195 protein-coding genes, 2 pseudogenes and 1 riboswitch (1 of these 198 running past the window's edge) are annotated in these 230,686 nt (G+C 67.8%); of the genes and pseudogenes, 85 read left to right on the forward strand and 112 right to left on the reverse strand.

Annotated elements, in window-relative coordinates:
- Positions 1–23: 23 nt before the first annotated feature.
- Together INQ43_RS11095 and INQ43_RS11100 are read right to left on the reverse strand one after the other, a co-directional pair.
- Positions 24–899 carry a DMT family transporter gene (locus INQ43_RS11095; protein WP_194037673.1) on the reverse strand — a complete coding sequence of 292 codons (876 nt, stop codon included), beginning with the start codon at positions 897–899 and terminating at the stop codon, positions 24–26.
- Positions 900–975: 76 nt separating this feature from the next.
- Positions 976–2,028, reverse strand: a complete 1,053-nt coding sequence (locus INQ43_RS11100; protein WP_194036489.1) for an NAD(P)-dependent alcohol dehydrogenase — start codon at positions 2,026–2,028, stop codon at positions 976–978.
- 184 nt (positions 2,029–2,212) lie between these two features.
- Between INQ43_RS11100 and INQ43_RS11105 the strand changes: the two genes are divergently transcribed.
- Positions 2,213–2,695, forward strand: coding sequence for a YajQ family cyclic di-GMP-binding protein (locus INQ43_RS11105; protein ID WP_194034310.1), 483 nt, complete (start codon positions 2,213–2,215; stop codon positions 2,693–2,695).
- Positions 2,696–2,699: 4 nt separating this feature from the next.
- Complete coding sequence (locus INQ43_RS11110) at positions 2,700–3,239, forward strand: DUF1415 domain-containing protein (protein ID WP_194034311.1); 540 nt, start codon at positions 2,700–2,702, stop codon at positions 3,237–3,239.
- Positions 3,240–3,308: 69 nt separating this feature from the next.
- On the opposite strand, the gene INQ43_RS11115 is transcribed toward INQ43_RS11110, so the two are convergent.
- From INQ43_RS11115 to INQ43_RS11130, 4 genes are all read right to left on the reverse strand, one after another.
- Entirely contained in the window at positions 3,309–3,833 is a 525-nt protein-coding gene (locus INQ43_RS11115; RefSeq protein ID WP_194034312.1) for a hemerythrin domain-containing protein, read from the reverse strand.
- A 109-nt stretch (positions 3,834–3,942) separates the two neighbouring features.
- On the reverse strand, positions 3,943–4,563 hold the full coding sequence (locus tag INQ43_RS11120; RefSeq protein WP_194036490.1) for a YetF domain-containing protein: 621 nt from the start codon (positions 4,561–4,563) through the stop codon (positions 3,943–3,945).
- Positions 4,564–4,609: 46 nt separating this feature from the next.
- A complete protein-coding gene (locus INQ43_RS11125) occupies positions 4,610–4,789 on the reverse strand; it encodes a hypothetical protein (protein WP_194036491.1) in 180 nt (59 codons plus the stop codon).
- 70 nt (positions 4,790–4,859) lie between these two features.
- Positions 4,860–5,642, reverse strand: a complete 783-nt coding sequence (locus INQ43_RS11130; protein WP_194036492.1) for a hypothetical protein — start codon at positions 5,640–5,642, stop codon at positions 4,860–4,862.
- Between the two features lie 230 nt (positions 5,643–5,872).
- Between INQ43_RS11130 and INQ43_RS11135 the strand changes: the two genes are divergently transcribed.
- The 3 genes from INQ43_RS11135 to INQ43_RS11145 all read left to right on the forward strand — a co-directional run bounded on the left by INQ43_RS11135 (position 5,873) and on the right by INQ43_RS11145 (position 8,587).
- Entirely contained in the window at positions 5,873–6,424 is a 552-nt protein-coding gene (locus INQ43_RS11135; RefSeq protein ID WP_194036493.1) for a hypothetical protein, read from the forward strand.
- 219 nt (positions 6,425–6,643) lie between these two features.
- Positions 6,644–7,303, forward strand: coding sequence for a hypothetical protein (locus tag INQ43_RS11140; protein ID WP_194037699.1), 660 nt, complete (start codon positions 6,644–6,646; stop codon positions 7,301–7,303).
- A 237-nt stretch (positions 7,304–7,540) separates the two neighbouring features.
- The gene (locus INQ43_RS11145; protein ID WP_228062505.1) at positions 7,541–8,587 is read left to right on the forward strand and encodes a TraB/GumN family protein; all 1,047 of its coding nucleotides are present in this window, start codon (positions 7,541–7,543) and stop codon (positions 8,585–8,587) included.
- Between the two features lie 27 nt (positions 8,588–8,614).
- Here INQ43_RS11145 and INQ43_RS11150 read toward each other — a convergent pair whose 3' ends face one another.
- Positions 8,615–9,802, reverse strand: coding sequence for a serine hydrolase (locus INQ43_RS11150; RefSeq protein ID WP_194036495.1), 1,188 nt, complete (start codon positions 9,800–9,802; stop codon positions 8,615–8,617).
- A 186-nt stretch (positions 9,803–9,988) separates the two neighbouring features.
- Between INQ43_RS11150 and INQ43_RS11155 the strand changes: the two genes are divergently transcribed.
- Positions 9,989–10,660: a DsbA family oxidoreductase gene (locus INQ43_RS11155; protein WP_194036496.1), complete on the forward strand. Its 672-nt coding sequence runs from the start codon at positions 9,989–9,991 to the stop codon at positions 10,658–10,660.
- A gap of 119 nt (positions 10,661–10,779) precedes the next feature.
- Here INQ43_RS11155 and aceE read toward each other — a convergent pair whose 3' ends face one another.
- The 4 genes from aceE to INQ43_RS11175 all read right to left on the reverse strand — a co-directional run bounded on the left by aceE (position 10,780) and on the right by INQ43_RS11175 (position 16,825).
- Positions 10,780–13,485 (reverse strand): pyruvate dehydrogenase (acetyl-transferring), homodimeric type, encoded by a 2,706-nt coding sequence (gene aceE, locus INQ43_RS11160; RefSeq protein ID WP_194036497.1) that lies wholly within the window; start codon positions 13,483–13,485, stop codon positions 10,780–10,782.
- A 665-nt stretch (positions 13,486–14,150) separates the two neighbouring features.
- Complete coding sequence (locus INQ43_RS11165; protein WP_194036498.1) at positions 14,151–14,858, reverse strand: methyltransferase domain-containing protein; 708 nt, start codon at positions 14,856–14,858, stop codon at positions 14,151–14,153.
- Entirely contained in the window at positions 14,858–15,547 is a 690-nt protein-coding gene (locus INQ43_RS11170; protein ID WP_194036499.1) for a GDSL-type esterase/lipase family protein, read from the reverse strand. The genes INQ43_RS11165 and INQ43_RS11170 overlap by 1 nt, the downstream gene beginning before the upstream one ends.
- On the reverse strand, positions 15,548–16,825 hold the full coding sequence (locus tag INQ43_RS11175; RefSeq protein ID WP_194036500.1) for an aminotransferase class I/II-fold pyridoxal phosphate-dependent enzyme: 1,278 nt from the start codon (positions 16,823–16,825) through the stop codon (positions 15,548–15,550).
- 128 nt (positions 16,826–16,953) lie between these two features.
- Between INQ43_RS11175 and rsgA the strand changes: the two genes are divergently transcribed.
- Both rsgA and INQ43_RS11185 read left to right on the forward strand, forming a co-directional pair.
- Positions 16,954–18,153 (forward strand): ribosome small subunit-dependent GTPase A, encoded by a 1,200-nt coding sequence (rsgA, locus tag INQ43_RS11180; protein ID WP_194036501.1) that lies wholly within the window; start codon positions 16,954–16,956, stop codon positions 18,151–18,153.
- Positions 18,134–19,399 (forward strand): flavohemoglobin expression-modulating QEGLA motif protein, encoded by a 1,266-nt coding sequence (locus INQ43_RS11185; RefSeq protein WP_194036502.1) that lies wholly within the window; start codon positions 18,134–18,136, stop codon positions 19,397–19,399. The genes rsgA and INQ43_RS11185 overlap by 20 nt, the downstream gene beginning before the upstream one ends.
- Before the next feature lie 36 nt (positions 19,400–19,435).
- Here INQ43_RS11185 and INQ43_RS11190 read toward each other — a convergent pair whose 3' ends face one another.
- From INQ43_RS11190 to INQ43_RS11205, 4 genes are all read right to left on the reverse strand, one after another.
- Positions 19,436–20,383 (reverse strand): LysR family transcriptional regulator, encoded by a 948-nt coding sequence (locus INQ43_RS11190; protein ID WP_194036503.1) that lies wholly within the window; start codon positions 20,381–20,383, stop codon positions 19,436–19,438.
- A gap of 78 nt (positions 20,384–20,461) precedes the next feature.
- Positions 20,462–21,715, reverse strand: a complete 1,254-nt coding sequence (locus INQ43_RS11195) for an FAD-dependent oxidoreductase (RefSeq protein WP_194036504.1) — start codon at positions 21,713–21,715, stop codon at positions 20,462–20,464.
- Positions 21,715–23,481 (reverse strand): gamma-glutamyltransferase family protein, encoded by a 1,767-nt coding sequence (locus INQ43_RS11200; RefSeq protein WP_228062506.1) that lies wholly within the window; start codon positions 23,479–23,481, stop codon positions 21,715–21,717. Before INQ43_RS11200 ends, INQ43_RS11195 begins: the two co-directional genes overlap by 1 nt.
- Positions 23,482–23,603: 122 nt before the next feature.
- On the reverse strand, positions 23,604–26,723 hold the full coding sequence (locus tag INQ43_RS11205) for a TonB-dependent receptor (protein ID WP_194036505.1): 3,120 nt from the start codon (positions 26,721–26,723) through the stop codon (positions 23,604–23,606).
- A gap of 230 nt (positions 26,724–26,953) precedes the next feature.
- Between INQ43_RS11205 and ggt the strand changes: the two genes are divergently transcribed.
- Positions 26,954–28,702, forward strand: a complete 1,749-nt coding sequence (gene ggt / locus INQ43_RS11210; protein ID WP_194036506.1) for a gamma-glutamyltransferase — start codon at positions 26,954–26,956, stop codon at positions 28,700–28,702.
- A gap of 57 nt (positions 28,703–28,759) precedes the next feature.
- On the opposite strand, the gene gltS is transcribed toward ggt, so the two are convergent.
- Together gltS and INQ43_RS11220 are read right to left on the reverse strand one after the other, a co-directional pair.
- Positions 28,760–29,959 carry a sodium/glutamate symporter gene (gene gltS / locus INQ43_RS11215; protein WP_194036507.1) on the reverse strand — a complete coding sequence of 400 codons (1,200 nt, stop codon included), beginning with the start codon at positions 29,957–29,959 and terminating at the stop codon, positions 28,760–28,762.
- Between the two features lie 48 nt (positions 29,960–30,007).
- Positions 30,008–31,642 (reverse strand): amidohydrolase family protein, encoded by a 1,635-nt coding sequence (locus INQ43_RS11220; protein ID WP_228062507.1) that lies wholly within the window; start codon positions 31,640–31,642, stop codon positions 30,008–30,010.
- Between the two features lie 175 nt (positions 31,643–31,817).
- Here INQ43_RS11220 and INQ43_RS11225 point away from each other — a divergent pair, with 175 nt between their 5' ends.
- On the forward strand, positions 31,818–34,100 hold the full coding sequence (locus INQ43_RS11225) for an NADP-dependent malic enzyme (protein ID WP_194034357.1): 2,283 nt from the start codon (positions 31,818–31,820) through the stop codon (positions 34,098–34,100).
- A 96-nt stretch (positions 34,101–34,196) separates the two neighbouring features.
- Here INQ43_RS11225 and ppc read toward each other — a convergent pair whose 3' ends face one another.
- The 3 genes from ppc to yihA form a co-directional block, all read right to left on the reverse strand.
- Positions 34,197–36,989 carry a phosphoenolpyruvate carboxylase gene (ppc, locus tag INQ43_RS11230; protein ID WP_194036508.1) on the reverse strand — a complete coding sequence of 931 codons (2,793 nt, stop codon included), beginning with the start codon at positions 36,987–36,989 and terminating at the stop codon, positions 34,197–34,199.
- Between the two features lie 69 nt (positions 36,990–37,058).
- Positions 37,059–38,423, reverse strand: a complete 1,365-nt coding sequence (locus INQ43_RS11235; protein WP_194037676.1) for a glutamate--cysteine ligase — start codon at positions 38,421–38,423, stop codon at positions 37,059–37,061.
- Between the two features lie 103 nt (positions 38,424–38,526).
- Positions 38,527–39,132 (reverse strand): ribosome biogenesis GTP-binding protein YihA/YsxC, encoded by a 606-nt coding sequence (gene yihA, locus INQ43_RS11240; RefSeq protein WP_194034359.1) that lies wholly within the window; start codon positions 39,130–39,132, stop codon positions 38,527–38,529.
- A gap of 195 nt (positions 39,133–39,327) precedes the next feature.
- Here yihA and INQ43_RS11245 point away from each other — a divergent pair.
- The 4 genes and pseudogenes from INQ43_RS11245 to INQ43_RS11260 all read left to right on the forward strand — a co-directional run.
- Positions 39,328–40,083 (forward strand): annotated as a pseudogene (locus INQ43_RS11245) (c-type cytochrome); the annotation flags it as partial.
- 314 nt (positions 40,084–40,397) lie between these two features.
- Positions 40,398–41,093, forward strand: coding sequence for a thiol:disulfide interchange protein DsbA/DsbL (locus INQ43_RS11250; protein ID WP_194036510.1), 696 nt, complete (start codon positions 40,398–40,400; stop codon positions 41,091–41,093).
- Between the two features lie 106 nt (positions 41,094–41,199).
- On the forward strand, positions 41,200–42,081 hold the full coding sequence (locus tag INQ43_RS11255; protein WP_228062508.1) for a thiol:disulfide interchange protein DsbA/DsbL: 882 nt from the start codon (positions 41,200–41,202) through the stop codon (positions 42,079–42,081).
- A gap of 106 nt (positions 42,082–42,187) precedes the next feature.
- Positions 42,188–42,925 carry an endonuclease/exonuclease/phosphatase family protein gene (locus tag INQ43_RS11260; RefSeq protein WP_194035878.1) on the forward strand — a complete coding sequence of 246 codons (738 nt, stop codon included), beginning with the start codon at positions 42,188–42,190 and terminating at the stop codon, positions 42,923–42,925.
- Positions 42,926–43,009: 84 nt separating this feature from the next.
- On the opposite strand, the gene INQ43_RS11265 is transcribed toward INQ43_RS11260, so the two are convergent.
- Together INQ43_RS11265 and INQ43_RS11270 are read right to left on the reverse strand one after the other, a co-directional pair.
- Complete coding sequence (locus INQ43_RS11265) at positions 43,010–45,934, reverse strand: TonB-dependent receptor (RefSeq protein WP_194036511.1); 2,925 nt, start codon at positions 45,932–45,934, stop codon at positions 43,010–43,012.
- Between the two features lie 141 nt (positions 45,935–46,075).
- Positions 46,076–46,882, reverse strand: a complete 807-nt coding sequence (locus INQ43_RS11270; RefSeq protein WP_194037678.1) for a sulfite exporter TauE/SafE family protein — start codon at positions 46,880–46,882, stop codon at positions 46,076–46,078.
- A gap of 134 nt (positions 46,883–47,016) precedes the next feature.
- Here INQ43_RS11270 and INQ43_RS11275 point away from each other — a divergent pair, with 134 nt between their 5' ends.
- Positions 47,017–49,059, forward strand: coding sequence for a transglycosylase SLT domain-containing protein (locus tag INQ43_RS11275; protein ID WP_194036512.1), 2,043 nt, complete (start codon positions 47,017–47,019; stop codon positions 49,057–49,059).
- Positions 49,060–49,096: 37 nt separating this feature from the next.
- Positions 49,097–50,323: a multifunctional CCA addition/repair protein gene (locus tag INQ43_RS11280; protein ID WP_194036513.1), complete on the forward strand. Its 1,227-nt coding sequence runs from the start codon at positions 49,097–49,099 to the stop codon at positions 50,321–50,323.
- A 31-nt stretch (positions 50,324–50,354) separates the two neighbouring features.
- Here the strand turns inward: INQ43_RS11280 and INQ43_RS11285 are convergent, their stop codons facing one another.
- A complete protein-coding gene (locus INQ43_RS11285) occupies positions 50,355–50,771 on the reverse strand; it encodes a VanZ family protein (RefSeq protein ID WP_228062509.1) in 417 nt (138 codons plus the stop codon).
- Entirely contained in the window at positions 50,768–51,982 is a 1,215-nt protein-coding gene (locus tag INQ43_RS11290) for an SAM-dependent methyltransferase (protein ID WP_228062510.1), read from the reverse strand. Before INQ43_RS11290 ends, INQ43_RS11285 begins: the two co-directional genes overlap by 4 nt.
- Positions 51,983–52,038: 56 nt before the next feature.
- On the opposite strand from INQ43_RS11290, the gene INQ43_RS11295 reads away from it, so the two are divergent.
- Positions 52,039–52,818, forward strand: coding sequence for a pteridine reductase (locus tag INQ43_RS11295; protein ID WP_194036515.1), 780 nt, complete (start codon positions 52,039–52,041; stop codon positions 52,816–52,818).
- 6 nt (positions 52,819–52,824) lie between these two features.
- Here the strand turns inward: INQ43_RS11295 and INQ43_RS11300 are convergent, their stop codons facing one another.
- From INQ43_RS11300 to tsaD, 5 genes are all read right to left on the reverse strand, one after another.
- The gene (locus INQ43_RS11300; RefSeq protein ID WP_194034368.1) at positions 52,825–53,019 is read right to left on the reverse strand and encodes a hypothetical protein; all 195 of its coding nucleotides are present in this window, start codon (positions 53,017–53,019) and stop codon (positions 52,825–52,827) included.
- A 70-nt stretch (positions 53,020–53,089) separates the two neighbouring features.
- The gene (gene folK / locus INQ43_RS11305; protein ID WP_228062511.1) at positions 53,090–53,590 is read right to left on the reverse strand and encodes a 2-amino-4-hydroxy-6-hydroxymethyldihydropteridine diphosphokinase; all 501 of its coding nucleotides are present in this window, start codon (positions 53,588–53,590) and stop codon (positions 53,090–53,092) included.
- Between the two features lie 13 nt (positions 53,591–53,603).
- Positions 53,604–54,995 carry a mechanosensitive ion channel domain-containing protein gene (locus tag INQ43_RS11310; RefSeq protein ID WP_194036517.1) on the reverse strand — a complete coding sequence of 464 codons (1,392 nt, stop codon included), beginning with the start codon at positions 54,993–54,995 and terminating at the stop codon, positions 53,604–53,606.
- Positions 54,992–55,357, reverse strand: coding sequence for a dihydroneopterin aldolase (gene folB / locus INQ43_RS11315; RefSeq protein WP_194036518.1), 366 nt, complete (start codon positions 55,355–55,357; stop codon positions 54,992–54,994). The genes INQ43_RS11310 and folB overlap by 4 nt, the downstream gene beginning before the upstream one ends.
- Before the next feature lie 126 nt (positions 55,358–55,483).
- On the reverse strand, positions 55,484–56,506 hold the full coding sequence (tsaD, locus tag INQ43_RS11320; protein WP_194036519.1) for a tRNA (adenosine(37)-N6)-threonylcarbamoyltransferase complex transferase subunit TsaD: 1,023 nt from the start codon (positions 56,504–56,506) through the stop codon (positions 55,484–55,486).
- A gap of 184 nt (positions 56,507–56,690) precedes the next feature.
- Here tsaD and rpsU point away from each other — a divergent pair, with 184 nt between their 5' ends.
- The 4 genes from rpsU to dnaG all read left to right on the forward strand — a co-directional run bounded on the left by rpsU (position 56,691) and on the right by dnaG (position 60,317).
- Positions 56,691–56,906: a 30S ribosomal protein S21 gene (rpsU, locus tag INQ43_RS11325; protein ID WP_043959185.1), complete on the forward strand. Its 216-nt coding sequence runs from the start codon at positions 56,691–56,693 to the stop codon at positions 56,904–56,906.
- A 179-nt stretch (positions 56,907–57,085) separates the two neighbouring features.
- Positions 57,086–57,532: a GatB/YqeY domain-containing protein gene (locus INQ43_RS11330; protein WP_194036520.1), complete on the forward strand. Its 447-nt coding sequence runs from the start codon at positions 57,086–57,088 to the stop codon at positions 57,530–57,532.
- 46 nt (positions 57,533–57,578) lie between these two features.
- Complete coding sequence (locus tag INQ43_RS11335; protein ID WP_194036521.1) at positions 57,579–58,499, forward strand: YihY/virulence factor BrkB family protein; 921 nt, start codon at positions 57,579–57,581, stop codon at positions 58,497–58,499.
- A gap of 96 nt (positions 58,500–58,595) precedes the next feature.
- Entirely contained in the window at positions 58,596–60,317 is a 1,722-nt protein-coding gene (gene dnaG, locus INQ43_RS11340; RefSeq protein WP_194036522.1) for a DNA primase, read from the forward strand.
- Between the two features lie 60 nt (positions 60,318–60,377).
- On the opposite strand, the gene cyoE is transcribed toward dnaG, so the two are convergent.
- From cyoE to INQ43_RS11360, 4 genes are read right to left on the reverse strand one after another with little or no spacing between them, the layout of a single operon-like run.
- Positions 60,378–61,310 (reverse strand): heme o synthase, encoded by a 933-nt coding sequence (gene cyoE / locus INQ43_RS11345; RefSeq protein ID WP_194036523.1) that lies wholly within the window; start codon positions 61,308–61,310, stop codon positions 60,378–60,380.
- Positions 61,310–62,509 carry a COX15/CtaA family protein gene (locus tag INQ43_RS11350; RefSeq protein ID WP_194036524.1) on the reverse strand — a complete coding sequence of 400 codons (1,200 nt, stop codon included), beginning with the start codon at positions 62,507–62,509 and terminating at the stop codon, positions 61,310–61,312. The genes cyoE and INQ43_RS11350 overlap by 1 nt, the downstream gene beginning before the upstream one ends.
- Positions 62,510–62,561: 52 nt before the next feature.
- Positions 62,562–63,167, reverse strand: coding sequence for a hypothetical protein (locus INQ43_RS11355; RefSeq protein WP_194036525.1), 606 nt, complete (start codon positions 63,165–63,167; stop codon positions 62,562–62,564).
- The gene (locus tag INQ43_RS11360; protein WP_194036526.1) at positions 63,167–63,910 is read right to left on the reverse strand and encodes an SURF1 family protein; all 744 of its coding nucleotides are present in this window, start codon (positions 63,908–63,910) and stop codon (positions 63,167–63,169) included. Before INQ43_RS11360 ends, INQ43_RS11355 begins: the two co-directional genes overlap by 1 nt.
- An 80-nt stretch (positions 63,911–63,990) precedes the next feature.
- Here INQ43_RS11360 and INQ43_RS11365 point away from each other — a divergent pair, with 80 nt between their 5' ends.
- Positions 63,991–64,197, forward strand: a complete 207-nt coding sequence (locus INQ43_RS11365; protein WP_043959192.1) for a twin transmembrane helix small protein — start codon at positions 63,991–63,993, stop codon at positions 64,195–64,197.
- Positions 64,198–64,433: 236 nt separating this feature from the next.
- On the opposite strand, the gene INQ43_RS11370 is transcribed toward INQ43_RS11365, so the two are convergent.
- Genes INQ43_RS11370 through coxB form a run of 5 tightly spaced genes read right to left on the reverse strand, consistent with a single transcriptional unit; the run spans position 64,434 to position 68,658 of the window.
- On the reverse strand, positions 64,434–65,312 hold the full coding sequence (locus INQ43_RS11370) for a cytochrome c oxidase subunit 3 (protein ID WP_194036527.1): 879 nt from the start codon (positions 65,310–65,312) through the stop codon (positions 64,434–64,436).
- A 38-nt stretch (positions 65,313–65,350) separates the two neighbouring features.
- Positions 65,351–65,950 (reverse strand): cytochrome c oxidase assembly protein, encoded by a 600-nt coding sequence (locus INQ43_RS11375; protein ID WP_194036528.1) that lies wholly within the window; start codon positions 65,948–65,950, stop codon positions 65,351–65,353.
- A complete protein-coding gene (locus tag INQ43_RS11380; RefSeq protein WP_194034381.1) occupies positions 65,947–66,087 on the reverse strand; it encodes a hypothetical protein in 141 nt (46 codons plus the stop codon). The genes INQ43_RS11375 and INQ43_RS11380 overlap by 4 nt, the downstream gene beginning before the upstream one ends.
- A 10-nt stretch (positions 66,088–66,097) precedes the next feature.
- Positions 66,098–67,714: a cytochrome c oxidase subunit I gene (gene ctaD / locus INQ43_RS11385; protein WP_194034382.1), complete on the reverse strand. Its 1,617-nt coding sequence runs from the start codon at positions 67,712–67,714 to the stop codon at positions 66,098–66,100.
- Positions 67,715–67,758: 44 nt separating this feature from the next.
- Positions 67,759–68,658, reverse strand: coding sequence for a cytochrome c oxidase subunit II (coxB, locus tag INQ43_RS11390; RefSeq protein WP_194034383.1), 900 nt, complete (start codon positions 68,656–68,658; stop codon positions 67,759–67,761).
- 420 nt (positions 68,659–69,078) lie between these two features.
- On the opposite strand from coxB, the gene putA reads away from it, so the two are divergent.
- Together putA and INQ43_RS11400 are read left to right on the forward strand one after the other, a co-directional pair.
- Positions 69,079–72,306: a bifunctional proline dehydrogenase/L-glutamate gamma-semialdehyde dehydrogenase PutA gene (gene putA / locus INQ43_RS11395; RefSeq protein WP_194036529.1), complete on the forward strand. Its 3,228-nt coding sequence runs from the start codon at positions 69,079–69,081 to the stop codon at positions 72,304–72,306.
- Positions 72,307–72,448: 142 nt separating this feature from the next.
- Positions 72,449–73,360: a formate/nitrite transporter family protein gene (locus tag INQ43_RS11400; RefSeq protein ID WP_194036530.1), complete on the forward strand. Its 912-nt coding sequence runs from the start codon at positions 72,449–72,451 to the stop codon at positions 73,358–73,360.
- 76 nt (positions 73,361–73,436) lie between these two features.
- Here INQ43_RS11400 and arsS read toward each other — a convergent pair whose 3' ends face one another.
- The 5 genes from arsS to INQ43_RS11425 all read right to left on the reverse strand — a co-directional run bounded on the left by arsS (position 73,437) and on the right by INQ43_RS11425 (position 78,945).
- A complete protein-coding gene (gene arsS / locus INQ43_RS11405; RefSeq protein ID WP_194036531.1) occupies positions 73,437–74,411 on the reverse strand; it encodes an arsenosugar biosynthesis radical SAM (seleno)protein ArsS in 975 nt (324 codons plus the stop codon).
- Positions 74,404–75,264 carry a sterol desaturase family protein gene (locus tag INQ43_RS11410; RefSeq protein ID WP_194036532.1) on the reverse strand — a complete coding sequence of 287 codons (861 nt, stop codon included), beginning with the start codon at positions 75,262–75,264 and terminating at the stop codon, positions 74,404–74,406. The genes arsS and INQ43_RS11410 overlap by 8 nt, the downstream gene beginning before the upstream one ends.
- 79 nt (positions 75,265–75,343) lie before the next feature.
- On the reverse strand, positions 75,344–76,042 hold the full coding sequence (locus INQ43_RS11415) for a DUF2064 domain-containing protein (protein ID WP_228062512.1): 699 nt from the start codon (positions 76,040–76,042) through the stop codon (positions 75,344–75,346).
- Positions 76,039–76,776, reverse strand: a complete 738-nt coding sequence (locus tag INQ43_RS11420) for a glycosyltransferase (RefSeq protein ID WP_228062513.1) — start codon at positions 76,774–76,776, stop codon at positions 76,039–76,041. The genes INQ43_RS11415 and INQ43_RS11420 overlap by 4 nt, the downstream gene beginning before the upstream one ends.
- Positions 76,777–76,791: 15 nt before the next feature.
- A complete protein-coding gene (locus INQ43_RS11425; RefSeq protein WP_194036535.1) occupies positions 76,792–78,945 on the reverse strand; it encodes a bifunctional TVP38/TMEM64 family protein/FAD-dependent oxidoreductase in 2,154 nt (717 codons plus the stop codon).
- Positions 78,946–79,229: 284 nt separating this feature from the next.
- Here INQ43_RS11425 and msrB point away from each other — a divergent pair, with 284 nt between their 5' ends.
- The 3 genes from msrB to INQ43_RS11440 all read left to right on the forward strand — a co-directional run bounded on the left by msrB (position 79,230) and on the right by INQ43_RS11440 (position 81,359).
- Positions 79,230–79,754, forward strand: coding sequence for a peptide-methionine (R)-S-oxide reductase MsrB (gene msrB / locus INQ43_RS11430; RefSeq protein WP_194034390.1), 525 nt, complete (start codon positions 79,230–79,232; stop codon positions 79,752–79,754).
- A 305-nt stretch (positions 79,755–80,059) separates the two neighbouring features.
- On the forward strand, positions 80,060–80,548 hold the full coding sequence (msrA, locus tag INQ43_RS13015; protein ID WP_248285385.1) for a peptide-methionine (S)-S-oxide reductase MsrA: 489 nt from the start codon (positions 80,060–80,062) through the stop codon (positions 80,546–80,548).
- A gap of 94 nt (positions 80,549–80,642) precedes the next feature.
- Entirely contained in the window at positions 80,643–81,359 is a 717-nt protein-coding gene (locus INQ43_RS11440) for a DUF1499 domain-containing protein (RefSeq protein WP_194036537.1), read from the forward strand.
- Here the strand turns inward: INQ43_RS11440 and INQ43_RS11445 are convergent.
- The 4 genes from INQ43_RS11445 to INQ43_RS11460 all read right to left on the reverse strand — a co-directional run bounded on the left by INQ43_RS11445 (position 81,329) and on the right by INQ43_RS11460 (position 83,960).
- A complete protein-coding gene (locus tag INQ43_RS11445) occupies positions 81,329–81,862 on the reverse strand; it encodes a hypothetical protein (protein WP_194036538.1) in 534 nt (177 codons plus the stop codon). The genes INQ43_RS11440 and INQ43_RS11445 overlap by 31 nt on opposite strands.
- Before the next feature lie 147 nt (positions 81,863–82,009).
- Positions 82,010–82,459, reverse strand: a complete 450-nt coding sequence (locus INQ43_RS11450) for a hypothetical protein (protein ID WP_194034394.1) — start codon at positions 82,457–82,459, stop codon at positions 82,010–82,012.
- A 152-nt stretch (positions 82,460–82,611) separates the two neighbouring features.
- On the reverse strand, positions 82,612–83,046 hold the full coding sequence (locus INQ43_RS11455; protein ID WP_194034395.1) for a hypothetical protein: 435 nt from the start codon (positions 83,044–83,046) through the stop codon (positions 82,612–82,614).
- A gap of 191 nt (positions 83,047–83,237) precedes the next feature.
- On the reverse strand, positions 83,238–83,960 hold the full coding sequence (locus INQ43_RS11460; RefSeq protein WP_194037679.1) for an HAD family hydrolase: 723 nt from the start codon (positions 83,958–83,960) through the stop codon (positions 83,238–83,240).
- Between the two features lie 110 nt (positions 83,961–84,070).
- Here INQ43_RS11460 and INQ43_RS11465 point away from each other — a divergent pair, with 110 nt between their 5' ends.
- Both INQ43_RS11465 and INQ43_RS11470 read left to right on the forward strand, forming a co-directional pair.
- A complete protein-coding gene (locus INQ43_RS11465; protein WP_194036539.1) occupies positions 84,071–84,547 on the forward strand; it encodes a hypothetical protein in 477 nt (158 codons plus the stop codon).
- A 33-nt stretch (positions 84,548–84,580) separates the two neighbouring features.
- Entirely contained in the window at positions 84,581–85,747 is a 1,167-nt protein-coding gene (locus tag INQ43_RS11470; RefSeq protein WP_194036540.1) for a PQQ-dependent sugar dehydrogenase, read from the forward strand.
- Positions 85,748–85,868: 121 nt separating this feature from the next.
- On the opposite strand, the gene INQ43_RS11475 is transcribed toward INQ43_RS11470, so the two are convergent.
- Together INQ43_RS11475 and INQ43_RS11480 are read right to left on the reverse strand one after the other, a co-directional pair.
- Positions 85,869–86,291 carry a hypothetical protein gene (locus tag INQ43_RS11475; protein ID WP_194036541.1) on the reverse strand — a complete coding sequence of 141 codons (423 nt, stop codon included), beginning with the start codon at positions 86,289–86,291 and terminating at the stop codon, positions 85,869–85,871.
- Positions 86,292–86,478: 187 nt separating this feature from the next.
- Positions 86,479–87,237 carry an N-acetylmuramoyl-L-alanine amidase gene (locus tag INQ43_RS11480; RefSeq protein WP_194036542.1) on the reverse strand — a complete coding sequence of 253 codons (759 nt, stop codon included), beginning with the start codon at positions 87,235–87,237 and terminating at the stop codon, positions 86,479–86,481.
- A 122-nt stretch (positions 87,238–87,359) separates the two neighbouring features.
- Here INQ43_RS11480 and INQ43_RS11485 point away from each other — a divergent pair, with 122 nt between their 5' ends.
- Positions 87,360–88,166 (forward strand): YfaZ family outer membrane protein, encoded by an 807-nt coding sequence (locus INQ43_RS11485; RefSeq protein WP_194036543.1) that lies wholly within the window; start codon positions 87,360–87,362, stop codon positions 88,164–88,166.
- A 182-nt stretch (positions 88,167–88,348) separates the two neighbouring features.
- On the opposite strand, the gene INQ43_RS11490 is transcribed toward INQ43_RS11485, so the two are convergent.
- The 3 genes from INQ43_RS11490 to INQ43_RS11500 form a co-directional block, all read right to left on the reverse strand.
- On the reverse strand, positions 88,349–97,033 hold the full coding sequence (locus tag INQ43_RS11490; RefSeq protein WP_194036544.1) for a glucoamylase family protein: 8,685 nt from the start codon (positions 97,031–97,033) through the stop codon (positions 88,349–88,351).
- Positions 97,034–97,158: 125 nt separating this feature from the next.
- On the reverse strand, positions 97,159–97,995 hold the full coding sequence (locus tag INQ43_RS11495) for an NrdJb (RefSeq protein WP_194036545.1): 837 nt from the start codon (positions 97,993–97,995) through the stop codon (positions 97,159–97,161).
- A 67-nt stretch (positions 97,996–98,062) separates the two neighbouring features.
- Complete coding sequence (locus INQ43_RS11500; protein WP_228062696.1) at positions 98,063–100,222, reverse strand: adenosylcobalamin-dependent ribonucleoside-diphosphate reductase; 2,160 nt, start codon at positions 100,220–100,222, stop codon at positions 98,063–98,065.
- Between the two features lie 493 nt (positions 100,223–100,715).
- Between INQ43_RS11500 and INQ43_RS11505 the strand changes: the two genes are divergently transcribed.
- From INQ43_RS11505 to INQ43_RS11575, 15 genes are all read left to right on the forward strand, one after another.
- A complete protein-coding gene (locus INQ43_RS11505; RefSeq protein ID WP_194034404.1) occupies positions 100,716–102,134 on the forward strand; it encodes a Do family serine endopeptidase in 1,419 nt (472 codons plus the stop codon).
- A gap of 31 nt (positions 102,135–102,165) precedes the next feature.
- Positions 102,166–102,567 (forward strand): hypothetical protein, encoded by a 402-nt coding sequence (locus INQ43_RS11510; RefSeq protein ID WP_043957261.1) that lies wholly within the window; start codon positions 102,166–102,168, stop codon positions 102,565–102,567.
- Between the two features lie 54 nt (positions 102,568–102,621).
- Positions 102,622–103,128, forward strand: a complete 507-nt coding sequence (locus INQ43_RS11515) for a phage holin family protein (RefSeq protein ID WP_194034405.1) — start codon at positions 102,622–102,624, stop codon at positions 103,126–103,128.
- Positions 103,129–103,231: 103 nt separating this feature from the next.
- Entirely contained in the window at positions 103,232–103,720 is a 489-nt protein-coding gene (locus tag INQ43_RS11520) for a hypothetical protein (RefSeq protein ID WP_194036546.1), read from the forward strand.
- Between the two features lie 2 nt (positions 103,721–103,722).
- Positions 103,723–104,889, forward strand: a complete 1,167-nt coding sequence (locus INQ43_RS11525; protein ID WP_194034407.1) for an AI-2E family transporter — start codon at positions 103,723–103,725, stop codon at positions 104,887–104,889.
- A gap of 31 nt (positions 104,890–104,920) precedes the next feature.
- Positions 104,921–105,652 carry an HAD family hydrolase gene (locus tag INQ43_RS11530; protein WP_194034408.1) on the forward strand — a complete coding sequence of 244 codons (732 nt, stop codon included), beginning with the start codon at positions 104,921–104,923 and terminating at the stop codon, positions 105,650–105,652.
- Positions 105,649–107,022, forward strand: coding sequence for a leucyl aminopeptidase family protein (locus tag INQ43_RS11535; protein WP_194034409.1), 1,374 nt, complete (start codon positions 105,649–105,651; stop codon positions 107,020–107,022). Before INQ43_RS11530 ends, INQ43_RS11535 begins: the two co-directional genes overlap by 4 nt.
- A gap of 125 nt (positions 107,023–107,147) precedes the next feature.
- Complete coding sequence (locus tag INQ43_RS11540) at positions 107,148–108,248, forward strand: catalase family peroxidase (protein WP_194034410.1); 1,101 nt, start codon at positions 107,148–107,150, stop codon at positions 108,246–108,248.
- Complete coding sequence (locus INQ43_RS11545; RefSeq protein ID WP_194034411.1) at positions 108,245–108,799, forward strand: cytochrome b/b6 domain-containing protein; 555 nt, start codon at positions 108,245–108,247, stop codon at positions 108,797–108,799. The genes INQ43_RS11540 and INQ43_RS11545 overlap by 4 nt, the downstream gene beginning before the upstream one ends.
- 116 nt (positions 108,800–108,915) lie before the next feature.
- Positions 108,916–109,488: a hypothetical protein gene (locus INQ43_RS11550; RefSeq protein ID WP_194034412.1), complete on the forward strand. Its 573-nt coding sequence runs from the start codon at positions 108,916–108,918 to the stop codon at positions 109,486–109,488.
- The gene (locus tag INQ43_RS11555) at positions 109,485–109,784 is read left to right on the forward strand and encodes a transcriptional regulator (protein ID WP_194034413.1); all 300 of its coding nucleotides are present in this window, start codon (positions 109,485–109,487) and stop codon (positions 109,782–109,784) included. Before INQ43_RS11550 ends, INQ43_RS11555 begins: the two co-directional genes overlap by 4 nt.
- A 133-nt stretch (positions 109,785–109,917) precedes the next feature.
- Positions 109,918–111,138, forward strand: a complete 1,221-nt coding sequence (locus INQ43_RS11560; RefSeq protein ID WP_194034414.1) for an efflux RND transporter periplasmic adaptor subunit — start codon at positions 109,918–109,920, stop codon at positions 111,136–111,138.
- Positions 111,135–111,827, forward strand: coding sequence for an ABC transporter ATP-binding protein (locus INQ43_RS11565; RefSeq protein WP_194034415.1), 693 nt, complete (start codon positions 111,135–111,137; stop codon positions 111,825–111,827). Before INQ43_RS11560 ends, INQ43_RS11565 begins: the two co-directional genes overlap by 4 nt.
- 7 nt (positions 111,828–111,834) lie before the next feature.
- Entirely contained in the window at positions 111,835–112,992 is a 1,158-nt protein-coding gene (locus INQ43_RS11570) for an ABC transporter permease (RefSeq protein WP_194034416.1), read from the forward strand.
- On the forward strand, positions 112,989–114,314 hold the full coding sequence (locus INQ43_RS11575; protein ID WP_194036547.1) for an ABC transporter permease: 1,326 nt from the start codon (positions 112,989–112,991) through the stop codon (positions 114,312–114,314). Before INQ43_RS11570 ends, INQ43_RS11575 begins: the two co-directional genes overlap by 4 nt.
- A 78-nt stretch (positions 114,315–114,392) precedes the next feature.
- On the opposite strand, the gene INQ43_RS11580 is transcribed toward INQ43_RS11575, so the two are convergent.
- The 12 genes from INQ43_RS11580 to INQ43_RS11635 form a co-directional block, all read right to left on the reverse strand.
- Complete coding sequence (locus INQ43_RS11580; protein WP_194036548.1) at positions 114,393–116,636, reverse strand: carboxy terminal-processing peptidase; 2,244 nt, start codon at positions 116,634–116,636, stop codon at positions 114,393–114,395.
- A gap of 283 nt (positions 116,637–116,919) precedes the next feature.
- Positions 116,920–117,933: a lipoyl synthase gene (lipA, locus tag INQ43_RS11585; protein WP_043957276.1), complete on the reverse strand. Its 1,014-nt coding sequence runs from the start codon at positions 117,931–117,933 to the stop codon at positions 116,920–116,922.
- Between the two features lie 34 nt (positions 117,934–117,967).
- Positions 117,968–118,660, reverse strand: coding sequence for a lipoyl(octanoyl) transferase LipB (gene lipB, locus INQ43_RS11590; protein WP_194036549.1), 693 nt, complete (start codon positions 118,658–118,660; stop codon positions 117,968–117,970).
- Between the two features lie 53 nt (positions 118,661–118,713).
- Positions 118,714–118,992, reverse strand: a complete 279-nt coding sequence (locus tag INQ43_RS11595) for a DUF493 family protein (RefSeq protein WP_194034421.1) — start codon at positions 118,990–118,992, stop codon at positions 118,714–118,716.
- Positions 118,993–119,026: 34 nt separating this feature from the next.
- Entirely contained in the window at positions 119,027–120,262 is a 1,236-nt protein-coding gene (locus INQ43_RS11600) for a D-alanyl-D-alanine carboxypeptidase family protein (protein WP_194036550.1), read from the reverse strand.
- Between the two features lie 61 nt (positions 120,263–120,323).
- The gene (locus INQ43_RS11605) at positions 120,324–121,733 is read right to left on the reverse strand and encodes a septal ring lytic transglycosylase RlpA family protein (protein ID WP_194036551.1); all 1,410 of its coding nucleotides are present in this window, start codon (positions 121,731–121,733) and stop codon (positions 120,324–120,326) included.
- The gene (mltB, locus tag INQ43_RS11610; protein ID WP_194036552.1) at positions 121,730–122,884 is read right to left on the reverse strand and encodes a lytic murein transglycosylase B; all 1,155 of its coding nucleotides are present in this window, start codon (positions 122,882–122,884) and stop codon (positions 121,730–121,732) included. The genes INQ43_RS11605 and mltB overlap by 4 nt, the downstream gene beginning before the upstream one ends.
- A gap of 100 nt (positions 122,885–122,984) precedes the next feature.
- Positions 122,985–124,097, reverse strand: coding sequence for a rod shape-determining protein RodA (rodA, locus tag INQ43_RS11615; protein WP_194036553.1), 1,113 nt, complete (start codon positions 124,095–124,097; stop codon positions 122,985–122,987).
- A complete protein-coding gene (gene mrdA / locus INQ43_RS11620; protein WP_194037680.1) occupies positions 124,094–126,094 on the reverse strand; it encodes a penicillin-binding protein 2 in 2,001 nt (666 codons plus the stop codon). Before mrdA ends, rodA begins: the two co-directional genes overlap by 4 nt.
- A 12-nt stretch (positions 126,095–126,106) precedes the next feature.
- The gene (gene mreD, locus INQ43_RS11625; RefSeq protein WP_193984803.1) at positions 126,107–126,592 is read right to left on the reverse strand and encodes a rod shape-determining protein MreD; all 486 of its coding nucleotides are present in this window, start codon (positions 126,590–126,592) and stop codon (positions 126,107–126,109) included.
- On the reverse strand, positions 126,589–127,551 hold the full coding sequence (gene mreC / locus INQ43_RS11630) for a rod shape-determining protein MreC (RefSeq protein ID WP_228062514.1): 963 nt from the start codon (positions 127,549–127,551) through the stop codon (positions 126,589–126,591). The genes mreD and mreC overlap by 4 nt, the downstream gene beginning before the upstream one ends.
- A 179-nt stretch (positions 127,552–127,730) precedes the next feature.
- Positions 127,731–128,777: a rod shape-determining protein gene (locus INQ43_RS11635; protein WP_043957283.1), complete on the reverse strand. Its 1,047-nt coding sequence runs from the start codon at positions 128,775–128,777 to the stop codon at positions 127,731–127,733.
- Between the two features lie 307 nt (positions 128,778–129,084).
- Here INQ43_RS11635 and INQ43_RS11640 point away from each other — a divergent pair, with 307 nt between their 5' ends.
- Positions 129,085–130,017, forward strand: coding sequence for a carbohydrate kinase family protein (locus INQ43_RS11640; RefSeq protein WP_194036555.1), 933 nt, complete (start codon positions 129,085–129,087; stop codon positions 130,015–130,017).
- Positions 130,018–130,034: 17 nt separating this feature from the next.
- On the forward strand, positions 130,035–130,826 hold the full coding sequence (locus INQ43_RS11645) for a hypothetical protein (protein ID WP_194034429.1): 792 nt from the start codon (positions 130,035–130,037) through the stop codon (positions 130,824–130,826).
- A gap of 58 nt (positions 130,827–130,884) precedes the next feature.
- On the opposite strand, the gene INQ43_RS11650 is transcribed toward INQ43_RS11645, so the two are convergent.
- The 3 genes from INQ43_RS11650 to ubiE form a co-directional block, all read right to left on the reverse strand.
- Positions 130,885–131,664: a hypothetical protein gene (locus tag INQ43_RS11650; RefSeq protein ID WP_228062515.1), complete on the reverse strand. Its 780-nt coding sequence runs from the start codon at positions 131,662–131,664 to the stop codon at positions 130,885–130,887.
- 454 nt (positions 131,665–132,118) lie between these two features.
- Entirely contained in the window at positions 132,119–134,068 is a 1,950-nt protein-coding gene (locus INQ43_RS11655) for a M1 family metallopeptidase (protein ID WP_194036556.1), read from the reverse strand.
- 72 nt (positions 134,069–134,140) lie between these two features.
- Positions 134,141–134,980 (reverse strand): bifunctional demethylmenaquinone methyltransferase/2-methoxy-6-polyprenyl-1,4-benzoquinol methylase UbiE, encoded by an 840-nt coding sequence (gene ubiE / locus INQ43_RS11660; protein ID WP_194036557.1) that lies wholly within the window; start codon positions 134,978–134,980, stop codon positions 134,141–134,143.
- A gap of 100 nt (positions 134,981–135,080) precedes the next feature.
- Here ubiE and INQ43_RS11665 point away from each other — a divergent pair, with 100 nt between their 5' ends.
- From INQ43_RS11665 to fabR, 4 genes are all read left to right on the forward strand, one after another.
- A complete protein-coding gene (locus tag INQ43_RS11665; RefSeq protein WP_194036558.1) occupies positions 135,081–135,533 on the forward strand; it encodes a nucleoside deaminase in 453 nt (150 codons plus the stop codon).
- 167 nt (positions 135,534–135,700) lie between these two features.
- Positions 135,701–135,973 carry a hypothetical protein gene (locus tag INQ43_RS11670; RefSeq protein WP_194036559.1) on the forward strand — a complete coding sequence of 91 codons (273 nt, stop codon included), beginning with the start codon at positions 135,701–135,703 and terminating at the stop codon, positions 135,971–135,973.
- A gap of 578 nt (positions 135,974–136,551) precedes the next feature.
- Positions 136,552–136,953, forward strand: coding sequence for a GFA family protein (locus INQ43_RS11675; protein WP_228062516.1), 402 nt, complete (start codon positions 136,552–136,554; stop codon positions 136,951–136,953).
- The gene (gene fabR / locus INQ43_RS11680) at positions 136,919–137,593 is read left to right on the forward strand and encodes an HTH-type transcriptional repressor FabR (protein ID WP_194034434.1); all 675 of its coding nucleotides are present in this window, start codon (positions 136,919–136,921) and stop codon (positions 137,591–137,593) included. The genes INQ43_RS11675 and fabR overlap by 35 nt, the downstream gene beginning before the upstream one ends.
- 3 nt (positions 137,594–137,596) lie before the next feature.
- Here fabR and INQ43_RS11685 read toward each other — a convergent pair whose 3' ends face one another.
- From INQ43_RS11685 to INQ43_RS11745, 13 genes are all read right to left on the reverse strand, one after another.
- Positions 137,597–138,139, reverse strand: coding sequence for a hypothetical protein (locus INQ43_RS11685; protein ID WP_194034435.1), 543 nt, complete (start codon positions 138,137–138,139; stop codon positions 137,597–137,599).
- Positions 138,136–138,642 carry a sigma-70 family RNA polymerase sigma factor gene (locus INQ43_RS11690; protein WP_194034436.1) on the reverse strand — a complete coding sequence of 169 codons (507 nt, stop codon included), beginning with the start codon at positions 138,640–138,642 and terminating at the stop codon, positions 138,136–138,138. Before INQ43_RS11690 ends, INQ43_RS11685 begins: the two co-directional genes overlap by 4 nt.
- 204 nt (positions 138,643–138,846) lie before the next feature.
- The gene (hslU, locus tag INQ43_RS11695) at positions 138,847–140,229 is read right to left on the reverse strand and encodes an ATP-dependent protease ATPase subunit HslU (protein WP_228062517.1); all 1,383 of its coding nucleotides are present in this window, start codon (positions 140,227–140,229) and stop codon (positions 138,847–138,849) included.
- Positions 140,230–140,231: 2 nt separating this feature from the next.
- Entirely contained in the window at positions 140,232–140,783 is a 552-nt protein-coding gene (gene hslV / locus INQ43_RS11700; protein WP_194034437.1) for an ATP-dependent protease subunit HslV, read from the reverse strand.
- A gap of 532 nt (positions 140,784–141,315) precedes the next feature.
- On the reverse strand, positions 141,316–142,245 hold the full coding sequence (gene xerC, locus INQ43_RS11705; RefSeq protein ID WP_194036560.1) for a tyrosine recombinase XerC: 930 nt from the start codon (positions 142,243–142,245) through the stop codon (positions 141,316–141,318).
- Positions 142,235–142,909, reverse strand: coding sequence for a DUF484 family protein (locus tag INQ43_RS11710; RefSeq protein WP_194036561.1), 675 nt, complete (start codon positions 142,907–142,909; stop codon positions 142,235–142,237). Before INQ43_RS11710 ends, xerC begins: the two co-directional genes overlap by 11 nt.
- Positions 142,906–143,772 carry a diaminopimelate epimerase gene (gene dapF, locus INQ43_RS11715; RefSeq protein WP_194036562.1) on the reverse strand — a complete coding sequence of 289 codons (867 nt, stop codon included), beginning with the start codon at positions 143,770–143,772 and terminating at the stop codon, positions 142,906–142,908. Before dapF ends, INQ43_RS11710 begins: the two co-directional genes overlap by 4 nt.
- Positions 143,765–143,977, reverse strand: a complete 213-nt coding sequence (locus tag INQ43_RS11720; RefSeq protein WP_194036563.1) for a lipoprotein — start codon at positions 143,975–143,977, stop codon at positions 143,765–143,767. Before INQ43_RS11720 ends, dapF begins: the two co-directional genes overlap by 8 nt.
- A 40-nt stretch (positions 143,978–144,017) precedes the next feature.
- Complete coding sequence (locus INQ43_RS11725; RefSeq protein WP_194034442.1) at positions 144,018–144,407, reverse strand: YbaN family protein; 390 nt, start codon at positions 144,405–144,407, stop codon at positions 144,018–144,020.
- A gap of 5 nt (positions 144,408–144,412) precedes the next feature.
- Positions 144,413–146,539 carry a S9 family peptidase gene (locus tag INQ43_RS11730; RefSeq protein WP_194037683.1) on the reverse strand — a complete coding sequence of 709 codons (2,127 nt, stop codon included), beginning with the start codon at positions 146,537–146,539 and terminating at the stop codon, positions 144,413–144,415.
- A 112-nt stretch (positions 146,540–146,651) separates the two neighbouring features.
- Complete coding sequence (locus INQ43_RS11735; protein ID WP_194036564.1) at positions 146,652–148,781, reverse strand: prolyl oligopeptidase family serine peptidase; 2,130 nt, start codon at positions 148,779–148,781, stop codon at positions 146,652–146,654.
- Between the two features lie 88 nt (positions 148,782–148,869).
- On the reverse strand, positions 148,870–149,220 hold the full coding sequence (locus INQ43_RS11740) for a hypothetical protein (RefSeq protein ID WP_194034445.1): 351 nt from the start codon (positions 149,218–149,220) through the stop codon (positions 148,870–148,872).
- A gap of 107 nt (positions 149,221–149,327) precedes the next feature.
- Complete coding sequence (locus tag INQ43_RS11745; protein WP_194036565.1) at positions 149,328–150,305, reverse strand: YafY family protein; 978 nt, start codon at positions 150,303–150,305, stop codon at positions 149,328–149,330.
- 181 nt (positions 150,306–150,486) lie between these two features.
- Here INQ43_RS11745 and INQ43_RS11750 point away from each other — a divergent pair, with 181 nt between their 5' ends.
- The 4 genes from INQ43_RS11750 to hemC all read left to right on the forward strand — a co-directional run bounded on the left by INQ43_RS11750 (position 150,487) and on the right by hemC (position 154,740).
- Positions 150,487–152,250 (forward strand): SLC13 family permease, encoded by a 1,764-nt coding sequence (locus INQ43_RS11750; protein WP_194034446.1) that lies wholly within the window; start codon positions 150,487–150,489, stop codon positions 152,248–152,250.
- A gap of 94 nt (positions 152,251–152,344) precedes the next feature.
- Positions 152,345–153,010, forward strand: a complete 666-nt coding sequence (locus tag INQ43_RS11755) for an alpha/beta hydrolase (RefSeq protein ID WP_194035885.1) — start codon at positions 152,345–152,347, stop codon at positions 153,008–153,010.
- A 39-nt stretch (positions 153,011–153,049) separates the two neighbouring features.
- Positions 153,050–153,805 carry a LytTR family DNA-binding domain-containing protein gene (locus tag INQ43_RS11760; RefSeq protein WP_194036566.1) on the forward strand — a complete coding sequence of 252 codons (756 nt, stop codon included), beginning with the start codon at positions 153,050–153,052 and terminating at the stop codon, positions 153,803–153,805.
- Positions 153,806–153,822: 17 nt separating this feature from the next.
- Positions 153,823–154,740, forward strand: a complete 918-nt coding sequence (gene hemC / locus INQ43_RS11765; protein ID WP_194036567.1) for a hydroxymethylbilane synthase — start codon at positions 153,823–153,825, stop codon at positions 154,738–154,740.
- A gap of 25 nt (positions 154,741–154,765) precedes the next feature.
- On the opposite strand, the gene INQ43_RS11770 is transcribed toward hemC, so the two are convergent.
- From INQ43_RS11770 to INQ43_RS11785, 4 genes are all read right to left on the reverse strand, one after another.
- Positions 154,766–155,431 carry a DUF481 domain-containing protein gene (locus tag INQ43_RS11770; protein ID WP_194034449.1) on the reverse strand — a complete coding sequence of 222 codons (666 nt, stop codon included), beginning with the start codon at positions 155,429–155,431 and terminating at the stop codon, positions 154,766–154,768.
- Positions 155,432–155,528: 97 nt separating this feature from the next.
- Positions 155,529–156,872 carry an MFS transporter gene (locus INQ43_RS11775; RefSeq protein ID WP_228062518.1) on the reverse strand — a complete coding sequence of 448 codons (1,344 nt, stop codon included), beginning with the start codon at positions 156,870–156,872 and terminating at the stop codon, positions 155,529–155,531.
- A complete protein-coding gene (locus tag INQ43_RS11780) occupies positions 156,869–158,776 on the reverse strand; it encodes a M48 family metallopeptidase (RefSeq protein WP_194036568.1) in 1,908 nt (635 codons plus the stop codon). Before INQ43_RS11780 ends, INQ43_RS11775 begins: the two co-directional genes overlap by 4 nt.
- Before the next feature lie 33 nt (positions 158,777–158,809).
- Positions 158,810–159,406: a LemA family protein gene (locus tag INQ43_RS11785; RefSeq protein ID WP_194036569.1), complete on the reverse strand. Its 597-nt coding sequence runs from the start codon at positions 159,404–159,406 to the stop codon at positions 158,810–158,812.
- A gap of 319 nt (positions 159,407–159,725) precedes the next feature.
- Here INQ43_RS11785 and INQ43_RS11790 point away from each other — a divergent pair.
- A pseudogene (locus INQ43_RS11790) lies at positions 159,726–160,784 on the forward strand (serine hydrolase domain-containing protein); the annotation flags it as partial.
- Between the two features lie 255 nt (positions 160,785–161,039).
- On the opposite strand, the gene INQ43_RS11795 reads toward INQ43_RS11790, so the two are convergent.
- The 6 genes from INQ43_RS11795 to INQ43_RS11820 form a co-directional block, all read right to left on the reverse strand.
- On the reverse strand, positions 161,040–162,023 hold the full coding sequence (locus tag INQ43_RS11795; RefSeq protein WP_194036571.1) for a histone H1-like repetitive region-containing protein: 984 nt from the start codon (positions 162,021–162,023) through the stop codon (positions 161,040–161,042).
- Positions 162,024–162,730: 707 nt separating this feature from the next.
- On the reverse strand, positions 162,731–163,126 hold the full coding sequence (gene gcvH, locus INQ43_RS11800) for a glycine cleavage system protein GcvH (RefSeq protein WP_194034452.1): 396 nt from the start codon (positions 163,124–163,126) through the stop codon (positions 162,731–162,733).
- 86 nt (positions 163,127–163,212) lie between these two features.
- Complete coding sequence (gene gcvT / locus INQ43_RS11805; protein WP_194034453.1) at positions 163,213–164,349, reverse strand: glycine cleavage system aminomethyltransferase GcvT; 1,137 nt, start codon at positions 164,347–164,349, stop codon at positions 163,213–163,215.
- Between the two features lie 100 nt (positions 164,350–164,449).
- Positions 164,450–164,887: an NfeD family protein gene (locus INQ43_RS11810; RefSeq protein ID WP_194034454.1), complete on the reverse strand. Its 438-nt coding sequence runs from the start codon at positions 164,885–164,887 to the stop codon at positions 164,450–164,452.
- A gap of 3 nt (positions 164,888–164,890) precedes the next feature.
- The gene (locus INQ43_RS11815) at positions 164,891–165,844 is read right to left on the reverse strand and encodes an SPFH domain-containing protein (RefSeq protein ID WP_194034455.1); all 954 of its coding nucleotides are present in this window, start codon (positions 165,842–165,844) and stop codon (positions 164,891–164,893) included.
- Between the two features lie 103 nt (positions 165,845–165,947).
- The gene (locus INQ43_RS11820; protein WP_194036572.1) at positions 165,948–166,919 is read right to left on the reverse strand and encodes an aldo/keto reductase; all 972 of its coding nucleotides are present in this window, start codon (positions 166,917–166,919) and stop codon (positions 165,948–165,950) included.
- Between the two features lie 114 nt (positions 166,920–167,033).
- A riboswitch (yybP-ykoY riboswitch) is annotated at positions 167,034–167,134 on the forward strand.
- A 109-nt stretch (positions 167,135–167,243) separates the two neighbouring features.
- Here INQ43_RS11820 and INQ43_RS11825 point away from each other — a divergent pair.
- The 15 genes from INQ43_RS11825 to INQ43_RS11940 all read left to right on the forward strand — a co-directional run bounded on the left by INQ43_RS11825 (position 167,244) and on the right by INQ43_RS11940 (position 193,300).
- Positions 167,244–167,822, forward strand: a complete 579-nt coding sequence (locus tag INQ43_RS11825) for a TMEM165/GDT1 family protein (protein ID WP_194036573.1) — start codon at positions 167,244–167,246, stop codon at positions 167,820–167,822.
- 49 nt (positions 167,823–167,871) lie between these two features.
- Complete coding sequence (locus INQ43_RS11830; RefSeq protein ID WP_194036574.1) at positions 167,872–169,005, forward strand: GGDEF domain-containing protein; 1,134 nt, start codon at positions 167,872–167,874, stop codon at positions 169,003–169,005.
- 84 nt (positions 169,006–169,089) lie between these two features.
- A complete protein-coding gene (locus INQ43_RS11835) occupies positions 169,090–170,361 on the forward strand; it encodes a nucleoside permease (RefSeq protein WP_194036575.1) in 1,272 nt (423 codons plus the stop codon).
- Between the two features lie 10 nt (positions 170,362–170,371).
- Positions 170,372–171,340 carry a ribokinase gene (locus INQ43_RS11840; RefSeq protein ID WP_194034460.1) on the forward strand — a complete coding sequence of 323 codons (969 nt, stop codon included), beginning with the start codon at positions 170,372–170,374 and terminating at the stop codon, positions 171,338–171,340.
- Between the two features lie 44 nt (positions 171,341–171,384).
- Entirely contained in the window at positions 171,385–172,383 is a 999-nt protein-coding gene (gene dusB, locus INQ43_RS11845) for a tRNA dihydrouridine synthase DusB (RefSeq protein WP_194036576.1), read from the forward strand.
- A gap of 121 nt (positions 172,384–172,504) precedes the next feature.
- The gene (metK, locus tag INQ43_RS11850; RefSeq protein ID WP_194036577.1) at positions 172,505–173,740 is read left to right on the forward strand and encodes a methionine adenosyltransferase; all 1,236 of its coding nucleotides are present in this window, start codon (positions 172,505–172,507) and stop codon (positions 173,738–173,740) included.
- Positions 173,741–174,313: 573 nt separating this feature from the next.
- Positions 174,314–182,281, forward strand: coding sequence for a cell surface protein (locus INQ43_RS12950; RefSeq protein ID WP_228062519.1), 7,968 nt, complete (start codon positions 174,314–174,316; stop codon positions 182,279–182,281).
- 148 nt (positions 182,282–182,429) lie between these two features.
- Complete coding sequence (locus tag INQ43_RS11905) at positions 182,430–184,286, forward strand: S8 family peptidase (RefSeq protein WP_194036578.1); 1,857 nt, start codon at positions 182,430–182,432, stop codon at positions 184,284–184,286.
- Positions 184,287–184,406: 120 nt separating this feature from the next.
- Complete coding sequence (locus INQ43_RS11910; RefSeq protein WP_194036579.1) at positions 184,407–185,312, forward strand: HAD family acid phosphatase; 906 nt, start codon at positions 184,407–184,409, stop codon at positions 185,310–185,312.
- 111 nt (positions 185,313–185,423) lie between these two features.
- Positions 185,424–186,362: a hypothetical protein gene (locus INQ43_RS11915; RefSeq protein WP_194036580.1), complete on the forward strand. Its 939-nt coding sequence runs from the start codon at positions 185,424–185,426 to the stop codon at positions 186,360–186,362.
- Between the two features lie 29 nt (positions 186,363–186,391).
- The gene (gene plsB / locus INQ43_RS11920; protein ID WP_194036581.1) at positions 186,392–189,127 is read left to right on the forward strand and encodes a glycerol-3-phosphate 1-O-acyltransferase PlsB; all 2,736 of its coding nucleotides are present in this window, start codon (positions 186,392–186,394) and stop codon (positions 189,125–189,127) included.
- A gap of 220 nt (positions 189,128–189,347) precedes the next feature.
- Positions 189,348–190,478, forward strand: a complete 1,131-nt coding sequence (gene cfa, locus INQ43_RS11925; protein ID WP_228062698.1) for a cyclopropane fatty acyl phospholipid synthase — start codon at positions 189,348–189,350, stop codon at positions 190,476–190,478.
- 28 nt (positions 190,479–190,506) lie between these two features.
- On the forward strand, positions 190,507–191,439 hold the full coding sequence (locus tag INQ43_RS11930; protein WP_194036583.1) for an alpha/beta hydrolase: 933 nt from the start codon (positions 190,507–190,509) through the stop codon (positions 191,437–191,439).
- Positions 191,440–191,562: 123 nt separating this feature from the next.
- Positions 191,563–192,465 carry a recombination-associated protein RdgC gene (locus INQ43_RS11935; protein WP_194036584.1) on the forward strand — a complete coding sequence of 301 codons (903 nt, stop codon included), beginning with the start codon at positions 191,563–191,565 and terminating at the stop codon, positions 192,463–192,465.
- A gap of 22 nt (positions 192,466–192,487) precedes the next feature.
- Positions 192,488–193,300, forward strand: a complete 813-nt coding sequence (locus INQ43_RS11940; RefSeq protein WP_194036585.1) for a SprT family zinc-dependent metalloprotease — start codon at positions 192,488–192,490, stop codon at positions 193,298–193,300.
- A gap of 88 nt (positions 193,301–193,388) precedes the next feature.
- Here INQ43_RS11940 and INQ43_RS11945 read toward each other — a convergent pair whose 3' ends face one another.
- Together INQ43_RS11945 and hemH are read right to left on the reverse strand one after the other, a co-directional pair.
- Positions 193,389–194,261, reverse strand: a complete 873-nt coding sequence (locus tag INQ43_RS11945) for an alpha/beta hydrolase (RefSeq protein ID WP_228062520.1) — start codon at positions 194,259–194,261, stop codon at positions 193,389–193,391.
- A complete protein-coding gene (hemH, locus tag INQ43_RS11950) occupies positions 194,258–195,241 on the reverse strand; it encodes a ferrochelatase (RefSeq protein ID WP_194036586.1) in 984 nt (327 codons plus the stop codon). Before hemH ends, INQ43_RS11945 begins: the two co-directional genes overlap by 4 nt.
- A 159-nt stretch (positions 195,242–195,400) precedes the next feature.
- Between hemH and INQ43_RS11955 the strand changes: the two genes are divergently transcribed.
- The 5 genes from INQ43_RS11955 to INQ43_RS11975 all read left to right on the forward strand — a co-directional run bounded on the left by INQ43_RS11955 (position 195,401) and on the right by INQ43_RS11975 (position 198,697).
- Positions 195,401–196,303: a lipid-binding SYLF domain-containing protein gene (locus tag INQ43_RS11955; protein ID WP_194036587.1), complete on the forward strand. Its 903-nt coding sequence runs from the start codon at positions 195,401–195,403 to the stop codon at positions 196,301–196,303.
- A 102-nt stretch (positions 196,304–196,405) separates the two neighbouring features.
- Complete coding sequence (tatA, locus tag INQ43_RS11960) at positions 196,406–196,666, forward strand: Sec-independent protein translocase subunit TatA (protein WP_194036588.1); 261 nt, start codon at positions 196,406–196,408, stop codon at positions 196,664–196,666.
- Positions 196,667–196,710: 44 nt separating this feature from the next.
- Positions 196,711–197,220 (forward strand): Sec-independent protein translocase protein TatB, encoded by a 510-nt coding sequence (tatB, locus tag INQ43_RS11965; RefSeq protein ID WP_194036589.1) that lies wholly within the window; start codon positions 196,711–196,713, stop codon positions 197,218–197,220.
- A gap of 32 nt (positions 197,221–197,252) precedes the next feature.
- Positions 197,253–198,008 (forward strand): twin-arginine translocase subunit TatC, encoded by a 756-nt coding sequence (tatC, locus tag INQ43_RS11970; RefSeq protein ID WP_194037686.1) that lies wholly within the window; start codon positions 197,253–197,255, stop codon positions 198,006–198,008.
- A complete protein-coding gene (locus INQ43_RS11975) occupies positions 198,005–198,697 on the forward strand; it encodes an RDD family protein (protein ID WP_194036590.1) in 693 nt (230 codons plus the stop codon). Before tatC ends, INQ43_RS11975 begins: the two co-directional genes overlap by 4 nt.
- Before the next feature lie 42 nt (positions 198,698–198,739).
- On the opposite strand, the gene INQ43_RS11980 is transcribed toward INQ43_RS11975, so the two are convergent.
- From INQ43_RS11980 to INQ43_RS11995, 4 genes are all read right to left on the reverse strand, one after another.
- On the reverse strand, positions 198,740–199,216 hold the full coding sequence (locus INQ43_RS11980; protein ID WP_194036591.1) for a hypothetical protein: 477 nt from the start codon (positions 199,214–199,216) through the stop codon (positions 198,740–198,742).
- Complete coding sequence (locus tag INQ43_RS11985; RefSeq protein WP_194036592.1) at positions 199,171–199,665, reverse strand: hypothetical protein; 495 nt, start codon at positions 199,663–199,665, stop codon at positions 199,171–199,173. Before INQ43_RS11985 ends, INQ43_RS11980 begins: the two co-directional genes overlap by 46 nt.
- 85 nt (positions 199,666–199,750) lie before the next feature.
- A complete protein-coding gene (locus tag INQ43_RS11990) occupies positions 199,751–200,596 on the reverse strand; it encodes a BPSS1780 family membrane protein (RefSeq protein WP_228062521.1) in 846 nt (281 codons plus the stop codon).
- A gap of 11 nt (positions 200,597–200,607) precedes the next feature.
- Complete coding sequence (locus tag INQ43_RS11995; RefSeq protein ID WP_255518501.1) at positions 200,608–201,291, reverse strand: glutamine amidotransferase; 684 nt, start codon at positions 201,289–201,291, stop codon at positions 200,608–200,610.
- A 154-nt stretch (positions 201,292–201,445) separates the two neighbouring features.
- On the opposite strand from INQ43_RS11995, the gene glyQ reads away from it, so the two are divergent.
- On the forward strand, positions 201,446–202,396 hold the full coding sequence (glyQ, locus tag INQ43_RS12000) for a glycine--tRNA ligase subunit alpha (RefSeq protein WP_194036595.1): 951 nt from the start codon (positions 201,446–201,448) through the stop codon (positions 202,394–202,396).
- A gap of 23 nt (positions 202,397–202,419) precedes the next feature.
- Positions 202,420–204,486, forward strand: a complete 2,067-nt coding sequence (gene glyS / locus INQ43_RS12005) for a glycine--tRNA ligase subunit beta (protein ID WP_194037687.1) — start codon at positions 202,420–202,422, stop codon at positions 204,484–204,486.
- Positions 204,487–204,663: 177 nt separating this feature from the next.
- Here the strand turns inward: glyS and INQ43_RS12010 are convergent, their stop codons facing one another.
- Together INQ43_RS12010 and INQ43_RS12015 are read right to left on the reverse strand one after the other, a co-directional pair.
- Positions 204,664–206,403, reverse strand: a complete 1,740-nt coding sequence (locus INQ43_RS12010) for a fatty acid CoA ligase family protein (protein WP_194036596.1) — start codon at positions 206,401–206,403, stop codon at positions 204,664–204,666.
- Positions 206,396–207,346 (reverse strand): alpha/beta fold hydrolase, encoded by a 951-nt coding sequence (locus INQ43_RS12015; protein WP_194036597.1) that lies wholly within the window; start codon positions 207,344–207,346, stop codon positions 206,396–206,398. The genes INQ43_RS12010 and INQ43_RS12015 overlap by 8 nt, the downstream gene beginning before the upstream one ends.
- 274 nt (positions 207,347–207,620) lie before the next feature.
- Between INQ43_RS12015 and argS the strand changes: the two genes are divergently transcribed.
- Both argS and INQ43_RS12025 read left to right on the forward strand, forming a co-directional pair.
- On the forward strand, positions 207,621–209,306 hold the full coding sequence (gene argS / locus INQ43_RS12020; RefSeq protein ID WP_194036598.1) for an arginine--tRNA ligase: 1,686 nt from the start codon (positions 207,621–207,623) through the stop codon (positions 209,304–209,306).
- Positions 209,307–210,116 carry an SPOR domain-containing protein gene (locus INQ43_RS12025; protein WP_194034482.1) on the forward strand — a complete coding sequence of 270 codons (810 nt, stop codon included), beginning with the start codon at positions 209,307–209,309 and terminating at the stop codon, positions 210,114–210,116.
- A 113-nt stretch (positions 210,117–210,229) separates the two neighbouring features.
- Here INQ43_RS12025 and INQ43_RS12030 read toward each other — a convergent pair whose 3' ends face one another.
- Both INQ43_RS12030 and speA read right to left on the reverse strand, forming a co-directional pair.
- Positions 210,230–211,084, reverse strand: a complete 855-nt coding sequence (locus INQ43_RS12030; protein WP_194034483.1) for an NAD(P)-dependent oxidoreductase — start codon at positions 211,082–211,084, stop codon at positions 210,230–210,232.
- A gap of 45 nt (positions 211,085–211,129) precedes the next feature.
- Complete coding sequence (speA, locus tag INQ43_RS12035; protein ID WP_194036599.1) at positions 211,130–213,019, reverse strand: arginine decarboxylase; 1,890 nt, start codon at positions 213,017–213,019, stop codon at positions 211,130–211,132.
- Positions 213,020–213,194: 175 nt separating this feature from the next.
- On the opposite strand from speA, the gene speE reads away from it, so the two are divergent.
- On the forward strand, positions 213,195–214,046 hold the full coding sequence (gene speE, locus INQ43_RS12040) for a polyamine aminopropyltransferase (RefSeq protein ID WP_194036600.1): 852 nt from the start codon (positions 213,195–213,197) through the stop codon (positions 214,044–214,046).
- A 6-nt stretch (positions 214,047–214,052) separates the two neighbouring features.
- On the opposite strand, the gene INQ43_RS12045 is transcribed toward speE, so the two are convergent.
- Together INQ43_RS12045 and INQ43_RS12050 are read right to left on the reverse strand one after the other, a co-directional pair.
- Positions 214,053–215,957, reverse strand: a complete 1,905-nt coding sequence (locus tag INQ43_RS12045; protein ID WP_194036601.1) for a DUF4153 domain-containing protein — start codon at positions 215,955–215,957, stop codon at positions 214,053–214,055.
- A 22-nt stretch (positions 215,958–215,979) separates the two neighbouring features.
- A complete protein-coding gene (locus INQ43_RS12050; protein ID WP_043958974.1) occupies positions 215,980–216,318 on the reverse strand; it encodes a P-II family nitrogen regulator in 339 nt (112 codons plus the stop codon).
- A 176-nt stretch (positions 216,319–216,494) separates the two neighbouring features.
- Between INQ43_RS12050 and INQ43_RS12055 the strand changes: the two genes are divergently transcribed.
- Both INQ43_RS12055 and INQ43_RS12060 read left to right on the forward strand, forming a co-directional pair.
- Entirely contained in the window at positions 216,495–216,794 is a 300-nt protein-coding gene (locus tag INQ43_RS12055) for an accessory factor UbiK family protein (RefSeq protein WP_194034487.1), read from the forward strand.
- A 9-nt stretch (positions 216,795–216,803) separates the two neighbouring features.
- Positions 216,804–218,318 (forward strand): YifB family Mg chelatase-like AAA ATPase, encoded by a 1,515-nt coding sequence (locus tag INQ43_RS12060; protein ID WP_194036602.1) that lies wholly within the window; start codon positions 216,804–216,806, stop codon positions 218,316–218,318.
- Between the two features lie 54 nt (positions 218,319–218,372).
- On the opposite strand, the gene INQ43_RS12065 is transcribed toward INQ43_RS12060, so the two are convergent.
- From INQ43_RS12065 to aceB, 3 genes are all read right to left on the reverse strand, one after another.
- Entirely contained in the window at positions 218,373–218,585 is a 213-nt protein-coding gene (locus INQ43_RS12065) for a DUF2945 domain-containing protein (RefSeq protein ID WP_194036603.1), read from the reverse strand.
- A gap of 128 nt (positions 218,586–218,713) precedes the next feature.
- On the reverse strand, positions 218,714–220,009 hold the full coding sequence (gene aceA, locus INQ43_RS12070; RefSeq protein ID WP_194036604.1) for an isocitrate lyase: 1,296 nt from the start codon (positions 220,007–220,009) through the stop codon (positions 218,714–218,716).
- A 54-nt stretch (positions 220,010–220,063) separates the two neighbouring features.
- Complete coding sequence (gene aceB, locus INQ43_RS12075) at positions 220,064–221,746, reverse strand: malate synthase A (RefSeq protein ID WP_194036605.1); 1,683 nt, start codon at positions 221,744–221,746, stop codon at positions 220,064–220,066.
- A 144-nt stretch (positions 221,747–221,890) separates the two neighbouring features.
- Between aceB and INQ43_RS12080 the strand changes: the two genes are divergently transcribed.
- Positions 221,891–222,862: a LysR family transcriptional regulator gene (locus tag INQ43_RS12080; RefSeq protein WP_194036606.1), complete on the forward strand. Its 972-nt coding sequence runs from the start codon at positions 221,891–221,893 to the stop codon at positions 222,860–222,862.
- Between the two features lie 3 nt (positions 222,863–222,865).
- Here the strand turns inward: INQ43_RS12080 and INQ43_RS12085 are convergent, their stop codons facing one another.
- From INQ43_RS12085 to oleD, 7 genes are all read right to left on the reverse strand, one after another.
- Complete coding sequence (locus INQ43_RS12085) at positions 222,866–224,305, reverse strand: glycosyltransferase (protein WP_194036607.1); 1,440 nt, start codon at positions 224,303–224,305, stop codon at positions 222,866–222,868.
- 136 nt (positions 224,306–224,441) lie between these two features.
- Positions 224,442–225,065 carry a lysophospholipid acyltransferase family protein gene (locus INQ43_RS12090; protein WP_194036608.1) on the reverse strand — a complete coding sequence of 208 codons (624 nt, stop codon included), beginning with the start codon at positions 225,063–225,065 and terminating at the stop codon, positions 224,442–224,444.
- 64 nt (positions 225,066–225,129) lie between these two features.
- A complete protein-coding gene (gene arfB / locus INQ43_RS12095; RefSeq protein WP_194036609.1) occupies positions 225,130–225,546 on the reverse strand; it encodes an alternative ribosome rescue aminoacyl-tRNA hydrolase ArfB in 417 nt (138 codons plus the stop codon).
- A gap of 9 nt (positions 225,547–225,555) precedes the next feature.
- The gene (locus INQ43_RS12100; protein WP_343221390.1) at positions 225,556–226,251 is read right to left on the reverse strand and encodes a pseudouridine synthase; all 696 of its coding nucleotides are present in this window, start codon (positions 226,249–226,251) and stop codon (positions 225,556–225,558) included.
- Entirely contained in the window at positions 226,248–227,936 is a 1,689-nt protein-coding gene (gene ubiB, locus INQ43_RS12105) for a ubiquinone biosynthesis regulatory protein kinase UbiB (RefSeq protein ID WP_194036611.1), read from the reverse strand. The genes INQ43_RS12100 and ubiB overlap by 4 nt, the downstream gene beginning before the upstream one ends.
- Positions 227,933–228,601, reverse strand: coding sequence for an SCP2 sterol-binding domain-containing protein (locus INQ43_RS12110; RefSeq protein WP_194036612.1), 669 nt, complete (start codon positions 228,599–228,601; stop codon positions 227,933–227,935). The genes ubiB and INQ43_RS12110 overlap by 4 nt, the downstream gene beginning before the upstream one ends.
- A 73-nt stretch (positions 228,602–228,674) precedes the next feature.
- Positions 228,675–229,682: a 2-alkyl-3-oxoalkanoate reductase gene (oleD, locus tag INQ43_RS12115; RefSeq protein ID WP_194036613.1), complete on the reverse strand. Its 1,008-nt coding sequence runs from the start codon at positions 229,680–229,682 to the stop codon at positions 228,675–228,677.
- A 110-nt stretch (positions 229,683–229,792) separates the two neighbouring features.
- Between oleD and INQ43_RS12120 the strand changes: the two genes are divergently transcribed.
- Positions 229,793–230,686 carry the start of an autotransporter assembly complex family protein gene (locus tag INQ43_RS12120; RefSeq protein ID WP_194036614.1) on the forward strand. The gene runs 897 nt beyond the window's last position, so the window shows 894 of its 1,791 coding nt (coding positions 1–894); it begins with the start codon at positions 229,793–229,795; its stop codon lies beyond the right edge, outside the window.

The following is a 230,686-nucleotide window of genomic DNA, read 5'->3' on the forward strand; positions in this document are numbered from 1 at the left end:
TCCGGACCGTCGGGGTCCCGGCGTCAGCGCATGATCCGCGGCGGGCCTTCGGGCCCGTCGTTGTGTGTGTCTTCCGCGCGCACGCGCTCGCGGCGCAGCATGTAAAGCCCGCTGGCAACGATGATGCCCGCCCCCAGCCAGGTGATCGCGTCCGGCAACACGCCCCAGATGGTGACGTCCAGCAGCACGACCCATACCAAGCCGGTGTACTCCAGCGGTGCCAGCAGGGATGCGGAGCCGGAGCGGAATGCCGCGGTGATCGCGTACTGGCCGATCGCGCCTGCGAGTCCGGTTCCCACGATGATCCACGCATGTTCGGCCCGCAGCGGCACCCAGTTGGGCCACGCCAGCGCACCGGCGCCGATGGACAGCATCACCAGCAGCCACACGATCATCGAGGCATTCGAGTCCGTGCGTGCCAGCACCCGCACCGTGATCGCGCTGACCGCGTAGCCGGTCGCCGCCAGCAGCACGGCCAGCGCCGCCCAGCTGAACATGCCCTCGCCGCTCGGTCGCAGCAGCACCAGCATCCCGACCATGCCGATGGCAATCGCGGTCCATCGCCGCGGCCCCACCTTCTCGCCCAGCACGGGCACCGACAACGCCGTGATCAGCAGCGGGGCCACGAAGTAGATCGAGTAGCCCGTGGTCAGCGGCAGGGTGCGCAGCGCAAACGCAAACGATGCGGTCATGCCAATACCGATCGCGCCGCGCAGCAGATGCAAGGGCCAGCGCACCCGCAGCAACGGGCGCAGGCCGCTTGTCGCCATCACCCAGACCAGGATGAAGGGCAGCGAGGCTGCCCCGCGCAGCGCCGCGACCTGCATCGCCGGATAGGTCCCGGCCAATGCCTTCAATCCGGCGTCCATGAATGCAAACGTCGCCACTGCCAGCAGCATCATCACCGGCGCCGGCACCCGGACCGGGAGCGCCCCCGTCATGGACGCAACACCGGCGTCGGCGCAGCGGCCGCGGTCATTCGCGCAGGCTGGCGATGTCGATGACGAAGCGGTAGCGCACGTCCGCCTTGAGCATGCGCTCGTAGGCGGTCTCGATCTGGTCGATGTTCATCAGCTCGATATCCGCCGCGATGCCGTGCTCGGCGCAGAAGTCGAGCATCTCCTGGGTCTCGCGGATGCCGCCGATCAGCGAGCCCGAGAGCTTGCGCCGCTGCATGATCAACGCGCCCGCCGCAACCGGTACCGGCTCGTCGGGGATGCCCAGCAGCACCATCGAGCCGTCGAACTTCAGCAGGCCGAGGTAGGCGTTGTAGTCGTGGGGGGCGGAGACCGTATCGATGATCAGGTCGAAGCGGCGCGCGAGCTTCTTGAACGTGCCCGGTTCGCGGGTCGCCTCGAAGTCGTGCGCGCCCAGCTCCAGCGCCGCCTCGCGCTTGGACTCGGAGGTGCTGAGCACGGTCACCCGGGCGCCCATCGCCGCCGCCAGCTTGACCGCCATGTGGCCCAGGCCGCCCAAGCCCACCACCGCCACGTCGTGACCCGCGCGGACGCCGAACTGGCGCAGCGGCGAATAGGTCGTGATGCCGGCGCACAGCAGGGGTGCGGCGCGGTCCAGCGGCAGCGCGTCGGGGATGTCCAGCACGAAATCCTGACTCACGGTGATGCGCGTCGAATAGCCGCCGTAGGTCGGCGAGCCGTCATCGCGCTCACGGGAGTTGTAGGTCCCGGTCATGCCTTCGACGCAGTACTGCTCCTCGCCGGCCTTGCACTGCGCACAGTGGCGGCAGGAATCGACGAAACAGCCCACTCCCACCGCATCGCCGACCTTGAACCGCTCCACGCCCTCGCCCACCTGGGCGACGCGTCCGACGATCTCGTGGCCGGGCACCATCGGGAAGATCCCGTTGCCGCCCCACTGCGCGCGCACCTGGTGCAGGTCGGAGTGGCAGACACCGCAATACGCGATGTCGATGAGCACCTCGCCGGCACGCGGCTCGCGGCGCTCGATGGTGAAGGGCGCCAGCGGCGACTGGCCGTCGGGGGCGGCGTAGGCGGGGGTCTTGAGCATGGAATGGCTCGCATCGGCGTGGGTTGGCCAGTGTAGACCCGCCTGTCCGCAGCGACGATCACCAACCCGCGCGGCGGGGCCCGGCGTGCGCGACGGCGTCTGCGCTACCCTTGATCGCTACAAACCTGGCTGCACCTCACGCCTGCTTCCACCCCACGCCTGCTTCCACCCACGGAGTACCGCAATGCCTTCCTTCGACGTCATCTCCGAAGTCGACAACCACGAACTCACCAACGCGGTCGACCAGGCCAGCCGTGAGCTGACCACGCGCTTCGACTTCAAGGGCGTGGACGCCAGTTTCAGCCTGGAGGACGAGGTGATCTCGATGTCGGCACCCAGCGACTTCCAGCTGCAGCAGATGACCGACATCCTGCGCGCGCGACTGATCGCCCGCGGCATCGACGCGCGCTGCCTGGAGTTTGGCGACATCGAGACGAACCTGGCCGGTGCGCGGCAGAAGATCAGCGTCAAGCAGGGCATCGAGCGCGAACTGGCCAAGAAGATCCAGACCGCGCTGAAGGAATCCAAGATCAAGGTCGACAGCCAGATCAACGGCGACAAGCTGCGTGTCAACGGCAAGAAGCGCGATGACCTGCAGGCCGCGATGGCGCTGCTGAAGGGCGGCGAGTTCGAGCGTCCGCTGCAGTTCGACAACTTCCGCGACTGAGTGCATGCCTGCCGAGGACCCGATTGCCGCGACCCGTCGCTGGCTGCAGCGCGCGGTGATCGGCCTGAACCTGTGCCCGTTCGCCAAGGCGGTGCAGGTGAAGGACCAGATCCGCTACGTGGTCAGCGAGGCGGATACGCCCGATGCGCTGCTGGCCGACCTGGCCGATGAGCTGCTGTGGCTGCACGAGGCGGATCCGGAGGTGGTCGATACGACCCTGCTGATCCACCCCCGGGTGCTCGCCGATTTTGCCGACTACAACGATTTCCTCGACCAGGTCGACGCCGCGATCGATGCCCTGGGACTGGAGGGCGAGATCCAGGTGGCGAGCTTCCATCCGGACTACCGGTTCGCAGGCAGCGACTTCGACGACGTTGCCAATTGCACCAACCGCTCGCCCTACCCGATGCTGCACCTGCTGCGCGAGGAGAGCATCGACCGAGCGGTGGAGGCGTTCCCGGACCCGGAGGAAATTGTCGAGCGCAATATCGCCCGGCTTGAGCGGCTCGGGCTGGAGGGCTACCGGAGGTTGCTGGAGGATTAGTACACCAGCAAAAAGCAATGGTGGGTGGTTGAAGAACCGTGCGACCTCGCGGTCGCACGGCACCCCCAATCAGCCGGCCGGCGGCGGGTTGGTCTTGTTGGCCTCGGCGCCCTTGCGCAGCGCCTTCTCCACGGCCTTGGCGGCCGCCGGCGTGCCTTTCCATTCCTTGTACTGCGCGTCCAGCTGCGCACGTTCCTCGGTGCTGAACATGGACCGCGCCATCTTGAACATCGTGTCTTCTTCCTCGGTGGCGTGGTGGTCAACGAACTCGCCCAACACCTTGGCCCGGCCGGCGAACTCGGTGGTGGTCGGCGACGCGGCTTCCAGGTCGGGAAGCACGCGCAACTCCACGGCACGGTGCTCGGCCACCGCTTCGGCGTGGGTCTTGCGCCCATCGCGGTCGGCGCGCTTCTTGAACTCCGGATAGAAGACTTCTTCCTCCCACACCGCATGCGGAATCAGGCCCTGCTTGATCTTTTCAAGCAACTCCATCCGTCCTTTTTCGGCGCGCTCGGTGGTGTCTTCCATCTTCTTGAACAGGTCGCGCAGATGGTCGTGTTCTTCCTTCAGGGTTTTGAGGATGTCGTCTGCCATGGGGGTCTCCGTAATGGTTGGGGTGATAGATCGGACTGATGGGCAACGGCGCGGACGCGCCCGCCAACACTGGAATGGCTGCGGTGAAATGGCGGTGATGCGGGGTCAGCTACGAATGCGCATCCACACGGTCTGCCGGAACGCCCGGTTTCGCTGTCGCCGGTGGATCCTTGCCACCCGGAACGCGCAGGTAATCAATGAGGTCGCGTTTCCCGGGCTTGGAGTCGTTCAGGACGACGGTGATTTCACCGGTGACCTCCAGGATCGCCAGTTCGACCTGGGACAACGCTCTCGCGCCGTTCTGGCGGAGGATGGCGTAGAGCTCGCGACGCGTGGTGCGCTCGCGCTTCAAGGTCGCCATGTCGATCTCGCCGTCCTGGACCAGCACGCAGGGGCGTGATTCCAGATAGTCGCGGAACTTGCGCGAGTGGCTGGCCGACTTCTCGATGGCGATCGTCAGGCCCGTGACGCCAACCAGTACCATCGCCGCGTAGCCGATGGATATCTCGGGATAAAGCATCACGTCGCCCGCCGCGGATCCCAGCGCCACCATCAGCAATTGCTGCATCGGGCTGAGGTTCTGTTGGCCGCGCTTGCCAAGAATGTGGACAACCAGCAGCAGCAGCGCAATCAACATCAGGATGCGAACTGCAATTTCCGCGTAGAAAAGCGGGGGATACGGTCCAAACAACAGGCGGCCCCACTCCAGCGGCGTTACGTCATTACCCACCGCGCTGCTCCTCAGATGCCGGACCAATGCCGGCGCTCAGCAAGCTTCAGTCACCGCTTTTCGAACCACCGCCCTTTTTGCCGCCTCCGTCCTGCTTGTTGACGGTGGCCCAGGCGATGCGTTCGGCTTCCTTCTCGCTCTTGCCTTCCTTTTTCTCGCTTTCTTCGATGTGGTCAGCCTGGCGCTTCTGCTTGTCGGTATAGCTCGACTTGTCTCCGCGGGGCATCTTGAACACCTCCTGATGTGCAGAAGGCCCCCCGCCCGGAAACGGGGAGCCGGATGATCAGCTCACTGGATCAGCGGCCGTCGCCATCAAAGTCGCCCGGCAGGGCGCGTTCGACGTTGTGCCACGCATCGCGGACCGCGTGCTTGGCCTCGTTCCAGCCCATGCGTGACGTGGACTTGGCGTTGTCCCAGCGGTTGCCCAACTCGGCTTCGAGGTTGTCGTCCCACTCGCGGTTCGGATGTGCGCTGCGAGCCTGCGTGCCATAGCGGTAGGCAGGCCGGTAATCGTTGTCGTAGTCGTACTCGTGCTTGTAGTAAACGGCGTTCTTGTACTGGTCGCGGTAGTAATTGTCCGTCGCGCCGTAGGTGCGGTAGGTGCGGTCGCTGCGATCAAATGCATCGCGGGTGGCGTCCTTGGCCTCTTCCCAGGACAGTCGCGACTTGGCCTTGGCCTTTTCCCAGCCGCTGCGGATGTCCTGCTCCAGCGAATCGTCCCACTTGCGATCGGCGTACTGGCTGCGCACGGTGTTGCCGTACTCGTAGGCCGGCGCGTAATCGTCGTCGTAGTTGTACTGCGGGTTGGCGTAAGGACGGTTGCTGTATTCGTTGCGCCAATAATCGTGTTCGCCGGTCGGGTCGATACTCTCGGCAACGCTCTTGCCGGCGCTCGCGCCAGCCAGCGTGCCGACCGCGCCGCCCACCAGCATGCCGATCGGGCCAAACAGTGCGCCGATGCCGGCACCTGCTGCTGCACCGCCGACGCCGCCGACACCCACGCCGACCGGGTGTGAGCCGGGGGTCTTGGTAATCGGATCGCGGTTCATGTCACGGGTTTCGTTGGGGTCCTTCGTCATCGGTATGTCCTCGTTCGGTTGGCCGCGGCAGCGCCGCTGGTGCAAACGAAATTGACACCGCCCGCGTCGTGACCGCGTGCAAGAAATGTCAGGGTCATGCGAAGCGTTCACGAAAAGTCCGGCGAAAGGTCTTTCGCCGAATCCGGCACGAAAACGCCCTTTCGTACAGTGGTGGCCGCACAGCTGGCGTAGCAGGATCGAGCGACAACCGCACACTTCTGGAGTACGCCATGCGCCGTTCCAACGTCGGTTTCAGCCTCCGTCCGAGTCGTTGCACCCGCTTCCTCCTCGTTCTGGCCGCGTGCGCGGTCGGCGCTCTCTGGGCCCTCCCGGCCGACGCGCTGCAGTGCACCAGCAACAACGGTTACACCTGCACGCCGGCGACGCAGTACGCCGGTGGCTTCAAGCCCGGTGCCGGATACGGAGGTTTCGGCGGCGGCAACTGCACCGCCACCCGGACGCCAGTGGTCTTCATCCACGGCAACGGTGACAGCGCGACCAGCTTCGACATGCCCACCGCCGCTGTCGCCGGGTATGCCAAACCGGCCCGGTCGGTCTACCAGGAGCTCAAGGCGGCCGGCTACAACGACTGCGAACTGTTCGGCGTGACCTACCTGTCGGATGTGGAGCGCAGCAATCCGCAGGCCAACTACCACGAGCCGTGGACCTACAACCAGCTGAAAACCTTTATTGATGCTGTTAAGGCCTACACCGGTAAGTCCCAGGTCGATGTCGTTGCCCACTCGCTGGGCTCGTCGATGGCGCTGGCGATGATCAAGTAGCACGGCTACCAAGGCAGCGTCCGCCGTTTCGTCAACATTGCCGGCGGCATCCGCGGCCTCCAGACCTGCCGCTTTACCGGTTATCAGTCGCCGCTGGCACCGACCTGCAACGCCGAAGCCTACGTCTATCCCTACAACCACTACACCTTCGGCCTGTATCCCAGCACCGGCGTCACCTGGTACGGCTACAACCGCTGGACCGGCAGCGGGAGCGGCAGCATGCGCACCATGCCGGCCAGCTATACCGGCATCCGCTTCTACACGATCACCGCAGGCTCGCGCGATCAGGTCCACTGCTTCATGACCAACAAACGCGACTGCGCGTCCGGCGCCCTGTTCAACGCGCGCGCCAACGTGATCGCCCAGGTCGATGTCGGGCTGGGCAGTGGCAGCTACCAATACGACTGGGACTGGGCCGACGGCAGCCCGTACAACGCCGGCGGTGGCGACACCAGCCAAGGGGTCGGCCATTTCCGATCCCTGGCCAACACCGGGATCATCGTCCGCAACATGCTGACGACCACGTGCGCTGGTGCCTGCAGCAACGGGTACGTCGGCGCGCACGGCCCGGCCAGCGCCCTGTGGCCGAGCTGTCCACGGCGCGATAACGGGATCTGCGCAAGGGTAGGAGTCCGCCTGATCACGGAGATGCCGATGAGCCGCCTGCCCAATGACGATCGCAAGGACCCGCCTTTGCCGGGGACGGGCCCGGATGCACCCGTGACCGAGCCCGATAGCGAGCGGGAACCGCCGGTGAGGGAACCCGATCCAAAACAACACAACAGCGACAACCAGGACGAGGCGCTGGAGGAGACGTTTCCCGCCAGCGATCCCGTGTCACCGTTTATCTCGGCCACCCGTTTGACGTCACGCACCTAGGAGGACGTCGGATTGCTTCGAGCAAGCGACACGACCGGGGTAAAGCCACCGTAGATCATCTGCTTGCCGTCAAACGGCATGGGATTGTTTTCCTCGCCCATCCGTGGATCGGTCATCATTTTCTCCGGGTGCTTGCCAAGGGCCATGTCAACGTCCCGGCACTCGTTACGAAAATCGAACACATTCTGCGCGGGCGCGCCCTAGGATGCGCTTCCCAATTCGACGGATCGAAACGCGATGATGATCAGGAAGCTCATTGGGGCCGGCGTTTTGACGGCTCTACTCGCCCTTCCTTGGGCGACTGCGGCGCAGACCAGCACGCAGCCCCTTGCCCCGACCAGCACGACCCACCCCGCGCCGGCGCCGGCAGGAATCATCAACCTGGACGCGGTCACCGTGAGCGGCCCGCAGCCCGGGCCGGGGCTGTGGCGCATCTCCAAGGGCGAGCACGACCTCTGGATCCTGGGCGTACTCTCACCGCTCCCCGAGGCCATGACCTGGAATGCCGACTCGGTGGTCGACCTGGTCGGCCAGTCGCAGGAAGTGTTGTGGCGACCGCACTTCGTGGTCGACGCCGACGTCGGCTTTTTCCGCAAGCTCTCTCTGGGTTACGGGATGCTGAAAGCGGAGAAGAATCCGGACGGCGCGAAGTTGGCGGACGTGCTTTCCCCGGAGCTCTATGCGCGCTGGACTGCCGCGAAGCAGCGCTACCTGCCGCGCGACCGCGGGATCGAACGGAAGCGTCCGATGGTGGCGGCGCAGGAGCTATTCACCGCCGCCATTCGTGAGGCAGGCCTCGGCCCAGCTAAAATCGTCAACCCCCCCATCCGCGCGGTGATCCAGGCCCAGTCCATCAAGGAATCCATTCCGAAGGTCACCGTGAAAATCGACGACCCGGCGGCGGCGATCAAGGATGTCCGCAGGATGTCGCTCAACGATTCGGCGTGCCTGGAAGCGACCCTGGATGCGATCGACCGGTTGCTGCCCCGAATGATCACCAACGCCAACGGATGGGCAACCGGAGACCTCAAGCAGATCAGCTTCGACCAGTTGGGTCGGCGCAATAACACCTGCGCGGACGTGTTCTCCAACGCGGAGTTTTCGCGCAAGTGGGGCATCCCCGACATCCGCGCCAGCATCCGCGACGAATGGTTGCGGATGGCCGAAGCGTCGCTGGCAACAAATGCGACCACCTTTGCCGTGCTGCCTCTGGAAGACCTGATGGCACCGGACGGCTACGTGGCCCGGCTGCGCGCGCTGGGTTACGAGATCGACGCACCCTGATCCGCTTCATCGACCGTCGCCCGCTGCTTATTCCGCGTCGATGGCCCGCTTCACTCGCTCGACCAGCTCGCGCCGCGCGGCGACCAGCTCGTTGGACGTCGCCTTCGGCCACGCCGCCACCTGTGCGATGACCAGCTCGCGCGCCGGATCGACGTACACCATCTGGCCGAAGATGCCGACCGCCGCGTAGCTGCCGTCGGTATCAGTCCACCACAGATAGCCGTAGCCGCGCTCGGGCGCGTCGGTGCTGGCCTGCTCGCGGGTTCCCCCGCGCAGCCAGGCCTCGGCGATCACCGGCTCGCCATCGATGCGGCCGCCCTCGAGCATGAACTGGCCCAGCCGTGCGTAGTCGCCCAGCGTTGCCGACAGGCCGCTGCCGCCGGTGTTGCTGCCGTCGCACTCGTCGCGGATCCAGAACGCATCGGCAGCCATGCCGTAGGGCTTCCAGATCGTGTCCGACAGGTAGCTCGCCAGCGAACGACGCGTCGCGCGCTCGACCACGATCCCGAGCAGGTCGGTCTCGGCGGTGTTGTAGTTCCAGTGGCTGCCGGCCGGCCATTGCCGCGGCAGGCGCGCCAGATAGGACAGCACGTGGGCCTTCCCATCGACGCAGGCGCCGCGATACATCTGGGCCACGTCCGACTGGTCATCGGCGTAGTCCTCGTTCCACTTCACCCCGGACGTCATCGTCAAAAGCTGCTGCACGGTGACGTCGGCGTAGGCGCTGTCGGCGAGTTCGGGGATATAGGTGGCCAGGGTGTCGTCCAGGCTGGCGATCTGGCCCTGCTGCAGCGCGATGCCGAGCAGGACCGAGGTCACCGATTTGGCGACCGAGAACGACTCCCAGCGCTGCGTCGGGCCGAAGTCGAGCGCGTACTGCTGCATGCGGACGCGGCCTTTGTGCAGGACCATCACGCCGGCGATGTGGTGTTCGGCCATGTAGCCGTCCAGCCAAGGGCCCTTGCCCGCGTCGGCCAGGCTCAGCGCTTCACCCTCCGGCAACTCGCGCACATGCGGGCCGGCCTGCGCGCGGTCGCTGGGGAAGCGCGCACCCATGTCGCGGAACTCGGCTTCGCGCTGGGCCTGCGGCCAGAACAGCACCGCTTCGCGTTGCTCGCCGATGGTCGGCGTCGTGGCTTCCCGCGCAACGGCTGGCGAGGCCGCAGCCAGGCAAATCGCGAAAACCAGAGAGCGGGCGGCAAGGTTGAAGGGCATGGCGGCGAGCGTCGGGAGCGGGCGGAGGGGCCATTCTACTGATGCCCCACCCGCGGCCGCCGCCTCCCCTTGCCGGAGGCTTTCAACCGCCAGCGTTACGCTTGCCCCGTAGTCCCGGTCGCGAGCGCGTCCTGCCCTTAGCGCTGCGTTCGCGCGGCACGCCCACTTCAACCCAAGGGAAACACCATGACCCTCCAACCAAAAAAACTTCAGATCGACATCGTCTCCGATGTGATGTGCCCCTGGTGCGTCATCGGCTACACACAGCTGGCGAAGGCGCTGGAAGCCACCGGAACGCCGCATGAGATCCACTGGCACCCGTTTGAACTGAATCCGCAGATGCCCGCCGAGGGCCAGAACATGCGTGAGCATCTGGCCGAGAAATACGGCGCCACGACCGAGCAGTCGAACGCGAACCGCGAGGCCATGACCAGGGCAGGGGCCGAGCTGGGATTCGAGTTCCGCTTCACCGACGACATGCGCATGCACAACACCTTCAACGTGCACCAGCTCATGCACTGGGCCGATCAGCAGGGCCGCAAGCACGATCTGGAGATGGCGTTCTTCACCGCGCACTTCACCCACGGCCGCAACCTTTCCGACAATGCAGTGCTGGCCGACGTCGCGGCGGAAATCGGACTGGATCGCAATGAGGCGATGGCCGTGCTCGCCGACCAGCGGTTTGCGGCCGATGTACGCAAGGCCGAGCAGTATTGGACCGCCCAGGGCATCCGCGGCGTGCCCGCAGTGATCTTCAACCAGCGCCACCTGGTCAGCGGTGCGCAGGGCGTGGAGACCTTTACCGATATCCTCAAGCAACTGGCGGCGATGCCGGATGACGGTGCCAGTTCGCCTTGAGTGCAGCAGATGCCTGAGGGCGGACCCGCAAAGCCAGCGCTATGCCCTGCCGGCCATACGAGCGGCAGGGAACGAAAAAGGCGACCAGCGGCCGCCTTTTCCTTATTACATGACCCGCCTCAAGCCCCCAACGGGTTCGGTTTCTCCACATCGATCTTGTAGGTCTTGATCGCCCGAGCCACGTCCTTCGCGGTCATCTTGCCGTCCTCCGCCAGGGCGGCAATGGCGGCGTGGGCGACGTAGTAGCGGTCGACCTCGAAGTGGCGACGCAGGTTGGCGCGGGTGTCGCTGCGGCCGAAGCCATCGGTGCCCAGCACGCTGTAAGTCATCGGCACGTAGGCGCGGACCTGCTCGGCGTAGGCGCGGATGTAGTCGGTGGCAACGATGGCCGGGCCGGCGCGACCTTCCAGCAACGAGGTGATGTGTGCCTTGCGCGGCTTCTTGGCCTCCGGGTGGAAGCGGTTGTAGCGTTCCACGTCGGCGCCGTCGCGTGCCAGCTCGTTGAAGCTGGGGCACGACCAGATATCGGCAGTCACGCCGAAATCCTTCTCCAGCAGTTCGGCCGCAGCGATGACCTCGCGCAGGATGGTGCCACTGCCCATCAGCTGGACGCGCAGCTCACCGTTCTTGGCTTTGCCGGCATCCTTGAACAGGTACATGCCCTTGATGATTCCCTCCGCGCTGCCCTCGGGCATGTCGGGGTGGGCGTAATTCTCGTTCATCAGGGTGACGTAGAAGTACTCGTCGTGCTGCTCGGCCAGCATGCGCTGCATGCCGTGCTGGATGATGGTGACCACTTCGTAGCTGAAGGTCGGGTCGTAGCTGCGGCAGTTCGGGATCAGCCCGGCCTGGACCATGCTGTGACCGTCCTCGTGCTGCAGTCCTTCGCCATTCAGCGTGGTGCGACCCGCAGTGGCGCCCAGCAGGAAGCCGCGCGCGCGCATGTCGCCGGCCTGCCACGCCGCGTCGCCGACGCGCTGGAAACCGAACATCGAGTAGTAGATGTAGAACGGCATCAACGCGAAGTCGTTGGTGCTGTAGCTGGTCGCGCACGCCAGCCATGACGCGAACGCGCCGGCCTCGGTGATGCCTTCCTGCAGCACCTGCCCGGCGGTGTCCTCGCGGTAATACATCAGCTGGTCGCGGTCGACCGGCTTGTACTTCTGCCCGAACGGGGCGTAGATGCCGATCTGGCGGAACAGCCCTTCCATGCCGAAGGTGCGCGCCTCGTCGGCCACGATCGGCACCAGCCGCGGGCCGGTGAGCTTGTCGCGCAGGGCGATGTTGAGCATCTGCACGAAGGCCATGGTGGTGCTGATCTCGCGCTCGCCGGTGGACTTGAGCAGACGCTCGAAGTTGGCCAGCGGCGGTACTTCCAGCTCCTGGCTGGCCTTGCGCCGGCGCTGCGGCAGGAAGCCGCCGAGAGCCTTGCGACGCTCCAGCATGTACTCGATTTCCGGAGAGTCCTTGCCCGGGTGGTAGAACGGCACCTTGCCGTCCTTGAGCTGGGCGTCGCTGATGGGGATGTTGAAGCGGTCGCGGAAAGCGCGCACGTCATCGTCGTCCATCTTCTTGGTGCCATGCGCCGGGTTCAGCGACTCGCCCGCCACGCCCATGCCGTAACCCTTGACCGTCTTGGCCAGGATCACCGTCGGCATGCCCTTGGTGTTCACCGCCTCGTGATAGCTGGCGTAGACCTTGTGCGGGTCGTGACCGCCACGGTTCAGCCGCCAGATGTCCTCGTCGCTGAGGTTGGCAACCAGCTGCGCGGTCTCCGGGTACTTGCCGAAGAAGTTCTCGCGCGTGTAGGCGCCGCCGAAGGCCTTGCAGTTCTGGTACTCGCCGTCGACGGTCTCCATCATCAGCTGGCGCAGCTTGCCGGAGGTGTCGCGGGCCAGGAGCGGATCCCAGTAGCTGCCCCAGATGTTCTTGATCACGTTCCAGCCGGCGCCGCGGAACTGGCCTTCCAGTTCCTGGATGATCTTGCCGTTGCCGCGCACCGGCCCGTCCAGGCGCTGCAGGTTGCAGTTGACCACGAACACCAGGTTGTCCAGACCCTCGCGGCCGGCGACCGAGATCGCGCCCAGGGATTCGGGCTCGTCGGTCTCGCCGTCGCCCAGGAAGCACCAGACCTTGCGGTCGGTCTTGGGCATCAGCCCGCGGCCTTCCAGGTACTTGAAGTTGCGTGCCTGGTAGATCGCGCTGATCGGGCCCAGGCCCATCGACACGGTCGGCGTCTGCCAGTAGTCCGGCATCAACCAGGGATGCGGGTAGGAACTGATGCCGCGGCCGTCAACTTCCATGCGGAAGTTGTCGAGCTGGTCTTCGGTAAACCGGCCTTCCAGGAAAGAGCGCGCGTAGATGCCCGGCGAGCCGTGGCCCTGAATGAACAGCAGGTCGCCCGGGTGATCCTCCGACGGCGCACGCCAGAAATGGTTGAAGCCCACGTCGTACAGCGTCGCCGACGAACCGAAGGTGGCGATGTGGCCGCCCAGGTCGCCCGGCTTGCGGTTGGCGCGCACCACCATCGCCATCGCGTTCCAGCGGATGATCGAGCGGATCTTCCACTCGAGCGCGTGGTCGCCGGGGCTCTTGGCCTCCAGCTGGGTGGGGATGGTGTTGATGTACTCGGTGGTCGGCTCGAACGGCAGGTGGGTACCGGCACGCCGCGAGACCTCGACCATGCGCTCAAGCAGCTGGTGCGCGCGCTCGGGACCATCGCGCTGGATGACCGCCTCGACCGACTCCACCCACTCGCGGGTTTCGGTCGGATCCGGGTCGTTCTGCATCATCTCGTTGAGCGGGCTTTCATAGGTATGGGTCATGCGCCTCGCGGCCCCGTGGCCACGCCTCATCATCAGGTGGGATCTATGCCGGTGATTCTAACGCGCGAGGGCAAGCCGCGGCTGTTGGGGCCTGGCCGCCGGCGTGACCAGGTGCGCAGGTGTTCATTACCGACCCCGCGATGGTGCTTCTCCTGATCCACGCAGCCCGGCGTGGGCGGCAGGCTGGCTCGCATGGCCACGATTCCTGCTGCTTCGTTCGAAAGCGAGCCCGCGCCGCAGCGCCGGATCGGGCGCGCGGCGCGGCTGCACCGGGTCACGATCGCGACGGCCGGGCACCAGCCGCATTTCGGCGACTGGGCATTGTCGGCGGAAGCGTGCCGGGTCATGGCGGCACCGGCGCAGTGGCAACGCTCGCAGCTGATCGCCTGGGTGTTGATGCCCGACGGCTGGCACGGGCTGGTGGCGCTCGGCGGCTTTGACGATCTTTGCGCCTGCGTCGAACGGCTGAAGCGGCGAAGCGAGCGGGTGCTGGCCGCACGCCATCCCGGCCTGGCCGGGTTGTGGGCATGCGACTTTGACGCCGCGCGCGTGGACGACGAACTGGTCGCCGCGCGCCGCCTGGTCATGACCCCGGTGCGCGCCGGTCTCGTGCCGCGCGTCGGCGATTACCCGTTCTGGGACGCGCGCTGGCTGAACGACCGCAACTACGCGGCTTCGTCGCCCGGAGCGGTGGCGACCACCAGCCAGTTGTTGAACGGCGTGTTGCCGTACAGCGGGGTGAAACTGGAGGTCAGCCCCGCGGCGTCGAAGCGTAGGCGCAGCTCGTCTGGATCCGGATAGGAGCGCGGCCCGGCATTCATCCAGCCGATCGCACGGGAAAACACGTCCACGCCGCGGGTAATGCGGGCGCGCCGGCTGCCGTCATCCAGTCCCGTACGGATCACCAGCCGCGCGCCGGGGACGAGCATGGCGAGGGCGGCATCCAGGGTCCGCTGCTGGGCGTCAGGCGGAAGGAACTGCAGGACATCCAAGATGGCCACGCTGCCCCGGTGGCGGGGAAGTGCGGCGGCCAGGTCCAGACATTCGAAAGCCACGTCGTCCAGGTTGCGCCGACCCGCGGCCCGGGTTGCGCCGAGGATCTTGCCGGCGTCGTTGTCCACGCCGCGGTACGCCAGCGCGATGCTGTCCGCGCGCAGCGCATGGGCGAGCAGGCCCAGCCCGCACCCCAGGTCCAGCAACGGCTGCGTGCTGCCGCGCAGTGCCGCGCAGACACCCGGATACAACGGGTCGCTGCGCAGCTTGGCCAGGCTGTAGTGGTAGTCCCAGTGCTGGCGGAAGCCACGTTCCGGGGCGAATGCACCCGCGATCGCGCGCGCCTGGTCAGCCGAGAGGGGCGCGCCAGTGACGGCCATCAGCGCGGGGTGATCCCGCCGGTTTCCGCATCGGGCACGACTTCCCGGTTTGCATCCGGTCTCGCACCCAGCATTTGCGCGACCACCGGGAAGGCCGCCTCGGCCCACAGCGCGTACATCGCCTGCGACGGATGCAGGCCGTCATCGACCAGCATGGCCACATCGCCGCCGCGCTCCCGGCTGAGCGGCGTGATATCGACAAAGGCGACACCGTGGCGGGCGCACAAGTCCGCCGCCGCGGCGTTGTACTGGTCGATCTCGTCGGCGATCTGCGTCGCGTCGCGGCCCTGGGCGGTGGCGAAGGCGGTCACGCCCCAATCCGGAATCGACAACACCAGCACCCGGTCGGGGCGATCTCCGGCCAATGCGAGCGCACGTTTGAGTAATGCCTGGAACTCGCCGCGGTAGTCGGCGACGCTGCGTCCGCGATATTGGTTGTTGACCCCGATCAGCAGCGAGACGAGCTCCCAGCGCCCGAGCGGCTCGGCGAGATCCATCGCGGTGGACAGCTCGTCGGTGGTCCAGCCGGTGGTGGCGATGATCCGCGGCGGGCCGACGGGGAACCCGTCAGCAGCCAGAAGCCCGGCCAGCAACGCCGGCCAGCGTCCGCCTTCTGCCACGCCCTCACCGATGGTGTAGCTGTCGCCGAGGGCGAGCCAACGGAGCGCGTCGGGCGGGGGCGCCTCCACTCAGGCCACCGCCACCCGTGCAGCAGGCGCAGCGGCCATTTCGGCCTGCACCGCGCGACCGCGCTCGGCGGACCGGTCCAGCACGCGCTCGATGCGCCGGAACACCTCGGCCAGCTGGGCCGCTTCAGGCAGCAGGGTGATACGGAAGTGGTTGCGGTACGCCACGTTGAAGCTGGAACCGGGCACGACCAGCACGTCTTCGGTTTCCAGCAGTTCCAGCGCGAAGGCGTGGTCGTCGAAACCCACGGCCGCCGCGCCGACCACCGCCGGGAACGCGAACATCGAACCGCCGGGCGCCACCAGTTGCATGTGCGCGCTCGCGGCGACGCCTTCGATCACCGCCTGGCGCGCGGCATGCAGGCGACCGCCGGGCGCGCATAGCGCGGAGATCGTGTCCGCGCCATGCAGCGCGGCATTGATCGCCAGCTGACCCGGGACGTTGGAACAAAGGCGCAGCGCGCCCAGCAGGTCCATCGCGTGGTGGAAGTCGCCGGTGCGCACGCGATCACCCGACAGCACCGCCCAGCCCACACGCCATCCACACGCGCGGTGGACCTTGGACAGCCCGCCGAACGAGAGGCATGGGACGTCCCCGGCCAGCGGCGCCAGCGGCTGGAACGTCGCGCCGTCGTACAGGATCGAGTCGTAGATCTCGTCGCACATCAGCAGCAGCCCGTGGCGGGCGGCAATGTCAACGATCTGCTCCAGCAGCGCGCGCGGGTAGGTCGCGCCGGTCGGGTTGTTGGGGTTGATCAGCACGATCGCGCGGGTGCGAGGGGTGATCAGCGCCTCGATCCCGGCCGGATCGGGCATGAACGCGCTTTCCGGCGCGCAGGTGTAATACACCGGACGGCCGTCGTTGAGGATGGTCGAGGCCGACCACAGCGGGTAGTCCGGCGACGGCAGCAGCACCTCGTCCCCGGGATTGAGCAGCGCGCGCAGCGACAGGTCGATCAGCTCGCTGACGCCATTGCCGATGAAGACCTGATCGGCCGTTACGTCGGTGCCACGGTCGCGATGGAACGCGGCGATCGCCTCGCGCGCGGCGGGCAGGCCCTGCTGGTGGGTGTAAGGATCGGTGCCCGAAATGCCTTCGGTGATCGCGCGCTGCAGGTGCTCGGGCGCGCGGAATCCAAACGCTCCGGGGTTGCCGATATTGAGCTTGATCAGCGTCCGGCCCTGGCTTTCCAGGTCGCGCGCACGGCGGGCGAGCTCGCCCCGGATCTCGTAGCGCACTTCGGACAGGCGGGCACGGGTCTGCAGGCGGTTTGACGACATTCTGATGGGGAACAGCGACGTAGGGGCCGCCAGCGTAGCCGATTCGATGGCCACGGACAGCGGCCGGCATGCCGGATTCGCCGCCTCGCTATGTAGAATCGCGGCATGGACCGGTGCCCGCCTCTTGCATGAACGATAACCACGCCCTGCAGGCGATCGGTTGGCCTTTGGACGAGCACGGCCGGCCCGCCGTCGCAGCGTGGCGCGAAATGCTGGAGGATTTCCCCACCGCATACCCCGCGCGGGTGGTGGAACAGCACCGCACGGGTTACGTGGTTGCGGTTGGGCCTGAGGAAGGCGTCGCCGTCGAATCGCCGCCGCACTGGCAGCGCGCGCCCAGCTACAAAAAGGGAGCTACCCCGACCGAGCAGCGCGCCGGCGTCGGCGACTGGGTGCTTGTGGAGCCCGCGCCCGAGGATGCGATCGTCACCAAGGACCAGATCGTCGCTCTTCTGCCGCGGCGCACCGCGATCAAGCGTGGCGCGGCCGGCGAGCACTACAAGCAGCAGCTGATCGCGGCCAACGTGGACACGGTGTTTGTGGTGTGCGGGCTGGACTCGGACTTCAACCCGCGCCGGATCGAGCGCTACCTGCTGCTGATCAGCGGCAGCGGCGCCGTGCCGGTCGTCGTGCTGACCAAGCTCGACCAGGCCGATGACGTGCCCGGCTCGCTGGAGGCGCTGATCGACCTGGCCGCGCAGGACGTACCTGTGCGCGCGGTCAACGCGCTGGACCCCGACAGCGTCGCCAGCCTCAACCCGTGGCTGCGGCCGGGCACCACCGCCGTGCTGGTAGGCAGTTCCGGCGCGGGCAAATCGACCCTGACCAATACCCTGGTTGGCAGCGAACGCATGAAGACCGGCGCGGTGCGCGAGAGCGACGAGCGCGGCCGCCACACCACCACCCATCGCGCGCTGATCCTGCTGGAAAGCGGCGCCTGCCTGATCGACACCCCCGGCATGCGCGAGCTCAAGCCGACCGGCGAGGAGGACGTGGCGGAGAACTTCAGCGACATCGATGCGATGGGCGCGAACTGCCGGTTCCGCGACTGCCGCCACGCCAGCGAGCCGGGCTGCGCGATCCGCGCCGCGATCGAGGACGGCAAGCTGGATCCGCGCCGCTTCGCCAACTACGTGAAGTTGCAGGAAGAAGTCGCCGGCGCCGCCGACAAGCTGGCCGAGCGGCAGACCCAGCATGCCGCCGCGACGGCCAACGGAGCGGCGACGACACTGCTGTCCGCCCGCGCGGCGCGCAAGCCGGCGGAAAAGGCGCCCGGCAAACCGTCGCGGCAACGACCGCGGATCGACGATGACTACGGCGAGGACTAAACCCGACATCGTCCATCACGCCGCGCTGGATGCGCGCATGGTCCAGGCCGCACGCGGGATCAAGGTGCTGACGCTGGCCAGTTGGCCGGCCAATCACGGCGCGAGCTTCCTCGCCGACCATGCCCGCGGGGTGACCCGGCTACCACACGTGGACTATCCGCAGCACGACTTCAGCGAAGCGCGCAACGAGCTGGCCGCCATCTCGCGCGAAGCCGACGCCAGCCACCCGCTGGGCCAATACCTGATCGACGCGACCGCCAGCTGGGATACCGCTGCCCGCCTGTGCGAGGCATTGGGCACGGCCGCGGTCAGTGACCTATCGCAACAGCTCTACGGCAGCGTGGACGCCCCGCTGCCCGGCAACGGCCCCAGCGCCCGCGTCGCGGCGCAGCACTTCATCGCGATCGCCGACCAGTTCGACCATGAACTGGCCTCCCCGGCCGAGCAGGTGGAGATATCCGCCACCGCCCTGCAACTGCAACTGCAGCGCGATCTGGACGACTATTTCAACGAGCGCGTGATCGAGGTCGTTCTCGACCCGGACCTGATCGCCAAGGCCGCGGCCGGCGCAACCCGGATCCGCCTGCGTACCAGCGCTGCCTTCACCGACTACGACCGCCAGCAGCTGCTGCAGCACGAAGCCTTCGTCCACTCGCTCAGCGCCCTGAATGGTCGCGAGCAGCCGGTGCTCGGCAGCCTTGCGCTGGCGTCACCGCGCGCGACCGCCACCCAGGAAGGCATGGCGACCTTTGCCGAACAGATCACCGGCAACATCGACATCGCCCGCATGAAGCGCCTGAGCCTGCGCATCGAGGCCATCGCCTGCGCCCTGGACGGCGCCGACTTCATCGAAGTGTTCCGCCTGTTCCAGGCTGCCGGCCAAAGCCCGCACGACGGCTTCGCCTCCGCCCAGCGCGTGTTCCGCGGCGTGCCGACCACCGGGGGCCACGCCTTTACCAAGGACACCGTCTACCTGCGCGGCCTGATCGGCGTGCACACCTTCTTCCGCTGGGCCCTGCGCCGGCAGCAACTGCGCCTGTGCCGCTGGCTGTTCGCCGGCAAGATGACCCTGGGGGACGTGCAGCGGCTGGCGCCGATGTTCGAGTCCGGCGTCCTGGTGCCGCCGCGCTGGTTGCCGAGCTGGGTCGCGCGGGCGAATGGCCTGGGTGGAATGCTCGCGTTCTCGCTGTTCGCGAATCAGATCCGGCTGGATACGATTGACGATACGGATTTTGCGGATATTTGATCCTTCCGCGTCGACCCGGAAGCAAGCGGTCAGCCGTTAGATTCCGCCGGCCAACAAAGCCGGAGACTCGTCCGCATTCTCCGGTCCGCCCGTCCCCTCCTGGATCTCGCCGATAACCGACTTGAACAGACTGACGAATTCCTCGGCCGCCTTGGATGGCCGGCGATCTTCCAGGAATACGCAGTCGACGTTGAACCGGATCGGCGGCGCGAAGGGTCGGAACGCCACGCCGTGGTGGACGGAGGCGCGTGCGGTGAACTCGTCCACCACGGTCATCCCGGCGCCGTGGCTGGTGAGCGCGGCGGCGGTGTAGAAGGTCTGGTTGGAAACCACTTCATGGACCTCGACTTTTCGCCTCGCCATCTCGCGGGCCAGTGCGTCGCCCACCGGGCCGCTGGCGGTCATGCCGACCACGTCGCGTCCGTCCAGCAGCGACAGCAATACCGAATCGCCCACGTCCGGGATGTCTTCGTGCTGGAACAGCAGCACCATCTGCGCGGTCTTCAGCAGACGCCGCTTCATTCGCGGGTGCAAGGGTGGCGCGTAGGCGATCGCGATGTCGCAGGTGCGCTCGTACAGCGCCTGGAACAATTCGTCGTGATGAAGCGTCTGCACATCGAACGTCACTTCCGGATGCAGTCGGCGAAAGCGCGCGATCGCCAGCGGCGCGACGTGCAGGCCCAGCGACGGCACCACGCCGAGGCGGATGTGGCCGCCCCCGATGTTCTTGATGTTGCTGATCGTCTTCTGCAGCGACCCGAGACGTTCGAATATCTCGTTGACCTCGACAAACAGCGCGTGCGCCTCGTCGGTGGCGACCAGCCGTCCGCGCACCAGCGCGAACAGCTTCAGGCCGAGCTTGGACTGGGTGTGGTGGAGCACCTTGCTGACCGAGGGCTGGGAGACGTGCAGCGCCCGGGCGGCGGCGCTGATCGAGCCGGTCGTGTAGACGGCGTGGAAGACTTCAATTTGACGAAGGCGCATGCCTTGATCTTAGGGCACACGTCCGAGGGGCGACAAAGCGTCGGCCGCGCATGCGCCGCAGAAGCCGACGACCCGGCGCTATTCCGCCAGCAGCGCATCCAGCGCGCGCTCGCCCGATCCCATCGCCAGCGTCCAACCCAGCATGCCGTGGCCGACGTTGACCGCCACGTTCGGGCGAACACGCCGGATGATCGGCACCGAGCTGGGGGTCATCGGGCGCAGGCCCGCCCAGGTGCTGTCGATCGCGTCGTACGCGGCGGCAGCCGGCAGTGATTCGCGCGCCATCGCCACCAGCCGTTGCGCCCTTTGCGGATCAACCGCGGCACTGTGGTTGCCAACCTCGGCCAGTCCCGCGACACGCAGCTTGTCGCCGAGCCGGCAGAACACCAGCTTGCGGTCGGTGTCAGTGATGCTGACTGCGGGAGCCAGCGCTCCCGGCGCGGCGGTGAACGAGTAGCCCTTGACCGGCATCAATGGCAGCCGCAAACCGTTGCGGCGCGAGAGCGCAACGGCGTCGACGCCGGCGCAGGACACCAGTTGCCGCGAGCGCAGCTGCCGCCCGTCGCGCGAGGTCAGCATCAAGCCGTCACTTGCCGGAGTCGCGCTGGCGACCTCGAAATTGAAGCAGGTCGTTACGCCGTAATCGGCCCGGAGGATCGCCAGCAGACCGGTGCAGAACCGCAACGGGTCGCCGACTTCCTCGGCCGGGGAATGCACCACGCCGGCAAGGCCGGTGGCACCGGCAAGCGCCGGCTCCAGCGCGACCGCCTCGCGGGGACTCAGCACGCTCTGCTGGACGCCGTACTCGCGCTTGACCGCCACCATGGCCGCCGCATCGTCGAGCCCAGCCGGGTCGCGGTACAGGTGCATCTTGCCCGGTGCGGTGTGCTGGAACTCGATGTTGTGCTGCCGCAGCAGGGCGTCCATCGCGCCGCGCGATTCCGTGGCCAGCTCGAGCACCGCAAGCGTGTTTTCGCGGAACCGATCCGGGGTGGCATTGCGCAGGAACGCGATGCCCCAGCGCAGGAAATCCGGATCCAGCGACCAGCGCATCGACAGCGCGCGGTCCCTGCCCAGCGCGATCGAGGGCAGCTTGCTCCACAGCGAGGGGCTGGCCATGGACTCGGTGTACGCGTAGCTCAGCTGGGCGCCGTTGGCGAAGGACGCACCCATCGCCGGGCCCGCTGCGCGATCAATGATCCGGACCGAAAGCCCGCGCCGCGCCGCCGCATACGCCGTGGCGATGCCGACCACACCGGCACCGATCACGGTCACATCGACGAGGGCATCGTCGACCCCGTCGGTCGGATGGGAAGCTTCAACGGTGCTCATCACTGGACGACCTCTTTGCCCACGCCTTCGCGGCGCGGGTCGGCGGCCCATTCCAGCACGCCATCGCGGTAGAAAACACCGTGCAGGCCCGAGTCCTCACCCGAGCCCGCGCGGACCGTCATGCCACGCTGCGACAGCGCGTCCAGCACGCCCGGAGCGAACCGCGACGCCTCACCGTTGAACCGCTGCCCCCGCGCGACCAGGTTGGGCAACGCCACGGCGTCCTGCAGCGACAGGTCCCAATAGACCAGACCGACCAGGGTCTTGCCGATGTAGGCCGGGATCGCCGACCCACCGGGCGAGCCGAGCGCTCCGACAAAGCGGCCGTCGCGGTCGAGGATGATGACCGGGGTCATCGAAGAGCGCGGGCGCTTGCCGCCTTCGATCGCATTGGCGGCGTCCGGATCGCTGCCGCTGGACCAGGAGAAGTCGGTCAGCTGGTTGTTGAGGAAGAAGCCGTCCACCATCCGCCCCGAGCCGAAGAAGGACTCGATCGTGGTGGTCACCGACACGGCATTGCCCCACCGGTCGACGACGACGAAATGGCTGGTGCCGCCGGGTTCCTCGGTCCGGTCCGGACCGTGCGACGCGGCTCCTGCAGGCTGCCCGTGCGCGTGCGAAGGGGCTGCCGTCTTGCCGATCAGTGCGCGGCGCTGGTCGACGTAGGCCGGCGCCAGCAGGCCCTCGACGGGCACCTCGTCAAAACGCGGGTCGCCGACGTACTGGTCGCGGTCGGCGTACATGATCCGGCTGGCCTCGGCGAACAGGAACCACGACTGCGGGTCCTCGGGACCGCGCTGGTCGATGTCGGTCCCGTCCAGCATCGCCATCAGCTGCAGCAGGCCGACGCCACTGGTCGGCGGCCGCGGCACGCACAGGATGTAGGCGCGCAACGGACGGCACAGCGGTTCGGACTTCTCGGGCGCGTAGCCGGCGAGGTCACGCGTGCTCAGCCGGCCGGGCCGCGGCGACTCGTGGGTGCGCGCGACGATGGCCTCGGCGAGCTCGCCGCGATAGAACGCCGGCGCGTTGCCTTGCGCTAGCTTGCGCAGGGTCGCGGCGTATTCCGGGTTGCGCAGCAGATCCCCGGTCCGCATCGGGCGCCCGTCGGGGTGGGAGAAAAACCGCCGCACGTCGGGCGCCGAGGCCTGCGGGAAGGTGCCATCAATGTGCTCCTCCAGCCGCGGCGTGACCCGGAAGCCCTGCTCGGCTTTCTCGATGGTCTCTGCAAACAGCTGGTCCCAGGCCAGCTTGCCGTGCTCACGCTGAGCCTGCGAGAACACCGCGACCGCGCCGGGCACGCCGGTTGCGCCGCCCGAAAGCATTGCATCGCCGCGTGACAGGGGCTTGCCGTCTTCGCCTTGGAACAGGCTGCCGTCGGCCAGCGCCGGCGCGGCTTCGCGACCGATGTAACTGGTCACCGCCTGGCTGCGCGCGTCGTAGGCCATGATGATCGCGCCGCCGCCAATGCCCGAACTCTGCGGCTCCACCAGGCCGAGCATCAGCTGCACCGCGACCGCGGCGTCCATCGCGGTGCCGCCGCGGCGCAGGACCGCAGTGCCGGCATCCACGGCCAGCGGATTGGCCGCGACGACGACGCCGCTGGTCCGGACGTCGTCGGCAACCGGTTCGGGCGTGGTCTGGCAGGCGCCCAGCAGCGCGGTCAGCAGCAGCGCTCCCAGCGGGATCCGACTATCGACACGGAGCTTGGTCTTCAGCGGAGGTGGCACGGAGCCCGAGCGCAGTGTTTTGATGATGGGGAGCACGTTCTTTCCGGTGCGTGATGGCCAATGCGGCCATCTTTCAACAATTGGCGGTTGTGTGCGGCATCGACCGAATCGCTGACAGGCCCGCGCGGGCCTGTCAGCTGTTGCAGAGGTAATGCTGTCTAGTCGAACGTCTTGGTCACGGTCAGGTAGTAGCCCCGGCCCAGTGCGTTATGCAGGCCCGAGTAGAAGCCGAGGCTCCGCGGTGCCAGGCGTGGATCACGATCGGTGATGTTGCGGACGTTGAAGCGCACGGTCGTGTCTTCGAACACGTTGCCGGTCTTCTTGAAGCGGTGCTCGGCCCACAGATTGGTCGTGGTCCATGACGGCACGCGGAATAACGTGCCGTCAGGCAAGCTGGCACCGGTCGAATCAAACGGGCCGACGTAGCGGACAAACGCACCCAGGCTCCAGTTGCGGTAGCGCCAGCTGCTGCTCAGGGTCGCGCGCCATTCCGGCGTGCCATTGATGCCCAGCAGGCTGCCGGCGTTGCGGATCGTGAAGCCGTCATTGATCACGCCGTCCTGCTGCGCGTTCATCACCAGGTCCTCCAGGTCCGAGGGCATCTGCATCTGCTCGAGCAGCCGGCTGCCATTGAGGTTGGTGGTGAAGGTGCCCCAGTCGGCGGTGCGCAGGCGATGCGAGATGCCGTAATCGATGCCCCGGGTCCGGCGCGGCAGGCGGTTGGTGTACTGGTCGCGCACCTGCAACACGTTACCGACCGCTTCCAGCCCCGTGCCGGCGAAGTTGGCGATCTGCTCATCGCTGGGATCGTCGCGCAGCACGTTGGGATTGGACGAGCCCTGGATGCGCATCAGGTAGTCGAGCGCCAGGTGGGTTTGTTCGCCGGTGATGGCGATCATCTGTTCCTGATCGATCTTCCAGTAGTCCGCGGTGAAGGTGAAGTCGCCCATGGCGTCGGGCAGGAAGCGGGGCTGGAACACCAGGCCGACCGAGGTGGCCTCGGAGGTTTCCGGCTTGAGGTCGAGGTTGCCCTCGCGTACGGCCTGGGTGCTGAAGGATTTGCCGCAGGCACTGAAGCTGGAGATGCGGCCGGCGCGCAGGTCCGCCTCGCACTGGTAGTAGTCCAGGCGGGTATTGCTGACCACGGTCCCGTCGGAGTGGATCTGCAGGATGTTGGGCGCCAGGAAGCTCTCCGACCAGCTGCCGCGCATCATCAGGCCATCGAGGATGTCCCAGGCAAACGCGACCTTCGGCTTGGACACGCTGCCGAAGTCGGAATAGCGCTCGTAGCGACCGGCGATCTGCAGATCAAGCGAGCGAACCAGCGGAATCGCCATCTCGCGCGACACCAGCGGCACCGCGATCTCGGCATACGCCGAGGCCACCGAGCGCGAACCGCCGTTGTTGCCCGACGGGCTCGCACCGAGTACGTCGCTGGTCGGGAGATCGGTCAGCGGGTTGGTGTAGCCGATCTGCCCGTTGAGGCGCGGATCGCGCTGGTCGTCAAGCTTTTCGTGACGCCACTCGGCGCCGAACGCCAGCCCGACATCGCCTGCCCACCATTCGAACACGTCGGGACGGGCGAAACGGGTATCGACCTGGAACAGCGACGCGGTACTGCGGCGCACCACCGGCACCAGGAAACCGGCGACCGTGTCGGCGTTGGTCATCGCCGGCGGCTGGCTCCAGTCGTCCAGGTTGCCGCCTGTGAACGGGTTGTAGGCACTCTCGTCAGCGCGGGCGAGGGCCTCGGCGAACAAGGTGTTGCTGATGGTGCCGAACTGGGTATCCACGGTGCGGGCGCGCGAATACAGCACGGCACTTTCCCAGTCGAACCCGCCCAAGTCACCGCGGACCCCGCCCAGGACGCGATACGACTTGTCATCGACCTCGTAGGGGCGGGTGGTCTCGGTGGCGCGATAACTGCTGATGCGCACGTCCAGACCTTCTTCGGGCGCATCGATGCCGGGCAGGCGGTTCGGATTGAGACTGCCGTCGGGCAGGTAGGTGGCACCAAACGGGTTCCAGTAGTTGGACTTGGGGACGATCATCGGCGCAGCGGCCAGGGACGCAGCCTGCTCCCGCATGCCGTCGTAGCTCGACTGGTAGTAGCTGACCTCGCCGAATGCCACGAAGTCATCGTTGAGATCGTGCTCGATCGTGGTGAAAAGGTTGCCGCGGTCGACGCCGCCCATCAGGTAGCGCTGCGAGTTGGCGTTGAAGCGCAGTGGCCGGTCGATGGTGCTGTTCTGCAGTCCGGTCTGGATGCACACGTCCTCGTACAGCGCGGTCACGCAGCCGTTGGCGATGGGCTCGATATGGAAGCTGCCGGCGGCGGTCGTGATCGCCTTGCCGTCCTGCCGCACCCGCACCCGATCAACCGTCTGGAACGCGCCCCAGGCGCTGGAGGTCATGCGGTCATCGAACGCGGTCATCCCTTCCCACTGCGTGCCTTCGAAGAACGGCCGGTGATCCTGGCTGGCGGCGTAATCGCGCTCGGAGTTCTCGAAGATGCTGCGGTAGGTGTAGCCGCCCAGCAGGGAAACCCGGGTGCGGCCGTCGTTGAACCACCGGCCGGCCTTCACGTTGAAGTTGCCCTGGCGAAAATCGGTGGCTTCCGAGCCGCCGTACTGGGCCTGGGCGCGCAGGCCCTGGAAGTGCGTATCCATGACCACGTTCATCACGCCGGCGACGGCATCCGAACCGTACAGCGCGGAGGCGCCGCCCAACAGGGTTTCCATGCGCTGCACGCCGTACAGCGGGATGGCGTTGATGTTGGCGGTCTGGCGCGGCACGTAGGTTTCCGTCTGCGTGCCGGGGTGGTTGACCATGCGGCGACCGTTCACCAGCATCAGCGTGTTGCCGGTGCCCAGGTTGCGCAGGTTGACCGAGCCGACGTCGCCGCGCGCGGCGTTGAGGTTGCCCGCGGTATCGGTGTTGTCGAACATCATGTCGCCGACCTGCGGAAGCGATTGCAGCAGGTCTTCGCCGGAGACGGCGCCGGTGGCAGCCACGTCCTCCTCCGAGACCACGAACACCGGGAGCATGCCGGTGTCGTTGTTGCCGGCAAGGTGGCTTCCGACCACGACGACGCGATCGAGCTCCTTGGCCTTGGCCTCCGCTGGCTGGGCTGCTGCCGGGGACGCGTCCGTTGCAACCGGCGTGGAAGCCGTCTGGGCCGGCTGGGCCGTGTCCTGGGCCAGCGCAGTGGCCGGCTCCATGAGCATCGCCGAGGCGAGCATCACACTGAGAATCGTGCGTTTGGGTGCGTAGTTCATTTTGGTGTATTCCCCGGAGAGCGACTGACTTTGGCAACGCTTGACCCGATGGTAGCCACGGCGGTCAGCGCACAAGGCCACCAATGCTTTGCCAGGGGATAGCCTGGGGCTATGGGATGAGCCAAAGAAACTGCGGGACATCGGCCTGACGCGGCGGCATGCTCGGGAACACTCCGCCCTTGCGCACGCTGCCTGCGCGCGGGGCGTTGGCCATAGAAAAGGATCCCGCAATGTCTTTCATAAACCCCCAGGCGCTTTCGTCGCGCACCCTGGTCGCCCTTCTCGTCAGTGCTGCGCTCGCGCTCTGCTCCGTACAGGCCACCGCCCAGAGCCGGCAACTACTGAACTACGCCGCGATCCACAAGCCGGTCCACGGCGAGAAGGGGATGGTCGCCAGCCAGAACGAGGCCGCCAGCGATGTCGGTGCGCAGATCCTGCGCGACGGCGGGAATGCGGTGGACGCCGCGGTGGCCACGGCCTTTGCCATGGCGGTGACCCTGCCGCGCGCGGGCAATATCGGCGGCGACGGCTTCATGCTGGTGCACCTGGCGGAGGACAAGCGGACGGTGGCGATCGACTTCCGCTCCAAGGCGCCGGCGCTGGCCACGCTGGACCGCTTCATCGGCGACGACGGCAGGATCGCCGGCGACAAGCAGGGCTACAGGGCCGCCGGCATCCCCGGCACGGTCTCCGGGCTGGCCACCGCGCACGGCAAGTACAGTCGCCTGCCCTGGGCGCAGCTGCTGCAGCCGGCGATCGCCCTGGCCGAGGACGGCATCGTGCTCAGCCGCGACGAGGCCTTTGCGCTCGACTGGGGGCGCAAGCGCCTGGCCCTGAGTCCGGCCGGCGCCAAGGTATTCCTGCATCCCGATGGCAGCGCCCTGCGGGCCGGCGAGAGGCTGGTGCAGACCGACCTGGCCTGGTCACTGAAGCAGATCGCCGAGCATGGCGCGAAGGCCTTCTACGAGGGCGAGATCGCCGAGCGCCTGGTCGCGGGCATGATCGCCAATGACGGCCTGATCCGGAAGGACGACCTGGCCGCTTACCGGGCCGCCGAACGCGAGCCGCTGCGCAGCAGCTACCGCGACCACGAGGTGGTGACCATGTCGCCGGCCAGCGGTGGTGGCGCCGGCATCATCGGCATGCTCAACATCCTGGAGAACGTCGACATGGCCGGCTACGGCGCCGGTTCCGCCGACGCCATCCACTACATGAGCGAGGCGATCAAGCTGGCCTGGGCCGACCGCCGGCTGCACCTGGGCGATCCGGACGCCGTCGACCTCCCGCTGCGCGGTCTGGTGTCCAAGGCCTACGCCGCCGAACGGGCCAAGCGCATCTCGCCGCGCCGCGCGAAGCCGGCATCCAAGGTGCCCGGCGGCGATCCATGGGCGCACGAGAGCCCGCAGACGACCCATCTCTCGGTCATCGACGGGGACGGCAACGCGGTCGGTATCACCTACACGCTCGGCTCGGATTTCGGCTCCGGGGTGATGGTCGACGGCACCGGCTTCCTGCTCGGCAACCTGGTCGGCAACTTCTCCATGCGCGCCCAGCTGAAGGCGCGCGAGTCCGGCCAGCCCGAGCCCCCCAACTCACTGCATCCGGGCCGGCGGCCGGTCTCCAGCATGGCGCCCACCTTCCTGTTCAAGGACGACCGGTTGCGTATGGTCACCGGCAGCCCGGGCGGCAACACCATTCCGGGCACGGTGATGCAGAGCATCGTGGACGTCGTCGACTTCGAGCTGAACATCGCCGAGGCCACCAGCCTGCCGCGCATCCATCAGGAGATGGACAGCGACGGCGTGCTGCGGGTGGAGCGCGGCATCAGCCCCGACACCCTGCGGCTGCTGGAGCAGCGGGGTCACCGGATCGAGACCGGCGAGACCATCGGCAGCACCCAGATCCTGTGGCTGGGCGAGCACGGCGTGGAAGGCGCCGCGGATCCGCGCCGTCCGGGCGCCGCCGCCGTGGCCCAGTAGGGACCATGCGCTGGCGCTGACCGCAGAAGGGCCGACCGCAGGTGGGCGGAAACCGCGCTAACGGGTGAAGTTCATGAACCCGGTGATGATCAGGGCGTTGGTGAAGTCGATGAAGAACGCGCCCACCAGCGGCGCCACCAGGAAGGCGCGCGGGGCCATACCGTAGCGCTGCACGAGAGTGCGCATCACCGCCATGGCGTTGGCCGTGGTGCCCAGCATGAATCCGATAAAGCCGCCGCCCATCACCGCCGCGTCGTAATCCTTGCCCATGGCGCGGAACACCACGATGCAGAAGGCAACAACGATGGCGACCTGGACGACCATGTTGACCGCCAGCGGCAGGGCCATGCCGGCCAGCTCCCACAGCTTCAGGTTCATCAGGGCCACCGACAGGAACAGGGCCAGACAGATATTGCCGATCAGGTCGATCGTGCGAAGGGGCAGGCCGATCCAGCCCGTCACGTCGTCCACGTTGCGCACCACGGCGCCGATCAGCATCGCGCCGATGTAGGCCGGCAGGGTCAGGCCGAGGGCCTCGAAGCCCTTGCCGATCCAGGCGCCCAGCCACATCGCGACCATGATGAAGATGATGCTCTTGAGCGCGCTGAATTCGCGTTGACCTTCGGTCTGCGGCGGATCCACCTTGGCCTCGGTCACGTCGGGGACCTCGGTGGGATGGCCGCCGGGCGTTTTCAGGCGCCAGCGGCGGATGATCACGGTCGCGACCGGGCCGCCCACGATGCCGCCGCAGACGATGCCGGCCATCGCCGAGGTGATGGCAATCGATTCCGCGCCTGCCAGACCGGCCTGCTCAAACAGCGGCGCGAACGCAAGGCCTGTCGCCGGCCCGCCGGCCATCGTCGCCGAGCCCACCAGTATCCCGAACAGCGGATGCAGGCCGAACATCGAGGCCACGCCGAGACCGACCAGGTTCTGGACCACGACAAAACCGGTTGCCAGCGCCAGGAAGATGCCGACCTGGCGTCCGCTGATGCGCAGCAGGGCCAGGCTCGCGTTGACCCCCAGCGTGGTGAAGAACGCCACCATCAGCGGCGTCTGCAGGGTCGTGTCCAGCTCGAACAGGGTCGTGCCCTGGCCGTGCGCGAACAGCACGATCAGCGCGATCACCAGCCCGCCGACCACCGGTTCGGGCAGGTTGTAGCGCCGGAAAACCGGAATGGCGCGGCACAGCGCGTACCCACCAAGAAGAGCCAAGCCGCCCAGGGCGACGGTTTCCACCGCGTCAAGTTGAAGCAATTGGGTTCTTCCCTTGGTTGTGAAAGGTGATCAAACGCGCATCCGCAGTCACGGACAAGTGCCTTCGGTTGGCACATGGTGAAGCATCCGGCCGCCCAGCTCATCCGTCTGCGCGCCGTCGCTGATCGCGACCACGCCATTGACGATCAGGTGATTGACCCCGATCGAGAGCTCGCGCGGCTGGACGTAGGTGGCCCGCGCCGCCAGCGTCGCCGGATCGAACACGACCACGTCGGCGAAGTAGCCCGGCCGCAGGTAACCGCGTTGCTGCAGGCCGAGGATGTCGGCGCTCAGGCCGGTGGAGCGGTGGATGAAGGTGGCGATATCCAGCAACTCCCGCTCGCGCACGTAGCGGGCGAACTTCTCCGGGAAACTGCCGTACTGGCGGGGATGGCCGTTGGATCCGTCCGAGCTGGTCACCACCCAGGGCTGCTGCATCAGCAGGTCGACATCGTCCTGGCGCATGTTGAACGAGGCGATCGAGGCGCTGCTGCGCACGCCCGGCGGACGCTCGTCCTGGCCGATGATGCGCAGTGCGGCGTCGATGGCGGACACGCGCCAGTCGGCAGCGACTTCCGCCAGCGTCCTCCCGGTCCATTCCTCACCGATGGAAGTGAGCAGGATCGCGTCGGCACCGCCGCGGCGGCGCAGGTTGTCGTCCATTTCCTCGCGGATGCCAGCCAGCTGCGCGGGGTCGGCGAAGCGTCTGAGCATCGCCTCGCGCCCGCCCTCGCGTGACCACGGCGGCAGCAACGCCGCCGCCAGTCCGGTCCCTGAGGCCAGCCACGGGTACTGGTCGGCGGTCACCCGCTGGCCGTCCGCGCGCGCGTGCTCGACCAGCGCGACCAGCTCGGCGGCCTTGCCGTGCACGTCCACCCCCAGCGCCTTGATGTGGGCGATGTGCACCGGCATACCGGCGCGACGGCCAATCTCGATCGCTTCGCGGGTGGATTCGACCAGGCCGACCCCGTAGGACGATTCGTCGCGCTGATGGGTGTCGTACAGCCCGCCGCGGCGCGCCGCCTCGCCAGCGACGGCGACCACCTCGTCGGTGCCCGCGTAGCTCTGCGGCACATAGAACAGTCCGCTCGACAGGCCGAACGCGCCCTCGCACATCGCCGATGCGACCAGCTCGCGCATCTGGGCCAGTTCCGCCGCATCCGGCGCACGCGCGCTCTGCCCGAGCACCCGCGAGCGCACCGCGCCAAACCCGACGTAAGCCACCAGGTTGGTCCCCACCCCGTGGCTGTCGAACCACGCCCGCTGCCTGGCGATATCCGGGCTGCCGCCGCCGTCGACGCCGATCCCGATCGTGGTCACGCCCTGGTACAGCCACGGTGCGTTGCGCCGCTGCGCCGGGTCGTCGGAACGGATGTAGGTGTCGGGATGCGAGTGCGGATCGATGAAGCCCGGTGCGACCACCTGGCCGGCGGCATCGATGGTGCGCGCGGCCCGATAACGCTGCGTTGCGTCCGGTCCGACCCAGACGATGCGGTCATCGACGATGGCGACATCGGCCCGGCGCATCGCGCCGGTGCCGCCGTCATGCAGCGAGCCGCCGACGATCAGCAGGTCCGCCTGCGACAGTTCTGGCGCGGGCCCGTGGGCGCATGCCGCCAAAGCGCCCGCAAGGACGGCGACGCGAAGCACACGGGCGACGGTAAATCCAGCAAGGCGTGGCAAGCGCAAACCCCCTGATGCGATGCAGTGCACTCGACCATAGGTCAGCACCTGCGCTGGCGACACTGATAAAACGCGGCCCGTCCATAACCCCGCGTTATGGACGGTTTAGTCAGGGCCGGTGGCGCCGCCGGCGCAGAGCGATAGAATCGATGGCTTCTTCCGCCTCGCGTACGCAATGGCCACTCACGACGATTTCAAGCAAGCCGCCCTCGACTACCACAGCCAGAATCCACCGGGAAAGATCAAGGTCGCACCGACCAAGGCGATGGTGACCCAGCGCGATCTGGCGTTGGCGTACTCGCCCGGGGTGGCCTACGCCTGCGAAGCGATCGTCGCCGACCCCAACACGGCCCGTGACTACACCGCGCGCGGCAACCTGGTCGGGGTGATCACCAACGGCACCGCGGTGCTGGGTCTGGGCGACATCGGGCCGCTGGCGGGCAAGCCGGTGATGGAAGGCAAGGGCGTGCTGTTCCAGAAGTTCGCCGGGATCGACGTGTTCGACATCGAACTGGACGAGCGCGATCCCGACAAGCTGGTCGACATGATCGCGGCGATGGAGCCGACCTTCGGCGGCATCAACCTGGAAGACATCAAGGCGCCGGAGTGTTTCATCGTGGAGCGCAAGCTGCGCGAACGGATGAAGATCCCGGTCTTCCACGACGACCAGCACGGCACCGCGATCATCGTCGGCGCGGCGGTGTTCAACGCGCTGGAAGTGGTCGGCAAGCAGATCCAGGACGTGCGCATCGCCACCACCGGCGTTGGCGCCGCCGGCATCGCCTGCCTGGACATGCTGGTGGCGCTGGGCGCGCGGCCGGAGAACATCCTCGCCTTCGATCGTGATGGCGTGCTCTACACCGGCCGCGGGAACCTCGACCCTGAAAAGGCCCGCTATGCGCGCGACACCAAGCTGCGCGAGCTGGCGGAAATCGTTGACGGCGCGGACGTGTTCCTCGGCCTGTCGGCCGGCGGCATCCTCACCCCGGAGATGGTCGCCACGATGGCCGAGCGCCCGGTGATCATGGCCCTGGCCAACCCCTACCCGGAAATTCTGCCCGACGACGCCAAGGCGGTGCGCCCGGATGCGGTGATCGCCACCGGCCGCTCGGACTACCCCAACCAGGTCAACAATGCGGTCTGCTTCCCCTACATCTTCCGCGGCGCGCTGGATGTCGGCGCGACGGTGATCAACGAGGAGATGAAGCTTGCCTGCGTGCACGCCATCGCCCAGCTGGCGCGGCTGGAAGCGGGCGATCTGGCGTCTGCCTACGGCGGCGAGGTGCCGACCTTCGGCCCCGAGTACCTGATCCCGCGCCCCTTCGACCCGCGCCTGATGGTGATGGTGTCCGCGGCGGTCGCCCGCGCGGCGATGGATTCGGGGGTGGCTTCGCGGCCGATCACCGACATGGCGGCGTATGAGGAGCAACTGGGCCAGTTCGTCCACCGCACCGGCCTGCTGATGAAGCCGGTCTACGACCGGGCCCGCCGTGACCGCAAGCGGATTGTGTACGCCGAGGCCGAGGAGGAAGTCGTCCTGCGCGCGGTGCAGACGGTGATCGACGAGGGCCTGGCGACGCCGATCCTGGTCGGCCGCCCGGACGTGATCCAGCACCGCATCGAACGCCTCGGCCTGCGCATGCGCCAGGGCGTGGACTTCGAGCTGACCAACATCAACGATGACCCGCGCTTCCACGAGTACTGGCAGCAGTACCACGCGCTGACCGAGCGTCGCGGCGTGACCATCGAGGCGGCCAAGGCGCTGATCCGCTCGCGACCGACCCTGATCGCGGCGCTGATGGTCGAGCGAGGTGAGGCGGACGCGATGATCTGCGGCATCGTCGGCCGCTTCAACAAGAAGCTGGGCTACCTGCGCAGCGTGTTCGACTTCGACCGCGGCATCACGGGCACCTCGGCGATGACCGGGGTGATCAACGACGCCGGCGCCTGGTTCTTCCTCGACACCCACGTCCAGCTGGACCCCAGCGCGGAGCAGATCGCCGAGGCGACCCTGCAGGCAACCTACCGCCTGAAGCTGTTCGGGGTGGAACCCAAGGTCGCGCTGCTGTCGCACTCCAACTACGGCAGCCACGACAATCCGTCCGCCAGCAAGATGCGCCGGGTCCGCGAGATCCTCAGCGCGCGCGCGCCCAAGCTGGAAGTCGACGGCGAGATGATGGCCGACACCGCGTGGAACGAGGCGCTGCGCAAACGGGTCTTCCCCAACACCACCCTGCACGGGCGCGCCAACCTGTTCGTCCTGCCCAACCTGGACGCGGCCAACATCACCTACAACATGTTCCGGGTGGCCACCGACGGCGTCGCCATCGGTCCGATCCTGATGGGCCTGGACCAGCCGGCGCACATCCTGACCAACGACTCCACCTCGCGCCGGGTGGTCAACCTGACTGCGATTGCGGCGGTGGACGCGCAGATCCGGGCGGCGCGCCGGCGCTGACGGTTCGCGGAACCGGTCGGGCTTGTCGCCGGCCGGTTCCGCGGTTCATCAATACGGGTTTCCCGCCGTGAAGCGGGCGCCGCGCTCGCCGCGGGCTCAACCGGTGTTCTGGATCCCCGCGGCGATACCGTTGACGGTAGCCATCAGCACCTGCAACAGCTCCTCGTCCTTGCGCTCGCCCGCGCGCCAGCGTTTCAACAGGTCGACCTGCAACAGGCTGATCGGGTCCACGTAGGGGTTGCGCAGCCGGATCGACTGCTGCAGGCGCTGGTCGCCGTTGAGCAGCTCGTCCTCGCCCTTGATCGCCAGAACGGCGCCGCGGGTGCGGCGGAATTCGGCGGCGATGGCCGGGAACATCTGCGCGTGCAGGTCAGGCGTGCCCGTTGCCGACGGGGTGTCGCGGGCCAGCTGCGAATAGCACTCGAAGATGCCCAGGTCCGACTTGGCCAGGACCATCTCCACGTCGTCGATCAGGGTGGCGAAAAACGGCCAGTCGCGCGCCAGCTCGGCGTAGGGGTCGGCGCCATGGCGCTGCAGGCCCTGCTCCAGAGCGGTGCCCACGCCGTACCAGGTGGTCAGCCCGGAGCGGTTCTGCGACCAGGAAAACACCCAGGGGATCGCCCGCAGCGATTCCGCGCCGCCGCTGCCGATGCGCTTGGCCGGGCGTGAGCCGATCCGCAGCCGCTCAATAACGTCGATCGGGGTGACGGCGCGGAAGTAGGCGGAAAAATCCGGATGCTGGTGGACCAAGGCGCGGTAGTGGGCGCTGGAATCGCGGGCCAGCTCGGCCGCCATCGACCGCCAGCGCGGCGCCCGGGTATCCAAAGGCCGCGGGCGCAGGGTCGCCCGCATCACCGCGCCGGTCGCCTGCTCCAGGTTGCGCAGGGCGATCGCGCGCGTGCCGTACTTGCGGTGGATCACCTCGCCCTGCTCGGTCAGCCGCAGCACGCCGTCCACCGAGCCGCGTGGTGCGGCGATCACCGCCCGCTCGGTCTTGCTGCCGCCGCGGCTGGCGGAGCCGCCGCGGCCGTGGAAAAACACGATGCCGACCCCGCTCTCGCGGGCCAGCGCGGTCAGGGCCACCTGGGTCTGCTGCAGCGCCCAGCGCGAGGCAATGATGCCGCCGTCCTTGGCACTGTCCGAATACCCCAGCATGACCAGCTGGCGGTTGCCGCGCGCCGCCAGGTGGGCGCGGTAGACCGGGTCGCTGAACAACGCGCGCATCGTGGCATCGGCCGCTTCCAGGTCGGCCACGGTCTCGAACAGCGGCGCCACGTCAAGCGGCACCACCGGCGCCGCGTCCGCGCCGGCGTCTGCGGGCTCCACGCAACCGGCCACGCGCGCCAGCGCCAACACCGCCAGCGCGTCGGCGGCGCTGCGGCTCATGCTGATGATGTAGGGACCGAACACGCGCTCGCCGTAGCGCGGCCGCAAGCGGGCCACGGCGCGGAAGACATCCAGGGTACGCACCGCCTCGCTGGCGTCGGCGTCGGCAGGAACCAGATCGCCCGCCATCATCCGGTGCAGGCGGTCGGCCCGCTCCTGCGCGCTGCGCTCGGGCCATTGCGGATCCTGCAGGACAGCCGCCAGCGCGGCGTCGTGCACGGACGAGTCCTGGCGCAGGTCGAGGCTGGCGAGGTGGAAGCCGAAGCAGCGCGCGCGCCGCAGCAGGCGTCGCAGCACGAAGTCCCCGGCATGCTCGCCGCGGTTCGCCATCAGGCTGGCGTGGATGCATTCGATGTCGGCGACGAAACTGGCGGCGTCGGGATAACCGGTGGCCTCGTCGTGGCTGGTCGCGCGTAGCCGGGCCGCCATCAGCATCAACAGGTTGCGGTACGGCATGTCGGCGTGGCGCGGGTGCAGCTCGGCCGCCGCCTCGGGCAGCAGTTCGCGGTAGGCGGCGACCTGCCCGATCACCGCATCGCTCACCGACACCCGGCTGAGCGACTGGCTGAGCAGGTCGGCCAGGCGGGCGATGTCACGGCGGTAGGCGGCAAGCACCAGCGCGCGCTGTCCGGCCAGGGTGTCGGCGATCGTGTCCGCACCCACGTTCGGGTTGCCGTCCATGTCGCCGCCGACCCAGCTGCCGAAACCCAGCACGTCCGGCAATTCGACCGCATCGCCGTAGTGCTCGCGCAACGCGGCCTCGAAGTGCTCGAAGAACACCGGCAGCACCCGGTACAACACCTCGGATAGGTAAAACCCGACGTGCTCGAACTCGTCGGCGACGCTGGGCTTGGCCGCGGGCGCCTCGACGGTCTGCCAGCTGGCGGTCAGGGCCATGCGTATGCGGCCGTGGTCGGCGCGGCGCTCGGCGGGCGTGCGGTTGCGGTCGATGTCGTTGACCAGGCTGCGCACGATCTGGCGCTCCTTGTGCAGCAGCACGCGGCGAACGGCCTCGGTCGGATGGGCGGTGAACACCGGCTCGATGCGCATGCGCGGCAGCAGGTCGGCCAGCTCGGCGGCCTCCACACCCTGCCCGGCCAGCGAGCCGATCACGTCAAGCAGGCCGCCGGGCTGGGCGCCCTGTTCGGCGCGCTCGTGGTCGCGCCGGCGGCGGATGCGGTGCACGCGCTCGGCCAGGTTCACCGCCTGGAAATAGGTGGAGAAGGCGCGGCCCAGATCGCTGGCCTTCTGCAACTCGTGGCCGGCCAGCGCCTCGGCCAGTTCGGTGACGGGCTGGTCGTTCTCGCGCCGGCTGATCGCGGCCCGGCGCAGCGCTTCCACCTCGGCGAGGAAGTCCGGGCTGCGCTGCTCGGCGAGGATCCTGCCGACCATGCCGCCCAGCAGGTTGACGTCCTCGCGCAGGAACGTATCGACCGCGGCGAACGTCACCGTGCGCAGCGAATCGTCGTTGGTAGCGGTAGTGGAATCGTTGTCTGTGCTCATCCAGCCACGTTAACGCAGCTGGTGTTGCGGTGCATCATTTCGTGCGCGCCGGGCACGATGCACGCCGACTCAGTAGGCGAACTCGCGGAATACCGGGTCCACGCTGCCGCCCCAGACGCCGTGGTACAGCGCGAGCTTGCGCTCGGCGGGCGTCTCGCCGGCCTCGACCAGCTCCATCAGCGGCGACAGGAAGATCGTCTCGTCGCTGCCGACATCGTTCAGGCGCGCGCGCCGGGCCAGTCCGTGGGCGGAGATCTGCAGCGCCTCGCGGGCCACGTCCAGCACCGTGCCCTTGCGGAATGGCAGCTTGAAAGCCTGCCGCGGCACGCCGTTGCGCAGCGCGTGCAGCTCCTCAAGGCTGTAATCCTTGACCAGGTCCCAGGCGGCATCCAGCGCGCTGTCGTCGTACAGCAGGCCGGTCCAGAACGCCGGCAGGGCGCAGATCCGGTTCCACGGCCCGGTGTCGGCGCCGCGCATCTCCAGGTATTTCTTCAGCCGCACCTCGGGGAACGCCGTGGTGGTGTGGTCGGCCCAGTCCTGCATCTTGGGAAGGTGACCACGATGCGCGGGCAGCTTGCCGGCCATGTAGTCGCGGAACGACTGGCCCGCCGCATCGATGTAATTGTCGCCGCGCTGGATGAAGTACATCGGCACGTCGAGCAGGTAGTCGACGTAGCGCTCATAGCCAAAACCTTCCTCGAAGACGAAATCCAGCATGCCGCTGCGATCGTTGTCGGTGTCGGTCCAGATGTGCGAGCGGTAGGACAGGAAGCCGTTGGGCTTGCCTTCGGTGAACGGCGAGTCGGCGAACAGCGCGGTCGCAATCGACTGCAGCGCCAGCGACACCCGGAACTTCTTCACCATGTCGGCCTCGGAGGCGACATCCAGGTTGACCTGCACGGTGCAGGTCCGGGTCATCATGTCCAGGCCGAGGCTGCCGACCTTCGGCATGTACTCGCGCATGATCTTGTAGCGGCCCTTGGGCATCCACGGCATCTCGTCGCGGCGCCACTTGGGCTGGAAGCCCATGCCCAGGAAACCCAGTCCCATCGGCTCGGCGACGGCGCGCACCTCGCGCAGGTGCGAGGACGCCTCGCGGCAGGTCTCGTGCAGGTTCTCCAGCGGCGCTCCGGACAGTTCCAGTTGCCCGGCAGGCTCCAGCGACACCGACGCGGCATCGCGGGTCAGCGCGATCACCCGACCGTCCTCCTCCACCGGCGCCCAGCCAAACTGGACCAGGCCCTTGAGCAGCGCCTCGATGCCGCGCTCGCCGTCGAAGGTCGGCGGACGCAGGTCATCGAAATGGAAGCCGAACTTCTCGTGCTCGGTACCGATCCGCCAGTCGTCGCGCTCGCGCGTGCCCGAGCTGAGGTAATCCACCAGCTGGTTGCGGGATTCGATCAGGGGCTCTTCTACGTGACTGGAACCGGACACGCTCACCTCGTCATGGGTCATGGGTATCGCACTGGCAGATGTGTGGGGACACACCATCTTCGCAATGCCGCCGTGATCGGGGCGCCATTCCGTTGCAGACGGATCACAGTTCCAGCCAGCCCTCGATCACGCGACGGGCCTCATCGACCCCGAGCTTGGACTCGCCGGAAAACAGCTGCGCAGTGACCGCATCGCCATGCTCGGCCTTCAGCGCCTTGCGCACTTCCAGCAATGCGGTGCCCTGCGCGCCGCGGCTGAGCTTGTCGGCCTTGGTCAGGATCGCGTGCGCCGGAAGACCGCGACTGACCGCGTAGCCCAGCATCTGCCTGTCGTACTCCTTCAGCGGATGACGGATGTCCATCACGACCACCAGACCCTTGAGCGCCTCGCGGGTACGGAAATAGCGGTCAAGAAACGCCTGCCAGTGTGCCTGCAGGTCCTTGGGCACCTTGGCGTAGCCGTAGCCGGGCAGATCGACGAGAAAGCGGTCGGTACTTGGCGGGAGTTCGAAAAACACCAGTTGCTGGGTACGCCCGGGGGTCTTGGACACCCGGGCGAGCGCGTTCTGCTGGCAGATCGCGTTGAGCGCGCTGGACTTGCCGGCGTTGGAGCGCCCCGCGAACGCAACCTCGAAGCCGCCGTCGGGCGGCAGTTGCGCCGGGGTGTGCGCAGCCAGCAGATACTGGGCGCGGATAAGGGGATTGGCCATGGCGCTAGGATCGCACGGCCGGCGCGGCGACGCGCGGGAATCACTGTCCCACGCTTGCAGATCCCGCTGCAGACGGCCGCGGAAAGCAGACGCACCGGGCACTCGCGTTGACCCCATGCGCCGCGCCGATGATAATTCTGCAGTTAGACAGCCGTTGACAGGCTGTCACTTCAGTGTTTTCCGGAGCCCAGCCCCATGAGCCACGCCCGCGTCCTAGGTATCGCAGGTCTTGTCGTCTTCGCAGCGGCAGCTGTTGCCTATGCCCAGACCACGGTGACCCCGGTCCCCGACGCCGCACCGGTGGAGACTGCCCCGCTGGAACCCGCAGCGCCCGAGCATGCCACCTGGGGGGATGTCCAGAACGGCCAGACTCTCGCGGGCACGTGCGCCGCCTGCCACGGGCTGGACGGAAACTCCGAGATCCCGATGTATCCCCGCATCGCCGGCCAGAGCGAGCGCTACATCGCGCACCAGCTGGCCCTGTTCAAGAGCGGCGAGCGCAATGACGGCATGGCCGCGGTGATGAAGCCCTTCGCCGACATGCTCAGCGCACAGGATGCGCGTGACCTGGGTGCCTACTTCGCGACCCAGAAGTCCGGCGCGGGCGTGGCTGACGACAGCGTCGTGACCAGCGGTCCCTATACCGACATGAAGTTCTACGAGATCGGCGAGAAGCTGTTCCGCGCGGGCGACGCAGCGCGCGGCATCCCGGCCTGCATGGCCTGCCACGGACCGGCCGGAAGCGGCAACCCGGGCCCTGCCTACCCGCACGTCGGCGGCCAGCACGCGGAGTACGCCCAGCAGCGGCTTGAGCTGTATCGCGCCGGCACCACCTCGCGTACCGATCCACGCCTGTTCAACATCATGGCCAGCATCGCCAAGCCACTGACCGACGAGGAAATCGGCAGCCTGGCCAGCTACATGCAGGGCCTGCACCCGACCGCTGACGACATCGGCGTGGACGCTACCGCCATGGCCGCCGCGCCGGCGCCGGTCGCTGCCGCCGACGTGGTCGCGGAGGACGGTGAAGCGGCGGAGGGCGTGGCCAATGGTGACGGCAGTGACGCGCCGGACACCGCACCCGAGCCCGCGGCCGATGTGCCGGCCGATGACGCGCCGATCGATGCTGCAACCGCTACCGAAGCCGGGCCGGAAGATCCCCAGGGCTGAGTTTGCGAACGCCCTGCTCCAGAGCTCTGCGCTTGTCGTTCATCGCGCCGGCCGTATCGTTACGGTCGGCGTTCTTGTTTGAGGGAATCCTGCCAATGACGTTTCATTCCGTATTGCCCATCTCCCGCCGCACGCGCTTTGCACGTGTTGCCGCGACCGCGCTTCTCGCCGTGCTGCCCCTGCTCGCCTGCGCGGCGCCGCCCGCGGCCGACGCCCTCGTCGCCGGCAAGGATTACGCCTTGATCGCCGATGGCGCCCCGTTCGAGCCACGCCCCGGCACGATCGAGGTGGTCGAAGTCTTCGGCTACACCTGCCCGCACTGCGCGAATTTCGAGCCCGCGCTGCAGGCGTGGAAACAGCAGCAGAAAGCCGACGTCAACGTCGTGTCGGTTCCGGCGCCCTTCGGCGGCTACTGGATCCCCTATGCGCAGGCGTTCTATGCGGCGCAATCGATGAACCTGGTCGAGCGCACCCACAGCGACATGTTCCGCGCGATCCACGAGGAGCACCGCCTGCCGATCGGTGGCGCGTCACCGGAGGTGATCGCCAGGTTCTACACCGAGTACGGCGCCGATGCGGACGACTTTGCCGCCCTCATGACGGGCAAGCCGGTACACGCAAAGCTGGTAGCGGCGCGGGACTTCCTTACCCGCAGTGAAGTGGAAGGCACACCGACCATCGTGGTGGCGGGCAAGTACCGTGTGCTGGGCAAGACGTCCAAGGACGTCCTGCGCATCACTGACGCGCTGGTCAACCGCGAGCGCGCCGCGCTGGCGCAACGGAAAAAGTAGGCTCTGCTGCCGGCATTCGGGGTGATCCACCGCGATGCCTGCGAACCGATTACCGAGCACTGCGGCTGCGGCCGCGACCGATACGACACTTTCTGGAGAACCACCGATGACCTTGTTGCCCCGCTTCGGCTTGACCCTTGCAGCCGTGCTTGCCCTTGCGGCCTGCTCATCGGAGGCGCCGACCAGCGCCACGCAGGATGTCGCGCCAGCGTCCACCGACGCGCAGACGGTTGGCGACCCGGCTCCGTCCGTGGCCGCAGATCGTCCGGCTCCGGATGATGCCGGGGTCGCGACTGCGGGTGATCAGCTCAGCGGGTCGGAAACACTGGTGCGCACGCCCGGCCCGATCGTCGCTCCCGAAGGTCCCGCTCCGGTCGCCGGCGTGGACTACGTGGAGATTCCCAACGGACAGCCCTTCCAGCCGGGCAGCAACAAGATCGAAGTGGTGGAGGTATTCGGCTACACCTGCCCCGCCTGTGCCGGCTTCGAGCCATTGGTAACCGCTTGGGCAGCCAAGCTGCCCGAGGACGTGCAGTTCACGCCGCTGGCGGCGCCGTTCGGCGGTTACTGGGACCCCTTCGCGAAGGCCTTCTACGCCGCGCAAGCCAATGGACTGCTGGCGCAGAGCCACGACGCGATGTTCAACGCCATCCATCTTGAGCGCAGCCTGCCGCCGGACGCGAAGGAAGACCGGATTGCGCAGTTCTACAGCCGCTTTGGCGCCGACCCCAAGCAGTTCGCGAACACCATGGCCAGCTTCAGCGTCAAGGCGAAGATGGGCCGCGCACTCAAGTTCATGCAGCGCTCCGGTGTCGAGTCCACCCCGAATCTCGTGGTCGACGGCAAGTACCGCATCACTGGCAAGAGCTGGGAGCAGAACCTCAGCATCGCCGAGCACCTGATCGCCGCCGAGCGGGCTGCCAAGGCCGCCCCGACGACGGACGCCGCCCCAGCCGCCGACGACGCAGCTGCGGACGACCAGGGCTGATTTGCCGCGCGCCCTGCCCGCCATGCCTGCTTCCGAGCACAATCCGCGTGTAGACCAGGGCGCCACCGACGGCGCGGGTCCGCCGACGGGCTCGCGCCGGCTGCGCCTGCTCAGCGCGAACATCCAGGCCGGATCGAGCACTCGGGGCTACCACGACTATGTGGCGCGCAGCTGGTCGCACGTGCTGCCTGCCGGCAACAAGCGCGGCAGCCTTGACCTGATCGCGAAGCTGGCGGGCCAGTACGACATCGTCGGCCTCAACGAGGCGGATCCGGGAAGCCTGCGTTCGGGCTTCACCAACCAGACCGAGTACCTGGCGCGGCACGGCGGCTTCGACTACTGGAGCCACCAGCCCAACCGGCGCATGGCCGGGGTCGCCTCAAGCGCCAACGGCCTGTTGAGCAAGCTGCAGCCGATCGAGGTCACCGACCACTCGCTGCCCGGCCGCATCTCCGGACGTGGCGTGCTGCTTGCACGCTTCGGTGAGGGCGCCGACGGCCTGGTGGTCGCCATCGCCCATCTGTCGCTGGGTGCCAACTCGCGCAGCGCCCAGCTGGGCTTCATCGCCGAGCTGCTGCAGGACCACCGCCACGCCGTCCTGATGGGCGACTTCAACTGCGCGGTCGAGCGACCGGAGATGCAGGCGCTGTTCCGCAACACCCGGCTGCAACCGCCAAGCTGCGCGGTGCCCACCTTCCCCAGCTGGCAGCCACAGCGCGCGATCGACCACATCCTGATCAGCAGTGACCTGGGCTGCTCGGGCGCCCAGGCGATGCCCGCCGCACAGTCGGACCACCTCGCGCTGTCCCTTGAACTCGACGTGCCGGACACGGCGCTGCGCTGAGTCGCTGTCGCGCTGGCGACCATCAAATCCTTCCGACGAAGCGACAGCGACCGGTTGTCCCGGCCGCGGTCGCATTGCACGGGGTCAGAATCTCAGGTCGGCACGCAGATAGAAATAACGGCCGCCCGGGATGTCGTAGGTCGACGCGTCATAGCCGTTGAGCGAGCACGACAGGCAGATCGGCGGATCCTTGTCGGCGAGGTTGTTGACGCCTGCGGTCAGCTGCAGGCCCTGCTGCCAGTCGAAGCGGTAGCCAACCTGCAGGTCGTTGTAGGTGGTGGCGGGCAGGGTGTTGGTGCCGGCGGTCGGATTGCTGCACACCGCAAAGGCGACCGCATCCCCGCATTCCTCCTTCAGCTCACTGATGTGGCGCACGCTCCATGAGGCGTTCCATTGGTCGCGGCGCCAATCCAGCCGGGCCGTCGAAGTCCAGTCAGGGATCGCGCTGTCATTGACCTCGATCCCCACGGCCCGCGGCTGCACCTGCCCGGCGGCACCGACTGCCTGGTAACGGGTGACCAGCGTGTTCTGCCAGGACAGCTTGAACCGCCCGGCCGCCGTCTCCGGCAACGACCAGAAGAGGTTGGCATCCCATCCGTCGGTCTTGATTGAGCCAAGATTGGTGAGCCGGTTGCTGAAACTGTTGATGCCGCCGATCGAGGAGCGGGTGATGCCATCGCAGTACAGCGGGTCCAGGGTCTGCACGCACAGGTCCAGCTGGGTCTGCGCGTCGATGGCCTGCACCGCGCCCTCCAGGCTGTGGCGATAGTAGGTCAGTTCCAGGTCGAGCCGGTCCGACCAGGAGGCGCCGCTGGCGAATCCTGGGCTGAACACCAGCCCGGTGGTAAAGCTGCGCGCGGTTTCCGGCTCCAGGTCGCGGTTGCCGCCGGTGGTGACCGAGATCTGGCTGTTGGCCTGCACCGCGCCGGTGGGCACGCCCAGCGCGGCGCAGTTGGCAGGATTGCCTTGCGGCGCGCTGCCATCCAGGCCGATCAGGCACGGATCGCTGATCTGCAGGTCGGCGCGGCTGGCCGAGCCGAACAGCTCGCCGATGGATGGCGCCCGGAACCCCTCGGCATAGGTCGCGCGCAGCAGCAGCTCGTCGGCGACCTGCCAGCGCAGTCCGTACTTGGGCGTGAACTGGCTGCCAAAGGTCGAGTAGTCCGAGTAGCGTCCGGCCAGGCTCAGCTCCAGGCTCTTGCCGAAGGTATCGGGCTTGAGCAGCGGCACGTTGAGTTCGACATACGCCTCGCTGACGTTGTAGTCCCCCGACGTCGGCAGCGATGGCACTCCGTTGTAGAAACCCGCGACCGTCAGCGCGTCGGGCTGGTAGGACCCCTCGTAGCGGCGGTGTTCGGCGCCAGCGGCGAAGGAAAGCGGACCCGCCCACAGCTCCGCCAGATCGCCAGAGATATTGGCGCTGAACACGTCCAGCGTCTGCTCACTGCGATCACGCACCACCGGCTGGATCCAGGCCAGCATGTCCGGGGTCAGCGTGCCCGGCCCGCCAAACACGTTCAGCGGCACGCAGCCTGCGGTCGCCGCGCAGACCGCCGGGTCACCCAGAGCGATGGCGATGTTGCGGATGTCGTAACTGCCGTAGTTGGTCTGGCGCGCCTCGTTCTTGGCGGTGGAGACGTTGGCGTCCCAGAACCACGAGCGGTCGCCGGCGTCCAACCGGCCCTCCAGCCCGGCAGCGAAGTAACGCGTCTCGACGTTCTGCTCGTAGACGCGCGGTCCGCCCTCGACCGGGCGCCGGCCGATCATGACCAGGTTGATGTCGTTCTGCGGCGTGTTGGGATCATCCACCGAGACCAGGTCGAAGCCGAACGGGTTGTACGGATTGGCCGCCGACACGAACATGCCGTCGGCATACGCGTTGCCGGTACCCGCATCGGCGCCCAGGAACAGCGGCTCCGGCGCAGCCTGGTTGACCGACTCGCGCCGGTTCGCCAGCACCTTCGCGTAGGCCTGCACCCTGTCGTTGAAGTAGAAACGGTACTGGCCGAACACGCCGGTGCGCGTGGACGGCGTCAGCAGCATGTTGTATTCGGCGAAGTTGAACCGGTCGGCGGTCGCAAAGCAGTGGAACCCGTCGGTGCGGTCGCAGCCGATCTGCGCCGGGTCGTAGAACGGGTCGTTGTCGCCCTGGTTGGGCGTGAGGTCGAGCTCGGCGCCGGTGTTGGGGTCGATCAGGATGAATCGCCCGCGCGGCGTACCCGAGCTGCCAAAGGTCAGCCCGGTGCCCGGGGTGGGAAAGCGCGACTGCTCGCGGGTGCTGGCGTAGATCGGGTCCTGCTCCACGCGGCTGGCGCCGATGAAGAAATTGCTGCGCTCGGTGTTCATGCCCCAGGCCAGGTCCAGCCCCTTCTGGGTGCCGTCGCCCTTGCCGTACTGGCCGTAGTTCAGGGTCACCTGCCCACCGTCGAAATCACGCCGGGTGATGATGTTGACCACGCCGGCGATCGCGTCGGAGCCATACAGCGAGGAGGCGCCGTCCTCGAGCACATCGATGCGCTCCACCAGCGCCAGCGGGATCGTGTTCAGGTCGGTTGTTGCGCCGACCCCCGACGCGGAGGACTCGTTGACCCAGCGCACGCCGTCGACCAGCACCAGCACCCGCTTGGCGCCCAGGTTGCGCAGGTCGACCTGGGCTGAGCCGGCACCCACGCCGTCGCCATTGGGCGAGAAACCGAAGTTGCCCGAGGAATTGAACTTGGTGTTGAGCGCCGAACCCGAGCCGGTCAGCGACTGCAGAATGTCGCCCACCGAGGTCAGGCCGGTGCGGTCGATGTCCTCTCGGGTAAGGGTCTGCACCGGCGTCTGGCTTTCAATCTCCGCCTTGCGGATGCGGGTACCGGTGACCTGGACACTGTCCAGGGTGGTCGCGCTGCGGCCGTCCTGCTGGCCGTTGGCGGTTTGCGGTTGCTGCGCGGCGGCGGGCAGCGACGCGCCCAACAGGCACAGCGCGACAGCGGCCACCAGCGGGTGGCGACAAGGTGCGTTCATCGACTTCTCTCTCCCTAAGAATGTTTCGAAGCGCCACACCCCTGTCTGCGACGAGGCACTGTTGTAAACAATCCCGGGGCCGGCCACAAGCCGCACAGCTTTCCGCCCGAACCTGTATAGATGACCGAGAGGTGTCCAAGCTCAAATTGCGCCGGTCACCAGCAGGCTCACGGCCACCACCACCAGGAAAACGGCGAATATCCGCTTCAGCGCGTCGCCATGCAGGCGATGTGCCAGCCGCGTGCCCAGCGGCGCGGCAAAGATCGAGGCGATGGCCACGCCGATCGCCGCCGGCAGATAGACATAGCCCATGGCATGCGCGGGCAAGGCCCCGGCCGGCGCGTGCATCGCATAACCCACCGCGCTGGCGAATCCGATCGCCACGCCGCACGCCGACGAGGTACCGACCGCGCGCACCGGCGCAACGCCGCGCCACACCAGCAGCGGCACCGTCATGCTGCCGCCGCCGATCCCGACCACTGCCGACAGCGCGCCGATGCCGCCGCCGGCGGCGAGGATGGGCCAACCTCGCGGCGCCGGCTGCCCGGTCGCGCCTCCCTGTCGCGGACGGCCGAACTGCAGTTGCGCCGCCGCCAGCAGGCAGTAGCCGGCGACGATCCAGCGCAGCACGTCGTCACCGATCTGGACCGCCGCCCCGCTGCCCAGCCAGCCACCCACCAACAGCCCCGGCACCATCCACGCCACCGTCGGCCACAACACACTGCCGCGACGCGCGTGGGCGCGGGCGGACGCCGCCGCGGTAAGGATGATGCTGGCCAGCGAACTGGCCAGGGCGGCGTGCATCGCCGCTTCCGGCGGGACGCCCATCAGCGGCAACAGCCACACCAGCGCCGCCACCAGCACCAGTCCACCGCCGACGCCCAACAGACCTGCAAGCACACCCACCACCACGCCCAACAGGGGGAACAACAGCCACCACGCGCTCATCGCAATTCCCGTCATCAAGTGCCGATAGTGGAACACAGCCGGGCCGTGGACCCGGTCGGTTCGCCTCCGGTGGCAAGAGCCGGATGGGCATGTGCGGCCCGTGGAGTTCATTGACGCTCGGATATAGTCGGCGGATGCGATCCAACGCCCTGCTCCTGCCCGTGCTTCTCGCCGCGCTCGCGATTCCATCCGCCGCGTTCACCCAATCGAGCGCCACCGCCGGCCGGCCCGGGGGTGGGCTGGCAGGTTCGGCCCGCTCTGTCGCCACGCCACCTGGCGCGGTCCAGGTTGATCTGCAACGCGAACGCATCGCCAATGCGATTGCGGAGGCTGAGCGCGGTCAGTTCAATGCCGCCCAGTACGCCGACCTGTCCGGCCACCCCCTGTTCCCGTGGGTGGAGTACGCGGCGATCGCGCGCGACATCAATACGCTGCCGCAGTCGCGCGCCGAGGCATTCCTCAAGCAGCACCAGGGCACCGCCGTCGCCGGGGTGTTCCGCCAGGCGTGGCTGGCTGCCAGCGACCGTCGCGACGATCCATCCGCCGTGCTTTCGGCGTGGAGCGAGGACATCAAGAGCACGGCCCTGCGCTGCGCGTGGCTGGATGCGCGCCACGCGCTGGGCCGGGTGGACACCGACTGGACGCAGCAGGCGCAGGCAGTCTGGACCAGCACCGGCAAGTCCCTGCCCGATGCCTGCGACCCCGTGTTTGCCACCCTGGAGAGCCGCGGCGAGCTGCCCCCGTCGCTGCGCTGGCAACGACTGGAGCTGGCCGCCGAGGAATGGGACGGCGGGGTCATGCGCGCGATTGCCCGCGGCCTGCCGGCCGCCGAGCGTGGCCTGGCGGAGGACTACGCGGCGTTCATCGACACTCCCCATGCACGCGCCCTGCAATGGCCCAAGACCGACCGCAGCCGCCGCGTCGCCTCGCAGGGGCTGGCCAAGCTGGGCAAAGCCGACCCGGATCGGGCCGAGTCACTGCTGCCGCAGTACGCCAGCGCGCTGAATTTCAGCGAGGCCGATCGCGGCCGCGTGCTGTACCAGATCGCCCTGTGGACGGTGGCGTCCTACCTGCCCGATTCGGCGCGCCGCCTGAACGCGGTGCCCGCGGCCAGTTACGACCCGCGCCTGCATGAGTGGCGCGTGCGCGAGGCGCTGTCGCGCCCGGACTGGCCCGCGGCGCTGGCCGCAATCCGCAAGATGGGCGCTGAGCAGCGAAACGACTCGCGCTACACCTATTTCGAGGCCCGCCTGGCCGAGCTGGGCGGCGACAAGGCCACCGCGCAAGCGAAGTACCGCGAGGCCGCGCGCTTCCCCGAATTCCACGGGTTCCTCGCCGCCGACCGCATCGACCAGCCTTACGCGCTGTGTCCGGCCACCGTCCAGGCCGATCCAGCCACACGCGCCGCGGTGGCGGCCAACCCGGCGCTGCAGCGCGCGATCGGCCTGCACCTGCTCGGCCGCAGCGGCTGGGCGGCGAAGGAATGGGCCGACGCGGTGGCAGGTTTCAACGACACCCAGCGCCAGGTCGCGGTGCAGATCGGGCAGGCCAACGGCTGGTTCGACCGCGCCGTGTTCTGGCTGGGCAAGGCGCCCGGGGAGCTGCAGCTTTACGACATGCGCTTTCCGCTGCACCACGACACGACGATCCGTCGCGAAGCGGCGCGCAACAATATCGATCCTGCCTGGGTCGCAGCGGAGATCCGTGCCGAGAGCATCTTCAATCCGAAGGCGCGCTCGGGGGCGAATGCGATGGGCCTGATGCAGGTCCTGCCGACCACCGGCGAAGCGGTCGCGCGACGCATCGGCCGCGGCTGGGGCGGCGCTTCCAGCCTGTACGACCCGGACACCAACATCGTCCTGGGCACCGCCTACCTGCGCCAGATGCTGGATCAGTACGGCGGCAAGCCCTACTTCGCCATCGCCGGCTACAACGCCGGCCCCGCACCGCTGACGCGCTGGCAGACCCAGCGTCCGAACATGGACGCGGACTTCTGGATCGAGACCATCAGCTACAAGGAAACCCGCGAATACGTTGCCCGCGTGCTCGCCTTCAGCGTGATCTACGACTGGCGCCTGGACGGCGATGCCCTGCGCCTGAACGATCGCATGCACGGTCGCACCAACGCAGCGCGCAAGCCGTTCGCGTGCCCCGCGCCTGCGGCGGGACGGTCATGAGCCGGGGGTCGGCACGGCGTGCGCAAGTGGTGAGCCGGTGAATATCTACCTGGTCGGCGGCGCGGTGCGCGACCGCCTGCTCGGGCTGCAGCCTGGCGACCGCGACTGGGTGGTGGTCGGTGAGACTCAGGCGTCGATGGAATCGGCCGGCTTCAAACCGGTCGGCCGCGACTTCCCGGTGTTCCTGCATCCCGACACCGGCGAGGAGCACGCACTGGCGCGCACCGAACGCAAATCCGGGCGTGGCTACCGCGGCTTTGTGGTCGACGCCGATCCATCGGTGTCGCTGGAGGAGGACCTGGGCCGGCGCGATTTCACCATCAACGCCATCGCCCAGGATGCCCACGGTGGACTGGTCGATCCGCACGGCGGCGCCGCCGACATCCAGGCGCGGGTGTTGCGCCACGTCGGTCCGGCATTCGTGGAAGACCCGCTGCGGGTGCTGCGCGCGGCGCGCTTCATGGCCCGTTTCGCCCCGTTGGGATTCACCGTCGCTCCCGAGACGATGGCCCTGATGCTGGAGATCACCGCCTCCGGCGAGCTGGCCGAACTGGTGCCCGAGCGCGTGTGGCAGGAACTGCGCCGCGCCCTTGCCAGCCAGCGCCCTTCCGCGTTCCTGCGCACCCTGCACGAGGCCGGCGCACTGGCGGTCGTGCTGCCGGAAGTCGAGGCGCTGTATGGCGTCCCGCAACGGGCCGAGTTCCACCCCGAGATCGATACCGGCGTGCACGTCGAGCTGGTGTGCGACATGGCGGCCCGGCTGGCGCCCGGTGACGAGCTGATCGGGTTTGCCGCCCTCACCCACGACCTGGGCAAAGCGCTGACGCCCGCGCATGTGCTGCCGCGCCATATCGGCCACGAGCAGGCCGGCATTGCGCCGCTGCGGGCGCTGTGCGAGCGCCTGAAAGTCCCCACCGAGCACCACCAGCTGGCCGTCATCGCCTGCCGCGAGCACCTCAACGTGCACCGTTTCGACGAGCTTCGCGCCAGCACCGTGGTGACCCTGATCGAGCGCTGCGACGGCTTCCGCAAACCGGGCCGGATCGACCAGCTCGCGACCGTCTGCGAGGCCGACAAGCGCGGCCGCACCGGCCATGCCGACGACCCCTACCCCCAGGGCGACAGCCTGCGCGCAGCCCACGCCGCGGCACGGGCGGTGCGCACCGACGCCCTTCGGGAAGGCCTTAGCGGTCCGGCGATCGGCAAAGCGATGCGCGAGGCCCGGATCGCCGCGGTGGCCGCCGCGACCGGCAAGCGCACCTAGCTTCCTGCCGTCCCGCGTTCGCGTAGCCGGCTTACGGGAGACGCGCGTCCAGCCGCTGCAACCACCGCGCAACCGGTGTCGCCGACAGCAGCAGGCCGGCCAGCACGCCCAGCGAATTGGCCAGCGCATCGGCCACGTCGCCCATCCGGTCCGTGGTCATGCTGGCCTGGGCGAATTCCAGGCCGATGCCGAACGCGATGATGACCAGCGCCATAAGCGCCTGGGTGCGCATCCGCGCGAACAACAAAACCGCGCCCGCTGCAAGCACGCCATAGCCGAGAAAGTGCTGCACCTTGTCGAAGCCGGAAATATCCACCGGCGGCAGGTCATCGGGGGACATCAGCGAACCGACCGCCACCAGCACGAACAGCAGCAGCCACAGCGAGAGCCACAGCCACGGCCGCCGGAACGGCCGCATCAACGGCAGACGCTGCGGCGTCGCGGTCACAGACGGAAACTCAGGTCGCCGGCGAGGAAGGCGGCACCGAATTCAACGTCCTTCTCGAAGCCCATGACCTGGAACCGCTCGCCCATCTCGCTGGGCAGGGTCAGCCGCTTGACCTCGTTGATCCGCTGCTGGCGCAGCGCATCGTCCTTGATCGACTCGATGCGCTCCAGCACGCCTGCCATGCCGTTGCCCAGCAGGAAGCTGGCCTGGCTGCAGTAACCGGCAAAATCGAAACCGGCCGCATCCCCCGCTTCGGCCAGCGCGGTGAAATCCACCGACGCGGTGATGTCCTGCAGCCCCGGCCAGAGCAGCGGATCGGCGTGCATGCGGTGACGGTAGTAGGCGCGCAGGGTGCCGTCGCTGCGTTCGAGCTGGTAGTACTCGCCGCGCGGATAGCCGTAGTCGACGAACAGCATCGCCCCCCGGCGCAGTCCGCCGGCGACCGCCTGGATCCAGTACGGCAGTTGCGGCAACACCTCCGAGCGGTAGCCGTCGGGCAACGGCTCCTGCAGGCGCAGGCCGACATGATGCACGGCGCTGGCGAGGAACGCGTCGGCCAGGCGCAGTTCGCGGGCGAACCCCTGCGCGGTCGCCACCACGTGCTCCTCGTGCACCTGCCCGTCCTGCAGCACAAAGCGCGGCGTCGGCAAGGCATCGATCACCTCGTTGGCAAACACCACGCCGTCCCAGTCATCATCGAAGGGGGCGTCCAGCCACTCCACCAGGTCGAAGACGGGCCCGATCAGCGTCTCACGCAGCCGTTCGCGCTGGCGCTCGCGCAGCTGCGCGCTGGGCTCCAGGATGGCGTAGCGGTCGGGAAGCGCGTCCAGCTCCAGCAATCGCTTCAGGGCGACCTCGGCGAATGCGCCGGTACCGCCGCCCAACTCGAGGATGCGCGCCTCCGGCCCGCATTGCTGGATGACCGGTGCAAGTGATTCGGTCACGCAGGCGGCGAAGATCGGCCCCAGCTCCGGGGCGGTGATGAAGTCGCCCTCGGCGCCGAACTTGCTCGCCCCGGCGCTGTAATAACCCAGCGCGGGGGCGTACAGGGCCAGCTCCATGAAGCGGGAAAACGGGATCGCCCCGCCGTTGTCGGCAATCTGCTGCTCGATGACGGCCTGCAGCTGCGCGCTGTGGGCGAGCGCTTCGGCGGCCGGTGGCGGGAGGTCGAACGGGTTGGGAGAGGCGTGGCTCACTGGGGTCGCTCGCATTGGCATTGCGGTGGGCAGTCGAGCAGGATAACGACTTGTGCCTTAAGGAATCCGCCATGTCCCGCCCCGTCGCCCTGGTCACCGGCAGCGCCAAACGCATTGGCGCGCAGATCGCCCGCACCCTGCACGCCGCCGGATACGACCTGGCGCTGCACTACCGCAGCTCTCGCACCGAGATGCAGGCGCTGGCGGCCGAATTGGAGGCGGCGCGTCCCGGCAGCACCCTGATCGTGCAAGCCGACCTGGCCGATTTCGACCGGCTGCCGGAAATGATCGCCCGCACCGTCGGCCGCTTCGGGCGGCTGGACGGTCTGGTCAACAACGCCTCAGGCTTCACCCCGACGCCGATCGGCAAGGCGACGCCGCAGCAGTGGGACACGCTGTTTGCCAGCAACGCGCGCGCGCCGTTTTTCCTCGCCCAGGCCGCCGCACCGCATCTGGCGGTCCACGGCGGCGCGATCGTCAACATGATCGATATCTACGCCGAACGCCCGCTGGCTGGCCACACGATCTACTGCATGGCCAAGGCCGCGCTGCTCATGGCGACCCGCTCGCTGGCCGTCGAGCTCGGACCGCAGGTGCGGGTCAATGCCGTTGCCCCCGGCGCAATCCTGTGGCCGCACTACGCCACCGCCGAGGACCCCGCGGCCGCCGCGCACGGATCCCAAATCCCGCCCGCCACGGCGGACCAGGCGGAAAAACTGGCACGCACGCCCCTGCAGCGCACGGGCACCCCGGCCGAGGTGGCCGAGGCAGTGCGATGGTTGCTGCAGGATGCGAGCTATTGCACCGGCCAGGTCGTGCACGTGGACGGCGGCCGGATGCTCGCCGGCTGAGGCAGGCTACTCGCCCGCAGATGCCTCGGCGCGGCGACGCAGTTCGTACTCCTTCGCTTCTTCCCCGCCTTCGTCGTTGCGGATCTGCCGGCGCAGGAACAGGTGGATGCCCAGCGGCACCATCACCAGCAGGAAGATGGAGCCGCCCAGGGACAGCCAGCCCACGGGCTTGGTCAACAGTTCAACCAGGATCGGATGCATCGCGCGCCTCCTTGTGGCGGTGTCGATGCGTCCATCGTGCCCTATTGCGGCGCGGCGATCTTGAGCGCGATCAAATCCCGACGGCGTCGTCGAGTGACACGGTGGGCAGTGCCATGTCGCGCTCGGGATGGATGTCCCACAACTGTGCGAGGGTGCGGCCGTCGCCAGGCACCACAACATCGGGGGCGATGTCCGCCAGCGGACGCAGCACGAAGGCGTGTTGCAGGTCTGGCCGCGGGATGCGCAGGTTGCCGGGACCCGACAGCACGCAGTCATCGAACAGGACGATGTCGATGTCCAGGGTGCGATCGCCGAACCGCGGCCCGCTGCGATCGCGCTGGTGCGTGTCCTCCAGCGCGTGCAGCCAGTCGTGCAGGGCCACCGGGTCAAGCTGGGTTTCGATCACCGCCGCGGCGTTGAGGAAATCACTGCCCTCGAACCCCACAGCGCGGGTGCGGTACACCGGCGAGAGGACCATGTCACCAAAACGCTCTTGCAGTTCCTGAACCGCGCGGCGCAAGTGCAGCACCGGTTCCAGGTTGCTGCCCAGGCTGAGGTAGGCGCGCCTCACGCCGGCGCTCCGGTCATGATTCCAGGTCGTCCGATGTGCCGGCGGACGGGCGCTCTGCTCGCGGCGCGCCACCGCCCTGATCCGTGGCGGATTGGTCACCCCCATCGGGCTTGTCGAGCTTCGTGCCGCTGCCCGGATCGATCGCATCCAGCGTCTGCGACTGCCGGCCAGTCACCAGCGCTGATACGTCCGCGCCGCTGGGCGCCTGGTACAGGCGCAGGCCGAACTCGGGCAGCATCGCGATCAGGTGGTCGAAGATGTCCGACTGGGTGTTCTCGTACACCGCCCAGGCCACGCTGTTGGTGAAGCAATAGAGCTCCAGCGGCAGGCCGGTTGCACCCGGCTCCAGCTGTCGCACCAGCAGGGTCATGTCCTGGTGGATGCCCGGATGCGCGCGCAGGTAGTGATAGACATACGCGCGGAAGGTGCCGATGTTGGTCACCCGGCGGGTGTTGACAGGGTCCTTGCCCTTGGCCAGCAGGTTCTCGTTGTAGGCCTCCAGCTCGTGGCGCTTGTCGTCCAGGTACTCGTCGATCAGGGCGATCCGGCGCAGGCGGGAACGCTCTTCCGGCTCCAGGAAGCGCACCGAGGACTGGTCGATCAGCAGCGACCGCTTGATCCGGCGCCCACCGGACTCCTGCATGCCGCGCCAGTTCTTGAAGCTGTCGCTGATCAGCCGGTAGGTGGGAATCGTGGTGACGGTCTTGTCCCAGTTCTGCACCTTGACCGTGTTCAGGGCCATGTCGATCACGTCGCCATCGGCCTGCAGGGCGGGCATCTCGATCCAGTCGCCCACCCGCAGCATGTCGTTGTTGGCCAGCTGGATGCTCGCGACCAGCGACAGGATGGTGTCCTTGAACACCAGCAGCACCACCGCGCTCATCGCGCCGAAGCCCGACAGCAACAGCAGCGGCGAGCGGTCGATCAGGGTGGCGATGATGACCACCACCGCGAATACATACACCACCAGCTTGACCACCTGCAGGTAGCCCTTGATCGGCCGTTCGTTGGCGCGGCTGCTGCCGGTCACATACAGCTGGTTGACCGCATCGAGCACGTGGCTGATGGCCAGTGCGATGGTCAGCGCGACGAATGCCAGGGCGACATTGCGCACCACCGTCTCGACCCCGGCCGGCAAGTCGGTGATGGCGGCGATGCCGCTGGCGATGATCAGCGCCGGGACGATGTTGGCCAGCCGCGCGAGTACCTTGGGCGACATCAGCGCGTCGTCCCAGCGCATGGGCGTCGCTTTCACCACCCGGGTGACGACCCGGACCAGGATCATCCGGGTCAGCCAGTTGGCCAGCCACGCAGCCATCGCCAGGCCGGCCAGCTGCAAAACGGTGAACGTGTAGGGGTATGCCTCGAGAGGCTCCAGGAACGACAAGTCGGTGAGCGGAGTCATCGCGCCAGCATAGCGGCCGAGCGTTCGATCATCACGCCCACCGAGCGCGCGCCACGTACCGCGCCGGGCTTGCCCAGTTTCAGGCGCACATGGGCGACGCCGAACTCTTCCAGGATCAGGGCCGCAACGCGCTCGGCCAACGTCTCCACCAGGCCGAATTCGGACTCGCCCACGTAGGCAATGATCCGCTTGCTGACCGCCTTGTAATTAAGGGTGTCCGCAATCGCATCGGTCGCGGCGGGAATCCGGTTGTCGAAGGCCATCTCGACGTCGAACACCAGCGGCTGGCGGATCCGGCGCTCCCAGTCATAGATGCCGATCAAGGCCTCCACTTCCAGTCCTTCGATGAATACCTTGTCCATTTCCGGTTACCTGTGTGTCGTGAAGGGCGCGACTGAAGCGCGCGAGTGAAAGGTGAATAAGAGGGCGTCGCCAGGAATCGTGGGGTCTGCGCGCGGGGCAGGCGACGCTGCCTGGATGAACACCACTCAGAGCGCCGGAAGGGTCGCCATGTCCCAGCGCGGCCAGACCTGGACGGCGGCATCGCCGTGTTGGCCGGCCTGCAGGCGAAGCGCGCCGGCGAAGGCGATCATCGCGCCGTTGTCGGTGCAGAATGCGGGCCGCGGGAAGCTCACCCGACCGCCGCGCCGCTCCGCCATGGCCTGCAGCTTCTCCCGCAGCCGCAGGTTTGCACCGACCCCGCCGGCGACCACCAGCGTCTCGCAGCCGGCCGCTTCCAGGGCGCGCTCGCACTTGATCGCCAGCGTGTCCACCACCGCCTCCTCGAACGCCCGGGCGATGTCGGCCCGGGCCTGGTCCGACTGGTCACTGTCGCGCCAGGCGAGCATGACCTGCGTCTTGAGCCCGCTGAAGCTGAAATCCAGTCCCGGGCGGTTGGTCATCGGCCGCGGGAAACGGTAGGCCCCGGCGACCCCCTGGCCCGCGAGCGCGGCGAGTTGCGGCCCGCCGGGGTACGGCAGCCCCATCAGCTTGGCGGTCTTGTCGAAGGCCTCGCCGGCGGCATCGTCCAGCGTCTCGCCCAGCAGTCGGTAGCTGCCGATGGCATCCACCGCGATCAGCTGGGTATGCCCGCCCGATACCAGCAAGGCCACGAACGGCGGCTCCGGGCGGCCCAACGGGTCATCCTCCAGCAGCGGTGCCAGCAGGTGGCCTTCCATGTGGTGGACCGCGATCGCCGGTTTGTCCAGCGCCCATGCCAGCGAACGCGCCACGCCGGCGCCGACCAGCAACGCGCCCACCAGCCCGGGACCGGCGGTGTAGGCCACCCCGTCGATGTCGGCAACGGCCATGCCCGCCTCATCCAGGGTCTGGCGGATCAGCGGCAGCAACTTGCGCACGTGGTCGCGACTGGCCAGTTCGGGCACCACGCCGCCATACTCCGCATGCAGCGCAATCTGGCTGTAAAGCGCATGCGCCAGAAGGCCCTCGCGGGTGTCGTAGACGGCCACGCCGGTTTCATCGCAACTGGTTTCGATGCCCAGGACTTTCATTGGCGGTATGCGGCCTGACCGCAATCGGGGATGCCAGCAGGGTACTCCAGCCGCCCCAACGCCACGTATCTGTCGGGATTGTGCGTCGTGATGTGCGTGGTGACTTGCACAGGCGATGCGTGCGTAGCTATCATATGCGGCTCGCCCGGACTTGCCGGGCAGTTCACCCGAACCGAGATACCGCATGCCCGCCGTTAAAGTCCGCGAAAACGAGCCATTCGAGTTTGCCCTGCGTCGCTTCAAGCGCACCTGCGAAAAGGCCGGCGTCCTCGCCGAGACCCGCAAGCGCGAGTACTACGAAAAGCCGACCCAGGAGCGCAAGCGCAAGGCCGCAGCCGCCGTCAAGCGCCAGTCCCGTCGCGTCGCACGCGATGTGACCAAGCGTCAGCGCCTGTACTGATCGCCTGGTCGAATGGGCTGGATCCGGCGCTGCACAGGCGCTGTTGATCAGATTCCGTTCGACCCAGTTACCCTGACCTCGCCGGCAACGTCGCGGTCCGGGCATCAAGCAGCAAGCCGGCCGCGCCACGATGCGCCGCCGGCTTTTTGTGTTCGCCGACTTCCTGCCGAGAACCTGCCATGACCCTGAAGCAACAGCTTACCGACGACATGAAGACCGCGATGAAGAGCGGTGCCAAGCACGATCTGGGCGTGATCCGCCTGATGCTGGCGGCGATCAAGCAAAAGGAAGTCGACGAGCGCATCGAACTGGACGACGTCGAGGTGCTGGCGATCCTGGACAAGATGGTCAAGCAGCGGCGCGACTCGGTCAGCCAGTTCGAAGCGGCCGCGCGCGAGGACCTGGCCGTGATCGAGCGCGAGGAGATCGTGGTGATCGAGCGTTACCTGCCGGCCAAGCTCGACGAAGCCGCCATCAGCGCCGCCATCGACGCGGCGGTCAGCGAAACCGGCGCGACCGGGCCTGCCGACATCGGCAAGCTGATGGGCGTGCTGAAGCCGAAACTCGCCGGCCAGGCCGACATGGGTCTGGTGTCGAAGCTGGTGAAGCAGCGCCTGAGCGCGTAAGCGCGCGTCGCCACGACCGATCGCCGCTGCCATGACGGACCGTCACATGCGTATCCAGGAACTGACCGAACGACTGCAGCAGAGCTGGCCGGCAAAGTTTGTCAAACGGTTCATCGCCTACGACATCCTCGCTCTGGCGGCGGCCCTGTCCTTCTTCACCCTGCTCTCGCTGGCGCCCCTGGTGGTGATGCTGCTGTGGCTGACGACCTCCTTGTACCCCGTCGCCCAGGGCGAGTTCTTCCACCAGATCGGCCTGCTGGCCGGCCCGCAGGTGGAACAGACGGCACGCCTGATCGTGGCCAACGCCGAGCAGCAGCCGGGAACCGGTTCGCTCGCGGCAATCCTTGGCACCATCGCCCTGCTGGTGGGTGCATCGATGGTGTTCGGCCAGCTGCAGGTGGCACTGAACCGGGTCTTCCGTAGCGACTCGACCCATCTCAGCGGCGTGCTGGCGTGGCTGCGCAAGCGTCTGCTGTCCTTCGGCATGGCCCTGGGCGTGGGCTTCCTGCTGGTGGTCTCGATGGCCGCGCAGGCGGCGCTGGCGATCATGCTGCGCTGGTTGCCCGACCTGATGCCGGTGCTGGCGGAACTGGTGTCGTTCCTGCTCTACACGGTCGTGTTCTCGCTGATCTACCGCCTGCTGCCGGACCGCCCGGTCAGCCGGCGGCGGGCGCTCCTGGGCGGCGCGATGACCTCGGCGCTGTTTATGGTCGGGCGCTGGGCGATCGGCCTGTACCTGGGCCAGTCCACGCTGGGCAACGCCTACGGCCCGGCCGGCGGCCTGGTGGTGATGCTGGTCTGGCTGTACTACTGCGCGGTGGTGTTCCTGGTCGGCGCGCTGATCACCGCGATGCTGGATGAACACGCCACGGTGAAGCGCCGCCTCGCCGACGAGCACGCTGCCGCGGCTTCGGAGCCGGCGTCTGCTGGCAACCAAGATGAGCGCTCGCGGGATCCGGTCGCCTGAGCGCAGCGTACCGCGCACCGGCGGTGCGTCGGTGGCATCCTAACGTCCCCTTCCCTGGCGAGACGGATGTCCGACGGACACGCCGGACACCCCTGTATGGCCCGTATCCCCGACGCCTTCATTGACGACCTGCTGGCCCGCTCCGACCTTGTCGAGGTAATTGGCGCGCGGGTACCGTTGAAGCGCCAGGGCAAGGAATACGCCGCCTGTTGCCCGTTCCACGACGAGCGCACGCCCAGTTTCACCGTCTCGCCGGCCAAGCAGTTCTATTACTGCTTCGGCTGCCAGGCCAGCGGCACCGCGATCAGCTTCCTGATGAACTACGACCGGCTCGAGTTCCTCGATGCGGTCGATGAACTGGCCCGCCACGCCGGCATGGAGGTCCCGCGCGACACCCTGCAGCGCAACGCCAACCCCGACGGGCAGGCCCTGTTCGACGCGATGGGCGCGGCGGCGGCGTTCTTCCAGCGCCAGCTGGCCCAGAGCCCCAGGGCCCAGGCCTACCTGGACGGACGCGGGGTCCATGCCAGTATCCGCGAGCGCTTCGGGATCGGCTATGCGCCCGACAGCTTCACCGCACTGCGCGACGCGCTGGGCACCGACCAGCGCCGGCTCGCGCTGCTGGAACGCGGCGGCCTGTTCTCCAGCAACGACAGCGGACGCAGCTACGACAAGTTCCGCGACCGGGTGATCTTTCCGATCCATGACCGCCGCGGCCGGGCGATCGCCTTCGGCGGCCGGGTACTGGATGCCCAGGACAACCCGAAGTACCTCAACTCACCGGAGACCGAGCTGTTCCACAAGGGCCGCGAGCTGTACGGCCTTTGGCAGGTGCGCCAGGCGCACAACAAGATCCCGCGGCTGATCGTGGTCGAGGGCTACATGGATGTCGTTGCGCTGTTCCAGCACGGCGTGGACACGGCAGTGGCGACCCTGGGCACCGCGACCACGCCCGATCACGCCGAACTGCTGTTCCGCAACGCACCGGACGTCTACTTCTGTTTCGACGGCGACCGCGCCGGCCGCGCCGCGGCGTGGAAAGCGGTCGAATCGATCCTGCCGCGGATGAAGGACGGCCGCCAGGCGTTCTTCCTGTTCCTGCCCGATGGCGAGGACCCCGACAGCATCGTGCGCGCCGAAGGCGCCGCCGGCTTCGACACGCGCCTGGCCGGGGCCACGCCGCTGTCGCAGTTCCTCTTTGATTCGCTGTCGGTCGACGCCAACCTGACCACGCTGGAGGGCAAGGGTCGTCTGGCCGAGCGCGCCAAACCGCTGCTGGCGCAGATCCCCGACGGCGCCTTCGCCGACCTGATGCAGCAGCGCCTGACCGCGTTGACCGGTGTGGGCGCGCGCGAGCCGGTATCTCCTCCGCGACCGGCCGCACTGCGCAGCCGCAACAGCCATGGCGTGGCGGCACCGCGCCGCAGCCTGGTGCGCACGGCGATCATGCTGTTGCTGCACCAGCCAGCGCTGGCGATGGAACTCGAGCCGCCCTTCCCGTTTGCCAGCCTGCAGCAGCCCGGCGTGGACCTGTTGCTGGACGTGCTGGGGGTGATCTTCGAACGGCCCGACATCACCACCGGCGCGCTGGTCGCCCACTTCGAAGGCCGCGACGAGCACGCCGCTTTGCAGAAGCTGGCGGCGACGACGGTGCCCGGCGACGACGCCGCGCCGCGGACGATCCTGCTCGATACCATCGCCCAGCTCGACCGCCAGAGCCGGCACCAGCGCCTGACCGAGTTGCAGAGCCGGTTAGCCAACCTCGGCGATGAGGAGAAGGCCGAGCTGCGCGCTTTGTTGAGCACGCGTTTCGACTAGCGTCGTCAGCTCCGCGGCCACGAGACCCGGCCGCACCCTGCCCGCCGGCCCACGTCGCCCTCAGCCAACCGGGACGAACTCCAGCGGCGAGCCCGGCTGCAGGAACGGCAGCAGCCAGTGGTCCAGCAGCAGGAAGGCGAACAGGGCCATCAGGTAGACGATGGAGAACCCGAACACCTTCATCGCGTACCTCTCGTCGGGCGGATCCATCAGGCGCCACGCGTAGTACAGGAACGCCGCGCCCAGCACCGCCGCGCCGCCCAGGTACAGATCGCCGCTCATGCCGATGATCCGCGGCAGCATCGTCACCAGCACCAGCAACACGGTGTAGAACAGGATCTGCCAGCGGGTGTATTCCACGCCATGGGTCACCGGCAGCATCGGCACCAGCGCCTTGGCGTAATCGGCGCGGCGGAAAATTGCCAGCGCCCAGAAATGCGGTGGCGTCCACACGAAGATGATCAGCACCAGCAACAGCGCGTGCGCCCAGTCCCACGGATTCTGCATGCCGGTCACGGCCGACCACCCGAGCAACGGCGGAGCCGCGCCGGCGAGCCCGCCGATGACGATGTTCTGCGACGTGGCGTGCTTGAGATACACGGTGTAGATCACCGCGTAGCCGATCATCGAGGCGAATGTCAGCACCGCGGTAAGGACGTTCACCCAAACCAGCAGGATCAGCATCGAGAGCCCCGCCAGCGCCAACGCGAACAGCAGTGCCTGCCGGGGAGTGACCTGCCCGACCACGATCGGCCGCCACGAGGTGCGGGTCATTTCCGCATCGATGCGTGCATCCAGCAACTGGTTGATGGTGGCCGCCGACGCTGCCGCCAGCCAGATGCCGAGGAAGCCCAGAACCGACTCCTTCAGCGGCGGCAAGCCCGGCACGGCGAGGAACATGCCGATCGCCGCGGTAAAGATGATCAACGCGACCACCCGCGGCTTGGTCAGCGACCAGTACTCCCGGCACACCTTGGCGAACGTGCGCTCCATCATGCGTCCGGAGCGCGCAGACGCGCGAGCAGGGACACCAGGACAAACAGCAGCAGTACCGCGCCGGCGTTGTGCAGCACCGCCGTCCACAGCGGCAGGGCCAGTTTCACGTTGGCGATCCCCAGGCTGGCCTGGGCGATGATCGCCACGCCCAGCGCCGTCGCCCACCCGCGGATCCCCGGCGTACGCGAAAGGCGCACCGCCAGCCAGAGCAGGTAGATAAACAGCACCACCGCCATCAGGCGATGTGCCATCTGGATCGCGATGCGGCTGGCGCCGTCCAGTACCCCGCCCTCGTAGTCCACCCCGATGCCGCGCCACAGTACGAAGCCTTCACGGAAGTCGGTCGGCGGCCACCAGCGGCCCACGCAGGTCGGGAAATCAGTCCCACACGCGAGCGCCGCGTAATTGGCACTGGTCCAGCCCCCCAGCGCGATCTGCATGGCGAGCAGGACCAGCCCGGCCAGGATCCAGCGGCGCAGTTTCAGCGCATCGGCAAGCCGGATCGGCAGGTCGGTGGCGCGCCACGCCATCCACAACAGCAGCGAGAACGTCAGCAGCCCGCCCAGCAGATGGCCCATCACCACCAGCGGCTTCAGCAGCCAGGTGACCGTCCACATTCCCAGCAACGCCTGGAAAACGATCACCCCGAGCGTGAAAACGGCAACCCGCGCCAGGTCCAGATTGCTCCAGCGCAGCGCCGCAAACATCAGCACCGCCTCGCCCGCCAATGCAAGTACGGCGGCGCCCGCGTGCATGCCGCGCATGTACAGCGGGATCGCCACGGCGACCATCAGCGAGGCGGCGATGACCTGCGCCACCCCGTAATGGCGTCGGCGGGCGGCCAGCAGTGCGAGGGCCAGGGTGAGGACGCCCAGTGCGCCGGCGATCATGCGGTGGAACTGTTCGCGCCAGGCCTTGTGCACCTCGACCGGACGGATCGCAATGGCCGCGTGGCCGTCTCCCTGGTCCACGGTGGTGGGCCAGGCCGCACGGCCATAGCACGTCGGCCAGTCGGGACAGCTCAGGCCGGCATCGGACAGGCGGACGAACGCGCCAAACACGATCACCCCGACGGCCAGCAGCACCGCCAGCCACGCCAGGCGGTGGAAATTGCGCGTGGGCCGGACCGTGGTGGGGCGGACGGGTTTATCGCCGGGTCGGGGACCGGGCGAAAGCTCGGAGATGGGGGCAGTCATGCAGGTCTCTTGCGGTGGAACGGCATCGAGCGTGACGCGGACAGTAACCCGATCACATCAACTTCAACAATTTGGCGAGGTCGGCGCGCAGCCCGCCGGCGTCGAATCCGGGTGCATAGCGCAACACCACGAAGCCATGCGGGTCGATCACATACACCGGCACGCCGGCGGGGTCGGCGAGGCCGGGGATGCGTTCGCGCCATTGTCCGGCGCCTTGTATCACCTTCAGGGTCCGCGGCACTTGGGCATCCGGCGGCGGCATACAGTCATTGCTGTCACAGACCCACAACACGTGGACGCGGTCCGCATCCTTGCCGAACAGGCGCCAGACGGTATCCAGGTCATGGGCGAGCCGCTCGCACTCGCTGCCGCAGGCGTCCGGCGGGGCGAGCATGATCCGCCAGGTGCGCTCGCCGGGATTCCAGGCGTACGCGCCGCCCTCGGCCGTTTGCGGTACCAGCTCGCGCAGGTCGGTGGGCGGCTGCAGCAGTTCGCCGTGGTTCTTGCGGCCCTCGGGCTGCCATCCGGAAAACCGCAACGCACCGGCAATCAGCATGCTGCCGAAGAACAGGACACCGATCGCTACCAGCATCGTCCGGTTGCGGTTGCGCGCGCGGATATCCACCGTCGGCGGCGTCTCGGGCTGCGAAGTGCTCATCAGTACTTGTCCATGGTCGGCGGGCGCTTGCGGCGCCGTGGTTTGCGGAAAGTCAGGATCAACGCGGTCACCAGTACCGCGAGCGCCAGGCCGAACCACTGCAGCGCATAGCCGCGGTGCTTGGCCGGTGGCAGCGTATTGGGCAGCAGGGCGAGGTCACGCTCGTAGCCCAGCGGCGAGGCCGGGTCCAGGCGCAGCACCCGCGGCGCCAGCGGTGTACCCGCGGGGGCACTGATGGCCGGGATATCCAGGCGCAACATCAACCAGCCTTCGGCCTGCTGGGCCATGCCGGCGCCCAGCGCAATGCCGCCCGACGGAGGCGGTGCCAACAGGCCCTGGACCTCGATGTGCCCTTCCGGGCGCTCCACCGACGGCATCGCCCGGTCACCGGGCAACGGCAGCCAGCCCAGGTCCACCAGCAAAGGCTGGCCCTGGCCGGGGACAAAGATCCGGTACGCCTGCACCCCGACGCGCCCATCGCGCTGCTGGTTGTCCAGCAGCCACTGGGGGCCGGGCGCGAACTCACCGCTGCCCCGCGCCCACTGGTAGCGGTCCTGCGAGCCGGGATCGGCGGCCGCGTCGAGCCCCACCGGCTGGCGTGAGGCAAGGACCTGCGCCGCGTCGTCCAGCATCGCCTGCTTTTCCACCGCCCGCTGCGATTGCCATACGCCCAGCCGCGCGAAGCCGGCGATGACCGCCAACGTCAGCAACCAGCCCAGGACAAGCTGCGACCTGCGACTCATGTCATATCCACGCCACGCTGCGATAATGTCGACCCGCAGGCCGAAGGCCGAACTGGGCGCATCGGCGCTGGAGCATATTGATGAAGACCCTGGTGATCGTAGGCTTCCTGATCCTGATTCTCTGGAACCTGGGCGCCGGCCTGTACTACATGCTGGTCGACAAGGGCGGCAGCAAGCGAACCGTCAATGCGCTGACCCGCCGTGTCGCCCTGTCCATCGCCATGATCCTGGTCGTGATCATCGCCGCGAAGATGGGCTGGATACAGTTCCACGGCGTCAACGGCTGAGCGTGCGGACCGGTCGCCATCGAGCCCAGGAGCGGTAGCCGCATTGCCTGCGGCCGACAGCCGCGGTTCCAATCCTGCAGTTGTCGAGGGTGCAGGACCATCACGGTCGACGTCGGCACGGTCGACAGCACCACCGTCGACAGCACCGGCACCTGCAACAGCAGCGCTGCCTGCAGGCCGGCAGCGTCTGGCCCAGGTAGGCGTCGCGGTAGGGGTAGGCGTCGCCGATGTACCGCCTACAGCACGTACACGAAGATGAAGAGCATCAGCCAGACCACGTCCACGAAGTGCCAGTACCACGCCACGGCCTCGAAGCCGAAGTGGTCGTCCTTGGTGAAGTGGCCCTTCAGGCAGCGGAACCAGATCACCGCAAGCATGATCGTTCCCAGGGTGACGTGCGCGCCGTGGAAACCGGTCAGCAGGTAGAACGTCGAGCCATAGATGCCCGAACCCATGGTCAGGTTCAGCTCCGAGTACGCGTGCATGTACTCCTCGGCCTGGAAGAACAGGAACAGGCAGCCCAGCAGCACCGTCAGCCCCAGGCCAACCAGCAGCGCCGTCCGGCGACCGGCCTTCAACGCGTGGTGGGCGGCGGTCAGCGTCACGCCGGAGGTGAGCAGGATCAGGGTATTCACCAGCGGCAGGCCCCAGGCCGGCACCGTCTGGTAGGCACCACCCACCGCGCCGGGACCGTTGCTCGGCCAGGCCGCGCTGAACCCGTCCCACAGCAGCGCGTTGGTCATCATGCCGTCGCCCGCGCCGCCCAGCCATTGCAGTGACAACTGCCGGGCGTAGAACAGTGCGCCAAAAAAAGCGCCGAAGAACATCACCTCCGAGAAGATGAACCAGATCATCCCCATCCGGAACGACACGTCCACCTGGCGGTTGTACTTGCCGCTGACGGACTCGCGAATGACGTCGCCGAACCAGCCAAAGAACACCGCGATCATCAGCACCACGCCGACGATGAACGTCCAGCGGCCCCAGCTCGTCTGGTTCAGCCATGCCCCGGCACCGGTCATCATCACGAACAGTGCGACCGAACCCAGGATCGGCCAACGGCTGTGGTGCGGGACGAAATAGGCTTCTGGTGACTGGGCTTGGGCTTGGGCCATGGCGGCGGTTCCGTTATGCAAGGGGTGCGATGGAGCGTTCAGGGCGCGGACACCGGCACCGGTGCCGGATGGTCCGCCAGCGCCTGCTCGGCGGTGAGCGAGTCATTCTTGAAGAACGTGTAGGACAAGGTGAGCGTCTTGATGTCCTTGGGCAAATTGGGGTCGACGATGAAGCGCACCGGCATGTCGCGTGACTCGCCGGCCGCCATCGTCTGGGCTGTGAAGCAGAAGCACTCGGTCTTGCTGAAGAAGCCCGAGGCCCGCGCCGGCGCGACCGACGGCACTGCGCTGCCCACGATCGTGCGGTCGCTCTTGTTGTGGGCGAAATACGTCGTCTCGTACTGCTGGCCGGGGCGCACCTTCATGCTCATCTCGCCGGGCTTGAACGCCCACGGCAGCTTGGAGTTCACCCCGCCGTCGAACTGGACGGTGATGATCCGGTCCTCGTCCACCACGCCGGGCTTGCGCGATTCGCTGGCCGTATTGTCGATGCGGATGCCGAACACCTTCTGGCAGGCAATGCGGTACAGCGGCACGAGGCTGAAGCTGAAGGCGAACGCGATCGCCGCCGCCACCAGCATCTTGGTCAGGCCGGTCGTCGCGCGCCGCGGCGCCGGCTCGGGCGTCGGGCCGCTCATCGACCGATTACCCCGGTGAGGATGAACCCGACATAGATCACCACCGCCACCAGCCCCATCCACAGCGCCGTGCGCACCGCCGCCTTGCGGCGGCCTGCGACCTGGTCAGCGGGCAATTTGGGGCGTTGGTCGGTCATTGCCAAAAACTCAGTGGGTCACGTCGCCGTGCGCCAGGTCACCATCGCGGATCACCGGGGGCAAGGTGAAGGTGTGGTGCGGCGCCGGGCTGGGCACGGTCCACTCCAGGCCACGGGCGCCTTCCCAGACACGCATGCTGGCCTTGGCGCCGAACTTCTTGGAGTGCAGCAGGATGGCGAACATCATGAACGGCGTGACGAACATCCCGAACGCACCGATCGAGCTGACCAGGTTCCAGTCGGCAAACACCACGTTGTAGTCGGGAATGCGGCGCGGCATTCCGGCCAGGCCTAGGAAGTGCTGCGGGAAGAACAGCAGGTTGACGAACACCATCGTCCACCAGAAATGGATCTTGCCCCAGGTCTCGTTGTACATGCGGCCGGTCCACTTGGGCCACCAGTAGTACACCGCCGCGATCAGCGCCAGCACCGAGCCGGTCACCAGCACGTAGTGGAAGTGGGCGACCACGAAGTAGGTGTCGTGGTACTGGAAGTCCGCCGGCACGATGGCCAGCATCAGGCCGGAGAAACCGCCGATGGAGAACAGGATCACGAAGGAGACGGCGAACAGCATCGGCGTCTCGAAGGTGATCGAACCGCGCCACATCGTGGTCACCCAGTTGAAGATCTTCACCCCGGTGGGGATGGAGATCAGCATCGTGGCGTACATGAAGAACAGCTCGCCGCCCAGCGGCATGCCGGCGGTGAACATGTGGTGCGCCCAGACGATGAAGGACAGGAACGCGATCGCCGCGGTCGCGTACACCATGGCCTGGTAGCCAAACAGCGGCTTGCGGCTGAAGGTTGGGATGACCTCGGAGACGATGCCGAACGCCGGCAGGATCATGATGTAGACCTCCGGGTGCCCGAAGAACCAGAAGATGTGCTGGTACATCACCGGGTCACCGCCGCCGGCGGCGTTGAAGAAGGAGGTGGCGAAGAACTTGTCGGTCAGCAGCATCGTGACCGCACCGGCCAGCACCGGCATCACCGCGATCAGCAGGAACGCGGTGATCAGCCAGGTCCAGGTGAAGATCGGCATCTTCAGCAGGTCCATGCCTGGCGCGCGCATGTTGAGCACGGTGGCGATGACATTGATCGCGCCCATGATCGAGCTGACGCCCATCATGTGGATGGCGAAGATCTGGAAGGCCACGTTGGAACCGCCCTGCAGCGACAGCGGCGGGTACATGGTCCAGCCGCCGCCCATCGCGCCGCCCGGCAGGAACAGGGTCATCAGCAGCATGGCGAAGGCGAACGGCAGGATCCAGAACGACCAGTTGTTCATGCGCGGCAGCGCCATGTCCGGCGCGCCGATCTGCAGCGGGATCATCCAGTTGGCCAGGCCGACGAAGGCCGGCATCACGCCGCCGAAGATCATCACCAGCGCGTGCAGGGACGTCATCTGGTTGAAAAACTCCGGATCGACGAACTGCAGCCCAGGCTGCGCCAGCTCGCTGCGGATCACCACCGAGAAGGCGCCGCCGATGATGAACATCATGAAGCTGAAAAGCAGGTACAACGTGCCGATGTCCTTGTGGTTGGTGGACAGCAGCCAGCGTTCGACGAAGCCCTGTTTGTGGGCGTGGTCGTCATGCGTATCGGTGACGGGGTGCGTGGCAGCCATGGCCTACCTCTGGGATTCGTTGGGTGTAAACGCCGGCATGGCGATCAGCGGGCGACCGCGACAGCAGCCGCGGCGTCGGTTTCGGTGGTGATTTCGGTGTCTGGCGGGAGCGCGGTCGCAACATCCGCGCCGGCCGACTTCTTCGAGGCCAGCCACTGCTGGAACTCCGCCTTGGGAACGGCCCGGACCACGATCGGCATGAAGCCGTGGTCCTTGCCGCACAGTTCCGCGCACTGGCCGCGATAGATGCCGGGAGTGTCGATGTCGGCCCAGGCCTCGTTGATGATCCCGGGCACCGCGTCCTGCTTCCAGCCCAGCGCGGGCACCCACCAGGAATGGATGACGTCGTCGGCGGTGATCACGAAGCGGACCTTGGTATCGACCGGCAGGACCAGTTCGTTGTCGACCTCCAGCAGGTAGGTCGGGTGCTCGTCATGGCCTGGCACGACCCCGCTCTGGCGGATGCGGTCGTGCTCGCGATCCATCCGGCTGACGAAGCTGACATCCTCGCCCAGGTACTCGTATTCCCACATCCACTGGTAGCCGGTCACCTTGACCGTGATTTCCGAATCGCGATGGTCGTACATCTTCACCAGCTTGGTGGTCGCCGGTGCGGCCATCACCACCAGCAGGATCACCGGGATCACCGTCCAGACGATCTCCAGCCGGGTGTTGTGCACGAAGGTCGTATCCGCCACCGCCCCGCGCGACTTGCGGAAGCGGAACATGGCGATGCCCATCGCGATGAACACCGCCACGCCGATGCCCAGGCAGATCCACAGGGCCAGCATGTGCGCATCGTAGGCGTTGTTGGACAGCGGGGTGACGCCGCGACCCATGTTGAGCTGCCAGCGCACCGGATCCGCGCTCTGGGCGAACGCCAGCATGGGAGTCGCCATCGCGGCGAGCGCCACGGAGGTTTTCGTGAAACGACCGGCTTTCATCAATTCGAGCCCCAAAGTCCGCTTGTAGGTCAGGTGGTACCGCTGTTCCGCTCCGCGAGTCGCCGCTGCGAGGTCCGCGTTCGGCTGCCGCGGGTGGTCGAACGGTTGCTGGCGAGCCCGCGCGGGGCCCGTCACGTCGGTGGAGACGCTACGGATAGTGCTGAGAAGGGTATCCGTGCAGATGGACCGCGGCAAGCGATCTCCTGCCAGAGACGGGGCGGACTGTCCTTGACCCGGGTCATTTCGGCCTGGCCGACCCGCGGCTGAACGCGCCCATGCCGGGAGCTGAACGTGCGCCGAAACGCCCTTCGCGACTTCTCTGAAACCCCCACCGTGCAAGGCATTGCGCACCCTTTGCCCCTAGACTACAGACCTGCCATCCTCCTGCCCCCTGTACGCCTTCCAGCCCGAGCGGTATCGATGACCACCCAACCTCCTTTCACCGGTCTGTCGACGCCGCATGCGGCGTTGATCAGCCCGGAGTTGCCCCCCGCCGGCTCTGGCGCACGTGCCGCCCTGACGGCCGCCTGGTCCCGCGACGAGGCCGAGCATGTCCACGCGCTCGTCAAGCAGGCCACCCTGCCCCCGACCGAACAGGCCGCCGTGCAGGCGATGGCCGCCGACCTGGTGCAGCGCGTGCGTGCGCGTGCGTCGGAGCAAGGCGCCATCGAGGCCTTCATGCGCCAGTACGACCTGGGCAGCGAGGAAGGCGTGCTGTTGATGTGCGTGGCCGAAGCTCTGCTGCGCATTCCCGATCCACTCACCACCGACAAGCTGATCCGAGACAAGCTCGGCGATGCCGACTGGAAGCGCCACGTCGGCCAGTCCGACTCGGTGCTGGTCAACGCGTCGACCTGGGGATTGATGCTCACCGGACGGCTGGTGGACCTTGCCGATGACACCAAGCGGGACGTGCACGGCGCATTTTCCCGGCTGGTGGGGCGCGTTGGTGAGCCGGTGATCCGGCTGGCGGTGCGCCAGGCGATGCGGATCATGGGCCACCAGTTCGTGATGGGGCAGAACATCGGCGAAGCGCTGGCGCGCGGGCGTAAGGGCAGCAACGCCCATTACCGCTACTCCTACGACATGCTGGGCGAGGCCGCATTCACCGCCGCCGATGCGGAGCGCTACCTGCAGGCCTACCGCGACGCGATCATCGCCATCGGTGCCAATGCGAACTACGTGGGCAGCGACGTGTTCGCCACCCCCAGCATCTCGGTCAAGCTGTCGGCGCTGCACCCGCGCTACCAGCACGCCCAGCGCAGGCGCGTGCTCGCCGAACTGACCCCGAGGGTGCTCGAACTGGCACAGCTGGCGCGGCGCCACGGCATCGGCTTCACCGTCGACGCCGAGGAAGCCGACCGCCTGGAACTGTCGCTGGACGTTTTTGAAGGCGCCTACACCGATGCCTCCCTGGAGGGTTGGGAGGGCTGCGGCCTGGCGATCCAGGCGTACCAGAAGCGCGCTCCGGAAGTGATCGACTTCATCGCCGAACTGGCCCGCCGCACCGGCCGCCGGATCCCGGTCCGCCTGGTCAAGGGTGCGTACTGGGACAGCGAGATCAAGCGTGCCCAGGTCGACGGCTATCCCGGCTATCCGGTATTTACCCGCAAGCCCAACACCGACGTGTCCTACCTGGCCAATGCGCGGCGCATGCTGGCCGCCGCCGATGCGATCTACCCGATGTTCGCCACCCACAACGCACACACCATCGCCGCCGTGTATGCGATGGCCAACCGCGACGGCAAGCGGGTGGAGTTCGAGTTCCAGAAGCTGCACGGCATGGGCGATGACTTGTATGCCGAGGTGGTTCCCGCCGACCGCCTCGACGTGCCGTGCCGGGTGTACGCGCCGGTCGGCAGCCACGAGGAATTGCTGCCCTACCTCGTCCGCCGGCTGCTGGAAAACGGTGCCAACTCCAGCTTCGTCAACAGCATCACCGACGAGAGCGTCCCCGTTGCCGACCTGGTGCGCGATCCGCTGCAGGCCGTGGCCGCGTTCGACAGCATCCCCCACCCGCGCATCCCGCTGCCGGTGGACCTCTTCCGTAGTTACGCCGATTCACTGAAGTATTGCGACAGGAGCAACTCGATGGGCGTCAATCTTGCCGACGACGACCGGCTGCGCGCGCTGGCCGAACAGGTCAACCAGGCCGCCACGCAGGAATGGCGCGCCGCGCCGCTGGTTCCCGGGGCCAACCCGGCCGGCGACACCCGCGCGGTCACCAACCCGGCCGATCGACGGCAGGTGGTCGGCCATTGGCTGCCCGCCAGCATCGATGTGGTGGAGAAGGCGCTCAGCAACGCCGTCGCCGCGTTCCCGAAATGGAACCTGACCCCGGGGGCTGACCGCGCCGCGATCCTGGAGCGCGCGGCCGACGTGCTGGAGTCGCGCATGGCCGAATTCATCGCCATGTGCAGCCGCGAGGCGGGCAAATCGATTGCCGATGGCGTGGGCGAGGTCCGCGAGGCGGTGGACTTCCTGCGCTACTACGCCAGCCAGGCGCGGATCATGTTCGAGCCCGAGCCGCTGCCCGGCCCGACCGGCGAGTCCAACACGCTGGAACACGGCGGCCGCGGCGTCTTCGTCTGCATCAGCCCGTGGAACTTCCCGCTGGCGATCTACCTGGGCCAGGCCGCCGCTGCGCTCGCCTCGGGCAATACCGTGATCGCCAAGCCGGCAGAGCAGACCAACCTGATCGGCTACGCTGCCACGCGCCTGATGCACGAGGCCGGCATTCCCGAGGACGTATTGCAGTTCGTGCCCGGCGAGGGCGCCACCGTGGGCGCGGCATTGACCGGCGACCGCCGCATCGCCGGCGTTGCCTTCACCGGGTCCAACGAGACGGCCAACGCAATCAACCGTGCATTGGCCGCGCGCGACGGCGCGATCGGCACCCTGATCGCCGAGACCGGCGGCCAGAACGCGCTGATCGCCGACTCCTCCGCGTTGCCAGAGCAACTGGTGCAGGACGCGATGGCCTCGGCCTTCACTTCGGCCGGCCAGCGCTGCTCGGCGGCGCGGGTGTTGTTCGTGCAGGAGGACATCGCCGACAAGGTGGTGACGATGCTCGCCGGCGCGATGGCCGAGCTCAAGGTCGGCGACCCCGGCCTGCTGTCCACCGACGTGGGTCCGGTGATCGACAACGACGCGCTGGAGATGCTGCAGAAGCACGCCGACCGCATGGACCGCGAGGCCACCCCGATCGCAGTGGTGCAGCTGGGCGAGGACACCGCGCACGGCACCTTCTTCGCTCCGCGCGCCTACGAGCTGCGCTCGCTCGACCAGCTGAAGAAGGAAGTGTTCGGGCCGGTGTTGCACGTGCTGCGCTGGAAGGCCGACGACCTGGACGGGGTGATCGACGCGATCAACTCCACCGGCTACGGCCTGACCCTGGGCGTGCACTCGCGCATCGATGCCACGGTGGACCGGATCGCGGCACGGGCGCGCGTTGGCAACTGCTACGTCAACCGCAACCAGATCGGTGCGGTGGTCGGCGTGCAGCCCTTCGGCGGCCAGGGACTGTCGGGCACCGGTCCCAAGGCCGGCGGACCGCAGTACATGACCCGCTTCACCACCGAGAAGACCGTCACCATCAACACCACGGCGTCGGGTGGCAACGCCTCGCTGCTGACGCTGGGCGACTGATCTTTCACCTCTGACCCGGCGTGGTTGGACGGGTCGCATCGCATCCACGCGTGCGCCGACGGCGCCGCGGCGATGCATGCGCGTCACAGTTACCTGTGCGATAAAAGTCCGGCGCAGCCACTGCGCCAGCACCAGGTGACCCATGCCGGACGAGAACGACAAGGACGCGCGCAAGCGCGCCGATGAACAGGCCGAGGCGCGCGACGAAGCCGAAGTCGAGGAAACCCTGAAAGAGGAATCCGACAGCGGCTTCTCGCTCTCGGACGAGGAGCGGCGCGACGTCGAGGAGCGCAGTGCGCCGCGCGCGGCGCTGCTGCACGAGATCATCCGCCGCGCCGGCCAGGAGGAGCTCAAGCGCAACATCGCCACGCTGGCATGGTCGGCGTTTGCGGCCGGGCTGACGATGGGCTTCTCCTTCCTCGCCCGCGGCGTGCTGCACCGGCACATGGAAGGGCTGCCCGGCGCGTTCCTGGTCGACTCGATGGGCTACACCTTCGGCTTCCTGGCGGTGATCGTGGCCCGCCAGCAGCTGTTCACCGAAAACGTGCTCACTGCCGTGCTGCCGCTGATGACCAAGCCCAGCGCGCACAATTTCGGCCGGCTGTTGCGGCTGTGGTCGGTGGTGCTGGCTGGCAACCTGGTGGGGGCGACCGTGTTCGCCTTCGGCCTGTTGCACATGGATCAGTTCGATGCCGCCGGACAGGCGGCGTTTGTCGCGGTCGGGCGCGAGCTGATGGACAACAGCGCGCTGGAGATGTTCACCAAGGGCATCCTGGCGGGCTGGATCATCGCGATGATGGTCTGGATGATGGCCGCCACCGAGCGCTCGCGCGTGGCAATCATCCTGATCTGCACCTACGTGATCGCGATCGGCGGTTTCACCCATATCGTGGTCGGTTCGGCGGAGGCGATGTACATGGTGTTCGCCGGCGAGTCCTCGTTTGCGGACGCCGCGCTGCGCTTCGCCCTGCCCACCCTGGCCGGCAACGTCGTCGGCGGCAGCCTGATCTTCGCCCTGCTCAGCCACGCCCAGGTGCGCAGCGGCGGCGAGTGAGCGGGCGCGAGCGGGCGAGATGCGCCGGCGGGCCGCTGACCGGACGCCGGGTTGATCGCCCTGCCCGGCCGGACGACTACACCAGTGCGCCGCCGCAGCTGGAGCCCTGCCCCGCCGTGCATCCGTAGCAGTGTTGCGCTGTGGCGATCGCGCGGGTCACCGGACCGCCGAGGAGGTCGCGTAGGTGCGGCCGGGGTGCATCGGGGGCGGAAGGTTCGCGCGCGCCCAGCGGCAGGTGCAGCATCTGGTTGAAATCGCAGTCGTAAACATGGCCCAGGTAGTCGACGCTGATCAGCGAGCGGCACATCACTCCGGCCAGGTTTTCCGTGCGGTGCGCCTGCTTCAGGGTCGCCATGTAAGGAGCGAACTCGCCCTTGGACAGCAGCCACGAGCCGTAGCGCTGGATCGGCATGTTCGCCATCGTGTAGAGCCGGTTGAACACGATGCCGAAGTTCTCATGCAGGAGGCGCTGGTAGTCGGCCTCAAGCTGTTCCTGCGGGGGCGGCAGAAACGCGCCATTCGGGTTGTAGACGAGGTTCAGGACCAGCCCACTGCCGGGCTGCCCGTATCCCAGCGCATTGAGGCTCTGCAGCGCGCGGATGGATGCCTCGAACACGCCCTTGCCGCGCTGCTCGGTGACATTCTGTTGGCTATGACAGGGCAGCGAGGCGATCGCTTCCACGTTGTGGCGGGCCAGGAATTCGCCCACCCATTCGTAGCCAGGCTCTTCCATGACGGTCGGGTTGAGGCGGTCCATGACATGCAGGCCGGCATCGCGGGCCTGCTCGACCAGCCAGCGGAAGTGCGGATTCATCTCCGGCGAGCCGCCGGTCACGTCAAGCGTGCCCACACCGTGGCGATCGGCCACCTGCAGCGCCAGCTCCATCGTCGGCCGGTCCATCAGCTCGGTCCGGCGCGGGCCGGCGGCGACGTGGCAATGGACGCAACTGAGGTTGCACAGATAGCCCAGGTTGAGCTGCAGGGTCTGCAGGCGGCCACGCGTGATGCGCGGGAAATCGCTGTCGCGCAGCAGCGGCCAGGTGTCATGCATCGGGGGTTTCCTTGTCGGCGAAGTGAGCCGGCGTTTCTCCGGCCACCGGCGCGGCACGGAAGGGCTGCAGCAGCAGCGCGGGCAGCCCGAGCTTTTTCGGGATGCGCCACTCCGACAGGCCGATCGGCATCTCGCGCTCCGGGCGCAGTGGGCGTGGGGTGTAGCTGCCGAAGATGCGATCCCACGCCGACAGCAGGAAGCCGTAGTTGCTGTCGGTCTCGTGGCGCAGCACCGAGTGGTGGGTGCGGTGCATCGAGGGGGTCACCACCGCCGCGCGCAGCCAGGGTTCGACCCGCGGTGGAAACGCGAAGTCGGCGTGGGTGAACAGGCTGGCGGCTGCGAGCAGGATCTCGAACGCGACCACGCCCAGCGCCGGAGCCCCGAGCAGATAGACGAGGCCGAGTTTCACCCCCATCGAGAAGGCCATCTCCAAGGGGTGGAAGCGCACCCCCAGGGTGACGTCGAACCCCAGGTCGGTGTGGTGCACGCGATGCATCCGCCACAGCAGCGGGGCGGTATGCAGCAAGCGGTGCTGGGCGTAGATCGCGGCGTCCATCACCAGTACCGTCAGCCCGATCTCGAGCCATGGGGGCAATCCAAGGAGGCCGAACAGGCCACCGCCGCGTGAGTGCACCGACATCGCTACCGCCACGGCAAGCACCGGGAACACCAGCCGCAGCAGCCCGGTGTTGATGAGCATCAGTCCGAGGTTCGCCAGCTGACGACGCGCCGGGCGGGCGTCGCCACGCGCGGGCCAGACACGCTCGGCGATGGCCAGCGCGCCGAGCACAGCGACGAAGCTGCCCAGACGCAGGGCGGCTTCGTGCTGCATCACCCATTCGCTCGGATTCATTGCGGCGCACTCGAGACGCTGGGGCACGAGTTCGGGCGGCATACGCGCGGGCAGGCGTGGATCGGGGCGTGCGCGGGAGTCATTGGCTCGGGTCCCTGTGCGGCATCGCAGGTGTGTCGTGCATCCATTGCGCCAGTGTGCGCTGCGCGGCGGTCGGCCCGGCGAGCAGGGCGAGCGCGCGTTGCACAGGCTTCAGGTCCTCGGCCCGATCCACGTCGGTCAGCGGTAGCAGCGTCTGCCAGCTTCCGTAGCCATCCAAAGAGTCGCGGAAGCGGCTTGCGGTATCCATCTGGCTGTAGCCGACGCGGGTCCAGGCCTGCAGCGGGACCACCGTGTTGCTGCCGAACAGCCAGAAGCCGCCATCGCTGGCCGGACCCAGCGACAGGCGCGGCTCCGTGGGCCCGGGGGCGGCCAACCAGCGCGTCGCCTCACCGATCAACGGCGCCGTCAGTTGCGGAGCGTCGGCACCGATCAGGAGCGCGAAGCCGTGCCGCTCCACCAGCGCCGAATGCACGCGGGCCATGCGCGTTCCCAGATCACCATCGCCCTGGGCGATGGTGGGCAGTCCCGCCCACGCGCTCTCTGCGCCCGCTTCCGCCACCGCCCAATACGGGGCGATACCGAAGTCCGCCCGTGCCTGGATCGCCACCGATGCGACCGCGTCCGCTGCCAGCGCGTACCACTGCCGCGCGTAGGCCGTTCCGGTGCCGGCGGCCAGCCGTGTCTTCAGCGCCGATCGTCCCGGCGTCTTGACAAAGATCGCCAGCGCGCCGCTCACCGCGGCTGCTCCGGGCGCGAGAAGCGCCACGCCTGGCGCAGGGTCTCGCCGACGTGCCGCATCGTGGTTGCGGCCCAGCCACGCGCGGCATAGCGGCGGGCGCTGGTGTAGAGCAGCGCGCCGACGGCGACAACCGGCGCGCCGGCGCGACGCACGCGCCAGACCAGTTGATGGTCCTCGCCGCGGGTGGTTGCCGGATCAAATCCGCCCACCGCAGTGAACAGGCTTCGCGGCAGCACGAGTCCCTGATCGCCGAATGGCAGGCGCAGCACCCGGCTGCGCAGCCAGACGCCGGCGCTGTTGAGGCGCATCAGCGCGGGACCGTCGCCGAGAAAGCGCAGATCGAAGTAACCCAGCCCCGATCGACCTTCAGCGACAAAGCGCGCCAGCGCCGGCAGCGTTTCCGGGGCGAGCGCGGCATCGGCGTGCAGGAACCAGAGCCACTCCCCGCCACCCGCCGCGGCACCGGCGTTTTGTTGCACGGACCGGCCGACCGGTGAGTGCAATGCCTGCCAGCGCGGTCCGGTCTGCGCATCCACGGCTGACATTCCGGCTGCCACCGGAGACTGTCCTTGGCGCACGGGCGGCGCTTCGCATCCCACCACGACCACCTGCGCACCCGGCGGAAGCTGGGTGAGCTGCTCGCGCAGTCGCGGCGACAGGCTGTCGCCGGGACCCACCGGAACCACGACGGTCAGCCGGGCCAGCGGCGCGAGCGCGGTGTCTGGCTGCACAGCCGCATCCACTGCTCAGCCCCGCCGCCAGGCGAAATAGCGCTTTGCCCAGCGCAGCACACCGGTCGGCGCGTTGGCGCGCTTCCAGTTGCCGGCGACGTGCTTGTTGGCTTCGGCAAAAGTCGGATAGACGTGGATCGTCCCCAGCAGCTTGTTCAGGCCGATGCCGTGTTTCATGGCGAGCACGAATTCGCCCAGCATCTCGGAGGCATGCGTGCCCACGATCGTGGCACCCAGGATGCGGTCCTTGCCCGGCGCGGTGAGCACCTTGACGAAGCCGGCATCGGCGCCGTCGGCGATCGCCCGATCCAGACCGCCCAGTGCGTAGCGGGTGACCTCGACCGCGATCTCCTGCTCCCTCGCCTCATCCTCCGACAGGCCCACGCGCGCAACTTCCGGATCGGTAAATGTGGCCCAGGGAATGACCCGGTAGTCGACCTTGAACGACCACCACGGGGCCAGCAGCGCGTTCACCGTCGCGTACCAGGCTTGATGCGAGGCGACGTGGGTGAACTGGTAGGGACCGGTGACATCACCGCAGACCAGGATGTTGGGGAAATTGGTGCGCAGCATCGGGTCGGCATCGATGGTCTTGCGCTCGTTGAGGCGCACGCCGAGCTCCTCCAGTCCGAAGCCTTCCACGTTGGCGCTGCGGCCCAGCGCCACAAGCAGGGCGTCGTATTCGAAGACCACCTCGGCGCCGTCGTGGTCACACACCAGGCGTTCGCCCGCGCCGCTGTCCTCGACCCGCGACGCCTTGTGGCCGGTGGCCAGATGCACGCCCTCGCGCTGCAGTTGGCTGGCGACCGCTTCGGCGGCGTCGGCATCCTCGCGTCCCAGCAGGCGCGGCGCCATCTCCACCACGGTGACCTGGCTGCCGAAGCGGGCGAAGGCCTGCGCCAACTCGCAACCGATCGGCCCGCCGCCGAGCACCAGCAGCCGTTTCGGCAGTTTGCGCAGGCCCCACAGCGTGTCGCTGGTCAGGTATTGCGCGCCGTCCAGTCCGGGAATCGGCGGCACCAGCGGCCGCGCACCGGTGGCGATGATCAGGCTGCGCGCGCTCAGGCGCTGCCCGTCGACCTCGATCTCCCACGGACTCAGCACCTTCGCTGCGCCGGTGATGACCTCCACCCCGAGGCCGGTATAACGCTCGACCGAATCGTGCGGTGCAATCCGCGCGATGACCTGCTGCACCCGCTCCATCGCGTCGGCGAAATCGAATTCCGCGGACATCCCGCGCACGCCGTAGCGCTGGCTGCGGCGCCCCTCGGCCAACAGGCGCGCGGTGCGCAGCAGGGCCTTGGACGGTACGCAGCCGGTGTTCAGGCAGTCGCCGCCCATGGCGTCTTTTTCCACCAGCCCGACCCGCGCCTTCACCGTGGCTGCGATGTAGGCCGACACCAGTCCGGCCGATCCGGCCCCGATCACCAGCACGTTGTAGTCGAACCGCCGCGGCTTTGGATGACCGCGGTACATCCGGCGCGCCGCCAGCCACGAGGTGAATCCCTTGGCGAGCAGCGGCAGTGCGCCCAGCAACACCAGCGCGACCAGCAGGCCGGGGGAAAGCACCCCGGCCAGCGAATCAATCCGCGCCAGTTGGGTGCCGGCGTACACGTACACCACGGTCGCCGGCAGCATGCCCAGCTGACTGACCCAGTAGAAGGTTCGCAACGGCAGCGCGGTCAAGCCGGCCAGCAGGTTGACCAGGAAGAACGGGAATACCGGCACCAGGCGCAGGGTCAGCAGGTAGCGCCAGCCATCGCGCGCGATCCCGGCGTCGATTTTCTTCAGCCGCTCTCGGTAGCGCGCCCGCAACCGCTCGCGCAGGGCAAACCGGGCCACCAGAAACGCCAGGCTGGCGCCAATGCTGCTGGCAAACGAGACCAGCACCGTGCCTTCCAGCAGCCCGAACAGCGCGCCCGCGGCAATGGTCAGCACCGCCGCGCCAGGCACGGATGTGGCCGCGACCGCGACATAGACCAGGAAGAACGTGCCCGCCGCCAGCCAGCGGTTCTGCCCGACCCATTCGCCCAGGTCGGCCTGACGGGCCTTGAGCTGCTCCAGGGTCAGCAGGTCGGCCAGCCCCGCGTGCCACGCCCAAAGCAGGGCCGCGATGGCGAGCAGCAAAGCGAGCCAGCCCCAACGTCGCTGGAACGCGTGGTCGTCCATCCTGCCTCCGGAGTTGCGGTGATCGGGTTTGCCGGACGCGTTCACCCGCCGGCCATCCCACGACGCCCAGTATGAAGCGTGCACGTGCGGCTGGATAAAGCGGTGCCTGCGCAAGTCGTTACGGATTTCCAGGGCAATCGGATGCCCGGCTTCAGTCCGTCAGGTCGGCGATGCAACCAGACAGCCCCGACGCACGTATGTAAAGGACAGGCCAGGAATGTCGCCTCTGCTCCCGCCGCAAGGCTCGACAGCGCCCTCGCGCCCGCCCCGAACCGGAGACCTCCATGAATCGACGCACCGTATTGCAGGGGCTCGCCGCTTTTGCAGCACTGCCTTTCCTTCCTGCGTGTTCCCGTGCCGCGGCCCCGGCTGTCGCGGCCGGAAACGCTGCGGTCACCTCCTTGGCGCACCCGCCGGCGTTCTGGCGCGACATGGTCAGCCCCGCGGCGTTCAGGGTGCTGTTCGAGAGTGAAACCGAGCGTGCCGGAAGCAGTCCCCTGAACGAGGAAAAACGCGACGGCACATTCGTTTGCGCCGCCTGCTACCTGCCGCTGTTTGAAAGCGCACATAAATACGAAAGCGGAACGGGCTGGCCCAGCTTCACCCAGCCGATCGCCGGCAGCATGCAGACCAAGCGCGACTTCGTGATGCTGATTCCACGCACGGAATACCACTGCACGCGTTGCGGTGGCCATCAGGGCCACGTGTTCAACGACGGCCCGCCGCCGTTGGGCAAGCGCTGGTGCAACAACGGCCTGGCGCTGCGCTTCGTGCCCGGCTCCGAATCACTTCCCGCGTTGAGGGGTTGAACATGACTGCATCCCGGTTTGCCGCTGCCTTGCGACGTGGCCTCGTGCGGCCCGGCTGTCTGGTCACCTTGCTGCTGCTCGCCGCGTGCGCCCAGCCCGGGGCTGACGCGCGCGCGAATGGCAGCGCGAACGCCGGCCCGGGCGTTGCAACAGTGTCAGCCCCGTCGTCCGTCGCAGGCGCTGACGCGTCGCGCGCAAGCCCGCCAACCTCCGCGCAGGCCAGCGCGCCGGATAAATCCGCGTCTCCAGCCGCGCCGCCATCGGCGACCGGGACCGCGATCTTCGCCGGTGGCTGCTTCTGGTGCATGGAACCCCCCTACGACGCACTGCCCGGCGTCATCTCAACCCAATCGGGCTACATCGGCGGCACCGTAGCCAACCCGACCTACGCGCAGGTCTCCGCCGGGCGCACCGGACACGCCGAGGCATTGAAGGTCACCTACGACCCGGCCAAGGTCGGGTATCCGGAGCTGCTGGAGGTGTTCTGGCGCAACATCGATCCGCTCGCCGTGGATCGGCAGTTCTGCGACGTTGGCGACCAGTACCGCAGCGCGATCTTCCCGGTCAACGATGAGCAACGTCGCCTCGCCGAGGCCAGCAAAAAATCGCTCCAGGCCGACCCGCGCTTCCACCAGCAGACCATCGCGACCAGGATCGAGCCGACGGCGAGGTTCTACCCGGCCGAGGACACCCATCAGGACTACTATCGGAAGAACCCGGTCCGCTACAGGTACTACCGCTACAGCTGCGGCCGCGACCGTCGGCTGGAGGAAATCTGGGGCGAGGCAGGCTGAGGTCGGCCTGCCACCCCGACTCACCGGCGGTCTGGCAGACATTTCTTCGCCGTGCTCCAAGCCCAACGCGTTGCCAACCAGACTGGAATTCCGCATGCGCCTTTCCCGCTTCGTCCTTGTCATCGCGCTGCTTGGCGCGCTCCTGCTGTTGCTCGCCGGGCCCGGCACGCGGATGGATCTGTGGGATTTCCGCACCGGTTTCGGAGTGATGCGCTGGGCCGCCTACATCGGCCTGGGTGCGGCTGCAGTGGCGGTGCTGCTGTTGCTGGTTGCCTCATTCCGTCGGGCAGAAGGGATGGCGCTCGCGGCGGCTTTGCTGATTGGCCTGGTGGTTGCGTTCGTGCCCTGGAATGCGATGCGCGGCGCCAGGCAGGTGCCGCCGATCCACGATATAAGCACCGATACCGAGCGTCCGCCGCAGTTCGTGGACATCCTTCCCCTGCGCGCAGATGCACCCAATCCCGCTGACTACGGCGGCGCGGAGATTGCCCGGCAGCAGCTCGCCGCCTATCCGGAACTGGGTCCCTACACCAGCGCGCTGCCGCCAGCACAGGCATACGGGAAGGCGCTGGAGGCGGCGAAGAAAATGGGCTGGGACATCGTCGCCAGCGATCCGGCGAGCGGCCGCATCGAGGCCAGCGACACGACGATGTGGTTCGGCTTCACCGACGACGTGGTTATCCGGGTGGAAGCCGAAGGTCACGGCAGCCGTATCGATGTCCGCTCGGTGTCGCGGGTTGGCAAGAGCGATGTGGGGACCAACGCGAAGCGTATCCGGGCCTATCTGGCCGCGCTGGCACGCTTGGGATAGTGGCGCGAGAGGTCCTCGTCGATCTGGATCGGGCGGCCCCAGCGATCGTAGGTCGGCACGAATCCGCGCTTGATGCGGTCAAACCGGTCTGATCCCGGGGCGATGCCGAGTTGCTCGGCCACCGCGCTCCAGCCCTGCGCGTGGTCACGCTCCCACAGCTCAACCACGTGACGGCACGGGCGACCAAGCACTTCGGCGGCGGCGCAGGCGTAGTAGATATCGCCCGGCGCCCACCGCTCATCTTCCAGCAGATTCTCCACCAGGTTCCGGGGCGCGCCGTAGTAACGCACCATCTCGTCGATGAAGGACTGGCGGTAACGCGCGCCGTAGCGATTGACGTCCTCCAGCTGGCTGTCCACCCATGGATCGCCGCTGCGCGGATTCCAGTCGAAGCGGAAATCCTGCGCGTTTGCGGCGCCGGCGCCGGCCAGCGTCGCAAACGCCGCGGCCATCGCGAAGACGCGTGTGCGCAGCTTCACGGAGATGGGGGGTGGCATGGACATGATGGGCTACCTCGAAGGCGATGCCGCCGTTGATCGGCGGCTACGTGACCATGTTCGGATTGCGGCAGTGAACCCCTCCCGAACTCCGCCCGGCCTCGGTCGGAGCCGTTCAGGCAGGGCGGACGTGCGTCCTGAAAACGGACGTGATCAGCGCGAAATCACGAACTTGCCAAAGGCCACGCCAAGGTCCCAACCCTCGCCCTTCCCGGCCAACGCCAGGGAAACATCGCCCTTGGTCATGACCTGCGCCTTGGCCGATTTGCCTGCGCCGGCGTGGGCTTCTGCGGTGACATAGGTGCCGAGCACTTCATTGATGCTGTTGATGCCGGAGAACTCGCCGCGACCATCGGTGATACGGGTCTTGCCGAAGGTGATGCCGCCGCCCTTGGTGCGGATCTTCACCGCCATCGACGCGCCATTGTCACAGGTCACCGTGCCGGTGCCAGAGCCGGTCTTGTAGAACGCCGACCAGCCGGACAGGTTGAAGCGCAACTCGCAATCGGCGTTGCCAGCGGCGGCCACGGGAAAGGCCGCGGCGGCCAGCAGGGTGGCGAAGACCAGCGGAGCAAGACGGGTATGACGTTGTGGACTGGGCATGACCAACCTCCTGAGGGGATGCCGCCAGACTAATCGATGAGCCTATTGCCGAGAGTAATGTGCGGCGGCCGTTGAAACGGCAGCGGCACCGTTTGGGCGGTGCCGCGGTATTGACCACTTGTCGCATCGCGGGCGGAAGCCGCGGGGCAGGCTCAGTCGTCCCAGCGGTGGTGACGTTTGCCGCGACGGTCGCGGTCGTAGCGCGGATCGTAGTACGTGGTCTGCGTCTTGACCTTGCACTTGCCGTGCTTGTTGCACTTCACGTCGCGGTCGCCGTGACCGCGGTAGCGCGACGAGCTCCCGTAATTCGAACGACCGTAATTGTTGACGTACGCGCGGCGTGGCGCGTTGCGGTAGTAGCGCGGGTGGCCGCGATCGTCGCGTACCACAACCAAGCGGTCGTTGTAGCCGTAGTTGCCATTGCGGTAGTACGGCTGGTCTCCACGGAGAACGACGTCCGCCACGTCCACGAGCACCCGGACCAGGTCATCGCCACTGTCGGCATGGGCAGCGGTGGGAGCCAACGCCACGGTGCCGAAACCGGCGGCGATCACGAATGGCGCTAGCCAGCGGGAAAGATTCGACATGAGGGCTACTCCTTGGTTACGCCGGTGCTCCGGCCCTGTTCCGACCATGCCGTGGCGCGCCTGAACGGATTTCCAACACTCCATGAAACGAGGTGATTTTGTTCACATAGCCACCGGTGCGGCCGTCGACCGCAATCCGGCGCAAGCAGGGCGAGCCACACCCGGCCAGGACGCAGCCACGTCGAACCCTGCTACGGCGCCCGCTGTGCGACGGCGGCCAGTTCGGCTACCGCTGCAGGCAGCGCCGCCGCGGTGTTCACCTGGCGGAAACGCCGCTCGCCCTCGGGGACGGGCGCGGCGCGCTCGTGCACCCATGTCGAGTGATACGGCACATGGATGCCCCAACCGCCCAACGCCAGCACGGGAAGGATGTCGGAGCGAAGGGAATTGCCGATCATCAGGAACTGCGGCGCCTGCAGGCCGAACTCGGCAAGCAACCGGCGATAGGTCGCCGGATCCTTCTCGCTGACGATCTCGATCCGGCCGAACAGGTCGGCCATGCCGCAGTCGCGCACCTTCGCTTCCTGGTGGAAGAGGTCGCCCTTGGTGATCATCACCACCGGGTGCTCGCGGGCGATCGCCTCTACGGCCTCGGCGATGCCCGGCAGCAACTCCACCGGATGGCGCAGCAGTTCCTTGCCCAGGCCTAGGATGCGCTGCAGGTCGGCGGCGCTGATGCGCGCGTCCGACAGTTCGATCGCGGCCTCCAGCATCGACAGCACCATGCCTTTGACGCCATAGCCGAACACGCCGATGTTGCCGCTCTCCACCTGGTAGAGCCGATCGCGTGCACCCGGCCGATCCAGGTCGGCCCAGGGCGCCAGGATCTGCTCGAAGGCTTCCTGGGCCTCGTCAAAATAATCCTGACTGCGCCACAAGGTGTCGTCGGCATCAAAACCGACCATCCCGATCATCTTCTCCATCCGTCGATTATGCCCCGCGGTGCAACGCCGTCCGACCCGTCACGCACGCCTAACCGCGCCCCTTACACGATCAGGCGATCGACGATGCCCCTGGAGACGCCATGACGGAACGCCACGTTTTCTGCACCCCCGACATCAACACCGCCTCGCAGGTCATGGCGGCAGCGCGTTCGTCGGGGATCGAGGACGACAACATCCTGCTGGTCGCGCGTTCCGACATCGAACTGGAGCAGATCCCCGACCAGCGCAAGGAAGCGGACACCGACATGCTCCCCGCCGCGGCGCGCGGTGTCGGCTACGGTGCCGGCGCAGGCCTGCTGGCAGGCCTGATCGCCGTCGCGATCCCGCCGGTGGGGATCACCATGGCCGGTGCCGCCGCGGCGACACTCGCCGGTGGAGCGATGGGCGGATGGATCTCCGCGCTCATGGGTTCCAGCCTGCCCGACCCGGTGCGGCAGCAGTTTGAAGACCGTATCGAGGCGGGCCAGATCCTGGTCATCCTGGACGGGGAGGAGGACGTGCTGGAAGCCGCCGAGCCCGCCATTGTCAGTGCGGGCGGCAACCGGCTACCGTTCTAGATCCTGTCGCGCCGTAAAAGCTGAGGATTCACCATGCGAAACGCCATTCCCACGATTCTCGCCCTGGCGTTGCTGGTCGCTTGCAGCGATGGCAACGGCACGCCCGCAGCGACGACAGCGACCGACGACGCGAGCCAGGGAATGGAGGCCAGTGACCGCCCGTTCGCCGTAAACGAAATCGCCGTTTTCGACGAGCCGTGGGCAATGAGCTTCCTGCCTGACGGCCAGCACCTGCTGGTCACGCAGAAGCCGGGGCAGCTGAAACTGGTCGGCCTGGACGGCAGGTCCGCCGAGATCACCGGCGTGCCGGAGGTTGCCTACGGCGGCCAGGGCGGCCTGGGCGACGTGGTGCTGCATCCGGATTTCAGCAGCAACGGGATGATCTACATCAGTTACGCCGAAGCCGGCGAGCGTGATACCCGCGGTGCTGCGGTGGCGCGTGCCAGGCTGGTTACCGACGCCAAGGGCGGCGGCAAGCTGACCGGGCTGGAAGTGATCTGGCGCCAGGTCCCCAAGGTCAAGGGTGAGGGCCACTATGGCCACCGCATCGCCTTTGGTCCCGACGGTTACCTGTGGATCAGCTCCGGCGAGCGACAGAAGTTCGACCCCGCGCAGGACATGGCGTCCAACCTGGGCAAGGTGCTTCGGCTCAATGACGATGGGACCATCCCGGCCGACAACCCGTTTGCGGGCGACGGGAAAGTCGCATCACAGGTGTGGTCGCTGGGCCATCGCAATCCACTTGGAATCGCCTTCAACGCCAAGGGCGAGCTGTGGGAAATCGAGATGGGTCCGAAGGGTGGCGACGAGCTGAACCTGATCGAGCGCGGTGCGAACTACGGGTACCCGATCGTCTCCAACGGAAATCACTACGACGGCCGCCCGATTCCCGACCACGACACCCAACTGCAGTTCAACGCTCCCGCCATCAGCTGGACGCCGGTGATCTCGCCCAGCAGCCTGATCTTCTACAGCGGCGACCGCTTCCCTTCATGGAAGGGCAGCGCCTTTGCGAGCGGCCTGTCCTCACAGTCGCTGGTACGGATCGCCTTTGACGGCGACAAGGCCAGCGAGGCGGAACGCTTCAACATGGGCGAGCGCATCCGCGCGGTGGCGCAGGGCCCCGACGGCGACCTGTACCTGCTCGAGGACGGCCCCAAAGGCCGGCTGCTGCGCCTGGCACCCCCGTCGACGGAGTGACGTGCGCCCCCAGCGGGTTGCGCCCCCACGCTATGCGGACGGGGCGGGCGGGATGAGCGCCAGCAACCGCCAATGAGATCCCGAGTGCTGCGGCGTGTCGCGCGGCAGCGCCGGGGTCCGCTCAGTTCTGCTCGTCTTCCTCTTCCAGCTCGGGTTCATCGAGCTTGCTGCGGACGTCCCGCTCCGCGTGGGTGACGTAGCCGTCGCTGTCGGCGTCGGTCATTTCGAAGTTGCTGTCGAAATCCGGATAGGCACTGCCTTCACTGCGATTGATGCGGCCGTCCCCATCGGCATCCAGTTCGTCCCAGCGAAAGTCGTCACGCACCTGCGAAGGCGGCGCTTCAGCGGCCGGGTCAACCACCAGTTCGTCGCCCTCGCTGATGATCGGCGGTGGCGATATTGCCTCCTCGACCTTCTCCAGCGGATCGGCGGTTTGCTCCTGGGCTGCGGCGGGGGTGGCAAAGGCCAGGCCGCTGACCAGCGCCAGACTGGCGGCACCAGCGAGCAGTGAGGGAGTCATCGATCGGTCAGCGGAACGTTTCATGCGCACTCTCCTGAGGATGTGGGTGCCTTGAGCCTTTGCCTTGCCGGCTGTACGCACGATAAGTCGCGTCCCGCTTGACAGTGCGCTCACAACACGACGACGTTGCGTTTACGAATCCGCCTGTTCATCTGGCCCCGCCGAGCGGATGTTGGTGCGTTGCAACATGCGTCTGCGACGATCGCTGCGCTTACGTTCCGGATGCCGACGGCAACTCCATCAATTGCAGCTGCAGGTCGTAAAGGAGCTCCGCATCCCCTTCGAGCCACTCGCGGTCCTCGCGGCCACGGAAGTGGCGATGGAATGCCGCCAGCGCTGCTTCGGGGTCACGCAGGTCGTAACCGACCAGGCGCAGCGCCGCCCAGGCATCGAATCCCGCCGGAACCGGAGCGCGGAGCTCGCGTGGCCACAAGCCATAGCCGGCCTGCGCCACGCGCTGCCAGGGAAAATGCACGCTCGGGTCGTCTTTCTTGGTCGGCGCGACATCGCCATGTCCCACCACCAGATGCGGCTGGATGCCCAGGCGGTCGGTGAGGTCGGCCAGCATCACCAGCAACGACTCGATCTGCGCATCGCTGAAAGGCTCGTTGCCGTCGTTGTCGAGCTCGATGCCGATGGAAATCGAGTTGATGTCGTCCATGCCGGCCCAGCGGCTGGACCCGGCGTGCCAGGCGCGCTCCTGTTCGGCGACCAGTTGGTAGCGGCGGCCATCCTCGCCGATCAGGTAATGCGCGCTCACCCGGCCGCCGGAGTTGCGCGTCTGCAGGACCAGCAGCGCACCCTCGGCGCTGCGCATCGCGGTGTGGTGGATAACGATCATGCGCGCACGCCGGGGCTCATGATTGGGCGAGGCGTGCCAGTCGGCCAGCGGGTTGCGCGGCGGTGCGGTGGCACAGGCGCTGACTACAAGCAGGCACAGCACGGCAGCAATACGTTGCAGGGCTCTCATTGGCATTCCAGGATTTGCAATCGATCGCCTACGGTAAGCCAAGCACGCGCGTCGCTGGCTGTTCACGCCCGCGCCACCGTGGTTCCGTTCTCATGGCCGCCCTCCCCCCAAGGACCAGCACCATGCCCAAAAGTTTTCCGCTGCAGTTGCTTCTGCTCGCCTCCGGCGTCGCCCTCGCCCTACCCGCCCACGCCATTGACGACGACCGCTTCACCTTGCGGATCGGCGCGATGAACGCCGATGCCCAGAGCACGTTGCGCGGCCGCACGGATATTGGCGGCGACTCGATCGGTTTCAGCGAGGAGTTCGATTTCGGCGGCAAGGAAACCGTGCCACGCCTGGAAGGCCAGTTCCGCTTCAGCGAGCGCAACCGCCTGCTGTTCAACTATTTCAACTACAAGAAGGACCGCCGGCTCACGCTTGACGATGACCTCGACTACGACGGGAATGTGATTCCCGCCGGCAGCTTCGCCAAGAGCGAGGTGGATTTCGAGGTCGCGAGCGTCGTTTACGATTTCGCGGTAACCGAAACCGAGACATTCAGCTGGGGCCTGCAGCTGGGCGCGGAGTACGCCAAGCTGGAAGCCAAGGTCGTTGCCGAGGCAGGGGAGGAAACCTACCGCGAGCGCGAGAGCTCCGACGGTTTCGCTCCGGTCATCGGCACCCGGTTCACCTGGGCGCCTGCGGATGCGTGGCGCGTGGTGGCCCAGGGTCAGTACTTGAACGCGTCCTGGGGCAGCTTCGGCGACTACCGCGGCGACCTGAGCCGGGTCAATGCGCTGGTCGAATACCGCTTCACCCGGAACTTCGGCATCCACGTCGGCTATGACTGGTTCAAGCTGGACGTCGACAAGCGCGGCAGTGACGGCGTGCTCGGCCTGGAGCAGGAGTTCAAGGGACCGATTGCCGGAATCACGCTGGCGTTCTGATCCGCTCCGGACGTCGCGCGCAGGCTCCCCGCGGGTTGGTCGGGGCAAGCTCAAACAAAACGCCCGCATCCCTGCGGGCGTTTTGCTGTCTGCGACGACCCCGCTAATTCCCGCGGGGCCTCTGTGCGACTGCCGGCCACACCCGCCAATCCGCGCTTGCTGATGGGCTAGCTCGTCACGCGTCAGACCCCGGTCGCCGCGTCCAAGGCCGCGCCGGGACCATCGGCCAGGAATACCTGCACCTCGCGCGGGTTCTGGTCGTCCAACAGCCGGAACGACAGGTCCGCCTGCGCCACGCCGTCCAACAGCAGCCGCGTCGCGTCGCCTTCGTGATCGCGCGACACCTCGATCCGGTATTCGGTATCGCCGTAGCGGTAGCGCATCTGGAAGCCGGGCCAGTCGTTTGGCAGCGTCGGATCCAGGTGCAGGCGGCTGCCTTCGCGCCGGATGCCAAGCAGTGACTCGACCATCAGCCGGTACATCCAGCCCGACGAGCCGGTGTACCAGGTCCAGCCGCCCCTGCCGACGTGTGGCGGAACGGCGTACACATCGGCGGCCATGACGTAAGGCTCCACCTTGTAGGTATGCAGCGACGCGGCCGCGCCGTGGTTGACCGGATTGATCATCCGCATCAGCTCCCACGCCCGCTCGGTGTGGCCGCTGCGGGCGAAGGCCATCGTCGCCCAGACCGCCGAATGGGTGTACTGGCCGCCGTTTTCGCGGACACCGGGCACGTAGCCGCGGATGTAGCCAGGGTCCTGCGCGGTCTTGTCGAACGGCGGATCCAGCAGCTGGATGAGGCCGGCCTCTTCGCGCACCAGGTGCTCGTCCAGCGAGGCCATTGCCTGCGTCGTGCGCTGTGGGTCGCCCGCGCCCGACAGCACCGCCCAGCTCTGGGAGATCGAGTCGATGCGGCATTCGTCGCTGTCTTTGGAGCCCAGCGGCGCGCCGTTGTCGAACCAGGCGCGCTGGTACCACTCACCGTCCCAGGCGTGTTTCTCCAGGTTCTGCTGCAGCGTTTCGGCGGCTTGCAGGCACTCCGCGGCGAAGCGGTGGTCGAGGTGCGCCTCCGCCAGCGGCGCGAAGTGCTGGAGCACGTCGTAGAGGAAGAAGCCCAGCCACACGCTCTCGCCGCGGCCGCGCTCGCCGACACGGTTCATGCCGTCGTTCCAGTCGCCGGTGGCGATCAGCGGCAGGCCGCGTTCGCCGGTCAGCTCCAGGCCACGGCGGATGGAACGCACGCAGTGCTGGTACAGACTCTGGCGCAGGGTCGAGCGCAAGGGCAGGTCGAAGTAGGACTCCTCGCCCGGAGCGACCGGACGGCCCTCGATGTAGCTGACCGGTTCTTCCAGCACGTCGCGGTCGCCGGTGGCTTCCACGTAGCGGCATACCGCGAGCGGCAGCCACAGGTAGTCGTCCGAGCAGCGTGTCCGCACGCCGCGGTCCTGCGGCGGGTGCCACCAGTGCAGCACATCGCCCTCGGGGAACTGATGCGCCGCGCTGCGCAGCAGGTGGCTGCGGACCATGGCCGGCTCGGCGTGGACCATCGACATGGAGTCCTGCAGCTGGTCGCGGAATCCGTAGGCACCGCCGGACTGGTAATAACCGCTGCGGGCCAGGAACCGGCAGGCGATGGTCTGGTACATCAGCCAGCCGTTGGCGAGGACGTCGAACGCTGGCTCCGGGGTGTCGACCTGGATCGCCCCCAGCGTCTGCAGCCAGTACATGCGGACCCGGTCGAGGGCGTCATGGGCGGCGTCGTTGCCGCGATGGCGGCGGGCGACGGCGACGCACTCGCCCCAGTCCTCGCCCATGCCGAGGCGGAACACGGTCTCGTTGCGTTCGCCCGGCTCCAGGGTGATCGGGACCTGGATGGCGGCCACCGGATCCAGCCCGGCACCGATCTGGCCCGAGAGGTGCTCGCGGGTCAACCCCGCCGGCGCCTGCAGGGTGCCGTTGCGGCCAATGAACTCCAAGCGGTCGCCGGTGATGCTGCGCTCGTCGGCGCCGGCGTCGGTGTCGAAGAACGCGACCCGGCCTTCGAACTCGGTGTTGTAGGGGTTGCGCGCGGTGAGCACGCCACTGTCACCGTCGATCTCGGTGATGACGTGCATGCCCGTCTTGCCGTGCAGGTCGCCCAGGATCCACTCAACGTACCCGGTCGCACTGAGGCGACGCGGACGGCCGGAGCGGTTGGCCAGCTTGAGCACGCTGAATTTCACCGCGTCGTGCAGGTCCACGTAGATCCACAGTTCACTGATGATCCCGTTTTCCTCGTGCTCGTAGACGCTGTAGCCAAAGCCGTGGCGGGTGCGGTACGGCCCGGTGCCGCGGCACGGCAGCGGCGTCGGCGACCACACGTGGCCGGTGTCCTCGTCGCGCAGGTAGAACGCCTCGCCTGCTGGATCGCTGACCGGATCGTTGTGCCACGGGGTCAGCCGGAACTCGTGCGCGTTCTCGCCCCAGGTGTAGCCCGGCGAGCTTTCGCTGACCACGCAGCCGAACTGCGCATTGGCCATCACGTTGGACCACGGGGCGGGTGTCGTCTGCCCGTCTACCAGGTCGATCACGTATTCGCGCCCGTCCGGGGAGAAACCGCCGATGCCGTTGTCCAGGATCAGCTCGCGAGCGCCGGGGTCGAACGGCCACGCGTCGAAGCTGGCCCGCGGCGCCGGGCCCTCGCCCGCGTGGCGCGGCATCAACTCGTACTGCTCCGGCGCCGGGCCCAGCAGGGCGGCCAGCGGCGGCGCCGGCGGGCGCACCTCCAGTTGCTCGGCCAGGCTGCCGCGCCTGTCGCTGAGCACGACCCGGGCGACGGCCTGCATGAGGATGCGGTCCTCCTGCGACATCTGCTGGGTCGGGCGCACGAAGATGCCGCCGGGACGGTCGATCAGATGGGCGCCGGCACCGGCGGCGATCAGGCCCAGGACCTGGTCCTGCAACTGCTGGCGGTAGCCGGCCTGGTCCTCGTTCCAGATCACCAGGTCCACCACCAGGCCTTTGAGGCGCCAGTAGGCATGCGCCTGGGCGAGCTGGCGGACCAGTTCGATATTGGCGACATCGGCGATCTTCACCAGCACGATTGGCAGGTCGCCGGAAATCGACTGCCCCCACAGGCCCGACTGGCCGCGGCGGTTCTGCCGCAGCAGCGCTGGTTCCGCACGCAGCGCGGAGTTGGTGTAGAGCACCAGTCCGGCCAGACGCTCGTAGAGCTGGGCGTGGATCTGGGTGGCGTTGATCTGGTTGCGCACCACTTGGCTGTGCGTCCACGCCATGTCGAACACGCGGTCGGCCAGGCCACGGTCGCGGTACTTGTCGATCATGCCGCTGGCGTCACCGCGGGTCGGGCTGACGCCGGAGACCATGTCGATACTGGCCACCTGACCTGGTGCCAGGGTGATGCGGCAACGGATCGCCACGATCGGATCCAGCACCGACCCTTCACTGCCCGAGAGCTGGTCGGATGTGGTCAGTGCGTCCGGACTCTGCAACGTGTTGCCGCGGCCGATGAAGCGCGAGCGGTCCGTCTCGTAGGAGATCGCATCCACCGACGCATCGTGCACGGCGACCAGATGGAACATCCACGGCGGCGTCTCGTCGAGCTCGCGGCGGCGCCGGGTGCACAGGATGGCCTGGCGGCCGCGATCCAGCTCGGTCTGCACGAACAGGTTGCTGAAAGCCGGGTGCAACTCATCGGCAATCGCCGGCGCGAGCACCACTTCGGCGTAGGTGGTGATCTCCACGGTGCGGGTGGTGCTGGCGCGATTGGCGATGCGCAGACGGCGCAGCTCGATGTCGTCCTCGGGTGACACCGCGATCGCCGTGTGCATCTCGAAATCGCGGCGACGCCCGCGGAACTCGGCCTTGGCGTCGGAGAAGATCGCCTCGTAGGCATCCACGGCGACCAGACTGGGCTGATAGGAGGTCGACCAGAAATCGCCGTCGTCCACATCGCGCACGTAACAGAAGCTGCCCCAGTGGTCGCGCACGGCGTCCTCGCGCCAGCGCGTGACCGCGATGTCGTCGGTACGGCTGTAGCCACCGCCCGCGCAGCCGACCATCACGTGGTAGCTGCCATTGGAGAGCATCTGGATCGCCGGCAGCTCCATGTTGGGCGTGCGGAAGATCCGCAGGCGGGTTTCCGCCTGGTCGGTACGCTTGCCGGCGCTCGCCGCTTCGGCCGCGTGCGGGTGCAGCATGCCGGTGCGCGGGATGCGCTCCTGCAGCAGCAGCAGCGTCGCTTGCAGCTCCGGATCAGCCATGAAGCGGCGCTGCATGGGCTGGTCGCGGACCAGGTAGTCCAGCGCCAGCAGGCCCATGCCCTGGTGGTGGACCATGAACGAACGCACGACCACATGGTCCTTGCCCGGCGGCAAACGCGCGGGGGTGTAGTCGATCGCCTCGTACAGGCCGAAGCGGCCGGTGAAGCCCTTGCGGGTCAGCACCCGCAGGTTCTCGGTGGCGGCCTGCGGGGCGACCATCAGCGCCATCATGCTGGCGTAGGGCGCGATCACCAGATCCTGCGCCAGGCCCCGCTTGAGGCCCAGCCCGGGCACGCCGAAGGCGCGGTACTGGTAATTCATGCGCGCATCGAACAGCTGGTAGCCAGACTCCGATATGCCCCACGGCACGCCGCGCTGGCGTCCGTACTCGATCTGGCGGTCGACGCTGTTGCGCGCGGTCTGGTCCAGCAGTGTGCCGCGATAGCTCGGCATGACCAGTTGCGGCATCAGGTACTCGAACATCGAGCCGCTCCACGACAGCAGGGTCGGGTCGCCGTCCACCTCGGTCAGCAGCCGACCCAGGGCGAACCAGGTCTCCTGAGGCAACTGTCCCTGGGCGATGGCGACGAAACTGCCCAGGCGCGCCTCCGATGCCAGCAGGTCGTAGTAGCCGTTGTCGCAGCGCTGCTCATCGACGTTGTAGCCGATGACCAGCAGACGCCGCGCGGGGTCGTAGAGGAAGCCGAACTCGGCCTGCGCGCACTGCCCGGCAATATGCGCCAGCCGCTCCAGCTCGGTGATCCGGTCGCGCGCCTGCCCGGCGATGGCCGGCGACGCGTGTGCGGTGAGCTCGCGCAGGCTGGGGATCGCGCCCGATGCCGCGTTGTCCGCGGAACTTGCGTTGCCGTCTGCGTCGGCGGACATCCACGCAAGCTCGGCGGCCAGGGCGTTGCACTGGGACTGGAGCGCGTCGGCCCAGTACGCCGAGGCCTCGCTGCCGGCGGCGTGCTGGCGCACCTGCTCGGCGTGGTCGTGCAAGCGATGCGCAAGCGCAGCGGCAGCGCCCAGCGTTGCAGGCGGGGTGGCCATCGCCGCATCCAGCTCGTCGGACATCGCGGCGATGGCAGTGACGGTCGGCACATCGCCGAGCGATTCGCGCAGTACGTCCAGGGTGTCGGCCACGCCCTGCCAGGCCACCGGGGTGACGACCGGTGCGTCCAGCATCGCCAGCAGTCCCTGGCGCAGGGTCAGCAGGTGGCCGGAGAGGTTGCCGCTGTCGACCGCGGAGATGTAGCGCGGCGGCAACGGCTGCAGGGTCTGGGTGTCGTACCAGTTGAAGAAGTGGCCGCGGTAGCGCGGCAGCGCCTGCATCGTGCCCAGCGTGCCGCCGACACGCTCCATCAGCGTTGCCGTGGTCACGTAGCCAAAATCCCATGCGGCCAGGTCGGCCAGCAGCGACAGGCCGATGTTGGTCGGGGAGGTGCGGCGCGCGACCACCAGGGCCGGGTATTCCTGCACGTTGTCAGGCGGCAGCCAGTGGTCCTGCGCGGTAACGTGGCTGTCGAAGAACGCCCAGGTACGTCGGGCCAGGCGCCGCAGGAATTGCAGCTGGTCCTGCGTCAGCGCGGTCGCCGGTTCGGCGCGCGGCGAGCCCAGCCACCACATCAGCCACGGTGAGGCGAACCAGGCCAGCAGCACCGGCGCGGCCACCAACAGGGCGCCCGGACGGACCAGCGCCAGCGCGACGCCCACCACGATCGCCACTACCGGCGCGGTCCACATCGAGCGCACGGTCGCCAGCGCATCGACCGGCAGGCTGCGGGCGACTTCGCTGGACGGGTTCCATTGCAGCAGGTGGCGCCGCGTTGCCAGCCGCCACAGGGTCTTGCCGATCGCGGCGAGGCTGAACGCCGCCTCGTACGCAAGGCACGCCACTGCGAGCGGGGCGTGGACAAAGCTGCGCAGGCTCGCGAACGCCGCCTGGCGCAGGTGGGCGCGAACCGACAGATCCGGCGGCCGGCGGGCGAAGTCGACGATGGATGCCAGCAGCGGCGGAATCAGGTAGATCGAGAAGATCCACAAGGTCCACGCCAGCGGCATCTTGGCCTGGAACCAGCCGATCAGCAGCAGCGCCAGCACCGCGGCGGGCACCAGGCTGCGGCGCAGGTTGTCGACCAGCTTTCCGCGCGAGAGCATCGAGAGCGGATTTCGCTCCCACTTCCGTCCGGCGCGCTGGACCCAGGGCAGCAGCCACGGCAGCAGTTGCCAGTCACCGCGGATCCAGCGCTGGCGGCGCTTGACGTCCACGGCGTAGCGCGACGGGTACTGCTCGTAGAGCTGGACGTCGCTGACGACCCCCGCCCGCGCGTAGCACCCTTCCAGCAGGTCGTGGCTGAGCACGCGGTTGGGCAGGATGCGGCCGTCCAGCGCACGCTCGAAGGCATCCACGTCGTAGATGCCCTTGCCGACGTAGGAGCCCTCGTTGAACAGGTCCTGGTAGACGTCCGACACGGCGCGCGTGTAGGGGTCGATGCCCGGCTCGCTGCCAAACAGGCGCGCGTACCAGGAACTTTCCTCGCCGCTCATGTTGATGCCGACCCGCGGCTGGAGGATGCCGTAGCCGCGCGTCACCACGCCGCGCACCAGGTCGAAGACCGGGTGGTTCAAGGGATGTGCCAGCGTGCCCACCAGTTTGCGCGCAGCGTCACGCGGCAGGTCGGTGTCGCTGTCCAGAGTGATCACGTAGCGCACGCCTTCCAGCTCCGCGATGTCGCCGGTGATCTCCATGAAGGCGGCGCGGGTGCCGCCACGCAGCACCCGGTTCAACGCCGAGAGCTTGCCGCGCTTGCGCTCGTAGCCCATCCACACGCCTTCGCGCGGGTTCCATGCACGGGGACGGTGCAGCAGGAAAAACAGGTCGTGGCCGTTCGCGTAGCGCTCGTTCAACGCGGCAATCTGCGTACGCGCAGCCGTCAGCAGCGCCTCGTCACCGGGCATCACCTGCTCGGGCGCATCCAGGAAGTCCGATAGCAGTACAAAACGCAACTGCGGGTCGCGGTTGGCGAGGAACCGGACCTCCAGCGCCTCGACCAGCTCGCTTACCGCGGCGATGCTGGACAGCATGGTGGGTACGGTCACCACGGTGCGCGCGGAAGCGGGGATGCCAGTGGAGTAGTCCATCCGCGGCAGGGTGCGCGGCGTCGCCAGCAAGGTCGCGCCCCAGTTCACGCAGGCCACGCCCAGCTCGCTGAAGGCGACCACCCCGAGCAGCCCGATCAACAACAGCAATCCGTCGCTGATGGCCAGACGCGCGGCCTCCACCACCAGGCCCTGGGTGAAGAACGCCACGATCAGCGCAATCGGCAACATGTAAGCCAGCAATGGGACCCGCCGCGCACCCTTGCGGATCGAGGCCTCCAGGGTCGGTCGTGCGCCCAGCGCATGTTCCAGCGTCGCGCGCCCGTCGTCGGCGAGATAGAAACCGACATGGCTGCGGATGTCCTTGGTCTGGGCCGCGCTCTGACGGGCCAGTTCGAGCGCCTTCTTCGCGACGTCGATCTCCTCCAGCCGGCCACGCCGCGCGATCTCCTCGGTGAGATGGCGGTAGCGGTCGCGGGTGGCGAAATCCATGCGCGAGTAGGTCGCGGTGGGGTCCTGCCGCAGCACCGCATCCACCAGGCTGGCCGACTCGACGAACTCCTGCCAGTCCACCAAAGTCAGGAAGCGCAGGCTGCTGATGCTGTTGCCCACCGACATCTGGTCCGAAGACTGGGTCTGGCCGTCGGCGTGGACGATCTGTTCGACATCGGTGCCGCCATCGGCCAGCCACTGCTCCACCCAGGTCAATGCCAGCGCGAGCACCGAGCCCTGTCCCTGCACCTGGCGCACCAGCTCGGCGACGAAGGCCGGCGTCATCGGCGGCTGGCTGCGGGCCATGTCGGCGATCACCAGCACCAGGTCCTTGGGCCGCTTCTCGGCGGCGGTGGTGAGCCGGTCAGCCCAGATGTCGGCCAGATCCATGTGCACGCGATCGGCGGCGATGCGCAGGCCGACCCGGCGCAGGTTCTCGATCAGAGCCAGCCGCAGCATGATCGGAATCGCCCACAACTCACCCAGTTTGAGCGGCGCAACTTCCTGGTAGGCGGCGACGAACCGCGCCAGGCTTTCGATCTCCAGCCGGCCATCGCCGTGGGAGATCGCGTTCAGGGCAATGTCGTACACACGCGGTAGGCCGGCCGAGGGTCCGTTGGCCAGGCGCGGCAGTTCGCGACTGTAGCCGCGCGGCAAATGCCGGCGCGCGATAGCGATCTGTTCCTGCACCAGGTAGATGTTGTCCAGCAGCCAGTCGCTGGCCGGTGTGATGCGCCGGTTGGCCTGCGCCGATTCGGTAAGCATCGTGCAGGTGTGGTCGAGCAGACGCCGGTTGTCGCTCAGGCGCTCCAGCAGCGACTCGGTGTGCGGCTCACTGGCCGACTGGAGCTGGTGGACGGCGGCGAGATGGCGGCCGTGCTCTTCCATGCGCTGGGCGCTGAACAGCGAGTCGCGCAGCGGCGGCTCCTCGACGGCGGCTACCGGCTGGGGGCGGCGCGCGAACCTGCGCAGCAGGCCCGACTTCCGGTCGGACGGCGGCGTGGATTGCGGCATGCGAACAGATTTCCCGTTATCGCGCGTGGATTACGCGTCCGCGCATGCTCGCAGAGGCCACACCAAAATTCCGTGAAACGCGGGCTACCTCCGCACTGCCGCAAATTCCCCGCCATCCGCAGGGCTCAGCCGCACTTGGAATAGCCGCAATTGAGGCAGGTGGCGCAACCGTCCATGATCACGATCGCCTTGGTGCTGCACTTGTGGCACATCGCCGCGGAAGGCGGAAAGGCCACCCCGCCGTCGCCGGTGACCTCGACATCCTCGCTGCGCGGGGTGTCGCTGACCCGCGGCTCGGGAAACAGGTGGCCGCTGAGTTCGTCCCGCGGCGGCAGCTCGGCGGGGTCGACCTTCTGCGCGAGCGGGGTTACCTCAGTTTTTTTTTTGGCCTCCATGGCCGCGTACGCCGCGCGCTTCTCGGCGATCAGCTCGCGCTGGGAAGCACTCATCTCCGGGTCCTGGATCATCCCGATCGATTTGAGGTGCTCCTCCACGATGCTGCCCAGCTCGGCGACCAGCGAGGGCATGTAGACGCCGCCCGCCTTGAAGTAGCCACCGCGCGGGTCGAACACCGCCTTCATCTCCTCCACCAGGAAGGTCACGTCGCCGCCCTTGCGGAACACCGCCGACATGATCCGGGTCAGCGCCACGATCCACTGGAAGTGGTCCATGTTCTTGGAGTTGATGAAGATCTCGAACGGCCGACGGTGCTCGTGCTCGCTGCCGGCGTTGAGGATGATGTCGTTGATGGTGACGTACAGGGCGTGCTCGAACAGCGGCGTCTTCAGCTTGTAGGTCGTCCCGATCAGCGTCTCCGGGCGCTCGATCTTCTCGTGCATCTGGACCACGTTGCTGTCCATGTCGGCGGCCTGGGCGGCATCCTGCGCCGCGGTTTCGCGGACCCGGTCCTCGGCGCTGACGACGCTGTAACCCTTGATTTTCTGGTCGATCTTCATGGCCATGGGCCAGACTCCTGCTGCGTTGGTTGGCGACGCGCCGGCCGTGGGGCTGCGCGCGGGGATGCGTGGCTCAGAATTTGCCGTAATACCCTTCCTTGAGGGCATCAAACAGGTTGGCGGCGGTGTGCATCTCCCCGTCGTACTCGATTTCCTGGTTGCCCTTGGCCTCCACCACGCTGCCGTCCTCCAGCTCGAAGCGGTAGGTGGTGTTCTCCAGGTCGGCCTCCTTGACCAGCACGCCCTGGAAGGCGGCCGGGTTGAAGCGGAAAGTCGTGCAGCCCTTCAGACCCTGCGCGTGCGCGTAGGTGTAGATGTCCTTGAAATCCTCGTAGGGATAATCGGTCGGCACGTTGGCGGTCTTGGAGATCGAACTGTCGACCCACTTCTGCGCCGCAGCCTGTACGTCCACGTGCTGTTTGGGCGTGACGTCGTCGGCGGCGATGAAGTACTCGGGCAGGCGCGTGGCCGGCTCATCGGAGAACGGCATCGCGCCGGGATTGACCAGGCTGCGGTAGGCCAGCAGCTCGAAGGAGAACACGTCCACCTTCTCCTTGGACTTCTTGCCCTCGCGGATCACGTTGCGGCTGTAATGGTGGGCGAAGCTCGGCTCGATGCCGTTGGAGGCATTGTTGGCCAGCGACAGCGAGATGGTGCCGGTCGGGGCGATCGAGCTGTGGTGGGTGAAGCGCGCTCCGACCTCGGCCAGCTCGGCAACCAGCTCGGGGGCGACTTCGGCCACGCGCTGCATGTAGCGCGAGTACCTGGCGTGCAGCACCTTGCCGGCCACTTCCTGGCCGATCTTCCAGCCATCGGCGACCATTTCCGGGCGTTTGCGCAGCATCTCGGCATCGACGGTGAACTGCTCGTCCATGATCGGCGCCGGACCCTTCTCCTTCGCCAGCGCCAGGCCGGTTTCCCAGCCGGCGACGGCCATCTCGCGGGCCACCTGCTCGGTGAACTCGCAGGACTCGGGCGAGCCGTACTTCATCTGCAGCATGGTCACCGTCGAGCCCAGGCCGAGGAAGCCCATGCCGTGGCGGCGCTTGCGCATGATCTCGTCGCGCTGCTGCTGCAAGGGCAGCCCGTTGATCTCGACCACGTTGTCGAGCATGCGGGTGAACACGCGCACCACTTCGCGGTACTCGTCCCAGTCAAAGCTGGCCTGCTCGGTGAAGGCGTTGCGCACGAACTTCGTCAGGTTGATCGAGCCCAGCAGGCACGCGCCGTAGGCCGGCAAAGGCTGCTCGCCGCAGGGGTTGGTCGCGCGGATGTCCTCGCACCACCAGTTGTTGTTCATCTCGTTGACGCGGTCGATCAGGATGAAGCCCGGCTCGGCGTAGTCATAGGTGGACACCATGATCATGTCCCACAGGTGCCGGGCCTTGATGTGGCCGTAGACCTTGCAGGCAACCAGGCCATCGTCGCGGACGATGTAGTTTCGGTGGGTCGGCCAGTCGCGCCAGACCACCTGGGCGGGATCGTCGAGATCGACGTCGCCCTTCTCCTTCAGGTTGACCGGGAACACCAGCGGCCAGTCGTCATCGTCGGCCACCGCCTGCATGAAGCCGTCGGTGATCAGCAGCGACAGGTTGAACTGGCGCAGGCGGCCGTCCTCGCGCTTGGCCCGGATGAAATCCTTCACGTCCGGATGCGAGACATCGAAGGTGCCCATCTGCGCGCCGCGACGGCCCCCGGCCGAGGACACGGTGAAGCACATCTTGTCGTAGATATCCATGAAGGACATCGGCCCGGAGGTGTAGGCACCGGCGCCGGCGACGAATGCCCCGCGCGGGCGCAGGGTGCTGAATTCATAGCCGATGCCGCAGCCCGCCTTCAGGGTCAGGCCGGCCTCGTGGACCTTCTCCAGGATGCCGTCCATGGAATCCTCGATGGTGCCCGAGACAGTGCAGTTGATCGTGCTGGTCGCCGGCTTGTGCTCCAGCGCGCCGGCATTGGAGGTGATGCGGCCGGCGGGAATAGCGCCGTGGCGCAGCGCCCAGGTGAAGCGCTCGTGCCAGTAGGCGCGCAGCTCGTCGGTGGACTCCGAGTCGGCCAGCGCACGCGCAACGCGGCGGTAGGTGGCGTCGATGTCGGCGTCCACCGGCGTGCCGTCCTTGGTCACCAGCCGGTACTTCTTGTCCCAGATATCCAACGACGCCGGCTGCATGGCGATTTTCATCACCGCCGGTGTCTCGACGCCGGATGTATTGGAATTGCCGGAAGTTTCCATGCTTGCTGCCTCGAGGCGCACCGTGCTCATGCCTGAACTTTCTCCTGGGTGGTCGCTGCTGGCGCGACCGGAATGCGTGATTCGGGCCGGATCGTCCGGCGCGGAATGGCGTCTTGCGTTGGTAGTGCGGATGACGACGGCGCCGATAGCCACGAAAGCGCCAGCGAAGGGCCTCCCACAACCCCTTCGGACAACGATGCGGCATCAGCCAGCGCAGCCGAAAGACCCAAATGCTGGGCTTATCGCCCGCCATGACCACAACATGTTGTGTCGATGACAGGAAACAAAGCTACCGCCCCGATCCGGTCAAGTCAACGCTGGCGAACAATGCCGTTTGCCGCTAGGGGCAGCCCGCCGGTGCACCGGAAAAGACCCACTTCATCGACGATTTACCGGCGTTGAACCACACTTGGAGATTGGTCTTGCCACCTGCCCGGTACCGCGTATGAGCAACCATTCCACGTCCCATCGACCTTCCCTGAGCATCTTGGCGATGCTGGCCCTGGCAGCGCTGTTCGGCGGCGTGGTCGCCGGCACCGTCCTGCACGGCCTGCAAACGCCGGCGATGGCCGCGCCTGCCAGCCAGACAGCCGCGCCCGTGGTCACGCCGATGAGCGCCTCGCTCCCCTCGGCGGTAGGCGGGCAGCCCCTGCCATCGCTGGCGCCGATGCTCGCCCGGGTCACTCCCGCGGTGGTGAGTGTCCAGGCCAAACAGCGCGTGCGGCTCAACAACCCCTTCGCCAACGACCCGATCTTCCGCCGCATGTTTCCGCATATCCCGCAGGAGCGCATCGAGCAGTCACTGGGGTCGGGCGTCATCGTTGATGCCGGCCGCGGCTATGTGCTCACCAACCACCACGTCATCGAGGGCGCCGAGGAGGTCACGGTAACGCTCGCTGACGGGCGCACGCTGGCGGCGGAGTTCATCGGCTCCGATCCGGACACCGACGTGGCGGTGATGCGGATTCCTGCCGAGGGACTGCAACAGGTCACCCTGGCCGATTCGGGCGACCTGCGCGTGGGCGATTTCGTGGTCGCGGTCGGCAATCCGTTCGGCATCGGCCAGACGGTCACCTCCGGCATCGTCTCCGCCGTCGGCCGCACCGGCCTGCGCGGGCTGGGCTACCAGAGCTTCATCCAGACCGATGCCTCGATCAATCCGGGCAACTCCGGTGGCGCGCTGGTCAACCTGGACGGCCAACTGGTCGGCATCAACACCGCCAGCTTCAACCCGCGCGGCAGCATGGCCGGCAACATCGGCCTGGGCTTCGCGATTCCGGCCAACCTCGCGCGCAATGTCATGGATCAACTCGTCACCAGCGGCGAAGTCCGGCGCGGCACCTTTGGACTGGATGCCCAGGATGTCGACGCCCGCCTGGCCAAGGCCCTGAAGCTGGACGACGCGCGCGGAGCCCTGGTGACGCGGGTCCACGCGGACTCCGCTGCCGCGGCTGCCGGGGTGAAATCCGGTGATGTGATCGTGGCGGCCGACGGCGAACGGATCGACAGCCGCGACAGCTTGCGCAACTTCGAGGGGTTGCATGCCATCGGCAGCAAAGTGCAACTGGACATCCGTCGCGACGGCAAGCCGCTGCGCCTGACCGCCACCTTGAAGGAGCAACCGCGCGCGTTGGCCGGCGCCAGCCTGGATCCGCGATTGGACGGGGCCGGCTTCAGCGAGCTGCCGGAGCGTCTGCGCCAGGCCGGGGTGTCCGGCGTCCTGGTGGAGTCGGTCGCCCAGGGCAGTCGCGCCGCGGCCAGCGGCATGCGCGAGGGCGATGTGGTGATGGCTTCCAGCGCCGGCGCGTTCGAGGATCTGGCCGGCTTCCGCGCGGGCTTCACACGACCTCCTGCACAGTTGGTTTTGCAGATCGTTCGCGGCAATCAACGCGGTGTGCTGCAGATGCAATAAATCCCAAGATCCCCCATCAGGAGCGATATCAATGAATCCGACCGATACCACCGCCAACAATCCGTCCAGCACCCTCGGAACCAATCCGACCCAGTCGGTCAAGTCGAACCTCGGCGAGGCGGGCAACCATCTCAAGCAGGCGGCGCAGCACACCGGCGAGACATTGAAGGGCGCCGCCAGCGCCGCAGGTGAGGAACTCCGCTCCGGCCAGACCAGCATCAAGTCCGAGCTGTCCGAGAGCGCATCGGCAACCAGGAAGGCCGCGGGCGACGTCGCCGGCGCCGCACGTGAACAGGCCGACGAGTTGATGGAGAAAGGCCGCGACCTGCTGGACAGCGCCTCGGAGTTGATCCGCGAGCGTCCGATGGCCGCCTTCGGTGCCGCTCTCGCCGCCGGCTGGGTGCTTGCCAAGCTCACCCGCAACAACGACTAAGCCGCCGCGATGGAAAGCCACGGCGAAGACGAGCGGCGTCAGGATGATCCACCCGTGGCCGATGAGCTGCGGGAGGCCTTGCGCCAGATCGGCCAGACCGGTCAGGCCAGCCTCTCCGCAGCAGGGGATACGGCCAAGGCATTGCGTGCACTGGTGGCGGCGGATGTGTCGCTCGCGCGCAGTGCCTTGGGTCGAACCCTGGCGATGAGCGGGGTGGCCATCGTTTGCGGGGCCACCGCGTGGCTGTTCCTGATGGGCGCCCTGGTGGTGTTCCTCAACGGTGCCACGGTGCTGACCTGGACTGCGGCGCTTCTCATTCCGGCGGCACTGAGCCTGGTGGCCGCCGGCATTGCCACATGGGCCGCGGTGCATTACTTCGGCTTTACCCGCCTGGACGCAACCCGGCGCCAACTTGCCAGGCTCGGGGTCGGCGAGCTTTCGGACGTGATGCCGTCCCCGGATTCCGCCGAGTGCGCGCGCGATGCGGAGTCCGCGAATGACGAGAAGCAACGTGCGCTGAAGCAGGCACAACGCGTATCGACCGGGCAGGCAGGTCCGTGAACTGCGTGCCGGGGTGCCGGTGCCGCGGTCGCTGCGCAACTTTCACTTCTGCGGAGACCCGCCAGTCTGCGTCGCAACGCCATGACGGCGCAGGGGAAAAACGATGAATTTCGAAAAGCTCAAGAACAAGGTCGACCAGGCCGAGAACACCTTGGAGGCCAACGAGCGTCAGGTTGGCGCGGACATGCGCCAACTCAGGGACTCGTGGCAGGCCCTGTGGTCACCGGGCCGGATCATCGTCGTCGGACTGGCGAGCGGGTTCCTGATCGGGCGCGCTGAACCATTGCAGACGGTCGCCCGCAGCGGCGGCTTGCTGCGCATGAGCAGCACGCTGATGAACCTGTTTTCCGGGGTCACAGCCGCTTCGGCGGCAAGCGACGCAGAAGACGCGGAAGAAGCCGTCGACGAGAAGGTCCAACGATCCGGTTTAGCCGACGGGCCCGCCGCTGCTCCCGCACCCCGGGTCGCCGCCAGCGCCGATTCGGCACGCCGCCAGCGACGCCAATTGCCCCCAGATACCAATGACAGCGCGGCACAGGATTATCTGGAGCGCTTGGCCTCCGCGGCCCGCCAGGCAGGAGGCAACGGCTGACCATGGCCGCAGGGCCTGCGGATCCGGGCTCGCCTTCCGCGCAGGGTGACCCGTCCTTACCGCTCCCTGCCACGGTGGATGTTGGCGCGTCGGCATTGGCCGGCGATGAGGATCCGCCGCTTTCAGCCGTACGACCACGAGCGTCACACGCGCTCAATCTGCTCGCCACGCTGGCGGTCGGCTATACCCTCTGGCTCGCCCAAGGGGTGGTGCTTCCGATTCTGCTGGGGATGTTCTTCGCCCTGATCGGCAACCCCATCATCCGCGGGCTGCGACGATTGCACGTTCCACGCGTGCTCGGCGCAACCATCGTTTTGCTTGGCGGGCTGGCGGCCACGGTCGCGCTGGGCTACCAACTGGCCCAGCCTGCCGCCGAATGGGCCCGCCAGGTGCCCAAGGAGCTCGGGCGGCTGGCGCCGAAATTGCGCGAGATGAGCAAGCCGGTCCACGCCGCCAGCGAAGCGGCGGAGAGCATCGCCCGCGCCACCGAGTCGGGGGATGGCAAGAAAGTCGATGTCGTCCGCACCGAGGTCAACGACCCCTACAAATCGCTGACGGCCACCCCCATGATGCTCACGTCCCTGCTGGCAGTGATCCTGCTGACCTTCTTCTTCATGGTCTATGGCGAAAACCTGCAACGCAATGCGATATCGCTGCTGCCGAGCCGCCAGCAAAAGCGCGTCACCGTGGAGATCATGCAATCCATCGAGCGCGAGATATCGCGCTATGTGCTCACGATCAGCGCGATCAACCTGATCCTCGGCCTGGCGCTGGCGGGATCGTTCTACCTGCTCGGCGTCCCGTTGGCCGAAGCACTGCTGTGGGGCACCATGGCCGCGGTGCTCAACTTCGCCCCCTACGTCGGGCCGCTGATCGGCATCATCATCATGTTGCTGATGGGGTTCGTGGCCTTTGACGAGGCCTGGATGTCGCTGGTGCCCGCTGGTATCTACCTGGCCCTGCACACACTCGAGGGCCAGATCCTGACGCCGGTCATTCTGGGCCGGCAGATGCGCTTGTCGCCGCTGGTGCTGATCATGGCGCTGATGGCGTTCGGCTCGCTGTGGGGCATCATCGGACTGCTGCTGGCGGTGCCATTGCTGGTCTGCGTCAAAATCAGCCTGTCGCGGATCGAGGGCCTGGAAGGCTGGGCGCGCCTGCTGGAGTGATCGCCGTTTTTCGACGGGCTAGAATGAACGCGTGAGCTTTCCCGTCCGCGCCATCACCCTCGACCTTGACGACACGATCTGGCCGATCGCGCCGGCCATCGTGGGCGCGGAGGCTGCACTTGAGGCGTGGATGGCGGCAAACGCACCGCGCGCCGCACGGATGTGGCCGCCCAGAGAGCGCCAGCGGCTGCGTGAACTGGCCAACCACGAGCGTCCGCGGCTCGCCCACGACATGACCGCGCAACGCCAGTGGATGATCGAGCGCATGCTGGTGCTCGCCGACGAGGACGTCGAGTTGGCCGATTCGGCCTATGACGCCTACTTCGCCGCGCGCTGCGATGTGACGCACTACCCCGACAGCGTCGCCGCGCTGGAGCGCCTGGCGGCGCGGGTGCCGCTGGCCGCCGTCAGCAACGGCAACGCCTGCCTGGACACGATCGGCCTGATGCACCTGTTCCGGTTCCAGCTCGGCGCGCGCGAACACGGGGCCGCCAAGCCGGACGCGAGCATATTCCACGCCGCCTGCGAGCGCCTCGGCCTGCCCCGCGAGCAGGTCCTGCACGTCGGCGACGATCCTTACATGGACGTGATCGGCGCGCGCCGGGCCGGCCTGCGTGCCTGCTGGATCAACCGTTCCGACGATCACGGCCGGTCCCAGCCGTGGCCCGATGCGCGGCCGCGTCCCGACCTCGAATTTCCCACACTTGCCGCGTTGGCCGACTGGCTCGACGCGGCGCACGCCAAGGAGTCGATCCGTCCATGAGTCTGCCGTCTGGCTTTACCGATGCCACCACCGATGCCCTGCCCCTGCACATCGTCAGCCCCGACCGGCTGGAGCAGTGGCGCGCGACCCAATTACCGGCGCATGGCAAATGGCTGGACGCGCAGGCGTTCGATGCCAGCCCGGGGTCGGTGGCGTTGCTGTCGGCGGGCGATGGCAGCATTGCGGGTGCGGTGATCGGCGTGGCGGACCGCGCCGACGCCTATTGCTACGCACATGCGCCTTTTGCGCTGCCCGCCGGCACGGTCTGGAAGCCCGCCCAAGACTCGGACCCGGTGGAGGCGACCAACCTGCAACTGGGCTGGGGCCTGGGCAGTTACCGCTTCGCCCGCTACCGCAAGCCCAGGCGCGCACCGGCCGAGCTGGCGGCTGCTCCATCGCAGGAAGTGCGTGACGTCATCGCCGCGTGCCTGCGGGTGCGCGACTGGGTCACCACGCCCACCGAGGACATGGGTCCGCAGCAACTGGAGGATGCCGCGCGCGAGCTCGCCGACAGCCACGGCGCGACGCTGGAAGTGATCGCCGGCGACGCCCTGCTGGAGCAGAACTTTCCCACCATCCACGCCGTGGGCCGCTCATCCCATCGGGTTCCCCGTTTGATCGCCCTGCGCTGGGGCAAGCCCGGGCATCCTCACCTGGCCCTGGTCGGCAAGGGCGTGTGCTTCGACACCGGCGGGTTGGACATGAAGGCCCCTGATGGCATGCGCAACATGAAGAAGGATATGGGCGGCGCCGCTCACGCCCTGGCCCTGGCCGGGCTGGTCATGGCGCAGGCCCTGCCGGTTCAGCTGACGGTGCTGGTGGCGGCGGTGGAAAACGCGGTCGGCCCGGATTCCTTCCGCCCCGGCGACGTCATCACGACGCGCAAGGGCATCACGGTGGAGGTCGACAACACCGACGCCGAAGGGCGGCTGGTGCTCTGCGACGCGCTGGCCTACGCCTGCGAGCAGGGCCCCGACACCATCATCGATTTCGCCACCCTCACCGGCGCCGCCCGCGTGGCGCTTGGGCCGGACCTGCCGGCGCTGTTCGCCAACGACGACACCCTGGCGCGGCAGTGGCTCGATGCCGGCGAAGCGACCCGCGATCCGGTCTGGCGCATGCCGCTGTGGCGACCCTACCTGCGCTACCTGGACAGCAGCATCGCCGACATCGCCAATGCCGGTTCGCGCATGGCCGGCTCGGTGACAGCTGCGTTGTATCTGGAGCGCTTCATCAGCGAGGGCCAGAAGTGGGCCCACCTGGATGTCTACGCGTGGAACGACAAGGACCGCCCGGGACGCCCGGCCGGCGGCGAGGCGCTGGCGCTGCGCTCGGCGTGGACGATGCTCAAGCAACGCTACGGGCACTGAGTCATCGGGGCGCGCGCCCAGTCGGATCCGCGCACGAGCTTGGCGCCGTTGGAGCGCAGGTCCACTCGTCACCGCTTTCCCGATTGCGAGGGTGTATGAAGGGGTGACAGCCAGCGGACCTTGCCATGACCTCACAGATGCCCACGCCCGACGGGCGCCCGCCGCGACGTTCCTTGCTCCCGCTTGCCGCGATCGGCCTGATCGCCCTGGGTGGGGCCGCGGCGTTTGCCTGGGCCGCGGGCTGGATCGGCAGCAGCGGGCGCCTCACCTCGCAGCGATTCGTTGACACCATCGAAGCCACCGGCGCCGACCACCCCGGTTTCCGGCGCGCGCACAGCAAGGGCGTTTGTGTCAGTGGCAGTTTTCAGGGCACGGCCGAAGGCGTCGCCCTGTCGAGTGCGAGGGCGTTCTCGCAGGCCGCCGTGCCAGTCTTGGGACGGATGTCTATTGGCGGCGGGGATCCGCATGGCGCCGATGCCGCCGCCCGGGTGCGGAGCATGGCCTTGCTCATCCGCACCGACGATGGCCAACAGTGGCGCATGGCGATGAACAGTTTTCCGTTCTTCGGCGCGCCCACCCTGGAGGCCTTCCTGGAGCAGACCCGCGCCGGGATCCCGGACCCGGCGACCGGCAAGCCCGACCCGGCGAAAATGGCCGCGTTCCTGGCCAGGTACCCGCAGGCACGTCGCTTCCAGGCCTGGGCCGAATCGGCGCGCTGGTCGGACAGCTGGGCCAATACCGCCTACAACGGCGTCCACACTTTCCACTTCATCAACACTAACGGCGAGCGCCAGCCGGTGCGCTGGTCGATGCGGCCACAGGCGCCTTTCGTGGAGATGGACAAGGCCAAGCGCGAGCAGGCCTCCGCCGACTACCTCGCCGAGGAGCTCGACCGCCGCCTGGCCACGGGCCCCCTGCGATGGGACATGGTGGTGACATTGCCCGATGCCGGCGATGCGCTGGACGACCCGTCGCAACCGTGGCCGGAAACGCGCCGTCAGGTCACCGTCGGCACGCTCAGCTTTGAGCAGGCGCAGCCGCAGGCCACGGGCCCGTGCCGCGACGTGAACTTCGATCCGCTGATCCTGCCCACCGGCATCGCGGCATCGGATGACCCGATCCTGGCCGCGCGCTCGGGCGTGTACGCGCAATCCTTCTTCCGCCGTGAGCGCGAGATCGCCAGCGGCAAGGCCTCCGATGCCACGGACCAGGAGGCGTCGCCATGAACTCCCGCCCGCCTGCGCATTTCAACCTGCTGGCGCGTGTGCTGCACTGGAGCATGGCGGTGCTGATCCTGACCATGCTGTTTGTCGGCGTCACCATGGTCGCCTCCCTGACCCTGCGCCCGATGCTGATCGAGCTGCACCGGCCGATCGGCATTGCCATCCTGCTCTTGGCACTGCTGCGGCTGGGCAACCGCCTGACCCACCGTCCGCCGCCGCTGCCCGCCGACCTGCCCGCCATCCAGAAGTCCGCCGCCCGCGCCTCGCACTGGGTGCTGTACGCGCTGATGCTGTCGATGCCGCTGATCGGCTGGGGAATGCTCTCGGCGGGCGGCTATCCCATCGTGATGTTCGGCAGCGTCAGCCTACCGGCCATCCTGCCGCATTCGCCGACACTGTTCGCCCTGCTCCGCGGCGCCCACGGGCTGCTGGCCTACCTCCTGTTCGCCACCGTGTTGCTGCACCTGTCGGCGGCGCTGTACCACGCATGGGTGCGGCGCGACGGTGTGTTCGCCAGCATGGCGCGCGGCCCGGGTCGCGACGCGAACCGATAACGCCGCGGTCTCCAGCGACGCGACGGCGCGCTTGATTGGTGGGACGGAACATCCTGGTGCTTGACAACTCTGAAAACCAGAGTACTTTGTCATCCATCAACCGGAGGAACAGGACCATGCAACAGGCTGAGCAGCTCAAACAGGATCTGGATTACGTGGTCGGTGCGGTACGCCGGCACGACCGCAGCGCAGGCGTGCCGTCGATCTACTTCATGTGGGCAGTGATCGTCGCCGTGGGCTGGGCATTGCCCGACTTTGCGCCGCAACTGGCGGCACCGTTCTGGGTGCTGTTCGGCATCGGCGGTGGGCTGGTCAGCATGTGGCTGGCGGCGCGGGATACGAAACACAGCGGCTCGGTGGATCAGGCGCACGGGCGTCGCCACGGCCTGCACTGGCTGGTGACCGGCGCCGCCTTCCTGGTCTGCTGGTTGCCGGTGATGCGCGGCGCGCCGATCGAGACCGCGGTCGGCAACTTCATGCTGGTGGCCGCGATTTCCTATGCCCTGGCCGGCGTGCACCTGGAGCGCCCGCTGCTGTGGACCGGCTTGCTGATGCTCGCGGCCTACGTCGTGTTGACGATGTTTGCATGGCCCTACACCTGGACCGCGACCGGTCTGCTGGTCGCGATCGCCCTGGCCTGGGCCGGTTTCAGCAGCCAGCGCTCGCGGTCGCCGGTCCATCCGGAATGAAAGCGCTGGACCGCCTCGACAGCGCGTTTGAACATCGCGCGCGGCTGGCGATCGGCGTCCTGCTGGCACGTCATGACGAGATCAGCTTCGCGCGTTTCAAGCAGAGTCTGTCACTCACCGACGGCAATCTGGGAGCGCAACTGCGGAAACTCGAGGACACCGGCTACGTGGCGCTGCGGCGCGACTTCGTCGAACGCAAGCCGGTCACCTGGTACCGCCTCACCGAGGCCGGACGCAACGCCCTCGACAGTCACCTGGGTGCGCTGCAGTCGATGATCGCGACCGCGACGGGTTAGCCATGGCGGCCTCGCAACACCCCGCTCCGGCATGGCGCGATGGCAAGCCTGCGTGCCGCCGCGCTTGCCGGGGTGGCTTGGCACTGAACGAGCCCCGCGTCACACTCGGGCGAACACCACTGCAAGGGCGCATATGACTGAGTCGGCCGAGCTGCTCAAGTCGCTCAAGATCGACCGTTCGGCTCCGCCGGAGCCACGGAAACGGTGGCCGTGGCTGGTCGCGGCCGCGGTGCTGCTGGTGCTGATCCTCGCTGCCGGGTTCTTCCTGCGCGGCCAGGGCGGTGTCGAGGTACGCACCGCGCCCGCGGTGGCGATGTCCAGCGGCAGCGCGGCGGTGCTGGATGCCACCGGTTACGTGGTCGCCCGCCGGATGGCTACCGTATCCTCCAAGATCACCGGCAAGGTTCGCGAGGTGATGATCGAGGAAGGCCAGCAGGTTCAGGCCGGGGAGATCATGGCCACCCTGGATCCCGTCGATGCCAATGCCGAGCGCCGCCTGGCCCGCGCCCAGCTCGCCGCCGCGCGCAGCCAGATCAACGCCGCCCAGGCGCAGTCGCGCGAAGCTGCCGCCAATGCCGGCCGGCTGCAGGCGCTGGCGCGGCAGCAACTGGTGTCGGCCGCGCAGTACGACCAGGCCGTCGCCGAGCGCGACGCCTTGCGCTCGCAACTGCAGACTGCTCAGCGCAACGCACAGGTCGCCGCCGACCGCCTGGCCATCGCCGACAACGGCGTGGACAACACCGTGGTCCGCGCACCGTTCGCCGGCGTGGTGATCGCCAAGGCGGCCCAGCCCGGCGAGATTATCTCGCCGCTGTCGGCCGGCGGCGGCTTCACCCGCACCGGCATCGGCACCATCGTCGACATGGACTCGCTGGAGGTGGAGGTGGATGTCGGCGAGGCCTACATCGGTCGGGTGACGCCGAAAATGCCGATCGAGGCCGTGCTCAACGCCTACCCGGACTGGCGCATTCCCGGCTCGGTGATCGCGATCATCCCCACCGCCGACCGCGGCAAGGCGACGGTGAAGGTGCGCGTTGCGCTGGACGAGAAGGACCCGCGGATCGTGCCCGACATGGGCGTGCGGGTCAGCTTCATGGAAAAGGCCGGCGAGGAGGCGCCGCCGGGGGTGCGCGTGCCGGCGGCGGCAGTGGCGAGCCGGGACGGCAAGGACGTCGTCTTCGTGCTGGGTGAGGATGACTCGGTCGAACAGCGGGCCGTGGAAGCCGGAATCACCACCGGCAGCGACCGCCAGGTGCTCGCCGGTCTGACGGCCGGGGAGACCGTGGTGCTGGATCCACCCCCCGAGCTCACCCACGGGGACAGGGTGACGCTGCAAAAGGACGCACCGCAATGAAGACCCTGGTCAGCATCCGCGAGCTCACCAAGACCTACCAGCGCGGGCCGGAGAAGATCGAGGTGCTGCACGGCATCGACCTGGACATCGCCGAGGGCGATTTCGTGGCCCTGATGGGCCCCTCGGGTTCGGGCAAGACTACCCTGCTGAACCTGATCGGTGGCCTGGACACCCCCAGCGGGGGCGAGATCTCCATCGAAGGGGAGCGTATCGACCGCATGAGTGCAGGGCAGCTGGCCACCTGGCGCAGCCGGCATGTGGGCTTCGTGTTCCAGTTCTACAACCTGATGCCGATGCTGACCGCGCAGAAGAACGTCGAGCTGCCACTGCTGCTGACCACGCTCAAGGCCGCCCAGCGCAAGCGCAATGCCGGCATCGCCCTGCAGCTGGTCGGCCTGGCGGACCGCACCTCGCACAAGCCCAACGAGCTTTCCGGCGGCCAGCAGCAACGCGTCGCCATCGCACGGGCGATCGTGTCCGACCCGACCTTCCTGATCTGCGACGAGCCCACCGGCGACCTGGACCGTCATTCCGCCGAGGAGATCCTGACCCTGCTGCAGTCGCTCAACCGCGACCACGGCAAGACCATCATCATGGTCACCCACGACCCCAAGGCGGCCGAATACGCCAGTCACACCATCCACCTCGACAAGGGCGAGCTGGTGGGCGCGCCCGAGCTGGCGCACTGAGGCGGCGATGAAATACCTCTGGCTGGTCTGGGCCCAGTTGCGGCGGAGCAAGACCCGCACGCTGCTGACCCTGCTGTCGGTGGTCGCCGCCTTCCTGCTGTTCGGCATGCTCGACTCGGTCCGGGTGGCATTCAACTCCGGCGGCAGCGTGGACGGGGCCAACCGGCTCATTGTCGCTTCGCGCCTGTCGATCACCCAGACCCTGCCCATCCGCCTCCTGCGCCAGATCGAGGGCGTGCCGGGCGTGCGCAACGCGACTTACTCCATGTGGTTTGGCGGCATCTACCGGGATCCGATGAACTTCTTCCCCAACTTCTCGGTGGCCGACAACTACTTTGACGTCTACACCGATTTCGAGATTCCGGCCGACCGGTTGCAGGCGTGGCAGGCCAACCAGACCGGCGCCGTGGTGGGCGAGGCACTGGCACAGAAGTTCGACTGGAAGATCGGCGACACCATCCCGCTGCAGGCGACCATCTTCCCGCGCAGCGGCAGCAACGACTGGCCGCTGCAGCTGGAGGCGATCTACCGCTCGCGCGACCGCGACAACGTCGGCGCCGAGCAGCAGCTGCTGATGCACTGGAAGTACTTCGACGAGGCCAACGACTACATCAAGAACCAGGTCAGCTTCTTCACCGTGCAGCTGGCCGACCCCGACCAGGCCTCGCGCGTGGCGCAGGCGATCGACGCACTCTCGGCCAACTCCGACCACGAGACCAAGAGCCAGACCGAGTCCGCCTTCCAGCAGTCGTTTGCCAAGCAGTTCGCCGACATCGGCCTGATCGTCACCGCGATCATGGGCGCGGTGTTCTTCACCCTGCTGCTGCTTACCGGCAACACCATGGCCCAGGCGGTGCGCGAGCGGGTGCCCGAATTGGCAACGTTGAAGACGCTGGGCTTCCACGACTCGACCATGCTCGGGCTGGTGATGGCCGAGTCGGTGCTGCTGGTGATGATCGGCGGGCTGACCGGGCTCACGCTGGCCGCGGTGGCGATGCCTGGGATCTCCGCGGCCAGCGGCGGCATCCTCGGCCTGCCGCAGGTGCCGGCGCAGACGTGGCTGGTCGGCATCGGCCTGATGGTCGCCATCGGGGTGGTGGTCGGGCTGCTGCCGGCGCTGCGGGCCAAGCGTTTGAAGATCGTCGACGCGCTGGCCGGGAGATGAGGATGCGGGCCGTGAACAAGCAGCGCTTGTGGAACCTGCTCACCATCGTACTGCTGGTGGCCGGATTGGCAGCATGGATCGCGCTGCCCTGGTGGGGCCTGCTCGCCCTGGCGGTCACGCTGGCGGGGTGGCTTGTCCTGACCCGCAGCGGGCGGCTGTCCCTTGCGGCGACGCGGATCGGCATTTCCAGCCTGCCGCAGCGGTGGGGCGCGTCCTCGGTGATCATCGTCGGCATCGCCGGGGTGGTCGGCGTACTGGTGGCGATGCTGGCGATGGGCGAAGGCTTCAAGGCGACGCTGCAGGCCACCGGCAGTGACGACACCGCGATCATCCTGCGCGGCGGTTCGCAGGCGGAAACCAACTCGGTGATCCTGCGCGACCAGGTGCCGCTGGTCTCCAGCCTGCCCGGGATCGCCCGCGACGCGGATGGCAAGCCGCTGCTGACCGCCGAACTGTCCCAGGTTGTCGCACTGAAGGCGCGATCCGACGGCAGCGATTCGAACGCGCAGCTGCGCGGCGTCGGCGAGGAGGCCTGGCAGGTGCGCCCGGGTGTTCGCCTGGTGGAAGGCCGCAGGTTCCGGCCGGGACTGCAGGAGCTGGTGGTGGGCCAGGGAGCGCAATCGCAGTTCCGCGGCCTGGACGTCGGCAGCACTCTGGAGTTCGCCAACCAGCAGTGGGCCGTGGTCGGCAAGTTCGCCTCCGGAGATGCCTACGATTCAGAGTTGTGGGGCGACGCGCAGACCATCGCCTCGACCTACCGGCGCAATGCCTTCCAGTCGATCACCGTGCGCACCGAGGGTGCGGACGGCTTCCAGCGCCTCAAGGCGGCGATGGACGCCGACCCGCGCCTGAAGCTCGACGTGGAGACCACCCGCAGCTACTACCGCAAGCAGTCCGGCCAGCTGAGCACGCTGATCAACGTGCTCGGAACGGTGATCGGCGCGATCATGGCAGTGGGCGCGGTGTTCGGCGCGCTCAACACGATGTACGCCGCGGTCGCCGGCCGCGCGCGCGAGATCGCGACCATGCGTGCGATCGGCTTCCGCAGCCTGCCCGTCGTGCTCGCCGTCATGCTGGAAACGATGCTGCTGGCGCTGCTGGGCGGCGTGTTGGGTGGGCTGATCGCCTGGGCGATCTTCAACGGCTACACGGTGTCCACGCTGGGCAACAACTTCAGCCAGGTGGTGTTCCAGTTCAAGGTCTCGCCGCAGTTGCTGTGGACCGGCCTGAAATGGGCGCTGGGCATCGGCCTGGTGGGCGGCCTGTTCCCGGCATTGCGGGCCGCGCGCCTGCCGGTGACGGTCGCGCTGCGCGACGGCTGAAACAAAGCGGGCACCCGAAGGTGCCCGATAAGTGTTTGCGGTGGAAAGCCGTCAAGCCTGAGCGCGGCGGATCTTTCCTCAGTCGGCCCAGTGTCCGGCGCGGGTCGAGATCGGCAGCACCAGCGCCGACAGCTTGCGGTCGTTGGCCAGCAGGTGGATCGCATCGGCCAGGATCGCCGCGGACTCCTGCAGCAACGGGTCGGGACGGTCTTCGGCTGCCTTCTCGCGCGCGGCGTCCTGGACGATGTCGCGCTCGTTGGCGGTCAGCCCGTCATCGGCGGAAATCAGCGCCAGCGGATCCAGCGCCAGCCCGAGCTCCTCGCGGGTTTCCTGGCGCTTCTTGCGCCGCGCCTCGCTGGCGTCGCGCTCGCGGCGCCGCTCGGCCTCGTTGAGCGAGATCGTGGTCTTCGCGGACTCCTCGCGGAAGCGCGCCACGTCCTCGCGCCACCACTGGAACTCCAGGTTGTTGGCGACGCGGGCGGTGTGCAGCTTGTCCAGCGTGCCCAGGATGTGGCTGAAGTCGCCGTAGACCTTGTGCGGCACCGCGGCGATTCGCGTCCACGGCAGCGCGTTGTCGTAGGTACTCTCGCCGTATTCGCTGGCATCCACCGAGGCCGGGAACTGGATGTCCGGCACCACGCCCTTGTTCTGGGTCGAGCTGCCGCCGGGCAGGAAGAACTGGGCGACGGTCAGCTTGACCTGGCCGAAGCGCTCCTCCTCGCCGCCCGGCCAGCGGTCCAGGTCAACCAGGTTCTGCACTGTGCCCTTGCCGAAGGTGTTCTCGCCGATCACCAGCCCGCGGCCGTAGTCCTGTATCGCGCCGGCGAAGATCTCCGACGCCGACGCCGAGCCGCGGTTGACCAGCACTGCCAGCGGCCCGTCCCAGGCCACGCCCGGCTCGTCGTCGCCGTTGACCGTGACCCGGCCGCCGGACTCGCGCACCTGCACCACCGGACCCTGATCGATGAACAGGCCGGTCAGCTCGATTGCCTCGTTCAGCGAACCACCGCCGTTGTTGCGCAGATCCAGCACCACGCCGTCCACGCCCTGCTTCTTCATGTCCACCAGCAGCTTGGCGACGTCGCGGGTGGCCGAGGCGTAATCGCCGTTGTTGAGGCGGCGGCCCTCGAAGTCCTGGTAGAAACCGGGCAGCTCGATCACGCCCACGTGCTTGGCCGGCGCATCGCCAATGCCGGGAATCTCCAGCACCTTGGACTTGGCGGCCTGGTCCTCCAGGCGCACCTTGTCACGGGTAATCACCACCCGCACGGGCTCGCTGTCCAGGCCGGCGCTCGCCGGCACCACGTCCAGGCGGACCTTGGAATCCTTGGGCCCGCGGATCTTCTCGACCACGTTGTCGATGCGCCAGCCGATCACGTCCTCCATCGTGCCGCTGGTGCCCTGCCCCACCGCCACGACGCGGTCGCCGGGAGCAAGCACGCCGGACTTGTCGGCCGGGCCACCGGGCACGATCTCGCGGATCGCGACGATGTCGTCCTGCTTCTGCAGCACCGCGCCGATGCCTTCCAGCGACAGCGACATGGACAGGTTGAAGTTTTCCGCCGAACGCGGGGTGAAGTAGCTGGTGTGCGGATCGATCGCGTTGGTGTAGCTGTTGAGGAAGGTCTGGAAGACGTCCTGGCCTTCCAACTGGGCGACGTTGTCGGCCAGGTTGGCGTAGCGCTTGTCCAGCGTCTTCGCGATGTCCTTCGATTCCTTGCCCGCCAGCTTCAGGCGCAGCCAGTCGTTGCGGACCGACTGCTTCCACAGCTCGTCCAGCTCGGCGGTGTCTTGCGCCCACGGCGCCTTCTTGCGGTCGTAGTGGAACTGCTCATCACCGCTGAAATCGAAGATGTCCTGCTTGAGCAGCCCGCGGGCGTGGCGGATGCGCTCGTTCACGCGCTCGCGGTAGAGCGCGAAGATCGCGTAGCCCGGCTCCAGCTCGCCGCTCTTGATGGCGTCGTCCAGCCGCGTCTTGTAGCGGTCGAACCCGGCGATGTCGGCCGCGGTGAAAAACTGCTTGCCGCCGTCCAGCGCTTCCAGGTAACGCTTGTAGATATCAGCCGAGAGCGCGTCATCCAGCGGCTGCGGCCGGTAGGCATAGCGGCTGTCGGAGAGCAGTCCATAGACCAGCTTGGCCGCAGTGGCCTGGTCAGCGGTCGGGCCGCTGGGCAGGACCGCCGGCTTGCTGCTGGTGGTGCGGGTCGTCGTCGCCGGCGCCTCGATGGAGGTCGGCGCGGTCACCGGCGCATTGTCGGCGCGCGCCAGCAGCGCCAACGGAGCGGTCAACAGCAGGGCAAGCAGGGGAGTCTTGGAGATCATGAAATTGAGGCTGGAAGGCCGACAGTGAAGGGGATGCAACGAACTGGCGCAGTACGGGAAATTCAGATTGCTGACCGCTGGAACCCCCTGACAGTGCCGAAAGTCGCGGGCGCTGTCACGCCGTCATGGCACGGTCAGGAAGCGATAAGGAGCGGGCGGAGCAAACGTTCGGGGAAAGCTTAGACACGTCAATGCGAAGAACGTGTACGCAAGCACCCAGCGGACGGATGCGCCGCGTCGGCCAACGCTGACGCCGACGCAACACACCCGGTTGTCGCCTCGCTCAGGCGGAAACGGCCAGACCGGCCTCCGCCGCGCTGCGGTCGGCGTGGTAGGACGAGCGCACCAGCGGGCCGGAGGCGACGTGGGTAAAGCCCAGCGCCAGACCAAAGGTCTCGAAGTGCTTGTACTCCTCCGGCGTCCAGTAGCGCATCACCGGATGGTGGTGGGCGCTGGGCTGCAGGTACTGGCCGATGGTGATCATGTCCACGTCGTGTGCGCGCAGGTCCCGCAGGGTCTGCTCGACCTGTTCGCGCTCCTCGCCCAGTCCCAGCATGATCCCGGACTTGGTCACCACGTCGGGATGCTGGGCCTTGAACTTCTGCAGCAGGGTCAGCGACCACTGGTAGTCGGCGCCGGGGCGCACGTTGCGGTACAGCTCGGGCACCGTTTCCAGGTTGTGGTTGAACACGTCCGGTGGGTTGGCCGCGAGGATTTCCAGCGCGCGCTCCATCCGGCCCTTGCCGCGGAAGTCCGGGGTCAGGATCTCGATCCGGGTGCCCGGGCTCTGGGCGCGGATCGCGGCGATGCACTCCACGAAATGGCCGGCGCCGCCGTCACGCAGGTCGTCGCGGTCGACCGAGGTCACCACCACGTATTTCAGGCCCATGTCGGCGACGGTGCGCGCCAGGTTGGCCGGCTCGGACGCATCCGGCGGCTTGGGCCGGCCGTGGGCGACGTCGCAGAAACTGCAGCGGCGGGTGCAGACCTCGCCCAGGATCATGAAGGTCGCGGTGCCGTGACCGAAGCACTCGTGGATGTTGGGGCAGCTGGCTTCCTCGCACACGGTGACCAGACGGTTCGCGCGCAGCTTCTCCTTCAGCTTGGCCACCGCGTTGCCCGATGGGATGCGGACCCGGATCCATGACGGCTTGCGCAGCACCGGCGCTTCGGCGAACTGCACCGGCGAGCGGCTGATCTTGTCGCCGGCCAACTGCTTCACGCCCGGCTGCAGGGACGCGGGAGCGTCGCCGCTGACAATCGCGAGGGGGATGGACTTGCTGACGCTATCGCTCATGGAGAATCCGGGACGTGGATGCGGGGGACGCCGGTCAGAGCGTGGGCAGGGCCGGCGGCGGGGCCTCGTCGACCTTCAGGCCAAACTGCGCGGCGAAGTGTTCGACCAGCGCCGGCTTGACGGCCTGCAGCCCCGAGGGACCGCCCAAGTCTACCATCGAGGTCACCCGCAAACCCGCGTAACCACAGGGGTTGATGCGCGTGAACGGGGACAGGTCCATGTCGATGTTGAACGCCAGGCCGTGGAAGGTGCAGCCGCGGCGGACGCGGATACCGAGCGCGGCGATCTTGGCCCCGGCCACGTACACGCCGGGCGCGCCGTCGCGGCGGCCGGCCTCGATATTCCAGTCCGCCAGCGTGTCGATCACCGCCTGCTCCACCCGGGCCACGTAGTCGCGTACGCCGACCTTGACCCGGCGCAGGTCCAGCAACGGATACAGCACCAGCTGGCCGGGGCCGTGGTAGGTCACCTGACCGCCGCGGTCGACCTGGACCACGGGGATGTCGCCAGCCGCCAGGACGTGCTCGGCGCGACCGCTCTGGCCGAGGGTGAACACCGGATCGTGTTCCACCAGCCACAGCTCATCGGGCGTATCGCCGTTGCGGTGATCGGTGAAGTCCTGCATCGCGCGCCAGACCGGTTCATACGGCCGCCGGCCGAGGTCGCGCAGCACGGCGTTAGGCAGAGTGCGCGCGGCCGTGCTCGACTGCACCGCTGCGGCTGGCATTGCGTCGGGGGCGAGGCCAGGGTCGTGGGGTTCGAGGGCGTTTGCAGAGCGCGTTACAGCGTCCACTTCACTTCCGGATGGTCGCGCAGCAGCTGGTGGGCAAAGTCGTACTGCTCACGGCTCTCGGCGTGGAAGGTCAGGCGCACGCACACGTAGCGGCTGTTACGCGAATGCCTGCAGTCGGTGCGCTCGGTCAGCACCTGGATGCCGCCATCGATCAGTCGCTGGGGAAGTTCGGTCTCCAGCCCGGAGTCGGCGGCGCCCATCGCGCTGAGCTCGAACTCACCGGGAAACTGGAAGCCATGTTCGGGATTGTCGGATGTCAGTTCCATGCTTCAACTCGCTTGTCTGTCAGCTCTGAATCGGTCAGGTCGACTTCCACCACATCAGCAGCTCGTGCCACAGGCGCTTGAAGAAGCCTGCGCGCTCGACTGCCTGCAGTGCAACCAGCGGGCGCTCGGCGACGACCTCGCCATCGAGCATCACTTTCACGGTGCCGATCGCCTGCCCCTTCTCGATCGGGGCGACCAGCGTGGCCGGCACGTCCATGGTGGGCTGCAACTGCTCGTAACGGCCGCGCGGCACGGTGACCAGCAACGGCTCGGCGACGCCCAGCTCCAGCGTATCCACGGCGCCCTTCCACAGCTTGTGGGTCGCCACCGCGGTGTTGCCGTCGTACAGCTTGTGGGTTTCGTAGAAGCGGAAGCCCCAGTTGAGCAGCGCCTGGCTGTCGCTGGCCCGCTGCTTCTCGGAGGTGGAGCCGAGGACGACGGACACCAGGCGCTGATCATCCCGCTTGGCCGAGGCCATCAGGCAGTAGCCGGCGCCGGAGGTATGACCGGTCTTGATGCCGTCCACGGTGCTGTCGCGCCACAGGAGCACGTTGCGGTTGGGCTGGGTGATCGGCCCGACCGTGAACTCCTTGATCTTGTTGTAGGAGTAGGTCTCGGGGAAGTCGCGCGCAAGGCCGATGCCGAGCAGCGCCAGATCGTGCGCGGAGGACAGGTGGCCCTCGTCGGGCAGTCCGGTCGCGTTGGCGAAGTGGGAGTTCTTCATGCCCAGGCGCTTGGCGTACTGGTTCATCAGCGCGGCGAAGGCGGATTCGCTGCCGGCGACGTGCTCGGCCAGGGCGATCGCGGCATCGTTGCCGGACTGCACCACCATGCCTTTTTCCATCTCCAGCAGCGGCGCGGTCTGGTTGACCTGGAAGCCGGAGTAACTGCCGTCGGTGCCCGCCCCGCCCTTGCGCCACGCGTTCTCGGTCATCATCACTTGGTCGGTCGGCTTGACCTTGCCGCCGGCCATCTCGGCGGCGATGACGTAGCTGGTCATCACCTTGGTGATGCTGGCCGGCTTCAGGGGTTCGTCGATGTTCTCGCCAGCCAGGACATTGCCGCTGGCGGCATCCATCAGGATCCACGCGGTGCCGACGATCGCCGGAGGCGGCGGTACCGGAAGCGCCTCGCTGGCCGGCGCCTGTTCGGCAGCCTCGGGCTGCGGAGTCGGTTGCGGGGTGGGCTGGGGCGCCGGGGTCTGTGCGAACGCGAGGCCGAAAGCGAAAGTGGTGAGCGCGGCGATGCCAATTGCGCGGTAGGACTTCATTGGTGAACTGCTCCGGGTCGGCGCGGGGCCGATGGGTATCGATGTCGAAAGGGAAACGAAACTAGTCTTTGACGCGTTGCGGCGTGCCGAAGCCGAGGCCGGCGATACGGCTGGCCAGGCCGTTGGCGGCCGCCGCTTCCAGCGGACCGACCCGCACGCGCCAGACCTGGCGGCCGTTGGCCATGCCGTCGTGCAGGTTGGCGGCGGCGATGCCGGCACCGCGCAGGGTGGCCAACGCGCGGTCGGCATTGTCGCGCGCGGTGAAACTGGCCACCTGCAGGACCACGCCCTCGCCAACGTCGCTGGCCTGGATGACGCCGGCGGTCGCGGCAGATGCAGGAGCCGCCGCTGGAACGGTGTTCGATGTGGCCGGGGCGCCCGTCGGCGCGCGAGCCGGGACTGCGGCAGCGGTCGCCTGGGCAGAGGCTTTCGCGCCCTCAGGAGCGTTCCGCACGACATGGCCACCAACGATGCTGATGTGGCGCTCGGCCATCCACGCATCGAAATCATCGGCGGTCATCGCGCGGCCGTCGCGGCTCATCTGGAACCGCCAGTCTTCGGCCTCGCCCTTGGCCGCGACGGACGCGGGGGCGGGGACGGAGGCGGCAAGGGCCACAGGCGCAGCGCTGGCTGCGGTCGCTGCACTCGCTGCAGTAGCGGCAGTCGCCGCAGTCGCCGCAGTCGCCGCAGGCAGTTTGGCGACCAGCGAATCCATCGAACTGGTGGTGGTCGGCGTCGCGGCAACCCGCTTGGATGCAGTAGCGGTCGGGGTGGTAGCAGAAGCCGGCGCCGGCGCGGCCACAAATTGCGTCGGCGGCGACTCACCGGGTTGCAGCGCGCGCACCTCGACCCGGCCGGTACCGGCGGGATGGACGCCCAGCTTGACCGCCGCGGCGTAGCTCAGGTCCACCACCCGGCCATCGTGGAACGGGCCGCGGTCGTTGACCCGGACCACCACCGAGCGGCCGTTGTCCAGGTTGGTGATCCGGGCAAAACTGGGCAGCGGCAGCGACTTGTGCGCGGCGGTGAAGGCATACATGTCGTAGACCTCCATGTTGGAGGTGCGCCGTCCGTGGAACTTGTTGCCGTAATAGGACGCAGTGCCGCGCTCGACGAAACCCGTGGTGTCGTTGAGCACCTGGTAGTTCTTGCCCAGCACGGCATAGGTTGGCCGGTTGCCGTAGGCCGACCGTGGCTCGGCGACCACCTCGGGCTCGGGAATCAGCGAGACATCGATGTCGATGTTCGGCGCGGAGTCCTTGATGTGTGGCGCGTAGAGCCCGCCGGCCGTGTAGTGGCCGCGCTTGGACAGGTCTTCCTGCGCCGGCGGATACGGCGACTTTCCGCGCACCGTGTGACCGGCCGTCTTGGCCGTGCCCGCCGTATCAGCCGGGGGATCGGATTTCTTGCCGGGACTGCTGGCGCAGGCGGCCAGGCCGAGGACAAGGCTGGCCGCCAGCAGCCGCTTCATGCGCCAGGACGGCCACTGGCCGGAGCCGCAGCGAGCGGGTTCTGGCGACCTGCGATCGCCTCGGACAACTGGTACACCGCCATCGCGTAATGCTTGGAGATGTTGTAGCGGGTAATGGCGTAGAAGTTCTGGTAGCCCAGCCAGTACTCCGGCCCGTTCACGCCGTCCAGGTTGAGCAGGGTGGCATTGCCGGCCCCGGCGATGGCCGGCTGCGGCTTGTAACCCCGCGCAGCGAGCTGCTCCAGGCTGTAGCGCGGCTCCAGTCCTTCCGGCTCGAACGCAGCGGCGCCCTTGGCCCGCACCGCGCGCGAGACAATCGGCTCGCCGCGCTTCCAGCCGCCCTTCTTGACGAAGTAGTTGGCCACCGAGGCGAACACGTCATCGAGGTTGTTGAACAGGTCGACCTTGCCATCGCCGTTGCCGTCGACCGCGTAGTCGCGGTAACTGGACGGCATGAACTGGCCCCAGCCCATCGCCCCGGCGTAGCTGCCCTTGAGCGTGGTCACGTCGAAGCCGTTTTCCTTGCCCATCGCAAACAGCTGGGCGAGCTCGTCGCGGAAGAACTGCTCGCGGTTGTTCTCGCGCTCGATCCGGCCGGGTTCGTTGGTCCGCGGGTACGCGAAAGCGAGGGTGTACAGGGCATCCACCACCGGGTAACTGCCGGTGTTGCCGCCGTAGCTGGTTTCCACGCCGATGATCGCGACGATGATCTCGGCGGGGACGCCGTATTGCGCCTCGACCTTGTCCAGCGCGGCGCGGTGCTTGGCGAGGAACGCCTTGCCGGCGGTGATGCGCTGCTGGGAGATGAAGATCGGCCGGTAGTCCTTCCACGGCTTGGCTTCGGCCGGCCGCGACATGGCCGCGATGATGCCCTCGCGCATCTGCGCCTTGGCCATCACCGAAGTGATGTAGGCGGCATCGACGTCGTACTTGGCCGAGGTGGTGCGGATGAACTCGGGGACGGCGACCGAGAGAGGTTGCGCGTTGGACACCACCGGCTGGCTCGGCGGCTTCGGCGGGGAGGTCTCGTCGGGCACCAGGATCGTGGATGCGGAGGACGGGTTTTCAGTGGGCTGGACCGGCGTGGCGCAGGCGACCAGGGCGAACGGGAGCGCACATAGCAGGGCGCGGCTGGCAAGGGTTCGGCTCATTGGGACGAGGTTAGCACTTGTTCGCAAATGCCTGAACCGCCCCAGGGCGATGAATGACGCCCAGTCAGCGTGTGTTGTCGATGCATTCGGACCGCCGTTTTCAATGGCCGTGGACCGGGCGATGGGCGCGCACCGCCATGACCACGCCCATCCCGGCCAGCAGCGACACCGCCGAGGTGCCGCCGTAGCTGAGCAGCGGCATCGGTACCCCGACCACCGGCAACATGCCGGCGACCATGCCGCCGTTGACCACCACGTAGACGAAGAACGCCAGCCCGAGCGCGCCAGTCAGCAGCCGCGAATACCCGTCCCGCGCCTGCGCCGATACCCACAGGCAGCGCCCGACCACGAACAGGTAAAGGCCCAGCGTGATTGCCACGCCGATCCAGCCGAACTCCTCGCTGAGGACGGCGAAGATGAAGTCGGTGGTGTGCTCGGGAATGTAGTTCAGGTGCGACTGGCTGCCATCGCCCCAGCCCTTGCCGGTGAGGCCGCCGCCGCCGATGGCGATCTTGGACTGGATGATGTTCCAGCCGGCGCCCAGCGGGTCGCGCTCGGGATCCAGGAACATCAGAATGCGGTCCTTCTGGTAGGGCCTGAACATCCAGAACCACGCCGCCGGCGCGGCCACGGCAATGCTTCCCGCCGCGGCGACGAACCACCACCACGACAGCCCGGCCAGGTAGAGCACGAACGCGCCGCTGATGCCGACCAGCAAGGCCGTGCCCAGGTCCGGTTGCAGCAGGACCAGCCCGGTCGGCAGCGCGATCAGGACCATCGCGACCACGGTGGCGCGGAAGGACGGCGGCAATGGCCCGCGGTTGAGCTGCCAGGCGACCATCATCGGCAGGCTCAGCTTGAGCACCTCGGCCGGCTGGAAGTAGAACACCCCCAGGTTGATCCAGTGCCCGCCGTGGCGGCCCTGGCCAATGAACAGGACGATCAGCAGCGGCACGATCGTCGCGGCGTAGGCCAGCGGCGTCCAGTTGCGCAGTTGCAGCGGCGAAACCCGCGATAGCAGCCACATCACTCCCAGGCCGATGACGAAGCGCGAGGCCTGCGCCATCACCAGCGCCTCGGACTTGCCGCCGGCGCTGTAGAGCACGGCCAGGCCAATGCCCATCAGCGCCAGCAGGGCCGCCAGCAACAGCAGGTCCAGGGTGCGGGTGAATCGCGCGGCCATGTCCAGCAGCCAGCGCAGGATCGTCCTCATTGCGCCGGGTCCGTAGTGGAGTCAGCCGCGGCTTCGCCGGCGTCCGCGCCCGTTTCGGTCGCGGCTTCGGCATCCACCGCGTCCTGCGCCATCTCCACCGCGGCCTCCAGCGGGTCGGTCACCGCGTCGTCGGTCGGCTCCATGCCCTCGGGCATCTTGCCCAGCAACCAGGCGTCGAAAATCGTGCGCGCGATGGGCGCGGCCGCGCTGCCGCCGTAACCGCCGTGCTCCACCACCACGGCGACCGCGATCTGCGGGTCCTCCGCCGGCGCGTAGCCGGTGAACAGCGCGGTATGGCGCAGGTGGTAAGGCAGCGTGTGCGGGTTGAGGCTGACGTTTCCCTTGCGGCTGGAGCGCTGCGCCGTGCCGGTCTTGCCCGCCATCGTGTAGGACGCGCCAACCGCCATGCGACGGGCGGTGCCGCCGGGCCCGTTGATCGTGGCGATCATGCCCTCCTGCACCGCGCGCAGGTTGGCCGGCTTGTCGGTGATGCGGTGGCTGGGCGTGGGCGGCAGGTCCTGCCACGGCGACTCGTAGCCGTCGCGGCGCGACTGCAGCAGGCGCAACTCGTGCAGGTCGCCGCCGTTGGCGACCGCCGCGGTGGAGCGGGCGATCTGCAAGGCGGTGGCGATCCAGTAGCCCTGCCCGATCCCGGAGATCACCGTCTCGCCCGGGTACCAGGACTCCTTGCTGATGGTGCGCTTGTACTCGCGCGAGGGCACCACGCCGGCGTTCTCGCCCAGCAGGTCGATGCCGCTCTTCTCGCCGAACCCATAGAGATGCATGTACTCGGAGAGCCGGTCGATGCCCATGTCCAGGGCGAGCTTGTAGTAGTAGGTGTTGACCGAGCGGGAAATCGAGTCGCGCAGATCGGTCCAGCCGTGGCCGCCGCCGGAGGCATCGCGGTAGCCACGCGCCTGACCGGGGATGCGGAACTCGCCGGTGGAGAGGATGCGGTCGGACGGCGTGCGCAATCCGCTGTCGAGCCCGGCCAGCGCCATGACTGGCTTGATCGTCGAACCCGGCGGGCCGCCGCCGAGCACATTGCGGTTGAACAGCGGGCGCGAGGGGTTGTTGATCAGGCCGTTGTAGTCGGCGTGGGAGATGCCGTTGACGAACAGGTTGGTGTCATACGAGGGCAGGCTGACCATCGCCAGCACCTGGCCGGTTTTGGTGTCCACCGCGATCGCCGAGCCGTCGGCATCACCGAACGCCGCCACCATCGCGCGCTGCAGGTCCAGGTCCACCGACAGGCGGAGGTCCGCGCCTGGCACCGCCGGCACCCGGCCGACGATCCGCATCGGCCGGCCGTCGACGTTGGTCTCGACCTTCTCGTAACCCAGCTTGCCGCGCAGCGCTTCCTCATAGGAGCGCTCCAGCCCGGTCTTGCCGGTGTGGCTGAAGACGCTGCCCGCCTCGCCCATCTCGGCCAGGTCGGCCTCGTCGATGCGGCCGACGTAGCCGATCACGTGGGCGAACAGCTCGCCGTGCAGGTAGCGCCGCTGCAGGTAGGAGACGACCTCCACGCCGGGGTATTTCCAGCGGTCCACGGCCAGCCGCGCCAGCTCGTCGGGCTTCATCCGCAGCTTGAGGATGATCGGCTTGTAGCTGCGGGTGACCTTGCGCGCGGCCAGGAAGTCCTCGATCTCCTGCTCGGACAGGTCGATGATGCCGGCCAGTCCGGGCAGCCAGTCTTCCGGGTCACCGGCTTCGCGCGGGGTGACCTCCAGGCGGAACGCGGGCACGTTGTCGGCCAGGATGCGGCCCTTGCGGTCGTAGATCAGGCCGCGGCCGGGCACCACCGGGCGCAGCTTGATCCGGTTCTGCTCCGCACGCGTGGCGTACTCGTCGTGATGCCAGACCTGCAGGCGGTAGTAGCCCAGCGCGAGTCCCGACAGGACCAGGGTCACGCCGATGAAGGCGATGATCACGCGGGTGCGGAAGTGGCGCACCTCCGCCGCGGCGTCCTTGAGCACGCGCCGTGGGCGGCGCCGGATCGGGCGCACTTCTCAGCTCCTGCGCCAGCTGCCCAGACGCAGCGCGTCCAGCAGCAGGAACACCGGCGGCCACAGCGCCATCCCGGTCAGCGGCGCCAGCCAGAACATCGCCGGCAGCGAGGGGATGCCGAGGGCCACGTGTACCGCGGCGACCACGATCCGGTCATTCAACAGCAGCCCGCCGATCGCCAGCGCCTGCTGCCACAACGGAAAGAAGCGCAGGCGCGCGCGGAAGCGCTGGATGATGAAGGTCATCACCACCAGCCGCAGTGCCTGCTCGCCGAGCAGGCCGCCGAAGGTGATGTCCGCCAGCACGCCGGCCAGGAATGCGAACCCCAGCCCCACGCGCTCGGGATCCTCGATCACCCAGTAGGCGACCACCAGGGCCAGCCAGTACGGGCGCAGGCCCTGCAACAGCAGCGGCAGCGGCAACAGCCCCAGCAGCAGGGCGGCGACGATGCTGGCCGGCAGCAGCCACGGCTGGTAGCGACGGGTCATCGCCGGTCACCGGAGGCGGAGGCGGGCGCCGGTACGGGCGGCACGTCCGGGGCGGCCTTCGGTGCAGCGTCCGCGGTGCCGTTCGCGGCGCCAGGAGCAACCTCCGGCGCTTCTTCCGCGTCGCCGTCCAGGGAATCGCTTCCGGTAGCCGATGACCGCTCGTCGGGACCGCCGCGCAGCAGGAGTACATCGCGGCCCCGGTCCAGCTGCGCCGCCGGCATCACCTCGCCGATCAGGAACGCGCGGCTGTCATCGGGCTGCAAGGACACGATCGTCCCCACCGGGAAGCCCGCGACGAAGCGCCCGCCAAGCCCGGAGGTCAGCAGGCGGTCACCGACCTTCACGTCGCTGGACAACGGGATGCTGTGCAGGCGCAACATGTCGCTGCGTCCCTCGCCGTAGGCCACCAGGCGCACGCCGTTGCGCTCGATCGCCACCGGCACCGCGTGGGCCGCGTCGGTGACCAGCAGCACGGTGGACACCGCCGGCTGCACGTCGATGATCTGGCCCAGCAGGCCGCCGGCGTCGATCACGCTCTGGCCCAGTCGGACCGACTCGTTGCTGCCCGCGCCCAGCACCAGGCGTTGCCGCGTGGGGTCCAGGTCGATGTCCAGGATCGGCGCCAGCTGCACGTCGAGCTGGTTGTTGTGGGCCGCATCGAGCAGCCCGCGCAGGCGCGTGTTGTCGGAGGCAAGCGTCTGCAGCCGCGCCATGCGCGCACTGTTGACCAGCAGCTCATTGCGCAGGCGGCGATTGTCCTCGGCCAGCTGGCTCAGGGTGCCGGCGTCGTCGTACAAGCGCGTGATCGCCCGGCCCGGCCAGCCGGCGGCGATCCACAGCGGCTGCACCAGCAAGGTGGCATGGCCGCGGGCCTGGTTCAGCCAGCCGCCCCGGTGGTCCAGCACGATCAGCACCACCGCCAGCGCCAGGTAGGCCGACAGCCACAGAGTTGCGGACACGTCGCCGGGACGGTTCGGAGTCGAAGGGCTGGCGTAGGAGCGCAATGGAAGGGAAACCGGCTGATCTGGCGTGGCGGACCGTCAATGGTGGCACAGGCCGCCGGCCCACCCGCCGCGGCATGCTCCGGTGTCGCGGCGATCAGGCACGGCACCACGCCGTGCCGGTCACCGCATCGCCATTACTCGGGAGCGAAAAACTCGTTGCCGTGCATGTCCAGCAGGTCCAGCGCGCGACCGCCACCACGGGCGACGCAGGTCAGCGGGTCCTCGGCGACCTGCACGTGCACGCCGGTTTCCTCGCTCACCAGCCGGTCGAAGTCGGCCAGCAACGCACCGCCTCCGGTCAGCACGATGCCGCGCTCGGCGACGTCCGCACCCAGTTCCGGCGGGGTCTGCTCCAGGGCCAGCTTGATCGCGGTGACGATGCCGGCCAGTGGCTCGTGCAGCGCCTCCAGCACTTCGTTGGCGGTGATGGTGATCATCTTCGGCACGCCCTCGGCGAGGTTGCGCCCGGTGATCTCCATGCTGGTGTTCTCTTCCTGCTGGTAGGCGCAGCCCAGCGTTTCCTTGATCCGCTCGGCCGTGGCCTCGCCGATCAGGGTGCCGTAGGTGCGGCGGACGTAGGCGATGATCGCCTCGTCAAACCGGTCGCCGCCGATGCGCACGGACGCGGCATAGACGATGCCGTTGAGCGCGATCACGGCCACTTCGGTGGTGCCGCCGCCGATATCGACCACCATCGATCCGCGCGCCTCGGCCACCGGCATGCCGGCACCGATCGCCGCCGCCATCGGCTCCTCAATAAGGTAGACCTCGCGGGCACCGGCCTCCTCGGCCGATTCCTTGATCGCGCGCCGCTCGACCTGGGTCGAGCCGCACGGCACGCACACCAGCACCCGCGGGCTGGGCCGCAGGAAACGCGACTTGTGCGCCTTGCGGATGAAATGCTTGAGCATTTCCTCGGTGTAGGTGAAGTCGGCGATGACGCCGTCCTTCATCGGCCGGATGGTGGTGATGTGGCCCGGCGTGCGGCCGAGCATCAGCTTGGCCTCCATGCCGACCGCCGCGACGGTGCGGTTGCCGCCGACCACGCGGTCCTGGCGCACCGCGACCACCGATGGCTCGTTCAGCACTATTCCCTGGCCGCGGACGTAGATCAACGTGTTTGCCGTGCCCAGATCGATGGACAGGTCGTTGGAAAACATGCCGCGAAACTTCTTGAACATCGTCGAGTGGGCCGTGGGAGGGGTGCCGGAAGCGGCCGACAAGACTAGCAACCGCCCCCTTGCCGGGCAAGGAGAAATGGCGTAACCCGTCGCTAATGGGCGTTTTTTGTCGCCCACCGCGGCGGCGATCCGGCGCCATGCGCGGAAGCTCCGCGACCGGGGCGCGAACGCCGGCCGGCTGGCCGCGACCCCGGCCAGCGGATATTCTATGCGGTGCGCGCCACGCGGTGACCTGCGCCCCCACCCATCCGTCCACCACGCTCCCGCCAGGACCACGCCCGCGGAGCCCCCCGGAGTGCGATTACCGATGTCAGCCCTGATCTGCGGCTCGCTGGCCTACGACACCATCATGGTGTTCCCCGACCAGTTCAAGAACCACATCCTCCCGGACAAGGTGCACATCCTGAACGTCTCCTTCCTGGTGCCGCGGATGCGGCGCGAGTTCGGCGGCTGCGCGGGCAACATCGCCTACAACCTCAAATTGCTGGGCGGCGACCCGATCCCGATGGCGACCGTCGGCCAGGATTTCGGGCCGTACCGCGAGTGGTTCGAGCAGCAGCAGATCCGCCTCGACCACGTCAAGGTGATCGACGAGCTGTTCACCCCGCAGGCGTTCATCACCACCGACCACGACAACAACCAGATCACCGCCTTCCACCCCGGCGCGATGATGCGCTCCTACGAGAACCACGTGCGCGACGTGCCCGGCGTGACGATCGGCATCGTCAGCCCGGACGGCTACGAGGGCATGATCCAGAACGCCAGCGAGTTCGCCGAGGCCGGCATTCCCTTCATCTTCGATCCCGGCCAGGCGATGCCGCTGTTCAACGGCGGGGAGCTGCGCGCCTTCATCGAGCAGGCCGACTACGTGACCGTCAACGACTACGAGTCCAACCTGCTGCAGGAGCGCACCGGTTGGGACGAGGCGACGATCGCCAGCAAGGTCAAGGCCTACATCGCCACCCGCGGCCCCAAGGGCGTGATCATCCACGCCGACGGCCAGGTGCATGACGTCGCTCCCGCGCACGAGAGCCGCATCACCGACCCGACCGGCTGCGGCGATGCGTTCCGCGCCGGGCTGATCTTCGGCATCCAGAAGGGCTACGACTGGCCGACCATCGGCCGCATCGGCAACCTGATGGGCGCGCTGAAGGTCGAGCATCCCGGCACCCAGAACCAGCGCTTCGACTACGACGAGTTCGCCGAACAGTTTGTGCAGCAGTTCGGGTACGCGCTGTAGCAGCACGCTGACGGCGCATGCGAATCGACCGGTTTCCAGTGAGGTTAGCACTGCTTGCCGCAGTGACGCTGGCGCTGGCGGGCTGTGGAATCCGGCAACTGGCGCGCGCCGAGGCCCTGGTGCCGGATCACGGTGGGCACGCCGTCAGGGTGCTGACGATCGGCAATGTGGGGCTCTACGACTTCATGTCGGTACTGCCCGGCGGCGCAGGTGATCGTTGTCCGTTGGCTGAAGCCAGCTCCAAAAGGATCACGGTTGGCGGCTGCGGCAACGATGCGCGGGAGATGCTGCCCTGGCTTGAGGCCTTGCTGCCTGCGATCGAGGCCTACCTTCCGGAGATTCACGTATCCCGGCTGCGGGTTTCCCTGCACCGGCCCGGCTCCAGGGTGCTGAAGAGGGGATGGCGATCGTCCGCACTGGACAACATGACGGTGGCGATGTCATTTCGCTACGCGCCGGGGAGCGAGCGACATGCGAGATACGCGGTGCGCGTCCTGGCGCACGAGCTGACCCATGTCGCGCACAAGCGCAGACCCCTCCAGGGCGAATCAGAAGAGTATTTCGGCGCCCTCGCCGAATCCTGCGTCGAGTACGCCGGATTCGGGTCCACGTCTGGCTACGCGTTCGAAACCGACGTGAAGGCAACGATCTCCGACGACTTTAACGACGCGCAACGGGAATCAGCGACGGAGGCCCAGCGCGCCTACAGGTCGGTCATCGAATTTGCGGGGGATGACGGAACCGTCCGTCAGCCCAATACGGCTTTTGAGGCATTTTGTACTGCAAGCATTGGAGTCAGCAAGGCATGAGCATCGCGGTGGTCGCAACAAAGGCAAACTGCGCGACGCAACTCCGACGACCCGGCAGTTAGTTCCAGCCCGGCATCCGCTCCGGATCGAGCCCGCCGACCTCGAATGACGCGGTGCGTTTGCCGCCAGCTTTGACCGGGAACTCGATGCTGAGCACGCGCGCCTGTTTGGCCAGCTTCCACAGGGTCTTCTCGTCCTCGACGAACATCGCTATCGCATCGTCGGTGTGGGGGCGGCTGCCGGCCATGGAGCGCGGCTTTTCTTCGTCGACGGTGACGGCGAGCTTGCAGCCCTTGTAGCAGTCGAAGTCACCGGCCTCCAGGACGAGGTAGCTGCTGCGGCCCCACTCGGGGTGGTCGCGGAAGATCAATCGCACCGGCCGGGCTGAAGTGCCGTCGGTTTCGACGTTTTCACGCGCGTAGATCGCCGCCGACAGCTGCTCCTTCTTGCCGACCGGCTGGCTCTGGTAGGTCCATAACCCGGTCAGCCGTCGGGTCTCGCGTATCTCATTGGCTTTTGCCGCCGCCTCCTCGTGCCGACCGGCGATGCGTTCGGCGGCCGCGCTGTCGGGGTATTCGGCGATCAGCACGTCACCGTGCGCCTTGGCCAGGTCCCACTTGCCGGCATCGAACTGGGCGTCGAACTCGGCCGCCATCGCCTCGGCCTGGCGGTCCAGCGCGGCGGCCTGCTCGGCGCGGGCGATCTCGGGATCCGGCTCGGGCTTGCACCCGCCCAGGAGCACCGCGCACGTCAGGGCGACGAGCATCGGCAATCCGCGCGTCAGTTGTGGACCGGATTGCGGTGGGTGGTCGGCGGGCTCGAAGGGCTTACAGGTCATTGCGTGGTTCTCTTTCAGTTCAGGACTCAAGCGTGCCTGATTTTCAGTCGGTCTTCCCGCGTTGCCGTGTGGGTCCATGGCGTCCATGGGGTCTTTGGTCGGGCTCTGGCGGGAGAGCCGGGGGTGAACGCCCTTGCGGCGAATGTCCCCCGGCACCGATGAAACCGGTGCCTCCTCCTTTATTTCGCCGCAAGGGCATTCACCCCCGTCATTGCGAGAACGCGGTGGTTGCAGGAGCGAGAATCCACCAGTTCCGGCGCGGTCTGTATGCCTTCCGGGCGAAATAAAGGAGGAGGCCTGCGCCGCAGGCGGAGGCCGGGGGACATTCGCCCGGAAGACATGCAGATCACGCCCCGAAATCCATCCAGATGAGCGCGGATACGAAAGCCGGAAGCCGGATACAACGCGACCGCCCGGAGGCGGCCGCGAAGAAGACGTCCAATCAACTGAGCGATCAGTCGACCGGCTTGGTCACCGACTTGTCGCCCTTGGCCTCGGCGATGACGGCATCCACCGAACCGGTGGTGATCGGATGGTAGCCGGGACGCGCCTGGGCGAGCACCTTCTCGGCCATTGCCAGGCCTTCCGGAGTCTTCACCAGCTCAGCGTAGGTCGGCATGATCAGCTTGCGGCGACCGACGCGCTCCAGGAACGCGGCAATCGCGTCGTTGGCTTCCGGGTAGCCGCTACGCACGGTCAGCGGGTACCAGCGCATCGCGATCTCGCCGTTGGGGGTGCCGGTGAACTTGTAGGCGGCGTCCAGCGCGGCCAGCTGCTCGTGGCTCAGCGTCTGCGGCATGCCTTCCAGAAAGTGCAGCCACTCCTGCGTGCTCCACTTGGCGGTGACGTCGCTGGCCGGCAGGGTGCCGTCGTCCAGCCAGGCCTTGCGCACGGTGTCGACCGCGTCGAACTGTGGCGACTTCGTCACCGGCGCGGACTCGGGGATGCCCTGGCCGTAGATCCACTCGTCCAGCTCGGCCTCGGTGACCTTGCCGGGGTGCTTGGCCAGCAGGTTGTCCTTGGCGTACTGGATGAAGGTCGTGGTCGGGATCGACTGGAACGCGAAATGGTCGAAGTAGCCGCGCAGGAACGGGTCGAAGTCCTCGCGGCCGAAGCGGTGCTCCAGGAACATCATGAACCAGGCGCCCTTGTCGTAAGCGACCTCGGTCAGGGTGTCGCCGGCCTTGACGTGGATGTCGGGGCGGATCGCCAGCGCCTGCGCCTGCGGCTCCATGTCGCCGATGGTCTTGCGCAGCTCGTTCTGGGCGATCGCCGCTTCCATGTTGGCGAAGTCCTTGCCGTACAGCGACTCGATGATGCGGTTCTCGACGTAACTGGTGATGCCCTCGTTCATCCACTGGTCTTTCGGGCTGGAGAAGGTCACCAGGTTGCCGGCCCAGCTGTGCGCCAGCTCGTGCGCGATCAGCGACACCAGCGACTTGTCGCCCACGATCACGGTCGGGGTGGCGAAGGTGATGCGCGGGTTTTCCATGCCGCCGTACGGGAAGGACGGCGGCAGCACGAGGATGTCGTAGCGGCCCCAGCGGTACGGGCCGTACATCGCCTCGGTGGCCTCGATCATCTTCTCGGTGTCGGCGAACTCGGCGGTGGCCTTGTCGACCATGGCCGGCTCGGCCCACACGCCGCTGCGGTCGGAGATCGGCTTGAACTCCAGGTCGCCTGCGGCGATCGCCAGCAGGTAGGACGGGATCGCCTGCGGCATGGCGAAGGTGTAATCGCCGTCACGCTCGGCCTTGGGATCGTTGTCGGCGCTCATCAGCACCATCACGTCCTTGGGGCTGGTCACGTGCGCGGTGTAGGTGAAGCGCACGCGCGGCGTGTCCTGCAGCGGCACCCAGGAGCGCGCGTGGATCTGCTGCGACTGGCTGAACATGAAGGGCTGCTTGCCGCCCTCGGTCATCGCCGGGGTCAGCCACTGCAGGCCCGATGCGTCCGGCGAGGTGCGGTAGGTCACGCGGACGCGCTCGTTGTGATCCGGCACCTGGATGGTCAGCTTGCTGCCCAGGCGCTTGTCGGCGTCGGCCAGCTCGTACTTGAGGTCGGTCCACTTGTCGTCGCTGCGCTCGCCGACCACCTTCTCGATGGTCAGGTCGCGGGTGTCGAGCACCAGCTCGTTGGCGTCATCGGCAACCCAGCCCAGGTCGTAGGTGGCGCTGCCGCTGATTTCCCTGGCATCAAAATCGACGTTGAGGGCCAGCGCGAGGTCCTTGATGCGGACCTTGTCGGGCTCGGCGTAGGACAGCGAGTCGTACTCGGCGGGCGCGGCGGTGGCCACATCGGCATCGGGTTTGGCTGCGGTATCCGCGGCCGGCGCGTTGTCGCGCGAGCAGCCGCCCAGTACCACGGCGGCGGCAAAAAACAGGGTCAGGATGGAGGAGCGCATGGGCAGGCCCGGGGTTGCAGGACAATCCCCGAGTGTAGCCGCGCCGGCGCGGGGCGCGAAGTGACTTCCGTCCTACACCTTGTAGCCGGTGTGGATGGCGACGATGCCGGCGGACATGTTGCGGTAGCTGCAGCGGGCGAAACCCGCGCCCTCCATCATTGCTTTGAGCTCGTCCTGCGGCGGGTGCTTGCGGATGCTCTCGGCGAGGTACTGGTAGCTGTCGGCATCCCTGGCGAACAACTGGCCCAGGCGCGGCAGGATCTTGAAGGAGTGGAAGTCGTAGATCGGCTTGAACCACTCCGGCTTGACCTCGGAGAACTCCAGTACCCGCGCCTGGCCGCCGACCTTCAGCACTCGGTGCATCTCGGCCAGCGCCGCGTCCTTGTCGGTCACGTTGCGCAGGCCGAAGGCGATGGTGACCAGGTCGAAGCTCGCGTCCGGGAACGGCAGCTTCTCGGCATTCATCTGCACGTATTCAAAGCCGGCGACCTTGCCCTTGTCGGTCATCCGGTCGCGGCCGACGCGCAGCATCGCGCCGTTGATGTCGCCCAGCACGATCGAGCCGGTATCGCCGACGCGGTCCTTGAGCAGGAGCGCGATATCGCCGGTGCCGCCGGCCAGGTCCAGCACCCGGTCGCCGCGCTTGACCTGCGCGGTGGCGACGAAGAACCGCTTCCAGATCCGGTGGATGCCCATCGACATGAGGTCGTTCATCAGGTCGTAACTGCCGGCGACCGAGGAGAACACCTCTCCGACCAGCTTCTGCTTGTCTCCCGTGGGAACATCGCGGAAGCCGAAATGGGTCGTGCCGGCGGGATTGACCTGCGGCGCCGGCGCCGCCGTGGACGCATCGGGCGCGCGAACGGTGTCGGCGGCGGTATCGGGGGCGTTATTCGGGTTTGGATCGTTCATGCGCCGATTATCGCACCGCCCCGCCGGCGTTGCGCTCACGTGCTCGACATCCCGCGTGAGCGCGGCGACGATCCCTCCATCCACCCCCACCGGCCGACCGATGATCAGCATCCCCGATTACCCCGCCCTGCTCGCCACCGCTGTCGCCGAAGCCCGCCAGGGCGCGGCCGAAGGCGGCATCCCGATCGGCGCCGCGCTGTACCACGCCGACGGCCGTCTGCTGGGCTGCGGCCACAACCGCCGCGTGCAGAACGGCGACCCGTCCAGCCACGGCGAGACCGACGCCTTCCGCAAGGCCGGCCGCCAACGCAACTACCGCGACACGATCATGGTCACGACCCTGGCACCGTGCTGGTACTGCAGCGGCCTGATCCGGCAGTTCAATATCGGCACCGTGGTCGTTGGGGAATCGGAAACGTTCCGCGGCGGGATCGACTGGCTGCGAGAGAACGGCACAACCGTGATCGATCTGGCGGACAAGGATTGCATGGAGATGATGCAGGGGTATATTTCGGCTAATCCCGAGGTCTGGGATGAGGATATTGGGGAGTGATGGGGACGTTTCCTACCCGAAACAGACGGCACTTTGTCTGCGACGGATTGATTAGGGTGAGGGTGCTCCCGCACATTGCGCCGGGTAACTGGAAATAGACACAAGGAATAGGCACCCATTTGGCGCCTGACAGGTGTTGAACACAGCTTTGGGAGTAGGTCGCGGACATGGACAAGACGCAAGCTGATGCGATTGCTCAGGCGATACTCGATCGTGAGCCACTTGCAAAAGAAGAATCCCGTCTGAAGCGAGCCCGTCAAGCGGAGAAGGTTGCAAGCCAAAGGCGGCAAGCTAAATTCGTCCTCGCAGGGTACGCGTTGGGTGCCGCCAGCGGCTACTTTATCTCCGGAAGAGTTGGCTCTTTCGGGCTGCTGGGCGCGTTAGTTGGCATATTATTCAGCATCGTATTGAAGCGGTTCCATGAAAGCGCCGGTGTCTAGCTGGTCGCTCAGGCCCAGCCCGCGAAGTTCCATTTCCAAACAGATTCATGGTCCGGTTTCGATCAACAGCCGGCCAACTCGCTTGGGGGGCGGCCTAACTACGGTGTTAGAGGGACAACGTAACCATGTTGCAAAAAGCGTTTGGAATACTGGGATGCTTGCTCGGTCTAGGGCTGGCCTTTTCGCACGGCGGCCTAATGGGTGTCTGCATCATCGCTCTTTCGCTCGCTGTGTTTAATGGTCTCGCGCACGATGCCTGGATGAGTTTTGACATGAGCGGAGACGATGACTTTGGAGACGGATCAGACGGTGCTGACGGTGGTGGAGGAGATGGCGGAGGCGGCGGTGACTAGCGGCAGGCCCCTAAGAACTCGTTCAAGTTGAAACGGTAGTTCTTTCCGCCCAGTGGACCGGCGCCACGGCGGCTTCTGACCCCAATACCTCAGCAGCGAGGCTTTTTTTACTCAACGTCGGCGCCGGGTGCTCGGCGAGTGGGGTTCATAGTTGCCCGCAAGGGCGTGCAGCGGCTGCCGCTATCTATCGAACGTAAAATTGCTCTCTCCCCCGCGGACATTCCGATGATCAAACTGGTAGGCGGAGTCGAGGTCCAACCCATCCACCGGGCGTCATGCCATTGCGGCGCGGTCGAGCTGGAGCTCGACCTCGCACACGGTATCGTCGATCCCCGTCGCTGCGACTGCTCCGTCTGCAGGCGCAAGGGCGCGATCGTTGCCTCGGTTGCCTTGGACGGGTTGCGTGTCACGCAGGGATCGGAGCAGCTGACGCTCTACCAGTTCAACACCCATACGGCGAAGCACTACTTCTGCCGGATCTGCGGCATCTACACGCATCACCAGCGCCGGTCCGATCCAACGCAGTACGGCTACAACGTCGGCTGCCTGGAGGGCATCAACCCGTTTGATCTGCCCGGCGTGGAGACCGAAGATGGTGTCCACCATCCGGCAGACCGATTTGACTAGCGAAATCCCGCTCCCGACCGCCCCCGCCGGCGACGCCCGTCGCCGACCGATCACGCGTGAAGACCTGATCGAGGCGGCGCTGGCGATCCTCGGGCCCAACCGCAGCGTCTCCACGCTCGGCCTGCGCGAGGTGGCGCGCGAGGCGAAGATCGCGCCTAACAGTTTCTACCGGCATTTCCGCGACATCGACGAGCTGGCCGTGGTGCTGATCGAGCGTGCGGGCACGTCCTTGCGCGCCATCATCGGGCGGGCGCGCAACCGTGCAGATCCCAACGGCGGCGTGGTGCGCAGTTCGGTGGAGGCGTTCTTCGAGCAACTGCGGGCGGACGACAAGCTGCTGCACCTCTTGCTACGCGAGGGCCTGGTGGGCTCGGATGCGTACAAGGAGGCAGTCGACCGGCAGTTGCGCTTCTTCGAGGAAGAGCTGCGGGTGGACCTGATCCGGCTATCCAAGCTCAACCGTGTGCCGATGCACGAGCCGGCCCTGGTGGCCCGGGCAATCACGCGGCTGGTGTTTGCCGTCGGTGGCAGCGCGATGGACCTGCCGCCGGAGCGCTACCCGCAGCAGATCGACGAGCTCACCACCATGGTGCGGATGATCGTCAATGGTGCCCAGGCGACGAACCTGGCGGGCAGATAACGGTCAGCGCAACAGCTCGGCGCGCTCGCGGCGAAGGCTGCGGATCCTTCGCAGCATCTGCCAGGTGCGCACGCCCAGATAGGGCAGATACAAGGCGCCTGCCAGCACGGTGCCGCTCTGCACCTTCTCAAGATGGATGCTCGGAATCAGCACCCACGCAAAGGCGACCATCACCAGCGCGATGGGCACGCCGGCCCAGTGCGTCGCCAGGATGAAGCGGGCGCGGCCAATCTCGGCGTCGATCAACCCCACCAGTCCGCGCTCGGGCGAGCCGAACAGGCGATAGCGCCGACGCAGCACGAGGTAGATCCCCTGGCAAGCGACCAACAGCACGCCGGCGACCACCAGCCAGCGGCGCATGCCGGGATCATCCACCCACGCCCACCCGATCATCGCCAGGGCAAGCGCGAACGCACCCAGCTCGCCAATCAGCCCAAGGTGCGTGCGGCGCGCATGGCGACGCAGCCGTTGCTGCAGGACTGCCGGATCGCCCACGCTCATCGAGTCCCATTGCGCGGCGAGCGCGTCCCATTCCTGATTGCTCATTTCGCGGCCTCCAGAAGCGTGCGCAGATGCTGTCGCGCCCGCGACAGGCGTTGATCGACGGTGTTGCCGGGCATGCCGAGGATCTCGGCGATCTCGCGATTGCTGAAGCCCTCCAGCACCAGCAGCACGCACTCGCGCTGGCCGACCGGCAGGTTGCGCACTGCCTGCAGCAAGTGCTGGCGGCGCTGCGATTGGCCGGCGTGCTCGTCGGGACGCGGGTCGTGGCTCTCAAAGCTGTCGTCGATGGCGTCCCCGTCGAAGCGGTTGGAGCGCTTGCGCACGTGATCCAGCGCAGCGAACTGCGCGGTACGCGCGACGAAGGCCTTCAGCGGGCCGTCGCCACGGAAGGCGGGAAGCGCCTTCCACACCGCCACCGACATCTCCTGGGCAAGGTCATCGCGCGCCGCGTTGGTGCGTGTGTAACCCGAGGCGATGCGGAACAGCATCGCGCCGTGCTCGCGCAGCACCGCATCGATATCGGTCACCGGCCGGGCCCGACTCATTCTGTCGCGCCCTGCCCGTGCGCCGCTGTTTGCGAGCTCCATGCGCGCCTCGTTTGCATCCACATAGCCTTGTTAGACGTGGGCGTCGCAGGAAACCTGACACGTGTGCCGTGCGAGCGCACGCGCGAACGCGCCATCAACTCGTGAACGTGCGCGTCTCCCCAGGAAAAAGCCCGCCGGTTGGCGGGCTTTCGGTCCAGCGATTTAGAGGATGTAGCGGCTCAGATCCGGATCCTTCACCAGCTCGCCCAGGTTGGCGTCGACATAGTTGCGGTCGATGGTGATCGCCTGGCCGTCGCGGTCGGGCGCCTCGTAGCTGAGGGTATCCAGCAGACGCTCCAGCACGGTGTGCAGGCGGCGGGCACCGATGTTTTCCTGGCGTTCGTTGACCAGCGCGGCGATCTCGGCGATGCGCTCGATGGCATCGTCGGTAAACGCCAGGCTGACGCCTTCGGTCTTCATCAGCTCGATGTACTGGACGGTCAAGGCCGCCTTGGGCTCGGTCAGGATGCGGATGAAGTCGCCCTTGGTCAGCGCCGACAGCTCGACCCGGATCGGGAAGCGGCCCTGCAGCTCAGGGATCAGGTCCGATGGCTTGGCCATGTGAAACGCGCCCGAGGCGATGAACAGGATGTGGTCGGTCTTCACCGAGCCGTACTTGGTGCTGACGGTCGAGCCTTCGACCAGCGGCAGCAGGTCGCGCTGCACGCCTTCGCGGCTGACATCGCCGCCACCCACGTTCTCTCCGCGCTTGGCGACCTTGTCGATCTCGTCCAGGAACACGATGCCGTGCTGTTCGCAGGCCTCGATCGCGGCCTCGCGGACCTCGTCCTCGTTGACCAGCTTGCCGGCTTCCTCTTCGATCAGCAGCGGGCGCGCGGCCTTGATGGTCATGGTCTTGGTGTTGGTCTTGCTGCTGCCCAGCTGGGAGAACATCTGCCGCAGCTGCTGGCCCATCTCCTCCATGCCCGGCGGCGCCATGATGTCCACGCCGCTGACGTTGACCGCGGTCTCGATGTCGATCTGGCGCTCGTCCAGCTCGCCGGACCGCAGTTGGCGGCGCAGCTTGATGCGGGTCTCGGACTCCTGCGCCGACGGCTCCTCGGCCGCCGCCTTGGGATCGAAACCGATACCGCCGCCCAGCCCCTTGGTGCGCCTGGGCAGCAAAGCATCGAGGATGCGGTCCTCGGCGCGCTCTTCGGCCTCGGTGCGGACCTTCTGCTTGGCCTGCTCGCGATACAGCTTGACCGCGGTATCGGCCAGGTCCCGGATGATCTGCTCCACGTCCTTGCCCACGTAGCCGACCTCGGTGAAGCGGGTCGCCTCGACCTTCACGAACGGCGCGTTGGCCAAGGTCGCCAGGCGCCGCGCGATCTCGGTCTTGCCCACGCCGGTCGGGCCGATCATCAGGATGTTCTTGGGCATGACCTCGTTGCGCAGGTCGTCGGCGAGCATGCTGCGACGCCAGCGGTTGCGCAGCGCGATGGCCACAGCCCGCTTGGCGTCCTGCTGGCCGATGATGTGGGTGTCGAGCGACTGCACGATCTCGCGCGGCGTCATCGTGGCGCTGGTGTGGTTGAATTTCATTCTTACAGCTCCTCAACCACGACGTTGCGGTTGGTGTAGATGCACACGTCGCCGGCGATGTTGATCGCCTCGGTGGCGATGGTGCGGGCGTCCAGTTCGGTATGCGCGTACAGAGCGCGGGCGGCGGACAGGGCGTACATGCCGCCCGAGCCGATGGCGATGATGCCGTCGTCGGGCTCGATGACGTCACCGGTACCGCTGATAATCAGCGAGGTTTCCTTGTCGGCCACCGCGAGCAGCGCCTCGAGCTTTCCGAACCGGCGCTCGGTGCGCCAGTCCTTGGCCATCTCGACGGCGGCGCGGGTCAGCTGGCCGTGTTTCTCGAGCTTGGCTTCGAAGACCTCAAACAGGGTGAACGCATCGGCCGCGGCGCCGGCGAACCCGGCGATGACCTGCTCGTCGCGGCCGAGGCGGCGGATCTTGCGGGCGTTGGACTTCATCACCGTGTTGCCCAGGGTGACCTGGCCGTCACCGGCGATGGCGACGCGGCCGTTGCGGCGCACCGAGACGATGGTGGTGGCGTGGAAGACGGTGGGATTCTGGCTGGGATCCATGTGGGCTCCGTGGTCGAACCTCATGGATGGGGGTCGCGCGGCGCTGTTCAAGCGCTGGGGGCTGAATGGCGGTGTTTGGCCGGTGGCGAATGGAATGCGCGAGGGGCGGCTGCCGGTTACCGTTTCCAGTCGCTCCACGAAATTCGCTTTGTGGAAACGGCACCCGGCAGCCGCTCTCAAAGGCCACGGTGATCTGGTGGGGCAAGCAAGAGCACGGCGCGCAATCGTGTATCTCTTCGGTGACAAATGGCGCCGTGCTCGACGACTCACAACCCACGTTTTGCGACGAGGCAAGATGCGATGTGCAATGCGATTACCTAGGATGCGGCGCACTCCAACAACCCGCGGTCATCGGCGCCTGCCAAAGCCAGACGCGAGTGAACGCGAACGCAGGAAGCAAGGCCGCTCGCCCCCAAGTCACGGCGTAAACCGTTGGGCGGGGCGGGGGATCCGGTTCAACCAAGCGAATATCGTGGAGCGACTTGAACCGGGTCCCCCGCCCCGCCCGCTCGAGCTTTCTACCCGGCGCACGTCAATCAGACGAAGGCTTCCGTTTCGCACGTGGGTGGGCCGCGTCGTACACCGTCGCCAGGTGCTGGAAGTCGAGGTGGGTGTAGATCTGCGTGGTGGCGATGTCCGCGTGGCCGAGCAGCTCCTGCACCCCGCGCAGGTCGCCGGAGGACTCCAGGATGTGGCTGGCGAAGCTGTGGCGGAGCATGTGCGGGTGGACGGATTTGGTCAGGCCTTGGCGCTGGGCCAGTTGGCGTAGCCGGTATTGCACCGCGCGCGGGGTAATCGGGCCGTTGCGGCCGGGGAAGACCGGGCTGTCATTGCCGGCGCCGGTCGAGCCGCGCCACTCGGCCAAGGCGGCGCGGGCGTAGGACCCCAGCGGCACGCTGCGTTGGCGGCTGCCCTTGCCGAGCACGGTCACCAAGCCGTCGTCGAGTTCCAGGTCGCGCCAATGCAGGGCGCACAGCTCCGACAGGCGCAGGCCGGAGGAATAGAACAGCTCCAGCAGGGCGCGGTCGCGCAGGCCGAGCGGCGCGTCGGTGGGGATCTCGACCAGCACTTTGACCTCGTCGGCGTCCAGGACCTGCGGCAGCTTCCGCGGCGCGCGCGGGGCGCGGATGGCGGCGGCGGGGCTGGCGGTGATGCGGCCGTGGCGCAGGAGCCACGCGTAGAAGCTGCGGCAGGCGGACAAGCGGCGCTGCAGGCTCTTGGGCGCGAGTCCGCGGCGGTGTTCGGCAGCGATGAAGCTGCGCAGGGAGTCGGCCTCCAGCCCGACCAGGTCGAGTGCCTGCCCGGCGGCCCACTGCGCCAGCGCGGTCAGGTCGCGGCGGTAGGCATCCAGCGTATGCGCGGAGACTGCACGTTCAACCTGCAGATGGTCCAGGAACTGGGCGACCGCGGGATCAAGCGGCGCAGCCGGCGCAGCCGCCGGAGCACCGGAATCAGCGGGCATACCTCGCCAGCGCTGTTTCCAGCGCCTCGCCCATCATCTGCAGGAACAGCGTGCCCATGCCCGGAAAGAACCGGTTGGGATCGCGGCTGCCCACCGCTACCAGGCCCAGCGCGGGCAGCGGCAGCAATGCGGTCGACTGCACCTGGTCGGCGTTGTCGCCGTAGAGCAGCGCGTGCTTTTCCGGCTGCAGGCGACCGCACAGCGGCTCTCCGTCGGCCAGGCAATCGCGGAACGGTTGCAGGCGCGCGTCATCGCGCTTGACCACCTGCAGCCACTCGTTCTCGTCCAGTCCGTCGATGGGCTCGAACAGGACCATCTGCACCAGGTCGCCGTTGAAGTCCTCCGCCAGCGTCGCCGCCATTGCGCGCACGGTGTCGGCCGCGGTGTCCTGGCGCATCAGAGCCAAGGCCAGCTGGTGGGTGCGCACCGCCAGCCGCTCGTTTTCCTCGGCGTTGGCGAACAGCTCGCGCAGGCGCTTGGACAGCTCGCGGTTCTTGTCGCGCAACACCTCCAGCTGATAGCTGGCAAGGGAGGCGGCCGAGCCCTCCTCGCGCGGCACCACCAGGCTGACCGACAGGTCGGGGAACTGCTGCAGGAAGGTCGGATGGCGACGCAGCCAGGCGGCGACCTCGTGCGCACCCAGGGTTTCGGTGGTCTCGCTCATGCGTTCCATTCTCCTTCAAATACGAATTCGGCCGCGCCGGTCATCACCACCGGCTGGTCGTCGGCGGGCCAGCTGATCTGCAGGTCGCCGCCGGGCAGGGAGACCTGCACGTCGCGATCGACCAGGCCGCGCCGGGCGAGGATGGCGACGGCCGCGCATGCGCCGCTGCCGCAGGCCAGGGTTTCACCGACGCCGCGCTCGTACACGCGCAGGCGGATGCGGTCGCGGCCAAGGATCTGGGCGAAGCCGACATTGACCGATTCGGGAAAAGCCGGGTGGTCCTGCAATCCAGGACCGGCCATCTCCATGTCAGCGGCGTCGATGTCCTCAACCTCGATCAGCGCATGCGGATTGCCCATCGATACCGCGCCCACCGGCATGATGCTGCCGCGCACCGGCAGCACGTAGGGATCGCGCGGAGCGTCGAAGCCTTCCATGGGAATGCGTGCCGGCTCGAACTCCGGCACGCCCATGTCGACGCGGTAGCGGCCATCCTGGAGGCGGTGCACCGTGTGGGCACCGATCGGGCTGTCGAGCTGGAAGTCGCCTGACGCCGGTGCGCTGCCGTCGCGCACCAGCCAGGCGGCGACGCAACGGGCGCCGTTGCCGCATTGCTGCGAGGTCGAGCCGTCCGCGTTCCAGATGCGGTAGCTGGCGATGGCGGCCGCGGTGCGCGGCGCCTCGATGGTCAGGATCTGGTCGCAGCCCACGCCGTGGTGGCGATGGGCGATGGCGCGGCACAGATCCGGTTCGGGTGCGTGGCGGTCACCGCGCAGGTCCAGCACGACGAAGTCGTTGCCGGCGCCGTGCATCTTGCTGAAAGGCAGGGCGGAACTGGATCCGGTCCGCGCTGCTTCAGTCATTCCCGTCGTCGTCACCGCCCACCTCGGGGATCGGGTCGGCACCGAGTTCTTCGATCGTATCGTCGGTCGTGGCGTCGTCATCGACCAGGGTATCGGCAGGAGCGGCCTGGGGGAGGACCAAGGGGCCGGTGTTGCCGCAACCGGCAACCGCCAGCGGCAGGGCAATGACGAGGGCGAGCAGGCGAATCGGGAGTCGTGCGTTCATCGCCGCAGTGTAACGGCGCCAGCGGGCAAGGCGATACCGCTCAGCGCTCCGGCTCGGGCCGCAGCCACAGCCAGCACGCGATGACGGCCATGGTGGCCGTGGCGATGGCGGCGATCCACAGGTGCGGAGCCGTCAGGAACGCGATGGCAGCGGCCAGCAACATCGACGCGCTGGCAAGCCACTTGGCGCGCCGCGAGACCGCACCGTGACGTTGCCAGTCACGGATCATCGGGCCGAACACACGATGGGTCAGCAACCGCTGGTGCAGCTGTTTGGAGCCCCGCGCGGCTGCGTACGCGGCCAGCAGCACGAAAGGCACCGTGGGCAGCAGCGGCAGGACCACGCCTGCCGCAGCCAGTCCCAGGCTCACGTACGCGAGCAACAACCAGGCCCAGCGCACGGGCCCATGCGGGTCGCGCCCCATCGGCATGGCGGCTACCGGGAAGCGGCTGTCCCGACCGCCAACTGGTCGAGCATGAACGCGTACATCTCGGCCAGCTCGCGATAACGCCGGAAACGGCCGGACTTGCCGCCGTGGCCGGCGTCCATGTTGGTGCGGAACAGGATCGGCGCGCTGCTGGTGTCGAGGTCACGCAAGCGGGCGACGTACTTGGCCGGCTCCCAGTACTGGACCTGCGAGTCCCACAGGCCGGTGCCGATGAACATCGCCGGGTAGTCCTGCGCGACCAGGTTGTCGTACGGCGAATACGCCAGCATCACGTCGTAGAACGCCTTGTCCTCCGGATTTCCCCACTGGTCGTACTCGTTGGTGGTCAGCGGGATGCTGGCATCCAGCATGGTGGTGACCACGTCCACGAACGGCACCTGGGAGAGGATCACGCGGTAGTCGTGGGGCGCCTGGTTGGAAATCGCGCCCATCAGCAAACCGCCCGCGCTGCCACCGTAGGCCGCCACACGATCCTTTGCGGCGTAGCCCTGCCCGACCAGGAACCGGGTGACGTCGATGAAGTCGTTGAAGGTGTTCTGCTTGTGCTCCAGCTTGCCGGCGTCATACCACTTGCGGCCCATCTCCTGGCCGCCGCGGACGTGGGCGATCGCGTAGACCATGCCGCGATCGAGCAGGCTGACAACCGGCAGGTTGAAGGCCGGGTCCATCGAATAGCCGTAGCTGCCGTAGGCGTACTGCAGCAACGCGGCGGTGCCGTCCTTCTTGAAGCCCTTGCGATAGACCACCGAGACCGGCACCTTGCTGCCGTCGCGCGCGCTCGCCCACAGCCGCTCGGTGGTGTAGAGCGCGGGGTCGTAGCCGATCACCGGCTGCTGCTTGAGCTGGCGGCGCTCGCCGGTGCGGGTGTTGAGCTCGTAGGTGGTGTCCGGCGTGGTCAACGAGGTGTAGCTGTAGCGCAGCCAGTCGGTGTCGGGCTCAGAGTTCGTCGACAGGCCCATCGAGTAGGCGCTCTCGTCGGCCTTGACGTATTCGGAGGCCGGGTCGACCTGGCCGACGTCGCCGCGGATCAGGCGCAGCCGCTCCAGCCCGCCGGAGCGCTCGGCCACCGCGGTGAAGCCGTCAAACAGCTCGAAGCCGTCGATGAACACGTCCTCGTCGACGCCGATCCACTCCTGCCACTGCGCGCGCGAGGTCGCGTCGCTGGGCGCGGTCATCAGCTTGAAGTTGTCGGCCGGCCTGCCATCCGCGCCGGGTGCGTTGGTGCGGATGACCCAGCGTCCGTCGTGGTGGTCGGCGCTGTATTCCACGTCGCGCTCGCGCGGGGCCAGCACGGTGAACGTGCCCGGGTCGGCGGCCGGCGCGCAGCGGCTCTCGCTGGACACGGTGCTTTCCACGCCGATGCAGATGTACTTGTCATCGCGGGTGCGGCCGATGCCCATGTAGAAGCTGTCATCGTGCTCCTCGTAGACCAGCACGTCATCGGCGACCGGGGTGCCGAGCACGTGCTTCCTGACGCGCACGGTAAGCAGGGTTTCCGGGTCGTTCTCGACGTAGAACACGGTGCGGTTGTCATCGGCCCAGACCACGTTGGCCGACACGCCGGGGATGGCATCGTCGAGGATCCTGCCGGTGTCCAGGTCCTTGAAGCGGATCACGTACTGGCGCCGGCCCACCGCGTCATCGGCCCAGGCCAGCAGGCGGTTGTCCTGGCTGACCTGGTAGTCGCCGACGCTGAAATACTCCTTGCCGGCGGCCATCGCATTGACGTCGAGCAGGACCTGCTCGTCGGCCTCCATCGAGCCCTTGCGGCGCGCATGGATCGGGTAATCCTGGCCGGTCTCGAAGCGCGTGTAGTACCACCAGCCGCGCTCGCGGTACGGCACCGAGCTGTCGTCCTGCTTGATGCGGCCGACGATTTCCTCGTAGAGCGTGTCCTCAAGCCCCTTCAGCGGCGCCATCACGGTGTCGACGTAGGCGTTCTCCGCTTCCAGATAGGCCAGCATCGCCGGGTCCTTGCGGGTGTCGTCGCGCAGCCAGTAGTACTCGTCCGTGCGGGTCGCACCGTGCGGCGCGGTGACCATGTGCGGCCGCTTCTCCACATCGGGGGCGGTCGCGGTGGCGAGGGACGTCTTGGGAGAAACACTGGAGGACATGGACGGACTCTGGGCAAGGGCCGGGGTGGCGGTCGCCATGAGGACCGAGGTCGTCAGGACGGCTGCAAGGAACATGGACTTCATCGGATCGGACCGGGCGCGGGTGGCAGGCTCAGTCAGCCGACGTGTCGTCGGCCAGCTGGTTCCACAGGAAGGTGTAGGCCAGCGCGCTCATGTGCGCGGCCTGCCGGTTGTTGGCCGAACCACCGTGGCCGCCTTCGATGTTCTCGTAGTAGCGCACATCCTTTCCGGCCTCCATCATTTTGGCCATCATCTTGCGGGCATGGCCCGGGTGGACGCGGTCATCGCGGGTGGAGGTGGTGAACAGGGTCGGCGGGTAGTCCTTGTCGGCGTCGAACAGGTGGTAGGGAGAGAAGGTCTTGATGAACTCCCACTCCTCCGGCTTGTCCGGGTCGCCGTACTCGGCCATCCACGACGCGCCGGCCAGCAGCTTGTGGTAGCGCTGCATGTCCAGCAGCGGCACCTGGATCACCACCGCGCCAAACAGCTCCGGGTACTGGGTCAGCATGTTGCCGGTGAGCAGGCCGCCGTTGCTGCCGCCCTGGATGCCCAGGTGCTTCGGAGACGTCACCTTGCGGGCGACCAGATCCCTGGCCACCGCGGCGAAATCCTCGTACGCCTTGTGACGGTTGGCCTTCAGCGCGGCCTGATGCCAGCGCGGACCGTACTCGCCGCCGCCGCGGATGTTGGCCACCGCGTAGGCGCCGCCCTTCTCCAGCCAGCCCTTGCCGACCGCGCCGGAATACCCCGGCGTCAGCGAGATCTCGAAACCGCCGTAACCGTACAGCAGGGTCGGCGTGCTGCCGTCCAGCGGCATGCCCTTGGGATGGACCAGGAAGTAAGGCACGCGGGTGCCGTCCTTGCTGGTGGCGAAATGCTGCTCGACCACCTCGTTGGAGGCGTCGAAGAACGTCGGCATGGTCTTCAGCACTTCCGGCGCCTGGCCGATGGTTGCCAGCGACAGCGACTGCGGGTTGAGGTAGTCGGACGCCATCACCCACAGATCGTCGTTGTTGTCGGCGTCCACCGCGGCGACGCTGACCGTGCCTTTGGGCTGGTCAACAAAAGCACTGCGCTTCCATTCGCCGCCCGCCTCCTTGGGCGGGGTCAGCACGCTGAGCCGGTTCTTGACGTCCTCCAGCACGTTCAGCACGAGGTGGTTGGCGGTCCAGGTCGAGCTTGCGAGCGATGACGTTTCCGTCGGCACGAACAGGTTGGTGAAATCGCGCTTGCCGGCCATGAAGTCGTCGAAGTTGATCGCGATCAGGCTGCCTGCCGGCCAGGTCCTGCCGCCGGCTTTATACGGCTCGCGCAGTTCCAGGACCATCCAGTCCTTGTGCACGGACTTCATCGCCGAGTTGGGCGCATCGATCTTGGTCAGCTTGCCGTCGGCGCCGCGCAGGTAGAGCTCGTCGTTGTAGAACGCCAGGGTGCGGGTGACGAAGTCGCGCTCGTAGCCCGGCGTGTGGTCGCGACCGGCGGCGATGTACATGTCGTCGGGCTTGCCCTCGTAAACCAGCGTCGCGCTGTCCATCGGCGTACCGCGCTGCCATTGCTTGACGATGCGCGGGTAGCCCGACTCGGTCATCGTGCCGGGACCGAAATCGGTGAACACGTAGACGCTGTCGCGGTCGATCCAGCCCAGGCCGCCCTTGGCCTCGTCACGGAAGAAACCGTCCGTGACCCAGCCCATCGCGCCCAGGTCGAACTCGCGGGTGACGTCGGCATCGGCGCCACCACGCGACAGGGCGACCAGGCAGCGCTGGTACTCGGGCTTCAGGCAGTCGGCGCCGTGCCAGACCCAGTTCTCGCCCTCAGCCTTGTTCAGCGCATCCAGGTCGATCACCGTCTGCCACTGCGGCTTGTCCTTGCGGAACTCGGCCAGCGAGGTGCGACGCCAGAGGCCGCGCTGGTGCTGCGCGTCCTTCCAGAAGTTGTAGTAGTAGTCGCCGATCTTCTCGACGTAGGGAATCTTGGCGTCCGAATCGAGGATCGCCAGGATTTGCGACTCCAGCTGCTTGAAGGCGGGCGTGTCGGCCAGTTCGGCCTCGGCCGCGGCATTGCGGGCCTTGACCCACTCCAGCGCCTTGGGCGCTTCGACGTCTTCCAGCCATTGGTACGGGTCGGACACGGGGGCCTCCTGGGCGTGGGCGCTGCCCATCGCCACTGCGAGGCCGGCAACAAGGATGGCGGCCCGACGGGCCTTCAGCAGCTGCGACATGGGCGCTCCGGTGTGCAAATTGGGGACAGGGTGAGACAACCATGGAAAGTTAGCACAGCCCCACTTCCCCCCCGGCCGGTGGCGCCAGTTATGCGGCCTCGGCGATGCGCCGGCGCGCGCCGCCGCGCGCCGGACGCAGCGGCAGCGTGGCTGAAGCGCGGAGATGGGCTGCGGGCCACGCCTGCGTACCGGCCCGGGCTCCGCGACGCAGCGCCGGAGCGGCGGCCTGCCGACGCGCGAGCCAGTGCAGCACGGCAAGGGCGCTCAAGGGCATGCCGAGCAGCCACAGCGGCAGCCAGCCGATCAGCTCGTGCGAGCCGCGCGCGGCGGGCAGCACGATCAGCAGCGTTATGCCGACCGCCAGGGCATGGCACAGGGCCGCATGCAGGCGTGGCGCCAGGCGATGGGCGGGCAGCGGGCGGTTGGCGGGATCGGTCATGGCAGAGCTCCTCGGTGGCGATGCGCCGAGGATTGCGCCGGACCATCTCAAGGGCTGCGACCGCGCAGCGGACGGGCCAGGCCGGCGTCAGCGCGCGAGCCGGCGGCTCAGACCGGATCGCGGTCGTAGTTGCTGATCGCCAGGCTCAGCAGGGCCCGCGCCTGCTCGCGCAGGGACGGCGGCGCGGTGATCTCCGCATCGCTGCCGTAATGCAAAACGTCCATCAGCAACTCGCGGCCGGAGCTGAAGGGGATTTTCAGCTCGTAGCGCCCGTCCGGCAGGAAGCGGCCTTCCTGCTGCGAGTGCCAGTGCTCATCGGCCACCCAGCGCGCCGCCTTGGCACTGAACACGATCGTCGCCCATCCCTTGGGCGTGCCGGAGAAGATGCCGTAGCTGGAGGCCAGCTGGCGGTCGAGCTCCTCGTTGGGCACGTCGCGGGCAACCTCTTCCAGCTGGCGGGCGGCGCTGATCCGGTCCACGGCGAAGCTGCGCAGCGCGTCGCGGTCGTGGTCGAAGGCGTCCAGGTACCAGTTGTCGCGGTAATGGGTCAGCCGCTGCGGCGACACCGTGCGCCGGGTGAGCTGGTCGGTCGAGCGCGCGCGGTAGTCAAACACCAGCTGGCGCCGGTCCAGCACCGCGGTGGCGACGTGGCGGAACGCGGTTTCCTCCAGTCGGCGGATGCGATGGGCGACCACCCTGACCCGCTCCACCGGCACCCGGCGCCCGCCGGCGTGGTCGTCGAGCAGTTTCTCGATGCGCTGCTGCAGCGGCGCCAGCGCATTGGCCAGCACGCCTCCCCCGCTGCGCAGCATCAGCTGCTGTGCCGCCAGCAAGGAGTGCAGCTCGTCCGAGCTCAGCCACAGGCCCGGCAGCTCGAAGCGGTGGCTGTCCTCGGGGTCGTAGCGGAAGCCGGCCTCGCCGTTGCCGATCACCGGCGCCATCAGCTGGTCGCGCAGATAGGCCAGGTCGCGGTAGACGGTGGCCCGCGAGCACTCGAGCTCTTCCTGCAGGCGTGGCACCGTGACCGGATAGCGCGCGCCGGTGAGGATGCGGTGGAGGGCGTGGATGCGTTCGATACGTTCCATGGTGCGCACTTTAGACGGTTCCACGACGTCCTACGCCACCAACGCACTCCGGCGCAACTCGCCCACGTTCCCCGCCAGCGGGCACAATGCGCCCCATGCATGACAGTCCCCGCCCCATGACAGCGCCGGCTCCCGCCATGCGAACCATGCCCGAGCCCCGCCCCGCGCGAGCCAGCCGCTGATGCAGATCGACCTCTGGCTGACGCTGGCCGTCCTGGCCGGCGCGGTTTACCTGTTTGTCAGCGAGAAGCTGGCCACCGACGTGGTCGCCCTGCTGGTGCTCGCATCCTTGCTGGTGCTGGGACTGGTGTCGCCGACGGAGGCGCTGTCGGGTTTCAGCAGCGAGGCGACGATCACCGTGGCGGCGATGTTCGTGCTCAGCGCCGGCCTGCAACGCAGCGGCGCACTGGAGGGCCTGGGCGAGGCACTGGCGCGGATCCGCTGGAGCTGGCTGTTCGCGCTGGTGATGATGGTGGTGATCGCCTTCATCTCCGCCTTCGTCAACAACACCGCGGCGGTCGCGGTGTTTCTGCCGCTGGTGATCGCGGCCGCCATCTCCCAGCGCCGCGCCCCCTCCAAGTTGTTGATCCCCCTGTCCTACGCTGCGCAGTTCGGCGGCGTGTGCACGCTGGTGGGCACCTCGACCAACCTGCTGGTGAACTCGCTGGCGGTGCAATCGGGCCGTGAAGGTTTCGGCCTGTTCGAGTTCGCGCCGCTGGGAATCATCTTCGTCGGCATCGGCATCACCTACCTCATGCTGTTCGGTCGCTTCCTGCTGCCGGACCTGGGCGTGCCGGAAGTCGATGACGGCGGCCTGGACGGCATCTTCCTGGTCGAACTGTTGGTTCCGGAAGGCTCGCCGGTCATCGGCACCGAAGCGATGAAGGCACTGCCGGAGGACATGGCGTCCAGGATGACCCTCAAGCTGGTCCGCGACGGTGCGATCCGGCCGCGCCGCAACACCAGCGTCGAGGCCGGCGATCGGCTGCTGCTGCGCGGGGAATGGAGCCTGATCCAACGCCTGCGCAAGCAGCTCAAGCTGGAGTTCGACCACGTCGCGCGCGATCTGGAGGGCGACGTCGAAGCAGCGCGCCTGCACGCCAAGGTGATGATCGCGCCCGGCTCGCACCTGGTCGGCCACACCCTGGCCAGCCTGCGCTTCGGCCATGTCTACCGGGCCCGCGTGAGGGGCATGCAGAGGCAACAGCGCGCACCGTTCTGGCAGCACATCGACCATGCGCCACTGGCCGTCGGCGACATCCTGCTGGTGGACAGCACCGAGGCCGCGCTGTCGACGCTGCGCGACGACGCCAATTTTGTCGTTTTGGCGGAACGCGTGCAGCCGCGGGTGGACAAGCAGCGCGCGTGGACCTCATTCCTGGTCATGTTCGCGGTGATCGGCGCGGCGGGTCTGGGCCTGCTGCCGATCGTGGCCTCGGCGATCCTGGGCTGCGTGGCGCTGATCGTCCTGCGCTGCCTGGAGCCCGACGAGGCCTACGCGGCGGTCGACTGGCGGGTGGTGATGCTGCTGGCCGGCGTCCTCCCGCTGGGCATCGCCCTGGAGCGTTCGGGCGGCGCGGACTGGCTGGCCCATAACGCCATTGGCCTGGTCGGACATATGGGCCCGGTGGTCTCGCTGGCGGTGATCTACCTCATGACCTCGGTGCTGACAGAGATGATGAGCAACAACGCCGCCGCGGTGTTGATCGTGCCGATCGCGATCGCCACGGCCGAGTCACTGGGCGTGGATGCCAAGCCCTTCCTGGTCGCGGTGGCCTTCGCCGCCTCCACCGCCTTCGCCACCCCGGTGGGCTACCAGACCAACGCCATGGTCCACGCGGCCGGTGGCTACAAGTTCTCCGATTTCATGCGCATCGGGCTGCCACTGACGGTGATCTTCTGGGTCACCGCGGTACTGCTCATTCCGGTCTACTTCCCGTTCTGATCCCGCGCCGCCCGCCACGGCGGGACCGGCAACCGCCCAACTGGCCCGCGGCGGCGCAAGCGGGGACAATGGCGCCATGGAAACCAACGCTGCAATGCTCGAGACCGTCGAGCACGAGACCGGCCCGGCGCCGGAATGGTCGGTGATCTGGCTGCATGGCCTGGGTGCCGACGGCAACGACTTCGCCCCGATCGTCCCGGAACTGGTGGGTCGCGACTGGCCCGCACTGCGCTTCGTGTTCCCGCATGCGCCGGTGCGCGCGGTGACGGTCAACAACGGCGCGCGGATGCGGGCCTGGTACGACATCCGCGATTTCGACCTGGCCAACCGTGCCGACGAGGTCGGGGTGGAGGAATCCGTCGCCCAGGTCGAGGCGCTGATTGCACGCGAAGTGCAGCGTGGGGTGCCGGCTGGTCGGATCCTCCTGGCGGGGTTTTCCCAGGGCGGCGCAATCGTGCTGGCCACCGGGCTGCGCCGGCGCGAACCACTGGCCGGGCTGGTCGCGCTGTCGACCTACCTGCCCATGGCCAACCGCGCAGAGGAACTGCTGCAGGCGGGCGCGGGCGCGCAGCCGCTGTTCATGGCCCACGGCACGCACGATCCGGTGGTGCCGTTCCAGGCCGGTGAGCGCAGCGCGGAGGCGATGCGCAAACTGGGCTTCAACGTCGAGTGGCATGCCTACCCGATGGCGCACCAGGTGTGCGCCGAACAGATCCAGGCGCTGGGTGAGTGGATGGCGGCGCGTTTCGTCGCGGCTTGAACGGGGAAGCGGCTGCACGGCCGCAATGGGGGAGAAGCGATGAAGGTGGTCATAGCCGACGATGAGCCGCTGGCCCGCACGCGCCTGCGCAGCCTGCTCAACGACATGCCGGGGATCGAGCTGGTCGCCGAGGCCGGCGACGGGCACCAGGCCCTGCAGGCATGCGCGGAGCATGCACCGGACCTGGTCCTGCTGGACATCGCCATGCCTGGCATGGACGGGCTGGAAGCCGCGCGCCACATGGCCACCCTGGAAGCGCGCCCGGCGGTGGTGTTCTGCACCGCCTACGACGCCCACGCGCTGTCCGCCTTCGAGGCCGAAGCCATCGACTACCTGGTCAAGCCGGTGCGTGCGGAGCGGCTGACCGCGGCGCTGGACCGCGTGCGTACCTTCCGCGCCGGCGCGGCGCGCAGCGCAACCGCGCTTGACGGAGCCACGGCGCCGTCCGCCGTTGATAGCGCCCCGCGCAGCCACCTGTGCGCGCGGCTGCGCGGTGGCCTGCGGCTGATTCCACTGGACGAGGTGCGCTACCTGTTTGCCGACGAGAAGTACGTCGTGGTCCACCACGCCGGCGGCGAGGACCTGATCGAGGAATCGCTGCGTTCGCTGGAGGAGGAATTCAGCGAGAGCTTCGTGCGCATCCATCGCAACTGCCTGGTGGCGCGCGACCGCATCGTCGAGCTGCGACGTAGCCCGGAGGGCCAGGTCACGGTGGTCCTGCGCGCGGTGGAGCAACCGCTGGAGGTCAGTCGCCGCTGCGTCGCGGCCGTTCGTGAAACCCTCCTGCAGCTGTAACCGGCGATAATGGGCGCATGACGACCCTGCGCATCGCCACCCGTAAAAGCCCGCTCGCCCTGTGGCAGAGCGAACATGTCGCCACCGCCCTGCGCGCCGCCCATCCCGGCCTGCAGGTCGAGCTGGTGCCTATGAGCACCCGGGGCGATGAAGTGCTGGACCGGCCGCTGGCGGCGATCGGTGGCAAGGGCCTGTTCCTGAAGGAGCTCGAGGTCGCGATGCTGCGCGGCGAGGCCGACTGCGCGGTGCACTCGCTCAAGGACGTGCCGATGGACCTGGAGCCCGGCTTCGCCCTGCCGGCCATCCTGGAGCGTGCCGACTACGCCGATGCCTTCATCAGCAACCGCTTCGAGGATATCGGCAGCCTGCCCCAGGGCGCGGTGGTCGGCACCTCGTCCCTGCGCCGCCAGGCCCAATTGCGCGCGCTGCGTCCGGACCTGCAGTTGCGCGACCTGCGCGGCAACGTCAACACCCGCCTGGCCAAGCTGGATGCCGGCGAGTACGACGCCATCGTGCTCGCCTGCGCGGGTCTGCACCGGCTCGGCCTGGGCGATCGGATCCGCTCCCGGCTGCTGGTGCCCGACTGGCTGCCGGCACCCGCCCAGGGCGCGATCGCGATCGAGTGCCGGGACGACGATCCGGCCATCGCCTCCATCTGCGCGGCGCTGGATCACGCCCACACCCGCACCTGCGTGGAGGCCGAGCGGGCGATGAACCGCGCCTTGCACGGCAGTTGCCATGTGCCGGTCGCCGGCTACGCCGCACTGGACGGTGATGCGTTGTCGCTGCACGGGATGGTCGGTTGCGCCGAGGACGGCCGCTCGGTGCGCGCATTCAGCGCCGGCCGCGCCGATGACCCGGCGGCGGTGGGTCGGGACGTCGCCGAAGGTCTGCTCAGGCAGGGTGCCGGCGAGTTCCTGCCGCCGCGCGGCTGACGCGCGCACGGCCTGACCGAAGCAATCAGAACCGCCGACGCAGCTTGAGCGTCGACTCCGCGGACTCCGATCCGCTCTGCCCGGTTTCCCGGTGGCGAATCTGGAAATCGCTTTCCAGCGTCCACTCCGGCCACAGCGACACGTCCAGCCCGAAGGACTGTTTGACGAAGGTGCTGCCGTCCTGGCCGGCCTCGAACTGGATGCGCTGCGACCAGTTGGCGCGGTCGTTGATGCGGTGGCCAAAATCCACCGCCCCGCGCAGCACCGCGCCACGATGGTCGATGCCGTCATCGTTCAGCGGCGCCAGGCGGTAACCGGCGCCCACCTGCAGGCCGAGGCGGGTCGGACCGTCACGCAGCGCATCGACGTGGTAGCGCGTGCCGACGCGCCAGTTGTTGGAGTAGCTGGCTGTGCGATCGCGTGGGCGCGCCGGTGCCCACAGACTGATCCAGCGCTGGCTGCCCGGCAGTGCCGGCCGTGCCTTGCGCTTGTCGTGGAAGGTCAGGCTTGGTGCCAATGCCGAGCCGCGCCGCCACTCCTCGTCGCCGCAGCGGGTGGAGTAGCAGAACTGCCGCAGTTGCGCCGGATCGCTTCCCAGCTGGACCAGCGTGGGATCACCGGACACCGCGGAGGCAGCAGGCAAGGTGGTGAACGGAATGACCGCGAGGGCCATTCCCAGTACGACGCTCATCGTTGAACATGCTTAACACGGGCCCGTGAGTATGCCCCGAAGCCCGCGCCAGGTTGGATACCGCGCTTAAACGGCGCACCGACGATCGATGCCGACGTCAGCGCTTTTCGTGCGCTCGCTCGTCGGGCAGGTCGCGCTGCGCGCGAACGATCCCCCATGCGCCCAGCGTCATGCCCAGCGCGACGAAGATGCCGGCCGCAAACACCATGCTCGAACCCAGCACCGCGAGCGCCTTGTGCAACCACACGAAGGTCAGGTCGCCGCCCCGATACACCACGGTGTCGATCACCGCCTTGGCCTTGTACCGCGACTCGCGGTCTACACGCGTGTACAGCGTCTCGCGCGCCGGCTTGGCCAGGGAGAACTCACCGGAGCGGGTCACCACCTGCACGATCGCCACCATCAGCGGCAGCGGCGAGGCTGCCAGCAGGCAGTAGCCCAGCAGGATCGCAATGGCCGGGCCCAGCAGCGCCGGCGCCACCCCGAAACGCTGAAGCAGCGAGCGGGTGACGAATATCTGCACCAGCAGGGTCACGCCGTTGACAGCCCAGTCGACCGTCGCGTAATACCACGTGCCCGCCTCCGCACCGGGATAGAACTGTTTCACGATCGCCGCCTGCTCGTTGTAGAGCAAGGTGCCCACACCGACCCCGAAAAACATGGTGATCGCCAGCGCGCGCAGCAGGGGCCGCTGCCAGACCAGTTTCAGCCCGGCCAGCATCGAGCCACCCATCGCCTGCTCGCCGCCGGTCTCGCCGTGCTGCTCCTCGCGTCGCCGCGCCCACGGGCGCAGCTTGAGGATGCAAAGCAGGCAGATGGCGAGGAATCCGGCCGACACCAGCAGCAGGTTGGCCACGCCGATCACCTCGACCAGCAGGCGGGTGATGCCGGGCCCGACCAGCGCACCGATCGTGCCGCCCGCGCCGATGTAGCCGTACACCAGCTTGGCCTGCTGGTTGTCGAACACGTCGGCCATGAAGCTCCAGAACACGGTCACCGCGAACAGGTTGAACACCGCCGTCCAGATGAAGAACGCCCCGCCTCGGCCGGCGACGCCGGTATGGAAAAGGCCGAAGAAAAACACCAGACAGGCGATGAAAAACAGATACACGACCGGCAGGAACACGCGCCGCGGAAAGCGCGCGACCAGCGCGCCGTACACCGGCTGCAGCACCACCATCGTGACAAACGTGCCGGTGAACAGCAGTTGCAGGGTGTACTCGCCCAGGGCGAAGCCCGCGCCGTCGGCCAAGTCCAGCAGCCACTGCGGAAACACCGTGCTGGGATCGCCGGAGGCGCCCATCGCATCGCGTACCGGCCGCACCACGTAGTAACCACACAGCAGGCTGAAGAAATACAGCAGCGACCACCACAGCGGCGGCGACTCGGCCAGCGCCGCGCGCAGTCGCCGGACCCGGCCCAGACCGCTGGAATCGCTCACGCCTGGGCCAGCATCGGCGGCAACGGGCAGTGCAGCACGCCGCAGACGGTGCGCAGCAGTTCGGATTCGGCCACCGTCACGCGGCCGTCGTGACCGATCGCCAGTGTGATCGCCTCAACCAGCAGGCGCTTGGCCAGCGGGTCCAGGGAATCCAGCGGAACCCACACATCCTCCAGCGCCAGCACCCCCTGCGATGAAACCACGTACGGCAGGGTCGCCTGCGGCAGTATCCGCTGCATGCCGGCGATGTAGGCCCGCCGCGCCACCGCGGCATCGGGATGGCCGGACGAGGCCACCACCGCCAGCATGATGGCGATTTCCTGCTTGACCTTCGGCGGACTGCGTCGGCCGGTCCGGGCGTAACGCGACGGATCCAAAGACTCGCGCAGCTGCACTGTCAGCAAACGCCCCAGGCAATATTCAAACAGTGACACGCTGCCATCGGCGAGCACCATCGCATTGGCAGCATCCAGGAACAGCTCCAGCTCCGGCCGGGGCCGCCGGCGCAGCACCGGGAACGCCAGCGCGGCCAGCGGCATCCGCAACGCCGGGTGCAGGCCCCGCAGTGGCTCTGCCATCGTCGCCAGGTCGGCGGCGACCGCACGACCCAGCCGCGCGCCGACCCCGAAAAGCTGTTTGTCGGCAATCGGCTTCTGGTCGTCCAGCAACAGGCCGAGGATCAACGGCATGACCTTTTCGCGGTCGGCGGCGAACACCCGCAGCTCTTCGGGAATCGCGGCCACGATGCCGCCCGCATGGCGGTAGTCGGTCGCGTCGGGCTGGCCTACGTGGCCCGACACCCGCTGTTCGTCGACGCGATAGTCGGCGCCGCTGGCCGGCAGCGGGCTGCTGTCATGCAATCCCAGTTGCACATCCTCTTCCAGCCCATGCGGCGGATGGTCCATCCAGCGCCGGGCCAGGGTGTCCAGTCGGGCGTTGGTAAATGAAGGATCCAATGCCTTGATCCGTTCCAGCACAGGCGGGTGCGTGGCCAACATCGGACCAAACAGGCTGCCGAAACGCAGGCCCTCGCCAAACAGCATATGGCTGATTTCCTCCGCGTCCGCGACGGCGAACAGATGCGAGCCGTCGGGCAACCCGGCGATCTTCTTCAAAGCCCCTGCCAGGCCCGTCGTCTGGCGCGTGAACTGGACAGCGCTTGCATCGGCCAGCCGCTCGCGGCTGCGGCTGATGCCGGCACGGATCATGCGCGCGAAGAACAGGCCGATCCAACCGACCACGAGGGCCACCACTGCGCCGGCCATCATGAAGATCGCTGCGGTGGGACCGCGCCCGCCGTCGCGCGAACCGTACAAGCCGAAATGCAGCACCTTGTGCCCGATCAGCGCGATCATCGAGATCCCGAACAGCACTCCCACCAGACGCAGGTTGAGGCGCATGTCGCCATTGAGGATGTGGCTGAACTCATGCGCCACCACCGCCTGCAGCTCGTCGCGGTTCAGCCGCTCCAAGGCGCCACGCGTCACCGCGACCACCGCATCGGACGGCGAGTAACCGGCGGCGAAGGCGTTGATCCCGGCATCGTGCTCCAGCACATACAGCCGCGGCATTGGCACACCGGAGGCGATCGCCATTTCCTCGACCACATTGCGGAAGCGCCGCAGGTCCGGATCGGTGCTGTCTTCCGGCGCGGGCTCGCCACCCATCTCCATCGCGATCGACTCGCCACCCCGACCCAGGCTCGCAAGGCGGTACAGCGAACCCATCCCGATCACCAGCAGGGTCAGCACCGTGCACCAGGCCAGAACCGCCACGTTGCTGCCGGCCACCGACCACGCGACGAGGTCTACCGCCAGCACCACCGACACGACGGCAAGCGAAAACAATGCCAACAGGCGCGCGGAACTGCGCCGGGCAGCCGCCTGGTGTTCGAAGAAGTTCATCCGATCAACCCATCGTCGACGGCTTGACGCCGGTCAGAACGCGACTTTCGGGCTCTGCCGCATCTCGGCCTCTGCGCTCGGAATGGCGAGCAGGCCGGCCGGTCTGAAGCCGCAGTTCCCGGCGATCAGGCTCGCCGGGAACACTTCGCGGCGGTTGTTGTAAACGGTTACCCCGTCGTTGTATGCCTGACGGGAGAACGCTACCCGGTTCTCCGTGCTTCGCAGCTCTTCGGTCAACTCGCGCATGGTCTGGTTGGCCTGCAGTTCGGGGTAGGCCTCGGCCACCATCATGAGACGTCCCAGCGCGCCGCCGAGTACTCCTTCGCTGCTGCCAAGCCGGGCCATCGCCGCAGGATCACCTGGCACGCTCTTGGCCGCGGCCGCACCCGACATCGCCGCCGAGCGCGCGGTCATCACCGCTTCCAGGGTCTCGCGCTCGTGCGCCATGTAGCGCTTGGCGATCTCGACCAGGTTGGGGATCAGCTCGAAACGCCGCTGCAGCTGCACATCGATCTGTGCGAACGCGTTCTTGTACGCGTTGCGGGCCGCGATCAGGCCGTTGTAGATCGCCACTGCCCAGAAGATGAACAGGAGGACTAACCCCAATAGAATCAGGAAGCTGAACATCATTGCTCGCAAACCTCTGGAAAACGGCGTTATGATCGGGTGAACCCAGCATACGCAGGCGATGCGACCGATGAAAGACGAATCGAAGCGGCGGACAAGGCTCGCCAGGCGCGTAGCCGCACTGACCTTCCTGCTTACGGTGGCATTGGCGTCTACGGCGCAGACCTCGCTGTTGGGCGGCGATCCGCAAGCCAGCGCGCCGCTGCCCGTCCACAGCTCGCCGATGGACGCCTTTATCGCGACCCAGGTCGTGCCCGACCAGCGCCCCGTGCAGGCTTCGCCTGCGCCGCTTGCGCTCAAGCCGCAAGGCCCTGCACTGCCGGCCGGATTTGACGTCGCCACCTTTGAAGCCATTGCCCAGCAGATGGTTGCCGACCAGCGCGTACCGGGCATGGCGATGGCCATCGTGCACAACGGCCAGGTGCTCAGCGCCCGCGGGTATGGCATCACCGATGTCAGCGACGCGCAGCCGGTCGACGCACACACCGTGTTCCGTCTGGCGTCGCTGTCCAAGAGTTTCGCCGGGACCATGGCCGGGCTGCTGGTCAACAACGGCACCCTGCGCTGGGACAGCCACCTGACCGACTACGTGCCCGACTTCCGCATGAGCCAGCCCGGTGCCGCCCAGCAGATCACCGTTGCCGACATCCTCAGCCACCGCGTCGGCCTGACGAACAACGCCTACGACCGCGACCTTGAGGGCTACGTGCCCTATCGCGACCTCAGCCGCAGGCTGGCGGCAGCGCCCATGAAGTGCGCGCCCGGCACCTGCTACGCCTACCAGAACGTTGCCTTCAGCCTGATCGGGGACATCGTGTTCGCGACCACCGGCGACTTCTACAGCCAGGAAGTCAGCCGTCGCCTGCTCAAGCCGCTGGGCATGAACGACGCCAGCCTGGGCCTGGAAGGGATCGAATCGAGCGCGCGCTGGGCCAAGCCGCACGTTCGGGGCAAGGGCGGCTGGGTGTCGGTAATGCCCAAGTCCACCTATTACGAAGTGGCGCCAGCGGCCGGAGTCAATGCTAGCGCCAGCGACATGGCGCAATGGCTGCTCGCCCACACCGGTCATCGCCCTGACGTCCTTCCGGCGCCACTGCTTGCCACCCTGCACGAGCCGCTAGTGGATACGCCTGACCAGACGCGTTCTTCGGCATGGAGGCGCGCGCGCCTGGATTCCGCCGGCTACGCACTCGGGTGGCGGGTGTACGAATATGCCGGCCACCGCGTGGTTTACCACGCCGGCGCGGTGCAGGGTTACCGCGGCATGATCGCCCTGGTGCCCGATACGGATCTGGGCATTGTGATGTTGTGGAATGGCGAAAGCACGCTGCCAACCGGCCTGCTGCCGACCATGCTGGATCGGGCGCTGGATATCCCGTCTTCGATGACGGCATGGCTGGATCCGAAGATCGATCCCAGCATCCGCTATGCCTCATGGCCGCAGCAGAACAGCGACGCTCCGGGTTCGACCGCAACGCGCTCGACCGCCGCTCCGCAGTAAGCACCCGGCGTCTTCGTCGGCTGATGATCTGCCGCGCTCTCTTTCACCTGACACGGCCCGCATTGAAAAAGCCCTCTACCGCACCGATCGGTAGAGGGCTTTTCTGTCACAGCCTGTTTGGCCCGGCGTAGCTCCCTAGAGCAGGGCCTTGGGCGTCTCGGGGGTCGCGGTCGGCGGCATGACCGACTTTTTCTTGCTGGAGGACTTCCGGGCTGCTGCCGGCTTCTTGCCTGCGCCCGACTCGCCCGCCGACTTTGCTGCGCGCTTCGCGGGGGTCTTTGAGCTTGCGGAGCTGCCGGGCTTCTTCGCAGCAGCTTTCTTTGCCGGAGCCTTCTTGCTCGCCGTCTTGGCGGTGGCGGTCTTCTTCGCGGGCACCTTCCTGGCGGCCGCCTTCTTTGGCGCAGCCTTCTTTGCTGCGGTCTTACTGGCTGCGGTTTTCTTCGCACCGGTCTTCGCCGAGGCGCTCTTGCCGGCCGTGGCCTTCTTCGTTGCGCTCGTCCTGGTTGCCGCCTTCTTCGTCGCGGTCTTCCCGGCTGCCGCTTTCTTGGCCGGAGCCTTCTTGGCCGAGGTCTTCTTCGCCGTTGCCTTTTTGGTCGCGGCGCTCTTGGTCGCCTTCGCTGCGGTTGCGGCCTTGGCGGTTGCCTTCTTCGCAGGTGTCTTTTTCGCCACTGCCTTCTTGGCTGTGACCTTCTTTGCCGTTGCCTTCTTCGCAGTCGCCTTCTTGGCAGCGGCCTTTTTCACTGCGGGCTTTTTCACGCTGGCTTTTTTCGCCGTCGCTTTTTTCGCGGCGGTCTTGGTGGTCGCCGCTTTCTTCACCGTCGCCTTCTTTGCCGTGGCGCCAGCGGAGGCCGACTTGCTGGCAGCGGATTTCGTGGTGGCAGTCTTCTTCGCGGCAGCCTTCTTGGCCGGCGCCTTTGCCATCGCGGTCTTCTTGGATGGCGTCTTGCGTGCGGCGGGCTTGGCGGCGGCCGTCATCCCGTCCGCCTGCGCGGCGCTGGCACCCATCCCATCGGTGGCCGCGCCGTTGCTGCCGGAGTTGGTGGCCGACGGTTTCGCGGCTGATTTGCTTGCCGTCTTTCTCGGGGTGGGCGATTTCGTTGCAGCTTTTCTCATGGCCATGCGATGGTTCCTCGTCAGTGGTCTATCGTGGATACAACCCGGTTCCAGGCAACGCCGTCTGCACGGCTTTCCGACGCCAACACGCCGCACCCTGAAAAACAAAAAACCGGCTCTCCGCAAGGGAAGAACCGGGTTCGGCGCGATACGTATTCCGGAGCTCGGACCTCGCCGAGTGGATCAGCGACGTCGGAGACATGACCGCCACGCCATCGATATGGGCGGTGGTCGGTTCAACAATACGACTGGTCGTCGTGGCTTTGCTCACTCTTATCCGCGCAAGTCTGTACTTCGCGCAACCTAGTCACGCGATTTGCCGGTGTCAACAAAGTTGACGCGCCGCGCGCGTCCATCGATCCCGATGACGCGGAGGTGCGTGATCGAAGCAACGGCGCGGCATCCCGACCCGCACCAGAAAAACCCGCACACGATGATGGGTTGATCGCTGCAACCCGCGCGGCACAAGGCTGGCACCATTTCCCGCACGCGTAGAAGGAAGTGGTGAAACTTTAACCACCTTCTATTGGGTGGTGAATTATTGACCAGTTGGCGCTGCAGCAAAGTGACGCGAATCCATCGCCGGTTTCGCGCTGCACCAAAGCATTTGCGCAGCACCGGAGCACTTCGCGCACGACGTACGCAGTGCGCGGCGGACAAAAAAACACCCGCGCCGTTTCCGGCGCGGGTGCGATCAGGCCATGTCGGGAAACTCAGGCGTCGTCGTCTTCCACCATCGCCGTGTACGCGTCGGGATCGAGCAGGTCGTTGAGCTGGTCGGGATCCTCGATCTTGATGGTGAACATCCAGCCTTCGCCGAACGCGTCCTCGTTGATCGTCTCCGGCTTGTCCTCGAGGGCGTCATTGATCGCCTCGACGGTGCCGGTGACCGGCGCGTAGATGTCCGATGCCGCCTTGACCGACTCGACCACGGCGCAGGCGTTGCCGACCTCGACCCGATCGCCCACCGCGGGCAGTTCGACATAGACCAGGTCGCCGAGCATGCCCTGGGCGTGGTCGGAAATACCGATGGTGACCGTGCCGTCATCTTCGACGCGCACCCACTCGTGTGATTTCAGGAACTTCAGGTCGCCGGGGATCTCACTCATGGCATTGCTCCGCTTACCGCTGGTGGATGAAGGGTCGCTAGTGTAACCAAGCCGGCCGGCGGCGAGCGCGCGGCCTGGAGTCGGCGTCAGTCGAGCACGCCCGGCTGCGCCTGGCCATCGCGGACGAACGGGAACTTCACCACGCGCAGAGGCACTTCCTTGCCACGGATGTCGACGCGCACGTTGCCCGCGCGGCCCTGCGCGATCTCGCCCGCCGGCACCCGGGCGAAGGCGATGCCCTTGCCCAGGGTCGGCGAAAAAGTCCCCGAAAGGATCTCGCCGTCGCCCAGATCGGTGAGCACTTTCTGGCCGTGCCGGAGCACGCCGCGATCGTCCATCACCAGGGCGATCATCTGCCATCCGGCACCGTCGCGGTGTTGGCGCTCGATGACGTCGCGGCCGATGAAATCACGGCCTTCGTCCAGGCTCACCGTCCAGCCGAGCGCGGCCTGATAAGGCGTGACGTCCTCGTCCATGTCCTGCCCGTAGAGATTCATCCCCGCCTCCAGGCGCAGGGTGTCGCGCGCGCCCAAGCCCGCCGGTTTGACGCCGGCATCCAGCAACGCCTGCCAGGTGGACACCGTCGCCGACTCGGGCAGGACCAGCTCGAAGCCGTCCTCGCCGGTGTAGCCGGTCCGCGCGATGAAGATGTCGGTGCAATCGCTGCCGCGGGTCTGGGTGAAGGAGAACTTGGGCAGCTTGCCGATGCGCTCGCGCTCGGCGGGATCCAGCAGTTCGATGACCCTGTCGCGCGCCTGCGGTCCCTGCACCGCGATCAGGCCGAAGTCGGCGCGCTCGTCGACGCTGACATCGAAGGCCTTGGCGTGGCGTTCAATCCAGGCCAGGTCCTTGTCGCGGGTGGACGCGTTGGAGACCAGGCGGAAGAAGTCCTCGGCGATGAAGTAGATGATCAGGTCGTCGATCACGCCACCGCGCTCGTTGAGCATGCAGGTGTAGAGCGCCTTACCCGGCTTCTTCAGCTTGTCGATCGAGTTGGCCATCAGCAGCCGCAGCAGCTCGCGGGTGCGCGGGCCGCGCAGGTCGATGACCGTCATGTGGCTGACGTCGAACATCCCGGCGGACTGGCGCACCAGATGGTGCTCGTCGATCTGCGATCCGTAGTGGATCGGCATGTCCCAGCCGCCGAAGTCGACCATCTTGGCGCCAAGCGCTCGGTGATGGGCGTTGAGGACGGTGTGCTGCGGGGCCTTGGTGGGGGTCATGGTCGATCCTGGCAGGAATGATCCGGCCATTATCCCAGACAGCACGGCTGCCACGGGGCACCGGCGTACGGTGGCCGTGGCCGCGCGCGAAACGCGGCGCCTATTCCGCGATCTGCACCCGCAGCGTCATGCCTTCGCTGCCGACCACGCGCACCCTCGTGCCGGCGGGGAGCTCCGGCCCGGTCACGTCCCAGTACGCATCGGCGATCTGGACCCGGCCGCGCCCCTGCACGATGTCCGTGTGCAGGGTGGCCACATGGCCGACCAGCGCATCGGCGCGGCGGTTGAGGCTGGGCCGGTCACTCTGGCGGCCGCGACCGCGGAAGCGGGTGCGATAGATCTGGATGGAGATCACGCTGAGCACGACGAACGCCACCGCCTGCGAGAGCAGCGAGAGGTCGAACAGCAGCAGCAGCACGAACACCGCCGCGGCGGCGACGCCGAGCCAGAGCAGGAAGGCGCCGGGTATCAGTGTCTCCGCGGCGATCAGCACCAGCGCGACCACCGCCCATGTGACCGCCTGCCAATCCCAGTGCATGGCTCAGCGTCCGATCCGGGGCGCTGCGGACGCGGCGCCGGGTTGCGCGCCCAGCGCGTCCTTGGCCAGCTCGGCGATGCCGGCCAGCGAGCCGATCACGCCGGCCGATTCCATCGGCATCAGCACGAACTTCTGGTTGGGCGCCTCGGCCAGCGCCTTGAACGCCTCGATGTACTTCTGGGCGACGAAATAGTTGATCGCCTGCACGTTGCCGTTGGCGATCGCGTTGGACACCATCTCGGTTGCCTTCGCCTCGGCCTCGGCCAGCCGCTCGCGCGCTTCGGCTTCGCGGAAGGCGGCTTCCTTCTCGCCCTCGGCGTGCAGGATCGCGCCCTGCTTCTGGCCCTCGGCCTTGAGGATCTCGGCCTGGCGGAAGCCCTCGGCCTCCAGGATGTTGGCGCGCTTCTCGCGCTCGGCCTTCATCTGCCGCGCCATGGCATCAACCAGGTCGCGCGGAGGCGCGATGTCCTTGAGCTCGATGCGGTTGACCTTCAGGCCCCACGGGTGAGTCGCCTGGTCCACGGCCACCAGCACCTTGGCGTTGATCTCGTCGCGCCGCGACAGCGATTCGTCCAGGTCCATCGAACCGATCGAGGTCCGGATGTTGGTCATCACCAGGCTGAGCGTGGCGATCTCCAGCTGGGCGACCTCGTAGGCGGCCTTGGCGGCGTCCAGGACCTGGAAATAGACCACGCCATCGACCTTGACCACGGCGTTGTCCTTGGTGATGACATCCTGGCTGGGCACGTCGAGCACCTGCTCCATCATGTTGATCTTGCGTCCGATGCTCTGGTAGATCGGGATCAGGAAATGCAGGCCGGGCGAGAGCGTGTGGGTGTATTTACCGAAGGCCTCCACGGTCCATTCGTAGCCCTGTGGAACCATGCGCACGGCCTTGAACACGACCACCACGAAAACCACCAGCAGCACCACCGCCAAGCCCGATCCCAGATTCATCCCTGCATCCCCTTCAGTGAGAACGCGAGTATAGACACGCGCCGGCGCCAATCGCGCGGCGCGCGGTCCGCGCCGCATTGGGTCGTTGGCAGGCGCGTCGGCGTCAGTTCGCTACCACGCGGATCTTGTGCCAGCAGGCTTCCTCCAGCGTCTCCAGCACCTCGAGCGCCTGCAGGTTCTGCAGCAACTGATCCACGCTGGTTGCTCCCAGGATCACGCTGGACACGTGCGGGTTGCGCAGGCACCAGGCGATCGCCAGCGGCGCGGGGGCTACTCCAAACTCACGGGCCAGGCTGGTGAATTCGCGCGCGCGCTCGATCCGGCGCTGCTCGGGGTCGCCGATGACGAAGCCCCGCAACCAGCTGATGGCCGGGTCGGCCAGCCGGCTCTGCTCGGGGATGCCGTCGTTGTACTTGCCGGTGAGCAGGCCCGATGCCAGCGGCGACCACACCGTCGCACCCATTCCGTATTCGGCATACAGCGGCGCGTACTCGAGTTCGACGCGCTCGCGGTGCAGCAGGTTGTACTGCGGCTGCTCCATCGTCGGCGCGACCAGATGGTTCTGCCGCGCCACCTTGTGCGCTTCGCGGATCTGCCCCACCGACCATTCCGAGGTGCCCCAGTAGAGCACCTTGCCCTGGCGCACCAGCGCGTCCATCGCCCACACGGTTTCCTCCACCGGTGTATCGGGGTCGGGGCGGTGGCAGTAAAACAGGTCCAGATAGTCGACCCGCAGCCGGCGCAGGGCGGCGTGGCAGGCGTCGGTCACGTGCTTGCGCGACAGCCCGCGTTGGGTCGGCCGAGGATCTTCGTTCGCGCCGAAGAACACCTTGCTCGACACACAATAGCCGTCGCGCGGCAGGCGCAGGTCGGCGATGACGTCGCCCATCAGCGATTCGGCCACGCCGTGCCCGTAGCCCTCGGCGTTGTCGAAGAAGTTGATGCCGTTGTCCCAGGCCGCCGCGATCAGCTCGCGCGCGGTCGTTCGTCCCACCTGGCCGCCGAAGGTCACCCAGGCGCCGAACGACAGCGCTGACAACTGCAGGCCGGATGAACCGAGGCGACGGTATTGCATGGTGGCTCCTTGCTGGATGGCGCGGGGGCGCATGCCCGCAGTGTAAGCGCCGGCATCGCCAACCGCGGTGGGCTCGCTGCATTCCCGCTTGCCGGCTAGACTGTCCGCGCTGTTCCTCCGGGGAGTAGCTCGTCTGCGCACTGCGCAGAAGCACGCATCAACATACTTGGCCCGCCGGCCATGGTGCATGCGGCCCGCGCCCAGTCGCGCAGGCTGAGCGAGACCGAAGGCAGGTTTGCGCGAACAACCCATGCTGGCCACCGGCCATCGGGGCCGGGCCGCGCGGCCTGCTTTCGCCTCGCCGCCCGGCCCCTTGCAGAATCCATGATTGATGCGCTTCCGTTTTCGACCGCACTGATTTCCACCGCCACCGTTGCCTTGGCGGAAATCGGCGACAAGACCCAACTGCTGGCCCTGCTGCTGGCCGCGCGATTCCGCCGGCCGTGGCCGATCATCGCCGGCATCGCCGTGGCGACGGTGCTCAACCATGCCGTAGCCGCCTGGGCCGGCAGCGCGGTAGCCGTCTGGCTGCAGCCGGACGTGCTGCGCTGGGTGGTCGCCGCCAGCTTCATCCTGGTGGCGCTGTGGACCCTGAAGCCCGACACCCTGGACGAGGACACCCCGATTGCCACGCGCAGCGCCTTCATGGCCAGCACGGTGGCGTTCTTCATCGCCGAGATCGGTGACAAGACCCAGATCGCCACGGTGCTGCTCGCCGCCAGATACGTGCCGCTGTGGGAAGTGGTGGTCGGCACCACGTTGGGCATGCTGCTGGCGAATGTTCCGGTGGTGCTGCTCGGCAGCCGCTTTGCCAACCGCTTGCCGTTGACCGCCGCGCGCAGGACAGCCGCGGCGGTGTTCCTGTTGATCGGGTTGTGGGTGGCACTGCGCGGCCTCGGCTGAACACGACGCGGCGCGCGCTATCCTCACCCTTCAGGCCGGGGGAAGCGCGATGGATGGCAACCGCAGTATCGGCGCGATGGTGGGCACGGTGCTTTCGCGGCCGGACGAGATCATGCTCGCCGCCGGCGCGTCGGGTGAGTTGCTGGTCGCGCGTCTGCGGCTGGTATTGACCGCTTCCCTCCTGCTGCTGCCGCTGGCCAACACACTGGCTGGCGGCGAGAAGGGCGAGAGCCTGATCGGCTTCGGTGCCGCCATCGTCGTCAACGTCTTTGCGATGTTGTGGTTGCTTCTCGCCCACCGCTCCCGGCACTACCGCTGGCTGCCGTTTGCCACCGCAGCCTTTGATGTCACGGCCACCACCTCGGTGCTGGCCTTGCTCGGGTCGCAGCATCTCTCGGCAGCGCTCAATTCGATGGTGGTCTGGTGCCTGTACGTGCTGGCGATCCTGATGACCGCGCTGCGCAGCGACGGCCGCATCACCCTGTTTGCCGGCCTCCTGGCGCTGCTGCAGTACGGCGCGCTCAACGCGGCCGTGTTTGCGATCGCCTCACCGGAGCAGTTGGTCTCGCCCGAATACGGCGCGGTCACCCGGGCCACCCAGATCCAGCGCCTGATCCTGCTGGCCCTCACCACCGCGCTCACGGCCACCATCGTCTATCGCATGCAGCGCCTGGTGCACATGTCCGGCATCGACGGCCTGACCCGCCTGCCCAACCGGACCTGGTTGATGCACCGCATGCCGCGGCTGCTCGAAGCCGCGCACGACCAGGGCCTCAGCCTGAGCCTGGCGCTGATCGACCTGGACAACTTCAAGGCGATCAATGCCGAGGTTGGCCATCGCATGGGTGACCGCGTGCTGTGCCACCTTGCCCGCGTCCTCCAGGATGGGCTGGAGGAAGACGAGTGGCTGGTCCGCCTCGGCGGCCAGGAGCTGGTCGTGGTGATGCCGCTGCCGGTGGGCGCGGCCTGGGAGCGCATGGAGGCGCTGCGGCGGCGGGTGGCCGCCCACCCGTTCGATCCGGGCACGGTCAACGACGAACCGATCCGGGTGACGCTGAGCGCGGGTATCGCGGCAAGCCCGCAAGACGGACGCGACACCTCGCATCTGCTGGGTCGCGCCGACCGCCGCCTGAAGATCGCCAAGCGCAAGGGACGCAACCGCGTGGTCGTCCGCGACGACTGAGCGGGCGCTTCACTACGTCGCCGATTGCCACTACGCTGCCCGATTGCCGCGCGACGCCGCCGCGCACCCCGAGGAAGAGAACCGGTGAGCCTGAAACTCCGACTGATCCTGCTGAACTTTCTGCAATTCTTCATCTGGGGCTCGTGGCTGCTGACCATCGGCGCCTACTGGTTCCAGAACAAGGGCTGGTCGGGCACCGGCTTTGGCGCGATCTTCTCGACCATGGGCATCGCGTCGCTGTTCATGCCCTCGCTGATGGGCATCGTCGCCGACAAGTGGATCAACGCCGAGCGCCTGTACGGCATCCTCCATCTGTGCGGCGCGGCGGTGCTGTTTTACCTGCCACAGGTGGACAATCCACAGTCGATGTTCTGGGTGATGCTGCTGTGCATGCTGTTCTATATGCCGACCATCGCGCTGGCGATCACGGTGGCCTACAACGCGCTGATCGTCGAGGGCCGCGACGTGGTCAACGACTACCCGCCGATCCGGGTCTGGGGGACGATCGGTTTCATCGTCGCGCTGTGGACGGTCAGCCTGCTGCAGCTGGAGCAATCGGCCGCGCAGTTCTACGTCGCCGCGGGTGCGTCGCTGGTGCTGGGCCTGTACGCCTTCACCCTGCCCAAGTGTCCGCCCAAGCTGGGCAAGGGTGAGAAGCGCAGCCTGATCGACGTGCTGGGGCTGACCTCGTTCCGCCTGTTCCGCGACCGCAACATGGCGGTGTTCTTCGTCTTCGCGATGCTGCTGGGCGCGGCGCTGCAGCTGACCAACGCCTACGGCGACACCTTCCTGCACGACTTCGCCAACGATGAGCGCTTTTCCGGCCTGCTGGCGGTGCGCTACCCGGCCATCATCATGTCGATCTCGCAGGCCTCCGAGGCGCTGTTCATCCTGACCATCCCGTTTTTCCTGAAGCGATTCGGGATCAAGGCGGTGATGACGATGAGCATGCTGGCCTGGTTCCTGCGCTTCGGGCTGTTCGCCTACGGCGATCCGGGCCCGGGCCTGTGGATGATCGTGCTGTCGTGCATCGTCTATGGCATGGCCTTCGACTTCTTCAACATTTCCGGCTCGCTGTTCGTGGAGAGCCAGAGCGATCCGAAGATCCGCGCCAGCGCGCAGGGCCTTTTCATGATGATGACCAACGGCTTCGGCGCCGTGCTGGGCAGCGTGCTCAGCGGCTACATCATCGAGCACTTCTTCACCTATCCCGACCAGAGCAAGAACTGGCACGGCATCTGGATGACGTTCGCGTTGTACTCGCTGAGCCTTGCGGCGCTGTTCGTCCCGCTGTTCAAGCACAGGCACACCCGCGGCCCGGCGGCCGAGCGCGCTGCCGCCCGTCTCGGTGTCTGAGGACGCCGCGATGGACACGGCCGTGCCCGCGCAGGTGGTGGTGATCGGGTCGTTCAACATCGACCACGTGTGGGCGCTGCCCGCGTTGCCACAGGTCGGCCAGACGCTGGTCGGCGAGTACCACACCGGGCCGGGCGGCAAGGGCTTCAACCAGGCCACCGCCTGCGCGCGGGCCGGCGCCGCCACCGCGTTCGTGTGCTCGCTGGGATCCGACGCGGGCGGCCAGGTAGCACGCGAACTGGCCGATGCGGACGAGATCGCGCTGCACGTGCAGGCCAGCGATGCGCCCACCGGCACGGCCGGCATCTACGTCGACGCGCACGGCCGCAATACCATTGTCATCGGCGCGGGCGCGAACGCCTCGCTGGACGCCGACTTCATCGGGGAGCAGTCAACGGCGCTGGAGGGCGCGGCGGTGGTGATCGCCCAGCTGGAATCACCCGCCGCGGCGGTGGAAGCCGGATTCCGCCTCGCCCGCGATGCCGGCGCTACAACGGTGCTTAACCCGGCGCCGGCGGACGCTGTCCCAAGCGCCGCGCTGCTGGCATTGAGCGACGTCATTACCCCCAACGAGACCGAGTTCTGCGCGCAACTGCAGCGCCAGCAGGGTAGGCAACTTGCCGCCGATGCGGTCGCCGCGCTGGATGATGCGCAGTTGCACCGGTATTGCCGCGCCCTGCTGCCCGCCGGCAGCGTGGTCATCACCCTGGGCGCGGCGGGCTGTTTCGTCTCCCACCCGGAGGATCAGTGCCGCGGCGACGACGACGCGCATTACCGCGTCGCCGCCTCGCCGGCGAAGGCGATCGACACCACCGGCGCGGGCGATGCGTTCAACGGCGCACTGGTCGCGTCGATGGCGCAGTTCCCGGCGCGCGCGTTTTCGCGCCATGTCGCCTTCGCGACAGCGTACGCAGGCCGCGCCACCGAACGGCGCGGCGCAGCGGCGGCCATGCCCCGGCAGTCGCCACCGGCGGACTGACTTCGGCGCAAGGCCGACCTTCGGCGCAGCGGTAGAATGGCGCGATGCAGATCGGCGCTTACACGATCGACCCCAAAGTGATCCTGGCACCGATGGCCGGGGTCACCGACAAGCCGTTCCGGGTGCTGTGCAAGCGGCTGGGCGCGGGGCTGTGCGTGTCGGAGATGACCACCTCGGATCCGCGTTTCTGGACGACCAGCAAGTCGCTGCACCGGATGGACCACGCCGGTGAGCCGGCGCCGATCAGCGTGCAGATCGCCGGCACCGTGCCGGCGGTAATGGCCGACGCGGCGCGCCACAACGTCGACCAGGGCGCGCAGATCATCGACATCAACATGGGCTGCCCGGCGAAGAAGGTCTGCAACACGTGGGCCGGCTCGGCGCTGATGCGCGAGCCGGCGCTGGTGGCGGCGATCCTCGAGGCCGTGGTCAGCGCTGTTAACGTGCCGGTGACCCTGAAGATCCGCACCGGCTGGGCGGCCGACCACCGCAACGCGCTGGAGATCGCCCGCATCGCCGAGTCGGCCGGCATCGCCGCGCTGGCGGTGCACGGGCGCACCCGCGATCAGCAATACAAGGGGCTGGCCGAGTACGACACGATTGCCGAGGTCAAGGCGGCGCTGTCGATCCCGGTCATGGCCAACGGCGACATCGACTCACCGCTCAAGGCCGCGCACGTGCTGGACTACACCGGCTGCGACGCGGTGCTCGTCGGCCGCGCCGCGCAGGGTCGGCCGTGGATCCTGCGCGAGATCGCCCACTACCTGGCATGCGGCGAGCTGCTGCCGTCGCCGGGCCTGGGCGAGGTGCGCGACGTGCTGCTGGAGCACCTGCACGATCTGCACGCCTTCTATGGGGAGCGCTCCGGCGTGCGCATCGCGCGCAAGCACCTGGGCTGGTACGCCAAGGATCACCCGGAAAACGTGGCCTTCCGCGCCGTGGTCAACCGCGCCGAGAGCGCCGAGCTCCAGCTACGGCTGACCCGCGACTACTTCGATGCGCTGATTGCAGGCGTGCCACCGGAACTTTGTGCAGCCGCGTGAGCCGTGCACATTGACTGGCATTAACGGCGGGCAAACCCTCGCCCGGAGCTGGTGCGCCTCTACGGCGATGCCTGTATGATTCGCACCCATCCCTCTATCCGAATGCAAGGATATAGCCCTGATGTCCAGCTACCTTTTTACCTCCGAGTCGGTCTCCGAAGGCCACCCGGACAAAGTCGCCGACCAGATTTCCGATGCGGTGCTCGATGCGATCCTGACCCAGGACAAGCGCGCCCGCGTGGCCTGCGAGACCATGGTCAAGACGGGCGTGGCGATTGTCGCCGGCGAGATCACTACCTCGGCCTGGATCGATCTGGAGGAGCTGACCCGCAAGGTCATCGTCGACATCGGCTACAACAGCTCGGAAGTCGGTTTTGACGGCGCGACCTGCGGCGTCCTCAACCTGATCGGCAAGCAATCGCTGGACATCGCCGCGGGGGTGGATGGCAACGACAAGAAGCTGAAGAAGCCTGAGGAGCAAGGTGCCGGCGACCAGGGCCTGATGTTCGGCTACGCGTGCAACGAGGCGCCCGAGTTCATGCCTGCGCCGATCTATTACAGCCACCGGCTGGTCGAGCAACAGGCGAAGATGCGCAAGAAGCGCAACTCCCCGATGCCCTGGCTGCGCCCCGACGCAAAGAGCCAGGTCACCCTGCGCTACGACAATGCGGGCCAGATCGCCGGCCTGGATGCGGTGGTGCTCTCGACCCAGCACGACCCGGGCATCAAGCAGAAGGATCTTATCGAGGCCGTGCGCGAGCATATCCTCAAGCCGGTCCTGCCCAAGGAGTGGCTGGACACGCTGCCCAAGAACAAGATCCACATCAACCCGACCGGCATCTTCGTGATCGGCGGCCCGGTGGGCGACTGCGGCCTGACCGGGCGCAAGATCATCGTCGATACATACGGCGGCATGGCCCGTCACGGCGGCGGTGCGTTCTCGGGCAAGGACCCGTCCAAGGTTGATCGCTCGGCGGCGTATGCGGCACGCTACGTGGCCAAGAACATCGTCGCTGCCGGACTGGCCGACAAGTGCGAAGTGCAGTTGTCGTATGCCATCGGCGTGGCCGAGCCGACCTCGATTTCGGTGACGACCTTCGGTACCGGCAAGCTCAGCGACGACAAGATCGAGCTGCTGATCCGCAAGCACTTCGACCTGCGCCCGTACGGCATCGTCAAGATGCTCGACCTGATCCATCCGGTCTACCAGTCCACCGCTGCCTACGGCCACTTCGGTCGCAAGCCCAAGGTGGTCAAGTACAGGGACTCCGATGGGGCCGAGCACGAGGCGACCGCGTTCTCCTGGGAGAAGACCGATCGGGCTGAAGACCTGCGCAAGGCTGGCAATCTGAAGTAGCAGCGCGTCAGTTCAATCAGGACGTCGACACGAAAACGGACCGCACTGCGGTCCGTTTTTTTATGTCCGATGAACCCGAAGACTCCCGCGATGCCTGGCGATCCAGACGTATCCGTACTGTCCGGGATCGCTGCCGGCAGCGCCTGTGCAGCGAGGAGCGGGGCGGGAAGTGACCGGCATCTCAATTTCGCGCACTTTGCGGCAAGTGACAGTCGACGTCACATACTGACGCACTGCAGCATCGTGTCCGGACCAATGTGCGCGAGCCCTTTGGCCATGCATGTCGCGGCGATTTACCTGGAGGAACGCACGGAAACCCGGCGATTTTGCTGTTCACCACACAGTCATTTTTATGCTATCGCTATAGCCGACGTGGTCAGTGGGATAACGATCACGTGCCTCCTGATCGCATCCCATGCTTGATGCCAACCAAGGACATCGGGCGTGTGGTGTGACTGACGATTGGACAGACGCAATCGTCCGACCTGCGATCCGGGAGGCAGAGTTTACGGGGGGCCACCGCGGTGAGCGCGGGCTCCGAGAACCTGATGCCCCAACGAGAGAAGATCATCCATGCCCGTCTCTAAGACACCCAACAGCGCCGTTGCATCCGCCAACTCCAACCGCCACTCACTTACCCGCCGCGCCCCGCTCTACGTCGCTCTCGCCACCGTCCTGGCGATGAGCTCGGCCGGGGTCATGGCCGCGGAAACCTGCAAGACCACCGATCCGGCGAACGGCTCGGTCGCCAACGGCGCCGAGGCTCTTGCCTGCGGCGAGGGCAGCGTCGCCAGCCGCAAGGGCGCCACGGCCATTGGCGCCTACAGCAGCGCGACGGGCAAAGAGGCGACTGCGGTAGGAAACAACGCGAGCGCATCGCGCGCTTCTGCAACGGCACTGGGTGCCAACGCCACGGCAAGCTCAAAGGGCGCCACGGCAGTCGGCGCATCGGCGGAAGCCAGTGGCAGCGACTCGATCGCCACCGGCGATTCGGCCTACGCCGAAGGCGCGGGCAGCAGCGCGGTCGGCAGTGGCAGTTACGCTGGCGGAGATGAATCCACGGCGGTCGGGTATCTGGCCGAAGCCACTGCGGACAACAGCGTCGCATTGGGAGCCAACTCCCTGGCGGATCGTGCAAATACCGTGTCTGTCGGATCTGCCGGCAACGAGCGCCAGATCACCAACGTCGCCGCTGGTACCGAAGGCACCGACGCGGTGAACCTGGATCAGTTGGACGCGGTGGCTGCGGTCGCGGAAGAAACCGACCGGCACTTCAAGGCCACCGGCGACAGCGAGGCGATCGTGGATGGCGAGGACGCGGTTGCCGCAGGCAGCAACGCTTATGCCGGCGCCGACTACGCCACTGCCGTGGGCGCCAGCAGCAGCGCGTTTGGTGAAGGTGCCTCTGCTTTCGGCAGCGGCGCATTCGCATCCGGGGATTACGCCACCGCCAGCGGCTACAACGCCACCGCCACCGGCACCGACAGCCTTGCCAGCGGCAGTGGCAGCCAGGCAGCGGGTGACGACAGCACCGCCGTCGGCTCCGGCGCGGCTGCGCTTGAGGTCGGCAGCACCGCGATGGGCGCGGATGCGCAGGCTTCCGGCGCCTATGCGACCGCCAGCGGCACCGAAGCGGTCGCCTCCGGCGGCCAGGCGACCGCCAACGGCTTCCGCAGCGAAGCGGACGGCGATGGCAGCAGCGCGATCGGCGGCTATTCCAGCGCCACGGGCTTCCTTTCCTCGGCGATCGGTTACAGCACCGACGCTTCGGGTGACTACGCCACCGCCGTCGGCGTCGGCGCCGCCGCAGCCGGGGCGAGCAGCACTGCCGTCGGCGAATCGGCCGAGGCTTCCGGCCTGGAAAGCACCGCCGTGGGCGGTACCGCTTACGGGTTCTTCGCCACCGAGGCAGCAGGCGACGGCAGCGCGGCGTTTGGTAATGGCGCCTGGGCCAGCGGCGATGAGAGCACTTCGCTGGGCTGGATGAGCAGCGCCGATGGCGCCGGCTCCACCGCCGTGGGCGCCGCATCCTGGGCTTCCGAGGACGACTCCACTGCACTGGGCTACGGCGCCAACGCCGATGCAGCCAACAGCGTTGCGCTCGGTGCCGGTTCGGTGGCCGATCGCGAAAACAGCGTGTCCGTGGGTGAGGTCGGCGGCGAGCGCCAGATCACCAACGTCGCCGCCGGTACCGAGGGCACCGATGCGGTGAACCTGGACCAGCTCGACGCGGTTGCGGCCGTTGCGGACGAGACGAACAAATACTTCAAGGCGACCGGCAGCGACGACAGCGATGCTGGCTCCTACGCGGATGGAGATGACGCCACCGCCGCCGGCGAAGCCGCCAATGCTATCGGCGATGGCGCTTCCGCCTTCGGTGCCGGCGCCAACGCCATTGCGAACGGTGCCACTGCCGCGGGCTACAACTCGCTGGCACTTGGCGAGGACAGCACCGCCGTCGGCTCCGGCGCGGCCGCGCTTGAAGTCGGCAGCACCGCGATGGGCGCGGATGCAGAAGCCTCCGGTGCCTACGCCACCGCCAGCGGCACCGAAGCGGTCGCCTCCGGCGGCCAGGCGACCGCCAACGGCTTCCGCAGCGAGGCCGGCGGCGACGGCAGCAGCGCGATCGGTGGCTACTCCAGCGCCTCGGGCTTCCTGTCCTCGGCAATTGGTTACGGCACCGATGCTTCCGGTGACTACGCCACCGCTGTGGGCGTGGGCGCTGCGGCCGCGGGCGCGAGCAGCACTGCCGTCGGTGAATCGGCCGATGCTTCCGGCCTGGAAAGCACCGCCGTGGGCGGTACCGCTTACGGGTTCTTCGCCACCGAAGCCACCGGCGACGGCAGCGCCGCGTTCGGTAACGGCGCATGGGCCAGCGGCGATGAGAGCACCTCGCTGGGCTGGATGAGCAGCGCCGATGGCGCCGGCTCCACCGCCGTGGGCGCCGCATCCTGGGCCGCGGAAGACGACTCCACCGCGCTGGGCTACGGCGCCTACGCCGATGCAGCCAACAGCGTCGCGCTCGGTGCCGGTTCGGTGGCCGATCGCGAAAACAGCGTGTCCGTGGGTGAGGTCGGCGGCGAGCGCCAGATCACCAACGTCGCCGCCGGTACCGAGGGCACCGATGCGGTGAACCTGGACCAGCTCAACGAGGTGGCCGGTGTCGCCGACGAGACCAACCGCCTGTTCAAGGCCAGCGGTGACGGTGAAGCGATGGTGGATGGGGAGGACGCGGTCGCGGCAGGCAGCGATGCCTACGCCGGCGCCGACTACGCCACCGCGGTTGGCTCCAGCAGCAGCGCGTTCGGCGAAGGCGCCTCCGCGTTCGGCAGCGGCGCAGTGGCCGGCGGCGACTACGCCACCGCCAGCGGCTATAACGCGTCCGCCATGGGCAACGACAGCATCGCCAGCGGCAGTAACAGTGAGGCGAGCGGAAACTCCAGCGTGGCGGTCGGCGGACGCCGCGCCGTGCTGGATGACGACGGCAATCCAGTCCTGGATGGCGACGGCAACCCCGTCTACACCAACACGGTGGCCGCCGCGGACGACAGCACCGCGATGGGTGCCGGTGCCAACGCGTCCGAGACCGGCGCCACGGCGCTGGGCGCAGGCGCCGACGCATCGGGTGCCTACGCCACCGCCAGCGGCACCGAAGCGGTCGCATCCGGCCTGCAAAGCACCGCCATCGGCTTCCGTAGCGAGGCTACCGGCGACGGCAGCAGCGCGATCGGTGGGTATTCCAGCGCGAACAGCTTCCTCTCCTCGGCCATCGGCTACGGCGCAGAGGCCAGCAGCGACTACGCCACTGCGGTGGGCGCCACGGCATCCGCCAGCGGTGCCGACAGCACCGCGGTGGGCAGCGCCAGCATCGCCAGCGGCACCAACAGTGTCGCCGTGGGTGGGGCCCTGTTCGGAATCCTTGCCTCCGAGGCATCGGGTGATTACTCCACTGCCGTCGGCGGCGGCGCCTGGGCACCGGGCTACAGCACCACGGCACTGGGCAACGCGGCGATGGCCACCGCCGACAACAGCGTCGCCCTGGGTGCCGACTCGTACGCCGACCGGGAGAACTCCGTCTCGGTGGGCGATGTGGGCAACGAGCGCCAGATCACCAACGTCGCTGCCGGTACCGAGGACAACGATGCGGTGAACCTGGCTCAGCTCAATGAGGTTGCCGGAGTCGCCACGGAAACCAACAAGTACTTCAAGGCCAGCGGTGAGCTTGAAGCGACCGTTGACGGCGAGGACGCGGTGGCGGCGGGCAGTGACGCCTACGCCGGCGCCGACTACGCCACCGCGGTCGGCTCCAGCAGCAGCGCCTTTGGCGAGGGTGCCTCTGCGTTCGGGAGCGGCGCATTTGCATCCGGCGATTACGCCACCGCCAGCGGCTACAACGCAACCGCGAGCGGCACGGACAGCATCGCCAGCGGCAGCAGCAGCCAAGCCACCGGCAACTCCAGCGTGGCGGTCGGCGGACGCCGCGCGGTGATGGATGACGATGGCAACCCGGTGCTCGATGGCGATGGGAATCCCCTCTACACCAACACCGTGGCATCGGCCGACGACAGCACCGCGATCGGTGCAGGTGCGAACGCGTCCGAGACCGGCGCCACGGCGCTGGGCGCAGGCGCCGACGCATCGGGTGCCTACGCCACCGCCAGCGGCACCGAAGCGGTCGCCTCCGGCGGCCAGGCGACCGCCAACGGCTTCCGCAGCGAGGCCAGCGGTGACGGCAGCAGCGCGATCGGTGGCTACTCCAGCGCCTCGGGCTTCCTGTCCTCGGCAATTGGTTACGGCACCGATGCTTCCGGTGACTACGCCACCGCCGTCGGCGTCGGCGCCGCCGCGGCGGGCGCGAGCAGCACTGCCGTCGGCGAATCGGCCGACGCTTCCGGCCTGGAAGGCACCGCCGTAGGCGGTACCGCCTACGGATTCATCGCCACCGAAGCCACCGGCGATGGCAGTGCCGCGTTCGGTAACGGCGCATGGGCCAGCGGCGATGAGAGCACTTCGCTGGGCTGGATGAGCAGCGCCGATGGCGCCGGCTCCACCGCCGTGGGCGCCGCATCCTGGGCCGCGGAAGACGACTCCACCGCGCTAGGCTACGGCGCCTACGCCGATGCAGCCAACAGCGTCGCGCTCGGTGCCGGCTCGGTGGCCGATCGCGAAAACAGCGTCTCCGTGGGCGAAGTCGGCGGCGAGCGCCAGATCACCAACGTCGCCGCCGGTACCGAGGGCACCGATGCGGTGAACCTGGACCAGCTCAACGAGGTGGCCGGTGTCGCCGACGAGACCAACCGCCTGTTCAAGGCCAGCGGCGAAGGCGAAGCCATCGTCGACGGTGAGGACGCGGTTGCGGCAGGGAGCAATGCCTACGCCGGCGCCGACTACGCCACCGCGGTTGGCTCCAGCAGCAGCGCGTTCGGCGAAGGCGCCTCCGCGTTCGGCAGCGGCGCAGTGGCCGGCGGCGACTACGCCACCGCCAGCGGCTATAACGCGTCCGCCATGGGCAACGACAGCATCGCCAGCGGCAGCAACAGTGAGGCGAGCGGAAACTCCAGCGTGGCGGTCGGCGGACGCCGCGCCGTGCTGGATGACGACGGCAATCCAGTCCTGGATGGCGACGGCAACCCCGTCTACACCAACACGGTGGCCGCCGCGGACGACAGCACCGCGATGGGTGCCGGTGCCAACGCGTCCGAGACCGGCGCCACGGCGCTGGGCGCAGGCGCCGACGCATCGGGTGCCTACGCCACCGCCAGCGGCAGCGAGGCCGTCGCCTCGGGCCTGCAAAGCACCGCCAACGGCTTCCGTAGCGAGGCTACCGGCGACGGCAGCAGCGCGATCGGTGGGTATTCCAGCGCGAACAGCTTCCTCTCCTCGGCCATCGGCTACGGCGCAGAGGCCAGCAGCGACTACGCCACTGCGGTGGGCGCCACGGCATCCGCCAGCGGTGCCGACAGCACCGCGGTGGGCAGCGCCAGCATCGCCAGCGGCACCAACAGTGTCGCCGTCGGTGGGGCCCTGTTTGGAATCCTTGCCTCCGAGGCATCGGGTGATTACTCCACTGCCGTCGGCGGCGGCGCCTGGGCACCGGGCTACAGCACCACGGCACTGGGCAACGCGGCGATGGCCACCGCCGACAACAGCGTCGCCCTGGGTGCCGACTCGTACGCCGACCGGGAGAACTCCGTCTCGGTGGGCGATGTGGGCAACGAGCGCCAGATCACCAACGTCGCTGCCGGTACCGAGGACAACGATGCGGTGAACCTGGCCCAGCTCAATGCCATCGCCGGTGTTGCCGACGAAACCAGTCGCCTGTTCAAGGCTAGCGGTGAAGGCGAGGCCGTCGTCGATGGCGAAGATGCGGTCGCTGCCGGCAGTGATGCCCTGGCCGAGGGTGACTACACGGTCGCACTGGGCGCCAGCAGCACTGCGATCGGCGAAGGTGCCAGCGCGATGGGCTCCGGCGCCACCGCGCTGGGTGATCAAGCCACTGCGAGCGGCTTCAACGCCGTTGCCGCAACCGACGGAGCCAGCGCCTACGGTGCCGGCAGTGCCGCGGCGGGCGAAGCTGCCACGGCAACCGGCGCCTACAGCAGCGCGTCCGGCGAGCTCGCAACCGCGACCGGCTCGGAAAGCGAAGCGTCAGGCTACCTCGCCACGGCAACGGGAGCGGGTTCCGTCGCCAACGGCGATGGCAGTGTGGCAACCGGCGCACTGAGCGAGGCATCGGGCGTTGAATCCACCGCCTCGGGCTTCTACAGCGCAGCCAGCGGCGACGCTGCAACCGCCTTGGGTGCGGAATCCTACGCCAGCGGCGTTGAGTCGGTAGCAGCGGGCTTCCTTGCCGAGGCCAGCGGCGACGTCGCCACGGCAGTCGGTGCGGAATCCATCGCGAGTGGACTGGCATCCGCAGCGGTCGGAGCATTCGCCGAAGCCAGTGGCGACTTCACCACCGCGGTGGGCGCTTTGTCCGCCGCCACCGGCTACAACAGCACCGCGCTCGGCAGTGCCGCCGAGGCCGAGGGTGAGGACGCCACTGCACTGGGTTCCGACAGCCTTGCCGAAGCCGACGGCAGTGTCGCGCTGGGCGCCGGCTCCTACGCGGACCGTGCCGATACGGTCTCGGTTGGCAGCAGCGGCAACGAGCGGCAGATCACCAATGTCGCCGCTGGCAGCATGGACACGGACGCGGCCAATATGGCGCAGATGGGAGCCATGGCCAGCGCCTTGGGCGGCGGCGCCGGGTTCTCCGGCGGCGTGTTCAGCGCACCCAGCTATATGATCCAGGGCACTACCTACGGCAACGTGGGAGATGCCTTCTCCGCCGTGGATGGCCGCTTGACCTCGCTGCAAAACAGCGTTGACAACTTCACCGGACCGCAGGGGCCGGCAGGCCCACAGGGCCCACAGGGCCCGATCGGCCCGACCGGGCCGACGGGACCGCAGGGTGCGGACGGCCCGACGGGGCCGTCGGGTCCCACTGGACCGACCGGTCCGCAGGGTCCCAAGGGCGACAGCATCGTTGGCGATACCGGCCCACAGGGTCCCCAGGGGCCGACCGGACCGACGGGTCCCACCGGTCCCACCGGGCCTAATGGCCCCATCGGACCGACCGGTCCGCAGGGTCCCAAGGGCGACAGCATCGTTGGCGATACCGGCCCACAGGGTCCGCAGGGCCCTCAAGGGCCACAGGGTGTTGCCGGGCAGGACAGTGATCTGTTCCGGGGCGAGGGGACGGGACTGGCCATCGGGGAAGGCAGCATCGCCGTCGACGAGAACGACACGGCGATCGGCAACCACGCGATCGTCGGCGCTGCCAACAGCACCGCGCTGGGCAACAACAGCAACGTGGATGCCGCCGCGAGCAATGCGGTGGCCATCGGTGCGGATACGGATGTCACCGCGAGTGGCGGCGCGGCCCTGGGCCAGCGAGCCTCGGTGACGGCGCAGGGCGCGGTTGCCCTCGGCCAGGAATCGGTCGCCGACGAAGCCAACACGGTCTCGGTAGGCTCGGCCACCAATCAGCGCCGGGTCACGAACGTCGCTGCGGGCACCCAGGCCAACGATGCCGCCAATGTCGGCCAGATGCAGGCCGCCAGTGCTGCGACGCTGGATGCATCGCGCAGCTACACCGACACCACCGCCACGCAGACGCTGAACGCGTCGTACAACTACACCGACACCAGCACGACCAACGCGCTGAACTCGGCCAAGGCGTACACCGACCAGCGCATGACCGTCATCACGGACGACTTCAACATGCTCCGCGGTGAAGTGAACGATCGCTTCTACGAGGTCGACAAGCGCTTCGACCAGATGGGCGCGATGAGCGCGGCGATGCTGAATATGGCCACCAGCGCCGCCGGCGTGCGCACCCAGAACCGGGTGGGCGTGGGCGTGGGCGTGCAGGGGGGCCAGGCCGCCCTGTCGCTGGGTTACCAGCGGGCCCTGTCTGACCGCGCCACGGTCACCTTTGGCGGTGCGATGAGCGGTGACGACACCTCTGTCGGCGCCGGTGTCGGTTTCGGCTGGTAAGCGGTGGCGTCGCGGGTTCCGGCCCGCGACGCCAACCTCTGATTTTGTGATTGCCGCTCGTGTTTCAAATCTTTGCTCCTGATCCTGCAACTGTTCCAAGCACCGCTTCGTGCAACACCTGACAAACACCACAACCAGGAAGAACCAGATGACTCGCAAGAACCCATCGTTCCGCATCAGCCTGCTCGCCACCGCGGTTGCCGTCACCCTCGCCGCCCCCGCAGCGATGGCCGCCAGTCCGACCAAGCTGGAGACCCGTGAGGCCCCCAGTGCCGCCCCCGCCGCCGCTCCGGGCGCGCGATTGATCGTCACCTACCGCGACGCCGCGGCCCCCAAATCCGTCAAGTTGCGCACCGTCAACAACGCGGCTGCGCGCAGCCGTTCCATGACGACCGCTTCGGCGCGCACCGGCAGCAAGGCGCCCTCGGCGATGCTGATGCGCAAGCTCGCTGTCGGCGCCGACCTGATCCGTCTGGACCGCAAGCTGGGTGTGGCCGAACTCAACACCCTGGTGCGCGAACTGAAGGCCGATCCGGCTGTCGTCTCGGTGGAGATCGACGAGCTGATGCAGCACACCGGCACGGCGCGCATCAAGACCGACGTGCAGCCGCAGCTGACTCCCAATGACCCGTATTACGCGCAGTACAACTGGCACCTGCAGGACAATGCGGGCGGCATCCGCGCGCCGTCGGCCTGGGACGTCTCCACTGGCGAGGGCGTGGTCGTCGCGGTGATCGACACCGGCATCGTCGACCATCCCGACATGAACGCGAACATGCTGTTTGGCTACGACTTCATCACGGACGCGTTCGTATCCCGTCGTGGAACCGACGATCGTGCGCCCGGTGCGCATGACTACGGCGACTGGAACGACGATGCTGCCCAGTGCCAGGTGAGTGGAAGTTCTTTCCACGGCACGCACGTCGCCGGCACGGTGGCCGAGCTGACCAACAACGGCGTTGGCATGGCGGGTATCGCCCACAACGCCAAGGTCCTTCCGATCCGCGCCCTGGGTCGCTGCGGCGGCTACACCTCCGATATCGCCGACGCCATTGTCTGGGCGGCGGGTGGCGAAGTGCCCGGCGTCCCGACCAACCCCAATCCGGCCGAGATCATCAACATGAGCCTGGGCGGATCGGGCTCGTGCAAATCGATCAGCCAGACGGCGATCAACCAGGCCGTCGCCCTGGGCACCACCGTCGTGGTTGCCGCGGGCAACAGCAACTCGGAAGTGGCCAACTTCAGTCCTGCCAGCTGCGACAGCGTGATTTCCGTCGCCGCCGGCCGGATCACCGGTGGCCGCGCTTCCTACTCCAACTTCGGCGCCAAGATCGACCTGACCGCCCCGGGCGGCGGTGGCGGCGCGGACGGCAACCCGAACGGCTATGTGTGGCAGGCAGCCAACAACTCCGATACTTCACCGGAGGAAGGCGAGCCCAGCTACATGGGCATGGCAGGCACCTCGATGGCGTCGCCGCACGTGGCCGGCGTTGCCGCACTGGTGCAGAGCGCGGTCGTAGCCGCTGGTGGGGCGCCCAAGACCCCGGCGGAGCTCGAAGCGATCCTGGTCCAGAGCGCACGTGCGTTCCCGGCCACGCCCGACAAGCCGATCGGCAGCGGGTTGCTGGACGCCCCGGCCGCTCTGGCCAAGGCGATGGAGGTCCCGTGTGACCCCGACGTAGAAGAGTGCGCACCTGACGCGATCGAGCTGACCAACATGGTTCCGGTTGGCAACCTGTCGGGTACCTCGGGCACGGAGACGCTCTTCAGCTTCGAAGTTCCCGCGGGCACGAACCTGTTCAACCTGATGACCTACGGCGGCACCGGCAACGCCAGTGTCTATGTCAGCGCCGACGAAGCACCTTCGGCAGACGCGTATGACTACAAGTCGACGCGTCCGGGCAACAACGAGACCGTGCGCGTGCGCAACCCGCAAGCCACCACGTATTACATCCTCGTGACGGGCAGCTACAACGGCATGACCATCCAGGCGCGCGCGAACTGATCCACAAGCGCCACATGTAGAACAGGACCCCGGCTCCGGCCGGGGTTTTTTTGTGCCCGGAAAGCCGGCACGCGTGCTCGGCTACACTTCCATGACCTTCATCGATGGGGAGCCTGTTCCATGCGCCGCCACCTGCCTGCATTCCCCGTCCTGGGTGCGCTGTTCCTGCTCTCCGGCTGCCAGCACATCGCCACCGTACCGGTCGGAAAAACTCCGGGATCCACCGGCAGTGCGGCCATCACGACGCCGGCCGCCGATGACAACCTGCACGCCGTCACCTGGATGCAGACCTCGGCCGAATACCGGGCCAATTCGATCCAGACCTACCGCGCCGCACTCGCGCAGTTGGATGCCGCCCTGGCCGATCCGCAGTGGGATGCGCTGGTGCCGGAAGACCGCGTCGTTCCCGCCATCGGCCTTGAGCCGGCGGTGGTGGTCGACATCGACGAGACGGTACTGGACAACTCGCCCTACCAGGTCCGGCTGATCCGCTCCGGGCTCGCCTACGACGACGCGACCTGGGCGCAATGGGTCGCCGAGCAGAGCGCGCGCCCGGTACCCGGGTCCGTGGAGTTCGCCCAGGCCGCGGATGCACGCGGCATCACCGTGATCTACCTTTCCAACCGCACCCTCGACCAGCGCGCGGCCAGCCTGGCCAACCTGCGCGCGCTTGGCTTCCCGGTGGCCGACGAGTCGGTGTACCTGGGCAAGGGCATGCCGGTCGAGGGCTGCCAGCAGTCCTCGGGCAGCGAGAAGCATTGCCGTCGCCAGTGGGTGAGCCGCAAGTACCGGGTTCTGATGCAGTTTGGTGACCAACTCGGCGATTTCGTCCAGCCGCGTCCCAACACCGCCGAGAACCGCGCCGCGCTCATGAATCGGCATGGCAGCTGGTTCGGCGAGCGCTGGTGGATGCTGGCCAACCCAAGTTACGGCGACTGGCAACCGGCTCTGTTCGACAACGATTGGAGCCTGCCCCCCGCTGTGCAACGTGCGGCCAAACAACGTGCACTGGATGCGCGCGACTGATCCAGCGTCGCTCGCCGCAGCAGCTCAATCAGCCATTCCGCGACTGGCTTGGCTTGTGGCCGACGCCACGCACACCCAAGATGGCCGATTGCGACTGGGGAGCCGCAACCCATGACCCTGATTCGACGCAGTGTTTTCGCGCCCGCGCACTATACGGCGGCGATCGTACTCGCCGCCGCCATCATTGCCAGCGGCTGCAACCGCAATCCGGAACGAGCATCCGTCGCATCCACCGGCGACACGCCCGTGGCAGCGGTCAATCAACTCGTCAAGGACCTGCGCGACAACGACCTGGTGGCTTACGCCGAACACGCGCTGCCGCCCAAGCTCCACCAGGAGGTTGCAATGGCATGGTCGGAAGGCCGCACGACCTGGCCGCTGTCGGGACTGCCTCTGAGCGAGCAACTGCCTGGTTTCATCACTACCCTGGCCGAACCCGAGGCTGAGAAGACCCTGCTGGCCGCCTTCCGTCGCCAGTTCTCTGGTGCCGACCGCGAACTGCGCACTGCGGCTTCGACGCTGGGGTTGTTCGCCGCGCAGTACGTGCAGCGCAGCAGCAGCTACAGCGACGTTGAGCGCGAACACTACGTGCAGTTGATCGTCGCGCTCAGCAACTGGGGAAAAAATGCCCCGCTTGCCGATCCGTCACTGGCGAAAGTCGCCGTGCCGCAGCTGGTCGCTGCCGCGCGCCTGACGGGACTTGGGCAGCCCGGCGCGCTGCGCCAGGCCGGCATGCAACGCAGCCTGACCCGCCTGGGCCCATTCCTGTCCCGGCTGAAGGTCGTCCTGGATCCGTATGGCCTGGATATCGATGCCACCCTGGACGGCGCCCAGGCCCGCCTGATCGAACAAACCGGTGACACCGCGAAGGTCCGCCTAGATTACACCCTGGCTGGGGAAGCGGTGGACGCGCAAATCCTCCTCGAGCGCCGCGATGGGCGCTGGTACCTGAGCAACCTGCTTCGCCACGCCGAGGCACAGGCTGTGGCCCCGTCTCCGGCAGCGACACCGGCAGGGCGCGAGGCCCTGTCCAAGCCGCTGCCGCACTGAAACGCGGTCGCGGCCAGCGAACCGGCATAATGGCGCCGATGCCAAACCAGCCCCCCCTGCCCTTCTCTCCGGAGGATCAACCGGCTCCCGACGACGCGGCGATGACCCGCAGCGACGGGTCCGGCGACCAAGCTCCCGGCGAGGCCACCAGCGCGTTCGAACCGGGTGCAACCCTGGGTGGCGATTCCGTGTCGGTGGACGCCGGGGACGCGCCCGCGCCTGCCGTGCCACGCGCCGTCAGCCGCCGGCCTTGGTGGGCGCGGCTGCTGGGAGGGCTGCTGTCGCCGTGGATTTCCCTCACGGTCGAGCCGGCGAACCCGCTCAGCCATGCGCCGGAACTGGGCGAGAAGCCCGTGTGCTACGTCATCGAGCACTACGGCATGTCCAACGCCCTGATCCTGGACCAGGCCTGTCGCCGCCAGGGCCTGCCTTCGCCTCTGCGGCCATTGCCGGGCGACCCGCTGGGCCGCAAACGCGCCTACGTCGCCCTGTCGCGGCGCAACGCAAGCGCGCTGGGACCTTTGCAGCATCCTCTCAGCCCGCAGCAACCCACCTCCAAGAGCCACTCCACCTCGCTGGCACGCCTGCTTGACGCGCATCGCGACGACCCCGCGCTGGATGTGCAACTGGTACCCGTGTCGATCTTCGTCGGCCGCGCCCCGGACAAGACCAGTGGCTGGTTCTCGGTGCTGTTCTCGGAAAACTGGGCGCTGGTGGGGCGCTTCCGCCGTTTCCTGGCGATCCTGCTCAATGGCCGCAGCACCACCGTGCGATTTGCCCCGCCGATAAGCCTGCGCGGGATCATTGCCGAGGACCTGCCGGCCGAGCGCACCGTGCGCAAGCTTTCGCGCGTGCTGCGAACCCATTTCCGCCGCATCCGCGCCGCGGTGATCGGGCCGGACCTGTCGACCCGCCGCCTGCTGGTGGACAAGGTATTGGCGACCGACTCGGTCAAGGATGCGATTGCCGACCAGGCGCGGCGCGACAATTCCACGCCCGCCGAGGCGTGGAAGAAGGCACATGGCTACGCCTATGAAATCGCCGCGGACTACTCCCACCCCGTGGTGCGTTCGGCCAGCTTCCTGCTGACACCGGTGTGGAACCGGATCTACCGCGGCGTGCTGGTCCACCATCTGGACACGCTCAAGCAGGCCGCGCCCGGCCACGAGGTGATCTATGTGCCCTGCCACCGCAGCCACATGGATTACCTGCTGTTGAGCTACCTGCTCTACACCCGCGGCATCGTGCCGCCGCATATCGTCGCCGGCATCAACCTCAACCTGCCGGTCATCGGCACGCTGTTGCGCAAGGGCGGCGCCTTCTTCATCCGCCGCAGCATCCGCGGCAGCGCGCTGTACTCCACCGTGCTCAGCGAGTACGTCGCCAAGCTGGTCTCGGGCGGCTACTCGATCGAGTATTTCGTCGAGGGCGGGCGCTCACGCACCGGCCGCCTGCTGCCGCCCAAGGGCGGAATGGTATCGATGACGGTGCGCGCGTTCCTGCGCCAGCCCACCCGCCCGGTGCTTTTCCAGCCGGTCTACATCGGCTACGAGAAGCTGATGGAAGGCAACAGCTACCTGGACGAGCTGTCGGGGAAGCCGAAAAAAGGCGAGTCGGTCTGGCAGTTGCTGGGCGGCATTCCGAAGGTGCTGCGCTCCAACTACGGCCAGGTGGTGGTCAACTTCGGCGAGCCGATCAAGCTCGACGAGGTGCTGGCCGAGCACGCACCGGAATGGGACGGCAAATCGCTGCGCGACGACGAGAAGCCGGCCTGGCTGTCGGGCGCCGTCGACTCGCTGGCCCAGCGCATCCAGGTCAACGTCAATCGCGCCGCCGACGTCAACCCGATCAACCTGCTGGCACTGGCGCTGCTTTCCACGCCCAAGCACGCAATGGGCGAAGGCGACCTGCTCGCCCAGATCGCCCTGTCAAAGACGCTGCTGGCCGAACTGCCCTACTCCGACCGCGTCACCGTGACCCCGCACACGCCTCCCCAGATCATCGCCCACGGCGAGGACATCGGCGTGCTGACCCGCACCGCGCATCCCCTGGGCGACGTGTTGCTGGTGGCCGGCGACCAGGCGGTCCTGCTGAGCTATTTCCGCAACAACGTGGTGCATCTGTTCACCGCGACCTCGTGGATCGCCTGCTGTTTCCAGAACAACCGGCGGATGGCGCAGGAAAGCGTCCTGCGACTGGGTCGCAGCGTTTACCCGTTCCTGCAAACCGAGCTGTTCCTGCCATGGAGCGAGGAGGAGTTCGTCCAGCGCCTGACCCGCACCATCGATGTGTTCGTGCGCGAAGGCCTGCTGGAGCGCGTCAACGACGAGGAAGGCGGCATCCTGGCCCGCAACGCCGGCCAGACCGACGAGGTGTTCCGCCTGCGCGCCATCGGCCATTCGCTGCAGCAGGCCTTCGAGCGCTACTACATCACCATCTCGGTGCTGGTGAAGAACGGCAGCGGCACCCTGTCCACCGGCCAGCTGGAGAGCCTTTGCCAACTGGCCGCGCAGCGGCTGAGCCTGCTGTATGCGCCGGCGGCTCCGGAATTCTTCGACAAGACCCTGTTCCGCGGCTTCATCCAGAAACTGCGTGAGCTGGGCCTGGTCCGGCTGGACGAGAACGCCAAGCTCGTGTTCGAGCTGCCGCTGGAAGCCTGGGCGCGCGATGCACGCTTCATCCTGGGCCGGGAACTGCGCCACAGCATCGAGAAGGTGAGCCCTGAAGCAGCACGCACGGGAGAGGATGCCGGCGCCGTCGAATGAGTGCGGCACTTCCGCCGACCTGCTTTGCCGGCGGACGCGCCCAGGGCTAGGATGAAACGTGGCGATCGGCACAGTCGCGAACCGAACGCCCGAAGCAGTCGTTGAAGTGCATCCAACGCGACCCCTGACCGAGGTTGCCGCCATGTCTTCATCGCCCGCTCCGTCGCCCCACGCCCAGCCCAAGTCCACCAGCCCGCGTCCCGCGCCCGCCGTCCCTGTCCTGGACACCGCGCCACAGCAGCTGGTGGCGGGACTGCTGGGCAAGGCCGACATCCGCGTCAACGGCGACCGTCCGTGGGACATGCAGTTGCACGACCCGGCCGCGCTCGAGCGCGCGCTGGCCGAAGGCAACCTCGGTCTGGGCGAGGCCTACATGGCCGGCGCCTGGGACTGCGAACAACTCGATGTCTTCTTCGAGCGCCTGTTGCGCGCGCACCTGGATCGCGAAGTCCATCCGGCCCGCATCGCCTGGCACGCGTTGCAGGTACGCATGTTCAACCGCCAGAACCGCACCCGGGCCTGGCAGGTCGGCAAGGCCCACTACGACTTGGGCAACGATTTCTACCAAGCCATGCTCGACCCGCGCATGGTGTATTCCTGCGGCTACTGGAAGGACGCCACCGATCTGGCGTCCGCGCAGGAGGCCAAGCTCGAGCTGATCTGCCGCAAGCTTGGCCTGCAGCCGGGGATGCGCGTGCTGGACATCGGCTGCGGCTGGGGCAGCTTCATGGGCTACGCGGCCGAGCGCTACGGCGTGCAATGCATCGGCGTGACCGTGTCCACGGAGCAAACGCGCTACGCGCAGCAGCGCTACGCCGGACTGCCGATGGAATTCCGCCTCCAGGACTACCGCGAACTGGACGGCGGGAGCCTGGGTGGCCGGGTGGACCGCATCGTCAGCGTCGGCATGTTCGAGCACGTGGGCCACAAGAACCACCGCGAGTACATGGAGGTGGCGCAACGCTGCCTGGCCTCCGACGGCCTGTTCCTGCTGCACACGATCGGCAAGAATGAACGCGATGCCACGCCGGATCGCTGGATCGACAAGCACATCTTCCCCAACGGCGAGACGCCCTCGATCGGCCAGATGGGTGACGCCATCGATGGCCTGTTCATCGCCGAGGACGTGCACAATTTCGGCGCCGACTATGACCGCACGTTGATGGCATGGCACGCCAATTTCGAAGCCGCCTGGCCGCGTTTCGCCGATCGACTGGATGACGCATTCCAGCGCAAATGGCGCTATTACCTGCTTTCCTGCGCAGGCGCGTTCCGGGCCCGGGAACTGCAGTTGTGGCAGTGGGTGCTCTCGCCCGAGGGCGTTGCGGGGGGCTATCGCCGGCTCAGCTGAGAAGGTGATCCGGGGCCACGGCCAGCCTTTGACTGCACCGATCCCGATCCCGCGCCTGCGCTGGGCCGCTCGCATGCGCCGCGTTTTGCTGCTTTCGGTGGTGGTCGGGCTGACGGGGTGCGTACTGGAGTACAGCGAAGAGGATCTGGTGCGGTCGATGCCTGCGCCGGCTCCCTCCATCAGCGAGCTGAAGAGCGAGTTCCCGTCCTTCGACGCGGTGGAGGAACACGTTCGTGTTGCCGGCGACGCGGAGCTCTACGTGCTGCGCCTGATCCGCCGCGACGCGATGGCGACCGTCCTGTATTTCGGCGGCAACGCGTATCGCACCGGCCTGATGGGGGGCCGCACCGCCGCCAGCTACGCAGCCCTGCCGGTCAACCTGGTGCTGGTGGACCATCGCGGCTACGGAGCAAGCTCCGGAATACCCGGTATCGATGCGCTGATGGCAGACGCGCTGATCGTGTACGACCACCTGCGCGCGGACCAGGCGCTGGCGCACCTGCCGCTGATCGTGCACGGTCAATCACTGGGAAGCTTCCTGGCCGGTCACGTGGCCGCCACGAGAACATTCGATGGGCTTGTGCTGGAAAGCTCGGTGACCTCCACCGAGGACTGGGTGGCACATGCCCGGCGCCAACAACCGTGGTGGCAGCGGATCCTGGTGCGTCGGGTGGATATTGCACCGGAACTGGCGGGGCGCGGCAATCTGGAGGTCGCGCGCCAACTCGATGAGCCGGTGCTGCTTGTCGTTGGCGAACTCGACCCGCTGACACCGCCCGCGTTTTCGGGGGCCCTGTACGAGGCGGCGCCGCTGGCAAAGGAACACAAGGAGCTTCTGGTCGTGCCGGGCTTGGCGCACAACGACGCAACGGCAAGCCCCGCGTTCGAGGACGCGATGCGGAATTTCGTCGAACGTGTCCGCGGAGACTGGACGGATCCGGAGAGACGCGGCGCCCCGTAAACCTGCACCACCCGGTCGGACCGGATGCCCACAGCCCGATGCCGGCATCTCCCGCAGGGCGGGCCGGTAGAATGCCCGGTCCGAAGTCGCAAGACCCGCACGCCCAACCTGGATTCCGCCCGCATGTTTTTCCGCAACCTGACCCTGTTCCGCTTCCCCACCTCCACCAAGCTCGATGACCTGGATGCAGGCCTTCAGGAGTGCGCGCTCAAGCCGGTCGGCGCGCTGGAGCTGTCATCGCGCGGCTTTGTCTCGCCCATCGGTCGCGACGGCGAGGAGCTCTCGCAGCGCCAGGGCGACGCGATCTGGCTGACCGTGGGCGGGGAGGACCGCCTGCTGCCCGGCGCCGTGGTCAACGACATGCTGGCCCGCAAGCTGGACGAGATCGAGCAGACCGAGGGCCGCAAGCCCGGCGGCCGCACCCGCAAGCGCCTCAAGGACGAGTTGATCACCGAACTGATGCCGCGCGCCTTCATCAAGCCCAGCCGCACCGATGCATTGCTGGACCTGGAGCACGGCATCCTCGTCGTCGACAGCTCCAGCCGCAAGAGCGCGGAGAACGTGGCCTCCGAGATCCGCCGCGCACTGGGCAGCTTTCCGGCCATGCCGCTGAACCCGGAGATCGCGCCGCGCTCGATCCTGACCGGCTGGGTCGCCGGCGAGCCGCTGCCCGAAGGGCTGGGCATCGGCGATGAGTGCGAGCTGCGCGATCCGGCCGAGCACGGCGCGGTGGTCAAGGTGCAGCGCATGGACCTGGACAACGACGAGATCGCCAAGCACCTGGAAACGGGCAAGCAGGTCACCCGCCTGGCGCTGACGCTGGATGACCACGTCTCCTTCGTGCTTGGCGAGGACCTGATCGTGCGCAAGTTCAAGCTGCTCGATGGCGCGGTGGACCAGCTGGAGTCCACCGACCACGACGACGTGCGCGCGGAGATGGAAGCCCGCTTCGCGCTCATGAGCGGGGAGGTCAAGCGCCTGTTCGCGGTGTTGCAGTCGGCCTTCAAGCTCAGCGCGGCCGACTGAGGCGCGGGGCGCAGGCACCACCATGCTTCGCCGCCTGCACGGCCTGGTCGGCACCAAACGCACGCCCGCGGGACGCGCCGTGCAACGCGACACCTTCGAGCTGACCCTGGACGACGGCCAGTCGCTGGAGGTGGAGCGGCGCCGGGACCCACGCGCGCGCCGGATCAAGCTCTCGGTCAGCGACCGCGGCGTGCGCCTGACCCTGCCGCCGCGCGCCAGCGCCAGTGCGGCGGCACGCTTCGCCCACGAGCACCGGCAGTGGCTCGCGCTGCAACTGGAGCTGCACACCCGCGACGTTCCGCCGCCGCTGCTGTGGGACGTCTCCACGACGCTGCCACTGCGCGATGCCGAGCGTCCATTGCGCTGGGAACGCGGCCGGTTCACCCGGATCGAGTCCGCGGCCGACGACGCGCTGGTGTTCCTGCTGCCCGAGCGGGCCGGACCGGCGGCGCAGGCCCGGGCATTGCGGGATTTCTACGAGGGCCAGGCGCGCTCCGACCTGGCCCACTGGTTGCCGGACTACCTGGACGGACTGCCGCGCGCACCGCGCCGGTTCCGCTTCAAGCTGATGTCCTCGCGCTGGGGCTCGCTGGCGCCCGACGATTCGCTCGCGCTGGACCTGTCACTGGTGCTCGCCCGGCCTTCGGCCTACCGCTACGTGCTGGTGCACGAGCTTTGCCACCTCCTGCAGGCCAACCACTCGCCCGCATTCTGGGCCGAGGTGGAGACACGCATGCCGCACTGGCGCGAGGAGCGTGAGTACCTGCGGCTGAACGGCTCGCGCCTGAAGGCGACGATGCGCTCGCTGCTTGCCACAGGGACCGACACGGCGTAAGTCGGCATCGCCGGTCGCGCTCTGGGCCGTGGCGATCCGGGCGCGCTGATGTGACCGTGGCTTCAACCGCGCTGATCAGGCCCGGTGATCAGATCGCGTTGAAAAAGTCCGCGAACACCGCTGCCACCTCGGCGGGCTGCTCCATGTGCACATGATGCCCACCGGGCATGGTGGCCAACTGCGCGTCGCGCAGGCAATCGAAGCGCGCCCGGCGCTGCGCTTCGGGGAAGTAGACCTGCGCCGGTTCGGCGTAAAGCACGCGCACCGGACACTCCACTGCGCGCAACAACTCGCGAACCTGCTGCTCGCTGATGCGGATGGCCGTCGGGCGCGTGAGGCGCGGATCGCTGCGCCAGCTGAAACCACGCGGGCCGCCCTCGCCGCGTACCGGAACCAGGCCGCGTTCGACCAGCAGACGCGCCGCGTCGGCCTGGATATCCCCGGCCTGCAAACGGGCACGGACGGCTGCCGCGGGATCTGGAAACACCCGCAAGGGCTTGCGCGGGCTGCCGGGGCGCGCAAACGCCTCGCGCAGGGATTCGACATGGCGCCCCTGCTCGGCCGACAGCGCGCCCAGCGCCTCGATCGTGCCCAGTCGCCGGATGCGCTGCGGCGCGGCAGCCGCCATCAGGCTCGCCACCGCCCCGCCCAGCGAGTGGCCCAGCAGCGAGAACTCGTCCCAGCCCAGCGCATCGGCGGCGGCAAACACCGAGCGCGCGGTGCTGACCACGGTGTACTCGGCGGCCTCGGGAAAGTGGTCACTGGCGCCATGGCCGGGCATGTCCAGTGCGACCAGCTCGATGCCCGGCAGATACGGGTGCAGCGGGATGAAGCTGGCCGCGTTGTCCAGCCAGCCGTGCAGGGCCAGCACGCGCGGCACTGTCCGACCGGCCGGCGCAGCACGCAGGCCGGCCAGACGACCCAGTCGGGTATCAAGGACGAAGTCGTGCAGGCGGTTCACGCCTGGGCCATCGGCCAGGCGTCCAGGCCGCGCCGCGCGACGCCGGCAATGACACGCGCGTGTGCCGGCGAATCGTTGAGGCACGGAATGTAGCGCAGCGTGCCGCCACGCCCGGCGACCTCGTCCGCCAGTTCCATGGAGATCTCCTCCAGCGTCTCCAGGCAGTCGGCCGCAAATCCGGGCGCGACCACGTCGATGCGCTGCACGCCGCGCTCGCCCAGCGCCGCCAGCGCGGTGGTCGTCGCAGGCTCCAGCCAGCGCTCGGCGCCAAAGCGCGACTGGTAGCTGATCGTCCACTCATGCGGCTCCAGCTCCAGCGCCTTGGCGATCGCCTGGGCGCCGGCCTCGGACTGGCGCTGGTACGGATCACCGTTGCGGATCACCCGCTTGGGCAGGCCGTGGAAGGAGAACACGAGGTGATCCCCGGCGCCGTTGCGGGCGCGATGCTCGCGGATCGAGTCGGCAATCGCGGCCACCCAACCCGGATCCACGTGATAGTCGTCGACCATGCGAACCTGCATCGCCGTCTCGCGCGCGAGCACGTCGCCGACGGTCGCCGTGGTGGTGGTCGAGTACTGCGGATACAGCGGCAGTCCGAGTACACGGCGGATCCCGCGCCCGCGCAGCTCCTCCAGCACCTTGGTCAACGGGGGGTTGCCATAGCGCATCGCATCCACGACCAGTACATCGGGCATTTCGCGCTGGACGCCCTCGGCCAGGCGACGCGTATAGACCGCCAACGGGGAACCGCCGTCCAGCCACACGCTGGCGTACTTGAGCGCGACCTTGGGCGAGCGGCGCGGCAGGATGATCCCGTGCAGCAACGGCAGCCAGAACAGCCGCGGCAGCGCGACCACGCGGCGGTCGGACAGGAACTCGCCCAGGTAGCGGCGCACCGCCTCCGCGGTGGGCGCGTCCGGCGTGCCAAGATTGACCAGCACCACGGCGGTATCGGGGGAAGGGGAAGCGGATTGAGTCATCCGCATAGGATGCCAGTTGCCGGTGGTTCCCACAGGATTCATCGCCGCCTCACTAGCCTGAACAAAGCTCCGGTACGAACTTCGACGCGCGTTTGCGGTCGATGGGGATGTGCCGGCACCCGTCGGGTTCCATCCGCAGTCCCGTTTCCGGAGTCCTCCATGTCGATAGTCCCCCGCCTTGCCGTGATCCTGCTCGCATTCGTCGTCGCCGCACCCGCCGTTGCCGGGGTAACCGAAGACGAGCGCGCCCGCAACGCGGTGCGCGTGCTCAACGAGATCCAGGCCATTCCGGAGTCCGGCATTCCCGATGCGATGCTCGACCAGGCCAGGGCCATCGTGGTCGTGCCCGACACGCTGAAGATCGGTCTGGTTCTGGGCGGCCGCCGCGGCCATGGTCTGGTGTCGATCAAGACGCCGCAGGGGACGTGGTCGAACCCGGCCTTCGTCAAGCTCACCGGCGCCAGCATCGGCTTTCAGGCCGGCGTGCAGTCATCCGATGTGGTGCTGGTATTCACCAGCCAGCGCGGGCTGGACTCGATCGTCAACGGCAAGCTGACCCTGGGCGCGGATGCCAGCGTAGCCGCCGGCCCGGTGGGCCGGACCACCGGGCTGGCGACCGATGGCGGCCTGAAAGCGGAGATCTGGTCCTGGTCACGCGCGCGCGGCCTGTTCGCCGGGGTTGCCCTGGACGGCGCGGTGCTCAGCATCGATGACGCCGCCAACCAGAGCGTTTACGGCAGCGGCACCACGCCGCGGATGATCTTCGAGGACCGCGCCGGCCAGCGCGCCTCCGATGCGGTGGTGGGCTTCCGCGACCAGCTCGAGGAAGCGACCGCTACGGCCCGTGCGGCGCGCAAGCACGAACTGGCACCGCCCGCGCCGACTGCCTACGGATCCACCACGGCGACCAACGCGCCGGCCGCACCGGTTTCGAACCGCCCGCTGAATGCCCCGCGCGATGCGTCCGATGTGGCCAATCCCACGCAGCCGCAGCCGTTCGAGACGGTGGACAGCCCGCAAACGCCAACCATCCAAACCGAACCGCTGCCGCCCAACGGCTGAACGTCCCGGGCTGAACGTCCGGGGCCAATCGTCCCTGATCAACCGGCAGTGGCCGGTGATTGCGGGTATTCTGGAAGCTCTGGTTTTTCTGCGGACACGTCGATGGGTAGTATGAGTATTGGGCACTGGGTAGTCGTGCTGTTGATCGTGGTGCTGGTGTTTGGCACCAAGCGCCTTAAAAACGTCGGCAAGGACCTCGGTGAGGCTGTGAAAGGCTTCAAGAAGGGCGTGCACGACGATGACGATGTCGATGCCAACGTGCCTCCCGCACGGCTTGGTGATGACGCACGCCGCGACGAGCGTCCGGTGCGTGATCAGAGGACCGCGCACGACGTGCGCGATGACGAGCAGATTCCGCGCTGAGCGCGGACTGTTCCTGACCCGGGCGCAAGTCCCGGCGGCCTGACATGTTCGATATCGGTTTTTCCGAGCTATTCATCGTAGCGATCGTCGCCCTCATGGTGCTCGGTCCCGAGCGACTGCCTCGCGCGGCGCGTTTCACGGGGCTGTGGGTGCGACGTGCGCGCGCGCAGTGGTACTCGGTCAAGTCCGAGCTGGAGCGCGAGCTGGCCGACGATGAGCTGAAAAAGAGCCTGGCCCGGACCCGTGACGAACTGCGCGAGCTGGGCACGGAGCTGAAGAACCAGGGCCGCGACCTGCACGATGACCTGCGCCGCGAAGGCCAGGGGATCGAGAAGTCGGTGAAACACGCCGAGAAGTCGGTAAAGGACGCCGTGGCGCCGGTCACGCGTGCCGCGACCACCGCTGCGGCGCCTGCGCTGGCACAGGAAACGGCGGCACAGGACGGCGGCGAAGATGCGGGGGATGCCGCTGATGCTGGCCCGGTGGAAGACGCTTCCGATCTGGCAAGGCAGCCGGCCGCCTCATCGCGCCGGCAGCCGGGCCCGCGACCATGAGCCCGAACCCGGCGGACGATTCGCGCGACCCGATGGACGATGACACCCAGGCCGCGCCAAGACTGATCGACCACCTGATCGAACTGCGCGGCCGCGTGCTGCGCGCGGTGACCGGTCTCCTCGCCGTGCTGCTGTTGCTGCTGCCGTTCGGCAACAAACTCTACGCCGCGCTGGCCGCGCCATTGCTGGCCAAGCTGCCGCCGGGCGGGCAGTTGATCGCGGTCGAGGTCGCCAGCCCCTTTTTCGCGCCGTTGAAGCTGGCCTTCTTCGCCGCCCTGATGGTCTCGATGCCTTGGCTGCTGTACCAGGCCTGGGCGTTCGTCGCCCCGGGGCTGTACCAGCGCGAGAAGCGTCTGGCCGTGCCGCTGCTGGCCTCCTCGGTGGCACTGTTCTACGCCGGCTGCGCGTTCGCGTTCTTCCTGGTGCTGCCCGCGGTGTTCGGTTTCCTGACCAAGATCGCGCCTGAAGGCGTGGCGATGATGACCGACATCAGCGCGTACCTGGACTTCGTCCTGGTCATCTTCCTGGCCTTCGGTGCCAGCTTCGAGTTACCCGTGGCGATGGTCATCGCGGCCTTGCTGGGCTGGGTCACGCCTGAGCAATTGAAGGAATCGCGCGGCTACGCCGTGGTCGGGATCTTCGTCCTGGCGGCGGTCATCACGCCGCCCGACGTGGTCTCGCAGCTGATGCTGGCCGCGCCGATGTGCGCCCTCTACGAGGTCGGCATCATCGCCTCGCGCTGGCTGGTGCGCGGGGACAGGACAGCGGCCGCCAGCGACGCGGAATGACGGCGTCGATCGGACCGGCCGGACTGTGGCAACGCAGCGCCGCCTGGACCCTGGACGGCGCGGTGCTGGGACCGATGTCGCTGTTGCTGGCCTGGCCGCTTCTTTCCAGTCGAGTCGCCTTGTTCTCGCAACGGATGAACGACCTGCTCGAAGCCACTGGCCATGCCATGGGCCGGGCAATCATCGACGGCGTGCCGTTGCCGGCGCTGGGAATGACGGTGATGCAGGACCCCTCGATCAGGGCGTCGACCGCCGGGCTGGAGCACGCGTTGTGGGCGCTGGGATGGCCATCATTGGCGACTTTGTTCGTGGTGTCGGCGATCTACCACACCGCGTTCGAAGCCGGGGCATGGCAGGCCACGCCAGGGCAACGATTGCTGGGCCTGCAGGTCGCCGATGCCCGGCGGCAACGGCTGCGCCCAGGCCGCGTGCTGCTGCGGCATGTCGCCGGCGTCGCGTCGTGGTTGACCCTCAACATCGGCCACCTGATGGCCGCCGTCCCGCCGCTGCACCAGACCCTGCACGATCGACTCAGCGCAACCCGGGTATGGGCCGCGCGGCCGGGGATGCCCGCCTGGGCGGTCGCCTGGCTGGCGCTCGTCGGAACCGTTTCTCTGGCGCTCGGCGCCTGGTGGATGGCAAGCGCGATGGCCACCATGCAACTGGCATTGGAACGGTCGCTGCAGTGACGCCCCGCAGGCGGATGCCGTCTGGGGCGTGACACCGGATCGTCAGGCGGCGACGCCTTCGCTGGCCAATGTATGCGTGACCGCACCCGCGCCGCCACCGCATACGTCCCGCCACAGGTGGTACATCGCGCCAAACATGACCACGTACATGGCCAGGATGCCGGCGATGTACAGCGGGATCGCCAATACAACCGCCAGCCAGGCGCCGGCAAACTTGGCCAGCAGGCCGATCAGCATGGCCAGCAGGAGGACCGCGATCGACACCAGGATCATCGCCACGATGGCGGCGATCATGAACACCAGCAGCGGCAACAGGTTCTTGAACGCGCCAACGACCCCGTCGCCCAGTGCGGAAAACACGCCTCGCCCGCGCAACACCAGCTGGCCCAGCGCGATCGCCTGCACGCCGTAGAACACCAGTCCAATCACCAGCATCGCCACGGTGGCCACGCCCATGCCCGCCGGCAGCTGGCTCAGCATCGTCGGGTCGCCGCCGCCCGCCATCGACGACTGCAGCATCTGCAGGTACCACTGCACGAATCCCCCGCGAAGGCCATCAGCACGGCGATCAGGATCACGTTCTGCAGCACCGTCAGCATCACGAACAGGCCGATCGTGCGCAGGGAGGTGGAGAAGTCACCGAAACCGGCGAACACATCCGTGGCGCGCGCGCCGCTGCCACTTTCCACCCTGTCCAGCAGGCGCAGGAAACCGACCACCATCATCGCCATGACCACGATCACCAGCACGCTCATCACGGCGGTGCCCAGCATCATGCCGGTGAGCCCGTCTCCCATCGTCGCCGCCAGGGCGAACTGCACGGCGACACCGGCGAACACCGCCGCGAGTACGACCACCGTCATCAGCGCGGCACCGCCGAAAACCGCGCCCGGACCGTTGCGGCCGACATTGATTGCGCGCGTCAGCCAGCCCAGACCGGCCATGGGCCCCATTGCACGAGTGCTCATCGTTTTTCTCTCCCCTTGATTGATCCCTGGAAACCCCGCGACGCAGGGCCGTAAACGCTCTCCCCCGAGAGCTCGCGCGCCGCCGTCAGGCCTCGAAGCCGCCCGCGACCGTTTCAGTCACCGGCGCGTCGCCCACCATCTGGCGCCACGCAAGATACACCGCGCCGCCCAGCACCGGCAGCAGGATCGCCATCAGCAGCAGTTGCACCGCGAACATCGACGCGTGGGCGCCGATCGCGAAGGCCAGCAGCGCGCCCACCAGCTGCAGGGCGAGGCTGAGCGCGATCATGCCGATCACCAGCAGCACCAGCATGACCAGCAGCGCGCCCAGGTTGCGCAGGCAGGCACGCAGGCTCAGCTGCATCGCCGCGAAGGCCGTGCGCGGGGTGAAGATGATCTCCGGAATCGCCACGAAGGTGAAAAACCCGGCGACGACGCCGACGACCATCGCCGCCACCATCCAGCCGAACAGTGCGCCCAGCGGCAGGGACTCCACCAAGGCCGGGTCGGGATTGGTCTGCAGCTCGATCATCACCGCCGAGATGCGCGCCAGCTGTTCGGTGCCCACCATCGCCACCAACAACACCACCAGCACCACCATCGAGGCCAACTGCGGCAGCAGCATGGCCAGCAGGCGCGGCCCCTTGCCGTCACGCAGGCCCTGCAACAGGTGCGCCGGCGTGGCCGGACGGCCCTGCTCGACCTCACGCACGGCATGGATTATCCCGCCGAACAGGATCGGCCCGGCCACCGCCATCATTGCGCTCAGCCACACCTGGCCGCCCAGCGAGCCCAGCGCCGACAGGCCGCCCCAGATCAGGCCAAGCAGGCCCAGCGTCAGTGGCGCCTTGCGCAACAGTGCGATGCCGCCCAGCAGCCACTCGGCACCGGCACCCATCGGCACCTTGTGGATCTCGTTCATGTCGTTCATTCCCGCTCCCCTCAGCCGCGCGACCGCGACAGCGCGGTGGCGTGGTGCACAAACCGGCGCAGGACCCGCCGCCCCTCGGGCGCGGCGGCCACACCGGCGGCCATCGCCGCAGGATCCAGCCCCTCGCGCTGCAGCGCAACCTTGCGCGCCTGGATGTAGCCACGCATATGAGTGGCGCTGAGCTCGGGATGGAACTGCACCCCCCAGGCGTTGTCGCCCCAACGGAAGGACTGGCAGGCGTCCAGCGCGGAGCGTGCCAGCACGGTGGCGCCATCGGGTGCCCGCAACACGCTCTGCTCATGGGTCAGCTGCACCGGGAAACGCTCCGGCAGCGGCGCGAACAAGGCGTCGGCGGCCGCCGCCGGCAGCAGTTCGATCTCCTGCGTGCCCATCTCGCGACCGGCCGGGTTGTTGCCGACTTCGCCGCCCAGTGCGTGCGCCAGCAGCTGGTGGCCGTAGCAGATGCCAAACACCGGGAACCCGGCACGCGCCGCGTCCGCAAGCCAGGCCGCGGTGGCCTCGCTCCAGTCGTGACGCTCGGTGACCATCGCGTCGGAACCGGTCACGATGACCCCGGCGAATCCCTCGGTGGTGGGCAGCGTGTCACCGGCCTGGACATTGATCGTCACCGCGCGGTCGCGTGGCAGCCCGCTGGCAACGCGGATCCAATGGGGGAAAGTGCCATGGCGGCGCATCGAAGCGACCGGCTGACCGGTTTCGATGATCAGGAAGGGAGCAGTCAAGGTAGTGGTCCAGTGAGGCGCAGCGAGCGGCGCGGTGGCAGAAAAAAACGGCCCTCGCAGGGCCGCACGTATACTACCTTGCTTTGTTCCCACGGCCTTTTCCAGCATGTCGCAGACCGATCACGGCAGCCCCGCGCCGCCGACCTTCCAGCAGCTGATCCAGCGCCTGAACGAGTTCTGGGCCAGCCAGGGCTGCGTGTTGATCCAGCCGCTGGACCTCGAGGTCGGCGCCGGCACTTTCCACCCTGCCACCTTCCTGCGTGCGATCGGCCCGGAGCCGTGGAACGCCGCCTATGTGCAGCCCTGCCGCCGTCCCACCGATGGCCGCTACGGCGACAACCCCAACCGGTTACAGCGCTACTACCAGTACCAGGTGGCAATGAAGCCGAGCCCGGACAACATCGTCGAGCTGTATTTCGACTCGTTGAAGGCGCTCGGCGTGGACCCGCTGGTGCACGACCTGCGGCTGGTCGAGGACAACTGGGAATCGCCGACGCTCGGCGCCTGGGGGCTGGGCTGGGAAGTCTGGCTCAACGGCATGGAGGTGACCCAGTTCACCTACTTCCAGCAGGCCGGCGGCATGGAATGCAAACCGGTGCTGGGCGAGATCACCTACGGTCTGGAGCGCCTGTGCATGTATCTGCAGGGCGTGGACAACGTATTCGATCTGGTCTGGACCCATGGCCCGGACGGCCATCCGGTCACCTACCGCGATGTCTACCACCAGAACGAGGTCGAGCAGAGCACCTACAACTTCGAGCACGCCAACGTGGAGGTGCTGCTGCGCCGGTTCGACGAGTGCGAGGCCGAGGCGCTGGCGATGGTGGAGCTCAACCTGCCGCTGCCGGCCTACGAGCAGGTCATGAAGGCCAGCCACTGCTTCAATTTGCTGGATGCCCGCCGGGCGATCTCGGTGACCGAGCGCCAGCGCTACATCCTGCGCGTGCGCAAGATCTCCCACGGCGTCGCGGAGGCCTACTTCGCGCAGCGCGAGAAGCTCGGCTTCCCCGGTGTCCGGAATGCTCCGGCCGCTGCAACCCCGGCGGAGGCACTGTGATGGCGACTCGGGACCCCAACACCATGCAGCCCCTGCTGATTGAACTGGGCACCGAAGAACTGCCGGTCAAGGCGCTGCCGGGCCTGGCGCGCGCGTTTTTTGACGGCGTGATCGAGGGGCTCGCCAAGCGCGGCATCGCCTTCGAACGCGACGAGGCCAAGCCGCTGTACACACCGCGTCGCCTCGCCGTGTTGCTTCCAGGCGTCGCCAGCGAGCAGCCCGAGCAGTCGACCGAGGTGATGGGCCCCTACCTCAACACCGCCCTCGACGGCGAAGGCCAGCCGACCCGCGCGCTGCAGGGCTTCGCGGCCAAGGCCGGCGTGGAATGGACCGCGCTGGAGAAGACCACCGACAACAAGGGCGAGCGTTTCGTCCACCGATCGGTAAAACCCGGAGCGCGCACCGCGGATCTGCTGGGCGACATTGTCCGTGACGCGCTGGCGGCCATGCCTATCCCCAAGCCGATGCGCTGGGGCGACCACGACTACAGCTTCGCCCGCCCGGTGCATTGGCTGGTCGCGCTGCTGGGCAGCGAGGTGGTCGAGATGGAGCTGCTGGGCGTGCGCAGCGACCGCATGAGCCGCGGCCACCGCTTCATGCACGACAAGCCGGTGTGGTTCACCGCGCCGGATGATTACGTGGAATCGCTGCGTGCCGCGAAGGTGCTGGTGGATGCCGACGAGCGCCGCGAACGGATCGTGCAGCAGGTGCGGGCGGCAGCGAGCGCGTGCGGCGGCGAGGCGCGGATCGATCCGGGCATCCTGGAAGAGGTCAACGGGCTGGTCGAATGGCCCAGCGCGGTGACCTGCGGGTTTGAAACCGAATTCCTCGCGATCCCGGCCGAGGCCCTGATCGCGACCATGGAAACCAACCAGAAGTTCTTCCCCGTGCTGGGCGCGGACGGCAAGCTGAGCGAGCACTTCGTCGGCATCGCCAACATCGAGAGCACCGATGTGGAGCAGGTGCGCAAGGGCTACGAGCGGGTGATCCGGCCACGCTTCAGCGATGCGAAGTTCTTCTTCGTGGAAGACATGAAGCAGGGGCTGGCATCGATGGTCGAGGGGCTGGCCCAGGTCACCTACCAGAACAAGCTGGGCAGCATGGCCGACAAGGTCGCCCGCGTCGCCGCGCTGGCCGAGTCGATCGCCGGCCAGATCGGCGCCGATCCGGTGCAGGCGCGACGCGCCGCCGAGCTGTCCAAGGCCGACCTGCAATCGCTGATGGTGGGCGAGTTTCCGGAGCTGCAGGGCATCGCCGGGCGCTACTACGCCGCGGTCGAGAACGAGCCGGAGGCGGTCGCCAACGCGATCGACGAGGCCTACCTGCCGCGCGTATCCGGCGAGGCCATCGCGCCCTCGCCGCTGGGCCAGGTACTGGCGATCGCCGAACGCCTGGATACGCTTGCCGGCGGCTTTGCGGCGGGCCTGAAGCCGACCGGCAACAAGGACCCCTTCGCGCTGCGCCGCAATGCGCTTGGCCTTGCGCGCACGCTGCTCGAAGGCGGGCACGAGCTGCTGCTGCACGACCTGGTGGAGCGCGCACTCGCCGCGCAGCCGGTCCAGCATCCCGACATCGGCGCCTTCGATATCACCGCCTTCGTCTACGACCGCCTGCGTGGCTATTACGCCGACCGCGGCGTGTCGCCTCAGCAGTTCGAGGCGGTGAGCCATGTCGTCCACGACTCGCTGCCCGACTTCGGCCGCCGCCTCGCCGCGATCGGCGAGTTCGCCACCCTGCCCGAAGCGGCGGCGCTGGCCGCGGCCAACAAGCGCAGCCGCAACATCCTGCGCAAGGCCGAGGGCGTGGTACCCGATACCGTCGATGCCGCGTTGTTCGCCGAACCCGCCGAGCGCGAGCTGGCCGATGCGATCGATGCCGCCATCGCCGACACCGACCCGCTGCTGGACGCGGGCGACTATGTCGCGGTGCTCGGGCGGCTGGCACGGTTGCGGCCGCAGGTGGATGCCTTCTTCGAGCAGGTGATGGTCAACGCCGACGACCCGGCGGTGCGCAGCAACCGCCTCGCCCTGCTGCGCCGCCTGAGCGACCGCCTCGGCAGCGTGGCGGCGATCGAGCACCTGTCGGTCTGAGGCGGCGTAAGCGCTGGTTCTGCCGCCGATTGCGCGACCCGTTACGCCTCGCTGCCGCTAGCGGGCGGCGGAGCCGCCGAGGGGTGGAGCAATTGGGTGCAGAGCTGTCACCAACCTCGACGGCGTCTGGGGCGAACCACTCGGCTTGGCTTTGCTGCGGCCTTCAGCCGGTTCGCGTCACTGCTTCCTGGCTGCCGCCCAGACGGCCAGCTTCTCGCGGCCGATCTTGGCGTTGTGGCGGATGTCGACCGGGAATCCCGGGTGCAGGGCAAAGCGATCTATCATGACCAGCGACGGATGCATATTCGCGATCCCGCGCAGGTCCCGCTCGATGGAGGGCCACTGGTCGCGTGGTACGTCCGCCTCCAGCTCCACACACAGCATCGGCTGCTGCGTGCCGACGGCACCGACGCCGACCAGCGCCGTCCGCCGCACCTGCGGATGCGTGTTGAACACCGGCTCCACCTGCTCGGTGTACAGCGGGCCGGCGGCGCTCTCCACCCGGTGCGACTTGCGACCGCAGAACCACAGCCGGCCCTGCGCATCGAAATAGCCCAGATCGCCCATGCGATGGACGATGCGCTCGTCATCCGCAGTCGGAACCGTCCCGGGCGTGGCACCTTTGCGTCCGGCAGTATCCGACCCATCGGGCCCGTCACCTGTGCGGCCCACACGCTCGTGGATCTTCGCAGCCCGCGTCTGCGCGTCGCGATTGAAATACGTGTCGGTCGCGGTCGGTCCGGCGACCGTGATTTCGCCGACCTCGCCGTGGGGCACGCACAACGCGTCGGACCACTCGCCAATCGGCGCGTCGGTGATCGCGATGATGCGAACCACGTTGGGCGCGGTCGGCCACCCAACACAGGTGCCCGCCCCGGCCTCGGTCGCCTCGCGCGTGGCCTGCAGCTCACGGCCCTCGATCATCGTCACCGGCAGGCATTCGGTCGCGCCGTACGGCGTCCAGAAACGCGCGTCATCGGGCAACAACCGGCGCAGTGTCGCCACCACGTCGGCCGGCACCGGCGCACCGGCCGACATCACCCGCTTCAGTGTCGGCAGGCGCTCGCCGTGGCGCGCCAGCACCGCCATCAGCGCCGGGGACCCAAACAGCTGATCCACGCCGAAACGATCGATCGCATCGTGCAGCTTGCGCGGGTCGGCCTCGGCGGGCCGGGTCGGGTCCATGTCGGGAATGATCGAGGTCACCCCCAACGCCGGGTCGAACAGGGCGAACGGCGGGAAGGTCGGCAGGTTCACTCCGCCGGGGACGATGCCGAACGCGTCGCGCAGCATCGCCACCTGGGCGAGGAAGTGCCGGTGCCGGTAGACCACGCCCTTGGGCACGCCGGTGGAACCACTGGTGAAGAGAATCGCGGCGACGTCATCGGCGTCTGTCGCCGCTGGCGAAGCCGCCTCACCGGACGCGATCACGCGCGCCCCGTCTTGCTCCACCTGCGCCAGCGTCGCATCGCTCAGCCACGGACGCCGCGCGGTGGTGATCGCCAGCCGAGCGGACTTCGCCCAGCCCAGCAGGCGACGCGCAACCTGCGCCAGGCCGATGCCGATGAAGGCATCCGGCTGCGCCTCGTCCAGGCATTGGCGCAGCGCCCGGCGGTCGATGCCCGGATCGACCAGTACCGGCACAGCGCCGGCCTTGAACAGCGCGAACATCAGCAAAAAAAATTCCGGCGACGGCCGCACCATCACCACCACGCGGCTGCCGTGGCCGACTCCGCGCAGCGCCAGTCCCGCGGCGATCGCGTTGCTGCGCGCTTCCAGTTGCGCATACGTCAGGCTGAGGTCGTAACTCGCCAGGCCGTCGCGCCGGCGCGTGCCGGGGCAGCGCATCGCGACGCGATCCGGATGCTGCGCCGCCAGCCGCGGCAGCGCGTCGGCGATGTTGGCCCGCTCAGTCACGGGGCAATGGGTGGCTGTCCACGGGATCGTTGTCCAAGGCATGCTTGTCCAGGAACGCGCGGATCGCCGGCACCAGCACTTCGTGACGGTCTTCCAGCACGTAGTGGCCGGCGTCCGCGAAGGCGTGCACCTCCGCGTCAGGAAGCGCGTCGGTGAAGCCCTTGAGGAAGTGGCGGTCGAACACGAAATCCCTCAGGCCCCAGCCCAGGAATACTGGACGGTCGGCGAACTCCGGCAGGCGGCGTCCGGCCTCGGCGACCAGCGGCCAGGCCCGGTCGCCCTCGCCCAGCGGGATGTCCTGCATGAAGCGCAGGGTGCTGATGGCGTTCTTCCAGCCGGTGTAGGGCGCGATGTAGCCGCGGCGCACGTCGGCCGGTAACGAGCGCCTGGTGCCCATCCACGCCGCGCCGCGGGCGAACAGGTTGAAGCGGCGGATCAGGTAGCCGCCGATGCGCGAATCGCGACCGAAACCCAGCCGCTTCGGCATCCGCTTGGCCGCCGGCAGCGGGAATGCCGCAGTGTTCAGCACCACCAGCCGTTTGACCCGGTCAGCGTGAGCCAGCGCCCAGCCGAAGCCGATCATGCCGCCCCAGTCGTGCACCGCCAGCGTCACCGGGCCGCTGATGCCCAGATGTCGCAGCAGCGTACCGACGTCATCCACCCGCGACTGCAACGTGTAGTCGTAGCGCGGCGAGGCATCCGGCCCGTCGTCCGGCCGATCCGACAGGCCCATGCCGACGTGGTCCGGCACGATGCAGCGGTAGCGGTCCGACAGACCGCGCACCAGGTGCCGCCAGTAGAAGCTCCACGACGGATTGCCGTGCAGCATCACGACTATCTCGCCGTCGCGCGGGCCTTCGTCGAGGTAGCTCATCGCGATACCCGGGCGGACCTCGAACCGGGCTGGCGTAAAGGTGTAATCGGGGAAATCGCTCGCTGTCATCGCCGGCTCTTGCAGGTCCCGCACGACGACCCGAGGCCAGGCGGAGAGTGGGCCATTATCGGCGGCTGCGACGGCGAATGCACCGCGGCGCCGGCCCGCGCCTCCAGCCGCTGACCTGCGGTCGCGGGTCGCCGCCGCGGATACGGCAACGAACCACCAGCACCGGTCCCCGCGCCGGCGCCCCCTCTCATGGCTTCAAGACTCGCCAGACCGTCCGGACGCGCCCTTGCGAACCGGGTAAAATGACCGGTTCCGCCGCATCCGCCGAGTTTCCGTGAAAGCCACCCTGCACGCCCTGATCGCGCAAGCCATCGACGCCCTGCGCGCCGCCGGCACCCTGCCCGCCGATCTGCCCACGCCCGATTTCGTCATCGAGCGACCGAAGGCGCGCGTGCAGGGTGACTTCTCGACCAACGCCGCGATGCTGCTGGCCAGGCCGGCGCGCTCCAATCCGCGCGCGATCGCCCAGGCGATTCTCGACGCGCTGCCGGCCAATGCCGATATCGGCAAGGTCGAGATCGCCGGTCCGGGCTTCATCAACTTCCACATCGACGAGGCCGCCTGGCGCCGGCAGCTGGGCGAGGTGTTTGCCCAGGGCGCCCGCTACGGCCGCAACCTCACCGGCCAGGGCCGGTGCGCCGGCGTGGAGTACGTCTCCGCCAACCCGACCGGTCCGCTGCACGTCGGCCACGGCCGCGCGGCGGTGATTGGCGACTGCATCGCCCGCGTGCTGGACGCCAACGGCTGGGAAGTGGCCCGCGAGTATTACTACAACGATGCCGGCGTGCAGATCGAGAACCTCGCCCTGTCGGTGCAGGCCCGTGCCCGCGGCATCGGCACCGATGATCCGGCGTGGCCCGAGAACGGCTATCGCGGCGACTACATCGCCGACGTCGCCCAGGCCTACCTGGACGGCGCCAGCGTCGAGCTCGACGGCGAGACGCTCACCGGCGCCCGCGATGCCGACAACCTCGACGCGATCCGCCGCTTCGCCGTCGCCTGGCTGCGGCGCGAGCAGAACAGCGACCTGGCCGCCTACGGCGTCGGCTTTGACGTCTATTTCCTGGAGAGCTCGCTGTATACCCAAGGCAAGGTGGAGGAAACCGTCGCCGCGCTCACCGCGAACGGCCACACCTACGAGGACGGTGGCGCGCTGTGGCTGCGGACCACCGATTTCGGTGACGACAAGGACCGCGTGATGCGCAAGTCCGACGGCAGCTACACCTACTTCGTGCCCGACGTCGCCTACCACCTGAGCAAATGGCAGCGCGGCTACCAGCGCGCGATCACCGAGCTGGGCGCCGACCACCACGGTTCGCTGGCCCGCGTGCGCGCCGGCCTGCAGGCACTCGATGCCGGCATCCCGCAGGGCTGGCCCGAGTACGTCCTGCACCAGATGGTGACGGTCATGCGCGGCGGCGAAGAAGTTAAGCTGTCCAAGCGCGCCGGCAGTTACCTCACCCTGCGCGATCTGGTCGACGAGGCCGGACGCGACGCCACCCGCTGGTTCCTCGTCGCGCGCAAGCCCGACTCTCAGCTGACCTTCGACATCGACCTGGCCCGCAGCCAGTCGCTCGACAACCCGGTGTATTACGTCCAGGTCTCGCACGCCCGGATGTGCGGGTTGATGCGCCAGCTGGATGAGCGCGGCCTGTCATTCGACCGCGACGCGGGCCTGCAGCTGGGCCTGGAAGACGACGCCGCGACCCACGAGCTGGTGACGACGATCCTGCGCTACCCCGATGTGGTGGAGACCGCCGGGCGCGACCTGGAGCCGCACCAGGTCGCCGCCTATTTGCTGGAACTGGCGCAAGTCTTCCAGTCGTATTACAACGACCATCAGTTCCTGGTGGATGATGCCAACCAGCGCCACGCCCGTCTGGTGCTGGCGATGGCGACCCGACAGGTGCTGGCCAACGGTCTGGAATTGCTGGGCGTAAGCGCCCCCGAGGTGATGTAAGTGGCAGCACGACGCGGTAAATCACAGGCGCGACGCAATCAGGGCAACAGCGGCATGCCCGGCTGGGCATGGATGATCCTGGGCATCCTGATCACCATCGTGGCGATCCTGCTGCTGCCCAGGGTGCTCAAGTCCGACGGCGATGGCTTCTTCCGCCCGCAGCCCAATCCCGACGCGCAGCCGGCTCCGGTTGCGGTGGACGACAGCGTGGTGAGCCCAGGCGCCACCGGCAAGCCGCCCGCCAGCGACGGGCCCAAATACGATTTCTACACCCTGCTTCCCGGGAAGGAAGTCGCCGTCAGCGACGCCGAGCTGGCCGCTACCGAGCGCGCCGAAGAGCAGCGCGCGGAAGCCCTGCGCGCTGCGGCCGCGTTGCGCGGCGAGACGCCCGCGGCAGCGGTCGCCCGCAATCCGGACGCGGCGGATCCGGCGCTGCCGACGCCGGTCAGCGAGGAGCCGGCGACGCCGGCACCGACGCCAACCACGCCGCCAGCCAGCACCGCCGCGACAACAAGCCCGGCGGCCACGCCCGCGGCCGCGGTGGCAGAGCCCAGGCCCGTCGCCGCTGCCGCCGATGGCAGCCGTTACCTGCTGCAGGCCGGCGCCTTCCAGGCTTCCGGCCAGGCCGAGGAGCTGAAGGCGCAGCTCGCGATGATGGGCCTGAGCGCCCGCGTGGAGCCGGCGCAGATCAACGGCAACACGGTCTATCGCGTGCGCATGGGCCCCTACGGCAGTGCCGGCGATCTGGCCGATGCCAAGCGCAAACTCGCCAGCAGCGGCGTGTCGGCAATGGCGATCAAGGCCCAGTAGGCCCGGCTGCCGCACTGCCGCACTGCCGGTGGCCGGTGGCCGGTGGCCGGTAACTGGTAGCGGCTCGCGGCCGCACGCACCGGTGGACGCCGCGGCCGCAGGCGCGGCGAAACTCAGTTGCCGCGCTTGAGCTTGATCAGCGCCGACGTATCGCTGTCGCCGTCACCCTGGTCGACCAGGCGACCGTAGTCGGCCAGCGCCAACTCCAGCGTCGACAGCTGGATCGATGCCTCGCGGGCGATGTCGCGGACGATGCGCAGATCCTTGAGCATGTGCGCGCTCTTGAAGCCAGGCGCGAACTCGCTGCGCATCATCGTGCCGCCGCGTTTCTCCAGGAACCAGTTGCCGGCCGCGCCCGCCATCAGCGTGGGCAGCAGGCGCTCGGCGTCCAGGCCGAGCTTCTCGCCGAGCGCGAGTCCCTCGCAGACCGCCTCGTTGATGCCGGCCACCAGCACCTGGTTGACCGCCTTGGTCGCCTGGCCGGCGCCGGTCGCGCCCATGTGGCTGATCCGGCTGGCGTAGGCCTCCAGCACGGGTCGCACCTTCTCGATCGCCTCCGCGTCGCCGCCGGCCATCACCGACAGCTTGCCGTTGCGCGCACCTTCCACGCCGCCCGATACCGGCGCGTCGACGAAGCCGATGCCGTGCTCGTGCAGCATCGCCGCGGCGCGCCGCGCCGTCTGCACGGAGACGGTGGAGTGATCCACCACCACCGCGCCCGGCTTGAGCACCTGCGCCAGCGCCTGGACGTTCTCGAGCACGTCGGCGTCCAGCGAGACACACATCGCGACCACGTCGCAGTCGGCGAAGTTGTCGGCCGAGCGCGCCGCACGCACTTCCAGTTCCCTGGCCAGTGCGTCGGCCTTGGACTGGGTGCGGTTGCCGACCACGGTCAACAGGCCGCGCGCGTGCAGGTAGCGAGCCATCGGTGCGCCCATCGCGCCCAGGCCAATGAATCCGGTTTTCATGCAGTTCCTCGTGCCTGGTCCAGGCGTTGATGCAGGGCCCCGCGACTACGCCAGTGGCGCGTCGCTGAGGTAGGTGTATCCGGTCAGGCCGGCTTCCAGCGCGGCGTTCAGGCGCTCGGCCTCGTCGGCGGGTAGATCCGCGGCGGCGACCTTGGCCCGGTAGCTGGCGCGCAGCTCGCCAAGCGAGTAGCCGACATAGTCGAGCATCACGTCGGTGGTGTCGCCGCGGCGCTGCTGGGTCAACTGGTAACCGTCGCCGTCGATCTGCACCGCCACCGCGTCGGTGTCGCCAAACAGGTTGTGGATGTCGCCGAGGATCTCCTGGTAGGCGCCCACCAGGAAGAACCCCAGCCGGTAGCTCTCGCCGGGATTGAGCGAATGGATCGCCATCGAGGTGTCCAGCGTCTCGTTGCCGACGTAGGTGTCGATGCGCCCGTCCGAGTCGCAGGTCAGGTCGGCGATCACCCCGCGCCGCTGCGGCGCCTCGTCCAGACGCTCGATCGGCATGATCGGAAACACCTGCTGGATCGCCCAGACGTCTGGCATCGACTCGAACACGCTGAAGTTGACGAAGTACTTGTCCACCAGCCGCTGATTGAGCTCGTCCAGCACCGCCTGGTGGCTCTTCTCGCCGGAGCTGAGGCGCTCGCGCACGCGGTGGGCGATCAGGTAGAACAGGTCGTCGATGCGGGCGCGGTGGACCAGGTCGATCTGGCCCAGCGCGTAGGCGGTCAAGCCTTCGGAGTGGAAGTGCACGGCCTCGTGGAACAGCTCCACCGCCGGGCGCGAATCCAGCTCGGCGTGGATTCCGCGCAGGTGGCGGATGACCGCCGGCTCATCGTCGTGCTCGTCGGGCACGCGGCCTTCCGGCGCGGGCTCGACCTCGGAGACGTTGGCGATCAGCACCGCGTGGTGCGCGGTCATCGCACGCCCGCATTCGGTGACGATGCGCGGCGGCGTCAGGCCGTGCTCGATGCACGCATCGGCCAACGGCTGGACGATGCTGGATGCGTACTGCTGCACGCCGTAGTTGATCGAGTAATAGCTGCGTGAGCGGGTGCCCTCGTAGTCGATGCCCAGCCCGCCGCCGACGTCCATGTAGCGCACGGTCGCGCCCAGCTTGGACAGCTCGACCAGATAACGGGTCGCCTCGCGGATGCCGCTGGCTATGTCGCGCACGTTGGAGATCTGCGAGCCCATGTGGAAATGCAGCAGGCCCAGGCAGTCGGTCATCCCGGCCTCGCGCAGGCTTTTCCACAGGTCCAGCACCTGGCGCGGGGTCAGGCCGAACTTGGCCTTGTCGCCGCCGCTGTTCTGCCACTTGCCCGCGCCCAGGCTGGCCAGGCGCATGCGCACGCCGATCCCGGGCTTGACCCCGAGCGCCTCGGACTCCTCCAGCACGAGCGCCAGCTCGGAGGGCTTCTCGATGACGATGAAGGTCTCCATGCCCAGCTTGCGGCCGATCAGCGCCAGGCGGATGTATTCACGGTCCTTGTAGCCGTTGCACACGATCAGGCCGCCGGGACGGCTCAGCGCCAGCACCGCCATCAGCTCGGGCTTGCTGCCCGCCTCCAGGCCGAAGCCCTCGCCGTGGTGCGAGGCCAGCGTTCCCGCCACGCCCTGATGCTGGTTGACCTTGATCGGGTACACCGCGGTGTAGCCGCCCGCGTAGTCCGCATCGGCCATCGCCTGGGCGAACGCCGCCTGCAGCTTGCCCAGGCGGTCGCCGAGGATGTCGGGGAAGCGCACCAGCAGCGGCAGCTTGGCGCCATTGGCGCGCGCCTGGTCGACCACCTCCGCCAACGCCACCTCGGGTCCATTCGCCCCTCGCGGCCGCACCGTCACCCGGCCCTGGTCGTCGACGTCGAAGTACCCCTCGCTCCAATGCGGGACGGAGTAGGTCTTGCGGGCCTGATCGATCGACCAGTGGGACATCGGCATGCTACCGGCAGCGGGGGGACGGGCATTCTATCGCCCCACGCGGGCCCGGGACGTCACGACGCAGATCACGGCCTGTTGCGGCGCGTTGGTTACAATTCGCGCCCTTCCCTCCGCCACGCACTCGGTGTCCGCCGACCGGAATGTGGCCGCCAACACTGGACGAACTGCAATGAACGCTGAGACGACGTGGCACTACGAGAACTTCGAGCCCTCCGGCTCGGCGATCGGCTTCCGCATCACCCGCAAGCTGGACGAGGTGCAGTCGCCGTTCCAGAAGATCGAGATCTTCGAGACCACCGACTGGGGCAACCTGATGCTGATCGATGGCGCGGTGATGCTGACCAGCCGCGACAACTTCCTATACCACGAGATGATGTCGCACCCGGCGCTGTTCACCCACGCCGATCCGAAGCAGGTCGTCATCATCGGTGGCGGCGACTGCGGCACCCTGCGCGAGGTGCTGAAGCACCCGGGCGTGGAGAGCGCGGTGCAGTGCGACATCGACGAGCAGGTCACCCGGATGTCGGAGAAGTACTTCCCCGAGCTGTGCGATTCCAACGACGATCCCCGCGCGCAGCTGCTGTTCGATGACGGCATCGCCCACATGAAGCACTGCGCGCCCGGCAGCCTTGACGTGGTCATCGTCGATTCCACCGATCCGGTCGGCCCGGCTGAGGGACTGTTCAACAAGTCCTTCTTCGAGTCGTGCTTCCGTGCGCTCAAGGACGACGGCATCCTGGTCCAGCAATCCGAATCACCGCTGGTGCTGCTCGACCTGATCAAGGCGATGCGCGCGGAGATGGGCAAGGCCGGCTTCACCTCGTTCCAGACGCTACCCTTCCCGCAGCCGTGCTACCCCACCGGCTGGTGGAGCTGCACGCTGGCGCGCAAGGGCCAGGGCTTCGACTTCCGCGAGGCCGATGCGCGGGCCAAAACCTTCGCCAGCAAGTACTACAGCGCCGACATCCATCGCGGCGCGGCAACGTTGCCGCCGTTCGTGGCAGAAGCACTGGAGGGCTGATTCCGCTCAGTGGGCCGGATCGACGGGATCCGCCGGCTCGGGTGGACTGATTGGGTCGGCCGAATCGGCTTCGTGGACGCGATCGACGTGATTGACGCGATCAGCTGAATCGATCGCTGCAACCGGCTCCGCCGGCTCGGCCGATGGATCCTCGATCGCGCTGCGCTGCCCGGCAACCTCCAGGTCGGGCCACCGCCGCGGCACCAGCGTCACTTCGCCGCGCCGCAGTGCGCCTGACAACTTGCGCGTGCCATCGTCGAACATCACCACCGGTGCGATGTCGTACCAGGTGCCGTTTTCGCGTGCGTGCACGCGGCAGTGCACGGTGTGGTCGACGCCCAGGTGGCACAGCAGCACGTCCAGCACGCCGTCCGCGTCCAGGTCGCGCACGATGGCGATGCAGTCACTTCCCGGTTGCCCACAACCCACGGCATCCAGGTCGCGCGCCGCCAGGGCGTCCCACCAGCCGGTCTCCGGCTCGGGCCCGATCACCGGGATTGCGCCGGGCTGCAGTGACGCCCGGTCCTCCCCCGTGGCTGTGGTCTCCCCGTCCGAATTCCACGGCTGGTAACGCTCGGTCTGCAGCAGGGCGCGCTCGATGCGATCCGCCAGCCCGGCGTTCGACGTGACCTGCGGTGCCTTCGACAATCCCTGCAGCGTCTTGTATCCCGCACGACCGGAGCGGTAGCGCAGGTAGGCCTCATCGAAATCATCCGCACGGGTACGCCCATCGAGCAGGCGCTGGGCCTGGCTGGCAGCGGCGATGCGCTGCGGGTCGAGCACCGGCGAATTGGCCAACAACACCAGCAGGAGCCCGGCCAGCGCGGCGGTGACGTTTACCGGCTCAATGCGCGCCAGCCAGCGACCGCGCCGGTCCAGCGCCGCCCAGGCATAACCAAACGCGTGCACGGTGAGGATCGCCGCTGCGATCGCGGCCCAGATGCGCTCCACGCTCCAGCCGTACTGGCCGACGCGCAGGCCCAGCGCGACCAGTGCCAGCACGGCGAATACCGGCAGCACCACCAGCCCGGCCGCCGCCAGCACCCGCAGCGGACGCGGGTAAGGGGCGGGATCGTCACCGTCCTGGTAGACCGCGTTGGCGAATACGACCATCGCCACGAGCAGCGCCATCAAGACCGTGGCCGCCGAGCGGGTGCTCCATAGCGGCTCCAGACCGGTAAACGGCAGGGTCACTACGAACAGCACCGCGATGGCGGCCAGCAGCGGAAACAGGCCGGTGAAGATCGCGATCAGCAGCCGTCGCATCACCTGCACCGGTCGCGCCTGGCTGCGTCCGACCAGCACCCCCAGGCCGGCGAACAGCCCCGTGGCCAGATAGGCGAACGCGGTGCCGGTAAACAGGTCGGCAAAAAATTCCACGCCTATCAGCGTGAACAGCCCGGCCCACAGGCCCAGTACCGCCCAGCAGATGCCGGTGAAGAAGCCCGCGACCAGCAAGGTCAGCAGGTTCTGCCAGGCGTGGGCGAACAGTTCCGGATACGGCGCGCACCAGCGACCGTGCGCCTGGCGGCATTGCAGGAACGGACCGGCCACGAACAGCGCCGCGGCCATGCTGATCGCGAACGGTGTCAGTACGGCGGAGGCCTCCAGCCCCGGCGCGCCGGTGGCCGCCCGCGCGACCCAGGCGCCCAGCGCAAGGAACACGACCCCCACGAGCGCCGTGTTCTGCCAGAAGCGCGCGTCGTCCAGGCGCTGCACCGACAAGGCCATCGCCGTGGGCACCGACAGCACCAGCGTGTACCAGCACACACGGGTGCCCAGTGCGCCGAGCAGCGGCCAGTCCCGCTCCACCCCCACCCAGACAATCCACAGGGCAAGCGCCTGCAGCAGCGCCAGCAGGACGATGAAAAGCTGCACCTGGCGCGGCAACGGTTCCTCGACCGGACTCATCAATTGGTCCGCTCGCGCGCGCTCAGAGCGCATCGGCATCCAGCTCGCCAGTGCGGATGCGCACGACACGGTCCAGATCCCAGACGAAGATCTTGCCGTCGCCGATCTTGCCGGTGCCGGCGGTCTTCATGATCGCCTCGACCACGGTGTCGACCTGGTCGTCGGTGATCGCCACTTCCAGCTTGATCTTTGGCAGGAAGTCGACCACGTACTCGGCACCGCGGTACAGCTCGGTGTGCCCTTTCTGCCGGCCGAAGCCCTTGACCTCGGTGGCCGTGATGCCCGCCGCCCCCGCCTCGGCAAGCGCCTCGCGCACGTCATCGAGCTTGAACGGCTTGATCACCGCCATGACCATCTTCATCGGGAACTCCGGGGCTGCAGGGCATCGTGGCGACGAGGATAGCGCGAAGCCCGGCGGCCGCTGCGGTAAACTGGGCGTCCGGTTTGTCAGACTATTCCGACAGCCGATCGCGGGCCCGGCCGATTGTGGGGTGACTTCGCGCGACCCAATGTTGAACCATTGCCGGAGGAGCCAACATGATTGATCTCAACCACATCGATGAACTTGCACGCCGTCTCAGCGGCCTGGTGCCGCCCAGCCTGCGCGAGGGCCGGGACGAACTGCAGCAGAACTTCAAGTCCGTCCTGCAGTCCGGGTTGTCGCGGCTGGATCTGGTGACGCGCGAGGAGTTCGATGTGCAGCGCGCGGTCCTGTTGCACACGCGGGAAAAACTGGACCAGTTGCAGCGCACCGTGGCCGAGTTGGAAGCGCAACTGGGCTCGCGCGTGAGCGGCGGCGCTGCAAGCGCCGATCCTTCCGCGCCGCCGCGCCACTGACCTGCCCTTATGAACCTGGCACTCGTGCACAGCCGTGCGCGATCGGGCATCCGTGCCGCCCCGGTCCGCGTGGAGGTGCATCTGGGTGGCGGGCTGCCGTCGATGTCGATCGTCGGCCTGCCGGAAACCGCGGTGCGCGAATCGCGTGAGCGCGTGCGTGCCGCGATCCAGTGCGCCCAGTTCGAGTTCCCGGCCCGGCGGATCACCGTCAACCTCGCCCCCGCCGACCTGCCCAAGGGCGGCGGCCGCTTCGACCTGCCGATCGCGCTGGGAATCCTCGCCGCCAGTGGACAGATCCCGCTGGAGGCCTTGGGTGAATACGAGTTCCTCGGCGAGCTGGGCCTGACCGGCGAGTTGCGCGCGGTGGACGCGGTGCTGCCGGCCGCGCTGGCCGCTGCCCAGGCCGGTCGCAAACTGGTCGTGCCACCCGCCAACGGAGCCGAAGCCGCACTGGTCAGCGGGGTGGAGACGCGGACCGCGCGCACGCTGCTGGAAGTGTGCGCGATGTTGTCAGGGCATAAATCGCTGCCACGGGCCGAAGCTCCAGCCCCGAGTCGGCGCCTCGGACCGGACCTGGCCGACGTGCGCGGCCAGGCGCATGCGCGCCGCGCGCTTGAGGTGGCGGCGGCCGGTGGTCACCACCTGCTACTCGTGGGGCCGCCAGGCTGTGGAAAGACCCTCCTCGCATCCCGCTTGCCGGGTTTGCTGCCGGTGGCCAGCGATGCCGAAGCGCTGGATTCGGCGGCCGTCGCTTCGCTGGGCGGACGTGGCGTGGACGCGTCGCTGTGGCGGGAACGCCCGTTCCGCTCCCCGCACCACACGGCCAGTGCGGTCGCGCTGGTCGGCGGTGGCGCCGAGCCGCGACCGGGCGAAATTTCCATGGCGCACAACGGCGTACTGTTTCTGGACGAGCTGCCCGAATGGAGCCGGCGCACGCTGGAGGTGCTGCGCGAGCCGCTGGAGTCGGGCACCGTCACCATCTCGCGCGCCGCCCGCAGCGTCGAGTTCCCGGCGCGCTTCCAGCTGGTGGCGGCCATGAACCCCTGCCCCTGTGGCTGGGCCGGCGACCCCAGCGGGCGCTGCCGCTGCAGCCCCGACATGGTCGTGAATTACCGCGCGCGCATTTCCGGGCCGCTGATGGACCGGATCGACCTGCACGTCGAGGTGCCGCGGCTGCCGCCATCGGAGCTGCGACCGGATGCCGCGCCTGCCGAGAACAGCGATACCGTCCGCGAGCGGGTGGTCGCCGCCCGCAAGCTGCAGCTGGAGCGTGCGGGCAAGGCCAACGCCCACCTCAGTCAGTCAGAGACCGGTGCGACCTGCCGCTTGGCCGAGGCCGACTTCGCCCTGCTGGAACGCGCGATCGACACCCTCCACCTGTCGGCACGCTCGATGCACCGGATCATGCGGGTGGCGCGGACGGTCGCCGACCTGGCCGGCAGTCCGCAGATCCAGACCATCCACCTGAGCGAGGCGATCGGTTATCGGCGAGTGGATCGCGGGTTCCCGGTGGCAACGGCCTGAAGGATTGACCGCGCGCGTCAACCCGTCAACGCTGATCCGGCAGCGGCCGCTCGCCTATTTGGCGATCTTTTCCAGTGCGCTGCCCTTGTGGGCCGCGATGTGATCGGTCTTGTCGCTCTTGATCTCGTACTGCGGCTCTTCCGCGCTGGCGCGGTGGGTGTGGCCCTTGTAGTCGAAATCGCGTTTGTGGACCTTGATGATCTTCCCGCTGACGTGGCCGGCTTCCGAGTTCCAGCGCACGTGGTCGCCCACCTTGAATTCCGCCATGACATCCTCCTCTCGCTTCAACAAGGGGGCGGGAACACGTCGTAGCCGACACGCCCGGCGCGCTCAAAACGAGTGCCGCCCCTTCCATGGGGCAGCATCCTCCCGCGCGGGTGGTGACCGCGTCAGCATCAGGCCAGTGCTGGCTCGGACTGGAACTGCTCCTCTTCAGTTGACCCGGTCAGGGCGGTGGTCGAGGACTGCCCGCTCTGGATCACCTGGGTGACCGAATCAAAGTAGCCGGTGCCGACCTCGCGCTGGTGCTTGACCGCGGTGAAGCCTTCGCTGGCAGCGGCGAATTCGGCCTGCTGCAGCTCGACGAAAGCGCTCATCTGGCGCTGCGCGTAGCCGCGGGCAAGGTGGAACATCCCGTAGTTCAGTGCGTGGAAGCCGGCCAGGGTGATGAACTGGAACTTGTAGCCCATCGCCGCCAGTTCGATCTGGAAGCGGGCGATGGTCGCGTCGTCCAGGTTGGCCTTCCAGTTGAAGCTGGGCGAGCAGTTGTAGGCCAGCAGCTTGCCCGGGAACTTGGCGTGGATCGCCTCGGCGAACCGGCGCGCAAACTCCAGGTCCGGCTTGCCGGTCTCGCACCACACCAGGTCGGCGTAGGGCGCGTAGGCCAGGCCGCGGCTGATCGCCTGGTCGATCCCCTTGCGGGTCTTGTAGAAGCCCTCGACGGTGCGCTCGCCAGTGACGAATGCGGCATCGGTCGCGTCGATATCGGACGTCAGCAGGTCGGCGGCTTCGGCATCGGTGCGCGCGACGATCAGGGTCGGCACGCCCATGACATCGGCGGCCAGCCGCGCTGCGACCAGCTTCTCGATCGCCTCCCGGGTCGGCACCAGCACCTTGCCGCCCATGTGGCCGCACTTCTTCGCGCTGGCCAGCTGGTCCTCGAAATGCACGCCGGCGGCGCCGGATTCGATCATGCCCTTCATCAATTCGAAGGCATTAAGCACGCCACCAAAACCGGCCTCCGCATCGGCGACGATCGGTTGCAGGAAGTCGATGTCACCGCTGCCTTCGGCGCACTGAATCTGGTCGGCGCGCAGAAGTGTGTTGTTGATGCGCTTGACCACGGCCGGCACCGAGTCGGCCGGATACAGCGACTGGTCCGGGTACATCTGCCCGCCCAGGTTGGCGTCGGCGGCAACCTGCCAGCCCGACAGGTAGATCGCCTTCAGTCCGGCCTTGACCTGCTGCATGGCCTGGTTGCCGGTCAGCGCGCCCAGGGCGTTGACGAAATCCTCGCGCTGCAGCGACTGCCACAGCTTGTCCGCGCCCAGGCGGGCCAGGCTGTGCTCGACGGCGACGGTGCCACGCAGACGCACGACCTCCTCGGCCGAGTAGGGACGGGTGATGCCCTTCCAGCGGGGGTTGGTGTTCCAGTCATCACGGATCTGATCAGCGGTGGGTTGGGTGCTCATGGCAATGTCCTTTGTGGGGTGACGTTCAGGCGGAACAGGCGGAATGGGTGCGCGTCACTCGAGACGGCGGTAGGCGGGAACGGTGAGGAAATCCTCCAGCGTGTCGGCGTGGCAGAGTCGATCGAGCATGCCGATGGCCTCCTCGATCCGGCTGCCGCCGATGAGCGCGCGGCGGTCGCCCAGGCGCGCCGGCAGGCCGATAAAGGCGCGCTCCAGCAGGGTGGAGTCGATCGGTGTGCCGTCCTCCAGTTGCGGCGGCTCGGCCTGCGGATTGCCCGCGGCGAGCGCCTGCGACTGGCAATGGAGCCACTGCCACAGCTGCGTGCGGGCGATCTCTGCGGTGGCCGCGTCCTCCATCAGCCAGTGGATCGGCACGCAGCCGTTGCCATCCAGCCACGCGGCGAGGTAGCGCACGCAGACCTCGACGTTGCCGTCGAAGCCGGCGCGGGTGATCGTGCCCAGCGGCTGGGTCAGCAGCTGGTCGCGCAACTGGCGCTCGGTGAAGGCCTGCACGTCTTCTCGCAGCACGTGATGCTGGTGCGCGCCGGGCATGCGCTCGTCGAAGATGTCGCGAGCGAGCGGGATCAGCGCCGGATGCGCGACCCAGGTGCCGTCGTGGCCGGCGGTGACCTCCCGCAGCTTGTCGGCGCGCACCTTCGCCATCGCCCGCTCGTTGGCGGCCGGATCGTTGCTGATCGGGATCTGCGCGGCCATGCCGCCCATGGCGTGGGCGCCGCGGCGGTGGCAGGTGTGGATCAGCAGCTCGGAATACGCGCGCAGGAAGGGCTGGTCCATGCCAACCTGGCCGCGCTCGGGTAGCACCCGGTCCGGATGCGCTCGGAAGGTCTTGATGTAGCTGAAGATATAGTCCCAGCGCCCGCAGTTGAGGCCGGCGATCCGGGACCGCAAGGCGTGCAGGATCTCGTCCATCTGGAACACCGCCGGCAACGTCTCGACCAACACGGTGACCCTGATCTGGCCTTCGGCCAGACCCAACGCGCGCTCGACGTGGTCGAGCACGTCGTTCCACAGCGCGGCCTCTTCCATCGACTCCAGCTTGGGCAGGTAGAAGTACGGGCCGCGATCGCGCGCCGCCAGCGCGGCGGCGTTGTGAAAGGCGAACAGTCCCAGATCGAACAGGCTGGCGGACATCGGCCGGCCGTCGACGTGCACGTGCTTCTCGTCCAGATGCCAGCCGCGCGGACGCACCAGCAGCACGGCCTGCTCGTCGGCCGGCTTCAGCGCGTAGCGCTTGCCGGGAGTGCCGTCGGCGCGGGCAGGGGCGTGGAACTCCAGCGTTCCATCGACGGCGCCGCGCATGGCGTGCTGGCCGGAGATCAGGTTCTTCCAGGTCGGCGAGGTGCTGTCCTCGAAATCGGCCATGAAACAGTTGGCCCCGGAGTTCAGCGCGTTGATGACCATCTTCGCGTCGACCGGACCGGTGATTTCCACGCGGCGGTCGCGCAGGGCAGCCGGCAGCGCCGCGACCTTCCAGTCGCTCTCGCGGATGTTGCGTGTGTCCTCGCGGAAGTCGGGAAGCAGGCCGTTGTCCACTTCGGCTTGGCGGGCCACGCGGGCGGCGAGGCAGTCCAGGCGACGGTCATCGAAGCGCCGATGCAATCCGGTCAGGAACTCCCTGGCCGACGCGCTCAACAATTGACCCTGGTCATCCGCGACGGCGCGGACGCTGAACCCTTGCGTGGCCGGTTCCGTCCCGCGCTTCATTACTGCCGACATGCCCTTGCTCCAGTGGTGGGGCACTCGACCATGCGTCGGCAGCAAACTTATTTACAATTCAGATATATCAATACGATGTATAAGTTTTACTTATATTCTTTTCCGACATAGACGTTCAGCCCGCCAACCGGGCGAAGGAGCATGATGAGCCTCGAGCCACCACCGGCGACACCGCGCTTCTCCTACAAGGGGGATCGGCTTAAACCGCTGCGCGCGTTCTGCCAGACGGTGCGGCTGGGGTCGGTTTCGCGCGCCGCCGAGGCCCTGTACCTGAGCCAGCCCGCGGTGAGCCTGCAGTTGCAGGCACTGGAACGGGACCTGGGCGAACGGCTACTGGAACGGAGCGGCCGGCGCCTGGTGATGACCCGCCAGGGCGAGGCGCTGTACGACCTGGCGCGACCGTTGGTGGAGGGCATCGATGAACTGCCGGACGCGTTCCGCAAGCAGCTGCGCGGGATGGATGGCGGCGAGCTCAACGTCGCCGCCGGCAGCTCGACCATCCTCTATCTGCTGCCGCCGATGGTGGCCGCCTTCCGCGCCGCGCATCCGGAGGTTCGCCTGAACCTGCACAACGTGACGGGCGCCGGCGGGCTGGAGCTGCTGCGCTCCGACGAGGTGGACCTCGCGGTGGGCTCGATGCTCGACGTTCCCGGCGACCTGGATTACGCACCGGTGATGCGTTTCGAACCGATGCTGATCACCCCGCCTGACCATCCGTTGGCGACCCGGGCCAAATTCGACCTGGCCGACCTGTCCCCCTACGGACTCATCCTGCCCCCGCAGCGCCTGACCACCTATCGCATGGTCGATCTGGTTTTCCAGCGCCATCAGGTGCCTTACACGGTCGCCCTGGAGGTGGGCGGCTGGGAGGTGATCAAGCAGTACGTGGCGATGGGGATGGGGATCAGCATCGTCACCGCGATCTGCCTGACCGAAGCCGACAAAGATCGGTTGGCATCACGCTCGCTCGCCGAATGGTTTCCCTACCGCAGCTACGGCGTGGTGGTAAGGCGCGGCAAGTACCTCAGCCCGCAGGCGCGCGCATTCACCGAACTGATCAAGCCCGACCTGTTTACCCGCCGCGACCGCGACGACAGCGGCCCATCGGAGCGCTGATGCTCAATGGCGGATCGCGCGCGGTCGGCGACGCCCGGTCGGATCGCGTCGCACATGCCAGTCCAGATCGCGCTTCCACCACAGGCGGATCGCGAACCACCCCAGCGCCAGCGGCTCCTGCAGGATCAGCAGATAGCGGACCGGCGCCCATGCGAGCGCCTGCAGGGCTGCGCGCAAACGCGGGCCGGAGGCGAAGCGCGCGGCAATGAAGCAGGTGGCGAGGACTTCGAGAGCGACGATGATCGCCAGCGCCGTCCATTGTCCTGCCAGTACCAGTGCCCACAGCAGCACCGGATAGCCGATGCGCTCCAGCGCGATCAGCACCAGTGGCGTTCCCAGCGGGCGCCCGCGTTCGCGCGTAATCCGTTCACCGAAACCCTGCCGGTACGGCTCCTGGACGCGTCGCTCTCCCTTGCCCGGCCGCCATTGCGCAGCGTCGTCATGCTGTGGCCGACGGCTCAATCGCAGGCGGCGCAGCGGACTGCGCAGGAGCACGTCGAAATAGTGGTGGAGCTGGAGGAACGCGCCCGTCCAGCGCCGGGAGCGTTCCGGCAGGCGCAGCAGCGACGGCGCCGGAGCGCGGACCACCACGTCGGGCACGCGGATGTTGCGGTAGCCGGCGTTCATCAGGGCCAGCGCGATGAAGTGGTCTTCCAGCGCGGTGAAGTCGTCCTCGCGGATTGGCTCGTAGCGGTGGAAGAGGTCGCGCAGGTAGCGGCGCCGGTAGGCCACTGCGCCGCCGCTGCCAATCGGTACGCCGCCATCGGCGCGGGACACGCCGGCGTCGAGGAAATCCTGTTGCAACACCGCCAGGTGCTCGTGGTAGCACTGCGACATCCGCTGCAGGCCGGCCTGCCAGCGATTTTCCGGGCGCCGGCGATCCGCGTAGTGGTCGTCACCCTGCCAGTTGCGGAACGGTTCGGAGGTTTCCACGAGCTCCCGGGTGGCCTGCTGCAGCGGCAACATCCGCCCACTTGCACTGGCAATGCCCACGCCCTGGTAAAGCTCGCGGATGCAGCGCTCGATGTAGTCCGGCGACTCCAGAACCGCGTGCGCGTCCAGCACCAGCAGAACGTCGCCCTCGAACTCGCGCGACTGGCGCTTCAGCGTGACCACGCGGCCGATCGACCAGCCGCGGGCAATGGTTTCCAGCCGTATCCCGTTGGCGCGGGCGAACTCGCGGGCCAGCTGCAGGCTGTGGTCCCGATCGATGCCCCCGTCGTCGACCAGCAGCACCCGCCGTGGCAGGCGGGTCTGCACCAGTAGCGACGCCAGGCAGTGGACGATGGTGTCGTGATGGCGGCACACCGGGATGACGACATCGACCACCGCGTGGCGCCAGTCTTCGGCCGGCGTGGGCACGGTCGGGTCGGGCGGCCGCAGATGGCCCACCATCGCCCACCACGCACCCGGCCCGGCCGCGAACCAGGGTGCGCGCGACATGCTCAGTTCCGGCGGGCGTGCCGGCCCGGAGGTGTTCTGCGGCGGTAGTTCATGGCGGCTTGACTGCTCCGGAGTCGGCCAGGCCGTGCTGCGCGGCCAATACTGTGACCACGCTCGCAATAATCGTGCCAATTGTTCAGGCGTCGTGCAGCTTTCCTTTCGATACCGATCGGTACCAGGCGCGGATCCGCTGCATGTCGGCCTCCATGTCAGCGCCGGTCTGGAACGGCGCGGCGACCACCAGGCGGCGCTGCGGGTAGTGGAAGTACACCGGCAGGATCGGCACGCCGGCCGCATCGGCGATCTTCCAGAAGCCGCTCTTCCAGCGCTCCACCCGCTTGCGGGTGCCTTCCGGGGCCAGCCCGAACCAGAGCCGCTCGGCGTCGCGCAACATCGCGGTCGCCTGCTCGACCACGCCGTGCGCGGCGCTGCGGTTGACCGGAATCACGCCGAGCTTGCGTAACAGCCACCCCAGTCCGGGCACCCGGAACAGCGAATCCTTGCCGAGGATCCGCACATCCACGCCCAGCGCCAGCTTGGCCGCGAAGCCCCACACCGCGTCCCAGTTGGACGAATGCGGCGCACCGATCAGCACCACCCGCGGCAGGTCGGGGAATTCGCCGGTCATGCGCCAACCGCCCAGGCGCAGCACCGTGCGACCGAACCAGCGTCCAAAGCGGCTGGGCCGCACGCGCGGCACATTGGGCGGCAACGTGGGCACGCTGCCTACCGGTACTTCCGGGTCGTCTCTCGCCGTCATCGAGCGCACATCTCCCCTGCTCTGCTCTGCTCTGCCCGATGATCGCACCAAGCCGCCGCGGCGATCAGTCCCAGTCGGTCCGCGAACGCCCCTGCTTGATGGTCCCGCGCTCGCGCTTGCCGTCCAGTCGCCGCTCCTTGGAACCATGGGTCGGGCGGGTCGGAATCCGCTTCTTCGGTGCGTGCAGGCTCTGGCTGATGAACGCCGCCAGTCGCTCGCGCGCGTCCTCGCGGTTGCGGTCCTGGGTGCGCAGGGTCTGCGCATTGATGACCAGCACCCCGTCGGCGGTGATGCGGCGATCGCGACGGGCCAGCAGGCGGGCGCGCACCGGCTCGGGCAACGACGGCGACTGGGCAATGTCGAAACGCAGCTCCACCGCCGTCGATACCTTGTTCACGTTCTGCCCGCCCGGACCGGCCGCGCGCACGAAACGCTCGACCAGCTCGGACTCGGGAATGACGATGTTGCCGATCCGGACCATGCCCGGAGTCTAGAAGTACGCCAGCGCCCTGGCGAACTGGGCGTCCGGCGGCGCAATGGCTTCCAGCGCTTCTCCGCTCGCCGGGTGGGCGAACGCGAGCCGGTGCGCGTGCAGCAGCATCCGGTGGATGCCGACCATGCGGAAGGCGCGGTTGTGGCGACCGTCGCCGTGGCTGGTATCGCCGATCAAATGGTGGGAGACGTGCTTGAGGTGGCGGCGGATCTGGCGGAAGCGTCCGGTCACCGGTTGCGCCTGCACCAGCGCATAGCGCGAGCTGGCAAAGCCGGAGGAGGGCCAGTCGCACTCGGCCCGCGCCAGGACCTGGAAGCGGGTCTGCGCCGGCTTCTTCACCGGCTTGCCGGGGCCGCCGTCGAGCGGGTGGTCGACATCGAAATCCGCCTCCGGCCAGCCGCGGCAGATCGCGCGGTAGTCCCGGTGCAGGTCCCCGGCCATGACCGCCTTGCCCAGCGTGGAGGCGGTGTCACGGTCGAAGGCCAGCAGCAGGCAGCCGCTGGTGGCACGGTCCAGGCGGTGGACCAGGAACACCTTGCGCCCAAACTGATCGCGCAACCGGTCGGCGGCGAAATCGGTCTCGCCCCGGGCCAGCGCGCTGTCGTGGACCATCAGTCCGGCCGGCTTGTTGATCACGGCCAGCCACTCGTCCTGGTAAACCACCGGCAGGGCAAGCGCTGCAGGATCGCTCAACGGCGCGGCCACGCCAGCAGCATCGCCGCGACGCCGGCGATCCCCGCGATCCACGAGGCGACCGGGACCGACCACTGCCCGGCGCCGCCGGCATCAAAGCCGTACAGCACCGCCGAGGCGACCAGCAGGCCGCTGCCCAGGATCGCCGCGACCGTGCGTTTCTGGGTTTCGCGCGCCGTGCGGGCCAGTTCGGCCAGGTCCGCCGAGCGCATCCGCAGCTCGTGTTCGCCGCGCACCTGCTGGGTCAGCCAGGTGTGCAGCAGGCGCGGCATCTCGGGGGCGTGGGTCACCAGCTCGGGCAGGTGGCGACGGAACTCGCGCAGCAGGCGCCGCGGACTGTAACGGGCGGCGAGGATCTTCTTCAGCACCGGCTTGGCCACGCCCCAGATGTCGATGCGCGGATCCAGCTGGCGTCCCAGCCCCTCGATGTTGAGCAGGGTTTTCTGCAGCAGGATCAGCTGAGGCTGCAGGGTCAGCTGGTGTCGCTGGGCGGTGCGGAACAGCTTGACCAGCACTTCCGCCAGCGAGATCTCGCTCAGCGGACGAGTGAAGTAGGGCTCGCAGACGCCGCGCACGGCGGCTTCCAGCTCGTCCAGGCGGCTGTCGGCCGGCATCCAGCCCGCGCGCAAATGGAGCTCGGCGATGCGCCGGTAGTCGCGGTTGAAGATCGCCATGAAGTTCTCCGCCAGGTAGTACTGGTCGTCGTCGGAGAGCTGGCCCATGATCCCGAAATCCAGCGCGATGAAGCGCGGGTTGGCCTTGCGGGCGGGGTCGATGTCGACCCAGATGTTGCCGGCGTGCGCATCGGCGTGGAAGAAGTTGTCGCGGAACACCTGGGTGTAGAACACCCGCACGCCCTTGGCCGCCAGCGCCGGGCGGTCGATCCCGGCGGCGTCCAGGGCCTGGATGTCGTCGGAAGGGATGCCATACACCCGCTCCAGGGTCAGCGCCTTGCCGGCGGTGTGGCTCCAGATCACTTCCGGCACGTACAGGTCATCGCTGGGCGATCCGTCCGCCTGGGTCCAGAAGCGCCGCAATACGCTGGCGTTTGCCCCTTCGCGCTCAAGGTCGAGCTCGGCGGCCAGCGTGCTTTCGATCTCGGCGACGATCGCGCGCGGGCGGATCTTCTCGGCGCGCGGATGCGTCCGCTCGACAATCCCGGCCAGCGCGCTCAACAGGCCGATGTCGGCTGCGACCTGATCCTCGATCCCCGGCCGCAGGACCTTGACCACCACCTCGCGCGCCTGATTGTCGCCCGACGCCGGCAACGTTGCGGCGTGGACCTGGGCGATGGAGGCCGAAGCCAGCGGAGTGGTGTCAAAGCTGGCGAACGCGACTTCGACCGGCCGGCCCAGCGAGGCTTCCACGATCGCCCGCGCGACCCCGCCATCGAACGGCGCAACGTTGTCCTGCAGGGTCGACAGCTCCACCGCGATGTCCGGCGGCACCAGGTCCGGGCGGGTCGACAGGATCTGACCGAACTTGACGAAGATCGGCCCGAGCTCCTGCAGGGCCAGGCGCAGGCGGACGCCGCGCGGCTGGGACACAATCTCCGCCGACGCGCGCGGCACGAACGGCCGCGCCAGCTTCAACCAGCGCTCGGCCGAGGTGCCCTCAAGCAGCTCGTCGAGCCGGTAGCGCAGCAGTACGCGACCGATGCGCCAGGCGCGCAGGGCCGCTTTCACGACGCGCTGCCCGGTGCAGCGGCGTCGCTGCGAAGCCGCCCGACACGAGCGACCAGACGCTCCACGTCGTCGCGGATCGCGTCCACGCCATCGTGGAACGCCTCCAGCTCGGCGCGCGCAACCACGTCCCTGGATTCCTCGGTGACGTACTCGGCCGCGCTGCCGGCCAGCTCGCCGGCGACCACGCGGGCCTGCTTCAGGCCGGCCGCCAGGGCGTTGGCGATCTGCACCCCGATCACATCGCCGAACACGCGCGCGAATGGCTGCTGCCAGTCCGGATCGAAGCCCTCGGCCAGCCGCTGCAAGCGTCGCGCCAGGTCCGCGTCACCTTCCATCCGCAGCCGCCCTACCGGCGGCGCGTCATCGTTGCGCAGGAACGGCAGTTGCCCCAACAGCCCCGACAAAGTGCTGCGGATCGACAGGTCGCCGGCATCGTTGGCGTCCACCGGACCGACTTCCAGCTGTCCGCCGGCCACCCGGATCTGCAGCGCCAGCGGCGGCGAGGACAGGTGCAAGGAAACCCGGCGACCATCGAGGGCGGCCAGGCTGTCGCGGGTGTCCGGATCCAGCGCGAGCGCACGGTTCAAAACGGTCTGCAACGCGCGCCCGGCCAGCGGCTTGAGCGCCGCCAACGGCGACGGGGGGAATGAGCGGGACTGGGTCATCAGCGCATTCTACTGGGCTTGGCGCTGCGGCCGGCGTTGAAAGATGGCGAGGCGGAGCTGTTTCCCGCAGATATCAGGCGCGCGCTCCCCGCGCCCGGTAATCGGCACGCACCCGGGCCAGCCCCTCATCGAAGCCCACCACTGGCCGGTAGCCGAAATCGCGTCGCGCCGGGGCCATGTCGTACCAGTGCGCCGTCACCAGTTGCTCGGCCAGGAACCGCGTCATCGGCGGCTCGCCGCGCAACGGCAGCGCGGTCCAGAGGCCTTCGCAGACCGCGCCCGCCGCGTAGGCGAGGCGGAATGGCAGGGTTTTCTCCACCAGCGGCGCACCCACCGCGGCCAGCAGGCCGTTGATCGTCTCGCGCATCGTGCGCGGATCGCCGTTGCTGATGAAATAGGCGCGGCCGGCGCAGGCCGCACCGATTGCCAGGTGCTCGAAGGCATCGAAGTGGGCCTGAGCGGCGTTGTCGATATAGGTGGTATCGACCAGGTTGCCGCCGTCACCGACCAGCCGCAGACGACCGGCATTGGCACGCCCCACCAGCCGGGGCAGCAACTGGTTGTCGCCGACGCCCCAGATCAGCCGGGGGCGCAGCGCGACGGTGGCCAATGCGGCGTCATTGGCCGCAAGCACTTCCTGCTCGGCAATCAGCTTGGTGCTCGCATACGGCGCCTTGAAGCCGGTCCCGTAGGGCACGCTTTCAGCGCTGCCGCCTTCCACCGGATGGGTCGCGCGGTGGGTCACGCTGGGGGTGGAGGTGTAGACGACCCGGGTGATGCCGTGGCTGCGGCAGGCATCCAGCACGTGCCGGGTGCCGAGCACGTTGGCGTCGTGGTACTCCTGCCACGGCCCCCACGCGCCGGCCTTGGCGGCGTTGTGGAACACGGCTTCGCAACCCTGCGCAGCGGCGATGACCGCATCGCGCTGGGCGAGGTCGCCGCGCACCTGTCGCACCCCCATCGCCGCCAGTGCCGGGTAGTCACCGCGATTGAAACTCACCACCTCGTGGCCGCGCGCGCGCAGCCCGCGGCACAGGGCCTGGCCGAGAAAGCCGCCGCCACCGGTTACCAGGATTCTCATCCGCGCATGCTACGATACCGCGCCGTTACACCGTCCCGTCGCCGTGGCCGCGTGTCCCGGACGGGCCCGTGTTTATTTGTTATTGACGCGTTGAAGGTATTCTTGCCGCCATGCGCCTTGCCCTGATCGCGGCTCCTGCCGCCCTTGCCTGTCTTCTGGTCTGCGGTACGGCCCACGCCGCACGAGTCGACAAGGTCACCGTGCTCGGCCTTGACGAGGCGATGACCGAGAACGTGCGCAGCGCGGTCACCCTGGTGGCGGCCTCGGGCAAGGAAATCTCGGCCCGTCGCCTGGCCTATCTGTTCCGGGCGGCCGAGGACGAGACGCGCGAGGCGCTGGAGCCGTTCGGCTACTACTCGCCCACGATCACGGTCGACTACGACGGCGACAACGGATCACCCGGCGCGGTCACCATCACCGTGGTTCCCGGCGATCCCGTGCGCGTCCGCCGGGAGCACGTGGTGATCGAGGGCGACGGCTCGCGCGACCGTTACCTCAGCCAGGACCTGGCCAAATTCAAGCCCGAGATCGGCGACGTGTTCGACCACCAGCTCTACGAGGCCAGCAAGATCCGCATCAGTCGCAGGCTGTCGCAACGCGGCTACTTCGATGCCGACTTCGCCTCGCGCCGGGTGGAGGTGACCCGCGCCGACAACGCAGCCGACATCGACCTTGTCTGGAACAGTGGTCGCCGCTACGACATGGGCCCGATCGATTTCCAGCAGACGCCCAACACCATCCTGCGCCAGTCCGTACTGGACAAGCTGGTGTACTGGGACACCGGCAGTTACTACCACCAGGGCAAGCTGGACCGCCTGCGCGACTCGCTCACCTCGCTGGACTACTTCTCCTCGGTGATGATCAATCCGCTGCCCGATCAGGCCGTCGATGGCCAGGTCCCGATCGACGTGGTGCTGACGCCGGCCAAGCGCAGCATCTACACCGCCGGCCTGAGCTACGGCACCGACAGCGGCGCCGGTGTGCGCCTGGGGCTGGAGCGCCGC

This window comes from Lysobacter sp. H23M47 (assembly GCF_015209765.1).
GTDB classification, from domain to species: Bacteria; Pseudomonadota; Gammaproteobacteria; order Xanthomonadales; family Xanthomonadaceae; genus Novilysobacter; species Novilysobacter avium.

Bases quoted from the DNA above. Each gene is read 5' to 3' on its own strand.
- INQ43_RS11465 (WP_194036539.1), top strand. From the start codon at position 84,071: ATGACGGAACGCCACGTTTTCTGCACCCCCGACATCAACACCGCCTCG.
- INQ43_RS11400 (WP_194036530.1), top strand. From the start codon at position 72,449: ATGCCGGACGAGAACGACAAGGACGCGCGCAAGCGCGCCGATGAACAG.
- INQ43_RS11675 (WP_228062516.1), top strand. From the start codon at position 136,552: ATGATCAAACTGGTAGGCGGAGTCGAGGTCCAACCCATCCACCGGGCG.
- INQ43_RS11840 (WP_194034460.1), top strand. From the start codon at position 170,372: ATGGACACGGCCGTGCCCGCGCAGGTGGTGGTGATCGGGTCGTTCAAC.
- mreD (WP_193984803.1), bottom strand. From the start codon at position 126,592: ATGACCCGTCGCTACCAGCCGTGGCTGCTGCCGGCCAGCATCGTCGCC.
- INQ43_RS11565 (WP_194034415.1), top strand. From the start codon at position 111,135: ATGAAGACCCTGGTCAGCATCCGCGAGCTCACCAAGACCTACCAGCGC.
- hslV (WP_194034437.1), bottom strand. From the start codon at position 140,783: ATGGATCCCAGCCAGAATCCCACCGTCTTCCACGCCACCACCATCGTC.
- INQ43_RS11600 (WP_194036550.1), bottom strand. From the start codon at position 120,262: ATGAAGTCCTACCGCGCAATTGGCATCGCCGCGCTCACCACTTTCGCT.
- ubiE (WP_194036557.1), bottom strand. From the start codon at position 134,980: ATGAACGATCCAAACCCGAATAACGCCCCCGATACCGCCGCCGACACC.
- INQ43_RS11135 (WP_194036493.1), top strand. From the start codon at position 5,873: ATGCGCCGTTCCAACGTCGGTTTCAGCCTCCGTCCGAGTCGTTGCACC.
- INQ43_RS11115 (WP_194034312.1), bottom strand. From the start codon at position 3,833: ATGGCAGACGACATCCTCAAAACCCTGAAGGAAGAACACGACCATCTG.
- coxB (WP_194034383.1), bottom strand. From the start codon at position 68,658: ATGAAAGCCGGTCGTTTCACGAAAACCTCCGTGGCGCTCGCCGCGATG.
- INQ43_RS11470 (WP_194036540.1), top strand. From the start codon at position 84,581: ATGCGAAACGCCATTCCCACGATTCTCGCCCTGGCGTTGCTGGTCGCT.
- rsgA (WP_194036501.1), top strand. From the start codon at position 16,954: ATGAACGATAACCACGCCCTGCAGGCGATCGGTTGGCCTTTGGACGAG.
- INQ43_RS11580 (WP_194036548.1), bottom strand. From the start codon at position 116,636: ATGATCTCCAAGACTCCCCTGCTTGCCCTGCTGTTGACCGCTCCGTTG.
- INQ43_RS11150 (WP_194036495.1), bottom strand. From the start codon at position 9,802: ATGCCCTTCAACCTTGCCGCCCGCTCTCTGGTTTTCGCGATTTGCCTG.
- INQ43_RS11475 (WP_194036541.1), bottom strand. From the start codon at position 86,291: ATGAAACGTTCCGCTGACCGATCGATGACTCCCTCACTGCTCGCTGGT.
- INQ43_RS11520 (WP_194036546.1), top strand. From the start codon at position 103,232: ATGAATTTCGAAAAGCTCAAGAACAAGGTCGACCAGGCCGAGAACACC.
- INQ43_RS12045 (WP_194036601.1), bottom strand. From the start codon at position 215,957: ATGAGTCCGGTCGAGGAACCGTTGCCGCGCCAGGTGCAGCTTTTCATC.
- INQ43_RS11265 (WP_194036511.1), bottom strand. From the start codon at position 45,934: ATGAACGCACCTTGTCGCCACCCGCTGGTGGCCGCTGTCGCGCTGTGC.
- INQ43_RS11685 (WP_194034435.1), bottom strand. From the start codon at position 138,139: ATGAGCAATCAGGAATGGGACGCGCTCGCCGCGCAATGGGACTCGATG.
- INQ43_RS12055 (WP_194034487.1), top strand. From the start codon at position 216,495: ATGATTGATCTCAACCACATCGATGAACTTGCACGCCGTCTCAGCGGC.
- INQ43_RS11555 (WP_194034413.1), top strand. From the start codon at position 109,485: ATGAAAGCGCTGGACCGCCTCGACAGCGCGTTTGAACATCGCGCGCGG.
- arfB (WP_194036609.1), bottom strand. From the start codon at position 225,546: ATGGTCCGGATCGGCAACATCGTCATTCCCGAGTCCGAGCTGGTCGAG.
- INQ43_RS12050 (WP_043958974.1), bottom strand. From the start codon at position 216,318: ATGAAGATGGTCATGGCGGTGATCAAGCCGTTCAAGCTCGATGACGTG.
- INQ43_RS11635 (WP_043957283.1), bottom strand. From the start codon at position 128,777: ATGTTCAAGAAGTTTCGCGGCATGTTTTCCAACGACCTGTCCATCGAT.
- INQ43_RS11300 (WP_194034368.1), bottom strand. From the start codon at position 53,019: ATGCATCCGATCCTGGTTGAACTGTTGACCAAGCCCGTGGGCTGGCTG.
- lipB (WP_194036549.1), bottom strand. From the start codon at position 118,660: ATGCCAGCCGCAGCGGTGCAGTCGAGCACGGCCGCGCGCACTCTGCCT.
- INQ43_RS11795 (WP_194036571.1), bottom strand. From the start codon at position 162,023: ATGGCCATGAGAAAAGCTGCAACGAAATCGCCCACCCCGAGAAAGACG.
- INQ43_RS11905 (WP_194036578.1), top strand. From the start codon at position 182,430: ATGACTCGCAAGAACCCATCGTTCCGCATCAGCCTGCTCGCCACCGCG.
- INQ43_RS11510 (WP_043957261.1), top strand. From the start codon at position 102,166: ATGAATCCGACCGATACCACCGCCAACAATCCGTCCAGCACCCTCGGA.
- INQ43_RS11975 (WP_194036590.1), top strand. From the start codon at position 198,005: ATGACGGCGTCGATCGGACCGGCCGGACTGTGGCAACGCAGCGCCGCC.
- INQ43_RS12080 (WP_194036606.1), top strand. From the start codon at position 221,891: ATGAGCCTCGAGCCACCACCGGCGACACCGCGCTTCTCCTACAAGGGG.
- INQ43_RS11655 (WP_194036556.1), bottom strand. From the start codon at position 134,068: ATGCGCTCCTCCATCCTGACCCTGTTTTTTGCCGCCGCCGTGGTACTG.
- INQ43_RS11740 (WP_194034445.1), bottom strand. From the start codon at position 149,220: ATGACCGATCCCGCCAACCGCCCGCTGCCCGCCCATCGCCTGGCGCCA.
- lipA (WP_043957276.1), bottom strand. From the start codon at position 117,933: ATGAGCGATAGCGTCAGCAAGTCCATCCCCCTCGCGATTGTCAGCGGC.
- cyoE (WP_194036523.1), bottom strand. From the start codon at position 61,310: ATGGAGCGCACGTTCGCCAAGGTGTGCCGGGAGTACTGGTCGCTGACC.
- speE (WP_194036600.1), top strand. From the start codon at position 213,195: ATGAACGCTGAGACGACGTGGCACTACGAGAACTTCGAGCCCTCCGGC.
- INQ43_RS11375 (WP_194036528.1), bottom strand. From the start codon at position 65,950: ATGAGCGGCCCGACGCCCGAGCCGGCGCCGCGGCGCGCGACGACCGGC.
- INQ43_RS11140 (WP_194037699.1), top strand. From the start codon at position 6,644: ATGCGCACCATGCCGGCCAGCTATACCGGCATCCGCTTCTACACGATC.
- aceE (WP_194036497.1), bottom strand. From the start codon at position 13,485: ATGACCCATACCTATGAAAGCCCGCTCAACGAGATGATGCAGAACGAC.
- INQ43_RS11730 (WP_194037683.1), bottom strand. From the start codon at position 146,539: ATGTCCTCCAGTGTTTCTCCCAAGACGTCCCTCGCCACCGCGACCGCC.
- INQ43_RS11640 (WP_194036555.1), top strand. From the start codon at position 129,085: ATGTCAGCCCTGATCTGCGGCTCGCTGGCCTACGACACCATCATGGTG.
- INQ43_RS11815 (WP_194034455.1), bottom strand. From the start codon at position 165,844: ATGAATCTGGGATCGGGCTTGGCGGTGGTGCTGCTGGTGGTTTTCGTG.
- msrA (WP_248285385.1), top strand. From the start codon at position 80,060: ATGGAACCCCCCTACGACGCACTGCCCGGCGTCATCTCAACCCAATCG.
- INQ43_RS11535 (WP_194034409.1), top strand. From the start codon at position 105,649: ATGAGTCTGCCGTCTGGCTTTACCGATGCCACCACCGATGCCCTGCCC.
- INQ43_RS12065 (WP_194036603.1), bottom strand. From the start codon at position 218,585: ATGGCGGAATTCAAGGTGGGCGACCACGTGCGCTGGAACTCGGAAGCC.
- INQ43_RS11645 (WP_194034429.1), top strand. From the start codon at position 130,035: ATGCGAATCGACCGGTTTCCAGTGAGGTTAGCACTGCTTGCCGCAGTG.
- INQ43_RS12950 (WP_228062519.1), top strand. From the start codon at position 174,314: ATGCCCGTCTCTAAGACACCCAACAGCGCCGTTGCATCCGCCAACTCC.
- INQ43_RS11175 (WP_194036500.1), bottom strand. From the start codon at position 16,825: ATGTCGTCAAACCGCCTGCAGACCCGTGCCCGCCTGTCCGAAGTGCGC.
- INQ43_RS11830 (WP_194036574.1), top strand. From the start codon at position 167,872: ATGGATGGCAACCGCAGTATCGGCGCGATGGTGGGCACGGTGCTTTCG.
- INQ43_RS11145 (WP_228062505.1), top strand. From the start codon at position 7,541: ATGATGATCAGGAAGCTCATTGGGGCCGGCGTTTTGACGGCTCTACTC.
- INQ43_RS11995 (WP_255518501.1), bottom strand. From the start codon at position 201,291: ATGCGCCGCCATGGCACTTTCCCCCATTGGATCCGCGTTGCCAGCGGG.
- aceB (WP_194036605.1), bottom strand. From the start codon at position 221,746: ATGTCGGCAGTAATGAAGCGCGGGACGGAACCGGCCACGCAAGGGTTC.
- INQ43_RS11450 (WP_194034394.1), bottom strand. From the start codon at position 82,459: ATGCCCAGTCCACAACGTCATACCCGTCTTGCTCCGCTGGTCTTCGCC.
- INQ43_RS11810 (WP_194034454.1), bottom strand. From the start codon at position 164,887: ATGCACTGGGATTGGCAGGCGGTCACATGGGCGGTGGTCGCGCTGGTG.
- tsaD (WP_194036519.1), bottom strand. From the start codon at position 56,506: ATGAAAGTCCTGGGCATCGAAACCAGTTGCGATGAAACCGGCGTGGCC.
- INQ43_RS11745 (WP_194036565.1), bottom strand. From the start codon at position 150,305: ATGGAACGTATCGAACGCATCCACGCCCTCCACCGCATCCTCACCGGC.
- INQ43_RS11455 (WP_194034395.1), bottom strand. From the start codon at position 83,046: ATGTCGAATCTTTCCCGCTGGCTAGCGCCATTCGTGATCGCCGCCGGT.
- INQ43_RS11770 (WP_194034449.1), bottom strand. From the start codon at position 155,431: ATGAGCGTCGTACTGGGAATGGCCCTCGCGGTCATTCCGTTCACCACC.
- putA (WP_194036529.1), top strand. From the start codon at position 69,079: ATGACCACCCAACCTCCTTTCACCGGTCTGTCGACGCCGCATGCGGCG.
- INQ43_RS11460 (WP_194037679.1), bottom strand. From the start codon at position 83,960: ATGATCGGGATGGTCGGTTTTGATGCCGACGACACCTTGTGGCGCAGT.
- INQ43_RS11760 (WP_194036566.1), top strand. From the start codon at position 153,050: ATGAAGGTGGTCATAGCCGACGATGAGCCGCTGGCCCGCACGCGCCTG.
- INQ43_RS11350 (WP_194036524.1), bottom strand. From the start codon at position 62,509: ATGACTGCCCCCATCTCCGAGCTTTCGCCCGGTCCCCGACCCGGCGAT.
- mltB (WP_194036552.1), bottom strand. From the start codon at position 122,884: ATGAGCCGAACCCTTGCCAGCCGCGCCCTGCTATGTGCGCTCCCGTTC.
- hslU (WP_228062517.1), bottom strand. From the start codon at position 140,229: ATGAAATTCAACCACACCAGCGCCACGATGACGCCGCGCGAGATCGTG.
- xerC (WP_194036560.1), bottom strand. From the start codon at position 142,245: ATGCCCGCTGATTCCGGTGCTCCGGCGGCTGCGCCGGCTGCGCCGCTT.
- INQ43_RS11910 (WP_194036579.1), top strand. From the start codon at position 184,407: ATGCGCCGCCACCTGCCTGCATTCCCCGTCCTGGGTGCGCTGTTCCTG.
- INQ43_RS11130 (WP_194036492.1), bottom strand. From the start codon at position 5,642: ATGACGAAGGACCCCAACGAAACCCGTGACATGAACCGCGATCCGATT.
- speA (WP_194036599.1), bottom strand. From the start codon at position 213,019: ATGTCCCACTGGTCGATCGATCAGGCCCGCAAGACCTACTCCGTCCCG.
- INQ43_RS11560 (WP_194034414.1), top strand. From the start codon at position 109,918: ATGACTGAGTCGGCCGAGCTGCTCAAGTCGCTCAAGATCGACCGTTCG.
- INQ43_RS11915 (WP_194036580.1), top strand. From the start codon at position 185,424: ATGACCCTGATTCGACGCAGTGTTTTCGCGCCCGCGCACTATACGGCG.
- INQ43_RS11110 (WP_194034311.1), top strand. From the start codon at position 2,700: ATGCCTGCCGAGGACCCGATTGCCGCGACCCGTCGCTGGCTGCAGCGC.
- INQ43_RS11195 (WP_194036504.1), bottom strand. From the start codon at position 21,715: ATGAGCACCGTTGAAGCTTCCCATCCGACCGACGGGGTCGACGATGCC.
- tatB (WP_194036589.1), top strand. From the start codon at position 196,711: ATGTTCGATATCGGTTTTTCCGAGCTATTCATCGTAGCGATCGTCGCC.
- INQ43_RS11310 (WP_194036517.1), bottom strand. From the start codon at position 54,995: ATGACTCCGCTCACCGACTTGTCGTTCCTGGAGCCTCTCGAGGCATAC.
- INQ43_RS11725 (WP_194034442.1), bottom strand. From the start codon at position 144,407: ATGCCGATGGGGCGCGACCCGCATGGGCCCGTGCGCTGGGCCTGGTTG.
- INQ43_RS11165 (WP_194036498.1), bottom strand. From the start codon at position 14,858: ATGGCCGTCACTGGCGCGCCCCTCTCGGCTGACCAGGCGCGCGCGATC.
- dapF (WP_194036562.1), bottom strand. From the start codon at position 143,772: ATGACTGAAGCAGCGCGGACCGGATCCAGTTCCGCCCTGCCTTTCAGC.
- INQ43_RS11955 (WP_194036587.1), top strand. From the start codon at position 195,401: ATGTCGATAGTCCCCCGCCTTGCCGTGATCCTGCTCGCATTCGTCGTC.
- INQ43_RS12060 (WP_194036602.1), top strand. From the start codon at position 216,804: ATGAACCTGGCACTCGTGCACAGCCGTGCGCGATCGGGCATCCGTGCC.
- INQ43_RS11690 (WP_194034436.1), bottom strand. From the start codon at position 138,642: ATGAGTCGGGCCCGGCCGGTGACCGATATCGATGCGGTGCTGCGCGAG.
- INQ43_RS12085 (WP_194036607.1), bottom strand. From the start codon at position 224,305: ATGTCGCGCGCACCCTGGTTCGCGGCCGGGCCGGGTGCGTGGTGGGCG.
- rpsU (WP_043959185.1), top strand. From the start codon at position 56,691: ATGCCCGCCGTTAAAGTCCGCGAAAACGAGCCATTCGAGTTTGCCCTG.
- INQ43_RS11575 (WP_194036547.1), top strand. From the start codon at position 112,989: ATGAGGATGCGGGCCGTGAACAAGCAGCGCTTGTGGAACCTGCTCACC.
- INQ43_RS11780 (WP_194036568.1), bottom strand. From the start codon at position 158,776: ATGAACTTCTTCGAACACCAGGCGGCTGCCCGGCGCAGTTCCGCGCGC.
- INQ43_RS11525 (WP_194034407.1), top strand. From the start codon at position 103,723: ATGGCCGCAGGGCCTGCGGATCCGGGCTCGCCTTCCGCGCAGGGTGAC.
- INQ43_RS11270 (WP_194037678.1), bottom strand. From the start codon at position 46,882: ATGAGCGCGTGGTGGCTGTTGTTCCCCCTGTTGGGCGTGGTGGTGGGT.
- INQ43_RS11665 (WP_194036558.1), top strand. From the start codon at position 135,081: ATGATCAGCATCCCCGATTACCCCGCCCTGCTCGCCACCGCTGTCGCC.
- INQ43_RS11820 (WP_194036572.1), bottom strand. From the start codon at position 166,919: ATGCAATACCGTCGCCTCGGTTCATCCGGCCTGCAGTTGTCAGCGCTG.
- INQ43_RS11980 (WP_194036591.1), bottom strand. From the start codon at position 199,216: ATGCTGCAGTCGTCGATGGCGGGCGGCGGCGACCCGACGATGCTGAGC.
- INQ43_RS11335 (WP_194036521.1), top strand. From the start codon at position 57,579: ATGCGTATCCAGGAACTGACCGAACGACTGCAGCAGAGCTGGCCGGCA.
- INQ43_RS11250 (WP_194036510.1), top strand. From the start codon at position 40,398: ATGACGTTTCATTCCGTATTGCCCATCTCCCGCCGCACGCGCTTTGCA.
- arsS (WP_194036531.1), bottom strand. From the start codon at position 74,411: ATGCATGACACCTGGCCGCTGCTGCGCGACAGCGATTTCCCGCGCATC.
- hemC (WP_194036567.1), top strand. From the start codon at position 153,823: ATGACGACCCTGCGCATCGCCACCCGTAAAAGCCCGCTCGCCCTGTGG.
- INQ43_RS11290 (WP_228062510.1), bottom strand. From the start codon at position 51,982: ATGCGAGCGACCCCAGTGAGCCACGCCTCTCCCAACCCGTTCGACCTC.
- INQ43_RS11935 (WP_194036584.1), top strand. From the start codon at position 191,563: ATGTTTTTCCGCAACCTGACCCTGTTCCGCTTCCCCACCTCCACCAAG.
- INQ43_RS11225 (WP_194034357.1), top strand. From the start codon at position 31,818: ATGGCCACTCACGACGATTTCAAGCAAGCCGCCCTCGACTACCACAGC.
- INQ43_RS11445 (WP_194036538.1), bottom strand. From the start codon at position 81,862: ATGTCCATGCCACCCCCCATCTCCGTGAAGCTGCGCACACGCGTCTTC.
- INQ43_RS11605 (WP_194036551.1), bottom strand. From the start codon at position 121,733: ATGAAGCGGCTGCTGGCGGCCAGCCTTGTCCTCGGCCTGGCCGCCTGC.
- INQ43_RS12110 (WP_194036612.1), bottom strand. From the start codon at position 228,601: ATGACCCAGTCCCGCTCATTCCCCCCGTCGCCGTTGGCGGCGCTCAAG.
- tatA (WP_194036588.1), top strand. From the start codon at position 196,406: ATGGGTAGTATGAGTATTGGGCACTGGGTAGTCGTGCTGTTGATCGTG.
- INQ43_RS11785 (WP_194036569.1), bottom strand. From the start codon at position 159,406: ATGATGTTCAGCTTCCTGATTCTATTGGGGTTAGTCCTCCTGTTCATC.
- INQ43_RS11205 (WP_194036505.1), bottom strand. From the start codon at position 26,723: ATGAACTACGCACCCAAACGCACGATTCTCAGTGTGATGCTCGCCTCG.
- INQ43_RS11185 (WP_194036502.1), top strand. From the start codon at position 18,134: ATGACTACGGCGAGGACTAAACCCGACATCGTCCATCACGCCGCGCTG.
- INQ43_RS11105 (WP_194034310.1), top strand. From the start codon at position 2,213: ATGCCTTCCTTCGACGTCATCTCCGAAGTCGACAACCACGAACTCACC.
- ctaD (WP_194034382.1), bottom strand. From the start codon at position 67,714: ATGGCTGCCACGCACCCCGTCACCGATACGCATGACGACCACGCCCAC.
- INQ43_RS11595 (WP_194034421.1), bottom strand. From the start codon at position 118,992: ATGGAACTGACATCCGACAATCCCGAACATGGCTTCCAGTTTCCCGGT.
- INQ43_RS11985 (WP_194036592.1), bottom strand. From the start codon at position 199,665: ATGAGCACTCGTGCAATGGGGCCCATGGCCGGTCTGGGCTGGCTGACG.
- glyQ (WP_194036595.1), top strand. From the start codon at position 201,446: ATGTCGCAGACCGATCACGGCAGCCCCGCGCCGCCGACCTTCCAGCAG.
- INQ43_RS11125 (WP_194036491.1), bottom strand. From the start codon at position 4,789: ATGCCCCGCGGAGACAAGTCGAGCTATACCGACAAGCAGAAGCGCCAG.
- INQ43_RS11735 (WP_194036564.1), bottom strand. From the start codon at position 148,781: ATGTCGCAGCTGCTGAAGGCCCGTCGGGCCGCCATCCTTGTTGCCGGC.
- INQ43_RS11255 (WP_228062508.1), top strand. From the start codon at position 41,200: ATGACCTTGTTGCCCCGCTTCGGCTTGACCCTTGCAGCCGTGCTTGCC.
- INQ43_RS12030 (WP_194034483.1), bottom strand. From the start codon at position 211,084: ATGAAAACCGGATTCATTGGCCTGGGCGCGATGGGCGCACCGATGGCT.
- INQ43_RS11570 (WP_194034416.1), top strand. From the start codon at position 111,835: ATGAAATACCTCTGGCTGGTCTGGGCCCAGTTGCGGCGGAGCAAGACC.
- INQ43_RS11275 (WP_194036512.1), top strand. From the start codon at position 47,017: ATGCGATCCAACGCCCTGCTCCTGCCCGTGCTTCTCGCCGCGCTCGCG.
- INQ43_RS11755 (WP_194035885.1), top strand. From the start codon at position 152,345: ATGCTCGAGACCGTCGAGCACGAGACCGGCCCGGCGCCGGAATGGTCG.
- INQ43_RS11540 (WP_194034410.1), top strand. From the start codon at position 107,148: ATGACCTCACAGATGCCCACGCCCGACGGGCGCCCGCCGCGACGTTCC.
- INQ43_RS11440 (WP_194036537.1), top strand. From the start codon at position 80,643: ATGCGCCTTTCCCGCTTCGTCCTTGTCATCGCGCTGCTTGGCGCGCTC.
- gcvT (WP_194034453.1), bottom strand. From the start codon at position 164,349: ATGACCCCCACCAAGGCCCCGCAGCACACCGTCCTCAACGCCCATCAC.
- rodA (WP_194036553.1), bottom strand. From the start codon at position 124,097: ATGAGGACGATCCTGCGCTGGCTGCTGGACATGGCCGCGCGATTCACC.
- INQ43_RS11380 (WP_194034381.1), bottom strand. From the start codon at position 66,087: ATGACCGACCAACGCCCCAAATTGCCCGCTGACCAGGTCGCAGGCCGC.
- ppc (WP_194036508.1), bottom strand. From the start codon at position 36,989: ATGAGCACAGACAACGATTCCACTACCGCTACCAACGACGATTCGCTG.
- INQ43_RS11750 (WP_194034446.1), top strand. From the start codon at position 150,487: ATGCAGATCGACCTCTGGCTGACGCTGGCCGTCCTGGCCGGCGCGGTT.
- INQ43_RS11295 (WP_194036515.1), top strand. From the start codon at position 52,039: ATGTCCCGCCCCGTCGCCCTGGTCACCGGCAGCGCCAAACGCATTGGC.
- plsB (WP_194036581.1), top strand. From the start codon at position 186,392: ATGGCGCCGATGCCAAACCAGCCCCCCCTGCCCTTCTCTCCGGAGGAT.
- glyS (WP_194037687.1), top strand. From the start codon at position 202,420: ATGCAGCCCCTGCTGATTGAACTGGGCACCGAAGAACTGCCGGTCAAG.
- INQ43_RS11500 (WP_228062696.1), bottom strand. From the start codon at position 100,222: ATGGAAACTTCCGGCAATTCCAATACATCCGGCGTCGAGACACCGGCG.
- yihA (WP_194034359.1), bottom strand. From the start codon at position 39,132: ATGGCCAATCCCCTTATCCGCGCCCAGTATCTGCTGGCTGCGCACACC.
- INQ43_RS11095 (WP_194037673.1), bottom strand. From the start codon at position 899: ATGCTGCTGGCAGTGGCGACGTTTGCATTCATGGACGCCGGATTGAAG.
- INQ43_RS11990 (WP_228062521.1), bottom strand. From the start codon at position 200,596: ATGAACGACATGAACGAGATCCACAAGGTGCCGATGGGTGCCGGTGCC.
- folB (WP_194036518.1), bottom strand. From the start codon at position 55,357: ATGGACAAGGTATTCATCGAAGGACTGGAAGTGGAGGCCTTGATCGGC.
- oleD (WP_194036613.1), bottom strand. From the start codon at position 229,682: ATGAGAATCCTGGTAACCGGTGGCGGCGGCTTTCTCGGCCAGGCCCTG.
- tatC (WP_194037686.1), top strand. From the start codon at position 197,253: ATGGACGATGACACCCAGGCCGCGCCAAGACTGATCGACCACCTGATC.
- msrB (WP_194034390.1), top strand. From the start codon at position 79,230: ATGAATCGACGCACCGTATTGCAGGGGCTCGCCGCTTTTGCAGCACTG.
- INQ43_RS11190 (WP_194036503.1), bottom strand. From the start codon at position 20,383: ATGCGCCTTCGTCAAATTGAAGTCTTCCACGCCGTCTACACGACCGGC.
- INQ43_RS11490 (WP_194036544.1), bottom strand. From the start codon at position 97,033: ATGCCGCAATCCACGCCGCCGTCCGACCGGAAGTCGGGCCTGCTGCGC.
- INQ43_RS11100 (WP_194036489.1), bottom strand. From the start codon at position 2,028: ATGCTCAAGACCCCCGCCTACGCCGCCCCCGACGGCCAGTCGCCGCTG.
- INQ43_RS12015 (WP_194036597.1), bottom strand. From the start codon at position 207,346: ATGACAGCGAGCGATTTCCCCGATTACACCTTTACGCCAGCCCGGTTC.
- INQ43_RS11360 (WP_194036526.1), bottom strand. From the start codon at position 63,910: ATGAGTCGCAGGTCGCAGCTTGTCCTGGGCTGGTTGCTGACGTTGGCG.
- INQ43_RS11825 (WP_194036573.1), top strand. From the start codon at position 167,244: ATGATTGATGCGCTTCCGTTTTCGACCGCACTGATTTCCACCGCCACC.
- INQ43_RS11670 (WP_194036559.1), top strand. From the start codon at position 135,701: ATGGACAAGACGCAAGCTGATGCGATTGCTCAGGCGATACTCGATCGT.
- ggt (WP_194036506.1), top strand. From the start codon at position 26,954: ATGTCTTTCATAAACCCCCAGGCGCTTTCGTCGCGCACCCTGGTCGCC.
- INQ43_RS11545 (WP_194034411.1), top strand. From the start codon at position 108,245: ATGAACTCCCGCCCGCCTGCGCATTTCAACCTGCTGGCGCGTGTGCTG.
- INQ43_RS11425 (WP_194036535.1), bottom strand. From the start codon at position 78,945: ATGGACGACCACGCGTTCCAGCGACGTTGGGGCTGGCTCGCTTTGCTG.
- INQ43_RS11720 (WP_194036563.1), bottom strand. From the start codon at position 143,977: ATGAACGCACGACTCCCGATTCGCCTGCTCGCCCTCGTCATTGCCCTG.
- INQ43_RS11330 (WP_194036520.1), top strand. From the start codon at position 57,086: ATGACCCTGAAGCAACAGCTTACCGACGACATGAAGACCGCGATGAAG.
- INQ43_RS11505 (WP_194034404.1), top strand. From the start codon at position 100,716: ATGCTGGCCCTGGCAGCGCTGTTCGGCGGCGTGGTCGCCGGCACCGTC.
- INQ43_RS11710 (WP_194036561.1), bottom strand. From the start codon at position 142,909: ATGAGCGAGACCACCGAAACCCTGGGTGCGCACGAGGTCGCCGCCTGG.
- INQ43_RS11485 (WP_194036543.1), top strand. From the start codon at position 87,360: ATGCCCAAAAGTTTTCCGCTGCAGTTGCTTCTGCTCGCCTCCGGCGTC.
- INQ43_RS11650 (WP_228062515.1), bottom strand. From the start codon at position 131,664: ATGACCTGTAAGCCCTTCGAGCCCGCCGACCACCCACCGCAATCCGGT.
- INQ43_RS11155 (WP_194036496.1), top strand. From the start codon at position 9,989: ATGACCCTCCAACCAAAAAAACTTCAGATCGACATCGTCTCCGATGTG.
- INQ43_RS11355 (WP_194036525.1), bottom strand. From the start codon at position 63,167: ATGAGCACTTCGCAGCCCGAGACGCCGCCGACGGTGGATATCCGCGCG.
- INQ43_RS11370 (WP_194036527.1), bottom strand. From the start codon at position 65,312: ATGGCCCAAGCCCAAGCCCAGTCACCAGAAGCCTATTTCGTCCCGCAC.
- metK (WP_194036577.1), top strand. From the start codon at position 172,505: ATGTCCAGCTACCTTTTTACCTCCGAGTCGGTCTCCGAAGGCCACCCG.
- hemH (WP_194036586.1), bottom strand. From the start codon at position 195,241: ATGACTCAATCCGCTTCCCCTTCCCCCGATACCGCCGTGGTGCTGGTC.
- aceA (WP_194036604.1), bottom strand. From the start codon at position 220,009: ATGAGCACCCAACCCACCGCTGATCAGATCCGTGATGACTGGAACACC.
- INQ43_RS11940 (WP_194036585.1), top strand. From the start codon at position 192,488: ATGCTTCGCCGCCTGCACGGCCTGGTCGGCACCAAACGCACGCCCGCG.
- INQ43_RS12090 (WP_194036608.1), bottom strand. From the start codon at position 225,065: ATGACGGCGAGAGACGACCCGGAAGTACCGGTAGGCAGCGTGCCCACG.
- dusB (WP_194036576.1), top strand. From the start codon at position 171,385: ATGCAGATCGGCGCTTACACGATCGACCCCAAAGTGATCCTGGCACCG.
- INQ43_RS11365 (WP_043959192.1), top strand. From the start codon at position 63,991: ATGAAGACCCTGGTGATCGTAGGCTTCCTGATCCTGATTCTCTGGAAC.
- gcvH (WP_194034452.1), bottom strand. From the start codon at position 163,126: ATGAGTGAGATCCCCGGCGACCTGAAGTTCCTGAAATCACACGAGTGG.
- INQ43_RS11550 (WP_194034412.1), top strand. From the start codon at position 108,916: ATGCAACAGGCTGAGCAGCTCAAACAGGATCTGGATTACGTGGTCGGT.
- INQ43_RS11410 (WP_194036532.1), bottom strand. From the start codon at position 75,264: ATGAATCCGAGCGAATGGGTGATGCAGCACGAAGCCGCCCTGCGTCTG.
- INQ43_RS11480 (WP_194036542.1), bottom strand. From the start codon at position 87,237: ATGAGAGCCCTGCAACGTATTGCTGCCGTGCTGTGCCTGCTTGTAGTC.
- fabR (WP_194034434.1), top strand. From the start codon at position 136,919: ATGGTGTCCACCATCCGGCAGACCGATTTGACTAGCGAAATCCCGCTC.
- dnaG (WP_194036522.1), top strand. From the start codon at position 58,596: ATGGCCCGTATCCCCGACGCCTTCATTGACGACCTGCTGGCCCGCTCC.
- INQ43_RS11495 (WP_194036545.1), bottom strand. From the start codon at position 97,995: ATGGCCATGAAGATCGACCAGAAAATCAAGGGTTACAGCGTCGTCAGC.